This is a genomic window from Pseudomonas sp. S31, assembly GCF_016648105.1.
Lineage (GTDB): Bacteria > Pseudomonadota > Gammaproteobacteria > Pseudomonadales > Pseudomonadaceae > Aquipseudomonas.
Genome location: NZ_JACVVE010000002.1, coordinates 1 through 222892, shown reverse-complemented (window position 1 = coordinate 222892; position 222892 = coordinate 1). Strand labels below are relative to the sequence as shown.

Below are 222892 nucleotides of genomic sequence, written 5' to 3'. Positions count from 1 at the left end.
CGCAGGGCATGCTCGAGGATGGTCTTCTGGGCCACGTCGAAACCGGCGGCTTGCGGGCTGTCGATCAGCGCCTGATAGGCCTCGAACAACGCACGGTTCTGCCCCAGTTCGGTAGAGTAGGCACTCAGCGCCGGCAGGCAGGCCTCGTAGGCCTCGCGCAATTCCTTGCTGTTGCACACTGCGTTGAGGTGGCTGACCGGGCTCCAGGCGGCGCCCAGGCGGTCGTTGAGTTCGTCCATGGCCAGCACCAGGCCGGCCCAGGAAGGCTGCTTACCTTGGGTTTCGAGAATCTGGGCAATGGCTTTGCGGTTGTCGGCCAGGATCTCTTCGATGGCTGGCAGCACGTGTTCGGCACGGATCGCCGAGAACGGCGGCAGATCGTAGGGCTGCAGAAGCGGGTTGTTCGCACTCACGGTTTGGATACCTTGGCAGAAGAAACACTCGACCATCTTAATTACAATCGACGCCGACCGCAGCAGGCAGCCTGCCTATCGGCACAGATGAGAGACGCTATCATGGCCATCCGAAGCTTCCAGCAACACACTCCGAAAGTTGGACCTCGTGCCTTCGTCGACCGTTCAGCGGTGGTGCTGGGCGACGTGGAGATCGGCGAAGACAGCTCGGTTTGGCCGCTCACGGTGGTCCGCGGCGACATGCACCGCATCCGTATCGGCGCGCGCACCAGCGTGCAGGATGGCAGCGTACTGCACATCACCCACGCCGGACCGTTCAACCCCGACGGCTTCCCGCTGATCATCGGCGACGAGGTCACCATCGGCCACAAGGTGATGCTGCACGGCTGCACCCTGGGCAATCGCATCCTGGTCGGCATGGGCAGCACCATCATGGATGGCGCCATCGTCGAGGACGAGGTGATCATCGGCGCCGGCAGCCTGGTACCACCCGGCAAGCGCCTGGAGAGCGGCTACCTGTACGTGGGCAGCCCGGTGAAGCAGGCGCGTCCGTTGTCCGACAAGGAGCGTGCGTTCTTCCCGTATAGTGCCGGCAACTACGTGAAGCTCAAGGACCAGCACCTGGCCGAAGGCTTCGACCAACCGGAGTGACCTTTCTACATGCACCAGCAGAACATCCTCTTCGACCTCGACGGCACCCTGACCGACCCGCGCCTGGGCATCACCCGCTCGATCCAGTACGCCCTGGCCAAGCTGGGCATCGACGAACCCGACCTGACGCGCCTCGAGCATTTCATCGGGCCACCCCTGCTGCAGGCCTTCATGCAGTTCTACAGTTTCGACGAAACCAAGGCCTGGGAGGCGGTGAACCACTACCGCGAGCGTTTCCGAGTGACCGGTCTGTACGAGAACCAGGTATTCGACGGCGTGCCGGAGCTGCTCGCGGCCCTCAATGACCAGGGCCGTACCCTGTACATCGCCACCTCCAAGCCGTGGGAATTCGCCCGCGAAATTGCCCGGCACTTCGCCTTCGACCAGCACTTCAAGGTAATCTACGGCAGCGAACTGGATGGCACGCGTACCAACAAGGTCGAGCTGATTCGCCACCTGCTGGACGAGGAAGGGCTTGACCCTGCGCAGACGCTGATGATCGGCGACCGCAAGCACGACCTGATCGGCGCGCGCAGCAATGGCTTGCAGGCGGTGGCGGTGGGGTATGGGTTCGGTAGCCGGGAAGAGCTGATGGCCGAGACGCCAGCGTTCCACTACCCGACCCTGGCCGAGATGCACCAGGCCTTCATCAAGGCTTGAGGGCCCTGGGGGCTGCTTTGCGGCCCCAAAATCCCGCAGGCTCACATCAATCGCTGCAAAGCCGCCTTCCTGTCGGTAGCTGACAACCGCCCAAGCTGCTCGACTCGCTCATAAAACCGTGCCCAATCCCCATCCACCTCACGGAACACCGCCGCAAACGCCGGCACCCACTGGTCATACAGCCCGAACGGCAACAGCTTGGCATTGCTCAATGGTGCATAGACCCAGGCGTCATAGCGCTTGTCGCCGTTCCACTGGCTGTCCCGCACCCGCTGGTACTCCCCGCGCAAACGCTCGAACTCGGCCTGCTTGGCAACTCGCTTGTGCGCATCGTCCAGGGGCCCTGCATAGATCGCCTGCAAGCGCTCGCGACTGGCCAGCACCAGCCGGGTGAACTGCTCCTGCTGAGCCGTCTGGCCCAGTCCAAGCGGTGCGAGGCCCCGGGCCACACGCCACTGCCGCGCTCCTTCCTGCTCGACGAAGGTGGCAAACGACTCATTGAACGCCGTGTCGTCGCGCACGTAGAAGCGCTGGTGCGCCAGTTCGTGGAAGATCAACGCAGCCAAGCGCTCATCGCCCCAGCCGAGCATGGTCGAGAGGATCGGGTCATCGAACCAGCCCAGGGTGGAATAGGCCTCCACCCCACCCACGTAGACGTCCAGGCCGTCCTCGCGCATCAGCGCCGCCGCGCCCCGTGCATCGCCCTGGCGGTAGTAGCCCCGGTAGGCGACGCAACCGGCAATGGGGAAGCAGTGGGTCACGGGCTGCAGGGACAGCTCGGGCGTGGCGAACACGTTCCACACCACATAGGGCCGGCCCAGGTCGGCATAGACCCGATAGCTGCGGTTGTCCGGCAGTTTCAGGTGGTCACTGGCAAAGCGCCGCGCCTGCTCGGCATGGGCCAGGCGCTCGCGCAATTGCGGGCTGCTGGCCGGGTCGGCCAGGACGTTATCCACAGGCTGGCGGGCGCGCAGCAGCTGCCACTGCCCCTCGGCCAACTGCCCGTAGTAACCGACGCTGCTGCAACCGTTCAGCAGAAGCCCGGCCAACACGGGAACCAAACGCCTGAAAACACGGTCGAGTGGCCCAGGGCCTGAGCGCTGCAAAAGAAAAATTCGAACCATCTTGGGGCTGTCCCGCTCGCTCACGGCCAATGCGCCCAAGACTATCTTGCCCGGGGGAGTACCGCCATGCGTGCCCTGTTCGTCGCCAGTTCGCTGATCCTGCTGTCTGCCTGCTCGACCCTGCCCGACCCGGACCCCAACCAGGCCTGGATCGACCTCAGCCCGCATGACGACACCTCACTGCATGCCGTGCAGGTCGACGAGCGCGAATGGGCCGACAACCGCTACTTCGAAGTGCAGCCAGGCAGCCACGAGCTGACCGTGCGCTACCAGTTCCCAGTCACCCCGAGCAACATCGGCCCGGTGAACGAGCCCTTGTGGCGCGACTGCCAGCTCAACCTGACCTTCAAGGACTTCAACGCCGGCCAGCGCTACCAACTGCAAGCCGGCAGCATCGGCTTCCGGCCCTGGATCAAGCTGTACGACCACCAGCAGAAACTCGTCGGCCAGGGCCTGCCAGCCGGTTGCCAACGCACCTGAAACGCCGAACGGCGCTATGCTTGTAGCGTGTGAATCGCAAGTGGGAGTATTGCCATGCGCCAGCCCATGATGCTGATCGCCCTCAGTGCCCTGGGGGCCTGCGCCAGCCCCTTGCCACCCGCCGACCCCAAGCAGGCCTGGGTCGACCTCTACACCATGACCCCAGGGCGCCTGGTCATGGCCGACCGGCTCGATGGCCAGCGTCTGAACGATGGCCGCTACTTCCAGGTAACCCCCGGCAAGCACGAACTGGTCGTGCGCTTCGACTATGAAGTCTATGCGGGCGGCTTCACCACCGACCCACGCGAACGCACCTGCTACCTGACGGTGCGCTTCGATGACTTCAAGGCGGGCGAACGCTACCGCCTGGTGGCCCGGGCGCCGGTCATGGAACCCGAGGTGGCGATGTACGACGCGAGCCGGACCAGGGTGGTGAACGAGGCGAGCAACGTGTTCTGCATTCCCTGAATGCCCATCGCCGGCAGGCCAGCCCCTGGAGGAGCCGGCTTGCCGGCGATGGCGCCAGTGAGACCTAGCGGTCGTTCTTCTGGTAGATGATCTTCTTGGTCCCGCCCTCGCAGCTGCCAACGACCATGTTCGGGTCCTTGACCTCGCTGTTGGGCACGATTTCCAGGGTATAGGACGACACGCCTCGGGCCTGGATCTTCGCTTCGATCTCGGCCTTGAGTTCCTCGCACGGCTTGGGCGCGGCCAGGACGGCCGACGTCAACAGAGAACCCAGCACGGCGACTACGACGCGTTTCATGGAACGGCTCCTCAAAGGGCAGCCTTGCTGCCGACGCTGTTTAGACTACAGCAATCTGCCACTGTTGCGCCGTCAGCCCACCAACGAAGCGTCCAGGCTGATATCGGCGTTGAGTACCTTCGAAACCGGGCAACCCGCCTTGGCCTTGTTGGCGATCTGGAGGAACTGCGCCTCATTGGCACCGGGCACCTTGGCCTTGAGGGTCAGGTGCACGGCGGTGATGGCAAACCCGTCTGCCTGCTTGTCCAGGGTGACTTCGGCGATGGTATCGATGCGCTCTGCCGTCAGGCCGGCTTCGCCCAGCATCATGGAGAGTGCCATCGAGAAGCACCCGGCATGCGCCGCACCGATCAACTCCTCTGGGTTGGTCCCTGGTGTGCCCTCGAAACGGGTATTGAAGCCGTAGGGGTTTTCTTTGAGCGCGCCGCTTTCGGTGGAGATACGGCCCTTGCCGTCCTTCAGCCCGCCTTGCCAGATTGCCGATGCTGTCTTTTTCATGATGCCTCCTGGTCATGGATTACATACCTGTAATTTCAGAGGTACACCTCCTACAGCAAGTTCAGACCAATCCACTCACGGGCATTGATTCCTGCCAATCTGCCCATACACAGTTCAAAAGGCCTATGGACACCGTCCAGGTGGCCTCTGGCTTATGACCTTTTGCGGAGGCTCCTATGACCCACCTGCGTGACCTGAAGATTTCCACCCTCGACCTGGTGCCGGTACGTGCCGATGCAGGCCCCGCGCAAGCGTTGCACAACTCCCTGGACCTGGCCCGGCACGTCGAACGCTTTGGTTACAACCGTTTCTGGGTCGCCGAGCACCACAACATGGACGGCATCGCCAGTTCCGCCACCTCGGTGCTGATCGGCTATCTGGCGGGCGGTACTTCGACCATCCGCGTCGGCTCCGGCGGCGTCATGCTGCCCAACCATGCCCCGCTGGTGATCGCCGAGCAGTTCGGCACCCTGGCCAGCCTCTATCCAGGCCGCATCGACCTGGGCCTGGGCCGTGCCCCGGGGTCGGACCAGATGACCGCCTACGCCTTGCGCCGCGAACGCTCGGGCAGCGCCGACGATTTCCCGGACGATGTCGAGGAATTATCCCGCTACCTCGGACCACGCACCGATGATCAAAAAGTGATCGCCGTGCCCGGTCACGACACCGAGGTGCCCATGTGGCTGCTCGGCTCCAGCCTGTTCAGCGCCCAACTGGCAGGCATGCGCGGCATGCCCTACGCCTTCGCCTCGCATTTCGCACCGCGCCTGATGCATGAGGCGATCCGCATCTACCGCGACCACTTCAAGCCCAGCACCACACTGGACAAACCGTATGTGATGCTGGGTGTGCCGATGGTGGTGGCCGACACCGACGAGCAGGCCGAATACCTGGCCACCTCGGTATACCAGCGCATCCTCGCGCTGATTCGCGGGCAAAGCCTGATGCAGCGCCCACCGGTGCCGAGCATGGACGGGCTGTGGCTACCCCACGAACGCGACGCGGTGGGCAGTTTCCTGGGCCTGGCGATGATTGGCAGCCCGCAGAAGGTACGAGCCAAGGTGGAGGTGTTGCTGGAGCAGACCGGGGCGGATGAGCTGATCTTCACCAGTGATCTGTATGAGCATGCCGACCGGATCCGGTCGTATGAATTGATGGCGCAGGCGCTGAAGAGCGAGTGATCTTCTTCGCGGGCAATACCCACAGGGAGCGGTATTGCCCGCGAAGGCTCCAGCGCATCAGCCGCGCCGGTAGACGATTTCCTTGGTGCCGGCCTCGCAGCTACCCACCACCTTGCCGGCCGGGTCGCCCTTGTCGACGATCTCCAGCGTATAGCCGCTGACCCCCTTGGCATCGAGCTTCGCCGCGATCTCCGCCTTGAGCTCCTCACACGGCTTGCCCGCGGCCAGCGCGCTACCTGCCAGCATCATCAACCCTACCGCCCACATCGTTTTTTTCATCGCTCGCTTTCCTTGAATGGATGAAACCGAAAAAGGGTGCCGGCAAAGGCACCCTCGAAACCCATCATCGCGCCCGGGCCCTCGGCCTACGGCGAGGGGTCAGCTGTTGGCGATGCGGAAGCCCACCTTCAACGTGACCTGGTAGTGCTCGACCTTGCCATCACGAATGTGACCGCGGGTGTCGACCACCTCGAACCATTCCAGCAGCTTGATGCTCTTGGCCGCCTCGGCCAGGGCATTCTGGATCGCATCCTCGATGGTGGTGGTCGACGACCCCACCAACTCGACCTTCTTGTAGGTGTGATGATCGCTCATGTCGCTCTCCTTGAGTGGCTGTGAAACTTGAGCCTAGCAGCGCTGGCCTGGTTTACCTGCGAGCCATCGGCGCCGCTGAAAGTTCGATTGCACTTTCAGCGCAGCGGGAAGTCGCAATCCTTACCACCCCTACCGCGAAGGAGAGTTCACATGCCACGCAATTCGCTGCGCAAAGCGTCCCTGGAAAGCATGGAAACCGAGATCGAAAGCCTGCTCAAGGCACTGGAGAATCTCAAGCACGACGCCTCCGAGGAGTCGCAGAAATCGCTCAAGACCATTCGCAGCAATGCCGAAAGCGCGCTGCGTCACTCGCGCAGCCTGCTCAGCGATGCTTACGAAGAGGTCAAGACCCGCACCCGCCAGACCGGCATCGCCACCCGTGACTACGCTCAGGAGCACCCGCTGACCACCGCCGGCGTTGCAGTCGGCGCCATCGGCCTGCTGGCCGCCTGGCTGCTGTGCAAACGCAACTAGACCCGCTGGCTGTCCAGCTCCTGGCGCAGCCACTGCGCCAGCTGCTCGGCGCGCCCGTCAGCGGCGCGCTTGGGCACCCATAGCGCCAAAGCCGCACGTGTCGGCGAAAACCCCCAAGGCGCGTTCAAACGCCCGGCGCGCAGGTCATCGGCCACCAACGGTTGCGGCGCGATGGCCACTCCCAGGCCGGCCACGGCCGCTTCCAACAGGTAGTACAAGTGCTCGAAGGCCTGGCCATAGTGCAGTGCGCCAGGGTTCAGGCCCTGCTCGTGCGCCCAGGTCGGCCATGCCTGCGGCCTCGAGGTGGTGTGCAGCAACGGCTCGCCCAACAGGGCCTGCGCAGGTGCCTGGCGCAGGCGCTCGAAGCCGGCGAAATGCGGGCTCAGCACCGGGCCGATCCGCTCTTCGGCCAACACATGCACCTGCATGTCCGTCGGCCACGGCGGTTCGGCATACACCAGCAAGGCATCCAGCCCCGGCCGGCGCGGGTCGAGGTCGCCCTCGCCAGCCGAAAGATGCAGGCGCAGTTCCGGCAAGTCGGCCTTCAGCCGCCCCAATCGAGGAATGAACCAGCGCGCCAACAGGCTCCCGGAGCAGCCCAGCACGAACGGCGCCTCGCTGACATCGCGACCGAGTTCCGCGCAGATGCCGCGCAGCCGGTCGAAGGCATCGAAGCTGGCGTCGCGCAGGCGGATACCGGCATCTGTGAGTTTGATGCCACGCCCGTCCTTGACAAACAACGCCACCCCGAGGTGCTCCTCAAGTACCTTGAGCTGCCGGCTGACCGCGCCGTGGGTCACGTGAAGCGCTTCGGCTGCCTGGCTGACGCTGTTCAGCCGGGCGGTGGCCTCGAATGCGCGCAGGGCATTGAGCGGTGGAAGGTCATGAGCCATGGACTTGTGATATTTCCTGACAGATTAACGCAATCTTATCGGTTTTCAGCCGGGCTTGCCGTGGTTAGAGTAAAGCCCATCACTCATTCATATCGCCCCTGGAGCGCCCCATGACCCAGACCCAATACCGCCCCGGCCCGGATGCCAACGGCCTGTTCGGCTCGTTCGGCGGCCGCTACGTGGCCGAAACCCTCATGCCCCTCGTGCTGGACCTGGCACGCGAATACGAAGCGGCCAAGGCCGATCCCAAGTTCCTCGAGGACCTGGCGTACTTCCAGCGTGACTACATCGGCCGCCCGAACCCGCTGTACTTCGCCGAGCGTCTGACCGAGCACTGTGGCGGCGCGAAAATCTACTTCAAGCGCGAAGAACTCAACCACACCGGCGCGCACAAGGTGAACAACTGCATCGGCCAGGTACTGCTGGCCAAGCGCATGGGCAAGAAGCGCCTGATCGCCGAAACCGGCGCCGGCATGCATGGCGTGGCCACCGCCACCGTGGCCGCGCGTTTCGGCCTGCCCTGCGTGATCTACATGGGCGCCACGGACATTGAGCGCCAGCAGGCCAACGTGTTCCGCATGAAGCTGCTGGGCGCCGAGATCGTCCCGGTCACCGCCGGCACCGGCACCCTCAAGGACGCCATGAACGAGGCCCTGCGTGACTGGGTCACCAACGTCGACGACACCTTCTACCTGATCGGCACCGTCGCCGGCCCGCACCCTTACCCGGCCATGGTCCGCGACTTCCAGTCGATCATCGGCAAGGAAACCCGCGCCCAGCTGCAGGAAAAGGAAGGCCGCCTGCCTGACAGCCTGGTCGCCTGCGTCGGTGGCGGTTCCAATGCCATGGGCCTGTTCCACGAATTCCTCGAAGAGCCGAGCGTGCAGATCATCGGCGTCGAAGCCGGTGGCCACGGTGTACACACCGACAAGCATGCGGCCAGCCTCAACGGCGGCGTGCCGGGCGTGCTGCACGGCAATCGCACCTACCTGCTGCAGGACGATGACGGCCAGATCACCGACGCCCACTCGATTTCCGCCGGGCTCGACTACCCAGGCATCGGCCCGGAGCACGCCTACCTGCACGAAGTGAAGCGCGTCGAGTACGTCAGCATCACCGACGACGAGGCCCTCGACGCCTTCCACGCCAGCTGCCGCCTGGAGGGCATCATCCCGGCGCTGGAAAGCTCCCACGCCCTGGCCGAGGCGATCAAGCGCGCGCCGAACCTGCCCAAGGACCACCTGATGGTCGTGTGCCTGTCGGGCCGTGGCGACAAAGACATGCAAACCGTGATGAACCACATGGCAGCCCAGGAGAAACAGGCATGAGCCGTCTTGAACAACGCTTCGCCGAGCTCAAGGCCGAAGGCCGCTCCGCGCTGGTCACCTTCGTCACCGCTGGCGACCCGGGCTACGACGCCTCGCTGCAGATCCTCAAGGGCCTGCCGGCCGCCGGTGCCGACGTGATCGAGCTGGGCATGCCGTTCACCGACCCGATGGCCGACGGCGTGGCCATTCAGCTCGCTACCCTGCGCGCTCTGGAAGCCGGCCAGACCCTGGCCAAGACCCTGCAGATGGTTCGCGAATTCCGTGTCGACAACCACACCACGCCAATCGTGCTGATGGGTTACTACAACCCGATCCATCGCTTCGGCGTGGACAAGTTCGTGGCCCAGGCCAAGGACGCCGGGGTCGATGGCCTGATCATCGTCGACTTGCCACCCGAGCACGACGCCGAGCTGGCCACCCCGGCCCAGGCCGCGGGTATCGACTTCATCCGCCTGACCACTCCAACCACCGACGACGCGCGCCTGCCACGGGTGCTGGAGCGCAGCTCCGGGTTCGTCTACTACGTGTCGGTGGCCGGTGTGACCGGTGCCGGATCAGCGACCACCGAGCACGTTACCGAGGCGATTGCCCGCCTGCGCCGGCATACCGACCTGCCGATCAGCGTTGGTTTCGGTATTCGTACACCAGAGCAGGCCGCCGCGATCGCGCGCCTGGCCGACGGTGTGGTGGTGGGTTCTGCGCTGGTCGACAAGATCGCCCAGGCCAAGGATGCCGACCAGGCCGTGAACGATGTGCTGAGCCTGTGCTCGGCATTGGCCGAAGGGGTGCGCTCGGCGCGCAATTGATTGCGAGGGCTGCGCCCTCGATCGCTGCACAAGGCCGCTCCTACACAGGGTTACGCTTTCCCTGTAGGTGCGGCCTCGCCCCTTGGCCCCACTATCCCCCGAACAGAGACAGCTTCAACGGCCGCACCGCCCCCATCCAGATCGCATGGTCGCGATGGTCGGCCAGGTCATCCCCGGTGTCGGGGTGCATGAACACCACCAACCCCTTTCGATTCAACGCCAGCCAAGGCAACACCACCCCCAGCACCTCCGGTCCGAAGGCCAACTGGCAACTCCAGTCCGGGTGCGGCCCGACCGGCTTCTGGTGCATGCGCCCCATGGTCACGGGGAACAGTCGCGCGGCCTCTTCGCATAGCTCACGCGCCTGCTCCATGGTCGATGCGTCGTAGTACACGTGGGCGTGATACCCCTTGATCCTCTGCACGATAGCTCCTGAATGTGGTCAACCCTTGTGTCGCGAAAGGCCCGTAGAGCGGCCCCAAAATCTCACAGACTGCGCTCTTGCTCCAGCCACCCCACGAACCGCTCGATCAACGCCCCACGCCGCTTGCGCGGCGGCAGCACCGCGTAATACCCCCGCGCCGACCGCAGGTTGCCCTCCAGCGGCCGGCACAGCAGGCCTTGCTCGACCAACCCATCGACCAGGTGCCCCCAGCCAATCGCCACGCCCTGGCCCGCGATCGCCGCCTGGATCAACAACGTGTAGTTGTCGAAGCGCAACTGCCCTGGCGGCGGTGGGCTGCCCAGGCCATAACCGCGGAATACCCCCGCCCAATCGAACCAGTTGACCCCTTGCTGGCCCCGCAGGTGGAGCAACGGTAATCGTTGCAAAGCCTCGGCGGGCAAGGGTTTGCCATGAATCAGCCGGGGGCTGCAGACGGGGAAAACCTCCTCGTCGAACAACCAGCGGCTTTCACCCTGGTGAAAACGCCCATCGCCAAACAGCACCGCCACGTCGATGTCCGGGCGCAGCATCGCCTGGGTGCGCTCACTGGTCACCAGGCTCACGTCCACCTGTGGATAAGCCTCGTGGAAGCGCTGCAAGCGAGGCATCAACCAGAAGGCGGCGAAGGCGAAATCGGTCGCCACCTGCAACACCTCGCGCTGACCCCGGCCACTGACCTGGGCGACGCCCTCGTTCATGCTCTGCAGGCCTTGCTGAACCTGGTCGAAAAGCACCTGGCCGGCTTCCGTCAGTTCGATGCCACGGTAGATCCGATCGAACAGTCGCGTGCCCAGTTGCACCTCCAGGCGCTTCATCTGCTGGCTGACCGCGGGTTGCGTGGTGCCCAACTCCAGCGCCGCTGCGGTGAATCCGCGCAAACGGGCAGCGGACTCGAACACCCGCAAGGTCTCCAGCGAAAGCGCGGCAAGGTGTTCAAACATAAGTTCAGCTAATCCCAGTCATTGCCCGCCATGGGCTTTACCCCTGTTATCCACAGGCTCATCGTGAAAAGCAAACGAAATGTATAAACCCCGACGATGGAAAGCCCACATGACGCGCCCGAATATCCTGTTCATCATGGCAGACCAGATGGCCGCCCCACTGTTGCCGATCTACGGCCCTTCGCCGATCCACATGCCCCACCTCAGCCGCCTCGCCGAACAGGCCGTGGTGTTCGACTCAGCCTACTGCAACAGCCCGCTGTGCGCGCCGTCGCGCTTCACCCTGGTCAGTGGCCAACTGCCCAGCCGCATCGGTGCCTACGACAATGCCGCCGATTTCCCCGGCGACGTGCCAACCTACGCCCACTACCTGCGCCGCCTGGGCTATCGCACCGCGCTGTCGGGCAAGATGCACTTCTGCGGGCCGGACCAGCTGCACGGCTACGAGGAACGCCTGACCAGCGATATCTACCCCGCCGACTACGGCTGGGCAGTGAACTGGGACGCCCCGGACGAGCGCCCGACTTGGTATCACAACATGTCGTCGGTGCTGCAGGCCGGCCCCTGTGTACGGACCAACCAGCTGGATTTCGACGAAGAGGTGGTGTTCAAGGCGCGCCAGTACCTCTACGACCATGTACGCGACAACGACGGGCGACCGTTCTGCCTGACCGTGTCGATGACCCACCCACACGACCCGTACACCATTCCCAGGCGCTACTGGGATCGCTACGAGGGTGTGGATATCCCCATGCCCCGCGCCGAGTTCAGCCAGGCCGAGCTCGACCCGCATTCGCAGCGCCTGCTCAAGGTCTATGACCTGTGGGACAAGCCGCTGCCTGTGGATAAGATCCGTGATGCGCGACGCGCCTACTTCGGTGCCTGCAGCTACATCGACGACAACATCGGCCAGCTGCTGCAGACCCTGGAAGAATGCGGTCTGGCCGACGACACCCTGATCGTGTTCTCTGGCGATCACGGCGACATGCTCGGCGATCGGGGCCTCTGGTACAAAATGCACTGGTTCGAGATGTCGGCCCGCGTGCCGTTGCTGGTGCATGCACCCAAACGCTTCGCCGCCCGCCGGGTCAGCGCTTCGGTATCGACCTGCGACCTGCTGCCGACCCTGGTGGAACTGGCCGGTGCAGCTGTGGATAAAGACCTGCACCTCGACGGCCGCTCACTGCTTGGCCACCTGCAGGGGCAGGGCGGTCACGACGAGGTGATCGGCGAGTACATGGCCGAAGGTACGATCGGCCCGCTGATGATGATCCGCCGTGGGCCGTACAAGTTCGTGTACAGCGAAGACGACCCATGCCTACTCTATGACCTGAGCGACGACCCGCACGAACGGGAGAACCTCACCGGCAGCCCGGACCACCAGGCGCTGCTGCAGGCATTCGTCGACGAGGCGCGCCAACGCTGGAACATTCCCGGCCTGCGCCAGCAGGTGCTGGCCAGCCAGCGCCGCCGTCGCCTGGTGGCCGAGGCCCTGGCCATCGGTACGTTGAAAAGCTGGGACCACCAACCATTCGTCGACGCCAGCCACCAGTACATGCGTAACCACATCGATCTCGACGACCTCGAGCGCAAGGCACGTTATCCACAGCCCGCACCCATGGATTGAGTAGAGAGGCCGCCATGCACACGTTCGCCACCACCGCATTGACCCTGGTTCTTGGCCTGGGCGCGCTCAGCGCCCAGGCCGCCGACGACGACGCGCAATGCAGTACCGTGAAACTCGCCGACCCCGGCTGGAGCGACATCGCTTCGACCAACGCCATCGCCCGCCTGCTGCTCGAAGGCCTGGGTTACCAGGTGAAGATCGACAACCTGGCGGTACCGATCATCTACGGCGGCCTCAAGGATGGCCGCGTGGATGCCTTCCTCGGCAACTGGATGCCAGCGCAGCAGGGCTTCCATGACAAGTTCATCGCCAATGGCGATGTCCAGCAGCTGTCGCGCAACCTGGAAGGCACCGAGTTCACCCTGGCCGTGCCCGACTACGTGTGGAACGCCGGGGTGAAGGACTTCGCCGACCTGCAGAAGCATGCCGGTCAGTTCGACCAGAAGCTGTACGGGATCGGTTCCGGCGCGCCGGCCAACCTGTCGCTGAAGCAGATCATCGACGCCAACGAATTCGAACTGGGCAAATGGAAGCTGGTGGAATCCAGCGAACAGGCTATGCTGGCGCAGGTCGACCGGGCGGTGAAGAAGCAACAGTTCATCGTCTTCCTCGGCTGGACCCCGCACCCGATGAACGTGAAGCTCAAAATGCACTACCTGACCGGCGGGGAGAAGTGGTTCGGCAGCAAGGGCGAGGTGTACACGCTGACCCGCAAAGGTTATCCACAGGCGTGCCCGAATGCGGCGAAGCTGTTGGCCAATCTGCAATTCGACCTGGATATGGAAAACACCATCATGGCTGAGGTTGTGGATAAGAAGGTCAGTTTCGACGAAGCGGCCAAGGCTTGGGTACAAAAGCATCCCGAGCGGCTGGACGCGTGGTTGGCGGGGGTGACCAGCAAGGACGGCGGGAATGCAGCCGAGGCCTTCAAGGCCAAGCTCTGATCATTGGCCGGCACATCCCCCCTGTAGGAGCGGGTTCGGCGTTCCGATAAACCCGCTCCTACAGGGGGATATGCGAACCTGAGGTATCAGCCGCGGGCAAGCTGTCGACGCAGCTCAGCCAGCACCGGCGCCGTATCCGGCCGCACCCCACGCCAGATGAAGAACGCCTCGGCCGCCTGCTCGGCGAGCATCCCCAACCCATCCAGCACCTTGGCCGCGCCCAGCTTGCTCGCCCACTGGCAGAACGGCGTCGGCTCCTTGCCATACATCATGTCGTAGCACACCGTGCGCCCCGCCTCGACCAGGCTGTCGGCGATCGGTGGCAACTCGCCGGAGAGGCTCGCCGAGGTGGCGTTGATGATCACGTCCACCGGCTCCTGCAACCAGGCAAAGCCGCTGGCCACCACCGGCCCCAGCTCGTCGAACTCGTGCGCCAGTTGCTCGGCCTTTTCCACCGTGCGGTTGGCGATGACCAGCGACTGCGGCGCGTGCGCCAGGATCGGCTCCAGCACGCCCCGCACCGCACCACCGGCGCCGAGAATGAGAATGCGCTTGCCGGCCAGCGTCACCCCGGCGTTCACCGTCAGGTCGCGAACCAGGCCGGCGCCATCGGTGTTATCGCCTTGCAGGCTGCCGTCGGCCAGGCGGGTCAGGGTATTCACCGCGCCGGCGCGGCGGGCGCGAGGGGCCAGGCTGTCGCACAGGCGGTAGGCTTCTTCCTTGAACGGCACGGTGACGTTGGCGCCACTGCCTTGCTTGAAGAAGCCGCGTGCACAGTCGCTGAACTCATCGATGGGCGCCAGCAGGGTGGAGTACTCCAGGTCCTGACCGGTCTGCTCGGCGAACAGGCGGTGGATCAACGGCGACTTGCTATGGCCGATGGGGTTACCGAAAACGACGTACTGGTCCATGGGGGTTCTCCGGTTATCCACAGGCTTACTGGCCAAGCCAGTCGCGGTCTTGCAGGAAGTAATCGGTCAGGCGCGCTTCTTCGCTGCCGGGCTCGGCCTTCCAGTCGTAGCCCCAACGCACCTGCGGCGGCAGCGACATGAGGATCGATTCGGTACGGCCACCGGACTGCAGGCCGAACAGCGTGCCGCGGTCGTAGACCAGGTTGAACTCCACGTAGCGGCCGCGGCGGAACTCCTGGAACTCGCGCTGCTGTGCGGTGTAGGGCGTGTCCTTGCGGCGCTGGACGATCGGCAGGTAGGCCTCGACATAGGCATCGCCGATGGCGCGGATGAAGGCGAAGCAGGTGTCGAAGTCCCACTCGTTGAGGTCGTCGAAGAACAACCCGCCAATGCCACGCGGCTCACCACGGTGCTTGATGTGGAAGTAGCGATCGCACCAGGCCTTGTAGCGCGGGTACACGTCGGCGCCGAACGGCGCGCAAGCCTGCTCGGCCACCCGGTGCCAGTGGATGCAGTCTTCTTCATTGCCGTAGTACGGGGTCAGGTCGAAGCCACCGCCGAACCACCATACAGCTTCTTCACCTTCCTTTTCGGCGATGAAGAAACGCACATTGGCGTGGGACGTCGGCACATGCGGGTTGTGCGGGTGGATCACCAGCGATACGCCCAGGGCCTCGAAACCCCGGCCCGCCAGCTCGGGGCGATGGGCACTGGCCGAGGGCGGCAGGCCGGCGCCGAACACATGGGAGAAATTCACTCCGCCTTTTTCGATCAGCTTGCCGTCGCCGATCACCCGCGTGCGGCCACCACCACCGGCTTCGCGCACCCAGGCATCCTCGACGAAGCGGGCGCCGCCGTCTTCGTTTTCAAGGGCGGAGCAGATGCGGTCTTGCAGGTCGAGCAGGTAGGCTTTCACGGCCTCGGTGCGGCTAGTCATCGGGTCACCAGGAACGGGCAGGGAAGAATTCGCCGCGTAGCATACCACCGGCAGCTGGCGCGCCGCAGTTGACGGCGATCAAGCAAAGGCGTCCGATAGAGGCCCTTTCCCGATCCCGACTACAGGAGTACGAGATGGCCAAGCGCATCCAGTTCAACCAGCATGGCGGTCCAGAAGTATTGCAGCTCGTCGACTTCGAACCCGCCGCGCCAGGGCCGCAGCAGGTACGTGTGCGTAACCACGCGATCGGCCTGAACTTCATCGATACCTACTTCCGCAGCGGCCTGTACGCACCGCCTGCGCTGCCGTCTGGCCTGGGCACCGAGGGTGCCGGGGTGGTCGAGGCGGTGGGCGAGGGCGTCACCCGCCTGAAAGTGGGCGATCGCGTGGCCTACGGCACCGGCCCGCTGGGAGCCTACAGCGAACTGCACACCTTGCCGGAAGCCAACCTGGTCAAGCTGCCCGAGCACATCAGCTTCGAGCAGGCCGCCGGGGTGATGCTCAAGGGCCTCACCACCCAGTACCTGCTCAAGCAGACCTACGCCGTGCAGCCGGGCGATTTCATCCTGTTCCACGCCGCAGCCGGGGGCGTGGGTTCGCTGGCCTGCCAGTGGGCCAAGGCCCTGGGCGCCAAGCTGATCGGCACCGTGAGTTCCGCCGAAAAGGCCGAGCGGGCCAAGGCGCTGGGCGCCTGGGCGACCATCGACTACAGCCACGAGGACGTGGCCAAGCGAGTGCTGGAACTGACCGACGGGCAGAAGTGCACGGTGGTGTACGACGGCGTCGGTGCCGACACCTGGCTGACCTCGCTGGACTGCGTGCGCCCACGCGGCCTGCTGGTGAGCTTCGGTAATGCCTCGGGCGCCGTGAGTGGCGTGAACCTGGGCATCCTCGCGCAGAAGGGCTCGCTGTACGTGACCCGGCCGACCCTGGCGAGCTACGCCAATACGGCGGAGAACACCCAGGCCATGGCCGATGACCTGTTCGCGATGATCGGCAGCGGCAAGCTGGAGGTGGATATCCAGCAGCGCTATCCGTTGAGCGAAGCGGCCAAGGCGCAGACCGAACTCTCGGCGCGCAGGACGGTGGGGTCTACTGTGCTACTGCCTTGAAGCGAGCAATTGACTCGCTTGCCCCTGCAGATACGGGAGCGTAGCCTTGCTTCCTGAGGGTGTACTGGTGCGTCGGTTGAGTTTCAAGTTATCCGGGCGAGTATGTCCTTACCCTTCGGGCCGCTCTCATGCGGCCTTTGTTTTTTGGGCTTGTTTCTATCCCCTTTAGGCACGATGGAATAGAGCTCTGCTTTGGGCTTGTGAGCCGTCAGTTCAAAAATCGCTTCATCGAATACCTCATTGTCATAACCATCGTTTCGGCTCAGTTCTAAAAGCTGGCGCTATCCCTGTAGGAGCGGGTTCACCCGCGAATACCGGCAGCGCCGGTGCCAGCCACCGCGGTGCGTTCTTCGCGGGTAAACCCGCTCCTACAAGTGCCAAGCGTGCAAGCCGGGGCAATCAGCCCGGGCGCACGACCTCGCCGGTCGCCAGATTACGGATCACGCTGGGGTTCTTGCGCCCGCCCAGTGCGCCACCGAGCACCAAGTCCAGCTGGCCGTGGAAGTATTGCTCCACGCGCAAGCGGGTTTTCGCCGCCGGGCGCCCGCCCGGGTTGCACGAGGTAGAAATCAGCGGCCCGACCAGTGCACAGAGATCGCGCACCACCGGATGGTCGCTGACCCGTAGCGCCACGGTGTCGTGCTCGCCCGTCACCCACTCCGGCAACAGGTCCTGGTGTGGCACCAGCCAGGTATTGGGCCCCGGCCAAGTGCTGCCCATGCGGTCGATCCAGTCCTCAGGGAAATCCTCGAACAGGAAGTCGAACTGACGGATGTTGTCGGCGATCAGGATCAGCCCTTTATCCACAGGACGCGACTTCAACGCCAGCAGGCGATACACCGCATCTTCGTTCCATGGGTCGCAGCCCAGGCCCCAGACCGCTTCCGTCGGGTAGGCGATGACTGCGCCGGCCCGGATCTCACGTGCGGCTTGTTGCACACGAAAACTGCTCACCATGTTGTGTCTCTCCACCTGTAAACCTTGCTTGAGCGCAGTGTACTTAGCCGACGCGGGCAAACCAACGCCCGGCGACATTGCTGACCCGGCCTTCGAGCTCCAGCTCGGTCAACTGCGCCAGCACCTCGGCCAGTGGCTGATCGCTGCAGTAGGCCAGGTGCTCGCTAGTCTGTGGCGCGGCATGCAGCAGGGCAAGCAGGGGATGCACAGGTTTGGCCACAACCGCCGGCGGCAGATTCTGCCATCCGCGCAGGCTTTCAAGAATCTGCCCCACGCTTTCCACCAGCAGCGCGCCATCGCGAATCAGCTGGTGGCAGCCCTTGGCCCCCGGGTGATGGATCGAGCCGGGCAGGGCGTACACCTCGCGACCCTGCTCGGCGGCCAAGCGGGCGGTGATCAGCGAACCGCTGGCCAGGCTCGCCTCCACCACCAGCACGCCCAGCGACAGGCCGCTGATGATGCGATTGCGCCGGGGGAAATTGCCGGGGAGTGGCCCGGCGACCAACGGATACTCCGAAACCAGCGCGCCGCCGTTACCGATCATTGCCTTGGCCAGGTCAAGGTGGCGCTGTGGATAAAGTTTTTGCAAGCCGGTGCCGAGCACCCCGATCGTGCTACCACCCGCCTGCAACGCGGCCCGATGAGCGGCGCCGTCGATGCCCAGGGCCAGGCCGCTGGTGATGGTGAAACCGGCTTGGGCGAGGGCACGGGAGAATGCCTTGGCGGTGTCCAACGCAGTGGGTGAAGCACGCCTGCTGCCCACGATGGCCAGTTGCGGGCGCTCGAGCAGGGCGGGATCGCCGGCGACGAAAAGCAGCGGCGGCGGGTCGTCGATTTCCGCCAGAAGGGCAGGGTAGCCAGGGCTGTCCCACATCAGCAAATGCTGGCCCGGGCGCTCTAGCCAGGCCATTGCGGCCAGGGCGCCGTCGCGCACTTCAGGGCTGCGCCGGGCATCGATGGCCGCCTGTGGCAGCCCCAGCACGCGCCAGGCAGTGGCCGGCGCACTGAGTGCCGACGAAGCACTGCCGAAAGCCTGCAACAAGCTATGAAAGCGACGCAATCCCACCTCCGGCAACTGATGCAGGCGCAAACGCGCCTCCAGTTCGGCAGGCGGACAAGGCGACGAACGGTGAGTCGGCATAGGGATCATCCTTGATCGAAACAGGGCCATCGACGTGGCACAAGCTGTGGATAACTTTGTGGGTAACAGTTTGAAAAGCTGTCCATGGATTGGCAGCTATCAGGTCCATAGACACCCTAGTCGAGCTTGCCAGGTGCCGAAATGCTCGATTCCCTTTATTATGTGTGTTCAGTTTTCAACCGAACGCACAGTGACTGCCTGACCCTATGGCCATTTTGAACATTCTCGAATTCCCGGACCCGCGCCTGCGCACCATCGCCAAACCGGTGACGGAGTTCGACGACGCCCTGCGCCAGCTGATCGACGACATGTTTGAAACCATGTACGAAGCCCCCGGCATCGGCCTGGCCGCCACCCAGGTCAACGTGCACAAGCAGGTCGTGGTCATGGACCTCAGCGAAGACCGCAGTGAACCGCGGGTTTTCATCAACCCCACGGTCGAGGAGCTGACCCACGACATGGGCCAGTACCAGGAAGGCTGCCTGTCGGTACCGGGCTTCTACGAGAACGTCGACCGCCCGCTGCGGGTCCGGGTCAAGGCCCAGGACCGCGATGGCAAGCCGTACGAGCTGGAATGCGAGGGCCTGCTGGCGGTTTGCGTGCAGCACGAGTTCGACCACCTCAACGGCAAGCTGTTCGTCGACTACCTGTCGCAGCTCAAGCGCGACCGGATCAAGAAGAAGCTGGAAAAGCAGCACCGCCAGCAAGCCTGATCCCCACCTGCCAGAAGGCTTGCTCCGGCAAGCCTTTTTCTTTTTTGAAGCGAGAACTCCATGCGCATCGTCTTTGCAGGCACTCCCGAGTTTGCCGCCGAACACCTCAAGGCCCTGCTCGACAGCCCCTACGAGATCGTGGCGGTCTACACCCAGCCCGACCGCCCCGCCGGCCGTGGCCAGAAGCTCATGCCGAGCCCGGTCAAGCAATTGGCCGTGGCCCATGACATTCCGGTGTTGCAGCCACCGACGCTGCGCAATGAAGAGGCGCAAGCCGAACTCGCCGCGCTCAAGCCCGACCTCATGGTGGTTGTCGCCTACGGCCTGATCCTGCCCCAGGCGGTGCTCGACATCCCGCGCCTGGGCTGCATCAACAGCCACGCTTCGCTGCTGCCCCGCTGGCGCGGCGCGGCGCCGATCCAACGCGCCGTCGAAGCCGGCGACGCCGAGAGCGGCGTGACCGTGATGCGCATGGAGGCGGGCCTGGACACCGGCCCCATGCTGCTCAAGGTGGTTACCCCGATCAGCGCCGAGGACACCGGCGGCAGCCTGCACGACCGCCTCGCCGAAATGGGCCCGCCGGCTGTCGTCCAGGCTATCGCCGGCCTGGCGGACGGTTCGCTGCACGGTGAAGTGCAGGACGATGCCCTGGCCACTTATGCACACAAGCTGAACAAGGACGAGGCACGCATCGACTGGAGCCGCCCCGCTGTCGAACTGGAGCGCCTGATCCGTGCCTTCAACCCATGGCCGGTGTGCCACAGCACCCTCGACGGCGAAAGCGTCAAGGTGCTGGCCGCCAACGTGTCCACAGGCCAGGGCGCCCCCGGCGAGATCCTCTCGGCCAGCAAGGACGGCCTGGTGGTCGCCTGCAGCGAGCAGGCCCTGAGCCTGACCCGCCTGCAACTGCCCGGCGGCAAGGCGCTGAACTTCAGCGACCTGTTCAACAGCCGCCGCGAGAAATTCGCCGCCGGCAAGGTACTCGGCCAATGAACCCACGCCTCGCCGCCGCCCGCGCGCTGGCTGCCGTGCTCAGCGGCAAGGCCTCGCTGAACAGCTCGCTGCCGGCGCAGTTGGACAAGGTCGACGAGCGCGACCGCGGCCTGACCCAGGACCTGGCCTTCGGCACCGCCCGCTGGCAGCCACGCCTCGACCTGCTGGCCGCGCAACTGCTGCAGAAGCCATTCAAGGCTGCGGATGCCGATGTGCAGGCGCTGTTGCTGGTCGGCCTTTACCAGCTGTTCTACACGCGTATTCCGGCCCACGCCGCCATCGGCGAGACCGTCGGCTGCGCCGACAAGCTGAAGAAGCCCTGGGCCAAGGGCCTGCTCAATGCCGTGCTGCGCCGCGCCCAGCGCGAAGGCGAGGCACTGCTCGCCGGCATGGAGCGCGACCCGGTGGTACGCACTGCGCACCCGCGATGGCTGCAGAAGGCGCTGAAGGCGTTCTGGCCGGAGCAATGGGAAGCGATCTGCGCCGCCAACAACGCCCACCCACCGATGATCTTGCGGGTCAACCGCCGACACCACAGCCGTGACGCCTACCTGGCGTTGCTGGCCGAAGCGGGCGTCGGCGCCAGCGCCTGCCAATACAGCCGTGACGGTATCGTGCTGGCCGAAGCCTGCGACGTACGCGGCCTGCCAGGCTTCGCCGAAGGCTGGGTCAGCGTGCAGGACGAAGCCGCGCAGCTGTCGGCCGACCTGCTCGAGCTGGCCCCCGGTCAGCGCGTGCTCGACGCCTGCTGCGCACCGGGCGGCAAGACCTGCCATCTGCTCGAGGCCGAACCCGGCCTGGCCCACATGACCGCCATCGACCTCGAGGCCAAGCGCCTGACCCGGGTGCGCGAAAACCTCGACCGCCTGCAGCTGGACGCCGAGCTGATCGCCTGCGACGCCCGCGACACCGCCAGCTGGTGGGATGGCAAACCGTTCCAGCGCATCCTGCTCGACGCGCCATGCTCAGCCACCGGCGTGATCCGTCGCCACCCGGACATCAAGCTGACTCGCCAGGCCGACGACATCCCGGCCCTGGCCGCGCTGCAGGGCGAGTTGCTCGACGCGTTGTGGCCGACCCTGGAAGTGGGCGGCATGCTGCTGTACGCCACCTGCTCCAGCCTGCCGACCGAGAACACCGAAGTGATCGAAGCCTTCCTCGCCCGCACCCCAGGCGCCCGTGAGCTGGACCTGGCCACCGAGGCAGGCCTGCGCCAGCCCCACGGCCGCCAGTTGCTGGCCCAGGAAGGCGGCCACGACGGCTTCTACTATGCCAAGCTGATCAAGATCGCCGCTTCGCGCGGGTAAGAACCAAGGGTAGGGAGTAGCGGATGAAGATCATCATCCTCGGCGCAGGGCAGGTCGGCGGGACGCTGGCCGAACACCTGGCGAGCGAAGCCAACGACATCACCGTGGTCGACACCGACGGCGACCGCCTGCGCGACCTCGGCGACCGCCTCGACATCCGCACCGTCCAGGGCCGCGGCTCGCTGCCCACGGTGCTGCGCCAGGCCGGTGCCGACGACGCCGACATGCTGGTGGCGGTGACCAACAGCGACGAGACCAACATGGTGGCCTGCCAGGTCGCCTATTCGTTGTTCCACACCCCGACCAAGATTGCCCGGGTGCGCGAATCGTCCTACCTCAGCCGCGAAGAGCTGTTCGACAACGAACACATCCCGGTGGACGTGCTGATCAGCCCCGAGCAGGTGGTGACCAACTACATCAAGCGCCTGATCGAGCACCCAGGCTCGCTGCAGGTGATCGACTTCGCCGAGGGCAAAGCCCAGTTGGTGGCGGTCAAGGCCTACTACGGCGGCCCGCTGGTCGGCCAGCAATTGCGCCAGATCCGCGCCCACATGCCCAACGTCGATACCCGCGTGGCGGCGATCTTCCGCCGCGACCGGCCGATCACCCCACGTGGCGACACGTTGATCGAAGCCGACGACGAAGTGTTCTTCATCGCCGCGCGCAAGGACATCCGCGCGGTCATGGGCGAACTGCGGCGCATCGACGAGACCAACAAGCGCGTGGTCATCGCCGGCGGCGGACAGATCGGCGAACGCCTGGCCGAGGCCATCGAAAGCCGCTACCAGGTGAAGATCATCGAGATGAGCCCGGCGCGTTGCCGCTACCTGTCCGATACCTTGGAGAGCACCGTGGTGCTGCAGGGCAGCGCATCGGACAAGGACCTGATGCTCGAAGAGAACATCTCCGATGCCGACATCTTCCTGGCCCTGACCAACGACGACGAGGCCAACATCATGTCGTCGTTGCTGGCCAAGCGCCTGGGCGCGCGCAAGGTGATGACCATCATCAACAACCCGGCCTATGTCGACCTGGTGCAGGGCGGCGAGATCGACATCGCCATCAGCCCGCAGCTGGCCACCATCGGCACCTTGCTCGCCCACGTACGCCGTGGCGACATCGTCAGCGTGCACTCGCTGCGCCGTGGCGCGGCCGAGGCCATCGAGGCGGTGGCGCATGGCGACGCGAAGTCGAGCAAGGTGGTGGGCAAGGCCATCGAGGACATCTCGTTGCCGCCAGGCACCACCATCGGGGCTATCATCCGCGACGAGGAAGTGCTGATCGCCCACGACGACACGGTGATCGAGTCGGGTGACCACGTGATCCTGTTCGTTGTGGACAAGAAGCATATCCGCGACGTGGAGAAGCTGTTCCACGTCGGCTTGAGTTTCTTCTAGGAGAAGACCGCATGCGCGAATCGCTGGAGAAGATGCTGGCCAAGGGTGTGGATAACCCACTGCTGAGGTTCGGCCTGGGCAAGGCCTGGCTGGACGAGGGCAACGGCGCCGAGGCGGCGCTGCACTTGGCGCGCTGTGTGGAGCAGGACCCGAAGTACTCCGCGGCGTGGAAGCTGCTGGGCAAGGCCTATCAGCTGGTCGGCGACCTGGCGGCGGCACGCAAGGCCTGGGAGGATGGGATCGTGGCGGCGCAGGCCCATGGTGACAAGCAGGCCGAGAAAGAGATGACCGTGTTCCTGAAGAAGCTCAACAAGACATCAGGTTGACGCAACTCCCCATGTAGGAGCGGGTTTATCGGGGCGCCGAACCGCCGCGAATGCGTCGTTGAATCCACAATCGCATTCGCGGCGGTTCGGCGCCCCGATAAACCCGCTCCTACAGGTCAGAGGCTGATCAGAGGGTAATCTGTGCGGCCTGCTACGGGTAACTTCAATACCAACGCGGCTCGCCAGCCGGACGCTTCTTGAAACGCTTCATGCTCCACATGTACTGGCTCGGATACTCACGCACATAACGCTCGACCACCTTGCTCATGGCCGCCGCCGACACGTTCACATCGGTGCTGTACATCTCTTCCGGCGCAGCTTCCAGGAATACCTTGAAGCCCGAGCCATCCTCCAGCCGCAGGGCATGCAGGAACACCCCCACCGCCTTGCCGCCAGCCAGCATGTTCGGCACGAACTTGCTGGTCAGCGCCTGAGTGCCGAGGAACGGCACGAATACCCCGGCCGACTCCGCTGGCTCCGGATCGGCGGGAATGCCCACCTGGCCGCCCCGGCGCACTTCCTTGATCACGCTGAGAATGCCTTCCTTGGTCGAAGGCGCCACACGGTTGCCCATCTGCACACGCTGCTCGCGCAGCAGGTCATCGACCGCCTTGAGCTTGGGCGGGCGGTAGAAGATGATCGGTTTGCACTGGTTGCAATAGAAGTGGTTGAGCACTTCCCAGTTGCCCAGGTGGCTGGTGATGCCGACCACGCCCTTGCCCGAGGCCAGGGCCTGCTCGAGCACTTCCAGACCGTGCACTTCCTTGACCAGGTCGATGGAACGCTGCGGTGGCCAGATCCAGGCGCAGGCACTTTCTACGAAGGACTTGCCGATGTCTTTCAGCGCGCGGCCGACCAGTTGCTCACGCGCGACCGGATCCATCTCCGGGAAACACTTGGCCAGGTTGATGCGCACCACGTTGCGCGAGCCGTTGGGGACTTTCCACATCAGCCAGCCGATGCCGGCGCCAACGCGCTGCACTGCGCCCCAGGGCAGCTTGGCAAACAGACGCAGCACCCCGACCATCAGGGCGCCCTTGAACTTTTCCACAGGCGGATTCCTTATTTCAGCAAGGCGCGCATTGTACCCTTTCAGCGCGCCAGCGCGGCGTAGCGATCACAGTCGATGGTATGGTCCATGACCATTCCGGTGGCCTGCATGAAGGCATAGCAGATGGTCGGGCCGACGAAGGTGAAGCCGGCCTTCTGCAGGGCCTTGCTCATGGCCTTGGCTTCGTCGGTGACCGCCGGCACGTCGCCGCGCCCCTTGAAGTGGTTGACCTTGGGCTCGCCGCCGACGAACGACCAGAGCCACTCGGCAGGGTTATCCACAGCCAGCCAGGCGAGGGCATTGCGCCGGGCCGCCTTGAGTTTGAGGCGGTTGCGGATGATCCCGGCATCCTGCATCAGTTCTTCGATCCGTTCGTCGCTCATCCGCGCCAGCGCGTGCGGATCGAAGCCATGCAGCACCTCGCGATAGCGCTCGCGTTTGCGCAATACGGTGATCCATGACAGCCCAGCCTGGAGCCCTTCGAGCAAAAGCATCTCGAACAGCAACGCCGGGTCACGCTGTGGCGTTCCCCATTCCTGGTCGTGGTAGGCCTGGTACAACGGATCGTCGGTACACCAAAAGCAGCGTGGCATAAGGCTCCAATGAGTAGAGGCGAGGCGAATCAGGTTATACTCCCGCTCTTTACATCCGCATCCCCAGATACAGGTGAATTTCGTGAGCCAGCCTACGCCAGCCGTGCGTACCTTCCAAGACCTGATCCTCGCCCTGCAGAACTACTGGGCCGAGCAAGGTTGTGTGGTGCTTCAGCCCTACGATATGGAAGTAGGCGCCGGCACTTTCCATACCGCGACATTCCTGCGCGCCGTCGGCCCGGAAACGTGGAACGCCGCCTATGTGCAGCCTAGCCGCCGCCCTGGCGACGGCCGGTATGGCGAAAACCCCAACCGCCTGCAGCACTACTACCAGTTCCAGGTGGTGCTCAAGCCGAACCCGGCCAACTTCCAGGAGCTGTACCTCGGCTCGCTGAAAGCCATCGGCCTGGATCCGCTGGTCCACGACATCCGCTTCGTCGAAGACAACTGGGAGTCGCCGACCCTGGGCGCCTGGGGCCTGGGCTGGGAAATCTGGCTCAACGGCATGGAAGTCACCCAGTTCACCTACTTCCAGCAGGTCGGTGGCATCGAGTGCTACCCGGTCACGGGTGAAATCACCTACGGCCTCGAACGCCTGGCCATGTACATCCAGGGCGTCGATTCGGTGTACGACCTGGTCTGGGCCGATGGCCCGTTCGGCAAGGTCACCTATGGCGACGTGTTCCACCAGAACGAAGTGGAGCAGTCGACCTACAACTTCGAGCACGCCAACGTCGAGAAGCTGTTCGAGCTGTTCGACTTCTACGAAAGCGAAGCCAATCGCCTGATCAAGCTCGACCTGCCGCTGCCGACCTATGAAATGGTCCTGAAGGCGTCGCACACCTTCAACCTGCTCGATGCCCGCCGCGCCATCTCGGTGACCGAGCGCCAGCGCTACATCCTGCGCGTGCGTACCCTGGCCCGGGACGTGGCGCAAAGCTATCTGCAAGCCCGCGCACGCCTGGGCTTCCCGATGGCCACCCCTGAATTGCGTGACGAAGTGTTGGCGAAGCTGGAGGCTGCACAATGAGTGCTCAAGATTTCCTGGTAGAACTGGGCACCGAAGAGCTGCCACCCAAGGCTCTGGCGAGCCTCGGCGACGCCTTCCTGGCCGGCATCGAGAAAGGCCTGCAGGCCGCCGGCCTGAACTACACCGGCAAGCAGGTGTACGCCGCGCCGCGCCGCTTGGCGGTGCTGATCCGTCAGCTCGACGTGCAACAGCCGGACCGCAGCATCAACATCGACGGCCCGCCCATGCAGGCTGCCTTCAAAGACGGCGAGCCGACCCAGGCTGCCTTGGGCTTCGCCAAGAAGTGCGGCGTGGAGCTGTCGGAAATCGACCAGAGCGGCGCCAAGCTGCGCTTCTCCCAGCACATTCCGGGCAAGGCCACCGCCAGCCTGCTGCCGACCATCGTCGAGGACTCGCTCAACGACCTGCCTATCCCTAAGCGCATGCGCTGGGCGGCCAGCCGTGAAGAGTTCGTGCGCCCGACCCAGTGGCTGGTGATGCTGCTCGGCGACCAGGTTGTCGACTGCACCATCCTCTCGCAGAAGGCCGGCCGCGAGTCCCGTGGCCACCGCTTCCACCACCCGGAAAACGTGCTCATCAGCACCCCGGCCAACTATGTCGAAGACCTGCGCAAGGCCTATGTGCTGGCCGACTTCGCCGAGCGCCGCGAGCTGATCGCCAAGCGCACCGCCGAACTGGCCCTGCAGCAGGAAGGCAGCGCCATCGTGCCGCCGACGCTGCTCGACGAAGTGACCGCGCTGGTCGAATGGCCGGTGCCGCTGGTGTGCTCGTTCGAGGAACGTTTCCTCGAAGTGCCACAGGAAGCCCTGATCACCACCATGCAGGACAACCAGAAGTACTTCTGCCTGCTGGACAGCGAAGGCAAGCTGCTGCCGCGCTTCATCACCGTGGCCAACGTCGAGAGCCGTGACCCCAAGCAGATCGTGCAGGGTAACGAGAAGGTCGTGCGACCACGCCTGACCGACGCCGAGTTCTTCTTCAAGCAAGACAAGAAGCAGCCGCTGGAAACCTTCAACGAACGCCTCAAGAACGTGGTGTTCCAGGCGCAGCTGGGTACCGTGTACGACAAGGCCGAGCGCGTTTCCAAGCTGGCCGCGTTCATCGCCCCGCTGATCGGTGGCGACGCCCAGCGCGCCGGCCGTGCCGGCCTGCTGTCGAAGTGCGACCTGGCCACCGAGATGGTTGGCGAATTCCCTGAAATGCAGGGTGTCGCCGGCTACTACTACGCGCTCAACGACGGTGAGCCGGAAGACGTCGCCCTGGCCCTGAACGAGCAGTACATGCCGCGCGGTGCCGGTGCCGAACTGCCGCAGACCCTGACCGGTGCTGCCGTGGCCATCGCCGACAAGCTCGACACCCTGGTCGGCATCTTCGGTATCGGCATGCTGCCGACCGGCAGCAAAGACCCGTATGCCCTGCGCCGCGCCGCCCTGGGCGTGCTGCGCATCCTGATCGAGAAGCAGCTGGACCTCGACCTGACCACCGCGGTCGAGTTCGCGGTCAAGCAGTTCGGCGCCAAGGTCAAGGCCGCCGGCCTGTCCGAGCAGGTGCTGGAGTTCATCTTCGACCGCCTGCGTGCGCGCTACGAAGACGAAGGCATCGATGTCGCCACCTACCTGTCGGTGCGTGCCCTGAAACCCGGCTCGGCCCTGGACTTCGACCAACGCGTGCAGGCCGTGCAGGCCTTCCGCAAGCTGCCGGAAGCCGAAGCCCTGGCCGCGGTGAACAAGCGCGTGTCGAACCTGCTGGGCAAGGCTGAAGGCGCCATCGCCGACCAGGTCGAGCCGAAGTACTTCGACAATGCCAACGAGTTCTCCCTGTACTCGGCCATCCAGCAGGCCGACCAGGCCGTGCAACCGATGGCCGCTGCTCGCCAGTACAGCGAATCGCTGGCACGCCTGGCCGCCCTGCGTGACCCGGTCGACGCCTTCTTCGAGGCGGTGATGGTCAACGCCGAGGACGCCAAGGTCCGCGCCAACCGTTATGCCCTGCTCAGCCGCCTGCGCGGCCTGTTCCTGGGCGTGGCCGATATTTCGCTGCTGGGGTAAGCCTTGAAACTGCTGATTCTCGATCGTGACGGGGTGATCAACCAGGACTCCGACGCCTACATCAAGACGCTGGAGGAGTGGATCCCGATTCCCGGCGCGGTCGAGGCCATCGCGCAGTTGAGCAAGGCCGGCTGGACGGTGGCAGTGGCCACCAACCAGTCCGGCATTGCCCGTGGCTATTACCCGCTGGCAACCCTCGAGGCCATGCATGCGCGCCTGCGCGCGCTGGTGGCCGAGCAGGGTGGCGAAGTGGGCCATATCGTGTATTGCCCGCACGGGCCGGACGACGGCTGCGAGTGCCGCAAGCCCAAGCCTGGCATGTTGCGGGCGATTGCCGAGCACTATCACGCCGACCTGCATGGCGTGTGGTTCGTCGGCGACAGCAAAGGTGACCTGGAGGCCGCCCTGGCCGTCGGAGCACAACCCGTGCTGGTGAAAACCGGCAAGGGCGAGAGGACCCTGGAAAAAGGCGTTCCCGAATCTACACTGATTTTCGACGATCTGGCGGCTATCGCCAGAGAACTAATTTAAATAGTGCGCCACTTGGCGCACGTTTCTTCAGGCGGGCGCGCCCCGCAACGGTACTTGCCACTATGTCGATCCTGCAGGCGATCAGAATCTTTCTTTTTTACCTGCTGCTGGGCACCAGTTCCTTGCTGTGGTGCTCCCTGAGCTTCTTCGTCGCGCCGTTCCTGTCGTTCCCCAAGCGCTACACGTTCATCAACGTGTACTGGTGCCGCTGCGCATTGTTCCTGGTGCGCACCATCCTCGGCATCGACTACAAGGTCACCGGTGCCGAGAACGTGCCGAATGAGCCCTGCGTGATCCTGTCCAACCACCAGAGCACCTGGGAAACCTTCTTCCTTTCCCAGTACTTCTCGCCGCTGAGCCAGGTACTCAAGCGCGAGCTGCTGTACGTGCCGTTCTTCGGCTGGGCGATGGCCATGCTGCGGCCGATCGCGATCAACCGCGACAACCCGAAGGAAGCCCTGCGCCAGGTGGCCAGCAAGGGTGACGAACTGCTCAAGCAGAAGACCTGGGTGCTGATCTTCCCCGAAGGCACCCGCGTGCCGTTCGGCACCGTGGGCAAGTTCTCCCGCGGCGGCACCGCGCTGGCAGTGAACGCCGGGCTGCCGGTACTGCCGATCGCCCACAACGCCGGCAAGTTCTGGCCCAAGAGCGGCTGGGGCAAGCGCTCGGGCACCATCGAAGTGGTGATCGGCGAGCCGATGTACGCCAACGGCACCGGGCCACGCGCCATCGCCGAGCTCAACGACCGCGCCGCCGCCTGGAACGAGGCGACCCAACGGGCCATGGGTTCGCTGCCGCCGGTGGATGAAAAGCCTGAAGAGCAGATTGCCTGACGGTCTGTGGATAACTTGTGTGCAATTTCTGCATGGAATGCTTGAATTCAGCGATAACTCATTGAATTATCTATTTATTTCCCTGTATGAATTTTTCCCGAAAATCGTGCATAAGTTTTTTGGGAGCATAAGAAAACCGGCTGTTACAGCCGGTTTTTTTATGCCTGAAGCAGGGCCTTTGCGCTGGATTCTTCAGACCTTGTCGATATCCACATCCTTGGTTTCTTTCAGACAGAAGATCCCCACCACCAGGCTGATACCCGTCACCAGCACCGGGTACCAAAGCCCGTAGAAGATATCCCCGGTGTACACCACCAAGGCGAACGACACGGTCGGCAGGAACCCGCCGAACCAGCCGTTGCCAATGTGATAGGGCAGCGACATCGAGGTATAGCGGATGCGGGTCGGGAACAGCTCGACCATGACGGCCGCGAGCGGGCCGTAGGTCATGGTCGCGATCAGGATCATCGCCACGATCAGCACCACCACCATCACTTGGTTGACCTGGGCCGGGTCCGCCTTGGCGGGGTAGCCGGCCTGTTCGATCGCCGCGCGCATGGCGGCTTCGTCGAAGCCATTGATCGCGGTTTCGCCGATCTTCACCACGACATCGCTACCCGCCGCGGTCACCGAACTGTACGGCAGGCCCTGCTTGACCAGGAAGGTCTTGACCTTGTCGCACGGGCTGTCGAAGCGCGCCTTGCCCACCGGGTCGAACTGGAAAGTGCAGCCTTGCGGGTCGGCGCTGACCACGATCGGTGCCTGGCGGCTGGCCGCGTCGATCTGCGGGTTGGCATAGTGGCTCAGGGCCTTGAACATCGGGAAGTACAGCACGGTGGCCAGCAGCAGGCCGAGCATCAGGATGGGTTTGCGGCCGATACGGTCGGACAGCCAGCCGAAGAACACGAAGAACGGCGCGCCGATCACCACACTGATGATCAGCAGGGTGTTGGCCTGAGCCGGGTCCATCTTGAGCATCTGGGTGAGGAAGAACAGTACATAGAACTGCGCGGTGTAAAACGTCACTGCCTGGCCGGCGTTGATGCTGAACAGCGCGGTCAGTACCACCTTGAGGTTCGGCCAGGAGGTGAAGGACTCGCGGATCGGCGACTTGCTCACCTTGCCCTGGGCCTTCATTTTCACGAAGGCCGGCGACTCGTGCATGCTCATGCGGATCCAGGTGGAAATCGCCAACAGCACGATCGACAGCAGGAACGGCAGGCGCCAGCCCCAGGCTTCGAACTGATCGCCGCTGATGTAGCGGCTGCCCAGCACCACCACCAGCGACAACAGCAGCCCCAAGGTAGCGGTGGACTGGATGAAGCCGGTATGAAAACCACGCTTGCCGGGTGGGGCATGCTCGGCCACGTAGGTGGCCGCGCCGCCGTATTCACCGCCCAGGGCCAAGCCCTGAAGCATGCGCAGCACCACCAGGATGATTGGCGCGGCGATGCCGATGCTGGCGTAGGTGGGCAGCAGACCGACCGCGAAGGTCGACAGGCCCATCAGCACGATGGTGATCAGGAACGTGTATTTGCGCCCGATCATGTCACCGAGGCGGCCGAACACCAGTGCACCGAAGGGCCGCACCAGGAAGCCGGCGGCGAAGGCCATCAAGGCGAAGATGAAGGCGGTGGTGTCGTTCACGCCAGCGAAAAACTGCTTGCTGATGACTGCTGCCAGCGCGCCGTAGAGAAAAAAGTCATACCACTCGAAAACCGTCCCGAGGGATGACGCGAAAATGATCTTGCGCTCTTCGCGACGGCTGGATCTGCTAGCCGTCGCACCCTGCTCTTGAATGTAATCCGACATCGTTGCTGTCCTCGGCCCACAGGCCACAGTGATTATTCTTGTTGTTCCACTGTCGGCAGCTTCCGACCGCTAGCTGCCGGTGTTGCACGCACCCTTTGGGTCAGGGCGTCGGTATTGCGTCTTCGTTGAGATAGGTCTGGGTGGGCGCTCCCCTGAGAATGAGTTCGGCCGCCTTCTCGGCGATCATGAGTGTGGGTGAACAGGTATTGCCGGAGGTGATCTGCGGCATGATCGAGGCATCCGCCACGCGCAGCCCGGGGATGCCGTGCACGCGCAGCTGGTTGTCCACAACGTCCAGCGGGCCATGGCCCATGCGGCAGGTGCCCACCGGGTGGAAAATGGTGGTGCCGATCTTGCCGGCGGCTTCGTACAGCTCATCGTCGCTTTGCAAGGCTGGCCCTGGCAGGTATTCCTCCGGGGCGAACGCGGCCAGGGCAGGGGCCTGGACGATGCGCCGGGTGAGGCGGATGGCATCGGCGGCAACCTGCAGGTCCCGAGGGTCGCTGAGGTAGTTGGGGTCGATCAGTGGCGTGCTGTTCATGTCGGCGCTGCGGATGTCGATACGCCCGCGGCTGGCCGGGCGCAGGTTGCACACCGAGGCAGTGAAGGCCGCAAAGCGATGCAGCGGCTCACCGAAGCGCTCCAGCGACAGAGGCTGCACGTGGTACTGCAGGTTGGCCGTGGCCTGCTCCGGGCTCGAGCGCACGAAGGCACCCAACTGACTCGGCGCCATCGCCAACGGGCCACTGCGGTCATACAGGTAGCGCAGGCCCATGCCCATCTTGCCCCACAGGCTGTTGGCCATCTGGTTGAGCGTGCGGGTGTTGCGGATCTGGTAGATCAGGCGCAGTTGCAGGTGGTCCTGCAGGTTGCCGCCAACCCCCGGCATGTCGTGGCGCACGGCGATGCCAAGGCTTTCCAGGAGTGTGCGCGGGCCGATGCCGGAGCGCTGGAGAATACCCGGCGAACCAACCGCCCCGGCGCAGAGGATGATTTCGCGGCGGGCGTCGAACTCGTGCCAGGCCCCCTGCCAGAAGGCTTTCACGGCGCGGGCCCGAGTGTTGTTCAAGAGTACCTGGTCGACCTGCACGCCGGTCAGCACGGTCAGGTTGGGGCGGTTCTCGATCGGCCGCAGGAAGGCCTTGGACGCATTCCAGCGCACGCCGCTGCGCTGGTTGACCTGAAAGTATCCACAGCCCTGGTTGTCGCCGGTGTTGAAGTCGTCGACCTTGGCGATGCCGCTCTGCTCGGCGGCATCGCGGAAGGCATCGAGAATCGGCCAACTGTAGCGCTGGCGCTCGACGCGCCACTCACCGCTGCCGCCATGGTGCTCGCTGGCGCCAGCGAAGTGGTTCTCGCTGGCCTTGAACAGTGGCAGCACGTCTTTCCAGGCCCAGCCGTCGTTGCCTTGCTCGGCCCACTGGTCGTAGTCGCTGGCCTGGCCGCGCATGTAGATCATGCCGTTGATCGAAGAGCAGCCGCCCAGCACCTTGCCCCGTGGATAACCCAGGCTGCGACCGTTCAGACCGGGCTGCGCCTCGGTCTTGAAGCACCAGTCGGTGCGTGGGTTGCCGATGCAGTAGAGATAACCGACGGGAATGTGAATCCAGGGATAGTTGTCGCGACCACCCGCTTCGAGCAGCAAGACGCGGCAGGAAGGGTCGGCGGACAAACGATTGGCCAGCAGGCATCCGGCGGGACCGGCACCCACGACCACATAGTCGTAGACAGAATCGGCTGATGGCATGTGCAACCTCGGGCCTGTTTTTTATTCTTGTCCCGAATCATCTTAGTGAGTAATTTCGCAGAGGGAACACGAGATTTCGCGCAGCCGTTGTGCGTTTTAGCACAGCGGTAAGCCTGTACCGGCCTCTTCGCGGCTAAAGCCGCTCCTACAGACAACGCTATCCCTGTAGGAGCGGCTTTAGCCGCGAAAAGGCCGGTAAGAACAACCACAAGGATCAGCATGTTCGACTGGAACGATCTGCGGTTTTTCCTCGAGTTGCAGCGCAGCGGCCGCCTGCTCACCGCCGCCAAGCGCCTCAATACCACCCACAGCACCGTCGCCCGGCACATCGAGAGCATCGAGAAAAGCCTGGGCACGCCGCTGTTCATGCAGCACGCCCAGGGCTACGAACTGACGCCCTCGGGCCAGGCCCTGCTCAAGCACGCCGAGGCCATGGAGAACGTCGCCTTGCTGGCGCAGGAGGAAATCACCCAGGCCATCACCCCGTTGGGCAAGATCCGCCTGGGGGTCACCGAAGGCATTGGTATCATGTTCTTCACCCCGCGCATGACCGAACTGTTCAGCCGCTACCCGGGCCTGGAGGTGGAACTGGTGGCGGTGCCGCGCTTCGTCAGCATCCTCAACCGCGAGGCCGAGATCAGCATCCACCTGGAGCGCCCCAGCGCCGACCTGCTGATCACTCGTAAGCTCACCGACTACCGCCTGGCCCTGTACGCCAGCCAGGCTTACCTCGACCGCGCGCCACCGCTGCGCAACCGCGAAGACCTGGCCAGGCACAGCTGGATCGGCTACGTCGACGACTTGCTGTTCAGCCAGGAGTTGCTGTTTCTCAACAGCTTCTGCCGGGCGCCCAACGTGGCCTTTCGCAGCACCAGCGTGATTGCCCAACAGCAGGCGGCACGGGCCGGCGTCGGCATCGCCGTGCTGCCCAACTACATGGCCCGCCACGACCCTGGGCTGGTACGGGTGCTGCCCAGCGAGACGATCCAGCGCAGCTACTGGATCTGCACCCGCCGCGAGCTGCACAAGTCGGTGCGCCTGCGGGTGGTGTGGGACTACCTGCTGGAGCTGTGCGCCGCCGAACAGGACGAACTGCTAGCCCAGTAGTGCCTTGCCCGCCAGCGACAGGGCGGCCAACCAGCCGGCCACGGCAAACAGTTGCTGCAAGCGCGGGCCGGCGATCCTGGTCGCCAGCGGCCGCGCCAGGAGCAAGCCGAGCACCGCGCCGACGGCGAACGGCGCAGCGATGCGCCAGTGCACCAGGCCGGCCAGGCTGGCGCTGACCACGCTGCCGGTGGACACCAGGGCGATCACCGCCAGCGACGTCGAGACGATGCTCTTCATGCGCAGGTTGGTGTAGCGGTTCAACGCCGGAATGATGACGAAGCCGCCGCCCACCCCGAGCAGGCCCGACAACAACCCCGCCAAAGCACCGGTCAGCGCCAGCGCGCGGGCGCACGGCAGGGTCCAGCGCAGGCGGCCCTGCAGCGGATTGAGCACGCACGGCTCGATGTAGCGATGGGCGTCGTTGTGCTCGCCGCGCAGTTCCTTGCCTGCCTTGCGCCAGATGCGCAGGCAGGCGTAGACCAGCACCCCGGCGAACACCAGCGCCAGGGGCGTGTTGGGCAGACGGTGCGCGAGCATCAGGCCGAAAGGGGCAGCGGCGATACCGATCAGCGCGATGAACAGCGCGGCGCGGTAGCGCACCAGGCCTTCGCGCAAGCCCAGCCCGGCGCCCACGGCTGCGGCCAGGCCCACGGCAAGCAGACCGATGGGCGCGGCTTCGGCCATCGACAGGCCAAGGCCGAACACCAGCAACGGCACCGCGAGAATGCCGCCACCGGCACCGGTCAGCGCCAGTACCGCGCCGATGACCGCGCCCAGGCCGGCGCCGAGCAACTGGTGCTCGATCACCGTGTCGCCTCGGCCGCCAGCGGTTGCGGCCGCGCCAGCCATTCACGGCCCTTGAGCATCGCCTGCCAGTACAGTGGCGGCAGTACCCGTGCTTTCAACCACCAGGCCAGGCGCGTTGGCTGGCGCCCATCGAGCAGCCAGCGCGGGAAACTCGGCGCCACCTTGCCACCGTAGGTGAACTCGGCCAGCACGATCTTGCCGCGCTCGACCGTGAGCGGGCACGAACCATAGCCATCGTATTGGGCCAGGGCCTGGCGCCGCCCCAGCGCTACCAGCACATTGTTGGCCACCACCGGCGCCTGCTTGCGCGCGGCGGCAGCGGTCTTGGCATTGCTGGTATTGGCCACGTCCCCCAGCGCATGGACATTGTCGAACTGGCGGTGGCGCAGGGTGTGCGGGTCGACATCGACCCAGCCGCCGGCATCGGCCAGCGGGCTGTGGCGGATGAAGTCCGGGGCGACCTGCGGCGGCACCACGTGGAGCATGTCGAACGACTCGGTTCGCGTCTCGCTGCTGCCATCGGGCAGGGTACGCACGAAGGTGGCGCGCTGGTTGGGACCATCTACCGCGACCAGGCGCTGGCTGTATTTCAGATCGACGCCGTACTTGTCGATATAGGCCATCAGCGCCGGCACGTAGTCGGCAACACCGAACAGCACGGCGCCGGCGTTGAAGAAGGACGGCTGGATCTGACCTAGGACGCCGCTACGCAGCCAGTGGTCGCACGACAGGTATAAAGCCTTTTGCGGCGCCCCCGCGCACTTGATCGGCATCGGCGGTTGGGTGAACAGCGCACGGCCCTGCTTGAGCGTCTGCACCAGCTCCCAGGTATAGGGCGCCAGATCGAAACGGTAGTTGGAGGTGACGCCGTTGCGGCCCAAGGTTTCGTTCAGCCCATCGATGGCGTCCCAATCGAGCTTGAGGCCGGGGCAGACCACCAGCTGTGCATAAGTCACAGCGCGGCCGTCCTCGAGCAGCACTCCCTGGCCCTCGGGGTCGAAGCCCTGGACCCGCGCCTTGATCCAGCGCACCCCACGCGGGATGGCCGAGGCCATGCTGCGGGCAGTGTCCGGGGCGTTGAACACACCGGCACCGACCATGGTCCAGCCGGGCTGGTAGTAATGGGTATCGGCCGGGTCGATCAGTGCGATGTCCAGCGACGGGTCACGCGCCAACAGGCTGGACGCCGTGGCGATACCGGCAGCGCCGGCACCGACGATGACCACCTGGTGGTGGTCGGAATGGGAAGGGGACAGCAAGGCAGGCATGGCAGTGAATCCTGGATTTCGAAGTAGGGGCAGGGTGCTCAGAGCTTGTTCAGCGGGATCTTCAGGTAGCTGACACCGTTGGCCTCGGGCTCCGGCAGCTGGCCGCTGCGCATGTTCACCTGGACCGAAGGCAGGATCAGCACAGGCATGTCGAGGGTCTTGTCACGGGCTTCGCGCATCGCTACGAAGCTGTCCTCGTCGACACCCTGGTGGATGTGGACATTGCTGGCACGCTGCTCGGCCACGGTGGTGACGTACTGCATCTCGCGCCCACCGGGCAGGTAGTCGTGGCACATGAACAGCCGGGTCTCGTCGGGGTAGGCCAGCAGACGCCGGATCGACCGGTAGAGGGTCCGGGCGTCGGCACCGGGGAAGTCACAGCGCGCGGTTCCGTAGTCGGGCATGAACAAGGTGTCGCCGACGAACACTGCCTTTTCGCCGCCGTCTTCCACCACGAAGCTCATGCACGCCGGGGTATGCCCGGGGGTATGCAGAGCACGGGCGTGCAGGTTGCCGATGCGAAACCCTTCCTCGTCCTCGAGCAGCACGTCGAACTGGCTGCCGTCGCGGGCAAAGCCCGGCTCGGCGTTGAACAGGGCCCCGAAGACCTTCTGCACCTGGGTGATGCGCGCGCCGATGGCGGTATGGCCGCCGAGCTTGTCCTTGAGGTAGGCCGCCGCCGATAGGTGGTCGGCATGCACATGGGTTTCCAGTACCCACTGCACCGTAGCCTTCAGTTCGGCCACGCGCTCGATCAGCCGGTCGGCCGAGGCGGTGCAGGTACGCCCGGACTTGGGGTCGTAGTCCAGCACGCTGTCGATCAGGGCGCAGCGCAGGGTTTCGCGGTCCAGCACCAGGTAGCTGATGGTCGAGGTCGCCTTGTCGTAGAAGGCGTCCACGTGAAGGTTGTTGCCGATGATCATCACGTTCTCCAGATTATCCACCAGGGCTTATAGAGGCCTAGGCAGTAACCGAAGGATTATCAAGATGCATGCCAGGGATTTTTCCCAATGAATGCGGCGCGACGTTGCCCATCGGCGGTCACAGTGGCAGTGCTTTTGGCAGTCGACTGTCAGCCAATGGCAGTGTTTGGCAGCCCCTGTTAACCTCGCTGGGTCATTCACTGGTTGCCGTCATGCCTGATTCCCATCCGCAGATCCTCGCCCTGGTTTCCTACCTCGAACACGATGCCTTGCCCACCATCGTGCTGGATACCGACTACAACATCCTCGCCGCCAATGCTGCCTACCGCCGTCAGTTCGGCCAGGACGACCAGGCTCCGCTGGGGCAAAAGTGCCATCGGGTCTCGCACCACTACGCCGTGCCCTGCGACCAGGCCGGCGAGCACTGCCCGATGCGCAAGGCCTGGGATAGCAAGGTGCCGGAGCGGGTGCTGCACATTCATCACACCCCGCGCGGGCCGGAACATGTGGACGTGGAGCTGCGGCCGATCCTCGACGAGCAGGGCGGGGTGGTGGCCTTCGTCGAGCGCCTGACCTCGATCACCCTGGCCTCGGCCCAACCCCAGCAGCAAGGCCTGGTGGGGCGCGCTCCCGCCTTCAAGGCGGCGCTGGCCAGCCTGCAGCGAGCGGCCCCGGCGCAGATTCCGGTATTGCTGCAAGGGGAATCGGGCACCGGCAAGGAGTTGTTCGCCCGCGCCATCCACCTGGGCAGCTCACGCGCCAATGGTCCGCTGGTGGTGGTCGATTGCACCGGGCTCACCGAGACGCTGCTGGAAAGCGAGCTGTTCGGCTACGAAAAGGGCGCCTTTACCGGTGCCCACCAACGCAAGATCGGCCTGGCCGAGGCGGCCCATGGCGGTACCCTGTTCCTCGACGAAATCGGCGAGGTGCCGCTGGCGATGCAGGTCAAGTTGCTGCGCCTGATCGAGTCGGGCAGCTTCCGCCCCGTGGGCAGCCTACGCACCGTGCATTCGGATTTCCGCCTGGTGTCGGCCACCCACAAGCCGCTCAAACAGATGGTCGCCGAGGGGACCTTCCGCGAAGACCTGTACTACCGCATCAGCGGTTTTCCGATCCGCCTGCCGGCCCTGCGCGAGCGAATCGAGGACCTGCCACTGCTGGCAGAGAGCCTATTGCAGCGCATGCCGGGTCACCCGCCCGCGCAACTCGGCGAGCAGGCCCTTGCCCAGCTTGGGCTGCACGCATTCCCGGGCAACATCCGCGAGCTACGCAATATTCTGGAAAGGGCACGGTTGTTTGCCGATGACGGGTTGATCCGGCCCGAGCACCTGCCCGAGGACATCGGGCAACAGGCCTTTTCCAGCGTGATCCGGCAACGAGGCAGCAAAAGTCTGGGGGACCTGGCACAGGCGCTGGAACGGTTCCAGGGTTCGCGCAGCGAGCTGGCGCAGCACCTGGGCCTCAGCGAGCGCACGCTGTATCGGCGCCTGAAAACCCTGGGCTTGAGTCGTGAATAGACGCTCGACCTTACAGACCTTTACCGGACCTTTACCTGATCCTGAGGTTAACCCCCGCTAATCTGTGGTTTCATTACACCATCGCACCAGGCATAGACGACGGACGCAGTTGCCGGTCGTTCACAGTAGAGGAACATCCCCGATGAAAAAGACGCTTACAGTGATCTGCGCCGCGCTGATGATCAGCGCTCCCTTGGCCAGCTTCGCTCAACCCGGCCCGTCCCAGGGCGGTGGCCAGCAGGGGCGTCCACAGCAAGGTCAGCAACAGAATCATCCGCAGCAGGGGCAGCAACAGAACCGCCCGCAACAAGGCCAGCAGCAGAATCGTCCTCAGCAAGGCCAGCATCAGAGTAGCCAGCAACACACCAAGCCAAGCAACAACCAGGGCTATCGCGACCCTGGCTTCCACCCGCAGCCTGGCATGCCAGTCCCGCATTCCCAGTGGAAACGCGGCCATGTGGTGGATCCAGGCTATCGCGGCGACCGCTACTGGGTAACCGACTGGCGCACCCGCCACCTGCCAACCCCACCGCATGGTCAGCGCTGGCTGCACATCAACGGTGACTATGTGCTGGTCGCCATCACCACCGGTGTGATCATGAGCATTCTCAATGGTTACTGACCGGCACGAAAAAGCCCGCTGATGCGGGCTTTTTTCTGAGAGCTGTTTTTCATCGCGATCACAGCGCCTTGGTCACTGCGCCTTGACGAACGCACGTAAAAAAAAAGCCCGCTTGCGCGGGCCTCGTAGCTGCCATCAGAAGTCCAGGTTGGACACCGACAACGCATTGCTTTCGATGAAGTCACGGCGCGGTTCGACCGCATCCCCCATCAAGGTGTTGAAGATCTGATCGGCAGCGATCGCGTCTTCGATGGTGACCTTGAGCATGCGGCGCACGGTCGGGTCCATGGTGGTTTCCCACAGCTGATCCGGGTTCATCTCACCCAGACCTTTGTATCGCTGGATGGTGTGGCGCTTGGTGCTTTCGTTCATCAGCCAGTCCAGCGCTTCCTTGAACTCGCTGATCGCCTTGCGACGCTCGCCACGTTGGACATAGGCACCTTCACCGAGCAGGGTAGACAGCTTGGCACCCAGGGTGACGACCGAGCGGTAGTCGTTGCTGCCGAAGAAGTCGCGGTTGAAGGTGACGTAGCTGGCCAGACCGTGGGAGGTGACTTCCACTTCCGGCAGCCAGATGTTGCGTTCCTTGTCTTCGCGCAGGCTGGTCTGATAGACCAGGCCCGACTTCTGGCTGTTGCTCAGACGCTCCTGGAACTTGACCATCCACGCCTGCATGGCAGCGTGGTCGCCCAGTTGCTCCAGGGTGACTTCCGGCAGGTAGATGAAGTGCTCGGTGATGTCTTCCGGGTACAGGCGCGAAAGACGCTTGAGGGTCTTCATCACGGCACGGAACTCGTTCACCAGAGTTTCCAGCTGAACGCCGGAAACGGCTGGCGCCGCTTCGTCCAGGTGCAGGCTGGCGTCTTCGAGAGCCGACTGGGTCATGTATTCTTCCATGGCCTCGTCGTCCTTGATGTACTGCTCCTGCTTGCCTTTCTTCACCTTGTACAGCGGCGGCTGGGCAATGTAGATGTAGCCACGCTCGACCAGCTCCGGCAGCTGACGGAAGAAGAAGGTCAGCAGCAGGGTACGGATGTGCGAACCGTCGACGTCAGCATCGGTCATGATGATGATGTTGTGATAACGCAGCTTGTCGATGTTGTACTCTTCGCGGCCGATGCCACAGCCCAGCGCAGTGATCAGCGTGCCCACTTCCTGGGACGAGATCATCTTGTCGAAACGTGCTTTCTCGACGTTGAGGATCTTGCCCTTCAGCGGCAGGATCGCCTGGGTGCGGCGGTTACGGCCTTGCTTGGCCGAGCCACCTGCGGAGTCACCCTCCACCAGGTACAGCTCAGAAAGAGCAGGGTCCTTTTCCTGGCAGTCCGCCAGTTTGCCCGGCAGGCCGGCGATATCCAGCGCACCTTTGCGGCGGGTCATCTCACGGGCTTTACGCGCCGCTTCACGGGCACGGGCAGCATCGATCATCTTGCCGACAACGGCCTTGGCTTCGTTGGGGTTTTCCAACAGGAAGTCGGCGAAGTACTTGTTCATCTCCTGTTCCACGGCAGTTTTCACTTCCGAGGAAACCAACTTGTCCTTGGTCTGCGAGCTGAACTTCGGATCCGGTACCTTCACCGAAATGATCGCGGTCAGGCCTTCACGCGCATCGTCACCGGTGGTGGCGACCTTGTTCTTCTTGGCCAGGCCTTCCTGCTCGATGTAGCTGTTGAGGCTACGGGTCAGGGAAGAACGGAAGCCCACCAGGTGGGTACCGCCATCACGCTGGGGAATGTTGTTGGTGAAGCACAGCAGGTTTTCGTTGAAGCTGTCGTTCCACTGCAAGGCAATTTCGACACCCACACCATCTTCGCGCTGCACGCTGAAGTGGAACACCTGGGAGTTGACCGGCGTCTTGTTGGTATTCAGGTACTCGACGAAAGCCTTCAAACCGCCTTCGTACTTGAAGAACTCTTCCTTACCCGAGCGCTCGTCTTTCAGCAGGATTCCAACGCCGGAGTTGAGGAACGACAACTCGCGGATACGCTTGGCCAGGATGTCCCAGCTGAAGTGAATGTTCTTGAAGGTTTCAGCCGAAGGCTTGAAGTGAATATGGGTACCGGTAGTTTCGCTGTCACCCACAACGGCCATCGGTGCCTGAGGCACACCATGAACGTAGGTCTGTTCCCAGATCTTGCCGCTGCGGCGAACAGTCAGGACGAGCTTCTCCGACAGGGCGTTTACTACCGAAACACCTACACCGTGCAGGCCACCAGAAACTTTATAGGAGTTGTCATCGAACTTACCCCCGGCGTGCAAGACGGTCATGATGACCTCGGCGGCGGATACGCCTTCCTCCTTGTGCACGTCGACAGGAATGCCGCGACCATTGTCGCGCACGCTGATGGATTCGTCCGGGTGAATGATGACCGTGATGTCATCGCAGTGCCCGGCAAGGGCTTCGTCGATCGAATTGTCGACCACTTCGAAGACCATGTGGTGCAGGCCGCTACCGTCATCGGTGTCGCCAATGTACATGCCGGGACGCTTGCGCACGGCATCCAAACCTTTCAGCACCTTGATGCTGGAGGAGTCGTACGTTTGATTTTCGCTCATGCCTTCACTCCCGATGGTCGTGGGTCTGGGTGATACGGCCCTGTTCCACGTGGAACAAAGCAACTGGCGTTTCCGTCTGCCAGCCTTCCCTCAGTAATTCGTGATCTACACAGGTGATGAACACCTGGCAGCGTAATTCTTCAAGCAAGCGACACAGCGCACGGCGATGCTGGTCGTCCAACTCGGACGGCAAGTCATCCACCAGATAAATACAGTGACCGCGACGAGCCTGGCTGACGAGATGGCCTTGGGCGATGCGCAGTGCGCACACCACCAGCTTTTGCTGACCACGAGACAGAATGTCGGCGGCGTTATTGGCAGCCAGACGAAGACGCAGATCAGCACGCTGTGGGCCCGCTTGGGTATGGCCCATCTGCTGATCGCGCAGGAGAGAGGAGGCGAGTACTTCGTTGAGTTCCCGGTCCTTGTCCCAGCCTCGGTAGTAGCTAAGGGTCAACCCGTCCAGTTCGACCAGTTCGCTCAGGGTTTGCTCGAAGACGGGCTTCAAGGCCTTGATGTAGTTGCGACGGTATTCATCTATTTCCGCGCTGGCCAGGCACAATTCCCGGTCCCAGGCGGCTTGCGAAGCTGGGTCAAGTGTACCATGTCGCAACCATGAGTTCCGCTGCCGCAGCGCCTTCTGCAGACGTTGCCAGGCAGGCATGAAGCGGGGTTCCACGTGGAACACTCCCCAATCGAGGAACTGCCGGCGAATTTTTGGGGCACCTTCCAGCAAGCGGAAACTGTCTGGGTTGATCAGTTGCAACGGCAGCAATTCGGCCAGCTGAGCCGCACTCCGGGCATTCTGGCCGTCGATACGAATGGTGAAGTCCCCTTGTCGCTCACGCGACACCCCCAGGTTGCTGGTGCCCCCCTCGGTCAACTGCACTTCGCCGAACACCGTGCAAGCCGGTTGTTCGTACTGAATCACTGGATTCAGGCGGGTGCTTCGGAACGAGCGCGCCAGGCCGAGCAGGTGCACGGCTTCGAGCACGCTGGTCTTGCCGCTGCCGTTGGCGCCATAGAGGATATTGATGCGGGGGGAGGGGGAGAGTGTCACCGGGTGCAGGTTGCGCACCGCGGTGACCATGATACGTCGAAGAGACATTGTGCCTGCTACGGTTACAGACGCATCGGCATGACAACGTAGGACGAGTCGTCATTGCCAGCTTCCTGCAACAGGGCACTGCTGTTGGAATCCGACAGGATCAGGCGAACCTGCTCCGTAGTCATCACACCCAGCACGTCCAGCAGGTAACTGACGTTGAAACCGATCTCCAACGAGCTGCCATCGTAATCGACGCTGATTTCTTCTTCCGCTTCTTCCTGCTCGGGGTTGTTGGCCTGGATCTTCAGTTGGCCAGCCGCCAGTTGCAGGCGAATGCCGCGGTACTTTTCGTTGGACAGGATCGCGGTACGGCTGAACGCTTCGCGCAGCGCCTGGCGATCGCCCAGCACCAGCTTGTCACCACCCTTGGGTAGGACACGTTCGTAGTCCGGGAACTTGCCGTCCACCAGCTTGGAGGTGAAGGTGAACTCACCCGTGGTAGCGCGGATGTGGTGCTGACCAAGGACGATGCTGACCATGCCTTCAGGATCGGTAAGCAGGCGCGCCAGCTCGAGGATACCCTTGCGCGGCACGATGACCTGGTGGCGATCGGCTTGGCCGATCTGCGCGTGCATCGAGCACAGCGCGAGCCGGTGACCGTCGGTAGCAACAGCGCGCAGGGTATCGGTGGCCACCTCCAGCAGCATGCCGTTGAGGTAGTAACGCACGTCCTGCTGGGCCATGGCGAAGCTGGTGCGCTCGATCAGACGGCGCAGCTTGCTTTGCTCCAGATTGCAGGTCAGCGAGCCTGGACCTTCCTCGACGGTCGGGAAGTCGTTGGCCGGCAACGTCGAGAGGGTGAAGCGGCTACGGCCAGCCTTGACCAACAGCTTCTGCTCATCGACTTTGATATCGATCAGCACGTCGTTGGGCAGGCTCTTGCAGATGTCCATCAGCTTGCGCGCCGGGACAGTGATTTCGCCCGGCTCGGCCGGCTCTTCCAGCTGTACCCGGCCAACCAGCTCGACTTCCAGGTCGGTACCGGTCAACGACAGCTGCTGGCCTTGCACGACCAGCAGTACGTTGGACAGCACCGGCAAGGTCTGACGGCGCTCGACGACACCGGCGACCAGTTGCAGAGGTTTCAACAGGGCTTCGCGTTGAATGGTGAAATGCATGGTCTAGTCCCTTGCCTTCAATAAGCTGCGCCGACGCCCATCAGGTCGTCAGCGTGCGCAGCAGGTTCTTGTAGTCCTCGCGGATGTCCGCGTCGGATTCCTTCAATTCGTTGATCTTGCGACAGGCGTGCAGCACCGTGGTGTGATCCCGACCGCCGAACATGTCGCCAATTTCCGGCAGGCTGTGGTTGGTCAGTTCCTTGGACAGTGCCATGGCCACCTGGCGCGGCCGCGCTACGGAGCGCGAACGGCGCTTGGACAACAGATCGGCGATCTTGATCTTGTAGTACTCGGCCACCGTACGCTGGATGTTATCCACACTCACCAGCTTGTCCTGCAGTGCCAGCAGGTCTTTCAGCGATTCACGGATCAGCTCGATGGTGATGTCGCGGCCCATGAAGTGCGAGTGCGCGATCACGCGCTTGAGCGCGCCTTCGAGCTCCCGCACATTGGAACGTATGCGCTGGGCGATGAAGAACGCGGCGTCGTGAGGCAGTTCGACCTTGGCCTGGTCGGCCTTCTTCATGAGGATCGCCACGCGGGTTTCCAGCTCTGGCGGCTCGACCGCCACGGTCAGGCCCCAGCCGAAACGCGATTTCAGACGTTCTTCCAGGCCTTCGATTTCCTTCGGATAGCGGTCGCTGGTGAGGATCACCTGCTGGCCACCTTCGAGCAGGGCGTTGAAGGTGTGGAAAAACTCCTCCTGGGAACGCTCCTTGCGCGCGAAGAACTGGATATCGTCGATCAGCAATGCGTCCACCGAACGGTAGAAACGCTTGAATTCATTAATGGCGTTGAGCTGCAGCGCCTTGACCATGTCGGCCACGAAGCGCTCGGAATGCAGGTAGACCACCTTGGCGTTGGGGTTCTTCTTCAACAGGTGGTTACCCACCGCATGCATCAAGTGAGTCTTGCCCAGGCCAACCCCTCCATAAAGGAACAGCGGGTTGTAGCCATGCTTGGGGTTGTCGGCGACCTGCCAGGCAGCCGCGCGTGCCAGCTGGTTCGACTTACCTTCGACGAAGGTTTCGAAGGTGAAGGTGCGGTTCAGGTAGCTGGTGTGCTTGAGCGCACCTTCCACTTGCACCGTCCGCTGCTCGGTCCGCCCGCTGGCGGCTGGCGCAGGGGCGGAGTCGGCCATGGCGTCGAAGCTGTCACGCGAAGAGGGCTCGGCCTCCTCGCTGATCGCTGCCGGCTCGGCGACGGGCACGGCAACAGGTTCGGCAGCCATGGCAACCGGTGCGGACGGCTTGGCCTGGTTCTGCGCCAGGGTAGCAGCGACCGCGGCACTCACCGGAGCATTGGGTGCAGCGCGCGGTGCGGAGCTGCGGCGGCTGCCTATCAATAAGGAAAGGGCAGGCGCCATACCGCTGCCTTGCTCACCCAAAAGCTCGAGCAAACGCCCCAGGTACTTTTCATTGACCCAATCGAGAACGAAACGGTTAGGCGCATAGACGCGCAACTCGTCGCCTTCGGCTTCGACCTGTAGCGGACGGATCCAGGTGTTGAATTGCTGGGCAGGCAGTTCATCGCGCAGAAGCTCCACGCACTGCTGCCAAAGTTCCACTGACACGGATATCCCCTGAGTTGAAAGCCGGATGAGGCAAAAACAAACCGCCATTGTACCGGTCGGACGCCCAGTTATCCACATGTGCAAACGCTGGGAGTCACGACAAAACAGCCATTTAGCGGCAGAAATGTCTCTCCTGCCATGTGAATAAGGTCTGTGGATAACCGCCCATGAGGGCTATGCACAACCTTGGTCGCCAGCCTGTTGATAACTCGGCTGTGGATAAACAGCCATTTGATCCACAGGTTCTGCCCACCTCCAGCACAAGCGCAGCACCTGTTACCGACAAGGTTTCAAAATTCTGTACCGCCCATGGATAAAGGGCTGTAAGCGGTTATCCACAGAAGGTTATCCACCTAAGATCTATAAGTTCTTCAGAAAAGCTTTTTATATGTCTCTTCTTTTTTTAAGTTTTTGTCGATCTGCGTGTGGTCTTCAAGCACTTTCCGGTCAACACGTCATTCATGGCCTACGCTCACCTTCCTGACACACCGTCCAGTAAGGAAAGGTTGGTTGGAAATTGACCTATTGGCTTGCTTTCTCTAGAATCGCCGATCTCTTAAAAAGGGGGCCATTCCGGCCCGTAGTCGACAAACCCAGGTAACACGCCATGAAACGTACTTTCCAACCAAGCACCATCAAGCGCGCTCGCACCCACGGCTTCCGTGCCCGTATGGCTACCAAGAACGGCCGCGCTGTTCTGTCGCGTCGTCGTGCCAAAGGCCGTAAGCGTCTGGCCATTTGATTTTTCGGCACAGGTGGTGAGTCAGGACTTCAGTCGGGAAAAGCGACTGCTTACACCCCGGCATTTCAAAGCGGTCTTCGACTCCCCAACCGGCAAGGTTCCAGGGAAAAACCTGCTGATCCTTGCACGCGAGAACGGCCTCGATCATCCACGCCTCGGCCTGGTGATCGGCAAGAAGAGCGTCAAGCTCGCTGTTCAACGCAATCGCCTCAAGCGCTTGATGCGCGATTCCTTTCGTCTGAACCAGCAGATACTCGCTGGCCTGGACATCGTGATCGTCGCGCGCAAGGGATTGGGTGAGATAGAAAACCCGGAATTGCACCAACACTTTGGCAAGCTCTGGAAACGCCTGGCGCGCAGCCGGCCCAGTCCAGCGGCAAACGCCGATTCCGCAGGGGTAGACAGCCGAAATGCGTAAACTGGCCCTCGTTCCGATCCAGTTTTACCGTTATGCCATCAGTCCCCTGATGGCCAGCCACTGTCGTTTCTACCCCAGTTGCTCCTGTTACGCTTATGAAGCCATCGAAAACCATGGCCTCTTGCGTGGTGGGTGGCTAGCCGTTCGTCGCCTGGGGCGTTGTCATCCGTGGAACGACGGCGGTTTCGATCCCGTTCCACCCGCTCCTTCCTCCCGAACTTCTTCGATAGCCGAGTAATCATGGATATTAAACGCACGATCCTGATCGTCGCCCTGGCAATCGTGTCCTACGTCATGGTCCTCAAGTGGAACCAGGACTACGGCCAGGCTGCCCTGCCGACTCAGAATACTGCTGCCAGCACCCAAGCCCCGGCGTTGCCCGATGGCGTGCCGGCCGGTACCGCCGGCGCCAGCGCCGATGTGCCGAGCGCGAATGCAGAATCCAGCCCTGCCGAAATTGCCCCGGTCGCGGTCAGCAAGGACCTGATCCGGGTCAAGACCGATGTCCTGGACCTGGCTATCGATCCGGTCGGTGGTGACATCGTCCAACTGACCCTGCCGAAGTACCCACGTCGCCAGGACCACCCGGAGATCCCTTTCCAGCTGTTCGACAACGGCGGCGAGCGCGTCTACCTGGCACAGAGCGGCCTGACCGGCGCCAACGGTCCGGATGCCCGCTCCTCCGGTCGCCCGCTGTACGCTGCCGAGCAACGCAGCTTCCAGCTGGCCGACGGCCAGGACCAACTGGTGGTCGACCTCAAGTTCAGCGAGAACGGTGTCAACTACATCAAGCGCTTCAGCTTCAAGCGCGGTGAGTACGACCTCAACGTCAGCTACCTGATCGACAACCAGAGCGGCCAGGCCTGGAACGGCAACATGTTTGCCCAGCTCAAGCGTGACGCCAGCTCCGACCCATCGTCGAGCACTGCCACCGGCACCGCGACTTACCTGGGCGCTGCCATGTGGACGGCTTCCGAGCCGTACAAGAAAGTGTCGATGAAAGACATCGACAAGGGCAGCGTGAAGGAAAGCGTCGCCGGCGGCTGGGTTGCCTGGCTGCAGCACTACTTCGTGACCGCCTGGGTACCTTCGAAGTCGGACGCCAACCTCGTCCAGACCCGCAAGGACAGCCAGGGCAACTACATCATCGGCTACACCGGCCCGGCAATCAGCGTTCCAGCTGGCGGCAAGGTCGAAACCAGCGCCATGCTGTATGCCGGTCCGAAGATCCAGTCCAAGCTCAAGGAGTTGTCCCCAGGCCTGGAACTGACCGTCGACTACGGCTTCCTGTGGTTCATCGCCCAGCCGATCTTCTGGCTGCTGCAACATATCCACAGCCTGCTGGGCAACTGGGGCTGGTCGATCATCGTCCTGACCATGCTGATCAAGGGCCTGTTCTTCCCGCTCTCGGCTGCCAGCTACCGTTCGATGGCGCGCATGCGTGCCGTTGCGCCGAAGCTTGCCGCGCTGAAGGAACGCTTCGGTGACGATCGCCAGAAGATGTCCCAGGCGATGATGGAGCTGTACAAGAAAGAGAAGATCAACCCGCTGGGCGGCTGCCTGCCGATCCTGGTGCAGATGCCGGTCTTCCTGTCGCTGTACTGGGTACTGCTGGAAAGCGTCGAGATGCGTCAGGCACCTTGGATGCTGTGGATTACCGACCTGTCGATCAAGGATCCGTTCTTCATCCTGCCGATCATCATGGGCGCGACCATGTTCATCCAGCAGCGCCTGAACCCGACTCCGCCAGATCCGATGCAGGCCAAGGTGATGAAAATGATGCCGATCATCTTCACCTTCTTCTTCCTGTGGTTCCCGGCTGGCCTGGTGCTGTACTGGGTTGTGAACAACTGCCTGTCGATCGCACAGCAGTGGTACATCACCCGCAGCATCGAAGCAGCGAGCAAAAAAGCCGCTGCCTGATGGGCTACTGCGCTAGCCTGTGAATAAGAACGCCCCCTCGGGGGCGTTTTTGCTATCTGTCGTTTTGTCGTAGAGGCTCTCGAGCATGAACACTGTGCGTGAAACCATTGCCGCCATCGCTACCGCCCAGGGCCGCGGCGGGGTCGGCATCGTCCGTCTGTCCGGGCCACTGGCGAGCCAGGCCGGCCAGTTGATCACCGGTCGTAGCCTGACGCCACGCCATGCCCATTACGGGCCGTTTCGCGACGAGCAGGGGCTGGTGCTGGACGAAGGCATCGCGTTGTTCTTCCCGGGGCCCAATTCGTTCACCGGCGAGGATGTGCTCGAATTGCAGGGGCATGGCGGCCCGGTGGTCCTGGACATGCTGCTGCAGCGCTGCGTCCAGGTTGGCTGCCGGCTGGCGCGTCCAGGTGAGTTCAGCGAGCGGGCGTTCCTCAATGACAAGCTTGACCTGGCCCAGGCCGAAGCCATCGCCGACCTGATCGAGGCCAGCTCCAGCCAGGCCGCGCGCAACGCCTTGCGCTCGCTGCAGGGCGAATTCTCCAAGCGTGTGCACAGCCTGACCGAGGCCTTGATTGCGCTGCGTATCTACGTGGAAGCGGCCATCGACTTCCCCGAGGAAGAAATCGACTTTCTTGCCGACGGCCACGTGCTGGCGATGCTCGATGCCGTGCGCGAGGAGTTGTCCACAGTGCAGCGCGAAGCCGGTCAGGGCGCCTTGCTGCGTGACGGCATGACCGTGGTCATCGCCGGCAGGCCCAACGCGGGCAAATCTAGCCTGCTGAACCAGCTGGCCGGGCGCGAGGCGGCCATCGTCACCGATATCGCCGGTACCACCCGGGACATCCTGCGCGAACATATCCACATCGATGGCATGCCGCTGCATGTGGTCGACACCGCTGGATTGCGCGATACCGATGATCATGTGGAAAAAATCGGTGTGGAGCGGGCACTCAAGGCCATTGGCGAGGCCGATCGGGTGTTGCTGGTGGTGGACTCGACGGCGCCCGAGGCCGACGATCCTTTCGCCCTGTGGCCAGAATTCCTCGACCAGCGGCCCGATACCGGCAAGGTCACGCTGATTCGCAACAAGGCCGACCTCAGTGGCGAACAGGTCGGCCTCGAGCAGTGCGACGACGGCCATGTGACCATCACCCTGAGCGCCAAGGGCGACGACCAGGGCCTGCAACTGCTGCGCGATCATCTGAAGGCCTGCATGGGTTATGAACAGACCGCCGAAAGTGGTTTCAGCGCCCGTCGCCGCCATCTGGATGCCCTGCGCCAGGCAAGTTCGCACCTGGAGCATGGGCGAGCGCAGCTGACCCTGGCGGGCGCCGGTGAATTGCTGGCCGAGGACTTGCGTCAGGCGCAGCAGGCATTGGGAGAAATCACCGGGGCGTTCAGCTCCGATGACTTGCTGGGGCGGATATTCTCCAGCTTCTGCATCGGTAAGTAATCCACAGCGTTGGCTGGTAGAGAGCCGCTCCTTCGGGGGCGGCTTTTTTTTGCCTGTGAATCAGTGGGTAGGGGCGGGGGTTCGAACGCACGGTAAGCGGGATGCTAAGGGCACGGGGAATTGATTCAAGATTTTTCATGCACAGCCGGCGATACGCGTCCCTAAGGTCTGTGGAAAAGTCACCTTCAGCCCCGTTGATAAGAGGGCATTTTTGTTGAGGACAAACCCGCCTGTGGGTAAACAGGCATTTCATCCACAGGCTAAACCGCGTTATCCATAGCCCTCAAGGTGCCTAGGCCACAGGGTTTAATTTCGCTGTACATCAGGTGATTAAAGGGATGTAGAACGTTATCCACAGATAGGTCCGTGCATAAGAATAAACATAAAAACAAAGCTTTTTTAAATTTCTCTCTCTTGATTTCTGTTATGTGCCACTCATCCACAGACTGGTCAAATTTTGCGCAGAAGGTTCCTTTGCAGGGGGTTAAGTCCCTATACTTGTCCGCTTATCTTCTCTATTCGCAAAACAGGCACGAGGTGCGTGGTGGATTTCCCTTCCCGTTTTGAAGTGATCGTCATCGGCGGCGGCCATGCCGGTACCGAGGCTGCGCTTGCGTCTGCACGCATGGGTGTGAAAACCCTGCTGTTGACCCACAACGTGGAAACCCTCGGTCACATGAGCTGCAACCCGGCCATCGGTGGCATCGGCAAGAGCCATCTGGTCAAGGAGATCGATGCGCTCGGCGGCGCCATGGCGTTGGCCACCGACAAGAGCGGCATCCAGTTCCGCATCCTGAACAACCGCAAAGGCCCTGCGGTGCGCGCTACCCGTGCGCAGGCCGACCGCGCCATCTACAAGGCGGTGGTGCGCGAGATCCTGGAAAACCAGCCCAACCTGTGGATATTCCAGCAGTCCTGCGACGATCTGATCGTCGAGCAGGACCAGGTCAAGGGCGTGGTCACCCAGATGGGCCTGCGGTTCTTCGCAGAATCCGTGGTCCTGACGACCGGCACCTTCCTGGGTGGGCTTATCCACATTGGCCTGCAGAATCATTCCGGTGGCCGCGCCGGTGATCCACCTTCGATCGCCCTGGCTCACCGCATGCGTGAACTGCCGCTGCGTGTCGGTCGCCTGAAAACCGGTACCCCGCCGCGAATCGACGGTCGTTCGGTCGACTTTTCGGTAATGACCGAACAACCAGGCGACACGCCGATCCCGGTCATGTCGTTCATGGGCAATGCGCAGATGCACCCGCGCCAGGTCAGCTGCTGGATTACCCACACCAACGCCCGCACCCACGAGATCATCGCCTCGAACCTCGACCGTTCGCCGATGTACTCCGGTGTGATCGAAGGCGTCGGCCCGCGCTACTGCCCGTCGATCGAAGACAAGATCCACCGGTTCGCCGACAAGGAAAGCCACCAGGTGTTCATCGAGCCGGAGGGCCTGACCACCCACGAGCTGTACCCCAACGGTATTTCCACTTCGTTGCCGTTCGACGTGCAGTTGGAGTTGGTGCGCTCGATTCGCGGTATGGAAAACGCCCATATCGTGCGCCCGGGCTATGCCATCGAGTACGACTACTTCGACCCGCGTGACCTCAAGTACAGCCTCGAGACCAAGGTCATCGGTGGCCTGTTCTTCGCTGGCCAGATCAATGGCACCACCGGCTACGAAGAAGCCGGAGCCCAGGGCCTGCTGGCCGGGACCAACGCCGCGCTGCGTGCGCAGGGCCGTGACAGCTGGTGCCCGCGCCGCGACGAGGCGTACATCGGAGTGCTGGTCGACGACCTGATCACCCTGGGTACCCAGGAGCCGTACCGCATGTTCACTTCGCGCGCCGAATACCGGCTGATCCTGCGCGAAGACAACGCCGACCTGCGCCTGACCGAGAAAGGTCGCGAGCTCGGCCTGATCGACGACCAACGCTGGGCCGCGTTCTGCGCCAAGCGCGACGGCATCGAGCGTGAAGAGCAACGCCTGAAGTCGACCTGGGTGCGCCCGAACACCGAGCAAGGCCAAGCCATTGTGGATAAGTTCGGCACGCCGCTGGCCCACGAGTACAGCCTGCTCAACCTGCTGGCCCGGCCAGAGATCGACTATGCCGGGCTGATCGAAGCGACCGGCGGCGAGGTGATCGATCCACAGGTCGCCGAGCAGGTCGAGATCAAGACCAAGTACGCCGGCTACATCGACCGCCAGCAGGATGAAATTGCCCGCCTGCGCGCCAGCGAAGACACGCGTTTGCCTGTGGATATCGACTACACCTCGATTTCCGGCCTGTCCAAGGAGATCCAGGGCAAGCTCGGCCAGACCCGTCCCGAGACCCTGGGCCAGGCCTCGCGTATTCCGGGCGTTACCCCGGCGGCGATTTCCCTGTTGCTGATTCATCTGAAAAAACGCGGCGCTGGCCGCGAATTGGAGCAAAGCGCTTGAGTTCCCTGGTCACCCCGCAACACGCCGAAGAGTTGTCCACAGGTGCGCGCCAGCTCGGTGTCGAGCTCGGCGCCGAGCAGCACGAGAAGCTGCTGGGTTACCTGGCCCTGCTGATCAAATGGAACAAAGCCTACAACTTGACCGCCGTGCGTGATCCGGACGAGATGGTCTCGCGTCATCTGCTCGACAGCCTCAGCGTCATGCCGTTTATCCACAGCGACCGCGCTTCCTGGCTGGATGTCGGCAGCGGCGGCGGCATGCCTGGTATCCCGCTGGCCATCCTGCATCCGCACAAGCAGGTGACGGTATTGGACGCCAACGGTAAGAAAACGCGCTTCCTGACCCAAGTGAAAATGGAGCTGAAGCTCGACAACCTCACGGTTATCCACAGCCGGGTCGAAGCCTTCCAGCCCGCGCAGCCGTTCAGCGGCATCATCTCCCGTGCCTTCAGCAGCATGGAGAATTTCACCAGCTGGACACGCCATCTGGGCGACACCGGGACGCAATGGCTTGCAATGAAGGGGCTGCATCCTGCCGACGAACTGGTAGCATTGCCCGCAGACTTCACAGTGGAAAGCGAGCAGGCCCTGACCGTTCCAGGTTGCCAGGGCCAGCGCCATCTGCTGATACTGCGCCGCAAGGCATGACTGGGAACACACGCAACAATGGCTAAGGTATTCGCAATCGCGAACCAGAAAGGTGGTGTGGGCAAGACCACCACCTGTATCAATCTCGCTGCATCGCTGGCTGCGACCAAGCGTCGTGTGCTGTTGATCGACCTCGATCCGCAGGGCAACGCGACCATGGGCAGCGGTGTGGACAAGCACGAGCTCGAGCATTCGGTGTACGACCTGCTCATCGGCGAATGCGATCTCGCCCAGGCCATGCACTACTCCGAGCACGGCGGCTACCAACTGCTGCCGGCCAACCGCGACCTGACCGCCGCGGAAGTGGTCCTGCTGGAGATGCAGGTCAAGGAGAGCCGCCTGCGCAATGCACTGGCGCCGATACGCGAGAACTACGACTTCATCCTGATCGACTGCCCGCCGTCGTTATCGATGCTGACGCTGAACGCGCTGGTCGCCTCCGACGGCGTGATCATCCCCATGCAGTGCGAATACTACGCACTGGAAGGTCTCAGCGACCTTGTGGATAACATCAAGCGGATTGCCGCCCGTCTGAACCCTGAGCTGAAAATCGAAGGCCTGTTGCGGACCATGTACGATCCGCGCTTGAGCCTGAACAACGACGTTTCGGCCCAGCTCAAGGAACATTTCGGCGAGCAGTTGTACGACACGGTCATCCCGCGCAACATCCGCCTGGCCGAGGCGCCGAGCTTCGGCATGCCGGCCCTGGCCTACGACAAGCAATCGCGCGGCGCGCTGGCCTACCTGGCCCTGGCCGGGGAAATGGTCCGCCGGCAACGCCGTCAGTCACGCACTGCACTAACAACTTAAGGAATCCGCATGGCCGTTAAGAAACGGGGACTCGGACGTGGGTTGGATGCACTGCTCAGTGGTCCTTCCGTCAGCGCGCTCGAAGAGCAGGCTGTCAAGATCGACCAGAAAGAACTGCAACACCTGCCAGTCGAGCTGATCCAGCGCGGCAAGTACCAGCCGCGCCGCGACATGGACCCGCAGGCGCTGGAAGAACTGGCGCACTCGATTCGCACCCATGGCGTGATGCAGCCGATCGTGGTTCGCCCGATTGGTGACAACCGCTACGAAATCATTGCCGGTGAGCGCCGCTGGCGCGCCACCCAGCATGCCGGCCTGGATACCGTCCCGGCCATGGTCCGCGAAGTGCCTGACGAAGCAGCCATCGCCATGGCGCTGATCGAGAACATCCAGCGTGAGGACCTCAACCCGCTGGAAGAGGCCCTGGCCCTGCAGCGCTTGCAGCAGGAATTCGAGCTGACCCAGCAACAGGTCGCCGATGCCGTGGGCAAGTCGCGGGTCACCGTGGCCAACCTGCTGCGCCTGATCTCCCTGCCGGAGGCGATCAAGACCATGCTCGCCCACGGCGATCTGGAGATGGGCCACGCGCGTGCTTTGCTCGGCCTGGGGGACGATCGCCAGGAAGAGGGGGCGCGTCATGTTGTCGCACGCGGCCTCACCGTGCGCCAAACCGAGGCACTGGTGCGTCAGTGGCTCAGCGACAAGCCTGATCCGGTCGAACCGAGCAAACCTGATCCGGATATCGCACGCCTTGAACAGCGGCTCGCAGAGCGCCTGGGCTCTGCCGTGCAGATCCGTCACGGGAACAAGGGCAAAGGCCAGTTGGTTATCCGTTACAACTCGCTAGATGAGTTGCAAGGTGTCCTTGCTCACATCCGCTGAAACAATTCCCGTTGTAGCGCGCAGTCGGAAATCACTACCGAAGAGTTGAATAGGGGTTAATCCACCCCTATACTCTGCGCGCATTTTGTCGGCACAAATTATGCCAAGTCATTGCTGACTTGTTGGTCGACTTCGAAGGAGCAGTTGTGATGGAAATCCGCACGCCAAACCGCTTGCCTTTCCATCGCTGGGCGGTTTTCCCCGTACTGCTGGCCCAATGCATCGTGTTTCTGCTGGCAACCTTGGTGTTGTGGCAGTGGCAAGGGGCGGTCAAAGGTTACTCAGGGCTCTGCGGAGGTCTGATCGCCTGGCTGCCCAATGTGTATTTCGCCTGGAAGGCATTCCGCTTCAGCGGAGCCCGGGCAGCGCAGGCCATCGTCAAGTCGTTCTACGCTGGCGAGGCAGGCAAGATGATTTTGACGGCAGTGCTGTTCGCACTGACCTTTGCAGGAGTGAAGCCATTGGCGCCGCTGGCAGTATTCGGCGTCTTCGTGCTGACCCTTATGGTCAGCTGGTTCGCGCCCCTGCTGATGAATAAAAGACTTTCGAGACCTTAGGGCGTTTGAGGCAACCATGGCAGCAGAAACCGCTTCGGGCTATATCCAGCACCACTTGCAGAACCTGACCTACGGTCAACTACCAGACGGCAGCTGGGGCTTCGCCCATTCGGCTGCAGAAGCCAAGGCAATGGGCTTCTGGGCGTTCCACCTGGACACCCTGGGTTGGTCCGTCGCGCTGGGTCTGATCTTCCTGTTCATCTTCCGCATGGCGGCCAAGAAGGCGACTTCCGGCCAACCTGGCGGTCTGCAGAACTTCGTGGAAGTACTGGTGGACTTCGTCAACGGCAGCGTGAAGGATTCCTTCCACGGCCGTAGCCCGGTGATCGCCCCACTGGCACTGACCATCTTCGTCTGGGTGTTCCTGATGAACGCCGTCGACCTGGTACCGGTCGACTGGATTCCGCAGCTGGCCATCCTGATCTCCGGCGATCCGCACATTCCGTTCCGCGCCGTGTCGACCACCGACCCGAACGCGACCCTGGCCATGGCCTTCTGCGTATTCGCCCTGATCATCTTCTACAGCATCAAGGTCAAGGGCCTGGGCGGCTTCATCGGTGAACTGACCCTGCACCCGTTCGGCAGCAAGAACATCTTCCTGCAGATCCTGCTGATCCCGGTGAACTTCCTGCTGGAATTCGTCACCCTGATCGCCAAGCCGATCTCGCTGGCACTGCGTTTGTTCGGCAACATGTACGCCGGCGAGCTGGTGTTCATCCTGATCGCCGTGATGTTCGGCGCCGGCATCCTCTGGCTCAGCGGCCTGGGTGTGGTGCTGCAGTGGGCGTGGGCCGTGTTCCACATCCTGATCATCACCCTGCAAGCTTTCATCTTCATGATGCTTACCATCGTCTACCTGTCGATGGCTCACGAAGATAACCATTAAGACCGCCTGGCGTGTCTGAATAGCCTTCCCCGCTCGTTTGGGGGGAAGGCTTTATAAAGTCCGCAAGGGCAGCTGTACCAAACGATTTGTTTTACCGCTTCAAACTAAAAACCTAACCAATACGACGTAAAAGTCGGGAGGAAAGATGGAAACTGTAGTTGGTCTGACCGCTATCGCTGTTGCTCTGCTGATCGGCCTGGGTGCTCTGGGTACCGCCATTGGTTTCGGCCTGCTGGGCGGCAAGTTCCTGGAAGGCGCTGCTCGTCAGCCAGAAATGGTTCCGATGCTGCAGGTCAAAATGTTCATCGTTGCCGGTCTGCTCGACGCCGTAACCATGATCGGTGTTGGTATCGCTCTGTTCTTCACCTTCGCGAATCCGTTCGTTGGTCAGATCGCCGGCTAATCACTCGTAACCACGAGTTGATGGCTGTGATGAATTAAGACCGAGCGAGGTGTTGGCGTGAACATTAATGCAACCCTGATTGGCCAATCCGTTGCCTTCCTGATTTTTGTACTCTTCTGCATGAAGTACGTATGGCCTCCGGTCATCACTGCTCTGCAAGAGCGCCAAAAGAAGATTGCCGACGGCTTGGACGCTGCCAACCGCGCAGCTCGCGACCTGGAGCTGGCCCAAGAGAAAGTGGGTCAGCAACTGCGTGAAGCTAAAGCACAGGCAGCCGAAATCATTGAGCAAAGCAAGAAACGCGCTGCTCAGCTTGTCGAGGAAGCCCGTGATCAGGCCCGCGTCGAAGCTGACCGTGTGAAGGCTCAGGCTCTGGCCGAGATCGAACAGGAACTGAACAGCGCTAAAGACGCCCTGCGTACCCAAGTGGGTGCCCTGGCCGTTGACGGTGCTGAAAAGATCCTTGGCGCCACAATCGATCAAAACGCGCATGCGGAGCTGGTTAACAAACTGGCCGCTGAAATTTAAGCGAGGGCGATCATGGCAGAACTGACCACGTTGGCCCGACCTTACGCTAAGGCTGCCTTTGAGCATGCCCAGGCCCATCAGCAACTGGCCAATTGGTCAGCCATGCTCGGCCTGGCTGCTGCGGTGTCGCAAGACGACACCATGCAGCGCCTGCTCAAGGCCCCGCGACTGACGAGCGCAGAAAAGGCCGCCACGTTCATTGACGTGTGCGGTGACAAGTTCAATGCACAGGCACAGAATTTCATTCATGTTGCCGCGGAAAACGACCGTCTCCTGCTCCTGCCGGAGATTGCCGCCCTGTTCGACCTGTACAAGGCCGAACAAGAGAAATCCGTGGACGTGGAAGTCACCAGTGCCTTCGCGTTGAACCAAGAACAGCAAGACAAACTCGCCAAGGTTCTCAGTGCACGGTTAGGCCAGGAAGTGCGCCTGCACGCGTCGGAGGATGCCAGCCTGATTGGCGGCGTCGTCATCCGCGCTGGTGACCTGGTAATCGATGGCTCTGTTCGCGGCAAGATCGCGAAACTGGCCGAAGCATTGAAATCTTGAGTTTGAAGGGGCAGCAGAGCAATGCAGCAACTCAATCCTTCCGAAATTAGTGAAATCATCAAGGGCCGCATCGACAACCTCGATGTGAGCTCCCAAGCCCGTAACGAAGGTACCGTCGTTTCGGTATCCGACGGTATCGTGCGGATCCACGGTCTGGCCGACGTCATGTACGGCGAAATGATCGAGTTCCCTGGCAGCGTCTACGGCATGGCCCTGAACCTGGAGCAAGACTCCGTAGGTGCAGTGATCCTGGGTGCCTATGACACCCTCGCCGAAGGCATGAGCGCCAAGTGCACCGGCCGCATCCTGGAAGTTCCGGTTGGTAAGGAACTGCTGGGTCGCGTCGTCGACGCACTGGGTAACCCGATCGACGGCAAAGGTCCACTGGGCAACACCCAGACCGACGCGGTCGAGAAAGTGGCTCCAGGCGTGATCTGGCGTAAGTCGGTAGACCAGCCTGTACAGACTGGCTACAAGTCCGTCGACGCCATGATCCCTGTCGGCCGTGGCCAGCGCGAGCTGATCATCGGTGACCGTCAGATCGGCAAGACCGCCATGGCCATCGACGCCATCATCAACCAGAAAGACTCCGGTATTTTCTGTGTTTATGTTGCAGTCGGCCAGAAGCGCTCCACCGTTGCCAACATCGTTCGCAAGCTGGAAGAAACCGGCGCCCTGGCCAACACCATCGTGGTCGTTGCCAGTGCTTCGGAATCCGCCGCACTGCAGTTCCTGGCGCCATACGCCGGCTGCACCATGGGCGAGTTCTTCCGTGACCGCGGTGAAGACGCCCTGATCGTCTACGATGACCTGTCCAAGCAGGCTGTTGCCTACCGTCAGATCTCCCTGCTGCTGCGCCGTCCACCAGGACGTGAAGCGTACCCAGGCGACGTGTTCTATCTCCACTCCCGTCTGCTGGAGCGTGCATCGCGCGTTTCGGAAGAGTACGTCGAGAAGTTCACCAACGGCGCAGTCACTGGCAAGACCGGTTCCCTGACCGCCCTGCCGATCATCGAAACCCAGGCTGGCGACGTTTCCGCGTTCGTTCCGACCAACGTGATTTCCATCACCGACGGTCAGATCTTCCTGGAATCGGCCATGTTCAACTCGGGCATCCGCCCTGCAGTGAACGCCGGTGTTTCGGTATCCCGCGTAGGTGGTGCCGCTCAGACCAAGATCATCAAGAAGCTGTCCGGTGGTATTCGTACCGCTCTGGCTCAGTATCGTGAACTGGCTGCATTCGCCCAGTTCGCGTCCGATCTGGACGAAGCGACCCGCAAGCAGCTGGAGCATGGTCAGCGCGTAACCGAGCTGATGAAGCAGAAGCAGTACGCGCCGATGTCCATCGCGGACATGGCCCTGTCGCTGTACGCCGCTGAGCGTGGTTTCCTGACTGACGTGGAAGTCGCCAAGGTCGGTAGCTTCGAGCAAGCACTGATCGCCTACTTCAACCGTGATCACGCCGAACTGATGGCGAAGATCAACGTGAAGGGTGACTTCAACGACGAAATCGACGCTGGCCTGAAAGCCGGTCTCGAGAAGTTCAAGGCCACCCAGACCTGGTAAGCCGCAGCGGGGGCTCTGGCCCCCGCTTGCTAACCTGATAGGTGATACATGGCAGGCGCAAAAGAGATTCGCAGTAAGATTGCGAGCATCAAAAGCACGCAAAAAATTACCAGCGCCATGGAGAAAGTGGCGGTCAGCAAAATGCGCAAGGCACAAATGCGCATGGCTGCTAGCCGTCCTTACGCGGAGCGTATCCGCCAGGTAATCGGTCATCTGGCCAACGCCAACCCGGAATACCGCCACCCGTTCATGATCGAGCGCCCTGTGAAGCGCGCCGGTTATATCGTGGTGAGCAGTGACCGTGGTCTGTGCGGTGGCTTGAACACCAACCTGTTCAAGGCCCTGGTCAAGGACATGAACGAAAACCGCGAACAGGGCGTTGAAATCGACCTGTGCGTGATCGGCAGCAAGGGTGCGACTTTCTTCCGCATCTTTGGCGGCAACGTCGTAGCCGCGATCAGCCACTTGGGCGAAGAGCCATCGATCAACGATCTGATCGGCTCCGTCAAGGTGATGCTGGACGCCTACCTGGACGGCCGTATCGATCGCCTTTCGGTGGTTTCGAACAAGTTCATCAACACCATGACCCAGAAACCGACGGTCGAGCAATTGGTACCGTTGGTGGCAACCCCGGATCAGGATCTCAAGCATCACTGGGACTACCTGTACGAACCCGACGCAAAAGAGCTGCTGGACGGCTTGATGGTGCGTTACGTGGAGTCGCAGGTGTACCAGGCGGTGGTCGAGAACAACGCTGCTGAACAAGCGGCCCGGATGATCGCCATGAAGAACGCCACAGACAACGCCGGTGATTTGATCAAAGAGCTGCAATTGATCTACAACAAGGCGCGTCAGGCTGCGATCACCCAGGAGATCTCGGAAATCGTCGGCGGCGCTGCCGCGGTTTAACGGTTCAAAAATTCAGAGGATCCAGCTATGAGTAGCGGACGTATCGTTCAAATCATCGGCGCCGTCATCGACGTGGAATTCCCACGTGACGTCGTGCCGAGTGTTTACAACGCGCTGAAAGTACAAGGCGCGGAAACCACCCTCGAAGTTCAGCAGCAGCTGGGCGACGGCGTGGTTCGTACCATTGCGATGGGCTCGACCGAAGGCCTGAAGCGCGGTCTGGATGTCGTCGACACCGGCGCTGCCATTTCCGTTCCTGTTGGTAAGGCCACTCTGGGCCGTATCATGGACGTACTGGGCAACCCGATCGACGAAGCCGGCCCGATCGGCGAAGAAGAGCGTCGCGGTATCCACCAGCCAGCGCCTTCGTTCGCTGACCAGGCAGGCGGCAACGACCTGCTGGAAACCGGCATCAAGGTTATCGACCTGGTTTGCCCGTTCGCCAAAGGTGGTAAGGTGGGTCTGTTCGGTGGTGCCGGTGTAGGCAAGACCGTAAACATGATGGAACTGATCCGTAACATCGCCATGGAACACAGCGGTTACTCCGTGTTCGCGGGTGTGGGTGAGCGTACTCGTGAGGGTAACGACTTCTACCACGAGATGAAGGATTCCAACGTTCTCGACAAGGTAGCGCTGGTCTACGGTCAGATGAACGAGCCACCAGGAAACCGTCTGCGCGTAGCGCTGACCGGCCTGACCATGGCTGAGAAGTTCCGTGACGAAGGTAACGACGTTCTGCTGTTCGTCGACAACATCTATCGTTACACCCTGGCCGGTACCGAAGTATCCGCACTGCTGGGCCGTATGCCTTCGGCAGTAGGTTACCAGCCGACCCTGGCTGAAGAGATGGGCGTTCTGCAAGAGCGCATCACCTCCACCAAGGAAGGTTCGATCACCTCCGTCCAGGCCGTATACGTACCTGCGGACGACTTGACCGACCCGTCGCCAGCGACCACCTTCGCCCACTTGGACGCCACCGTCGTTCTGTCCCGTGACATCGCCTCCCTGGGTATCTACCCAGCGGTCGACCCACTGGACTCGACTTCGCGCCAGCTGGACCCGAACGTGATCGGCAACGAGCACTACGACACCGCTCGTGGCGTTCAGTATGTTCTGCAGCGCTACAAAGAGCTGAAGGACATCATCGCGATCCTGGGTATGGACGAACTGTCCGAAAGCGACAAGCAACTGGTAGCCCGCGCTCGTAAGATCCAGCGCTTCCTGTCGCAGCCGTTCTTCGTGGCCGAAGTTTTCACCGGTTCGCCAGGCAAGTACGTTTCCCTGAAAGACACCATCGCTGGCTTCAGCGGCATCCTCAAAGGTGACTACGACCACCTGCCAGAACAAGCGTTCTACATGGTCGGCAGCATCGACGAAGCGATCGAGAAAGCCAAGAAACTGTAATCCCGGCGCCCCGCAAGGGGCGCTAATCAGGTTGAGGCAAGCAGATGGCTATGACAGTCCATTGCGATATCGTCAGCGCGGAAGGAGAAATCTTCTCCGGCCTGGTCGAGATGGTAGTAGCGCACGGCAACCTGGGCGATCTGGGTATCGCTCCAGGCCACGCGCCGCTGATCACCAATCTCAAGCCGGGTCCGATCACGCTGACCAAGCAGGGCGGCGAGCGCGAGGTGTTCTACATCTCCGGTGGCTTCCTGGAAGTGCAGCCGAGCATGGTCAAGGTTCTCGCCGACACCGTGCAGCGTGCAGCCGACCTGGATGAAGCGTCCGCTCAGAATGCCGTCAAGGAAGCTGAGAAGGCCCTGAACGAGAAGGGCGCGGATTTCGACTACAGTGCCGCATCCGCTCGTCTGGCCGAGGCCGCAGCCCAGCTGCGCACCGTCCAGCAGATCCGCAAGAAGTTCGGCGGCTAACCCCGCAGGCTTCATGCAGATTGAGAAAAAGGGTAGCCATCGGCTACCCTTTTTCTTTTTCTGTTCCCCCAAAAGCCGGTCATGTCTGACCGCCCCGGATTGGTAGCCAGTCAATGTCACTCGATATCGTTATTCTCGCCGCCGGCCAAGGTACCCGCATGCGTTCGGCGCTGCCCAAGGTGCTCCACCCGGTCGCCGGCAATTCCATGCTCGGCCATGTTATCCACAGCGCGCGCCAACTGCAGCCACAGGGCATCCACGTGGTCATCGGCCATGGTGCCGAGCTGGTGCGCGAGCGCCTGGCCGCCGACGACCTGAACTTCGTCATGCAGGACAAGCAGCTGGGCACTGGCCACGCGGTGGCCCAGGCCCTGCCGGCGATCACCGCCGACACCGTGCTGGTGCTCTACGGCGACGTGCCGCTGATCGAGGTGGAGACCCTGCAACGCCTGTTGGCCAAGGCCAACGAGCAGCAACTGGGCCTGCTCACCGTCACCCTGCAGGACCCGACCGGTTACGGCCGTATCGTGCGTGACGCCCAGGGTCAGGTGACTGCCATCGTCGAGCACAAGGACGCCAGCGAAGCACAGAAGGCGATCAAGGAAGGCAACACCGGCATCCTTGCCCTGCCAGCCAAGCGCCTGGCCGACTGGATGAGCCGTCTGTCCAACGACAATGCCCAGGGCGAGTACTACCTGACTGACGTGATCGCCATGGCCGTGGCCGATGGTCTGGTGGTGGCGACCGAACAGCCGCATGATCCAATGGAAGTTCAGGGCGCCAACGACCGTCGCCAGCTGTCCGAGCTCGAGCGTCACTACCAGCTGCGCGAAGGCCGTCGCCTGATGGCCCAGGGCGTGACCCTGCGCGACCCGGCGCGCTTCGATGTGCGCGGTGAAGTGACCGTGGGGCGTGATGTGCTGATCGACATCAATGTGATCCTCGAAGGCAAGGTGGTCATCGAGGACGACGTGCAGATCGGCCCCAACTGCGTGATCAAGGACAGCACCCTGCGCAAGGGCGTGATCGTCAAAGCCAACAGCCACCTGGATGGCGCGGTGATGGGCGAGGGCAGCGATGCCGGCCCGTTCGCCCGCTTGCGCCCAGGCAGCGTGCTGGAGGCCAAGGCCCATGTGGGTAACTTCGTCGAATTGAAGAACGCGCACTTGGGCGAGGGCGCCAAGGCCGGCCACCTGACCTACCTGGGCGATGCCGAGATCGGTGCGCGCACCAACATCGGTGCCGGTACCATCACCTGCAACTACGATGGCGCCAACAAGTTCAAGACGGTGATGGGGGAAGACGTGTTCATCGGCTCCAACAACTCGTTGGTTGCGCCTGTGGATATCAAGGCTGGCGCTACCACGGCGGCGGGTTCCACCATCAACCAGACGGTCGAGGCGGGCCAGTTGGCTGTGGCACGGGCGCGCCAGCGCAACATCGACGGCTGGAAGCGTCCAGAGAAGATCAAGAAAAGCTGAAGGCTCACTCCCCTGTAGGAGCGGGTTTACCCGCGAACCAGACACCGCGGTGCTTGGCACGGGCTGTGCCCGTGTTCGCGGGTAAACCCGCTCCTACAGGGGGGCGGTATATGTGGATAACTTATCCACAACTTGACGAATCCCTCATCTTAGGTTTTGATTGCAAGCATTATCTTTCGAATCGAAACTTAAGCGCCCATGTCGAAACGAAACACCCCCCAGCGTCGTCACAACATCCTGACCTTGCTCAGCGAGCAGGGCGAGGTCAGCGTGGATGCCTTGGCCAAACGTTTCGAAACCTCGGAAGTGACCATCCGCAAGGACCTCGCTGCCCTGGAGGCCAACGGCCTGCTGCTGCGCCGCTACGGTGGCGCGGTACCCGTGCCCCAGGAAATGCTCGGCGAAACCGCCCAGCCGGTGTCCGCCTACAAGAAGGCCATCGCCCGCGCAGCCGTCGCACGCATCCGCGAACATGCCCGGATCATCATCGACAGCGGCAGCACCACTGCCGCGATGATCCCGGAGCTTGGTCGCCAGCCTGGCCTGGTGGTGATGACCAACTCGTTGAACGTCGCCCGTGCCATCAGCGAACTCGAACACGAGCCCGTGCTGCTGATGACCGGCGGTACCTGGGACCCGCATTCCGAGTCGTTCCAGGGCCAGGTCGCCGAGCAAGTACTACGCTCCTACGATTTCGACCAGCTTTTCATCGGCGCCGACGGCATCGATCTGGCGCGTGGCACCACCACCTTCAACGAACTGCTCGGCCTCAGCCGGGTGATGGCCGAGGTGGCCCGCGAGGTGATCGTGATGGTCGAGTCCGACAAGGTCGGGCGCAAGATCCCCAACCTCGAGCTGCCCTGGGGCAGCGTGAGCACCCTGATTACAGACGAGCGCCTGCCCGCAGCGGCACGCGAACAGATACAAGCCCGCGGCATCAACCTGATCTGTGCCGCGATCAGCCAGGAGCAATGACCATGTGTGGAATCGTCGGTGCAGTCGCCGAGCGCAACATCACAGCCATCCTGATCGAAGGCCTCAAGCGCCTGGAATACCGTGGGTATGACAGCGCCGGCCTGGCCGTCTACACCCAGCAGGGCGAATTGCAGCGCCTGCGCCGCATCGGCAAGGTCGCCGAGCTGGAAGCGGCCAATGCCGCCAACCCGCTGATCGGCCAGTTGGGTATCGCCCACACTCGCTGGGCCACCCATGGCGCGCCGACCGAAGGCAACGCCCACCCGCATTTCTCCGGCAACGAAGTGGCGGTAGTGCACAACGGCATCATCGAGAACCACGAGGAACTGCGTGAGGAACTCAGGGGCCTGGGCTACGTGTTCGCCTCGCAGACCGACACCGAAGTTATCGTCCACCTGATCAACCACACCCTGAAGAGCATTCCCGACCTGGCCGACGCGCTCAAGGCCGCGATCAAGCGCCTGCACGGCGCCTACGGCCTGGCGCTGATCAGCGTGAAGCAACCGGACCGCTTGGTAGCCGCCCGCAGCGGCAGCCCGCTGGTGATCGGCCTGGGCCATGGCGAGAACTTCCTGGCCTCCGACCAGTTGGCCCTGCGCCAGGTCACCGACCGCTTCATGTACCTGGAGGAGGGCGACATCGCCGAGATCCGCCGCGACCAGGTGAGCATCTGGGACCAGGCCGGCAATCCGGTGCAGCGTGAGGTGGTGCAGTACCACGAAGGCGCCGAAGCCGCCGACAAGGGCGCCTACCGCCACTTCATGCTCAAGGAGATCCACGAGCAGCCAGCCGTGGTGCAGCGCACCCTGGAAGGCCGCCTGGGCAAGGATCACGTGCTGGTGCAGGCCTTTGGCCCGCAGGCGGCCGACCTGTTCGCCAAGGTGCGAAACGTGCAGATCGTCGCTTGCGGCACCAGCTACCACGCGGGCATGGTCGCCCGTTATTGGCTCGAGAGCCTGGCCGGTATTCCGTGCCAGGTCGAAGTGGCCAGCGAGTTCCGCTACCGCAAGGTGGTGGTGCAGCCCGATACCCTGTTCGTCTCGATCTCCCAGTCTGGTGAGACCGCCGACACCCTGGCTGCCCTGCGCAACGCCAAGGAACTGGGCTTCCTCGGCAGCCTGGCGATCTGCAACGTCGGCATCAGCTCGCTGGTGCGTGAATCCGACCTGACCCTGCTGACCCTGGCCGGTCCGGAAATCGGCGTGGCCTCGACCAAGGCCTTCACCACCCAGCTGGTTTCGCTGATGTTGCTGACCCTGGCCCTCGGCCGAGTGCGTGGGACCCTCGACGCCGGCGTGGAAGCCGAACTGGTCGAAGAACTGCGCCGCCTGCCGACCCGCCTGGGCGAAGCCCTGGCCATGGACGGCACTGTGGAGAAAACCGCCGAGCTGTTCGCTGACAAGCACCACACCCTGTTCCTCGGCCGTGGCGCGCAATACCCGGTGGCGATGGAAGGCGCGCTGAAGCTCAAGGAGATCTCCTACATCCACGCCGAAGCCTACCCGGCCGGCGAGCTGAAGCACGGCCCGCTGGCGCTGGTGGACGCCGACATGCCAGTGGTCACCGTGGCGCCGAACAACGAACTGCTGGAGAAGCTCAAGTCCAACCTGCAGGAAGTGCGTGCTCGCGGTGGCGAGCTGGTGGTGTTCGCCGACGAGCAGGCGGGCATGAGCAATGGCGAGGGCACCCACGTGATCAAGGTGCCGCACATCATCGATGCGCTGGCGCCGATCCTGTACACCATTCCGCTGCAGCTGCTGTCTTACTACGTGGCGGTGCTGAAGGGGACCGATGTCGACCAGCCGCGGAACCTGGCGAAGTCGGTGACGGTGGAGTAGGGCGGTAGCGCATTCACGGCTGTTCACGAGAATGCCGGGGCTGCTGCGCAGCCCTTTCGCGGCACGAGGCCGCTCCTACACCGGCCTTTGTAGGAGCGGCCTCGTGCCGCGATGGGCCGCAAAGCGGCCCCAACACATCCAGTCGAATGATTCGATCAGAAAGACCACAAGGAGTGACCATGCGTATCAACCAACCGGTAATGACTCTCGACGTAAGCCCGAAATGGAGAGAGCGTTTCGCGTTCTTCGAGCAACATGGCGGGCCGAAAAGCCCAGGCTTCCAGGCTGCTTTCAAGGCATTGCCCAAGCGCAAGCGGATCTTGATCAACATCAACATCATCGCGATGTTCTTCGGTGTGATCTACTTTTTCGTCCTGGGCCTGTGGAGGAAAAACCTCACATTGATTGCGATCTCCGTGGGCGTGACCATTGGCGCTGACGTCGTCTTCCAAGTCATTGGGCAGGAAATGCCGAATTGGTTTGGCAACAGCCTCAGTGTTGCGTTCGGGCTCATGTATGGTTTGACTGCCAACTATGCCTATTACCTGCACAAGGTTAAGGGTTCGCAGAGTTGGAATCCGTTTGAGGGGATACGCTGGATTTGAGGCGTAGTTGCTGAATTGCCGCAGCGCCATCATATGAAAGCCCCGCAGGTCATGACCTGCGGGGCTTTTTCAGTTAAAGGGCCTTGGCTTTAGCCAGGCCGAGCTCGGCGTCGTCCAGCAGTGCCTTGGCCAGGGCGTTGAGGTAGTGCGCGGCCCAGATCATGTTGTGCTTTCGCTCTAGGAGGCCGTCCAGGACCAGATCCTGTGCATAACCCATCAATTCCGAGGCCTGCTCGCGGGCGAACTGGCAGTTGATGCCGGGCTCTATGCGAAACAGCGGTTGGGTTTGGCCTTCGCCTTGGTAGAAGCGGGTTTCGCCTGGGGTTACGGCGTCGTTGCTCATGCTCGGTCTCCCTGAATCTCCAATACCTGGGCGGGCCTCTTCGCGGGTAAACCCGCTCCTACAGCCGTATGACCCTGTAGGAGCGGGTTTACCCGCGAAGAGGCCCGCCCAGGCAGTTCACGACTAATGCACGGTGCGCGGCTCGTCTGGCAGACGCTCACGCATCTGTGCCTGAACCGCCGCGTCGTCCAATAACGTCCGTACGGCTGCCATCTCATGAATCACGGCACGCATGATCTTCGAGCTATGGCTGACAGGATTGAGCATGACGCATTGGCTGGCGACGGAGATTGCACATATGACGTGCTCTGAAGCTTGCACAAGCATGTCTTGCAAGGCGACGGAGGACTCGAGGGAAGAAGTGGTCGGTGGCTCGGGGACTGTCTTGCGCATATACACCTCTGGGATCAGTGGGGCTGCCACAAGCTTGCTGTCAAACAAAAGGGTGGCAGCTGAACGCGGGTTGACAGACCGAGGATCCCAGATTGACTCGGCGCACACGATGGTGCCCCGCGCACAGCCGCCATAGCGCTTGCACGTGTCTGAGACAGGGTCGGCCTGTCAAAGCCGGTCACTGTTTTGGCTGCGACGAACCGAGACTAGGCCTGGATCCAGACAGTGGCAATGGTTTGACAGGCTCAGGAGTATGAATCGGAAATGGACTACAGGAAATGGGAATATTCTGAAGCAGAATCGCATTTATGATAAAGGCGATCACCCTTTGCCTGAGGTAGGTGTGATGAAACATTGAAAATGTGCGGATGATGTAAATCTATCATCGCGTTCAGGCGCGGAGTCAGCTTTGATTTAAGATGACCCATTCATGTACTAGAGCACGATGTGCTTGCAGGTGAGGGAACCGAGACTGATGTGGGGATATGTTGCGCTCTATGTGCTGTTCGCAGCGGGTGTCTATTGGTTGGATCGTAGTATTCATCGGCCGCTGTTCGTCAAAACTCAGAACCGTCACTTTCGCTGGAAGCTGAACTTTAGCGTGAAAAACTGGGGCGTCGACGAATATCTGGCAGCGCTGGTCACGACGTGTGCGATTGTCTTGCAAGTCATGATGATGTTTCACTGGCTGGGCAGCACAGTCGATAAATCATTGGCGAAATGGCTATTTGCATTGCTTAGTCTAGGGTCAATAGTGCTGGCTGTACGCCTGCTACGGCTGGTAGAGCGCTATTCTCGGCACAAGGGCTGGTTAACGGTACTGGCCGCATTGTTGACGGTAGCGGCGGGGCTCGTAGCCAACGCACAAGCTGACGCCTTTATCCTCGGGCAGACGCGTATTGATCCAGGGCAGTTTCCAGGTGCACAGAAAACGCTGACATTCATCTACTTAGTTTACATCTGGTACCTGGCAACGAGCTTGCTATTGCCAATGCTGATGTTTATTGGTGCCTTGGTGTTCGGTATGACGGCGCCGACTTTCAGGCAGCCGATGAGGCGTAATCGCGCCACCGCTATTTGTTGGAATCTCTTCGTACCCAACTCAGCATGGCGACGGCGCCAATGGCTGCATGTATCGTGCGTGATGGGGGTGATCTATACCGCCGTGATTCTTCTGGCGTTTTCAGAAGTGGTCAACAGCAAGTTACGTTGGATTTCGCATGAGTCATTGGTGTATGCGTCCTTTCACCTCGGGCCTGAGGATTGCGCGATGACTGGGTTACCTGTTGGTACACGCCTGTCGCTGTTGCCTAGAGGTGGGGTAGTGGTCGCTCGACCCGTAGAGCACGGTTATAGCTACAAGGAGCAGACATGCTCACTGCAGTCGCTTGAGCAACTAGAGAAGACGCGAGGTCAGCAAGTCAAAGATGCCAGGGCAAGCGATGCCACTTTTGACTGACACTGCTGGTCTGTCGATCCAAAACGCCGATTTTGTATTCAAGCACTGGCTGGATGGGGAGCCCCATGCATCCAGTCGAATGATTCGATCAGCCACAATCACAAGGAGTGACCATGAGTATCAAGCAAGGCGCCGAGGGCGATTTTCCGCAGCGCATGTAAAAGCCCTGCAGGTCATGGCCCGCAGGGCTTTTTGGGTCAAAGGGCCTTGGCTTTAGCCAGGCCGAGCTCGGCGTCGTCCAGCAGTGCCTTGGCCAGGGCGTTGAGGTAGTGAGCGGCCCAGATCATGTTGTGTTTACGCCCCATGAGGCCATCCAGGACCAGATCCTGTGCATAACCCATCAATTCCGAGGCCTGCTCGCGGGCGAACTGGCAGTTGATGCCGGGCTCTATGCGAAACAGCGGTTGGGTTTGGCCTTCGCCTTGGTAGAAGCGGGTTTCGCCTGGGGTTACGGCGTCGTTGCTCATGCTCGGTCTCCCTGAAATCCCCACTGCCTGGGCGGGCCTCTTCGCGGGTAAACCCGCTCCTACAGCCGTATGACGCTGTAGGAGCGGGTTTACCCGCGAAGAGGCCCGCCCAGGCAGTTCACGACTAATGAACGGTGCGCGGCTCGTCTGGCAGATGCTCACGCATCTTTGCCTGAACCGCCGCGTCGTCCAATAACGTCCGTACGGCTGCCATCTCATGAATCACGGCACGCATGATCTTCGAGCTATGGCTGACAGGATTGAGCGTCACGCATTGGCTGGCGACCGAGATTGCACATATGACGTGCTCCGAAGCTTGCACAAGCGTGTCTTGCAAGGCGACGGAGGACTCGAGGGAAGTGGTCGGTGGGTCGGGGACTGTCTTGCGCATGTTAGCTCCTGGAGAAAATGGAGCTACCTGCACCGCTGTCAAACGAATGGAGGCAGCTATACATGGGTTGACAGACCGGCAATCCAGGAAACCCGGCGCACGCGAGCGTGCCCCATGCACAGCTGCCATTGAGCGCTGCGACGGTTACTAGATTGGTCGGCCTGTCAAAGCCGGTCGCTGTTTTTGCTAGCGACGGACCGAGACTAGGCCCCTATCCAGACAGTCGCAATGGTTTGGCAGGCTCAGGAGTATGAATCGGAAATGGACTACAAGAAATGGGATTGATCTGAAACAGAATCGGCATTTCCTATAAACACGACCTAGCATTGCGCGGGCGTACAGGTGATGAAAATCAGATAATTCACTCCTGATGTATCGTTTTAGTAGCGACTTCATCTAGCCGATTGATCGCATCCACGCATCAAACGATGAGAATTCAGCGATTATCCTCAGCCCCAGTTTCCCCGATCATTCCGGCAACAAGCACTTACAAATTTTAAAAAAAGCTGGAGATCCACCATGAGCCTGCCATCACATTCGGCCGCGGGTAAATCCAAGGCCGGCATGGTCTTTCGCGTCACGTCCGGAAACTTCCTCGAACAGTTCGACTTCTTCCTGTTCGGCTTCTACGCCACCCACATCGCCGCCGCGTTCTTCCCGGCCTCCAACGAATTCGCCTCTTTGATGATGACCTTCGCCGCATTCGGCGCAGGCTTCCTCATGCGCCCGCTCGGTGCCGTGATCCTGGGCGCCTACATCGATGACGTCGGCCGCCGCAAAGGTCTCATCGTCACCCTGGCGATCATGGCCAGCGGCACCTTGCTCATCGTGCTGGTGCCGGGCTATGCCAGCATTGGGCTGTGGGCGCCAGCGCTGGTCTTGCTGGGGCGCTTGCTGCAAGGCTTCTCTGCTGGCGCCGAGCTCGGTGGCGTGTCGGTGTACCTGGCTGAGATGGCCACGCCAGGGCACAAAGGTTTCTACGCCAGTTGGCAGTCGGCCAGCCAGCAGGTGGCGATCGTCGTCGCCGCTGCTCTGGGCTTTGCCCTCAACCAATGGCTGTCGGCCAGCGAGATCGCCCAATGGGGCTGGCGCGTGCCGTTCGCCATGGGCTGCCTGATCATCCCGATGATCTTCCTGCTGCGCCGCAACCTGCAGGAAACCGAGGAGTTCACCGCCCGCAAGCATCGGCCGACCATGAAGGCCGTACTTGCCACGTTGTTCGCCAACGCTCGCGTGGTGCTGCTGGGCATGCTGATGGTGGCGATGACCACCACCGCCTTCTACATGATCACCGTGTACGCCCCGACCTTCGGCAAGACCGTGCTGCAACTGAGCACCAGCGATGCGCTGATCGTGACCCTGCTGGTCGCTGTGTCCAACTTCATCTGGCTGCCCATCGGCGGCGCCCTCAGCGACCGCTTCGGGCGCAAGCCGCTGCTCAGCGCCATGTCGCTGCTGACCATGCTCAGCGCGTATCCGGCGTTGTCGTTCCTGGCCCAGGCCCCAAGCTTCGGCCACATGCTCGAGGTGCTGCTGTGGTTCTCGTTCCTCTACGGCCTGTACAACGGCGCGATGATTCCGGCGCTGACCGAAATCATGCCGGTGGAAGTCCGGGTTGCCGGTTTCTCGCTGGCCTACAGCCTGGCGACCGCGATCTTCGGTGGGTTCACTCCGGCGATTTCCACCTGGATGATCCACGCCACCGGCGACAAGGCAGCACCGGCCTACTGGATGATGTTCGCCGCGCTCTGTGCGTTCGTCGCCACCTGGATGCTGTACCGCCGCCTGGCCAACCGCGCAGCGGTGGCGGCATGAATCGCTTCTTCAAGGGATTGTTCGCCGCTGCCCTGGTCGCCGGTAGTGGCCTTGCCCAGGCTGCAGAACTGACCGTGATGACCTCGGGCGGCTTCACCGCTGCCTACCAGCGGCTCGGGCCACAGTACGCCCAGCAGAGTGGCGATACCCTGGTCACCGTGCTCGGCCCCTCCATGGGCAAGGCGCCCGAGGCGATCCCCAACCGGCTGGCGCGTGGCGAGCATGCCGATGTGGTGATCATGGTCGGCTATGCCCTGGACACGCTCATCCAGCAGGGCAAGGTCGACCCGGTGTCGCGGGTGGAACTGGCCGACTCGCGCATCGGCATGGTAGTCAAGGCAGGGCAGGCCAAGCCTGCCATCGGCACCCCGGATGACTTGAAGCGCACCTTGCTGGCGGCCCAATCGGTGGCTTATTCCGACAGCGCCAGCGGCGTCTACATCGAAAAAGAGTTGTTCAAGAAGCTGGGTATCGCCGAGCAACTCGCTGGCAAGAGCACGATGGTCGAGCGCATTCCGGTCGCTTCGCAAGTGGCCAAGGGCAGCTACCAGCTCGGTTTCCAGCAGGTGGCCGAACTGCTGCCGGTAGCGGGCGTTACCTATGTCGGCAAGATTCCGGAAAGCCTGCAATCGGTGACCCGTTTCGCGGCCGGTATCCCGACAAGCGCCGAACATCCGGCCGAGGCCAAGCGACTGCTCGACTACCTCGCATCGCCCCAGGTGCAAGCGCAGGTGCAGGAGACCGGCCTGGACTCAGTCGCCCGGTAGAACTCCCGGCAATTGCCGGATCAACCGCTCCATTTCCAGCGCCGCCGGTGTCAGCGTACGCCCGCGGCGCTTGAGCAGCCCCATCTTGCGAGTGACTTCGGGCTCGACCAGCGCAACGCTGGCGAGGATCGGGTGGGGCATCAGCGGCAGGGCGATCGACGGCACCGCGGCGATGCCCAGCCCGGCTTCGATCAAGCCCAGCAGGGTGGTCACGTGGCGGGCTTCGCACACACTTTCCTTGGGCACCTGCATGCCGGCGAGGGCCCGGTCCAGCACCAGGCGGTTGCCTGACGATTTCCCCAGGGTAATGTAGTCGTGCTCGTAGGCCTCGGCCCAGCTCACCACCTCGCGCTGCGCCAGGGGGTGATCGCGGCGACAGGCGATGACGTAGCGTTCCTCCAGCAAGGTGCTGAATTCGATCTCCGGAGCGAGGTTGCCGGTGAAGCTCAGGCCGAAGTCCGCTTCCCCGGAGGCCACTGCGGCGCTCACCTCGTTGGCGGAGGCATCGAACAGGTTGATGCGCACCTTCGGGTACTGCCCGTGAAAGGCGCGGATGGCGTGAGGCATGAAGTAATAGGCTGCAGAGGGCACGCAGGCGATGGTCAGGGTGCCGGTGCGCAGTGCACCGCCGTCGCCGACGCTGAGCAGGGCCAGGTCGAGGTCGTCGAGCAGGCGTTCGACCTGGGGTAGGAAGGCGCGCCCGACGTTGGTCAACGAGACCTTGCGTGTGGTGCGCTCCAGCAGCTTCACCCCCAGCGCTGTTTCGAGTTTTTCGATGCGCCGACTGAGCGCCGATTGAGTGATGCGGACGGTGTCGGCGGCAGCGCGAAAGGTGCCTTGCTCGACGACGGCACGGAAGGCTTTCAGGTCGTTCAGGTCGAAGTTGATGCTCACCCAGGGGCCCCGCTGGTTTGGTCGTTGGCGCGCACGCATGGTAGGGCGAAAACGCGCTCGCCGCCAGCAAGTCCGGCGGGTGAGGGCAGGGCGCAAACCCTCTACAGCGCGGCTGGGCGGACTAGACCAAAGTCGCTAGTACCGGAAAATTCGTACGAATGAACTACCCTGTTCCCGTGGCGTTCAAAATGCCATACGTCGTGCCCGTAAATGGATAGGAGGGTCGTTCATGCTTGCGCAACTTCCACCCGCATTGCAGAGCCTGCATCTGCCGCTGCGCCTGAAACTCTGGGACGGTAACCATTTCGACCTCGGGCCCAGCCCGCAGGTGACCATCCTGATCAAGGAGCCTCAGCTGATCACTCAGCTGTCCCACCCCAGCATGGACGAACTCGGTACCGCCTTCGTCGAAGGCAAGATTGAGCTGGAAGGTGATATCGGTGAAGCCATTCGGGTCTGCGACGAGCTGAGCGAGGCGCTGCTGACCGACGAGGACGAGGCCCTGCCGGCGCGCCAGTCCCACGACAAGGACACCGACGCAGAGGCCATCTCTTACCATTACGATGTGTCCAACGAGTTCTACCAGCTCTGGCTCGACCAGGACATGGCCTACTCGTGCGCCTACTTCCGCGAGCCGGACAATACCCTGGATCAGGCCCAGCAAGACAAGTTCGACCACCTGTGCCGCAAGCTGCGCCTGCAGGCCGGCGACTACCTGCTGGATGTCGGTTGTGGCTGGGGCGGGCTGTCCCGCTTCGCTGCCCGCGAGTATGGCGCCCAGGTGTTCGGCATCACCCTCAGCAAGGAGCAGCTCAAGCTCGGCCGTCAACGCGTCAAGGACGAAGGGCTGGCCGACAAGGTCGACCTGCAGATCCTCGATTATCGCGATCTGCCGCAGGATGGTCGGTTCGACAAGGTGGTGAGCGTCGGCATGCTCGAGCACGTCGGCCATGCCAACCTGCCGCTGTATTGCCAGAAGCTGTTCGGTGCGGTGCGCGAAGGCGGCCTGGTGATGAACCACGGTATTACTGCCAAACACGTCGATGGCCGGCCAGTCGGCCGAGGCGCGGGAGATTTCATCGACCGCTACGTGTTCCCCCATGGCGAGCTGCCGCACCTGTCGATGATCAGCGCCTGCATCTGCGAAGCCGGGCTGGAGGTGGTCGACGTCGAGAGCCTGCGCCTGCATTACGCCAAGACCCTGCATCATTGGAGCGAGAACCTCGAGCACCAGCTGCATCGTGCAGCGGCGCTGGTGCCGGAGAAAACCCTGCGGATCTGGCGCCTGTACCTGGCCGGCTGCGCCTATGCCTTCGAGAAGGGCTGGATCAACCTGCACCAGATCCTCGCCGTGAAGCCCTTCGCCGATGGCCACCACAACCTGCCCTGGACCCGCGAAGACCTCTACCGCTGACCGTACCAGGCCGGCTCCTTTGCAGGAGCCGGCTTGCCCCTTCAGAGGATCGGCGAGATCAACCGCGCAATGCGCATCCCCAACTGCTGGATCCGATGGGTATCCTTGCTGTCCTCTGCGGTAATCTCCTTGGACTGCTCGAAGTCTTGCAGCAGCATCGCCTCCACCTGGTCGGCGAATGTCCGGTCGATGGTGAGCAAGGTCATCTCGAAGTTGAGGCGGAACGAGCGGTTATCCAGGTTGGCGCTGCCGACCGCGCTGACCTCGTCATCCACCAACACCACCTTCTGGTGCATGAACCCCGGTTGGTAGCGGAACATGCGCACGCCGGCGCGCACCGCTTCGAAGGCGAACAGGCTGGAGGCCGCATAGACGATCTTGTGGTCTGGCCGCGAGGGTATCAGCAACCGCACATCGACTCCGCGCAGCACCGCCAAGCGCAGCGCGGCGAATACCGCCTCGTCGGGGATGAAGTAGGGGCTGGTGATCCACACCCGTTGGGTCGCGGAATGGATCGCCTCGAGGAAGAACAGCGAGCAGGTTTCCTGTGGGTCGGCCGGGCCGCTGGCCAGAGCCTGGCACAGTACGCCATCGTCGGGATAGTCATCGGCGAGGATCAGCGGCGGCAACTCGCGCGCTGCCCAGTACCAGTCCTCGGCGAACGATTCCTGCAGGCAGGCCAAGACTGGCCCGCTGACTTCAATATGGGTATCGCGCCAGGGTGACAGTTTCGGGTTGCCGCCGAGGTACTCATCGCCCACGTTCAAACCGCCAAGGAAGCCGAGCAGACCGTCTACCACGACGATCTTGCGGTGGTTGCGGAAGTTGACCTGAAAGCGGTTGAACCAGCCACGCCGGGTAGCGAAGGCATGGACCTGCACGCCGCCGTCGCGCAGCGTCTGGGTGTAGCGCGCGGGAAGGGCATGGCTGCCGACCCGGTCGTACAGCACATACACCTTCACGCCCTCGGCGGCCTTGCGCAGCAGCATTTGCTGCAGTGATTTGCCAAGAGCGTCGTCGTGGATGATGAAGAATTGCACCAGCACCACTTCCCGGGCATCGGCGATGGCGCTGAAGATGGCATCGAACGTGGCTTCGCCATTGACCAGCAATTTGACTCGATTGTTGGCCAGGCACGGCATCGGCCCCAGCTTGGGCATCGCGCGCAGGGCGGCATAGCTGGCGGACTCGCGGGCGGCGAGTGCTTCCTCGACCCAGGGCCGCCAGTTGAGGTTGGCCATGGCCACGTGCATTTCCTGGTTGGCCTGACGCCTGGCCTGGATGTAGGCGGAGAATGAACGGGCGCCGAACACCAGGTAGGGAATGAGCGTGAGGTAGGGGATGAAGAACAGCGACATCGCCCAGGCGATAGCCCCTTGGGCGGTACGCACGGTGAACAACGCGTGCAGGGCTGCCGCGATGCCCAGCAGGTGCACCAAGCCGAGTAGATAACCAAAGAAATAAGGGCTGTGATAATCCATACGCATCCTGCTTGGCGAATACACTGTGGATAACAGAACACGTTCCCGTCTCGGCTTGCAACCCACCTGCAGTATTGGCGTCTAAGACTCAGCCCGGCCGCTTGGCCGGTTTATTTCGAGGAGCGTTCATCCATGAAGAATCGTCTGCCCTTGTTGGCACCATTGTTGGCATTGTCCTTTGGCCTGAGCAGCCCACTGGTGCACGCGCAGATGCTGCAACCTGGCTTGTGGGAGCTGACCACCAGCAACATGCAGGTCGATGGAAAGCCGTTACCGGACATGGAGTTCATGCTGGGCCAGTTGAAGAACCTACCGCCCGAGCAGCGTGCGATGCTGGAAGGCACGCTGGCCAAGCAGGGTGTCACCGTGGGCGGCAAGGGCGTGCGCTCGTGCCTGACCCCCGAGCAGGTCGCGACCAATGACATTCCACTGCAAGACCCGCAATCGGGCTGCACCCAGAAGATCACCGACCGCACCGGCAATGTGTGGAAATTTCAGTTCAGCTGCCCCAAGGCGCAGGGCAGCGGGCAGGCCACCTTCCTTAGCGACAAGGAATTCACCACCCAGGTCAGTGGTACGTTCAACGCTTCCGGGGTTCAGCAGCAGGGCAGCATGAACACCCGGGCCGTGTGGTTGGGTAATGACTGTGGCACGGTCAAGCCGCGGACTTGACCCACTTCACCACTGCCAGCGGCTGACCGCCACCGCGTCGTGGGCATGCAGGCTTTCTGCGTGTTCCACGCGCACCTGGAAGCCTGTGGCCCAGGCCTGTTGCCTGAGGGCATGGTGCACCCGTCGCGCTGCGTCTTCGCAGAACATCAGGTTCTGGCCATTGGCCAAGGCGAAGGCCTGTTCGTCCGCGCGTTTCACTGCCGTCTGCACCGCCGTGCCGAGGCTGGCTTCGACTTGGTCGATCAATGCAGTTATCGGCAGCGAAGGCTGGTTGTTGCGCAGGCGTACCTTGACCTTGGCCTGACTGCGTTGGCTATGAGGTGTCGCCACGATGCCTTGGCTGCTGCCGAGCCATTCCAGCACTGTGTCGCGGTTCGGTTGCTGCCCAGCAAAATCGGCCTCGAACTGCTGTTGAATCAACTGCCTGGCGAGCGCTGCCGAGCATGGGCAGGTCGACGAGTAAGGGACGTTAACCGATAGTTCCACGTGGAACATTTCGTTTTCTATCCTGGCATCGACACTGACCGCGTAGCTTTTCCAGCCTGACAGCGGGCTTACCAGGGCTGGCCTTTTCAGCGAATGGTCGAACGTCAGGCGCAGATAGGCCGCATCCGAAAGCCCTTCATGACTGGCAAGAAAGTCAGCCAAAAGACGGCGCAGGCTCAGCGCTGTCGCAGGCTGCTTCTCGATGGATTCGAGTGCGAGATACAGGCGCGACATGTGAATGCCACGCGAGGAGCCATCCACAAGGCTGACACCGGCGTCGGCTTTGGCGATTACCCTGCGGCCGTCGACCTGGATCGGTAAGGCGATACCGCACATGCCCACCCATTCGAGCGGGGTGGCCTGGTCTTGTGGCTGGATGGCGATGTCGGGAAGCGTAAGGCTGGTCATCTGAAGCACCGGTCATGAAGAGGCGTGGTAAAGGAGTGTCAGCGGCAACCGCCGATCAGGCTGCAATGCAGGTTGAAACGTTGACCGCTCGAGCTGGAGACGCGGTTCAAGGTAGTCCAGCCCACCCGTCGGCTGTAACCGAACCAGGCTTCGCCATCACTGGCCAACCCGGTGAACAGCGTGAACATGCCGTAGCGGCTGTTGGTTTGTGACCAGAGCCGACGGGTCTCGCTGTCGAAGCCGCGGAGGTAGAAATGCTGACCTTCGGTACGCACGCTGTAGTAGCTGCCATTGGCACCCTGGCACGCCAGTAGCGTGGCGCTTCGGGTGCACAACGCCATGCCGTTTGCAGGTGCCATTGCCCATGCAGGTAACGGGGACACGAGCATCAGTAAAAGGGCGGCTCGTGCCTGGATAGTTTCCATCTGAGGATACGCTCGCGACGAATGTGGCTTGGCGAAATTGTATTGTTACTTTATAACATTGTGCAATGCATCGTTTCGAATGCGTCTGCCTGTCGAGGTTTCGCCAATGTCCAATCGTCTTCCTGTCACCGTGCTGTCCGGCTTCCTCGGGGCCGGCAAGAGCACCTTGCTCAACCATGTGCTGCGTAACCGCGACGACTTGCGGGTCGCGGTCATCGTCAACGACATGAGTGAAATCAACATCGATGCCAGTGAGGTGCAGCGCGACGTCACCCTCAACCGCGCCGAAGAAAAGCTGGTGGAGATGAGCAATGGCTGCATCTGCTGCACCCTGCGCGAAGACCTGCTCGAGGAAGTGGCACGGCTGGCGCACGAGGGGCGTTTCGATTACCTGCTGATCGAGTCCACGGGTATTTCCGAGCCGCTGCCGGTGGCCGAGACCTTCACCTTCCGCGACGAGCAGGGCCGCAGCCTGTCCGATATGGCGCGGCTCGACACCATGGTCACCGTGGTCGATGGCCTGAACTTCCTGCGTGACTACCAGGCCGCCGAAGCGCTGGCCAACCACGGTGAGAGCCTGGGTGAAGACGACGAGCGTTCGATCAGCGACCTGCTCATCGAGCAGGTAGAGTTCGCCGATGTACTGTTGCTGAGCAAGATCGACCTGATCGGTCAGGACCAGCGCGAGGAACTCATCGCCATCCTGCGCAGCCTCAACGCCCGGGCGCAAATTGTGCCGATGGTCATGGGCCAGGTGCCGCTGGCGCGCATCCTCGACACTGGCCTGTTCGACTTTGATCAAGCCGCGCAATCGCCGGGTTGGCTGCGCGAACTGCGCGGCGAGCATGTACCGGAAACCGAGGAATACGGCATCGCGGCGAGCACCTGGGTAGCGCGCCGGCCGTTGCATCCACAGCGCTTCTTCGATTTTATCCACAAGGACTGGAGCAATGGTCGCCTGCTGCGCTCCAAAGGCTTCTTCTGGCTGGCCAGCAAGTTCCAGGAAGCCGGCAGCTGGTCCCAGGCCGGCGGCATGATGCGCCATGGCCTGGCTGGCCGCTGGTGGCGCTTCGTACCGCGTGAGCATTGGCCGCAGGATGAACAGGGTATTGCCGAGATCCTCAAACACTGGACGGCGGAAACCGGCGATTGCCGCCAGGAACTGGTGTTCATCGGGCAGAACATCGACTTCGCAAGGTTATCCACAGAGCTCGATGCCTGCCTGTTGAGCGACGAAGAAATGGACCTTGGGCCCATGGCCTGGCTGCGCCTGGATGACCCATTTGGGCCATGGTTGGCCGAGGAGGCGGCATGAACCTGGCGCATCGCCCTGTGAATATCCAACAGATCCATGGCGAATCGCCCAAGGTGTTGGCTGAAATCCTCCAGGACGGAGTCAACCTGGCCGTATGGCAGCGCCGTTTGCCGGCGCAACTGGAAGACTTTGCTGCGCTGGTCGTCAGCCTTGGCCAGCCGCTGGCGGATCAACGTGTGCTGGAGGTGAGCGAGCATGAACCCCCGGTGCTGGCGGGTCTGCTTCCGGAGGCTGCGGACCTGCATGGCTATGAGGCCTTCGTCGCCGATGTGACCTGGCTGGTCTCGGCCTACACCTGTCTGCTCGGGGCACGGCGGGTTGGCTTGCGCTTGCGCGTGCTGCAAGGTGCCATGTGCCCACGCTTTCATGTGGATAACGTCCCGGTGCGGCTGTTGAGCACCTATGTCGGGCCCGGTAGCGAGTGGTTGGAGGAGGGCGTGATAGAGCGGGTTGGCTTGCACTTGGCCGCCGCACCTGTGGATAACATCCAGCAGTTGCAGACCGGGGATGTGGCCGTGCTCAAGGGCGAGAAGTGGCTGGGCAATGAAGGCGCAGGACTTATCCACCGTTCGCCCGGGAGCCAGCAGTCACGCTTGCTCCTCAGCCTTGACTGGTTGGCGTGACGGGGCATAGTGGGGGCAAATCCGCTGCGAAGTTATCCCCATGCTGCAGAACATTCCCACCCACGTGATTGCCGGGCCGTTGGGCGCTGGCAAGACCAGCCTGATTCGGCACTTGATGGCGCAGCGCCCGCAAGGCGAACGTTGGGCGGTGCTGGTCAATGAGTTCGGCCAGGTCGGCCTCGATGCGGCGTTGCTCAGCCGTGACGAGGACGGCGTCGCCATTGGCGAGGTGGCGGGGGGCTGCCTGTGCTGCGTCAATGGCATGCCGTTTCAGGTCGGGCTGGGGCGGCTGTTGCGCAAGGCGCGCCCTGACAGGCTGTTCATCGAACCTTCCGGGCTGGGTCATCCGTTGCAGTTGTTGCGACAGTTGGGTCAGGCGCCTTGGCAGGGCGTGTTGTCGGTGCAGCCACTGGTGATGGTGGTTGACGCCCAGGCCATGGGGCGTGGCGAGCCGCTGGCGGAGGCTCAACGGCAGGCGCTGGGGCTGGCCGCTCTGGTGGTGGTGAACAAGTGCGAGGCTGTGGACGAAGATTCCAGGCTGTTGATAAACAAGCAGCTAGGCAACGTCCAGGCGATTTGGACGGGACAAGGGCGGGTGGATTTAGGCCTGCTGCCGGTTTCATCCACAGACGTTGCTGTTACTTCCGACAAGACGGATCAGCCTGTGGATAGCGCTGCAGGGGCTGCCGGCAGCCTGTGGACAAATCCACGGGTGCCGATTTGTCTGGCCGAGGCAGGAGACGGCGGCTGGAGTATTGGCTGGCGCTGGCACCCAAGTCGGCAATTCGATCCACAGCGGCTGCGAGCTTTTCTAGGGGCTTGGCCGTGGAAGCGGGCCAAGGGGGTTATCCACAGCGCTGAAGATTGGCAGTCATTCAATGGCCTGGAAGGGGTGTTGCCGGCGTGGCAGGCGAGCGCCTGGCGCAGGGATTCGCGGATCGAGCTGATCTTCGATCAACCCCAGAACCAACAAGCCCTGCAGGATGCGCTCGGGCGCTGCGTGATCGACTAGATCGCGGGGCGGTTCAATTACGCCAACGGTTATGCTCTTGCCGCCACTGCTGCATCTCGATCACATTGTCGGCCCGCGGTGGTGTCTTGATCTCGAACGGGTAGGGCGCCAGCTCGATCTGCACGCTGTGGGCGCCGAACTGGGTCACCGTGCCCGGATGGCGCTGCTCGCCGGTGACGGTGAACTCGAAGGCATAGATGCGCGCCAGGCGCTTGCGCCCGTTGGCGTCGCGCACGAAGCCGATACGCTTGAGGGCGACGGCATCGTCGAGCAGTTCGAGGTCGAGCTTGGCGCAATGCTGCTTGACCCGCTCCAGGGCCTTTTCGCGCAGGCCGTGGTTATGCCATAACCAAGCGCCCGCCGTGGCCACCAGCATCAGGACGAAGAGGTTCTCCAGGGTCAACATTTGCATATGCTCCAAACAGGTTGAACCAGCTTAACTGCGTCCCTGGCCTGTCGTACAGGTGGTAATCGCGTTCATACTGCGCTGTGCACAATCCTTGAAACAGCTTTGGAATCTTCCCACATGAAACGTACCCCTCACCTGCTCGCTATTCAGTCCCATGTGGTGTTTGGCCACGCCGGAAACAGCGCCGCGGTGTTCCCCATGCAGCGGATTGGGGTGAACGTGTGGCCGCTCAACACCGTACAGTTCTCCAACCACACTCAGTATGGCCAGTGGGCAGGCGAAGTGCTTGCTCCAGCGCAAATTCCTGCGTTGGTGGAAGGCATTGCCAACATCGGCGAGCTGGGGCATTGCGACGCGGTGTTGTCCGGCTATCTGGGCAGCGCCGAACAGGGGCGGGCGATCCTGGCCGGCGTCGAGCGGATCAAGGCGGTCAACCCCAAGGCCCTGTACCTGTGCGACCCGGTCATGGGGCATGCGCAGAAAGGCTGCATCGTGCCGCAAGAGGTCAGCGATTTCCTGCTCGAGGAAGCTGCGGCCAAGGCTGATATCCTCTGCCCCAACCAGCTGGAGCTGGACAGCTTCTGCGGGCGTGAGGCGCAATCGCTGGAGGACTGCGTGGGCATGGCGCGCTCGCTGCTCGAGCGCGGGCCGCAGGTGGTGCTGGTCAAGCACCTGGCCTACCCGGGGCGGGGCGAGGATCAGTTCGAGATGCTGCTGGTGACCCGCGAGGCGAGCTGGCACCTGCGCCGCCCATTGCTGGCCTTCCCGCGCCAGCCGGTCGGGGTCGGCGACCTCACCTCAGGCTTGTTCCTCGGCCGCGTGCTGCTGGGCGACAGCTGGCTCCAGGCCTTCGAGTTCACTGCTGCGGCAGTGCATGAGGTGCTGCTGGAAACCCAGGCCTGCGCCAGCTACGAACTGCAGCTGGTGCGGGCCCAGGATCGCATCGCCCACCCGCGGGTGCGCTTCGAGGCGCAGCGCCTGACGGTCTAGATCGCGTCGGTCTTGAGGTTCTGGTAGCGCTGTTCCAGTTCCTGGCGAATCTGGCGGCGCTGCTGGCCTTGCAGGAAGCGGCGCTTTTCCTCGCTGCTTTGTGGCTGGCGCGGCGGTACTTGTACCGGGCGGCGATTGTCGTCGACCGCGACCATGGTGAAGAAGCAACTGTTGGAATGGCGCACCGAGCGTTCGCGAATGTTTTCGGTCACCACCTTGATGCCCACCTCCATGGAGGTGTTACCGGTGTAGTTGACCGCCGCCAGGAAGGTCACCAGCTCGCCGACGTGCACCGGCTCGCGGAAGATCACCTGGTCGACCGACAGGGTGACTACATAGCTGCCGGCGTAACGGCTGGCGCAGGCGTAGGCCACTTCGTCGAGGTACTTGAGCAAAGTGCCGCCATGTACGTTTCCAGAGAAGTTGGCCATGTCCGGGGTCATCAGGACGGTCATGGTCAGCTGGGCGTTTCCAGGTTCCATAGTGTGCTCACGGTGAGGTTGCGCTGAATCGGGGCGGGTATCTTCGGACACTTCTGTTTCCCCTCTCGAAATCTTTGCCTTCCTGGTACGGGACGTTGGCTGACGGTCCATCGTCACGCTTGGGTTGCAGGTTAAAACGTCGCCTGGGTTGGCTGTTTTCCTGCCGATCTGTTTCTACATATTGCACCGCCTTTCGCCGGCGAGGTGCGATGTTACCCTGAGTACGCTCATGCAACATGGGCTTTCCTGCATTCAATACAACAAGTACTAGCTGCTCGCTCGGGGATGCCTTGGCAGAGGAGCGGACTGTCCGGGGCCTCGACACAAGGAGTATCGCGCCATGCATGCCATCAGCTTCATCCAGGACCTGGCCGTCATCATGCTGGTGGCCGGGGTGGTGACGATCCTGTTCCATCGGTTCAAGCAGCCGGTGGTGCTCGGCTACATCGTCGCCGGTTTCATCATCGGCCCGCACACCCCGCCGTTCGGCCTCATCCATGACGAAGACACGATCAAGACCCTGGCCGAACTGGGGGTGATCTTCCTGATGTTCTGCCTGGGCCTGGAGTTCAGCTTGCGCAAGCTGTTCAAGGTCGGCGCCACCGCGTTCATCGCGGCGTTCCTGGAAATCGTCCTGATGATCTGGATCGGCTTCGAGATCGGCCGCTGGTTCGGCTGGAACACCATGGATTCGTTGTTCCTCGGCGCGATCCTGGCGATTTCCTCGACCACCATCATCGTCAAGGCGCTCAACGACCTGAAAATGAAGAACGAGCGCTTCGCCCAGCTGATCTTCGGTGTGCTGATCGTCGAGGACATCCTCGGCATCGGCATCATCGCCCTGCTGTCAGGCATCGCGGTCAGTGGCACGGTCAGCTCGGGCGAGGTGTTCTCCACCGTCGGCAAGCTGTCGCTGTTCATGATCGTCGCGCTGGTCATCGGCATCTTGCTGGTGCCGCGCTTGCTGGCCTACGTGGCCAAGTTCGAAAGCAACGAAATGCTGCTGATCACCGTGCTCGGCCTGTGCTTCGGCTTCTGCTTGCTGGTGGTCAAGCTCGAGTACAGCATGGTGCTGGGCGCCTTCCTGATCGGCGCGATCATGGCCGAGTCGCGCCAGTTGCTGAAGATCGAGCGGTTGATCGAACCGGTCCGCGACCTGTTCAGCGCCATCTTCTTCGTCGCCATCGGCCTGATGATCGACCCACAGGTTCTGGTCGACTATGCCTGGCCGATCGTGGTCATCACCCTGGCGGTGGTGCTGGGCAAGATGCTGTCCTGTGGCATGGGCGCTTTCATCGCCGGCAACGACGGCCGTACTTCGCTGCGGGTGGGCATGGGGCTTTCACAGATTGGTGAGTTTTCCTTCATCATCGCCGCCCTCGGCATGACCTTGCAGGTGACCAGCGACTTTCTCTATCCGGTGGCGGTGGCGGTCTCGGCCATCACCACGCTGCTGACGCCGTACCTTATCCGCGCCGCCGACCCGTTGTCGATCAAGCTCGGCCAGGTGGTGCCAAGCCGCCTGGCGCGGGTGCTGTCGTTGTATGGCGAATGGCTGCGCAGCATCCAGCCGCAGGGCGAGGGGGCCATGCTGGCGGCGATGATCCGGCGCATCCTGCTGCAGGTGGGGGTCAACCTGGCCCTGGTGATCGCCATCTTCTTCAGCGGTGGGTACTTCGCCGGGCGCATCGGTGCATGGCTCAGCGAATGGGTCACCGATGTCAGCCAGCAGAAGGCGCTGATCTGGGGCGCGGCATTGCTGCTGTCGCTGCCGTTCCTGATCGCCGCGTATCGCAAGCTCAAGGCGCTGTCGATGCTGCTGGCGGAGATGGGCGTCAAGCCGGAGATGGCCGGGCGGCATACCCAACGGGTACGGCGGGTGGTCGCCGAGGTGATCCCATTGCTGTCGCTGCTGGTGATTTTCCTGCTGCTGTCGGCGCTGTCGGCCAGCATCCTGCCCACCAGCGAGCTGCTGCTGGTGATCGCCGTGGTGGCGGCGGTGGTGGTGGCGTTGCTGTGGCGCTGGTTCATCCGTGTGCATTCACGGATGCAGATCGCCTTGCTGGAAACCCTGGAAAACAACCGCGATCACCCACATTGAACCATCGGCTATCGCGGTCTGTTGTAGGAGCGGCACGAGGCCGCTCCTACAAGGGCCGCACAGACGATCAGCTTTCCAGCCAGACGTCCCGCACCCAGTGCCACACCGATTCCCAGCTTTCCTCGGTGACGATCTCTTCTTCGCCGGACCACAACACCACGGTGCCGTCTTCCTCGACGCAGTAGTAATCGTCGCCGTCCTGGCACAGCGGAATCAGGTCGCGCGGCACGCCGGCATCCCAGGCATTGGCGGCAACCTCAGGCAGGTAGGTGTGCGACTGCGGGTCGGTGACCGTGACCGGTTCGAGCGAGCCGTAGACCACGTCGCTGACGGTCAGCAGGTACTCCTTGAACACGAACGGGATGTTGATGAACAGCTGTTCCTCGATCTCGACCAGCAGGTCTTCGTCGGGCAGCTCCAACGGCGTCGGGACGGGCTCGTTGGCTTCCCGGAGTTGTTCGATCACTTCTTCCACGGTTCAATTCCTCTGACCTTGATGACAACGCTGCGCGTTATACCCTAGTAGCCGACTCTGGCAAAAGCAAAAACCCCGGGACAGGCCCGGGGTTTTTTGGACAACGTGCGGCAGTTAACCGTTCTGACGGATACCGGCCACCAGCCATGGCTGGTTTTCGCCCGGGGCGCGAACCATGTGCCAGCTTTCGCTGAACACTTCGCCCTGGTCGAAACGCGAGGTCTTCGACAGGCCACGGAAGGTCAGGGTGGCGTCGGTACGGTCTGGGCGGTCGTCCACGCCGTCCAGTTGCACTTCGAGGTTGTCGATGTAGGTGGACTGGAAGCCATCACCCAGGTCGGCACGCTCGCGCTTGAGGAACTCAAGCATCTGCGGGGTGACGAACTCGGCGATCTTGTCCATTTCGTTGGCGTCCCAGTGCTGCTGCAGCGACTGGAAGTGGTTGCGGGCAGCGGCCAGGAAGCTCTGCTCGTTGAACCAGGCCGGGGCGTTGATCGCTGGCGCCGGAGCGGCGGCCGGCGCGGCTGCGCCACCGAAGATCGACGGCTGCGCAGGCTGGCCGTGGGCTTCGCGCTGGAACGGCGCGTGGCCTGGAGCCGCCATCTGCGGCTGCTGCTGGCGGCGGCGCGCGGCGATGAAGCGGAACACCAGGAAGGCGATGAGTGCGACGATCAGGAAGTCCATGATCTGCAGGCCTTCGAAGCCGTCACCCATGAACATGGAGGCCAGCAGGCCACCGGCGGCGAGGCCGGCGAGTGGGCCCAGCCAGCGCGAAGCACCGCTGGCGGCGGCCGGGGCACGGCCAGGCGCGGTTGGCGCGGCGGCCGGCGTGGTTGGCGTGGCCTGGCGGGTCTGGTGGATAGGCGCGGAGCCCGAGCTCTTGCCGCCGCCGAAACGCTTGGCGTTGGCGTCCAGGCTCAGCGTCAGGCCGACGCAGAGCGCCAGTGCGATGCTAAGAAAACGTTGCATAAATGGGATTTCCCCTGTTGTGGATTGCACGCGCGTCATGGTGCACAGGTTCATGGCTAGATGACCAGCGACATAATGTTTCGAGCTTTTGCCTGAATGTTACAGAGGGCGATCGACCGCGGCGGGTCGATCGCCGGCAAGTGGCCCGTTACAGGGCCTCGAGCTTGGCGTAGCCGAGCATCAGCCACTTGCTGCCTTCGTCGAAGTTCACCTGCACCCGCGCCTGGGCACCGGAGCCCTCGAAGTTGAGGATCACGCCTTCGCCGAACACCGCGTGCTGCACGCGCTGGCCCAGGTTGAACTGGGTCTGCGGAATGTTGGCATTGGCGAACAGGTTGCTCGTGGTGGCCTTGGCGCCGCCGAAAGGCCGGCTGACACTGTTGGAAAGGCGCACTTCCTGAACGAGCCCTGCCGGAATCTCGCGTACGAAACGCGACACCTTATTGTAGGTCTCGCTCCCATACAGGCGCCGGGTCTCGGCGTAGGTCATCACCAGCTGGCGCATGGCGCGGGTGATGCCCACGTACGCCAGGCGGCGTTCTTCTTCCAGGCGGCCGGGTTCTTCCAGGCTCATCTTGTGCGGGAACAGGCCCTCTTCCATGCCCACCAGGAACACATACGGGAACTCCAGGCCCTTGGCGCTGTGCAGCGTCATCAGCTGGATGCTGTCCTCGTGCTCGTCGGCCTGGGCATCCCCGGCTTCCAGCGAGGCATGGCCGAGGAAGGCCGACAACGGTGACAGGTCGGCGTCTTCTTCGGTGCTTTCGAAGTTGCGCGCGGCGCTGACCAGTTCCTCAAGGTTTTCTACCCGTGCCTGGCCCTTTTCGCCTTTTTCTTCCTGGTGATAGATGATCAGCCCGGACTGCTCGATGACCGTCTGGGTCATGGTGTGCAGCGGCATGTCGGCGACCTTGGCCGAAAGGCCCTCGATCAGCTCGATGAATGCGCCCAGCGCGCTGGCGGCGCGGCCCTTGAGGGCCTTGGCGGCGAGCAGCTGGCACATCGCCTCCCACATTGACGCCTGGCTGTGGCGGGCGTGCTCGCGGATGGCCTCGACGGTCTTCTCGCCAATGCCGCGTGGCGGCACGTTGATCACCCGCTCCAGCGCCGCGTCGTTGCCGCGGCCTTCGAGCAGGCGCAGGTAGGCCATGGCGTTCTTGATCTCGGCGCGCTCGAAGAAGCGCTGGCCGCCATAGATGCGGTAGGGGATGCGCTCGCGCAGCAACGCTTCTTCCAGCACCCGCGACTGGGCGTTGGAGCGATAGAGAATAGCGATGTCGCTGCGCGAGCTGCCTTGCTTGATCAGGCTCTCGATGGTCTCGACCACGTAGCGCGCTTCGTCGTGCTCGTTGTAGGCGGCGTACAGGGTCAGCGGCTCGCCTTCGCCCAGGTCGGTCCACAGTTCCTTGCCCAGGCGCCCGCTGTTGTTGGCGATCAGGGCGTTGGCGGCCTTGAGGATGCCACCGGTGGAGCGGTAGTTTTGCTCCAGGCGGATCATCTCGGCGTCGGGGAAGTCGGCGGTGTACTGGTGGATGTTCTCGATCTTGGCGCCGCGCCAGCCGTAGATCGACTGGTCGTCATCGCCCACCGCCATCAGGCTGCCGCCGTCCTTGCCGGCCAGCAGGCGCAGCCAGGCGTACTGCACGGCGTTGGTGTCCTGGAACTCGTCCACCAGCAGGTGGCGGAAGCGCCGTTGGTAGTGCTCGAGCAGGCCGGGGTGGTCGCGCCACAGGTCGAGGGCGCGCAGCAGCAGCTCGGAGAAATCGATGACCCCGGCGCGCTCGCAGGCCTGTTCGTAGGCTTCGTAGATGCTGCGCATGGTGCCCAGGAACAGGTCGCCGCCGGCCTGGATATGCTGCGGGCGCAGGCCTTCGTCCTTCTGCCCGTTGATGAACCACTGGGCCTGGCGCGCCGGCCAGCGCTGCTCGTCGAGGCCGAGTTCGCGGATCACCCGCTTGACCAGGCGCTGCTGGTCGTCGCTGTCGAGGATCTGGAAGTTCTGGTTCAGCCGCGCTTCCTGCCAGTGCGCGCGCAACAGGCGGTGCGCCAGGCCGTGGAAGGTGCCGACCCACATGCCTGCCGGGTTGATGCCCAGCAGCTGTTCGATCCGGTGGCGCATCTCGGCGGCCGCCTTGTTGGTGAAGGTCACCGACAGGATCGAGTGCGGCGAGGCCTGCTCCACCTGGATCAACCAGGCGATGCGGTGCACCAGCACGCGGGTTTTACCGGAGCCGGCGCCAGCAAGCACCAGCTGACGCCCGAGCGAGGCCGCGACGGCCTGGCGTTGGGCATCGTTTAGGGAGTTCAGCAGGAGGGAGAGGTCGTCTGTGTGCATCGCGCCATTCTAGGGCGAGCCGGGAGAAGGGGCAAACATCCACTGTATGAATGTTCACCCCGTGGCTGCCTTCCGTCGCCTGGGCGCCGGTTGCGGTTCAGCTGTGCCACTGCCGGCCATGCCTGGCCAGCAGGCCGTTGGCCTGTTCCGGGCCGTTGCTGCCAGCGGCATAGGGGCGCGGGGCCTGGAAGTGTTCTTCCCAGCCCTTGATGATCGGGTCGATCCAGGCCCAGGCGGCTTCCACTTCGTCACGGCGCATGAACAGCGTCGAATCGCCGGCCAGCACATCCAGCAGCAGACGTTCATAGGCATCCCAGCGCCGCGTCTGGCCGTACACCTGGGCCAGGTTCAGGTCCAGGTCCACCGGTTCCAGGTGCATGCCCTTGCCCGGGCGCTTGCTCATCACCCGCAGGCTGATGCGTTCTTCCGGCTGCAGCTGGATCAGCAGCTGGTTGACCTGTCCGCCGCTGAACAGCTCGTGGGGGACTGGTTTGAACTGGATGACGATCTGCGACGAGCGCCGCGCCATGCGCTTGCCGGTGCGCAGGTAGAAGGGCACGCCAGCCCAGCGCCAGTTATCGATATGGGCCTGGACGGCGACGAAGGTTTCGGTGTCGCTGTCGTTGTCGACGTCTTTCTCGAAATAGTAGGCCGGTACTTCCTGGCCGCCGATGTGCCCGGCGCCGTACTGGCCGCGTACGGTCTTGTCCTGCACATCCTGGCCGCCGATCGGCTTGAGCGCGCGCAGGATCTTGACCTTCTCGTCGCGCACCGCCTCGGCTTCGAACTGCGCGGGTGGCTCCATGGCCACCAGGCACAGCAGCTGCAGCAAGTGGTTCTGCAGCATGTCGCGGGTGGCGCCGGCGCGGTCGTAGTAGCCGCCGCGGTTTTCCACGCCGAGGGTCTCGCACACGCTGATCTGCACGTGGTCGACCTGGCCGTTGCGCCACACAGGTTCCAGCAGGGCGTTGGCGAAGCGCAGGGCCATCAGGTTCTGCACGGTTTCCTTGCCCAGGTAGTGATCGATGCGAAACACCTGGGCTTCGGCGAACGCCGCGCCGACCGCCTCGTTGATGGCGGTGGCCGATTCCAGCGAATGGCCGATCGGTTTTTCCAGCACGATGCGCGCCTCGTGGTCGGCCAGCCCGGCGATGCGCAGGTGATTGACGATCGGCACGAACAACTTGGGCGCGGTGGCCAGGTAGTGGATGCGGGTCAGCCCGCCAGGCTCGCCGAGGTAGCGCGCCAGGCGGCCGAAGTCGGCGCTTTGCGAGGCGTCCATGGGGAAGTAGTCGAGGCGTGCGCTGAAGCGCCGCCACACGTCTTCATCGAAGTCGTGACGGGCGACCTGGGCGCGGCAGTGACGCTCGGCGAGGTTGACGTATTGATTGCGCGACAGGCTGCGCCGGGCCAGGGCGATGACGCGCACGGCCGTGTTCAGACGGGCCTCGCGATACAGGTGGTAGAGGGCTGGAAGGAGCTTGTGCAGGGCCAGGTCGCCCGTGCCGCCGAAAACCAGGATGTCGCAAGGAATAGTCAAACCACCACTCTCCACGTTCGTTTAACTGGGCGGGTTGGCGTCCATGTAGTATAACTACAAGAAAGCTACATCCCGGCCAGCCGATCATAACCGAGTCCAGACCGTGAATCTGTTGCAACATATCGCTCAATCGCGCCACCTGCTGCGCAAATCGGAACTGAAAGTGGCCGACCATGTGCTGCTGGACCCGGCTGCGGTCATGCACAGCTCGATGGCTGACCTGGCGCACAATGTGGGCATCAGCGAACCGACCATCGTGCGCTTCTGCCGGGCGATCGGTTGCTCGGGGTTCCAGGATCTCAAGCTCAAGCTGGCGCAGAGCCTGGCGGCCGGCGCCAGTTTCGGCCAGTTCGCCATCCACGAGGACGATTCGGTCGCCGACTACAGCCTGAAGATCTTCGATACCACGCTGCACACCTTGATGGAGGTGCGCGAGCATCTCGATCCGCAGGCGCTGCAACAGGCGGTGACCGCCATGGCTCACGCCCAGCGTGTCGAGTTCTATGGCTTTGGTGCCTCCGGCGCGGTGGCTGCCGACGCCCAGCACAAGTTCTTCCGTCTGCTGTTGAGCGCGGCGGCGTACTCCGACCCGCACATGCAGGCGATGTCGGCGGTCACCTTGAAGCCTGGCGACGTGGCCGTGTGCATTTCCCAGTCGGGGCGTTCCAAGGACCTGCTGATCACCGCCAACCTGGTGCGCGAGAGTGGCGCCAACCTGATCACCCTATGCCCGAGCCAGACGCCGTTGGCGGAGCTTTCGACGGTCAACCTGGCGATCGACGTGCACGAGGACACCGAGATCTACACGCCGTTGACCTCGCGTATCGCCCACCTGGTGGTGATCGACGTGCTGGCCATGGGCGTGGCCATGGCCCGCGGGCCGAGCCTGGTCAACCACCTCAAGAGCGTGAAGCGCAGCTTGCGCAGCCTGCGGTTGTCGCCCAAGTCGATCAAGGCTACCGACGACTGAGATCAGCCTGATCCGGCCTCTTCGCGGGTAAACCCGCTCCTACAGATGCCCCGCCACATTCAATGGCGGCGCAAACCCTGTAGGAGCGGGTTTACCCGCGAAAGGGCCAGAATTTGCGATGCAGATTCATCGATTTGTCACGATTTCACCGCCAAACCGTAAACCCCCAACGCCACTCTGAACTCCCACATCCTATCTGGGAGACAGGCAATGGCTCGTGACTTCGACGGTACGTACCAACCCAGCGCCAAGGCTCGCAAACAACAGGAAAAAGACCAGCGCCGCATGGAATACCGCCGCGCGATCGAAATCTATTGCGACCAACGTCAACTGCTCCGCGACCTGGCAGATTATCCTGAGCTGCGAGAGCTCACGGCGTGGCAGGCAACAACGGCAGTTTCCCCGAAAAGCGTTCAACAAGCCCGCTGATCATCGCACGTTCGCTGCGAATGAACGCAAGAAACGCCAAGGCCACTGGCGACTGCCGCTTGGCCTTGGCCTGCACCACGCACCAGCTGCGGTACAGCGGCAGCTCTTCCACCGGCAGCTCCTTGAGCACCCCGGTGGCCAACTCCAGGTTCAGCGCATGGCGGGTCAACAGGGCGATGCCAAGGCCGGCGATCACGCACTCGCGTTGGGCATCGGCCGAGGCCACTTCCAGGGTCTGGGTGAAGTGCACGCGCTTGTCCTTGAAGTACTCCTCGCAGGCCTTGCGCGTCCCCGAGCCCTGTTCGCGGACCAGCAGGGTATGAGGCTCCAGGTCTTGCAGGCGCAGATGCTCGAGCTTGCTCAGCGGGTGATCCGGCGGCGCCACCGCGACGATCGGGTTGTTGAGGAAGGGCAAGAACTCCAGGCCCATGTCCTGCGGCACCATCGACATGATGATCAGGTCGTCACGGTTGTCGGAAAGCCGGCGGATGGCCTGGGCGCGGTTGACGACCGTGAGGGTCAGGTTGACCTCCGGGTGGCGTTGCTTGAAGGCGGCGAACAGGTGTGGCACGAAGTACTTGGCGCTGGACTCGACTGCCAGTTTCAACTGCCCCTGCAGTGAGCCCTGCATGTCCGACAGCTGCATGTCCAGGCTCTCCAGGCGCCCGAAGATGTCCCGGCTGGCACGCTGCAGGGCTTCGGCGGCCTCGGTCAGGTAGAGCTTCTTGCCGACGTACTCGAACAGCGGCTGGCCGATCAGTTCCTCGAGCTGTCGGATCTGTAGACTTACGGCGGGTTGCGTAAGCGCCATCTCCTCCGCCGCGCGGCTGTATGAGCGCAGATCGCACACCTCGTTGAAGATCTGCAATTGACGCAAAGTCATACGCATCAAGGACTTACGCATTTTTCTCGGCTCTTTGGCAACAGCTTGTTACCAGACTATAAGCTTTTGCTAATACAGCCCCTAACAAATATTGATTTTTGTTTATCGACCATCGGCGCTAGCTTGAATAGGCGACTGGCCAACATCGTCTGGTCACGCGCCGACCGGTACAACCGGATCGTCTGTTCCTACGGCTTTGGGAAGACTCCAGTGATAAAAAAAATCCTGATCGCCAACCGGGGTGAAATCGCAGTTCGGATCGTGCGTGCCTGCGCCGAGATGGGCATTCGCTCTGTCGCGATCTACTCCGACGCCGACCGTCACGCCTTGCACGTCAAGCGCGCCGACGAGGCCTACAGCATTGGTGCCGAGCCTCTGGCTGGCTACCTGAACCCGCGCAAGCTGGTGAACCTTGCTGTGGAAACCGGCTGTGATGCCTTGCATCCAGGCTATGGTTTCCTGTCGGAAAACGCCGAGCTGGCAGAAATCTGCGCCGAGCGCGGGATCAAGTTCATCGGCCCGGCCGCCGACGTCATTCGTCGCATGGGCGACAAGACCGAAGCCCGCCGCACCATGATCCAGGCTGGCGTACCGGTGACCCCAGGCACCGAAGGCAACATTGCCGACATTCACGAAGCCCTGAGCGAAGGCGACCGCATCGGTTACCCGGTGATGCTCAAGGCCACCTCGGGCGGCGGCGGCCGCGGCATTCGGCGCTGCAACAGCCGTGAGGAGCTGGAACAGAACTTCCCACGGGTCATCTCCGAGGCTACCAAGGCCTTTGGTTCGGCGGAAGTGTTCCTCGAGAAGTGCATCGTCAACCCCAAACACATCGAGGCGCAGATCCTCGGTGACAGCTTCGGCAACGTGGTGCACCTGTTCGAGCGCGATTGCTCGATCCAGCGCCGCAACCAGAAGCTCATCGAAATCGCCCCCAGCCCCCAGCTCACCCCCGAGCAGCGCGCCTACATCGGCGACCTGGCGGTGCGTGCGGCCAAGGCGGTGAACTACGAGAACGCCGGTACCGTGGAGTTCCTGCTCGCCGATGGCGAGGTGTACTTCATGGAAATGAACACTCGGGTGCAGGTGGAACACACCATCACCGAGGAAATCACCGGCATCGATATCGTTCGCGAGCAGATCCGTATCGCCTCGGGCCTGCCGCTGTCGGTCAAGCAGGAAGACATCCAGCACCGCGGCTATGCGTTGCAGTTCCGTATCAACGCCGAAGACCCGAAGAACAACTTCCTGCCCAGCTTCGGCAAGATCACCCGCTACTACGCCCCCGGCGGCCCGGGCGTGCGTACCGACACGGCGATCTACACCGGCTATACCATTCCGCCGTTCTACGACTCCATGTGCCTGAAACTGGTGGTCTGGGCGCTGACGTGGGAAGAAGCCATGGACCGCGGCCTGCGGGCCCTGGACGACATGCGCGTGCAAGGGGTGAAGACCACCGCCGCGTATTACCAGGAAATCCTGCGCAACCCGGAATTCCGTAGCGGCCAGTTCAACACCAGCTTCGTCGAAAGCCACCCCGAACTGACCAACTACTCGATCAAGCGCAAACCCGAAGAGCTGGCCCTGGCCATCGCCGCCGCCATCGCCGCCCACGCAGGCCTGTGAGGAACCCAATAATGTCCAAGAAAATCCATGTAACCGACACGATCCTGCGCGACGCTCACCAGTCCCTGCTGGCTACCCGCATGCGTACCGAAGACATGCTGCCGATCTGCGACAAGCTCGACAAGGTCGGCTACTGGTCGCTGGAAGTCTGGGGCGGCGCCACCTTCGACGCTTGCGTGCGCTTCCTCAAGGAAGACCCGTGGGAGCGCCTGCGCAAGCTGCGCGCCGCGCTGCCCAACACCCGCCTGCAGATGCTCCTGCGCGGCCAGAACCTGCTGGGCTACCGCCACTACAGCGACGATGTGGTCAAGGCCTTCGTCGCCAAGGCCGCGGTCAACGGCATCGACGTGTTCCGTATCTTCGACGCCATGAACGACGTGCGTAACCTGCGTGTCGCCATCGAAGCGGTCAAGGCCGCCGGCAAACACGCCCAGGGCACCATCGCCTACACCGTCAGCCCGGTGCACACCATCGATGCCTTCGTCGCCCAGGCCAAGCAGATGGAAGCCATGGGTTGCGACTCGGTTGCGATCAAGGACATGGCCGGCCTGCTGACGCCGTTCGCCACCGGCGAGCTGGTCAGGGCGCTGAAGGCCGAGCAGTCGCTGCCGGTATTCATCCACTCCCACGACACCGCTGGCCTGGCCGCCATGTGCCAGCTCAAGGCCGTGGAAAACGGTGCCGACCACATCGATACCGCGATCTCCAGCTTCGCCTGGGGCACCAGCCACCCGGGCACCGAGTCGATGGTCGCCGCGCTCAAGGGCAGCGAGTTCGACACCGGCCTGGACCTGGAACTGCTGCAGGAAATCGGCCTGTACTTCTACGCCGTGCGCAAGAAGTACCACCAGTTCGAGAGCGAGTTCACCGCCGTGGACACCCGCGTGCAGGTCAACCAGGTTCCAGGCGGGATGATTTCCAACCTGGCCAACCAGCTCAAGGAGCAGGGCGCGCTGAGCCGCATGAACGAGGTGCTGGCAGAGATCCCACGGGTCCGCGAAGACCTCGGCTTCCCGCCGCTGGTGACCCCGACCTCGCAGATCGTCGGCACCCAGGCGTTCTTCAACGTACTCGCCGGCGAGCGCTACAAGACCATCACCAATGAGGTGAAGCTGTACCTGCAGGGCGGCTACGGCAAGGCTCCGGGCGTGGTCAACGAGCAGCTGCGTCGCCAGGCGATCGGCAGCGAGGAAGTGATCGACGTGCGCCCGGCCGACTTGCTCAAGCCGGAAATGGCCAAGCTGCGTGCCGACATCGGCGCCCTGGCCCGTTGCGAAGAAGACGTGCTGACCTTCGCCATGTTCCCGGACATCGGGCGCAAGTTCCTCGAGGAGCGTGAAGCCGGCACCCTGACCCCCGAAGTCCTGCTGCCGATTCCGGAAGCCGGCGCCGTGGCAGCCCCGGGCGGTGAGGGCGTACCGACCGAGTTCGTCATCGACGTGCACGGCGAAACCTACCGCGTCGACATCACCGGTGTGGGCGTCAAGGCCGAAGGCAAGCGTCACTTCTACCTGTCGATCGATGGCATGCCGGAAGAAGTGGTGTTCGAGCCGCTCAACGAGTTCGTCGGCGGTGGCGGCAGCAAGCGCAAGCAGGCCAGCGCCCCGGGCCACGTCAGCACCACCATGCCTGGCAACATCGTCGATGTGCTGGTCAAGCAAGGCGACACGGTCAAGGCCGGCCAGGCCGTGCTGATCACTGAAGCCATGAAGATGGAAACCGAAGTGCAGGCGGCCATCGCCGGCAAGGTCGTGGCCATCCACGTGGCCAAGGGCGATCGCGTGACGCCGGGTGAAATCCTGATCGAGATCGAGGGCTGAGCTAAGCCCTCATCTACAAGCGGTTAACCTCTGGGGAGCGGATGCTCCCCTTTTTTTGTGCATTAAATTGCATTTTTTTCACCTGGTTTATGTAGAAATATGCGTTTTAATGCATATTCAGGTAAGGAAACGATGAGAATCTGCACTATAGTGCATGTGTCCCCCATCATTTGAATCAGGTAGCTCATGTATCCACTGACCCTCCAGCTATTTGCCGATGGCGTCTGGCAGGATGTAATGACGCTCAGTTTCGCAAAGCCGGAACAAGGCTTTGTCGGCCCCTGCGCCATCGCCTATGAGCCCGCCTATGTGAGGCACAACCTGGATGCCTACCAGAATTTCTTCGCCAAGGCGGTGAGTGCCCGGCTACCTGTGGATTTCGACAGTTTCCTGTTACCCGCCGCCCCAGCATTCATCCATGACATTGCTCCTTCTGGAGCCGCAAAGCGGTTTCTCATGGCGCATATAGGGCGCGAAAAGCCCGAGGGCGTCAGCGATGATTTGTTCCTGCTGAGCCGAAGTACTCCGGCACCCATCGGCAATCTGCGTATCAAGGAGTCCATGACCCACCTCGATGCGGCCAAGCCCATGGGCTTCACCCGGCTGGATGTCATCAGCCGCGACCAGCGCTTTCTGGAGTACGCCTATGAGCAAGGCGCCGCGATAGGTGGTGCTACAGGGGCGGGGGGGGAGGCGCCGAAGCTGCTGATGACCGAGGGCAAGGATGGTTTGCTCTACCCCGACGCCGCGCTGGAAGATAGCCTGGCCAGCCGGCACTGGTTTATCAAATTTGCGCGCAACCAGGCACTCAACAACGACCAGGACATACTGCGAGCCGAGTATCTGTACTACAAGGCGCTGAGGCAGTTAGGCGTGGAGACCGTGGCCACGGACGAGATGGCTCTGGAAGAAGGCGTCAAGCCCAGCCTGTGGATGCATCGGTTCGATCGCAAGGTCACTCACCAGGGCGTGGTGCGGCTTGCGGTAGAGTCCATCTACTCCCTTGCCGGTGCCACCCTGCCGGGTAGCCGTATGGATCATGGAGAAGTGCTCAGAGGGCTTGTCAAACTCTGGGCTCAGGCCGGCCAGGCAAATGAGAGTGAAGCACTCATTGCTGATTACCTGCGTCGAGATCTGATCAACAAGATTCTGGGTAACTCGGACAATCACGGACGCAACATAGCCGTGATTCGTGCGGACGATGCCGTGAGGTTGGCACCAATCTATGATCTAGCGCCCATGGTGCTCGATGCTGAAGGTGTCACTCGAACGACCAAGTGGGCTACAAATATCGAACGTGCGGGGGATATCGACTGGCAGGCTGCATGTGACAGCCTTGCGGATTTGATCACCCCACAGGCCGCCTTCGAGCGCTTGCGCGAGGATGCGAGTCGATTGATTGCGCTCCCGGATCTGCTGAGCGCGTACGGTTTACCGGACGCTGTTATGAATCACCCAGCCATCGCGCTGGGTCAGTTGGAGAAACGATTGAAAGCGTGGCAGCTACTATGAGCCTGACCCCGGAGCAGCGTGCCCAGATCATTGATGACGTGCAGCACGGGATTGCCCAGGGAACTTGCGAGCTGGGCGCAGCCGTAAGGCATTTGCGGGTGACCGTTGCCAATCTGCAGCAAGCTCAATTTGCTCGGATGTGCAAAGTCTCGTTACGAACGCTCATTCAGATCGAGCAGGGCGAAGGGAATCCGACACTCAAGTCGTTGAATGCGGTATTTCGCCCATTTGGCTTGCAAATGGGTGTGGTCAGGCGCCAGCGGCAAGTGATCTGAATGCCGGTGCCTGGGCACTGTCAGGCTGAGGATCGGCAAGCTTCCAGGTTTAGGCGTTGCTCTCCTTGCTGCTGGTTATCCTCGGCCAACCACCGCTCGAACCCCGCCGCCACCTGCGGCCATTCATCATCGGTAATCGAATACCACGCCGTATCCCGGTTGTGGTCCTTGACCACCAGGTGCTTGCGGAACACCCCCTCGAAGACGAAGCCGAAGCGCTCGGCGGCGCGCTTGGAGCGGGCGTTGGCGTTGTTGCACTTCCACTCCAGGCGCCGATTACCCAGCTCGAAACCAAGCTTGGCCAGCAGGTACACCGCTTCGGTGCTCTTGGGTGTGCGCTGCATGGGGGCGCCGAAGGCGATGTGGCCGATTTCGATGCGGCCGTGATCCGGCACGATCGACATCAGCGTGAGAACGCCCTGGGCCTGGCCGCTGGCGCGGTCGATCACGGTGAAGTACAGCGGGTCGAGGCCGGCGGCGTTGCCTTCGAGCCAGCGGTCGAAGGCGCCGCGCTCGGTGAACGGGCCGTAGGGCAGGTAGTCCCACAGCAGCGGGTCCGACTCCGGGCCTTGCAGTGCGTCCCACAGGTCGTCGCCATGGCGTGCCGGGTCGAGCTTCTCCAGGCGGATGAAGCGGCCGTCGATGGGCTCGGCCTTGGGCGCTGCGGCAGGTTTCCAGTTCAGTGCGTCAGTCATGTGGCCTACAACCCTTTGCGAAATTGAATGAAGCCTGGGCGCTCGGCAACCTGCTGGTACAGGCTGATGGCGGTGGCGTTGGTCTCATGGGTCAACCAGTGCACCTTGATGCAGCCAGCGGCCTTGGCGGTGGCGTACACGTGCTCGATCAGCTGACGACCAATGCCCAGGCCGCGCTGCGTGCTGTCTACATAAAGGTCTTGGAGGTAACAGGAATTCTCGATGCTCCAGTTGGAACGATGATAGATCCAGTTGACCATGCCGACCGCCTTGCCATCGACCCAGGCCAGGGCCGAATGGGTCGGCTCGCTCGGGTCCAGCAGACGTTGCCAGGTGCTTGCGCTGACCTCGTCGGCCAGTTCGGTCTCATAAAAGCGTAGGTAGGCCTGCCAGAGGCCGAGCCAGGCGGCATGGTCTTGGGCGGTGACAGGGCGCAGGGTAACGCTGGGCATGGGATTTTCCTTCAGAGTTGGCGCATGTGCGCCGCAAGTTGGTTGTCCAGGTAGTCGGGGCTGGCGCCCAGGCCTTCGCGCACGCCAGCGATGTCCTCGGCCGAGCGGTTCTGGCTGAGCTTGCGCGCGCCTTGCAGGCGGGCGATCGGCAGGCGGATGCCGACGATGGCGCGGAGCATGCCGTCGAGGTATTCACGCGGGGCGTCGGCGACTTTCCACGGCGCTTCACGGCTCTGCTCGTGGCGCTCGGTCAGGCGGCTGACGATATCGAGCAGGGGCTCGGGGCTGTGGATAACCTCGACCGGGCCATAGGCATGCACTGCCAGGTAGTTCCAGGTGGGCACTACCTTGGGGTTGTCGGCTTTGCTCGGGTAGTAGCTGGGGCTGACGTAGGCATCGTCGCCGGGGAACACCAGCAGGGCTTGGCCGCCTTGCTCAAGGTCCTGCCACTGGCGATTGGCCCGGGCCAGATGGGCGTAGACGGTGCCGAACTCGCCCTCGCCAGGCTCGACCAGAACGGGCAGATGGGTGGCGAGCAGGCCTTGCTCGCCGTGGCTGACCAGCACTGCCAGGCGCGTGCCCTGCATGTGCTGGTGCAAACGCTCGAGGTCATGTTCCTGATGGGGTTTGCTGTTGTACATGCGCAGGTTCCTTGTCGAATGGCTCCATCCTAGGCAGGCTATTGGTTCAGGTTAAGAGCCATTAAAGACTGTTTTCATAGGTCCAATGCCATGAGCGAGCGCCCCCTCGTATTGCCTTTCGATCCTGCCGGAATCGTCCTCGACCGCCATCGTGGGCTCAGCCAACAGCTGTACCAGGCCCTGCGCGCAAGGGTGCTGGACGGTCGCTTGAGCAGTGGCACGCGGTTGCCGGCGACCCGTGACCTGGCGAACAGGCTGGCGTTGTCGCGCAACAGCGTGGTGCGCGCGTACGACCAATTGTATGCCGAGGGCTACATCGAAAGCCGGGTAGGGGATGGCACCTATGTGACCCGGCTGGAAAAACTATCCACACAACTGTCCACAGGGTTATCCCGTAGGTTATCAACAGACTTATCCACATTTTGCGTAGAGGGTACTGGTGATCCATCCAGCGAAGAGCGAATCAGCGAGCCGTTGCTACGCCTGAAAAAGCACCATCTGGCGCCCCCGAAAACGAGTGCGCCGCGGGCTTTTCGCGTCGGAATCCCGGCGTTCGATTTGTTCCCGTTCGACGTCTGGGCCAAGCTGCAGGCGGGTTTTTGGCGCAACCCCGATCCTGCGCAGCTCGGTTATGGCGATCCGGCAGGTGAGCCGGTGTTGCGCGAATTGATCGCCGCCTACCTGCGCCGTTCGCGTGGCCTGGGCTGCACCGCTGAACAAATTGTGATCACCAGTGGTGCGCAGCAGGCCATCAGCCTTTGTGCACAGTTACTGTTGCAGGCTGGTGACGCGGTGGCTGTGGAAAACCCCGGCTACCGCGCAGCCGGCCATGCCTTCGCCCTGGCGGGTGCCAAGGTGGTGGGCGTGGCGGTGGATCAGGACGGCATGGACTGCAACCGTCTTGCGCAGGTGGCCGATTGCCGGCTCGCCTACGTCACGCCCGCCCATCAGTACCCCACCGGAGTGACCATGAGCCTGGCCCGGCGCCTGGAACTGCTGGCCTGGGCCGAGCGCAGCAATGGCTGGATCATCGAGGACGACTACGATGGCGAGTACCGCTACAGCGGTGCGCCGCTTTCACCCCTGGCCGCGCTGGACCGGTCGGGGCGTGTGCTGTACGTCGGTACCTTCGGCAAGATCGCCTTTCCGGCCTTGCGCCTGGGCTACCTGGTGCTGCCACCACGGCTGGTGCCGGCGTTCAGCCAGGGGCGGGCGCTGGCGGTGCGCCATTCGGAAGTCGGCAGCCAGTGCGTGATGGCTGAGTTCATGGCGCAGGGGCATTTCCAGCGGCACATACGGCGGATGCGCAAGGCGGCGTTGAGCCGGCGCAACGTGCTCAAGGCGGGGTGGCCTGTGGATATTGCCGGGTTGGGGCCAATGCCGGAAGTCGCGGCGGGGCTGCATGTGAAGGTGGATGTGGATAACTTCGCGCGGGAGCAGGAACTGGTGGCCCGGGCGGAGGAGGTGGGGGTGGAGATGTCACCGTTGAGCGGTTACTGGTTGCCGGACAGTGACGTGCCTGTGGATAAGCGTGCGGGGTTGGTGCTGGGGTTTGCGGCGGTGCCGGAAGGGGAGATTGCCGAGGCGATGATGAAGTTGCGCAAGGCTTGGCGGGCTCTTCGCGGGACAAGCCCGCTCCTACAGGGGTAGCGCATTACCTGTAGGAGCGGGCTTGTCCCGCGAAGCAGGCGACTCAGGTCCCGGACTTGATCCGGGTCCAGGCCCTGGTCCGCGCCCGCTCTGCCTCACGCGCCAACGGCTTGAGGGTGTAGAGCTTGGCCATCGCCTCGGCCGTGGGGTACAGGTTCGGGTTGTTGCGAATCGCCGGGCTGACCTTGTCCGTGGCGTCCTTGTTCGGGTTCGGATAACCGACGAAGTCGCTGATCGGCGCAATCACCTCCGGTCGCAGCAGGTAATTGATGAACGCATGGGCATCCTCCGGGTTGGCCGCGTTCTTCGGGATCGCCAGCATGTCGAACCAGATCGGCGCCCCTTCCTTGGGCAGGCGCATGTCCACCACCACGCCGTTCTTGGCATCGCGCGCACGGTTTGCCGCCTGCGAGAAGCTGCCGCTGTAACCCACCGCCACGCAGATGTCGCCGTTGGCCATGTCGGCCATGTACTTCGAGGAATGGAAATAGGTGATGTAGGGGCGGATCTTCAGCAGCAGTTGCTCGGCCTTCTTGTAGTCGGCCGGCTTGTCGCTGTTCGGTGGCAGGCCCAGGTACTGCAAGGCCAGCGGCAGGATCTCCGATGGCGAATCGAGCAGCGCCACACCGCACTGCTTGAGCTTGGCGATGTTCTCTTCCTTGAAGATCAGGTCCCAGCTGTCGACCGGCGCCTTGTCGCCGAGCACGGCTTTGACCTTGTCCGGGTTGAAGCCGATCAGCACGGTGCCGTACATGTACGGCACGGCGAACCGGTTGCCGGGGTCGTTGGCCTCGATCAGCTTCATCAAGGCCGGGTCCAGGTGCTGCCAGTTGGGCAGCTTGCTGCGGTCCAGCGGCTGGAACACCCCGGCCTCGATCTGCTTGGCGAGGAACACGTTGGACGGCACCACCACGTCGTAGCCGGAGTTGCCGGTCAGCAGCTTGGCTTCAAGGGCTTCGTTGGTGTCGAAGATGTCATAGATCAGTTTGACGCCGCTGTCCTTCTGGAAGTCGGTCAAGGTCTGCGGGGTGATGTAATCGAACCAGTTATACACACGCAGGGTGCGCTGCTCGGCGTGAACCTGCAGGGCACCGGTGAACAGGGTGGCAGCGATGAACGGGGTGAGCAGACGCTTGAGTCGGACCATTACCGGGCTCCTGGCTGGGCGTGCTGGAAGCCTTCCAGCACATTGACCGCGTTGATACCGATTTCTTCCACAGCGTAGCCGCCTTCCATCACGAACAGGGTCGGCTTGCCGAGCTGGGCGATGCGCTTGCCCATCTCCAGGTAGTCGGGGCTATCGAGCTTGAACTGCGAGATCGGGTCGTCCTTGAAGGTGTCCACGCCCAGCGAGATCACCAGCACGTCGGCATCATAGGCGGCGATCCGCTGGCAGGCGTCTTCCAGGGCGGCGCTCCAGGCGCTCCAGTCACTGCCGGCGGGCAGCGGATAGTTGATGTTGCAGCCTTCGCCCGGGCCTTCGCCGGTTTCATCGGCATAGCCGAGGAAGAACGGGAATTCGGCCTGTGGGTCGCCGTGGATCGAAGCGAAGAACACGTCGTTGCGGCGGTAGAAGATGTCTTGGGTACCGTTGCCGTGGTGATAGTCGACATCGAGGATCGCCACCTTGGCCCGGCCTTGGTCGAGGAAGGCCTGGGCGGCGATGGCGGCGTTGTTCAGGTAGCAATAGCCGCCCATGACTTCGGCGGCGGCATGATGCCCCGGTGGCCGGCACAGGGCGAAGGCCGAGTGGGCGCCTTGTTCGATGGCGGCCTGGGCGGTGAGGGCGACTTGCGCGGCGCTGTAGGCGGCTTGCCAGGTGCCGGCGGTGATCGGTGCGCCGGCATCGAAGCTGTAGTAGCCCAGCTCGCCGTGCAGGCCGGTCGGCTTGACCTGGCGCAGGGTGCGCGCCGGCCAGGTGAAGGGCAGCAGGTCGCCTTCCTGGCCCATGGCGGCCCAGCGTGCCCAGGCTCCTTCGAAGAAATCGAGGTAGTCGTTGCCGTGGATGCGTTGCAGCGGCGCGCGGCCGAAGTCGGTGGGGCCCTGGACGGGGCCGAGGTTGCGATGTCTGACTCGGTCGAGCACGTGGTCGGCGCGCGAGGGCATTTCGAAGCAGGGCATCAGCTTGCCGTCGATCAGCTCGCAGCGGCCGTGGTGCAGGCGATGATCATCGGAATAAATCGTCAGCATTTGTTGTTCTCCGGTGGGACTGGCGTGGGGCCATTTTCATGGGGCGGCCAGTGGCGGAGAACGTCGCAAATGGCCAAAAGGGGATCGATATGGCCAAGGTGGGTGGCCGGGCAGGTCTGGCCCTTTCGCGGGTGAACCCGCTCCTACAGGGGCCGCGCGTTACCTGTGGGAGCGGGCTTGCCCGCGAAGGGGCCGGTACAGGTCAACCGCGAAAATGACTGGGCGCCACGCCACTCCAGCGCTGGAATGCATGGCGAAAACTCGCCGTCTCGCTGAACCCAAGCGTTTCGGCAATGCGATAGATCGGCATCTGCTCATCGGCCAGCAACTGCTTGGCCCGTTCGAAGCGCAATTCATCGAGCAGTTGTTGATAACTGCTGCCCAGCGCCTGCAGGTGCCGACGTAGGGTGCGCGAAGAGCAGTTCATCTGCCGCGCCAGCCCTTCGAGCCCCGGTGCGGCGTCCAGCTGTTGCACCAGCAACTGGCGAATCCGCCCGAGCCAGGCCTGGCGCCCGGTGAACTCCAGGTTCAGGCGGCGGCAGCGCTCGCTCATGGCCTGGTGGGTGATCGGGTCGGCCAGCGGTAGCGGCATGTCCAGCCAGCGCCGTTCGAAGGCGAAGGCGTTGTCCTCGACGGCGAAGCGCAGCGGGCACTGGAAGGCCCCGGCATACCGGGCGTGATAGGCCGGGCGTGGATGTTCGAAGCGCGCGCCGAGCAGCGGCAGGGGGCGGCCCAGCAGGTCGTCGCAGATGACCTTGAGCGACACCAGGCAGAACTCGGCGTTGAAGGCAGCCAGCGCCGGGGCCTCGTGCGAATCGCTGGCGCTCAGCCAGACCCGCTGGCCATCCTCGACCAGGCGCAGCTGGAAGACTGTTCCCAGCAGTGCCGGGTAGCGCAGCGCCAGGCGCAAGGCGTCACCCAAAGTGGCACTGGAGAGCAGGGCGTAACCGAGCATGCCATAGCACGACACGTGCATGCGTCGGCCCAGTTCCAGGCCGATGTCCTCGCGCCGGGCCACCGCGTTGGCACATACCTGCAGTTCCTGCTGGGTGGTGATGCGAGCGTCGGCGTGGTCCAGGTCGGCCGGGCCTATGCCGCTGCCGGCGAGCAGCGTCGCAGCCTCGCAGCCTTCCTCGCGGAACACGTTGAGAATCAATGAAACCGCGTTGAGGGTGGTCAGGTGGCTATGCAGCATGCTCGGTGGTCCCGTTGGGCTGGGAGCATTATGGAGCAAATTGTGTGCCGGCCATCAGAGAAACCGTCATGTCTCACTGGCCCGAAACAAATGTAGGAGCGACCTTGGTCGCGATGCGCCATGCGGGCGGCGCTCGATATCGGCCGCGTTGCAGATCCTCAGCCAAAAAAAAGGCCCGGAGCTTGGGCTCGGGCCTTTGAAAGGTTGAGAGGTGTCTAGTCCCTCGACCTGGTGAGACGGTTGCAGCGGCCTGGTTACGCCTTCAGCGGAACCAGACGGGGAGCGATCATGTTTTCCGGACGCAGGATGTCGTTGAGCATCGCTTCGTCCAGCAGGCCTTCCTCGCGCACCAGTTCCAGCACGCCGCGGCCGGTTTCCAGGGCGACGCGGGCGATACGGGTGGCGTTTTCGTAGCCGATGTACGGGTTCAGGGCGGTGACCAGGCCAATCGAGTGCTCGACCAGCTCACGGCAGCGCTGTTCGTTGGCGGTGATGCCGACGATGCAGTGCTCGCGGAGCATGTCCATGGCGCGCTGGAGCAGGCGGATCGAGTCGAAGATCTTGTAGGCGATCAGCGGCTCCATCACGTTCAGCTGCAGCTGGCCACCTTCGGCGGCGACGGTCAGCGCCAGGTCGTTGCCCATGATGGCGAAGGCCACCTGGTTGACGGCCTCCGGGATCACCGGGTTGACCTTGCCTGGCATGATCGAGCTGCCTGGCTGGCGCGCCGGCAGGTTGATCTCGTTGATGCCGGTGCGCGGGCCGCTGGACAGCAGGCGCAGGTCGTTGCAGATCTTCGACAGCTTGACCGCGGTACGCTTGAGCATGCCGGAGAACAGGACGAAGGCGCCCATGTCGGAGGTGGCTTCGATCAGGTCGGCGGCCGGGACCAACGGCTGGCCGCTGATGGTGGCCAGGCGCTGCACGGCCAGGGCCTGGTAGCCCGGGTCGGCGTTGATGCCGGTGCCGATGGCGGTGCCGCCCAGGTTGATTTCGGTGAGCAGTTCCGGGGCCAGCGAGCGCAGGCGCTGCAGGTCTTCGCTCATGGTGGTGGCGAAGGCGCGGAATTCCTGGCCCAGGGTCATCGGCACGGCGTCCTGCAGCTGGGTACGGCCCATCTTCAGTACGTGGTCGAACTCCTTGCCCTTGGCCGCGAAGGCCTGGATCAGGCTGTCTAGGCTGGCCAGCAGGGCGTCGTGGCCCAGCAGCAGGCCCAGGCGGATGGCGGTCGGGTAGGCATCGTTGGTCGACTGCGCCATGTTCACGTCGTTGTTCGGGTGCAGGTACTGGTACTCACCCTTCTGGTGGCCCATGGCCTCCAGCGCGACGTTGGCGATGACTTCGTTGGCGTTCATGTTGGTAGAGGTACCAGCACCGCCCTGGATCATGTCCACCACGAACTGGTCGTGGAAATCGCCCTTGATCAGGCGGCCGCAGGCAGCGCTGATGGCGGTGTGCTTGGCATCGCTCAGGTGGCCCAGCTCTCGGTTGGCGTCGGCAGCGGCCTGCTTGACCATGGCCAGGGCCACGACCAGCTTGGGGTAGTGCGACAGTGGAACACCGGAGAGATGGAAGTTGTTGGCAGCGCGCAGGGTCTGGATGCCGTAGTAGGCATCGGCAGGAACTTCAAGGGTACCAAGCAGATCTTTTTCGACGCGGAACGATGCAGCGGAGGACATGATGTATATCATCTCGATTTTGACCCGGCACATGCCGGAATGGCGCCAATCCTAGGCCTGAAGCAGATTTTGCGGCCAATGCTGTTGCACGCTAACCTATGCGCAAACGGCATAATGTTCCATGTGACGCCAATTGACATTCGAGCGTGTTCCATTTTGGTGCATGCCGGGAGACCCGCTTCATGAACCTAGAAAGCAAGTGGCTCGAAGACTTCAGCGCGCTGGCCGCGACGCGCAGTTTTTCCCAGGCCGCGGAGCGCCGTTTCGTCACTCAACCGGCCTTCAGCCGGCGCATTCGCAGCCTTGAAGCAGCATTGGGCCTGCAGTTGGTGAACCGCTCGCGCACGCCGATCGAGCTGACCGAGGCAGGGCAGCTATTTCTCGTCACAGCGCGTACAGTTGTCGACCAGTTGAGCGAAGTTCTTCGCCATTTGCACCATCTTGAAGGTGGGCAGGGCGAAGTCGTCCAAGTGGCCGCCGCGCACTCCTTGGCATCGGGGTTTTTCCCCCGTTGGGTGGCCCAGTTGCGCAACGATGGCCTGAACATCGCCACCCGCCTGGTTGCGACTAACGTAGGGGATGCCGTGCACGCCCTGCGTGAGGGTGGCTGTGACCTGATGCTGGCATTCTACGACCCCGACGCGGCCCTGCAGATGGATGCCGAGATCTTCCCGTCGCTGCACATGGGCACCACCGAGATGCTGCCGGTGTGTGCGGTGGGGGCTGATGGCAAGCCGCTGTTCGACCTCGAAGGCGAGGCCAGCGTGCCCTTGCTCGCCTACAGCGCCGGCGCCTTCCTCGGGCGTTCGGTGAGCCTGCTGCTGCGCCAGCGCAACCTGCGTTACACCACCGTGTACGAAACCGCCATGGCCGACAGCCTCAAGAGTATGGCGCTGGAGGGCATGGGCATCGCCTGGGTGCCACGGTTGTCGATGCGCGGCGAACTGGAGCGCGGCGAACTGGTGATCTGTGGTGGTAGCCAATGGCATGTGCCGCTGGAAATCCGCCTGTACCGCTGCGCCCTGGTGCGCAAGGCCAATGTCCGGCTGTTGTGGCGCAAGCTCGAGGGCACGGCGGCGGTTGACCCAAAAGTCAGCCCAGGCCCCGAAAAATAAGGGGTGACAGTTGGTCGCCGGGGTGCCTTAAACCCACCGCCTTACGGTATACTGCGCGGCCTTTCGACCGGATGCGTCCGGTCCTGATCAGCAAACAAGCCACGCCGGTCGTCCCGCGTGGCTTGTTGTTTTTTGACGCGCCTGTGGGCGCACAAGCGAAGAGGCTCGACGATGAGTGCACTGGTTGGCGTGATCATGGGCTCCAAGTCCGATTGGTCCACCCTTAGCCACACCGCCGATATGCTGGAAAAACTCGGCATTCCCTACGAGGTGAAGGTGGTTTCCGCCCACCGTACCCCGGATCTGCTGTTCCAGTATGCCGAGGAGGCCGAAGGCCGTGGCATCGAGGTGATCATCGCCGGTGCCGGTGGCGCAGCCCACCTGCCAGGCATGTGCGCCGCCAAGACTCACCTGCCGGTGCTGGGCGTGCCAGTGCAGTCGTCGATGCTGTCGGGCGTCGATTCGCTGCTGTCGATCGTGCAGATGCCTGCCGGTGTACCGGTCGCCACCCTGGCCATCGGCCGCGCTGGCGCGGTCAACGCCGCACTGCTGTCGGCGAGCATCCTGGGCGCCAAGCACCCGCAGTTCCACGCCGCGCTCAAGCAGTTCCGCACGGAACAGACCGACACCGTGCTGGACAACCCTGACCCACGCCAGGCTTGAGGCTGAAGACCATGAAGATCGGTGTAATCGGTGGTGGCCAACTGGGCCGCATGCTGGCCCTGGCGGGCACTCCGCTGGGCATGAACTTCGCCTTCCTCGACCCGGCTCCCGACGCCTGCGCCGCGCCCTTGGGCGAGCACCTGCGTGCCGACTACGGCGACCAGGACCACCTGCGCCAGCTGGCCGACGAAGTCGACCTGGTGACCTTCGAATTCGAAAGCGTCCCGGCCGAGACCGTGGCCTTCCTTTCGCAGTTCGTGCCGGTGTACCCCAGTGCCGAGGCGCTGCGCATCGCCCGTGACCGCCTGTTCGAGAAGAGCATGTTCCGCGACCTGGGCATCCCGACCCCGGCCTTCGCCGACATTCTCTCGCAGGCGGACCTCGACGCCGCGGTGGCCAGCATCGGCCTGCCGGCGGTGCTCAAGACCCGCACCCTGGGTTACGACGGCAAGGGCCAGAAGGTCCTGCGCACGCCTGAAGACGTGGTCGACACCTTCGCCGAGCTGGGCAGTGTGCCGTGCCTGCTGGAAGGTTTCGTGCCGTTCACCGGCGAAGTATCGCTGGTGGCCGTGCGTGCCCGTGACGGCGAAACGCGCTTCTACCCGCTGGTGCACAACACCCATGAAAGCGGCATCCTGCGCCTGTCGGTCGCCAGCGAGGCGCACCCGCTGCAGGCGCTGGCCGAAGACTACGTCGGCCGTGTGCTCAAGCAGCTGGACTACGTCGGCGTGATGGCCTTCGAGTTCTTCGAGGTCGACGGCGGCCTGAAGGCCAACGAGATCGCCCCGCGCGTGCACAACTCCGGGCACTGGACCATCGAAGGCGCCGAGTGCAGCCAGTTCGAGAACCACCTGCGCGCCGTCGCCGGCCTGCCGCTGGGCTCGACCGCCAAGGTCGGCGAGAGCGCCATGCTCAACTTCATCGGCGAAGTACCGGCGGTGGACAAGGTCGTGGCCATCGACGACTGCCACCTGCACCACTACGGCAAGGCATTCAAGGTCGGGCGCAAGGTCGGCCACGCCACGCTGCGTTGCCAGGACATGCCCACCTTGCGCGCCAAGATCGCCGCAGTAGAGGCCTTGATCGGCAACTGATCGAACTTCTGCCCGCTGTTTGCCCTCTGAAATGGCAACGAGCCAAAGCGCTGTCTAGGCTTTGGCTTGTTCCATTTCAACGCAGAGGGATTGCCATGGGTATCATCGGAACCATCTTCATCGGCCTCATCGTCGGCCTGCTGGCGCGCTTCATCAAGCCAGGCGACGACAGCATGGGCTGGATCATGACCATCCTGCTGGGTATCGCCGGCTCGCTGCTCGCCACCTATGGCGGCCAGGCGCTGGGTATCTATCAAGCTGGCCAGGCCGCAGGGTTCTTCGGTGCCCTGGTGGGTGCGGTAGTGCTTCTGGTTATCTATGGATTCATCAAGAAGCGCTGATTACTGGTTAGAATGCGCGGCAATTCATCCGAGTTGCCGAGCATTGCCATGCGTGCGTTCTTTCTTCTCCCCTTGCTTCTGGCCAGCGCCCTGGCCCATGCCGAATTGCCCGAAACCGACTGGCTGGAGCTGATGCCCAAGTCGGACCAGAAGGCCCTCGAGCAGATGCCCGAAATCGACCACAACTCGCCAGAAGCCCAGGGCACGTTCACCGCCAAGGGCGGCCTGAAGCAGAGCAAGGGCTTGCCGGCGGTGATGTATTCGACCAAGACCGTGGCCGCCATGAACGGCAAGCGGATCCGCCTGGGCGGCTACCCGGTGCCGTTGGAAAGCGATGCCAAGGGCAACAGCACGTTGTTCTTCCTGGTGCCGTACCCAGGTGCCTGCATCCACGTACCGCCGCCGCCGCCGAACCAGCTGGTGCTGGTGCGTTATCCGAAGGGGTTGAAGCTCGACGACATCTACACGCCGCTATGGGTCAGCGGAACGTTGAAGGTGGAGAAGGTCAGCAACGACCTGGCCGATGCGGCGTATGCGCTGGATGCGGCGCAGGTGAGGGTGGTGGAGGATGCTGACCTCTAGCGTCCATGGCGGCCTCTTCGCGGGGCAAGCGCGTTCTTCAGATCTGTTCGCTATCGATCCTGACCTGCAGCACATTGCTCGCCCCAGGCGCGATCGTCACCACATCATCCCAGACATTCGCCGTCTCGATGCACAGCATCCGCTGCCAGCCATCATCCGCCATGTCCGGCAGTTCCCGCGCCCGCTCGGTCCAGGGGTTCCAGATCACCGCCGAACGTGAACCGCTGCTGGTCAGGGTGATGCGCCGCTGCCAGTGCGGGTCGACGATGCTCAACTTCGCCGGCGTGGCCAGGTAGATGCGGTCGGTCTCCCCGGCAAAACTCAGCGCGCCCAGCTGCTGGCGCTGTTGCCAGTCGGCCAGGGTCTCGATGTAGGCCAGCCCCTCGACGCCCTCGACGCGTGCCTGGTGCACGTCGCTGACGGCGAAATAGCTGTGCAGCGCCTGGCTGATGGTCACCGGGGCGTCGCCCAGGTTACGGCTGGTCAGGGTCAGCTCGAGGTCATCGCCCAGCACCATCAGCAGTTTCAGCTCGACATTGTGCGGCCAATCCGGCAGCGCACCCTGGGCCTCGGGTAGTTCGAACTCGATGCGCAACGTGCTGCCGGCTTCCTCTATGCCCAGCAACTGCCAGTCGCGGCTGCGCGCCAGGCCGTGGGCCGGTGCCTGTTCGCCCCGGTACATGGCCTGGACGGAAGCGGGGTTGCGTTGCAGGTTGCCGAACCATGGCCAGCACACCGGCACTCCGGCGCGTACCGACTTGCCCTGGCGGAAGATGGCCTGATCGCTCAGCCACAGCAGGGGCGGCTCGCCGATACGCTGGTAGCTGAGGATCTGCGCGCCCTGTTGGGCGATCAGGAGGTCGGCGTGTGCGCTGGTGATGCGCCAGCAGCTGAGTTCGCCGTGTTGCTCGGTTACGACCTGGAAGGTAGCCATTGCAGTGGTCTCATTGATTGCTGTGGGCCTTGGACCCACTCACAGCCAATGAGTTTACCGCTGCCAAGGCTCAGCGACGAGGCACCGAGCGGGTGCGGCCACTGCCATCGATGGCGACGAACACGAACACTGCCTCGGTGACCTTGCGCCATTCGCTGGACAGCGGGTCGTCGCTCCACACCTCGACCATCATCTGGATCGAGCTGCGGCCAATCTCCAGGGTCTGGGTATAGAACGACAGCTGCGCGCCCACGGCCACCGGCACCAGGAACGCCATGCGGTCGATCGCTACCGTGGCTACTCGGCCACCGGCCACGCGGCTGGCCATGGCCGTGCCCGCCAGGTCCATCTGGGCGACCAGCCAGCCGCCGAAGATATCGCCGAACCCGTTGGTTTCACGGGGCAGCGCGGTGATCTGCAAGGCCAGATCACCCTGTGGGATTGGATCTTCTTGTTCGAGCTCAATCATGCGATGGGGCCTCTGACCCGTGACGTTGGGAAACTCTGCGAAACCGCCTGAGGATAGAGACCGGCGTTTTCGCACAACATCCCATATCGAGAGCAACCTTTTCCTACAGTTGGGCAGTATATAGAGGCTAACCGCCAGCGACGACCGTGCATTGGTGAATATCTGTAGGGATTTTGTACCGCTATCGGTAGGACTCGGCAATTTGCTATCTTCGCCCGTCTCCGTAATCCAGAAGCCGCACCGCATGCGGCCTGCATGTCCTACAAAGAGAACAACAGCATGACTTCCGTGCCGAGCAGTATCGAGCAGCCCTCACGGCCACTGACCCGCAGTGACTACAAGACCCTTTCGTTGTCTGCCCTGGGCGGCGCGCTGGAGTTCTACGACTTCATCATCTTCGTGTTCTTCGCCACGGTGGTCGGCAAGTTGTTCTTCCCCGCAGACATGCCCGAGTGGCTGCGCCTGATGCAGACCTTCGGCATCTTCGCCGCCGGCTACCTGGCGCGCCCGCTGGGCGGGATCATCATGGCGCACTTCGGCGACCTGCTCGGGCGCAAGAAGATGTTCACCCTGAGCATCTTCATGATGGCCCTGCCGACGCTGATCATGGGCCTGCTGCCGACCTATGCGCAGATCGGCCTGTGGGCACCGCTGCTGTTGCTGCTGATGCGCGTCATCCAGGGCGCGGCGATCGGTGGCGAGGTGCCGGGCGCCTGGGTGTTCGTCTCCGAGCACGTGCCGGCGCGCAATACCGGCTATGCCTGCGGCACGCTGACCTCGGGGCTGACCGCCGGGATCCTGCTCGGCTCGCTGGTGGCTACGCTGATCAACAGCCTGTACAGCGCCGAGGAAGTCGCCGACTACGCCTGGCGTATCCCGTTCCTGCTGGGTGGGGTATTCGGCCTGTTCTCGGTCTACCTGCGCCGCTGGCTGCACGAGACCCCGGTGTTCGCCGAGATGCAGCAGCGCAAGGCCCTGGCCGAGGAGCTGCCGCTGCGCGCGGTGCTGCGTGACCACCGTGGCGCGATCATCCTGTCGATGCTGCTGACCTGGATGCTCTCGGCCGGCATCGTGGTGGTCATCCTGATGACCCCGGCGCTGCTGCAGAGCGTCTATCACGTCAGCCCCACAGACTCGCTCAAGGCCAACAGCCTGGCGATCGTTCTGCTGAGCGTGGGCTGCATCGTCTCGGGCCGCCTGGCCGACCGCTTCGGCGCCGGCCGCGTGTTCATCCTCGGCAGCCTGGCCTTGCTGGCCACCTCCTGGGCGTTCTACCACAGCCTGGCCAATCACCCGGAGCTGCTGTTCCCGCTGTATGCCGTGACCGGCCTGTGCGTGGGCGTGATTGGCGCGGTGCCGTACGTGATGGTCAAGGCGTTCCCGCCGGTGGTGCGTTTCAGTGGTCTGTCGTTCTCCTACAACGTGGCCTACGCGATCTTCGGTGGCCTGACGCCGATGGTGGTGACTGCGCTGCTCAAGTTCAGCCCGATGGCGCCTGCCTACTATGTGGCGGGATTGTGCGTGCTTGGGTTGCTCATTGGGATTTATCTGCGCGTCAACAAGCGCTGATCCCGACACCCGAACAGACACCTGAGCGGCCTTGTGCCGCGAAAGGCCATCCTCGAATCCCGATGATGGCCTTTCATCCAATTGTCACATTGCGGACATATCGTATTCATGCGGCCTGCAGATACTGGGCCCCGTTCCATCCAACACCCCATATTCCTGCTAGGAGCAAGGCATGAAACTGAAGCGTTTGATGGCGGCCCTCACCTTTGCTGCCGTGGGCGTTGCGACCGCCAACGCGGTAGCCGCCGTCGACCCGTCGATCCCGACCTACACCAAGACCACCGGTGTTTCGGGCAACCTCTCCAGCGTCGGTTCCGATACCTTGGCGAACCTGATGACCTTGTGGGCCGAGGCCTACAAGAAGGAATATCCGAACGTAAACATCCAGATCCAGGCGGCCGGCTCCTCCACCGCGCCACCCGCGCTGACCGAAGGCACCGCCAACCTGGGCCCGATGAGCCGCAAGATGAAGGACGTCGAGCTGCAGGCCTTCGAGCAGAAGTACGGCTACAAGCCGACCGCCATCCCGGTCGCCGTCGACGCCCTGGCCGTGTTCGTGCACAAGGATAACCCGATCAAGGGCCTGACCATGGCCCAGGTCGATGCCATCTTCTCGTCCACCCGCCTGTGCGGCGCCAAGGCCGAAGTCAAGACCTGGGGCGACCTGGGCGTGACCGGCGACCTGGCCAACAAGCCGGTGCAACTGTTCGGCCGCAACTCGGTATCGGGCACCTACGGCTACTTCAAGGAAGAAGCCCTGTGCAAAGGTGACTTCAAGGCCAACGTCAACGAACAACCTGGCTCGGCCTCGGTGGTGCAGTCGATCAGTTCCTCGCTGAACGGCATCGGCTATTCGGGGATCGGCTACAAGACTGCCAGCGTGAAGACCGTGGCCCTGGCCAAGAAAGAAGGCGGCGAGTTCGTCGAAGACAACGAAGCCAACGCCCTGAACGGTTCGTACCCGCTGTCGCGCTTCCTGTACGTCTACGTCAACAAGGCGCCGAACAAGCCGCTGGCCCCGCTGGAAGCCGAGTTCGTCAAGCTGGTGCTGTCGCAGGCTGGTCAGCAGGTCGTGGTGAAGGATGGCTACATCCCACTGCCGGCCAAGGTGGTCGACAAGACCCTGGCCGACCTGGGCCTGTCGCACGCGGGTAACGTTGCAAAGCAGTAAATGAATGAAGAAGGCGGCCGGCAATAGGCCAGCCGCCTTCTGGTATTTTTCAGTCCGAGGCCAGGTGATATGGGCCTCGGGCTTTGTCGCGTCACCACTTTGTCATGTTTTTGTCATACGGGACCGCTAGGGTGTGCGCATGAATGATCTGGCCAACTCCACAATGACCCATAATTCCCCGCCCGAGCGGATCGATTTCAACACCCCCGAGCTGCAACGCAAGCGCCGCATGCGTGCCCTCAAGGATCGCCTGACCCGCTGGTACGTACTGGTGGGCGGGCTGGGCGTGCTGGCGGCCATCACCCTGATCTTCTTCTACCTGGCCTACGTGGTACTGCCGTTGTTCCAGGGCGCCGAACTGACCAGCAAGAAGGTCCTGGAGCCGACCTGGCTGCAGCAGGATGCCGGCAAGCCGCTGATGATCGCCCTGGAAGAGCAGAACCTGGTCGGCATGCGTGTGTCGGACAAGGGCCAGGCAGTGTTCTTCGATACCAAGAGCGGGGCCGAGCTCAAGCGTGTCGGGCTGCCGCTGCCGGCGGGCACCCAGGTCAGCTCGATCGGCACCGACCAGCCGGGTAGCCCGTTGGTGGTGCTGGGCCTGAGCAACGGCCAGGCGCTGGTGTTCCACCACACCTACAAGATCACCTACCCGGACAACAAGAAGACCATCACCCCCGGCATCGACTACCCGTACGGTGAGCAGCCGTTCGTGCTCGACGAGCAGGGCCGTGCGCTCGAGCACGTCAGCGTCAACCTCAATGGCGAGACCCTGGTGCTGGCCGGTTCTACCGGTGCCCAGTTGCAGGTACTGCAGCTGTCGAGCAGCGAGAACATGCTGACCGGCGAGACCACCACCGAGCAGAACCGTATCGAGCTGCCGCAGATGACCCAGGTGGTGAAGAACATCTTCATCGACCCGCGTCAGCAGTGGCTGTACGTGATCAATGGTCGCGCCACCGCCGATGTGTTCAGCCTGCGCGACAAGAGCCTCAATGGCCGCTACAAGTTGTCTGAAAGCGCCGATACCGAAGTGACCGCCAGTGGCCAGCTGGTGGGCGGTATCTCGCTGATCATCGGCGACTCCAAGGGCGGTCTGGCCCAGTGGTTCATGGCCCGCGACCCCGATGGCGAGTCGCGCCTCAAGCAGATCCGCACCTTCCAGCTGGGCAAGGCGCCGATCGTGCAGATCGACGCCGAAGAGCGCCGCAAGGGCTTCATCGCCCTCGACAGCGCCGGCCAGTTGGGCGTGTTCCACAGCACCGCGCACCGCACCCTGCTGGTCGAACCGGTCGCCGACGGCGCGGGCGTGCTGGCCCTGTCGCCGCGCGCCAACCGCATCATCATCGAGCAAGGCGGCAAGCTGCTGCCGCTGAGCCTGCGTAACCCGCACCCGGAAATCTCCTTCAGCGCGCTGTGGGGCAAGGTCTGGTACGAGAACTACGACGAGCCCAAGTACGTCTGGCAGTCGACTGCCTCGAACACCGACTTCGAGCCCAAGCTGAGCCTGTCGCCGCTGACCTTCGGCACCCTCAAGGCAGCGTTCTACGCGATGATCCTGGCGGCTCCGCTGGCCATCGCCGCAGCCATCTACACCGCCTACTTCATGGCCCCGGGCATGCGCCGCAAGGTCAAGCCGGTGATCGAGCTGATGGAGGCGATGCCGACGGTGATCCTCGGCTTCTTCGCCGGCCTGTTCCTGGCGCCGTACCTGGAAGGCCACCTGCCTGGTGTGTTCAGCCTGTTCGTGCTGCTGCCGTTCGGTATTCTCCTGGCCGGCTTCGCCTGGAGCCGCCTGCCCGAGTCGATCCGCCTGCGCGTGCCGGATGGTTGGGAAGCGGCCATCCTGATCCCGGTGATACTGTTCACCGGCTGGTTCGCGCTGACCCTGAGCCCGCACATGGAAAGCTGGTTCTTCGGCGGCGACATGCGCCTGTGGATCACCAACGACCTGGGCATCACCTACGACCAGCGCAACGCCCTGGTGGTGGGCATCGCCATGGGCTTCGCGGTCATCCCGAACATCTATTCGATCGCCGAGGACGCCGTGTTCAGCGTGCCGCGCAGCCTGACCCTGGGTTCGCTGGCGCTGGGCGCGACCCCCTGGCAGACCCTGACCCGCGTGGTCATCCTCACCGCCAGCCCGGGGATTTTCTCGGCGCTGATGATCGGCATGGGCCGCGCCGTGGGCGAGACCATGATCGTGCTGATGGCCACCGGCAACACCCCGGTGATGGAGTGGAACCTGTTCGAAGGCATGCGCACCCTGGCCGCCAACGTGGCCGTGGAAATGCCCGAATCGGAAGTCGGCGGCAGTCACTATCGCGTGCTGTTCCTCGCCGCCCTCGTGCTGCTGATGTTCACCTTCGTCATGAACACCTTGGCCGAGCTGATTCGCCAGCGTCTGCGCAAGAAATACTCGTCGCTTTGATAGAAAGGTAGAGATCCGTGAAAAAGGATTCCCTCAAGGGCTGGTTCAAGAGCGGCGCACCTGGTGTCTGGGTCAGCGGTGGCGCAGTGGCCATGGCGGTGATCATGACCGTGGGCCTGCTGGCGGTGATCGCCGTGCGCGGCCTGGGCCACTTCTGGCCGGCCGACCTGATCCAGGCCACCTACAAGGTGCCGGGCCAGGCCGACCACGTGGTGATCGGCGAGGTGGTGCAGAAGGAAGAAGTGCCCCGTTCCCGGCTCAAGGGCGCCGGCTTGCCGGTGCCGGACGAAGGCCCGGAATTCATGACCCGCGAGCTGGTCAAGGTCGGCAACCGCGACCTCAACGGCAGCGACTTCACCTGGGTGGTGGGCGACTGGCTGGTGGACGAACAGCATCCGGTCGAGCTGATGGCCCTGGAGCGCCGCGAGTGGGGCAACTTCTACGGCTACCTGGTGAGCGTCAAGGAAAACGGCCGAGTGGTGGCCGAGGGCGCCGGCGCCTGGAGCGAGCTGCGTGCCCGCCTCAAGCGGGCCAGCCAGCTCAACGACCAGTTGCAGCAGCTGGAGAAGAAAGACATCGGCGCCATCAACCATGGCCTCGAGCGCCTGCGTCTGCATGCCCGCAAGCTGGAGCTGGATGGCAAGCTGGACGCCGTCGCCCAGGCCGACATGGACGCCGAGCGGGCCGAGCTGACCAGCCGCTACAAAGCCATCGAGGACCGCCTCCTGGGCCTGCACCAGGACTTCGCCCGCGACAGCCTGGTGGCCCGCGACGGCAATGGCCGCGAGGTGGAAATCAACCTGAGCAAGGTGGTGCATGCCATCCAGCCGAACGGCATGTCCACCTTCGCCAAGCTGGGCACCTACTTCGCCAAGGTCTGGGAATTCCTCAGTGACGACCCGCGTGAAGCCAATACCGAGGGCGGTATCTTCCCGGCCATCTTCGGTACGGTGATGATGACCTTGATCATGGCCGTGATCGTCACCCCGTTCGGCGTGCTGGCCGCGGTGTACCTGCGCGAGTACGCCAGGCAGGGGCCGGTGACCCGCCTGATCCGCATTGCGGTGAACAACCTGGCGGGGGTGCCGGCGATCGTCTACGGCGTGTTCGGCCTGGGCTTCTTCGTCTACGTGCTGGGCGGCTCGATCGACCGGCTGTTCTTCCCCGAGGCACTGCCGGCGCCGACCCTGGGCACTCCTGGCCTGCTGTGGGCGTCGCTGACCCTGGCGCTGCTGGCCGTGCCGGTGGTGATCGTGGCTACCGAAGAAGGCCTGGCGCGCATTCCGCGGACCATTCGCGAAGGCTCGCTGGCACTGGGCGCGACCAAGGCCGAGACCCTGTGGAAAATCGTCCTGCCGATGGCCAGCCCGGCGATGATGACCGGCATGATCCTCGCAGTGGCCCGCGCTGCGGGTGAAGTGGCGCCGCTGATGCTGGTGGGGGTGGTGAAGCTGGCGCCGTCGTTGCCGCTCGATGGCAACTACCCGTACCTGCACCTGGACCAGAAGATCATGCACCTGGGCTTCCACATCTACGACGTCGGCTTCCAGAGCCCCAACGTCGAGGCCGCGCGACCGCTGGTGTACGCCACCGCATTGTTGTTGGTACTGGTGATCGCCACCCTCAACCTCTCGGCGGTGTGGATCCGTAACCACCTGCGCGAGAAGTACAAGGCCCTCGACAGCTGAACCTGATTGCAAGCGCGCCGTCGCATACCGGACGGCCCTTTGAAACGAATAGATAGCGTATGGAGTTGACCATGCAGCAAGATTCCCACACCCGCGGCATCGACATGTCTGCCCTGGGTCGCGACAAGCAGGGCCTGCGCCTGGCCGAGGAAACCGTGGCCATCGAAGTGCCGGGCCTGTCGCTGTTCTATGGCGACAAGCAAGCCCTGTTCGATGTGCAGATGAACATCCCCAAGCAGCGCGTGACTGCGTTCATCGGCCCGTCCGGTTGCGGCAAGTCGACCTTGCTGCGCACCTTCAACCGCATGAACGACCTGGTCGATGGCTGCCGCGTGAAAGGTGCCATCAACCTGTATGGCAACAACATCTACCGCAAGGGCGAGGACGTGGCCGAGCTGCGTCGTCGCGTCGGCATGGTGTTCCAGAAGCCCAACCCGTTCCCCAAGACCATCTACGAGAACGTGGTCTATGGCCTGCGCATCCAGGGCATCAACAAGAAGCGCGTGCTGGATGAAGCCGTGGAATGGGCACTCAAGGGCGCGGCGTTGTGGGACGAGGTCAAGGACCGCCTGCATGAATCGGCCCTGGGCCTGTCCGGCGGCCAGCAGCAGCGCCTGGTGATCGCCCGGACCATCGCCGTGGAGCCCGAGGTGCTGCTGCTCGACGAACCGTGCTCGGCGCTGGACCCGATCTCGACGCTGAAGGTCGAAGAGCTGATCTACGAACTGAAATCCAAGTACACCATCGTCATCGTCACCCACAACATGCAGCAGGCGGCTCGCGTATCGGACTACACCGCATTCATGTACATGGGCAAACTGGTCGAATTCGGGGATACCGACACCCTGTTCACCAACCCGGCGAAGAAGCAGACAGAAGACTACATTACCGGTCGTTACGGCTAACGGAGCTCTGCGCAAACGCATTGGCCCCCTGTAGGAGCGGGTTCACCCGCGAAGCAGGCGCCGCGTTGCCTGGCACCGGCCAGGCCGGTGTTCGCGGGTAAACCCGCTCCTACCTGGAGCGCGATGCACGGGACGAGACGAATCAAATGAAGCGGGCAGCAGCTTCGCGGAGCGAACGATGATCAACAAAGAAAGCCTTACCCACCACATTTCCCAGCAGTTCAACGCCGAGCTGGAGGAGGTGCGCAGCCACCTCCTGGCCATGGGCGGCCTGGTCGAGAAGCAGGTCAACGATGCCGTCACCGCGCTGATCGAAGCCGACTCGGGCCTGGCCCAGCAGGTGCGCGAGGTCGACGAGCAGATCAACCAGATGGAGCGCAACATCGACGAGGAGTGCCTGCGCATCCTCGCCCGTCGCCAGCCGGCTGCCTCCGACCTGCGGCTGATCATCAGCATCTCCAAGTCGGTGATCGACCTCGAGCGCATCGGCGACGAGTCGACCAAGATCGCCCGCCGTGCCATCCAGTTGTGCGAGGAGGGCGAGTCGCCACGGGGTTACGTCGAGGTGCGTCACATTGGCGACCAGGTGCGCAACATGGTGCGTGACGCGTTGGATGCGTTCGCCCGTTTCGACGCCGACCTGGCGCTGTCGGTGGCCCAGTACGACAAGACCATCGATCGCGAGTACAAGACCGCCCTGCGCGAGCTGGTGACCTACATGATGGAAGACCCGCGTTCGATCTCGCGGGTGCTGAGCGTGATCTGGGTCCTGCGTTCGCTGGAACGGATCGGCGACCATGCGCGCAACATCTCGGAGCTGGTGATTTACCTGGTCCGTGGCACCGACGTGCGCCACATGGGCCTCAAGCGCATGAAGGCCGAGGTCGAGGGCACCGCGGCTGAAAACGCTAATGTTCCGGGCGAACCGGACGATAAATAAGGTTGCTCCCGAGCATCAACGCCCGGCCTTGGCCGGGCGTTTTCGTTTGCGGTCGAGCACTGAGCAGGCACCCGCGAACGAGCACTGAGGTCCCGGCCTGAGCAGGGTTTGGCAAATTGCCATCAGTCGGCGGTATGCTAGTCGGGATCAAGAGGAGTATCGATGAGTAAAGTGAATGTGCTGGTTGTGGATGATGCCCCCTTCATCCGCGACCTGGTCCGCAAGTGCCTGCGCAATGCCTTCCCAGGCATGGTGATCGAAGATGCGGTCAACGGCCGCAAAGCCATGGCCATGCTGGCCAAGGAACGTTTCGACCTGGTCCTGTGCGACTGGGAGATGCCAGAAATGTCCGGCCTCGAACTCCTGAGCTGGTGCCGCCAGCAGGAAGAGATGAAAGCCCTGCAGTTCATCATGGTGACCAGCCGTGGCGACAAGGAGAACGTGATCCAGGCCATTCAGGCCGGCGTCTCCGACTTCGTCGGCAAGCCGTTCACCAACGAGCAACTGCTGACCAAGGTGAAGAAGGCCCTGAGCAAGATCGGCAAGCTCGACGCCCTGGTGGCCGGTGGCCCGGCGCGGGTCAACTCGGCCTTCGCCAATGATTCGCTGAGCGCCCTGACCGGCGGCAAGCCGGAGGCGGCCAAGGTCGCTGCACCTGCCACCGCGGCCAAGCCGCTGATCAACGCCCCGGCGCCCAAGACCGCCGCCGCGCAGGCCCAGGCCGGCCGTGGCCAAGGCCAGCTGCGCCTGGCCAGCGGCACGCAGCCCTGCGTGATCAAGGCCCTGAGCCTGAAGGAAGCCTTGCTGGTGGTGCGCCGTAGCGCCGCGCTGCCGCAGGTGCTCGAAGGTGCGGTGCTGGACCTGGAGCAGGGCGAGAACGCCGAGGTGGCGCGCCTGAACGGCTACCTGCATGCCATCGCCGCGCTAGAGCCCAAGCCCGAGAGCGACTGGTTGCAACTGACCTTCAAGTTCGTCGACCAGGATGCACAGAAGCTCGACTACCTGTCGCGCCTGATCGCCCGTGGCACCACGCAGAAGCACTTCACCCCCGGCGCCTGAGTCTGTAGGAGCGGGTTCACCCGCGAAGAATCCAGCGCGGTGGATGGCACCGGCTGCGCCGGTGTTCGCGGGTAACCGACCAACTGTCATAGCGCGCTGGCAAGGCGCTGCTAGGCTTCGACAGATCGCCACTGTCAAAAAGCCACTATCATGCCCGCCGCCGCCCGCCTGCTGCTGTCCTGTGCCTTGCTCACGGCCTCGGTGCCGAGCCTGGGCATGACCGTCTTCACCACCACCGACACCTTCGGCGTGATGTCCTATTCCTACCGCCCCAGCCCCGGTGCCCGGGCGGCAGTGCTGGGCGACCCGGGCCTGGCGCCATTCCCGCATGCCTACCGCTACCCGTTTCCCTGGCGTGGCGGGCCGTTTCGTCTGAGCCAGGGGCCCAATGGCCGCTTCAGCCACAGTGGCCCCAAGGGCCGCTACGCCATGGACATCGCCATGCCCGAAGGCACGCCGATCGTCGCGGCGCGCGAAGGCGAGGTGGTGGAGGTGGAGAACCGGCAATGGGGCAGGCGTGGCAACCCGGCGGGCAATTTCATCAGGATCCGCCACCCGGACGGCACCTACGGCGGCTACATGCACCTGCAGCGTGGCTCGGTACTGGTGCGCAAGGGCCAGCGCGTGGTACGCGGCCAGCCGCTGGCGAAGTCGGGTAACACCGGCAACAGCAGCGGGCCGCACCTGCACTTCGTGGTCCAGCGCAGCGCAGGGGAAGACTACGTGTCGATCCCCTACCAGTTCGACAGGCCGCTGGGTGGCCTGCCGGACTTCACTGCCGGCAACCCGTGACGGTGCTCAGTCGAGCTTGAGCACCTTGGCCAGGACGATCTTCGGCCCTTTCATCTTCTTGATGATGATCCGCAGGCCTTCGACTTCCAGCACTTCCTCTTCCTCGGGCACCCGCTTGAGGGTCTCGTAGACCAACCCTGCCAGGGTTTCCGCCTCGATGTGGTCGAGGTCGATGCCGAGCAGGCGCTCGACCTTGAACAACGGCGTATCACCGCGCACCAGCAGCTTGCCGGGTTGGTAGGCGAGGATGCCGCGCTCGGTCTTGCGGTGTTCGTCCTGGATGTCGCCGACCAGCACCTCCAGCACGTCTTCCATGGTCAGGTAGCCGATCACCTTGCCGTCGGCCTCCTCGACCAGCACGAAGTGCGCGCCACCCTTGCGGAACTGCTCCAGCAACTGAGCCAGCGGCATGTGCCGAGAGACTCGCTCCAGCGGGCGGGCCAGGTCGTCGAGGTCGACGGTCTGCGGCAGGTGCTCCAGCTCGGCCAGTTCCAGCAGCAGGTCCTTGATGTGCAGCAGGCCGGTGAATTCCTCGCGCTCGGCGTCGTACACCGGGTAGCGGCTGAACTTGTGGCGACGGATCAGGGCGAGGATGTCCCGCAGCGGGGCATGGGCGTCGATACTGACCATGTCTTCGCGCGAGTTCGCCCAGTCGACCACTTCCAGTTCGCCCATCTCCACGGCCGAGGCCAGCACGCGCATGCCCTGGTCGCTTGGGTCCTGGCCACGGCTGGAGTGCAGGATCAGCTTGAGCTCTTCACGGCTGTAGTGGTGTTCGTGGTGCGGGCCGGGCTCGCCCTGGCCGGCGATGCGCAGGATGGCGTTGGCGCTGGCGTTGAGCAGGTAGATGGCCGGGTACATGGTCCAGTAGAACAGGTACAGCGGCACCGCTGTCCACAGCGACAGCAGCTCGGGCTTGCGGATCGCCCACGACTTGGGCGCCAGCTCGCCGACCACGATATGCAGGTAGGAGATGACGAAGAACGCGACGAAGAACGACACCGCCTTGATCAGCTCGGGGGTGTCCACGCCCAGGTAGGCCAGCAGCGGCTCGAGCAGGTGGGCGAAGGCCGGTTCGCCGACCCAGCCCAGGCCCAGGGAGGCGAGGGTGATGCCGAGCTGGCAGGCCGACAGGTAGGCGTCGAGCTGGTTGTGCACCTTGCGCAGGATGCTGCCGCGCCAGCCGTGCAGTTCGGCGATGGATTCGACGCGGGTGGCGCGCAGCTTGACCATGGCGAACTCTGCGGCAACGAAGAAGCCGTTGAGCAGCACCAGGAACAAGGCAAACAGGATCATGCCGAAATCGGCGAAAACAGAGGCGAGGGTGATACTAGGGGAAGGGTCCATGATGGAGTTTTTACGGGGTCCGTCTTCAGTCAGGGGAGAAAAAAAGTGCCAGCTCTTGCTGGCACGAGGGATCCAATGTAGCGGCTGAGGCCCTTCGCGGGCAAGTGTGGGAGCGGGCTTGCCCGCGAAGGGCTGCAACGCAGCCCCAATCTCACGCCCCGGTGTTGGCCAATTGTGCTGGGGCAAAATGACAGGTAAAGGTGCTGCCATGGCCTGGCACGCTGCTGATCTCCAGGCGCCCACGGTGGCGCAGCAGCACGTGCTTGACGATCGCCAGCCCCAGCCCGGTGCCGCCGGTATTGGAGGCGCGGCTGGAGTCGACCCGGTAGAAACGCTCGGTAAGGCGCGGCAGGTGCTTGGCATCGATGCCGATCCCCGAGTCCTGCACGCTCAGGTGCGCGCCCTGTTCGTCGCTCCACCAACGAATGCGGATGCTGCCCTCGTCGGGGGTGTACTTGACGGCGTTGAACACCAGGTTGGAAAACGCACTGCGCAGTTCCGCCTCGCTGCCTTTCAGGCGCACGCCGGGGGCTGCTTCCAGGCTGATGCTTTGGTTGCGCGAGCCGGACAGTGCCTGGGCATCGCCCTTGATCGACTGCAGCAACGCGTCGACCGTGACCGGCTGGTTGTCCGAGGGGTAGTCGGTAGCCTCGAGCTTGGCCAGCAGCAACAGGTCGTTGAGCAGCGTCTGCATGCGCGAGCCTTGCTGGCTCATCTGCTGCAGCGCCCGGGCCCAGCGCGGGTTCACCTCGTCGACATTGTCCAGCAGGGTTTCCAGGTAGCCGGTGATCACCGTCAGCGGGGTGCGCAGTTCGTGGGAGACGTTGGCGACGAAGTCCTTGCGCATTTGCTCGAGCTGATGGATGCGGGTGACGTCGCGCACCAGCATCAGGTGCTCGCTGTTGCCGTAGCGGGTGATGTGCAGCTGCACGCGCAGGCGGTCGTTGATCGGCGAGGGGATTTCCAGCGGCTCGAGGTAGTTCTCGGCCTCGAAATACTCCTTGAAGCGCGGGTGGCGCACCAGGTTGGTGACCGGCTGGCCACCGTCTTGCGGGGTCTTGAAGCCGAGCAGGGTTTCCGCGGCGCGGTTCCACCACTCCAGGTTGCCGTCGCTGTCGAGCATGATCACCGCGTCACGCAGCGCGGCGGTGGACTCCTGTACGCGGTCGATCACTGCCTGCAGGCGGCCGCGCACGCGTTGGTCACGGCGTTGCAGGTGGTAGATGCTGTCGAACACCTCGCCCCACAGGCCATAGCCGTCGGGGGGCGCTTCGTCGGGTTGATGGTTGCGCAGCCAGTGGTGCAGGCGCAGCAGCTGCTTGAGGGTCCAGCCCAGGTAGAGCGCCAGGCCTATGGCCAGGCTCCAGCCGTAGTAACCGCTGACCAGGCCGCCGATCAGGCAGACGGTGATCAGCAGCAGCAGGTGACGAATCAGGGTCGCGTGCCAGTTCTGGTTCAATTGACGGTCCTTGTACAACGGCTTGCAGCTTGGCGCTCGAGTACTCGATCAGCTCTTGGTCGAGAAGCGGTAGCCGGTGCCCCGGACGGTTTGTACCAGATTTTCGTAGACTTCACCCAGCGCTTTGCGCAGGCGACGGATGTGCACGTCGACCGTGCGTTCCTCGACGTAGACGTTGCCGCCCCACACCTGGTCGAGCAACTGGCCACGGGTGTAGGCGCGCTCCTGGTGGGTCATGAAGAACTGCAACAGGCGGTATTCGGTGGGGCCCATCTCGGCCGGCTTGCCGTCGATGGTCACGCGGTGGCTGATCGGGTCGAGCAGCAGGCCGCCGACTTCGATCGGCGCTTCGCTGTCGTTCGGGCCGGTACGGCGTAGCACGGCCTTCAGGCGTGCCACCAGCTCGCGTGGCGAGAAGGGCTTGGTGATGTAGTCGTCGGCACCGACTTCCAGGCCTTGGATCTTGTTGTCCTCTTCACCCTTGGCGGTGAGCATGATGATCGGGATGTCGCCGGTCAGCTCGTCGCGCTTGAGGCGGCGTGCCAGCTCGATGCCCGAGGTGCCCGGGAGCATCCAGTCGAGCAGGATCAGGTCGGGCTTGCGGTCGACGATGATCGCGTGGGCCTGCTGGGAATTCTCGGCCTCCAGGCAGTCATAGCCGGCCATTTCCAACGCAACGGCGATCATCTCGCGAATAGGCGCTTCGTCGTCGACGATCAGAATGTTCCTGCCAACCATGCTCAAAACCTCTCCTGGGATATCGTGTCTTGGCCCGCATTAGATAACGGAATTATTGCAGCTGTGTGACAGAGGGTTGGCCGTTCTGGCGACATTCCATGACTGGGCTAGGCTTCAAATGGCCACCAAGGCAGTGCCTTGAACCCTGATCCCCCAACGCATTCACGGTGATTCCAATGACACGACATACGCTGAGCTGGATGGCCCTAACCGCTGTATTCGCGCTACCGGGGGCGGCGTTCGCCCACCACGCCATGGAAAAGGACGGCATGTGGGTCGACCACGATGGCATGACGCTTTATACCTTCGACAAGGACGCGGGTGGCAAGTCGATGTGTAACGGTGAGTGTGCCAAGAACTGGCCGCCGCTGATGGTCAAGGCCGATGACGAAGCACCCAAGGACAAGTGGACCACGGTCATGCGCGACGATGGCACCAAGCAATGGGCCTATGACGGCAAGCCGCTGTACACCTTCGTCAAAGACAAGAAGGCCGGCGACACCACTGGCGATGGCATGAAGGACGTTTGGCACGTTGCCAAACCATGAGATTGTCGGGGCCGCTTTGCGGCCCCACAATCTTCAGCGCAACGCGTAATCCAGCACCACGCCAATGAACACCAGCAACCCCGCCCAATGGTTGTGCAGGAACGCCTTGAAGCACGACTCGCGGTCCAGCTTGCGGGTCGACCAGAATTCCCAGGCGAAGCACAGCGCCGCCCCCAGCACGCCCAGGTGGAACCAGCCAGCCAGCTCGAAGCGGCTCCCCGCCAGCAACAGGCAGCCCAGCGACAGCATCTGCAGGGCCAGGATGATCACCCGGTCGGCGTCGCCGAACAGAATGGCGGTGGACTTCACGCCGATCTTCAGATCATCGTCGCGGTCGACCATGGCGTAGTAGGTGTCGTAGCCCACCGTCCACAGCAGGTTGGCGATGTACAGCAGCCAGGCGCTGGCCGGCAGCTCGCCGCCTGCCGCTGTGAAAGCCATGGGAATACCCCACGAGTACGCAGCGCCCAGCACCACCTGCGGGTAATAGGTGTAGCGCTTCATGAACGGGTAGCACGCCGCCAGGGCCACGGCGCCGAACGACAGCCACACGGTGCGGCTGTTGGTACACAGCACCAGCAGGAAGCTGACCGCGACCAGCACGGCGAACAGCGCCAGTGCCTCGCGTGGGCGCACGCGGCCGCTGGCCAGCGGGCGATCGGCGGTGCGTTTGACGTGGCCATCGACCTTGCGGTCGGCGAAGTCGTTGATGCAGCAGCCGGCGGCGCGCATCAGCACCACGCCGAGGCCGAAGATCAGCACGTTGGCCAGGGTCGGCGAACCTTGCCCGGCGATCCACACCGCCGACAGGGTCGGCCACAGCAGCAGGTAGATGCCGATCGGCCGGTCCATTCGGCTGAGCTGGATGAAGTCCCAGGCGCGCGGGTGCAGACGGTTGAACGACTTGAGCAGTTGCAGGTACATCAGCGCGTCTCCTCCTTGGCCGCCTGCCACAGCGTGGGCAGGAACACCTCGGCCACCAGCAGCTCCAGGCCAGCGCGCTCGAAGCGCGAGCGCCGTCCCCAAAGCCCAGCATAGGCGGCTTCGGCCGGCAGCCAGGGCTGTGGATAAGTGCACACTTCGATGGGGTGGCGGACGAAGGCCTGGTCGCAGAACAACAGCTCGCCCAGCGAGCGGCTGCCCAGGGTTTCCAGGTCCAGCCCGCCGCGCTCCAGGGCCTGGCGGCTGGCCACGCTGCGGGCGAATACCCAGGGCTGGCCATGGCCGCGCAGGAACACTTCGCGCACCCAGCCTTCGGCACCTGCGGTGATGCCCAAAGCCTGGCATTCGTCGTCGCGCAGCGGCTGCCAACCCTCGAACAGGGGCGTGACGCTGAAGTGGTCGTGGGACAGGCGGGTGAGGCGGCGGGTCAGCGAGCCTTCGTCGAACAGCCAGTCCAGGGTGGACGGGTCCGGTTCGGTTGCCAGCAGTGAATACGGCAGCCACGCGACAGCGGCTGCTTGCGGGGTTTCGTACGACACGTCGGTATGCTTGTGACAGCCAGAGAGGCCGCGAGCTTAGCATGATTGCCCTGTCTGCTTGCATAATGCTGACCTATACGAAAAAGCCAGAGCCTGACCGAGGACCCCACCATGAAAAAATGGCAATGCATTGTCTGCGGCCTGATCTACGACGAAGCCGAAGGCTGGCCAGATGACGGCATCGCGCCCGGCACCCGCTGGGAGGATGTACCGGAAGACTGGCTGTGCCCGGACTGCGGCGTCGGCAAGATCGACTTCGAAATGATCGCCATCGGCTGATCGGAAACCCCATGGATACAAGGAAGCATGGCATGACGTCCCCTGTGGTGATCATCGGTACCGGCCTCGCCGGCTACAACCTGGCCCGCGAGTTCCGCAAGCTCGACGAGCACACCCCGCTGCTGCTGATTACCGCCGATGACGGCCGTTCCTACTCCAAGCCCATGCTCTCCACCGGTTTCGCCAAGCAAAAGGATGCCGACGGCCTGAGCATGGCCGAGCCCGGTGCCATGGCCGAGCAGCTCAAGGCCGAGATCCGCACCCACACCTGCATCAGTGGCATCGACCCCGGGCACAAGCGCCTGTGGATCGGCGAGGAAGCCGTGGCCTACCGCGACCTGGTGCTGGCGCTGGGCGCGCAGACCGTGCAGGTGCCGATCGCAGGCGACGCCGGTGAATCGGTGTTTCCGATCAACGACCTGGAGGATTACGCTCGCCTGCGCGCTGCCGCCGTGGGCAAGCGACGGGTATTGATCCTCGGCGCTGGCCTGATCGGTTGCGAATTCGCCAACGACATGCGCCTGGGGGGCTTCGAGGTGGATGTGGTGGCGCCTTGTGAACAGGTCATGCCGACCCTGTTGCACCCGGCAGCCGCCGCCGCCGTGCAGGCCGGCCTGCAGGGCTTGGGCGTGCGTTTTCACCTGGGGCCGGTGTTGGCTCGCCTGCAACAGGCCGAGGATGGGCTGCAGGCGCACCTGTCCGATGGCCGTGTGATCGCCTGCGACCTGGTGGTCTCGGCCATCGGCCTGCGACCGCGTACCGAGCTCGCCGCCGCAGCCGGGTTGCAGGTCAACCGTGGCGTGGTGGTGGACCGCCAACTGCGCAGCAGCCACGACAACATCTTCGCCCTGGGCGATTGCGCCGAGGTCGATGGCATCAACCTGCTCTACGTCATGCCGCTGATGACCTGCGCCCGCGCCCTGGCCAAGACCTTGGCCGGCACCCCCACGCCGGTCAGCTACGGACCGATGCCGGTCACCGTGAAGACCCCGGCTTGCCCGTTGGTCGTCTCGCCGCCGCCGCCGGGCCGTGATGGCGACTGGCAGGTCGAAGGGCAGGGCAGTGACCTCAAGGTGCTCTGCCACGGCCCGGACGGCCAGTTGCTGGGTTATGCGCTGACGGGCACCGCGGTCATGGAGAAGCTGGCGCTGAATCGGCAGTTGCCACCCCTGATGGCGTGAATGGCAGGCGTTCTGTCGGAATTGTCCTGATATTGCCTGCACAATGGCCGCGCAGATACTGGCGCGGCCCCCAAGGGCGTGCCATTCTCAGTCGCGTCTGCCGCAATTTAGAGCCTGCGGCGCCTTGAACGCCGCCCTGCGGGCGGCACGGCAATAACAACAAGAATTTCCGTCAAAGAGGCTTCACTATGCGTAAACCAGAACTCGCCGCCGTCATCGCCGAAAAGGCCGATCTGACCAAGGAAAAGGCCAACCAGGTACTGAACGCGATCCTCGACAGCATTACCGGTGCCCTGGACAAGGACACCGTTACCCTGGTCGGCTTCGGTACCTTCGAAAAACGCCATCGTGGTGCCCGCACTGGCAAGAATCCGCAAACCGGCCAACCGGTGAAGATCAAGGCCAGCAATACCGTTGCCTTCAAGCCAGGCAAGAACCTGCGCGACAGCGTCAACACCCCAACCAAGCCGGCCAAGAAAGGCAAGTGATCGCCTGGCGGACGGGCGCCCCAGGGCGCCTGTCGCAGCATCATGCAGCTAATTCGTACAAAAAAAGGCTAGACTCCGCGCTTCAGTCATTTTTCAACCGAGGCGCGTTGATGAAGTTTCGTTTTCTGCTCTGGGCCATGGGGCTGTTGATGGCCAGGGCCAGCCGTAGCAACCCCGCATTCCAGCAGCAACTCAAGGACAAGGACCTGGTGTTCCAGATGCAGACGCTGGACGGCAAGGTTGCGCGTCATTTCATCGTCAGCGGCGAGCGCATCAGCAGCAAGGGTGGCAGCCATCCCCAGCCGGCATTCGCCATCGCCTTCAAGGATGCCGCCTACGGTTTCGCCACGATGCAGGCCAGCAACAAGCAGCTGGCTTTCATGCAGGGCATTCAGGACAAGCACATCCAGATCAAGGGAAATCCGGCACTGGTGATGTGGTTCCAGGGCCTGATGAAGTACCTGAAACCCAAGAAGAAAGGCTGATATCCCGGGGGCCGCGATGCGGCCCCGGCGTCCTCACTGCGGGGGGTTGAACTGCGAAGCCAGTTCGCGCAGCAGGGCCTCGGCCTCCAGCACCTTGCTCACCACTTCCTCGGCCTTGTCGCGGGTGATTCCCAGACGGTCGAGCAACTCGTCCGGAATCGCCGCCTGCGGGCCGGAGCCGATCCCACGGGCGCGCAGCAGGCGAGTGGCCAGGCATACCAGGTTGGGGAACGCCGCATACTCGCCGTCGTAGCTCGGGTCATGCTGGAAGCGCAGCGCCTTGGACAGCTCCTCCGGCATGTCCCACAGGCTCATCAGCCAGGCGCCGATCTGTTCGCGGCTGATGCCCAGCAGGTGCTGCTCGACGAACGTGTGGCACAGGTGCGGGTTGACTTCCAGGTGCCGGCAGATCAGCGAGAAGTGGGGCGGAAACACGTGCGCCAGCAACAGGTAGCCGAAATTGTGCAGCAACCCGGCGAGGTAGGTCAGGCCCCCTTCGGGGCGCTCGGCACGCGGCATCGCGCGGGTCAGGCCTTCGATCACCGCCGCTGTGTAGATCGATTGTTGCCAGTACGGCGTGGCTTGTTGCGGATGGTCCTTGGGCAACGTCAGGGTCTTGTCCAGGGCCAGGCCCAGGGCCAGGTTGATCACCAGGTCGAAGCCCAGCACGCGCACGATGGCGTCCTCTACCGAGCGGATCTTGCCGGGCGAGGCGTAGTAGGGCGAGGCTGCCCAGCTGACCACCTGGGCAGCCAGTGCCGGGTCGGTCTCGACCACGCCGGTGATGTCGTCGATGCTGGCATTGGGGTCGACCCGCAGCTTGATGATCTTCTGCGCGGTATCGGCCAGCGGCGGTATCTCGATGGTTTCTTCCAGGCGCTTCTGGATGCGCCGGGCGGTGAATGCCTGGACCGCCTGGGTGATCTCGCGCGGGTCGTCGTCCGGGCGGTCGAAGTTGGGGCGGATGTCCCGGATCGGCTGGCCGAAGCTGCCGGCGCTGGCCTTGCTGAGCATGTGCTGGAAGTCGGCGCGCTCGATCGCGAGCAGCAGGCCGGCCTCGCCCGATTCGATCAGCAGGGTTTGTTCCTCGAGCAGCCGGGCTTCGTACAGGCACGGTGAACTGGTCAAGGCGGGAATGGCTGGCAGGGCCTTGAGGTGGTGCTTGTCGAGCATCTGCTTCAGGCGCGCCACGGGCACCGCCTTGAGCTTGCGGCCGGTCAACTCCTCCAGACGCTGCAGGTCCAGCAGCTTGCTGCGCGGGAACAGCACCAGCAAGGCGCCGACCTCGTCGTCGAGCAGAATCGCCTGGACCCGCGACGCCGCCGGCAGGCCCGGCTGCTCAGGTACCTCGCGGTAGGCGACCTTGAGCTTGTCGAGCAGCAACCGGATGACCGACGGGGCGTGTGGGGTTGCGGTGTCCAGGGCAACTTCAGTCATGGCCTGTATCCATTGATCGTGTCAAACGCGAAGTATAACCAGCCTGCCCGGCAAGCTGGATGCAATATGCGACCGCCCTCACACTTGGCCATATTGCTGGCCGTGGCGCAGCCAGCGGTCGAGCAGCGGGCTGACGTGCTCGGGCCAGTGCGCCAGCAGGGCCTGGGCGGCATCGCGCACGGCCGGCAGCAGGTCGGCGTCGCGCATCAGGTCGGCGACCTTGAATTGCAGCAGGCCGGTCTGCCGGGTGCCGAGCATCTCGCCCGGGCCACGCAGTTCGAGGTCTTTCTCGGCGATGACGAAGCCGTCGTTGGTTTCTCGCATGATCCCCAGGCGCTCACGGCCGATCTGCGACAGCGGCGGATGGTAGAGCAGCACGCAGTGGCTCACCGCGCTGCCGCGACCGACCCGGCCGCGCAGCTGGTGCAACTGGGCCAGGCCGAGGCGCTCGGGGTTCTCGATGATCATCAGGCTGGCGTTGGGTACGTCCACGCCGACCTCGATCACCGTGGTGGCGACCAGCAACTGCAAGTCACCCTGTTTGAACTCGGCCATGACCGCGGCTTTTTCCGCCGGCTTCATGCGCCCGTGGATCAGCCCCACGCGCAGCTCGCCGAGCGCGCTGCCGAGCTCCTCGTAGGTGCTTTCGGCGGCCTGGCAGGTGAGCTCCTCTGACTCCTCGATCAGGGTGCACACCCAGTAAGCCTGGCGCCCCTCGGCACAGGCGGCGCGCACTCGCTCGACCACCTCGAAGCGGCGGCTGTCGGCGACCAGCACGGTGTTCACCGGGGTACGCCCTGGCGGCAGCTCGTCGAGCACCGAGGTGTCGAGGTCGGCGTAGGCGCTCATGGCCAGGGTCCGCGGAATCGGCGTGGCGGTCATGATCAGCTGGTGCGGGCACAGTTCGCCGGCCACGCCTTTCTTGCGCAAGGCCAGGCGCTGCTGCACGCCGAAGCGGTGCTGTTCGTCGATGATGGCCAGGGCCAGATGCTTGAACTGCACCTCTTCCTGGAACAACGCGTGGGTGCCGACCACCATCGGCGCGCCGCCGGCGATCTGCTCCAGGGCGCTGGCGCGGGCCTTGCCCTTGAGCTTGCCGGCCAGCCAGGCGACTTCCAGGCCCAGTGGTTCGAGCCAGCGCTTGAAGGTGATGTAGTGCTGTTCGGCGAGGATCTCGGTAGGCGCCATCAGCGCCACCTGGTAGCCGGCCTCCAGCGCCTGTAGCGCCGCCAGGGCGGCGACTACGGTCTTGCCGGCGCCGACATCGCCCTGCACCAGGCGCATCATCGGCTCGGCCTGGCTGAGGTCGTAGGCGATCTCGTTGGCTACCCGCTGCTGCGCGCCGGTCGGCGCGAAGCCCAGGTTGGCCAGGTACTGCGCCTGCAGGCGGCTGGCTTTGGGCAGCACCGGCGCACGCAGGCTGCGCAGGCTTTCGCGCAGGCGCTGCTGTGACAGCTGGTGGGTCAGCAATTCTTCGAAGGCCAGGCGATGCTGGGCCCAATGCTGGCCTTCGGCGAGTTCGTCGAGGTCGGCGTCGGCGGGCGGGTTGTGCAGGTAGCGGATGGCATCGTCCAACGGCGCCAACTGGTAGTCGCGGGCCAATTGGTCGGGCAGCCAGTCCGGCAGGCTGCGCGGGCCGAGCATGCCTAGGCTCTGCTGGCACAGCAGGCGCAGGCGTTGTTGGGTCAACCCTTCGGTGGTCGGGTAGATCGGCGTCAGTGTCTGCTCCACCGGCGGCGCCGGCTCGTCGCCGTTCAGGGCGCGGTATTCGGGGTGGTAGATCTCCAGGCCCGAGGCACCCGGGCGGGCTTCGCCATAGCAGCGCAGGTGGGTGCCGCGCTTGAGGCCTTCCTTTTGCGCATTGCTGAAATGGTAGAAGCGCAGGCTCAGCGAGCCGGTGCCGTCACCCAGGCGTACTACCAGGCTGCGGCGCTTGCCCATGGTCACGTCGGCGCCGCTGACCACGCCCTCGATCACCGCGTCCTGGCCCGGGCGCAGGGCGCCGATCGGTACCACGCGGGTGCGGTCCTGGTAGCGCAGCGGCAGGTGGAACAGCAGGTCCTGCAGGTTCTCCAGGCCGACCTTGGCGAGTTTCTCGGCCATGGCGTCGCCAACGCCCTTGAGGGCCGTGACCGAGACCTTCGACAGCTCACTCATGGGTCAGGCCGTTTGGTCCACGGGCGGCTTGGCCACCGAGCAGAGGCGGATCGAGTCGGCGAGGATCTCGATGGCCTTCGGCCGCGGGAAGCTGGCACGCCAGGCGATGGCCACGGTGCGGAACGGCGCCGGTGGGGTGAGCGGACGCACTTCGATGACGCCCGGCGCATAGTGGTGGCTGTGCACCGCCGACAGTGGCAGGATCGACACGCCCAACCCCGAGGCGACCATGTGGCGGATGGTTTCCAGCGAGCTGGATTCCACGGTGGTGTGCTTGGCGCCTTCGCCGCCCTTGTTCAGGGTCGGGCAAGCCTCCAGCACCTGGTCGCGGAAGCAATGCCCCTCGCCGAGCAGCAGCAGGCTCTTGTCATTGAGCATGGCGGTGTCGATGGTCTTCTTCGCGGTCCACGGGTGGTCGGCGGGCATCAAGGCGCAGAAGGGCTCGTCGTACAGCGGCAAGGTCAGCACGTCGGCTTCGTTGAACGGCAGGGCGATGATCACCGCGTCCAGTTCACCGTTGCGCAGTTTCTCGCGCAGCACGTGGGTGAAGTTCTCTTCGATGTACAGCGGCATTTGCGGCGCCACGCGGTGCAACTGCGGGATCAGGTGCGGGAACAGGTACGGGCCGACGGTATAGATGGCCCCGACCTTGAGCGGCGCGGTGAGCTGGTTCTTGCCGGCCTGGGCCAGTTCGCGAATGCCCTGGGCCTGCTCCAGGACCTTCTGCGCCTGAGCGACGATGCTTTCGCCGACCGGGGTCAGGCGCACCGCGCTCTTGCTGCGTTCGAAAATCAGCACGCCAAGCTCGTCCTCGAGCTTCTTCACACCGACCGACAGGGTGGGCTGGCTGACATGGCAACGCTCGGCGGCGTGGCCGAAGTGCTGCTCCTGGGCGAGTGTGACGATGTAGCGTAATTCTGTGAGGGTCATAACGTGCGTCCATGAAGTTGCGGCCCCAGCATAGCGGCTGCAATCGATAGACGCACGTTATCAGACTTGCTGTTGTGTGACAGAAACAAAAGCGTCAGCGACGGTCCAGCGAGTAGACGAACGGCGCTACCACTTCGATCGTGCCATTGGTCAGCAGCTCGGGCGGCGGCTTCGGCACGGTACCGGCACGGCGGATCATCTCCATCGTGGCGCGGTCCAGCGCGGCGCTGCCGGAACCCCCGGCCATCGAGTACGACACCACCTTGCCTTCGGCGTCGACCACGAAGCGCAGCCGGTTGATGCCTTGCAAGCCACGACGGCGTGCGTCTTCCGGGTAACGCTTGTATTTCGCCAGGTGGCGCAGCAGATCGCTCTGCCAGGTCGGCAGGGCCTTGCTGTTGGACGCGATGCTCGGCGCCGGCGCCGCGGACTTCTGCGGGGGCTCGTTGCTGGGCGGTGCGTCGACCACATCTTCGGTCGGTGGCGCTTCCTTCGGCGGCTCAGGCTTTTTCTCAGGCTTGGGCGGCTGGGGCTTGGCCTTGGGCTTGGGCGGCTTGGGGATGGCGATCTTGGGTTTCGGGGCTTCCACCAGCTTGGGCAACGGCGGTTCTTCGACCGGTGCCGGTGGCTGTGGGGCCGCTTTCGGAGGTGGCGGTGGCGCCGGTTCCGGCAGCGGTGCCAGTTCGACCATCATGGCTGCCGGGGGCAGCTCGACGGCTTGTGGCACCGACCAGTTGAGCGTCAGCAGCACAGCGACGGCATGGACACCCAGCACGAGCGCCAGGCTGCCGCTGTAACGCGCCAGATTGTGCCGCGTCTTCGTCATTTCTTCGCTGCCGTCTCGAGACCTACCAGACCGACCTTGAGGTAGCCGGCCGCGCGCATGTTGTTCATCACTTCCATCAGGTCACCGTAATCCACGCCCTTGTCGGCCTGGAAGAAGATGGTGGTTTCCTTGTCGCCCTTGGTCTTGGCGTCGAGCATCGGGCCAAGCTGGTCGGGGGCAGGCACCTGATCGTCGCCGACGTACAGCTTCTGGTCGGCCTTGACGCTGACGAACACGGGTTTCTCAGGCCTCGGCGCCGGCTTGGCGGTCGAGGCCGGCAGGTCGACCTTGATGTCGACCGTGGCCAGAGGGGCTGCGACCATGAAGATGATCAGCAGTACCAGCATCACGTCGATGAACGGCGTGACGTTGATTTCGTGGTTCTCGGCGAGGTCATCGCCACCTTCGTTGAGATGCAGGCCCATGGTTTACCCCACTTTCACCATGTGCGGGGCGGCGCGATCGCTGCCCTGGTGGTCGAGGTCGCGGCTGACCAGCAGCAGGACCTGCGCCGAGGCGTCGGACACCTGCGCCTTGTAGCCGGCGATGGAGCGGGCGAAGACGTTGTAGATGACCACGGCCGGGATCGCCGCGACCAGGCCCAGGGCGGTGGCCAGCAGGGCTTCGGCGATACCCGGGGCGACCACGGCCAGGTTGGTGGTCTGGGTCTTGGCGATGCCGATGAAGCTGTTCATGATGCCCCACACGGTACCGAACAGACCGACGAACGGCGCGGTGGAACCGATGGTGGCGAGTACGCCGGTGCCGTTGCTCATGCTCCGGCCGCTGGCCGCTACCAGGCGCTCCAGACGGAAGCTGACGCGCTCCTTGATGCCTTCTTTCTCGCGGGCGTTGGCCGACAGGCGCATTTCCTCGAGTGCGTCGTGCACCAGGGTGTGGGCCAGGGTGCCTTCCTTGTTGGAAGCTTCGCTGGCGTCCTTGAGGGTGGCGGACTTCTTCAGCACCTCGATTTCACCGCGCAGGCGACGCTTGGCGCCCATCAGCTCGAAGCCTTTGGCGATCCAGATGGTCCAGGTGATGATCGAGGCGATGGCCAGGCCGATCATCACGATCTTCACGACGATGTCGGCGTTCTTGTACATGCCCCACGGGGACAGGTCGTGGGCCATGCCCAGGGTGGTGTCCTCGACCAGCGCTTCGACGTTCTCGGCGGCTGGCGCTTCTGCACCTTCGGCCGGCGCCGGGGCATCGATGCCCGGGGCTGGCGCCTGCGCATCGGCCTCGGGCGCTGCCGGGGCGGCAGGCGTGGCAGGGGCGCTGGCGGCTGCCGGGGTGGCTGCGGCGTTGGCGGTTGGTTCATCCGCCATGGCGACCGGGGCCAGCACCAGGCTGAGGGTCAGCGCGGCGATGGCGCGCCAGGCGCGCGGCATGGTTGGCGAAGCGGAAGGTTGAGTACGTGTCATGCTGGCCGGACCTGATGAAGAAGTAGAAAGGGTGAGCGTTCTTCAAGGCCTCGAATCAGGCCGAGAACAAATAGGGGCGCCATTATTGCAAGTAATTCTTGTTAACAAAAGTAATGATGTTGCTTTTTTCGTTATTGGTATACCCGCCTATCGTGTAATCCTGCTTCCCTGATCCTTTGGTCTAGGGAGTTTTTCGATGTCAGACCTTTCGGCAATGATTGTAGGTTGTGGTGATGTGGGTGGCCGTCTTGCCCGTCAGTTGCAGGCCCAGGGCTGGCAGGTGAGTGGCCTGCGCCGTTCGGTCTCGCAGCTGCCCGAGGGGGTCGTGCCGGTCGCTGCCGACCTGGGGCAGGCGCGCATCCCCGACGCCTGGCCGCAGCGAGCGCCGGACTACCTGGTGTATTGCGTGGCGGCCAGCCAGCACGATGAGGCCGGCTACCAGACGGCATACGTCGAAGGCTTGCGCCATGTGCTGGGCTGGCTGGCCGAGCGTGGCCAGCGCCCGCGGCGCCTGTTGTTCGTGTCCAGCAGCAGCGTGTTCGCGCAGAAGGATGGCGAGTGGATCGACGAAACCGCGGCCACCGAGCCCGAGGGTTACTCCGGGCGAGTGATGCTCGAAGCCGAAGGCCTGGCGCTGGCCAGCGCGATTCCTGCCAGCGTGGTGCGCTTGACCGGTATCTACGGGCCGGGCCGCGAGTGGCTGCTGAGCCAGGTACGCCAGGGTTATCGAGTGGCCGAGACGCCGCCTTTGTATGGCAATCGCATCCATGCTGAGGACGCCGCGAGCTTGCTGGCTTTCCTGCTGCAGGCCGATGCCCGGGGCGTGGCGCTGGAAGATTGCTACATCGGCGTCGATGACGACCCCGCGCCTTTGGCCGAGGTGGTGGCCTGGCTGCGTGAGTACATGGGCGTTACCCAGTGGTCCGACGAGCAGCGGGTGCGGCGCACCGGCAGCAAGCGTTGCAGCAATGCCCGGGCGCGGGCGCTGGGTTGGGCGCCGGTGTATCCGAGCTACAAGGAAGGGTATGCGGCGATCTTAGAGGGGCGGTGAGGGTTTGGGTGCCTGCCTTGGGTTTGGAGGTGGGGCTAATATCGAGCGCCGCCCGCGCGGCGCTCGATATTAGCCCCACAGCAAAATCACCGCCAACCCGATCAATCCCGCTCCAGCACCCACTGCTTGGCCCCGGCGGCCAGTTGCGGAATGTCGTCGGCCTGGGCGGTATTGACCGCCTTGAAGATCTCCAGTGTGTCGCCGTCGCGCTTGAAGATGAACGGCGCGCCGCGCTGGTTGCGCTCCAGCCACAGGCTGTCGTGGCTGCCGCCCATGCTCGCGCAGTCGCCGGCCAGGCACAGGGCATAGCGGTCCGGGCCCGGCAGGCCGGTCACGCCGCCGTTGTCGGCGAAGCGCACCACGCTACCTTTGCCTTCACCTTCGACGATCTTCCAGTCACCGCCCAGGTACGCCTGGTACAGCGCTTTTTCGAAGCTGCTGCCCAGCGGCGCATTGGCGGCGGGGGCCTGCTTGGCGCGGACGAAGGTCTGCTTGGCGCCCGAGGCGTCGGTGGCGACCAGTTCATCGCCATCGAGCGCCAGCTGCTCGGTCTGGCCGCCGTCGAAGCTGGCCAGCCATTGCTCCTGGTTGGCGCTCAGGTGGCCGTCGGCGGCCTCGAAGCCATTGCTGTAGCTGGCGCGCTGGTCGGTCACGTTCAGCTGCCATTCGAACACCGGGCCATGTTCGTTCAGGGCCTGGCGCAGGCTTTCACCTTTGACGGCAGCGGTGATGGCGTCCTGGTTGATCCAGGTGCCGTTGAAGTCTTCGGGTTTGTGGCTGGCGCAGCCGCCCAGGAACAGGGCCGCCAGCGCGAGGGGCAGGGCATGACGCATGGTGGGATAACCTTGGGGCAGGCGGTGACGGGCAGGGCGCCCGTCACCGGAGGCATCATTCGATGACCAGAATGGCGTCCATTTCGACCTGGGCGCCTTTCGGCAGTGCAGCCACGCCGATGGCGGCGCGGGCTGGGTACGGCTGCTCGAAGTAGCGGCCCATCACCTCGTTGACCTTGGCGAAGTGGCTCAGGTCGGTGAGGAAGATGTTCAGCTTGACGATGTCCTTGAACGAGCCGCCAGCGGCTTCGGCTACCGCCTTGAGGTTCTCGAACACCTGCACGGTCTGGGCTTCGAAGCCTTCCACCAGCTCCATGGTCTTCGGATCCAGCGGGATCTGGCCCGACATGTACACGGTGTTGCCGGCCTTGATCGCCTGGGAGTAGGTACCGATGGCGGCAGGGGCCTTGTCGCTGTTGATGACGGTCTTGCTCATGATGACTCCTTGCGGTTGGCGGACTACGCACGCATGCGGGTGATGCGGACCACGCCGGTCAGCGTACGCAGTTTCTTGATCACACGAGCCAGGTGCACGCGGTCATGCACGCTGACCACCAGTTGGACCACGCTGATACGGCCGTCGCGTTCGTCCATGCTGATCTTCTCGATGTTGCCGTCGGCGGCGTTCACGCTGCTGGCGAGCAGGGCGATCAAGCCGCGCTGATGTTCGAGCTCGACGCGCAGTTCGACGTTGAACTCACCGGTGATGTCCTTGGCCCAGGAAAGCTGTACGCACTTCTCCGGGTTGTGGCGGATTTCACTGATGTTGCGGCAGTTTTCCAGATGCACGACCATGCCCTTGCCCGCCGACAGGTGGCCGACGATCGGGTCGCCAGGTATCGGCGTGCAGCACTTGGCGTAGCTGAGTACCAGGCCTTCGGTGCCGCGGATGGCCAACGGGCCTTCCGGGGCCGGCAGCTGCTCGCCCTCGGCCGACAGCAGGCGGCGCGCCACCACGTAGGCCATGCGGTTGCCCAGGCCGATATCCTCGAGCAGGTCTTCGATCAGCTCCACCCGGTACTCGCCGAGCACGGCCTGGATGCGCTCCTGGGGGATCTTCTCCAGGCTGCTGTCGAAGCCGGTGAGCACCTTGTTCAGCAGGCGCTCGCCGAGGCTGATCGACTCGGAGCGGCGTTGCTGCTTGAGGGCGTGGCGGATGTGCGTGCGTGCCTTGCCGGTGACCACGAAGTTGAGCCAAGCTGGGTTCGGTCGCGCCCCCGGGGCGCTGACGATTTCCACCGTCGAGCCGCTTTGCAGGGGTTCGGACAGCGGCGCCAGGCGGCGATTGATGCGGCAGGCGATGCAACTGTTGCCGACGTCGGTGTGCACCGCGTAGGCGAAGTCGACGGCCGTGGAGCCTTTGGGCAGCTCCATGATGCGGCCCTTGGGCGTGAACACGTAGACCTCGTCCGGGAACAGGTCGATCTTCACGCTCTCGATGAATTCCAGCGAGTTGCCCGCGCGCTGCTGCAACTCGAGGATGCCCTTGACCCACTGGCGGGCGCGGGCGTGGCTACCCTTGGGCTGCTCGTCGTCGTTGGACTTGTACAGCCAGTGCGCGGCGATGCCGTTGTTGGCCATCTCTTCCATCTCGCGGGTGCGGATCTGGATCTCGATGGGCACGCCATGCATGCCGAACAGCGTGGTGTGCAACGACTGATAGCCGTTGGCCTTGGGAATCGCGATGTAGTCCTTGAAGCGCCCGGGCAACGGCTTGTACAGGTTGTGCACGGCGCCGAGCACGCGGTAGCAGGTGTCGACCTTGTCGACGATGATGCGGAAGGCGTACACGTCCATGATCTCGTTGAAGGCGCGGCGCTTGCCGCGCATCTTCTTGTAGATGCCATAGAGGTGTTTCTGCCGGCCGCTGACCTCGCCCTGGATGCCGTCGGCAGCCAGGCAGTTGGCCAGCGAGTGCTCGATCTTGGCGACGATTTCCTTGCGGTTGCCGCGTGCGCTCTTCACCGCCCGGTGGATCAGCGCCGAGCGCATCGGGTGCATGGCTTTGAAGCCGAGGTCCTCGAACTCCACACGCACGGTGTGCATGCCCAGGCGGTTGGCGATGGGGGCGTAGATCTCGAGGGTTTCCTTGGCGATGCGCCGGCGCTTTTCGCCGGACAGCACTTCCAGGGTGCGCATGTTGTGCAGGCGGTCGGCGAGCTTGACCAGGATCACGCGGATGTCGCGTGCCATGGCCATGGCCATTTTCTGGAAGTTCTCGGCCTGGGCCTCGGCCTTGGTCTCGAAGTTCATCTGGGTCAGCTTGCTGACTCCATCGACCAGTTCGGCCACGGTCTCGCCGAACTGCTGGCTGAGGGCTTCCTTGGCGATGCCGGTGTCTTCGATCACGTCGTGCAGCATGGCGGCCATCAGGCTCTGATGGTCCATGTGCATGTCGGCGAGGATGCCGGCCACGGCCAGCGGGTGGGTCACGTAGGGCTCGCCACTGCGGCGGCGCTGCCCGTCGTGCGCCTGTTCGGCGTAGAAATAGGCCCGGCGAACCAGGTTGACCTGTTCGGGGCCCAGGTAGGTCGACAGCCGTTCGGCTAAGGCTTCTATGCCCGGCATGATTTCACCTCTTGCCGAGGAAGAGGGCCCTTTGCCGCGCGACGTCGACCAGGCATCAATCAGACAGCCTCGTTGGACTCGTCCTCGAACGCGGCGAAGACCGGATCCTCGGTGACGATCTCTTCGGCGGCGATGAATTCAGGGGTCACGATGCCTTCGGCGATCTCGCGCAGGGCGACGACGGTCGGCTTGTCGTTTTCCCACGCTACGCGTGGCTCCTTGCCGCCGGTAGCCAGCTGGCGGGCGCGCTTGGTCGAGAGCATGACCAGCTCAAAGCGGTTATCCACGTGTTCCAGGCAGTCTTCAACAGTTACGCGGGCCATGGTCTTCCTCAGTAGCAAATGCGGTAGGCGTGCAACCCAATATGGGCAGGCGGACTCGATAGTTTAAAAAATCACCAGCCAATAGGGAAGCGCTGTTTTGTCGGACCGCCTGATAGGCTTGCGTTGGTTTCTTCGCGGGTAAACCCGCTCCTACAGGCGCAGCTGTACCCTGTAGGAGCGGCTTTAGCCGCGAAAGGGCCGGAACAGACGCCCTCGATTCATGATTCCGACGATAACCTCAGAGCATCGCCCCACGCAACCGCGGCGTCAGTTCTTCGAACAAGGTCTGCACCGAACGCAGCGCCCGGCAATCGGGCCGGGTCAGCAACCAAAGCTGGGTGTCGCAACCGGCCAGCGGCCCGCTCAGCGCATCGACCCCGGGCAGGGCATCGACCATGTAGTCGGGCAGCGCCGCCACGCCCAGGCCGGCGCTCACCAACTGGGCGATGGTCGACATGCCGCTGCATTGATAGCGCGGGCTCAAGCCCGGGTATTGCTGATTGCGCCAGACCACCGTGGGGTGGTCCTGCATCGAGTCGTCCGGGGCGATCCACGGCACACCGGTGGCGCCTTCGGCCAGGCGTTGGCGCCACTGCGGCTGGCCGCAGATCACGTAGGAGGTGGAGCCCAGGCAGCGGCCTACCAGGTGCTCGGGCGGCGTGTTGGTCAGGCGCAGGGCGATGTCGGCGTCGCGCCGGCTGAGGTTGGCGAAGGTGTTGGACGTGCCCATCTCCAGCGACAACGCCGGGTAGTTGGGCATGAATTCGGCCAGCGCCGGCAGCAGCAGGCTGTGCATCACCGCTTCGGTGCAGGTCAGGCGTACCGTGCCGCTGACCACCTGCTCGCCGCTGCTCATGGCGATGCGCGCAGCTTCCAGCGCTTGTTCGGCGCGCTCGGCCTGCTCGGCCAGGGCCTGGGCGGTGTCGGTCGGCAGGTAACCCTTGCGGCTCTTGACGAACAGCGCGGTGCCCAGCGCCGATTCGAGGCGGCGGATCGAGCGGAATACCGTCGAGACGTCGACCTTGAGCAGTTCGGCGGCCTTGGCCAACGAGCGACCGCGTTCCAGGGCCAGGACCAGGGAGAGGTCGGCATGGGTGATCTGATATTGCATTGGTGCACGCTCTGCTTGCCGAATTGCCAATGTCTGTTGCGTTTTGGCCATTTTATAGTGAAACGGCCCCCGGGAATCAATGCGTCCGGACGGGCGACCAATCCCCACGATGGGAAAGTGAAAAGAACAACAGCTGCAACCATCGTCGCCCGTGAGGCGCCAGCCGTATCCCTCCACATCGCCGCAGCACATCAAAGGATGTACACCATGACGTCGGTCACCCCGTGCGCCAGTTCTTCCAGCGAGATGAATGACTTCCTCCAGGCCCATCCGGATACCCAGTACGTCGACCTGCTGATCTCCGACATGAACGGCGTGGTACGTGGCAAGCGCATCGAGCGGGCCAGCCTGCACAAAGTGTTCGAAAAAGGCATCAACCTGCCGGCGTCACTGTTCGCCCTGGATATCAACGGCTCGACCGTGGAGAGCACCGGTCTTGGCCTGGACATTGGCGATGCCGACCGCATCTGCTTGCCGATTGCCGGCACGCTGTGCGACGAACCCTGGCAGAAGCGCCCCACCGCCCAGTTGCTGATGACCATGCATGAGCTCGACGGCGCGCCGTTCTTCGCCGACCCGCGCGAAGTGCTGCGCCAGGTGGTGAGCAGGTTCGACGACATGGGCCTGACCATCTGCGCGGCGTTCGAGCTGGAGTTCTACCTGATCGACCAGGACAACCTCAACGGCCGGCCGCAACCGCCGCGCTCGCCGATTTCCGGCAAGCGTCCGCAGTCGACCCAGGTGTACCTGATCGACGACCTCGACGAGTACGCCGACTGCCTCCAGGACATGCTCGAAGCGGCCAAGGAGCAGGGCCTGCCGGCCGATGCCATCGTCAAGGAAAGCGCCCCGGCGCAGTTCGAGGTCAACCTGCATCATGTGGCCGACCCACTGAAGGCGTGCGACTACGCGATCCTGCTCAAGCGCCTGATCAAGAACGTCGCCTACGACCACGAGATGGACACCACCTTCATGGCCAAGCCCTACCCGGGCCAGGCCGGCAATGGCCTGCACGTGCACATTTCGCTGCTCGACAAGAAGACCGGCAAGAACATCTTCGCCAGTGCCGACCCGCTCGAAAGCGACGCGCTGCGCCACGCCATCGGTGGCGTGCTGGAGACCATGCCGGCGTCGATGGCCTTCCTCTGCCCGAACATCAACTCCTACCGCCGCTTCGGCGCCCAGTTCTACGTACCCAACGCGCCGAGCTGGGGCCTGGACAACCGCACCGTGGCCGTGCGCGTGCCGACCGACAGCAGCGACAACGTGCGCATCGAGCACCGCGTGGCTGGCGCCGACGCCAACCCATACCTGATGCTCGCCTCGGTCCTCGCCGGTATCCATCACGGCCTGACCGGCAAGATCGAGCCAGGCGCGCCGATCGAAGGCAATTCCTACGAGCAGCTCGAGCAAAGCTTGCCGAACAACCTGCGTGATGCGTTGCGCGCGCTGGACGACAGCGAAGTCCTCAACCAATACATCAGCCCGGACTACATCGACATCTTCGTGGCCTGCAAGGAGAGCGAGCTGGCCGAGTTCGAGGTTTCGATCTCCGACCTCGAGTACAACTGGTACCTGCACACGGTGTAAGCCCATGAGCGCAAATGCGGTCCCCTTGATCGGTGTCAGCGCCTGTCGCCAGCAAGTCGGCAAGAACCCGTCGCACACGGTGGGCGACAAATACGTCGAGGCGGCGGGCTTTGCCGGCCTGCCGCTGATCCTGCCGGCGCGTGATGCCGGCAGCGACACCCAGGCGCTGCTGGCCCGGCTCGATGGCATTCTTTTTACCGGTTCGCCTTCAAATGTCGAACCGCATCATTACAATGGCGCCCCCAGCGCCGAAGGCACCCGGCACGACCTGGCGCGCGACCGCCTGACCTTGCCCTTGCTGCGCGCCGCGATCGCCGCCGGTGTGCCGGTGCTGTGCATCTGCCGTGGCTTCCAGGAGCTCAACGTGGCCCTGGGCGGCAGCCTGCACCAGCGTGTGCAGGAGCTGCCGGGCTTCCTGGACCACCGCGAACCCGAGGACGCACCCCTGGAGGTGCAATACGGCCCCCGGCATGCCGTCAGCGTCGAAGCTGGCGGGCTGTTCGAGAGCCTTGGCCTGGCTGCGCGGTTCGAGGTCAACTCGTTGCACAGCCAGGGCATCGACCGCCTGGCCGCTGGCCTGCGCGTCGAGGCACGGGCCCCGGATGGCCTGGTCGAAGCGGTGTCGATGCCTGCTGCACCGGGCTTCGTGCTCGGCGTGCAGTGGCACCCGGAATGGCGTTTCGCCGAAAACCCGGTCTCGTTGCGCCTGTTCCAGGCGTTTCGCGAGGCCTGCATTGCCCATGCTGCGCGGCGTGATCCGGCAGCGAGCCTTCAATGAGTGGAAGCGGGCCCTCATCCGGGGCCCGTGAAAACAATTCCAATAGTTACGGCATTTACTCATGAGCGATTACACAGAAGCCGGCCGCCCACCCGATGTGGCCGACTCGGGCAGCACCCAGCGCAGCAAAGGCCTGGCCAAGGGCCGTCTTGGCCTGTTGGCCAGCGTGGTACTGGGCATTTCCACCATCGCCCCGGTCTACACCCTGACCGGCGCCCTCGGCCCGACCGTGCGCGAGGTCGGGGCGCACTTGCCGGCGGTGTTCATCGTCGGCTTCCTGCCCATGCTGCTGGTCGCCCTGGGCTACCGCGAGCTGAACTCGGCCGAACCGGACAGCGGCACCTCGTTCACCTGGTCGGCGCGGGCCTTCGGGCCGATGATCGGCTGGATCGGCGGTTGGGGGCTGGTGGTGGCGACCACCATCGTCTTGTCCAACCTGGCGGGGGTCGCGGTCGACTTCTTCTACCTGTTCCTCAGCCAGATCACCGGCAACCCCGAACTGGCGGCCTTGGCCGACGACCTGCTGATCAACATCACCACCTGCTGCGTGTTCATCGCCCTGGCGGTGTGGATCTGCTGTCGCGGCATGGCCACGACCATGACCGTGCAGTATGGCCTGGTTGCGCTGCAGCTGATGGTGCTGATCGGCTTTGCCTTCGCCGCGTTCGGCGGCACCACCGCGCCGCCACCGCTCGAGTTCGATTTCGCCTGGTTCAACCCGTTCGGTGTCGAGTCGTTCTCGGCCTTTGCCGCAGGGCTTTCGCTGTCGATCTTCATTTTCTGGGGCTGGGATGTGTGCCTGACCGTCAGCGAAGAGTCGATCGGCAGCGACGAGGTGCCGGGCAAGGCGGCGACCTGGACGGTGCTGCTGATCCTCGGCCTGTATCTGGTCACCGCCATCGCCACCTTGCAGTTCGCTGGCATCAGCGAGCACGGCCTGGGCCTGAACAACCCGCGCATCCAGGAGAACGTCTTCGCCCACCTGGCCGGCCCGGTCATGGGGCCGTTGGCGATCCTGATGTCCATCGCCGTGCTGGCCAGTACCGCGGCCTCGTTGCAGTCGACCTTCGTGTCCCCGGCACGGACGCTGCTTGCCATGGGCTACTACGGCGCGGTGCCACCGAAGTTCGCCAGCGTCTGCCCGCGTTCGCAGACGCCGCGCTACGCGACCATCTGCGCCGGTGTGGCCGCTGGGGTGTTCTACGTGACCATGCGTACCCTCAGCGAGAACGTGCTGGCCGACACCATCACCGCGCTGGGCATGATGATCTGCTTCTACTATTCGCTGACTGCGTTCGCCTGCGTGTGGTACTTCCGCCACAGCCTGTTCGCCAGCCTGCGGCACTTCCTCATGCGCGGCCTGTGCCCGCTGGTGGGTGGGGTGATCCTATCGGTGATCTTCGTGCGCACGGCCATCGACAGCGCCTCGCCGGACTTCGGCAGCGGCTCGCATGTGGCGGGGCTGGGGCTGGTGTTCGTGATCGCGGTGATCATCTCGGCACTGGGGATCGTGCTGATGCTGCTGTCGCGCATGCGCGCGCCGGCGTATTTCCTGGGGGCGACCTTGCGTCAGCAGGCCACCCTGCCTCTGCAGGAATAATGCAAAGGGGCCGCTTTGCGGCCCATTCGCGGGACAAGCCCGCTCCCACAGTCATTGCACGGGCCTCAAGGGCGGCATCGAACCTGTGGGAGCGGGCTTGCCCCGCGAATGGGCCGCGCAGCGGCCCCGTACGGTCTATCAGGCCAGCAGTTCTTTCAGCAGCTCGCCGTTACGCTGCTGCTGCTTCTTCAGCAACAACCGATTGGCCACGAACACCGCCTTCAACTCCTCCAGCGCCACGCCGAAGTCATCGTTGATGATGACGTAGTCATACTCGTCGTAGTGCACCATCTCGCTGACCGCCTCCTTCATGCGCCCGGCGATGATCTCTTCGCTGTCCTGGCCGCGGTTGTCCAGGCGCTGGCGCAGGGCCTGCTGGCTCGGCGGCAGGATGAACACCGACAGCGCCTCGGGCATCAGCTCGCGCACCTGCTGGGCACCTTGCCAGTCGATTTCCAGGATCAGGTCGAAGCCCTGGTCGAGGGTCTGCTGCAACGCACTGCGCGAAGTGCCGTAGAAGTTGCCGAACACCTCGGCATGCTCGAGGAAGTCACCTTGCTCGATCAGGGTCCTGAATTCCTCGTGCACCACGAAGTGGTAGTTGACCCCGTGCTGCTCACCCGGGCGCATGGCGCGGGTGGTATGCGAGACCGAGACGCGGATCTGCTGGTCGGCCTGGGTCAGGGCGGTGACCAGGCTGGTCTTGCCGGCGCCGGAGGGGGCCGAAACGATGTAGAGGGTGCCGCTGCTGTGGTTCATGGTAGGGGTGGCCTTACTCGATGTTCTGTACTTGTTCACGCATCTGTTCGATCAACACCTTGAGGTTGACCGCCGCTTGCGTGCTACGCGGGTCGAATGCCTTGGAGCCGAGGGTGTTGGCCTCGCGGTTGAGTTCCTGCATCAGGAAGTCCAGGCGCCGGCCAGCGGCGCCGCCGGATTTGAGCACCCGGCGCACTTCGGTGACGTGGGTGCTGAGGCGGTCGAGCTCCTCGGCCACGTCGCTCTTCTGCGCCAGCAGGACCATCTCCTGTTCCAGGCGTTGCGGGTCGAGCTCGGCCTGCATGTCGCCGAAGCGGTCGAGGATCTTCTGTCGTTGGGCGGCGAGCATCTGTGGCACCAGGGCGCGCAGGGTGGTGACCTCGGTAGCCATGGCGTCGAGGCGCTCGTTGATCAGCCGGGCCAGCTCCTGGCCTTCACGCAGGCGGCCGGCCTTGAGTTCGGCAAGGGCTTCGTCGAACAGCGCCAGGGCTTCGGCGTTCAGGGCCTGCGGGTCGCTGGCGTCGGCCACCAGCACACCGGGCCAGGACAGCACCTCCAGGGGATTGAGCGGTGCCGGCTGCTGGATCAGCCCAGCCACTTCCTCGGCCGCGGCCACCAGCTGCGCGGCGCGCTCGCGGTCGACCTTGAGCGGCTTGCCGTTGCTGTCCTCGTGCAGGCGCAGGGTGCATTCCACCTTGCCGCGAGACAAACCCTGGCGCAGGCCTTCACGCACCGCGCCCTCGAGGTCGCGCAATGACTCGTGCAGGCGCAGGTGGGGCTCGAGGTAGCGATGGTTGACCGAACGCAGCTCCCAGATCAGGGTGCCTTGGCTGCCGGCGCGCTCGACTCGAGCAAAAGCGGTCATGCTGTGCACCATAGGGAGTACCTCGCGTTGGATGATGTGGACGGGGCTTGCGGCTGCAAGGCGCAGGATTGTAGCAGCAGTGGCCGCGCCTGGCCCAATCCACCCATGTTACAGATCCGCCTGGGTGGCGTTAGGAAAAGGCGACAGGCGTGGCCGGCTGCGACGATAGGCATGTCCTCGCGGGGCGTCGGGCTCTATAATGCTCGGCAGATTCAAAGTCCCGGAACAGGTATCCCAGATGAAACGTCCAAGTGGTCGCGCCGCCGATCAGCTCCGCTCGATCCGCATCACCCGCAACTACACCAAGCACGCCGAAGGGTCGGTTCTGGTCGAGTTCGGTGACACCAAGGTCATCTGCACGGTCAGTGTGGAAAACGGCGTCCCGCGCTTCCTCAAGGGGCAGGGCCAAGGCTGGCTGACCGCCGAATACGGCATGCTGCCGCGCTCCACTGGCGAGCGTAACCAGCGCGAGGCCAGCCGCGGCAAGCAGGGTGGTCGCACCCTGGAAATCCAGCGTCTGATCGGCCGTTCGCTGCGCGCCGCGCTGGACATGAGCAAGCTCGGCGACATCACCCTGTATGTCGACTGCGACGTCATCCAGGCCGACGGCGGTACCCGTACCGCGTCGATCACCGGTGCCATGGTCGCCTTGTGCGATGCCCTGGCAGTGATCAAGAAACGCGGTGGCCTGAAGGGCGGCAATCCGCTCAAGCACATGATCGCCGCGGTGTCGGTGGGCATGTACCAGGGCGAAGCGGTGCTCGACCTCGATTACCTGGAAGACTCCGCCGCCGAGACCGACCTCAACGTGGTCATGACCAGCGCGGGTGGTTTCATCGAAGTGCAGGGCACCGCCGAGGGTGCGCCGTTCCAGCCTGAAGACTTCAACGCCATGCTGGCGCTGGCGCAAAAGGGCATGAGCGAAATCTTCGAACTGCAGCAGGCCGCGCTGGCCGACTGATAGATAGCAATTGGGGCCGCTTTGCGGCCCTTCGCGGCACAAGGCCGCTCCTACACCGACCGCGCAAGCCAACATTCACGGGCTCACGCGGAATCTGTAGGAGCGGCCTTGTGCCGCGATGGGGCGCGAAGCGGCCCCAATGGCGTTAGATGGTCAACGTCCAGTCATAGTCGACGATCAGCGGCGCATGTTGCGAGAAGCGCGGCTGACGCGGCAGGCGGGCGTTGCGCACGAAGCGACGCAGGCCCGGTGTGAGGATCTGGTAGTCGAAGCGATAGCCCAGGTTGAGCATCTCGGCCTGTTCGTTGTCTGGCCACCAGCTGTACTGGTCGCCCTCGCGGCTGACTTCGCGCAAGGCATCCACGTAGCCCATGTCGCCGGTGATCGCGTCCATCCAGGCGCGCTCCGGCGGCAGGAAGCCCGGCGACTGCTGGCTGTCACGCCAGTTCTTGATGTCAAGCTTCTGTTGCGCCACGTAGAACGAGCCGCAATAGATGTACTCGCGACGCTTGCGACGCTGTTTGTCCAGGTACTTGGCGAAGTCGTCCATCAACTTGAATTTCTGGTTCAAGTCTTCGTCGCCGTTCATACCCGAAGGCAGCAGCAGGCTGGCAATACTGACTTTGTCGAAATCTGCTTGCAGATAACGCCCGTAGCGGTCGGCTGTCTCGAAACCCAGGCCGGTGATGACTGCCTTGGGCTGCATGCGCGAGTAAAGTGCCACGCCACCTTGGGCGGGTACCTCCGCGTCGCAGGCATAAAGGAAATAGCCATCGAGCTGGAAAGCTGGGTCGTCGAGTTCAAAGGCCGAGGCGCGGGTATCCTGAAGGCAGATGACGTCGGCATTCTGGGCTTGCAACCAGCTGAGCAATCCTCGCTCGGCCGCAGCCTGAATGCCATTCACGTTCACACTGATGATCCGCATAAATGGCCCCATAAATCTCGTGCGTGTATGATACCCGAGCTCAACCCATTTAGCTAAATCCGTGGTGTCCGGGACTTTCCATGCAGCCGTATCAGCGCGACTTTATCCGTTTTGCCATCGATCGCGGGGTCCTGCGTTTCGGTGAATTCACCCTGAAATCGGGGCGTACCAGCCCGTATTTCTTCAATGCCGGCCTGTTCAACACAGGTTCCGCCCTGGCCCAACTGGGGCGTTGCTACGCCGCGGCCATCGTCGACAGCAAGATCCCCTTCGACGTTTTGTTCGGCCCGGCCTACAAGGGTATCCCCCTGGCGGCGGCCACGGCCGTGGCCCTGGCCGAGCAGCATCAGCTCGACGTGCCATGGTGCTTCAACCGCAAGGAAGCCAAGGATCACGGCGAAGGCGGCAGCCTGGTCGGCGCCCCGCTGGCCGGTGAGGTGCTGATCATCGACGACGTGATCACCGCTGGCACCGCCATCCGCGAGGTCATGCAGATCATCAACGCCCAGCAGGCCAAGGCCGCTGGCGTGTTGATCGCGCTGAACCGCGAGGAGCGTGGCAATGGCGAGCTGTCGGCGATCCAGGAAGTGGAGCGCGACTTCGGCATTCCAGTGGTCAGCATCGTTTCGCTGACCCAGGTGCTGGAGTTCCTGGCCGATGACCCGCAGCTCAAGCAGCATCTGCCGGCTGTGGAGGCGTATCGGGCGCAGTACGGGATCTGATCCTGGCTCGGTAATGAAAAAGGCGACTTTCGTGAGAAAGTCGCCTTTTTTGTGTCGCCTGTTACGGCCCTTTCGCGGGTAAACCCGCTCCTACAGGTACAGCGCTGAGGATCAGTGACGCTTGCGGTTGCTGATCAGGGTGCCGACGCCGCTGTCGGTGAAGATCTCCAGCAGCACCGCGTTCGGCACGCGACCGTCGATGATGTGCGAGGTGGTCACGCCGCCCTGCACCGCATCCAGCGCGCACTTGATCTTCGGCAGCATGCCACCGTAGATGGTGCCGTCGGCGATCAGCTCGTTGACCTGCTCGGTGGTCAGGCCGGTCAGGACCTGGCCTTGCTTGTCCATCAGGCCGGCGATGTTGGTCAGCAGCATCAGCTTCTCGGCCTTCAGCGCCTCGGCCACCTTGCCGGCCACCAGGTCGGCGTTGATGTTGTACGACTCACCGTCGGCCCCCACGCCGATCGGTGCGATCACCGGGATGAAGTCGCCCTTGACCAGCATGTTCAGCAGATCGGTGTTGACGCTGACGACTTCGCCGACATGGCCGATGTCGATGATTTCCGGCTGGGTCATTTCCGGCGTCTGGCGGCTGACGGTGAGCTTGCGCGCACGGATCAGCTCGGCGTCCTTGCCGGTCAGGCCGATGGCGCTGCCGCCGTGGCGGTTGATCAGGTTGACGATGTCCTTGTTGACCTGGCCGCCGAGGACCATCTCCACCACGTCCATGGTGGCCGCGTCGGTGACGCGCATGCCGTCGATGAAGTGGCTCTCGATCGACAGGCGCTTGAGCAGGTCACCGATCTGCGGGCCGCCGCCGTGCACGACCACCGGGTTGATGCCCACGGCCTTCATCAGCACGATGTCGCGGGCGAAGCCGGTCTTGAGCTCTTCGCTCTCCATCGCGTTGCCGCCGTACTTGATCACCAGGGTCTTGCCGACAAAGCGGCGAATGTAAGGCAGTGCTTCGGACAAAACCTCGGCTACATGGGAAGCGGCATCGCGATCGAGGGTCATGCAGGGGCTCCTGTAAGGAACAGATAGTCGGTCAGAACGGCAGTTGCAGATCAGGGGCGACCCGCAGCAGCTGCGCGCGGAAAACATCCTTGATGCGTTGCAATTCGACGTCGCTGTCGGCCTCGAAGCGCAGCACCAGCACCGGTGTGGTGTTGGAGGCGCGTACCAGGCCCCAGCCATGGGCGTAGTCGACCCGCACACCGTCGATGGTGGTCAGGTTGGCATCGCCCCAGTCGGCGTCGCGTTGCAGTGCGTCAATGATGCTGAATTTACCCTCGTCGGTCACATCAATGTTGATTTCCGGCGTGGAAATATCGTTCGGGAAGGTGGCGAACAGGTCCTCGGCGTTCTGCGAGGCCTTGCTGAGGATCTCCAGCAGGCGCGCGGCGCTGTAGATGCCGTCGTCGAAACCGTACCAGCGCTCCTTGATGAAGATGTGCCCGCTCATCTCGCCGGCCAGCAGCGAGCCGGTCTGCTTCATCTTCTTCTTGATCAGCGAGTGGCCGGTCTTCCACATCAGGGCGCGGCCGCCGTGCTGTTCGATCAGCGGGGTCAGGCGGCGAGTGCACTTGACGTCGAAGATGATCTCGGCACCTGGGTTGCGCTCCAGCACGTCGAGGGCGAACAGCATCAGCAGGCGGTCGGGGTAGACGATGCTGCCGGTGTTGGTGACCACGCCCACACGGTCACCGTCGCCATCGAAGGCCAGGCCGATGTCGGCGCCGGTTTCCTTGACCTTGGCGATCAGGTCTTCGAGGTTTTCCGGTTTGCCCGGGTCCGGGTGGTGGTTGGGGAAGTTGCCGTCCACCTCGCAGAACAGCGGGATCACCTCGCAGCCCAGGGCTTCGATCAGTTGCGGGGCGATGACGCCAGCGGCGCCGTTGCCGCAGTCCACCACCACCTTGAGTTTCTTTGCCAGCTTCACGTCGGCGACGATCTGCTGGAAGTAGCGGTCGAGGATCTCGACCTTTTCCACACGGCCTTCGCCGCGCGGTACGTCATTGGTTTTCAGGCGGGTGAGCAGCGCCTGGATCTGTTCGTTGGCCAGGGTGTCACCGGCGATGACGATCTTGAAGCCGTTGTAGTCGGACGGGTTGTGGCTGCCGGTGAGCATCACCCCGGACTTGCCGGCCAGGACGTTGGCCGCGTAGTACAGCGCGGGCGTGGGCACCAGGCCGACGTCGCTGACCTGGCAACCGGCATCGACCAGGCCCTGGATCAGCTGCTCGACCAGCATCGGGCCGGAAAGGCGGCCGTCACGGCCTACGGAAATCTGGGGTTCGCCTTGGGCGAGGCTCTGCGCGCCGATGGCGCGGCCGATCCAGTAGGCGGTTTCGCCATGCAGCGTCTTGCCGACCACGCCGCGGATGTCATACGCGCGGAAAATGCTGTCGGGCAGTGCGGGTACCAGCTGGGCCATGTCGTTCATCTCTGGGGGAGCTCCATTAGTCAAAGGCTGTCTGGGCAGGCGCAAACTGGACGGTTGGACGATGGTTTCGCCAGAGAGTTCGCCATCCATGGCCCCAACGGTCGCTGGATCGGCTCAGTGGCTGCCGGAGTGACCGAAGCCGCCGGTGCCGCGCTGGCTCTCGTCGAACTGCTCGACGATGTCGAAATGCGCTTGCACCACAGGCACCAGCACCAGTTGCGCGATGCGCTCGCCGATGGCGATGGTGAACGGTGTATTGCCGCGGTTCCAGCACGACACCATCAGCTCGCCCTGGTAGTCCGAGTCGATCAGGCCGACCAGGTTGCCGAGCACGATGCCGTGTTTGTGACCGAGGCCCGAGCGCGGCAGGATCAGCGCCGCCAGGCCAGGGTCGCCGATGTAGATCGACAGGCCGGTGGGGATCAGCAGGGTCTGGCCCGGTTCGAGGACGGTGTCCTCTTTCAGCATGGCGCGCAGGTCGAGGCCAGCGGAGCCTGGGGTGGCGTAGTGCGGCAGGGGGAATTCGGTACCCAGGCGCGGGTCGCGGATCTTGGCTTGAAGAGCGTGCATGTAACTATTGAACCTGGTTGAGCCGTTCGGCGATGAAGGCGACCAGTTGCCGGGCGATCTTGCCCTTGCTGGTCTGCGCGAAGAGGGTCTGGTGCTGCTGGCGGTCGATCACGGTCAGGGCGTTTTCCTCGCTGTTGAAGCCGATGCTGGGGTTGGCAACATCATTGGCGACGATCAGGTCGAGGTTCTTGTCCTTGAGCTTGCGCGTGGCGTAATCGAGCAAGTGTTCGGTCTCGGCGGCGAAGCCGACGCTGAACGGGCGGTCGGCACGACCAGCGAGGGTGGCAAGGATATCGGGATTGCGCACCATCTGCAGCAACATGCCGTCGCCCGTCGTAGGGTCTTTCTTGAGCTTTTGCGGGGCGACCACCTCTGGGCGGTAGTCTGCGACCGCTGCCGAGGCGATGAACAGGTCGCATGGCATGGCCGCTTCGCAGGCCGCGAGCATGTCCCGCGCGCTGACCACGTCGATGCGGTTGACCCGGTCGGGGGTCGCCAGGTGCACGGGGCCGGTCACCAGGGTCACCCGGGCACCGGCCTCGGCGGCCGCCTCGGCCAGGGCGAAGCCCATCTTCCCGGAGCTATGATTGGTGATGTAGCGCACCGGGTCGATGTTTTCCTGAGTCGGGCCGGCAGTGATCAGCACGTGCTTGCCGGTCAGCGCCTGGCGCTTGAAGCTTTCGGCGGCGCACCAGGCCAGGTCGGTGGCTTCGAGCATGCGGCCCAGGCCCACGTCGCCGCAGGCCTGGCTGCCGGAGGCCGGGCCGAACACCTGGATGCCACGGCTTTTCAGGAGGTCGAGGTTGGCCTGGGTGGCCGGGTCGCGCCACATTGCCTGGTTCATCGCTGGGGCCACGGCCACGGTGGCGTCGGTGGCCAGTACCAGGGTGGTCAGCAGGTCGTCGGCCATGCCCTGGGCCAGGCGCGCCATGAGGTCGGCGGTGGCGGGGGCGATGAGTACCAGGTCGGCCCACTTGGCCAGTTCGATATGGCCCATGGCCGCTTCGGCGGCAGGGTCGAGCAGGTCCATGTGCACCGGGTGGCCGGACAGCGCCTGCAGGGTCAGCGGAGTGATGAACTCGGCACCCCCGCGGGTCATGACGACGCGCACCTGCGCGCCGTGCTCGAGGAGTCGGCGGATCAGCTCGGCGCTCTTGTAGGCGGCAATGCCACCCCCCACGCCGAGAACGATGCGCTTGCGATACAGCCGCTGCATAGGCTTGCCTTTTTCCAGTGAGAGCGGGCCGCGACCTTCACAATTGCCTGCGGCGGAAAGTCGCATGTACGAGGCGAAATAGATTAACACAGGGCCGAAACGGGCCGCAGCTAGGGCAGGGAGCAGGGATGAACATCAGGGAATGGCCGGCGGATGAGCGGCCGAGGGAGAAGTTGCTGCAGCGCGGGGCTGGGAGCCTGACCGACGCGGAACTGTTGGCCGTGTTTCTCGGTTCGGGCGTGCGCGGGCGCAATGTCGTGGAGCTGGCACGAGGGCTGCTGGTGAAGTTCGGTGGTTTACGTCAGTTGCTGGAGGCTGATCGCGAGGCCTTCGTTGGCGAGCTCGGCCTGGGGCCTGTGAGGTACAGCCAGTTGCAGGCAATGCTGGAGATCGGGCGCAGGCACCTGGCCACGGCCATCGCGCGTGAATCGGCCATGGACAGCCCGGCAGCAGTGCGTAGCTATCTGAAAGCCATGCTCCGGCATGAGGTGAGCGAGGTATTCGGCTGCCTGTTCCTGGATACCAAGCACAGGCCGCTGGCGTTCGAGATCCTGTTCAGGGGGACGATCGACCGGGCGAGCGTCTACCCTCGGGAGGTGGTACGGCGGGCGTTGCAGCACAACGCAGCGGCGCTGATCCTGTGCCACAACCATCCCTCGGGCAACAGCGAGCCGAGCCAGGATGACGTGCACCTGACCGTGTCGTTGAAGCGGGGGTTGGCGTTGATCGATGTGCGGGTGCTCGATCACATCATCGTTGGCGATGGGGAGCCGCTGTCGATGGTCGAGCGGGGGTGGGTTGTGGCCTGAGAATCTGTGCTGGCTTCTTCGCGAGTAAGCCCGCTCCTACAGGCAATTCAAGCCCCTGTAGGAGCGGGTTTACCCGCGAAGAGGCCAGTGCACGCTCAGCGGCTCACCGACACCTTGCTGAAATCCAATCGCCCGAACGGGCTCACCTGATACCCCTCGACACCCTTGCGCAGCAGTGTCGCCGCCGTCGGGTGGGCCAGCGGCACCCACAGCGCCTGCTGCTGGATCAGGGTCTGCGCCTGCTGGTACAGCCGGCTGCGCACGCTCTGGTCGTTGGTGGTGCGCCCGGCGCTGATCAGTTGGTCCAGGCGGCTGTCGCAGAAGCGTGCGAAGTTGGTCCCCGACTTCACCGCCGCGCAGGAAAACTGCGGGCTGAGGAAGTTGTCCGGGTCGCCGTTGTCGCCGGCCCAGCCCATGAACAGCAGGTCATGCTCGCCGGCCTTGGCGCGGCGGATCAGCTCGCCCCATTCGATCACGCGGATCTCGGCCTTGATGCCGATCTTGGCCAGGTCGGCCTGGAGCATCTGCGCGCCCAGGCTTGGGTTGGGGTTGAGCAGGCTGCCCGACGGGCGGGTCCAGATCGTCGTGCTGAAGCCTTCGGCAAGGCCGGCCTTGGCCAGCAGGGCCTTGGCCTTGGCTGGGTCCAGTGGGTAGCCCGGCAGGTCCTTGGCGTAGCTCCAGGTGTTGGCCGGGTACGGCCCGTTCGCCGCGGTGCCGGTACCTTCGAACACGGCCTTGAGGTAGGCCTGCTTGTCGAAGGCGAGGTTGATCGCCTGGCGCACCTCGGGTTTGTCCAGCGGCGGGTGTTCGCTGTTGATGGCGACGAAAGCGGTCATGAAGGCCGGAGTCTCGGCCACCTGCAGGTTGCTGTCCTTGCCAGCCTCGGCGATGTCCAGCGGCTTGGGCGACAGGGCCACCTGGCATTCGCTGCGCTTGAGCTTCTGCAGGCGCACGTTGGCGTCGGGGGTGATGGCGAAGATCAGCGGGTCGACCGCAGGCTTGCCGGCGAAGTAGTCGGGGTTGGCGCGATAGCGCACCACGGCGTCCTTCTGGAAGCGCTGGAAGACGAACGGGCCGGTGCCGACCGGCTGGCTGTTGAGTTTTTCCGGCGTGCCGGCCTTGAGCAACTGGTCGGCGTACTCGGCCGAGTAGATCGAGGCGAAGCCCATGCTCAGGGTGGCAAGGAAGGTGGCATCGGCATGGCTGAGGGTGAAGCGCACGGTCTGCGGGTCGGGTGCCTCGATGGCCTTGATCAGGCTGCCCAGCTGCAGCGACTGGGCGTGCGGATAGCCACCCGGTGCGGTCTTGTGCCAGGCATGGGCCGGGTAGAGCATGCGCTGGAAGCTGAACAGCACGTCGTCGGCATTCAGCTCGCGGGTGGGCTTGAAGTAGGCCGTGGTGTGAAACTTCACCCCGTCGCGCAGCTTGAAGTCATAGGTCAGGCCGTCGGCCGAGACGCTCCAGCTCTGCGCCAGGCTCGGCACCACCTTGCCCTGGGCGGCGTCGAACTCGACCAGGCGGTTCATCAGCACATCCGCCGAGGCGTTGGTGGTGGTCAGCGAGTTGTACTGGACCACGTCGAAGCCTTCGGGGCTGGCTTCGCTGCACACGCTCAGGGGGGCGGCTTGGGCGATGCCGGTGGCGAGCAGCGAGGTGAACAATAAGGAAAGGGCGGCGGCGCGCATCGGAGCTCCTTGGTGGGTCAGTGACCTATCTGACCGGTGCAGACTGGAAACGTCCTACCCTAGTGTGACCATCGGCAAATGACCACACCCTTTTTTACAAAACCAGCGACGAGTGGTCGACTCACGCCAAGACCTGCCGCTATGCTGGGCGGCGCGTTTTAGCCGGGAGGCGAGGGGCCGGGAATGACGACGTGTAATATCACGACATGTTGTTGCAGCCGAGTCTTTCTGGTATAAAGCAGCGCTCTTTTCTAGGGGCTCGGCCTGTCGCATCAGCGGATCCGGTCGATAAGACCTCCAGAATCACGGCGCCTGGCGCCAAAGACTGAGAGATTAAGCGGCCAACCCATGCCGGGTTGGGCATGTGGTTTTAGAGGGCTGAGTCATGTCGAGAGTCTGTCAAGTTACTGGTAAGGGTCCAGTAACCGGGAACAACATTTCCCACGCAAACAACAAAACCCGTCGTCGTTTCCTGCCGAACCTGCAGCACCACCGTTTCTGGGTTGAGTCCGAGAAGCGTTTCGTGCGTCTGCGCGTTTCCGCCAAAGGCATGCGTATCATCGACAAGCGCGGCATCGACGCCGTTCTGGTTGACATCCGTAAAGCTGGCGCCAAGGTTTAAGGGAGAACATCATGCGTGAATTGATCCGTCTGGTTTCGAGTGCCGGTACCGGCCACTTCTACACCACCGACAAGAACAAGCGCACCACTCCGGACAAAATCGAGATCAAGAAATACGATCCGGTTGTTCGCAAGCACGTGGTGTACAAGGAAGCCAAGATCAAGTAATTGATCGGCGACCTGAAAAAACCCGCATCCGCAAGGACGCGGGTTTTTTTATGCCTGCAGAATCACTTCTGCTCGAACATCACATAGATCTTGCGGCACGGCTCCAGCACCTCCCAGGTGCCCTTGAAACCGGCCGGGATGACGAAACGGTCACCGGCGCGCAACGTCTTGGCGTTACCTTCCTGGTCACGCAGCACCGAAACGCCCTGGACGATCTCGCAGTACTCGTGCTCGGTGTAGTTCACTGTCCATTGCCCCACGGCGCCTTCCCACACGCCGGCGGCGAACTGCGCGCAAGGGCTTGAGTAGTGGTTGTAGACGGCCTGGTCCGGCTCGCCCTTGAGGATTTTTTCTGCTGCAGGGCGGTAGCGTTCGACCTGGGTCTGGGCCTGGGCGAAATCGACGATGCTGGCAATGCTCATGGTGCGGCTCCTGTTATTGTTTAATAAAATGAACATCAGTAGGCTTTTGGGCCTTTCGTGTCAAATATATTGATAGTTTACACTGGCTGGTTTAGGGTAACGGTTGCCAGTGTGCGCTCGTCGCCCGGCCAGAATTCTGACAACGCCAGTGAGTCCTCAGTGCGGCGTTGCACCTAAACAAGAGGAGGAGTTTCGTATGACCACCCTGACTCGTGCGGACTGGGAACAACGTGCCCAGCAACTGAAGATCGAAGGTCGCGCCTTCATCAACGGCGAATACACCGATGCCGCATCCGGTGAAACCTTCGACTGCCTGAGCCCGGTCGACGGACGCTTCCTGGCCAAGGTCGCCAGCTGCGACCTGGCCGATGCCAACCGGGCCGTGGAAAACGCCCGCGCCACCTTCAACTCTGGCGCCTGGTCGCAGTTGGCCCCGGCCAAGCGCAAGGCCAAGCTGATCCGTTTCGCCGACCTGCTGCGCAAGAACGTCGAAGAGCTGGCGCTGCTCGAAACCCTGGACATGGGCAAGCCGATCGGCGACTCGTCCAGCATCGACATCCCAGGCGCGGCCAATGCCATCCACTGGACCGCCGAAGCCATCGACAAGGTCTACGACGAAGTCGCCCCGACCCCGCACGACCAGTTGGGCCTGGTTACCCGTGAGCCGGTCGGCGTGGTCGGTGCCATCGTACCGTGGAACTTCCCGCTGCTGATGGCCTGCTGGAAGCTCGGCCCGGCCCTGGCCACCGGCAACTCGGTGGTGCTCAAGCCCTCCGAGAAGTCGCCGCTGACCGCCATTCGCATCGCCCAGCTGGCCATCGAGGCCGGCATCCCGGCCGGCGTGCTGAACGTGCTGCCAGGTTACGGCCATACCGTGGGCAAGGCCCTGGCCCTGCACATGGATGTCGATACCCTGGTGTTCACCGGCTCGACCAAGATCGCCAAGCAGTTGATGGTCTACGCGGGCGAATCGAACATGAAGCGCATCTGGCTGGAAGCCGGCGGCAAGAGCCCGAACATCGTCTTCGCCGACGCTCCGGACCTGCAAGCCGCCGCCGAAGCCGCCGCCAGCGCCATCGCCTTCAACCAGGGCGAGGTCTGCACCGCAGGTTCGCGCCTGCTGGTCGAGCGCTCGATCAAGGACAAATTCCTGCCCATGGTGGTCGAGGCCCTCAAGGGCTGGAAGCCAGGCAACCCGCTGGACCCGCAGACCACCGTCGGCGCGCTGGTCGATACCCAGCAGATGAACACCGTGCTGTCGTACATCGACGCCGGTCACAAGGACGGCGCCAAGCTGCTGGCCGGTGGCAAGCGTACTCTCGAAGAGACCGGTGGCACCTACGTCGAGCCAACCATCTTCGACGGCGTGACCAATGCCATGAAGATCGCCCAGGAAGAGATCTTCGGCCCGGTACTGTCGGTGATCGCCTTCGACACCGCCGAAGAGGCCATCGCCATCGCCAACGACACCCCGTATGGCCTGGCTGCCGGCATCTGGACCTCGGACATCTCCAAGGCGCACAAGACCGCCCGCGCCGTGCGTGCCGGCAGCGTGTGGGTCAATCAGTACGACGGCGGCGACATGACCGCGCCGTTCGGTGGCTTCAAGCAGTCGGGCAACGGCCGTGACAAGTCGCTGCATGCGCTGGAGAAGTACACCGAGCTGAAGGCGACCTGGATCAAGCTGTAATCCAGCGGCCTTTTCGCGGGTAAACCCGCTCCTACAGGGACTGCACTGTTCCTGTAGGAGCGGGTTTACCCGCGAATGGGCCTAGGAAAATATTGGCCTGGGAGGCCGCTATGCGTTGGGGAACCTACTTTGCCGTATTGGCATCGGTGCTCAGTGTCGGGCTCGCGCTCGGGGTGAGCATGCCGTTGGTGTCCTTGCGCCTGGAAGGCTGGGGCTACGGCGGATTCGCCATTGGCGTGATGGCGGCGATGCCGGCGATCGGCGTGCTGCTCGGTGCCAGCCTGGCCAGCCGCCTGGCCGGCTGGGTCGGCGTACCCTCGGCGATGCGCCTGTGCCTGTGGGGCGGGGCGCTGTCGATTGGCTTGCTTGCATTGCTGCCGAGCTACCCGCTGTGGTTGGCGCTGCGGCTGCTGATCGGCATGTCGCTGACGGTGGTGTTCATCCTCGGTGAGAGCTGGATCAACCAGCTGGTGGTGGAGCAGTGGCGCGGCCGGCTGGTGGCCTTGTACGGCAGCAGCTACGCCTTGAGCCAGCTGGCCGGGCCGCTGGTGCTGGGCTTTCTCGGCTCTGACGACGACTTCGGTTTCTGGGCCGCCACCGCCTTGCTGCTGCTGGCGCCCTTGCTGCTGCTGGGCCGTGGTGGGGCACCGAGCACCGAAGCCTGCAGCGTGACCTTCGGCGACCTGTTCGGCTTCTGCCGGCGGCTGCCGGTGATCGCCTGGGCCATCGCCCTGTTCGCCGCGTTCGAGGCGATGATTCTTACCCTGCTGCCGGTGTACTGCCTGCAACAGGGCTTCAGCACCGAAATCGCGCTGTTCATGGTCAGTACCGTGGTGGTGGGGGACGCGGTGCTGCAACTGCCGATCGGCGCCCTGGCCGATCGCATGTCGCGGCGTACCCTGTTCACCGGCTGCGCAGTGGTATTGCTGGGTTCCAGCCTGGCGATCCCGCTGTTGCTGCAGACGCCGCTGATCTGGCCGTTGTGGGTGTTGTTCGGGGCCAGTGCGGGTGGGCTGTTCACCTTGTCGCTGGTGTTGATCGGCGAGCGCTATCGGGATGACGCGCTGGTGCGCGCCAATGCCCATGTGGCGCAGCTGTGGGGCATCGGCTGCCTGCTCGGGCCGCTGCTGGCCGGGGCTGGCAGTCAGTGGGTCAGCGGCCATGCATTGCTGTGGCTGATGGCGGCGGGGGCTGCGGGGTTGGTGTTGTTGACCCGGCGGCGCGGGGCGTTCGAGCCGGCGTCTGCCTGACGGATCTTGGGGCGCAAAGCGGCCCCAAGATCCCAGCTACAACATCTTCTCCAGGCCAACTGCCTTGCTGATCCAGGCATTGAATTGCCGCCACAGGCCGCCCGGCTCGGAGGTCAGCACGTGGCGATGGCCATCGTCCTCGGTCGCCCAGACCATCTGGTCATTCACCAGCTTCACCTCGTAGCTCAGCGCCGGCGCCATGCCTTGCAGCGCCAGCGCCCGGGTGTATTCGGCCAGTTCCGGGTTGTCTACCAGCACGCCGACCTCGGTGTTCCAGAGCAACGAGCGCGGGTCGAAGTTGAACGAGCCGATGAAGGTCTTCTGTCGATCGAAGACGATCGCCTTGCTGTGCAAGCTCGAATCGGAGCTGCCTCGCCAGCTCAGGCGTCCGGCGCTCGGGTCACCCGGCTGGCGGCGCAGCTCGTAGAGTTGTACGCCATGTTCGAGCAGGGCTCGGCGATAGGGCGCGTACCCGCCGTGCACCGCCGGCACGTCGGTGGCCTCCAGCGAGTTGGTCAGCAGTTTCACCGACGTGCCGCGGTCGGCGCGGCTGGTGAGGTACAGCAGCCCCGGTTCGCCCGGCACGAAGTAGGCCGATACCAGAATCAGCTCGCGGTGCACGTTGCTGAGGTCGGGGGCCAGTTGCTGGGCCAGCAGCAGGTTCGGGTCAGGTTCGTCCTTGGCCAGCACCTTGCTGGGTGCGTCCCACAGCGCCTGGCTGTGCGCCCAGATCAGCTCGTTGCGCCAGACGTCCAGACGCGGGCGCGACTGGTAGGCCATCAGCCGGTCGTACAGCTCCTTACGCTGGGTGCGCGCCTCGGCCAGGGAAACTTCCAGCCGGCGGCGGCTTTGATGCAGGTCGTCGGCGTCGGGCTGGTGCCAGAGAAACTCGCTGATCGGTCGGCTCAGGGCGCTGTTCCAGTACTGGTCGAAACTGTGCCCGAGCTGCTCGGCCACCGGCCCGACCCCCAGCAGGTCGATGTCGGTGAAGTTGAGGTTGGGTTCGGCGTCGAAGTATTCGTCGCCCAGGTTGCGCCCGCCGACGATGGCCATGCTGTTGTCCACCAGGAACAGCTTGTTGTGCATGCGCCGATGCTGCAGCGAGAGGTTGAACAGCCGCCCGGCCGCCCGCGTGACGCCGGTGCTGCGGCCCAGGTGCAGCGGGTTGAACAGGCGGATGTGGATGTTCGGGTGGGCGTCGAGGGTGCCGATGAGGGTATCGAGGCCATCGCTGGTGGTGTCGTCGAGCAGGATGCGCACTCGCACCCCGCGGTCGGCGGCGCGCAGTAACTCGTGCACCAGGGCGCGGGTGCTGAGGCCGTCGTGGACGATGTAGTACTGCAGGTCGATGCTGGCCTGGGCGTTGCGGATCAACTCGGCGCGGGCGCGGAATGCCTCGTTGCTGTTGGGCAGCAGGCGAAAGCCCGAACGGCCCTGGTAGGGCGCGGCCTGGCGCAATACCGAGCGGCCGAAGGCCGAGTCGTTGGCGGGCAGGGCCTGGCTGACCGTGCGCGGCCCATCTACGCTGGCGCAGCCGGCCAGGGCGAGCAGCAGGGCCAGCAGGAGGGGCAGAGCTCGCTGGAGTCTCAAGGGGCAATCGTCCTGTACGACAAGGGCTTGGAAGGTTGGACCGTGGAGGGCGGGGCAAAGTTACGCTTCGCTGGTGTCCTGCTCCAGTAGACGAAGGGCGGTTTCACCGACCTTGCGCACGGCGTCTTCGATCTGCGCGGTGGGCCGCGACGCGAAGTTCATGCGCAAGCAATGGCGGAACTTGCCCGAAGCCGAGAAGATGCTGCCCACCGCGACCTGCACGCCCTGCTCAAGTAAAGCGCGGTTCAGGCGCAGCGTGTCGAAATGTTCCGGTAACTCAACCCACAGCATGAAGCCGCCTTGGGGCCTGCTGACTCGGGTACCGGCGGGGAAGTAGCGGGTCACCCAGTCGCTCATCAGGTCGCGGCCACGCTGGTATTGGCTGCGCATGCGGCGTACGTGCGGCTGGTAGTGGCCGCCCTGGATGAAGTCGGCGATGGCCAGTTGTGGCTGGGTGGCGCTGCTGCCGGTGCTGATGTACTTCATGTGCAGTACGCGCTCCAGGTAGCGTCCTGGTGCCACCCAGCCTACGCGCAGGCCTGGGGCCAGGGTCTTGGAGAACGAGCTGCAGAGCAGCACGCGGCCATCGTCGTCGAATGAGTGCACGGTGCGCGGGCGTGGGTAGGTATAGGCCAGGTCGCCATACACATCGTCTTCGAGGATCGCCACGTCGAAGCGCTGGGCCAGGCTCAGCAGGGCCTTCTTACGGGCTTCGGGCATGATGTAGCCCAGCGGGTTGTTGCAGCTCGGGGTGATCTGGATGAGCTTGATCGGCCACTGTTCCAGCGCCAGCTCCAGCGCTTCGAGGCTGATGCCGGTGACCGGGTCAGTGGGGATCTCCAGCGCCTTCATGCCCAGGCCCTTGAGGGTTTGCATGGCGCCGTGGAAGCTTGGCGAGTCGACCGCGACGATGTCGCCTGGTTCGCACACTGCGCGGATGCTGCACGACAATGCCTCGTGGCAGCCGGTCGTCACCACCAGCTCGGCTGGGCCCACGCGGCTGCCTGCGTCGAGCATCAAGCGGGCGATCTGCTCGCGCAGGGCCTGGTTGCCGTGGATGTTGTCGTAGTACAGGCCAGGCATGTCCTGGCGCCGGCTGAGCTGGGCCAGGCTGCGCAGCAGCGGCTTGAGGCTGGGGCTGTCGATGTCGGGCATGCCGCGGCCAAGCTGGATCACGTCCCGGCGCGGGGTGCTGCGCACCAGTTCGAGCACCTGCTCCCATTGCGAGATGTCCACCGGGCGCTGGGCCGGGCGGCTGACGGCGGGCAGGGCGGGGAGGTGGCGGTGATCGCTGACGAAGTAGCCGGACTTGGGCCGTGGCGAGACCATGCCGCTGTCTTCGAGCATGCGGTAGGCCTGCTGCACGGTACTCAGGCTGACACCGTGCTCGACACTCAGGGCGCGCACCGAGGGCAGGCGCTGGCCGGGGCGATAGAGGCCCTGCTCGATGCGGGCGCCGAGCAGCTCGGCGAGGTTGAGATAGAGCGTCACGGCATACTCCTGCTTTATTCTGAGCTGAGGGCCAGTACAGTTAAGCTGAAAAACCGCCATTCAGCTGCTCTGCTGCCCATTCTGTATGCAGATAATAAGCCTGTATTGGATCTGTATTGAGGCCCCAGCCGGCGCGCATGCTTTCTTCACGGTATCAACTGAACGGGAGTGTGCAGTGATGGGTGGAATGAGCGATGTGCGCTTGCAGCTGTTGGCCAAGGAACTGGAAGCCGGGCAGCAGGACAAGGTTTCCAACGTGACCACAGGTTTCGGCCGCTGGGGGCTGATGCTGCATCGCTGGCAGACCCGCAGGGCCCTGTTGCAGCTGACCGATGACGCGCTACACGATGTCGGGTTGAGCCGGGAGCAGGCGCGGGTCGAAGGCCATAAGCCTTTCTGGAGGGGCTGATGCGATCGTTGTAGGAGCGGTGTCTTGCTTCAGGTCAGTTCTTTCAACCTATGCCAAAGCATGCCCAAGGCCAGCAGCGGCGAGCGCAGCAGCTTGCCGCCAGGGAAGGTGATGTGCGGCACCTTGGCGAACAGCTCGAAGCGCCCGCTTTCCTGCCCGCTGATGGCTTCGCCGAGCAGGCGCGCAGCCAGGTGCGTGGCGTTGAGCCCATGGCCCGAGTACGCCTGGGCATAATAGACGTTGGGCTGGCTGGCCAAGCGGCCGATCTGCGGCAGGCGGTTGGCGCCGATGCCGATCATGCCACCCCACTGGTAATCGATGCGCACGTCAGCCAGTTGCGGGAACACCTTGAGCATCTTCGGCCGCATGTAGCTGGCGATGTCCTTGGGATCACGGCCCGAGTAATGGCAGGCACCGCCGAACAGCAAGCGGTGATCGGCGGACAGGCGATAGTAGTCCAGGGCCACGCGCTGGTCGCACACCGCCATGTTCTGCGGCAGCAACTGGCGCGCGCGTTCTTCGCCTAGCGGCTCGGTGGCGATGATGTAGCTACCGGCCGGCAGCACCTTGCCGCCGAGTTCGGGGTTGAGGTCGTTGAGGTAGGCGTTGCAGCACAGCACCAGGGTCTTGGCGCGCACCTGGCCCTGGGCGGTGTGCACCTTCACTTCAGGGCCGTAGTCGATGCGGGTGACCTCGGACTGCTCGAACAGCTTCACGCCCAGGCGGCTGGCCACCGCCGCTTCGCCCAAGGCCAGGTTGAGCGGGTGCAGGTGGCCCGAGCCCATGTCGATCAGGCCGCCGACATAGCGGTCGGAGCCGACCACGCTGTGGATATCGTCCTGGCCGACCAGGCGCACCTCGTGGCGGTAGCCGAGGTTGCGCAGCGCTTCGGCGTCATCGGCGAAGCCTTGCAGTTCGGCGGGCTTGTTGGCCAGGTCGCAATAGCCCCAGGTCAGGTCGCAGGCGATGGCGTGGCGCTCGACCCGCTCGCGGACGATTTCCACGGCCTCCAGGCCCATCAGCTGCAGGCTGTGTACGCCTTGCTCGCCGATCACCGGAAGGAACTGCTCCAGGCCGTGGCCAACGCCCCGGATCAGTTGCCCGCCATTGCGCCCGCTGGCGCCCCATCCCAGCTTGCGGGCTTCCAGGAGGATCACCGAGAAGCCGCGTTCGGCCAGTTCGATGGCGGTGTTCAGACCTGAATAGCCGCCACCCACGATGCACACGTCGGCGCTGTGCTCGCCCTGCAGGAAGGAGTGGTCGGGGTGTGGCGCGCTGCTGGCGGCGTAGTAGGAGGCGGCGTGCTGCGCGCTGTGGGTCATGGGGCGGGCCTGCTGGCTGTGGGCTGAGGGAAAGAGGATAAGCCGGGGTTGGGAGAGCGGCAACCGGCGAGGGCTGCGCCCTCGTTCGCGGGTAAACCCGCTCCTACAGGATCACGGTCAGCTCTGCCATTGCGAGGTTGCTGTAGGAGCGGGTTTACCCGCGAATGAGCCTATAATTCAGCCAAATTCCCAGCTCTGTACCCCGCCATGTCCTGCAACCGCCACAAGATCCATTTCCTGCGCGAGCTCATCCCGACCTTCGAATGCGTACCCGGCTGCCATGACTGCTGCGGACCGGTCACCACCTCGGCCGAGGAAATGGCGCGCCTGCCTCGCAAGACCCAGGCCCAGCAGGACGCCGCCCTGGCGCACCTGGACTGCGTGCACCTGGGGCCCGACGGCTGCACGGTGTATGAAGAGCGGCCGATGATCTGCCGCCTGTTCGGCACCACGCCGCGCATGGCCTGCCCGCGTGGCCGGGGCCCGGAGCAGCCGATCGAGCCCGAGGCCGAACAGCTGGTGCACCAGTTCATCGCCAGCACCCGGCAAGTGCTGGTCTAGTTCAGTCCGGAATCGGCAGGCAGAGGCTCTCCTTCACCTCTTCCATCACGATATAGCTCTTCGACTCACGCACGTGCGGCAGCTTCAGCAGGATGTCGCCGAGCAACTTGCGGTACGAGGCCATCTCCGAAATACGCGCCTTCACCAGGTAGTCGAAATCGCCCGACACCAGGTGGCATTCCAGCACGTGGGGCAGCTTGAGCACCGCGCGGCGGAACTCCTCGAAGGTATCGCCCGACTTGTAGTCCAGGCTGATCTCGACGAACACCAGCAAGCTGCCTTTCAGGTGCTGCGGATTGAGCCGGGCGTTGTAGCCCATGATGATGCCCTCGCGCTCCAGGCGGCGCACGCGCTCGGTGCAAGGGGTGGTGGACAGCCCGACTTTCTCGCCCAGTTCGGTGAAGGAAATACGCCCGTCATCCTGCAGGATTCGCAGGATGTTGCGGTCGATCTTGTCCAGTTCACGCTTGCTCTGGTGCTGGGTTCTCATAGGGGATGCCCCTCCGTGAAAGGCGATTTTGCCGAGAATTCTCGCCAATAATAGGCTTTTATATAGTGAATTGCACTGGTCTCAACTTTTTATACTGCGCCCATCCATGCCATTTCAACAAAAGTGCGGTGCGACCGCGTGCGAGGGATGAACGATGCGAGTTCTGGTATTAGGTAGCGGTGTGATCGGTACCGCCAGTGCCTACTATCTGGCGCGACAAGGTTTCGAAGTCACGGTGGTCGACCGCCAGCCGGCCGTGGCCATGGAAACCAGCTTTGCCAATGCCGGCCAGATCTCGCCCGGCTATGCCTCGCCCTGGGCTGCCCCTGGCGTGCCGCTCAAGGCCATCAAGTGGCTGCTCGAGCGCCACGCGCCCCTGGCCATCAAGCTCACCGGCGACGTCGACCAGTACCTGTGGATGGCGCAGATGCTGCGCAACTGCACCGCCAGCCGCTACGCGGTGAACAAGGAGCGCATGGTGCGTCTGTCCGAGTACAGCCGTGACTGCCTCGACGAACTGCGCCGCGAAACCGGCATCGCCTACGAAAGCCGCACCCTGGGCACCACCCAGCTGTTCCGTACCCAGGCCCAGCTCGATGCCGCAGCCAAGGACATCGCCGTGCTCGAACAGTCCGGGGTGCCCTACGAGCTGCTCGATCGCGACGGCATCGCCCGTGTCGAGCCGGCCCTGGCCGGGGTCAAGGACATCCTCGCCGGTGCCCTGCGCCTGCCCAACGACCAGACCGGCGACTGCCAGATGTTCACCACCAAGCTGGCCGACATGGCCGTCAAGCTGGGTGTCGAGTTCCGCTTCGGCCAGGACATCCAGCGCCTGGACTTCGCTGGTGACCGCATCAATGGCGTGTGGATCGACGGCAAGCTGGAAACCGCCGACCGCTACGTGCTGGCGTTGGGCAGCTATTCGCCGCAGATGCTCAAGCCGCTGGGCATCCGCGCGCCGGTCTACCCGCTGAAGGGTTATTCGTTGACCGTGCCGATCACCAACGCTGACATGGCGCCAACCTCGACCATTCTCGACGAAACCTACAAGGTGGCCATCACCCGTTTCGACAACCGCATTCGCGTTGGCGGCATGGCGGAGATCGCCGGCTTCGACCTTTCGCTGAACCCGCGTCGGCGCGAAACGCTGGAGATGATCGTCAACGACCTTTATCCTCGCGGCGGCGATCTGAGCCAGGCCAGTTTCTGGACCGGCCTACGCCCGGCTACCCCGGATGGCACGCCGATCGTGGGCGCCACTGCGTTCCGCAATCTGTTCCTCAACACCGGGCATGGGACGCTGGGGTGGACCATGGCCTGCGGCTCCGGTCGTTTGCTGGCCGACCTGATCGCGCGCAAGAAGCCGCAGATCAGCGCCGAAGGCCTGGACATTTCGCGGTATGGCAATACTCGGGAAGTGGCCAAGCACGGGCGGACCGAGCCTGCCCATCAGCAATAAGGTCGCCTGTACCGGCCTCTTCGCGGCTAAAGCCGCTCCTACAGGAATTGCACGAACCTGTAGGAGCGGCTTTAGCCGCGAAGAATCCAACACCGATTTCAACCTGAACCACCATAAGGCAGCCCGCCATGCGCCCCGCCCGCGCCCTGATCGATCTCCAAGCCCTCCGTCACAACTATCGCCTGGCCCGTGAATTGTCCGGCGCCAAGGCGCTCGCCGTGGTCAAGGCCGATGCCTACGGCCATGGCGCCGTGCGCTGCGCCCTGGCCCTCGAACCCGAGGCCGACGGCTTTGCCGTGGCCTGCATCGAGGAAGCGCTGGAGCTGCGCGCTGCCGGTATCAAGGCCCCGGTATTGCTGCTCGAAGGCTTCTTCGAGGCCAGCGAGCTGGCGCTGATTGCCGAGCATGACCTGTGGTGCGTGGTGCATTCGCTGTGGCAGCTCGAGGCCATCGAAACCACCGCCGTACACAAGCCGCTCACCGTCTGGCTCAAGCTCGACACCGGCATGCATCGGGTCGGCCTGCACCCCAAGGACTACCACGACGCCTACCGGCGCCTGCTCGCCAGCGGCAAGGTCGCGCGCATCGTGCTGATGAGCCACTTCGCCCGGGCCGACGAGCCGGACGCCGATGCCACCGCGCAACAGATCGCCGTGTTCCAGGCCGCGCGTGAAGGCCTCAGTGCCGAGTGCAGCCTGCGCAATTCGCCAGGTGTGCTGGCCTGGCCCCAGGCTCCCAGCGACTGGGTGCGGCCGGGCATCATGCTGTACGGCGCCACACCGTTCGAGCAGCCGCAGGCCCAGGCCGCGCGCCTGCAGCCGGTGATGACCCTGCAATCGCGGGTGATCAGCGTCCGTGAGTTGCCGGCCGGTGAGCCGGTGGGCTACGGCGCCAAGTTCATCGGCCAGCGCCCGACCCGCGTCGGCGTGGTCGCCATGGGCTACGCCGACGGCTATCCGCGCCATGCTCCCAGCGGCACCCCAGTGGTGGTCGCCGGCAAGCGCGCCGAGCTGATTGGCCGGGTATCGATGGACATGCTCTGCATCGACCTTACCGACGTGCCCGAGGCCACTGTCGGCAGCCCGGTCGAGCTGTGGGGCAAGCAGGTGCTGGCCAGCGACGTGGCCCAGCGCGCCGGCAGCATCCCCTACCAGATCTTCTGCAACCTCAAGCGGGTGCCGTTGGATTATTACGGCGAATGAGCCGCTGAACCGGACAGGTTGAGGCGTGGTGTGTTGTAAATACTGAACGGCGTTGCCATGATATCGTTCACATCCACCCGCCCACCCCACCGATTCAGGAGGCTCCAGCTTTGGACGTCGGCGAACGACTGCAAGCCATCCGCAAGCTCAAGGGCCTGTCCCAGCGTGAGCTGGCCAAGCGTGCGGGTGTCACCAACAGCACCATCTCGATGATCGAGAAAAACAGCGTGAGCCCATCGATCAGCTCGCTGCGCAAGGTGCTGAGCGGCATTCCCATGTCCATGGTCGAATTCTTTTCGGTGGAGCTGGAAGCAGAAAGCCCCGCGCAGATCGTCTACAAGGCCCACGAGCTGATCGATATCTCCGACGGCGCGGTGACCATGAAGCTGGTCGGCAAATCACACCCCAACCGTGCCATCGCCTTTCTCACCGAGGTCTACCCACCGGGGGCGGACACCGGTGAAGAGATGCTCACCCACGATGGTGAAGAAACCGGCATCCTGCTCGAAGGCCGCCTGGAGCTGGTGGTCGGTAGCGAGACCTTCATCCTCGAGGAAGGCGACAGCTACTACTTCGAAAGTACCCGCCCGCACCGCTTTCGCAACCCGTTCGGCGAGCCGGCGCGGTTGATCAGTGCGGCCACGCCCTCGAACTTTTGATCCAGCGCAGTGCATTGAATCGGCAATACCCCTTTCGCTTGTAGGGTCGTTTCCACGGCTTCCGGGTTCCCGCTATACTTTTCAACGCTCGCTTTACCGTGGCCGCGGGCGTGATTAGCCACCATGAGGGTGTACGCGTGAACCAAATCAAGAAGATGCTGGCCGTACCAGCAGCTGTTTTCGCCCTCTGGGCAATGAGTGCAACCGCCGCAACCAACGATGACCTCGCCAAGCGCCTCGAGCCTGTGGGCCAGGTGTGCGTGCAGGGCCAGGAGTGCAAGGGCATGGAGGTCGCCGCCAGCGCGGGTGGAGGCGCTGCCAAGACCCCCGACGACATCATTGCCAAGCATTGCAACGCCTGCCATGGCACGGGCTTGCTGGGTGCGCCGAAGATCGGCGACACAGCGGCCTGGAAGGAGCGCGCCGATCACCAGGGCGGCCTCGATGGCATCCTCGCCAAGGCCATTACCGGTTTGAACGCCATGCCGCCGAAGGGCACTTGTGCGGATTGCTCGGATGACGACCTTAAAGGGGCGATCAAGAAGATGTCCGGACTCTGAGCCAGTAGATGAATTGCATGAGGCCCGCCATCGTTGGCGGGCTTTGTTTTTTGGGTTGCCTGTGGCGGCCCTTTCGCGGGTAAACCCGCTCCTACAGGGTCATCACAACCTCTGTAGGAGCGGGTTTACCCGCGAATAGGCCGGAACAGGCAACCAACTAGTCCAACCCTCTGTCAAACCCCTGACCCCCACGGATTCAGGAGGCCCCGATGCACCTCTGCTCCCTCGACCAGGCCGTCGAGCAGGTCCTGGCACGCCTGCCAGCCCACATCCACATGGGCCTGCCCCTGGGCCTGGGCAAACCCAACGCCTTCGTCAACGCGCTCTACGCCCGGGTGCGGGATTTGCCTGAACGTCGGCTGACGATCTACACCGCCTTGTCCCTAGGCCGCCCGCCGTTGGGCGATGGCCTGCAACGGCGTTTCCTCGAACCCTTCGTCGAGCGGGTGTTCGCCGATTACGAAGAGCTCGAATACCTCCAGGACCTGCGCAACGACGCGTTGCCGTCCAACATCCGCGTCGAGCAATTCTTCATGCAGCCCGGCAGCTTGCTGCACAGCGAGGCCGCGCAGCAGGACTACGTCAGCAGCAACTACAGCCACGCCGCGCGTGACATCAACGCCAAGGGCCTGAACCTGATCGCCCAGCTGGTGGCCGCGACACCGGAGAAGCCCGTGCAGCTGAGCCTCGCCTGCAACCCCGACATCACCCTCGACCTGCTGCCGATGATCGCCAAGCGCCGCGCCGCCGGCGAAACCATCCTCATGCTCGGCCAGGTCCATGCCGAGTTGCCGTACATGCCGGGCGACGCCGAGCTGGGCATCGAAGCCTTCGACCTGCTGATCGACGAAGCCGAGCAGCGCCGGCTGTTCCCCACGCCGAACATGCCGGTCACCCTCCAGGACCACTGCATCGGCCTGTATGCCAGTGCCCTGGTGCGTGATGGCGGTACCTTGCAGGTCGGCATCGGTGCCATGGGCGATGCGCTGGCGGCGGCGCTGCTGGCGCGCGAACGCGACAACGCCAGCTACCAGGCCCTGCTCGCGGCATTGGACATCGCGCCCTGGCAGCGGCTGATCGAGCGCGAAGGGGGCCTGGATAGCTTTGCCGAAGGTCTCTATGGCTGCAGCGAAATGTTCGTCAACGGCCTGCTGGCGCTGGCCGAGGCTGGCGTGGTGCGGCGCCCGGCGGACGAGCAGGGTGCCCTGGTGCATGGTGGGTTCTTCCTGGGCCCGCAGGCGTTCTATCGGCAGTTGCGGGAGATGCCGCTGGAGCAACGGGCGCGCTTTGCCATGACCCGGATCAGCTTCATCAACGAGCTGTACGGCAACGAAGACCTCAAGCGCCGCCAGCGGCGTGACGCCCGCTTCGTCAACACGGTGTTCGGCATGACCCTGCTCGGCGCCGGGGTGGCCGACCAGCTGGAAGATGGGCGGGTGCTCAGTGGTGTGGGCGGGCAGTACAACTTCGTCGCCCAGGGCCACGCATTGGAGGGTGGGCGTTCGATCCTGCTGCTGCGCAGCTGGCGCGAGTCAGGCGGCGAGGTGACCTCCAACCTGTACTGGCAGTATGGCCATTGCACCATTCCCCGGCACCTGCGCGATATCGTGGTGACCGAGTACGGCATTGCAGACTTGCGCGGGCAGACCGACAGCGAGGTGATTGCACGGTTGTTGGCGATCGCCGATTCGCGGTTTCAGGGCGAGCTGATGGAGCAGGCCAAGCGTGCGGGCAAGTTGCCCGGGGATTTCGCGCTGGATGCGCGGTTCACCGACAATACGCCCGAACGGCTGGAGGCCATCCAGGCGCGGCATGCGCGGTTGTTCCCGGAGTACCCGCTGGGGACTGATTTCACGGCGCAGGAGCAGGACCTGCTGCGTGCGTTGAACTGGTTGAAGAGCAAGTTCAAGCTGAGCGAGGTGCTGGAGCTGGGCAAGGCGACGCTGGAGGCGCCGGGGCCGGAGGGGTATGAAGCGCACCTGGCGCGGATGGGGCTGGAGAGTCCGCAGGGGCTCAAAGAAGAGCTGTACCAGCGGTTGTTGCTGGCGGGGTTGGCGGCGACCTGAAGATTGCCGGGGGCTGCTTTGCAGCCCATCCGGCCGGATGGGCCGCAAAGCGGCCCCAGAGCATCACTCGATGAAACTGACCACACCACCTTCCAGCGACTTCACCCGGGCCAGCGATTCGACGCGGTAGCCCTGGCTGTCCAGTTCGGCACGGCCGCCCTGGAACGACTTCTCGATGACGATGCCCAGGCCAGCCACGGTGGCGCCGGCCTGCTTGATGATCGAGATCAGTGCCTGCGACGCCTTGCCGTTGGCCAGGAAGTCGTCGATCACCAGCACGCGGTCGCTGCTGTTGAGGTGGCGCGGCGAGATGGCCACGGTGTTCTCGGTCTGCTTGGTGAAGGAATACACCGTGGCAGTCAGCAGGTTCTCGGTCAGGGTCAGCGACTGGTGCTTGCGGGCGAAGATCACCGGCACGCCCAGCTTCAGGCCGGTCATCACCGCCGGGGCGATGCCCGATGCTTCGATGGTGACGATCTTGGTCACGCCGGCATCGGCGAACAGGCGGGCGAACTCGTCACCGATCTTCTGCATCAGCGCCGGGTCGATCTGGTGGTTGAGAAACGCGTCGACTTTGAGAACCTGGTCGGAAAGCACGATGCCTTCTTCGCGAATCTTCTGATGCAGTGCTTCCACTTTGTATTCCTCGATGTAGCAAAGGTGGCCGCAAATAGCGGCAAAGTTAAAGAGTAATATTTGATCAGCGTTTGAGCATTGCCCGGATATCGGCCAGCGCGTTGTTGCCGCGCGCGGCTTTTACCTCCACCGGTGCATCGTCCAGGCCTTCCCAGGCCAGGTCGTCCGGCGGCAGTTCGTCGAGGAACCGGCTGGGCGTGCAATCGATGATCTCGCCGTACTGCTTGCGCTTGGCGGCGTAGGTGAAGGCCAGGGTCTGGCGTGCGCGGGTGATGCCCACGTAGGCCAGGCGGCGCTCCTCCTCGATGGTGTCGGCCTCGATGCTGGAGCGGTGGGGGAGGATTTCCTCCTCCATGCCCATGATGAACACGTAAGGGAATTCCAGGCCCTTGGAGGCGTGCAGGGTCATCATCTGCACACCCTCGGCGTTCTCTTCCTCTTCCTGCTGGCGCTCGAGCATGTCGCGCAGCACCAGCTTGCCGATGGCGTCCTCGATGGTCATGTCACCCTCTTCGTCCTTCTCGAGGGTGTTCTTCAGCGCTTCGACCAGGAACCAGACGTTGCTGATGCGGAACTCCGCCGCCTTGTCGCTGGCGGTCTGCTGGCGGATCCAGTTCTCGTAGTCGATGTCGCGAATCATCTCGTGCAGCGCGGCGATCGGGTCTTCCAGGGCGACCTTGTGGCGTACCCCGTCCAGCCAGTGCTTGAAGCGCTGCAGACGCTCGGTGTAGCGCGCGTCCAGATGCTCGCCAAGGCCCAGCTCCTCGCTGGCGGCGTACATCGAGACCTTGCGCTCGGTGGCATAGTTGCCGAGCTTTTCCAGGGTGGTCGAGCCGATTTCCCGGCGCGGCACGTTGATCACCCGCAGGTAGGCGTTGTCGTCGTCCGGGTTCACCAGCAGGCGCAGGTAGGCCATCAGGTCCTTGACCTCCTGGCGGCCGAAGAAGCTGTTGCCGCCCGACAGGCGATAAGGCACTTGGTGGTGCTGCAGCTTCAGTTCGATCAGCTTGGCCTGGTAGTTGCCGCGGTAGAGGATGGCGAAGTCGCTGTACGGGCGATTGGTGCGCAGGTGCAAGGTGAGGATTTCCATGGCCACGCGTTCGGCCTCGGCTTCCTCGTTCTTGCAACGGATCACGCGGATCTCGTCGCCAACGCCCATCTCGCTCCACAGTTCCTTCTCGAAGGCGTGCGGGTTGTTGGCGATCAGCACGTTGGCGCAGCGCAGGATGCGGCTGGTGGATCGATAGTTCTGTTCGAGCATGACGATCTTCAGGGAGGGGTAGTCCTCCTTGAGCAGCATCAGGTTCTCTGGGCGCGCGCCACGCCAGGCGTAGATCGACTGGTCGTCGTCGCCGACCACGGTGAACTGGTTGCGCATGCCGATCAGCATCTTCACCAGCAGGTACTGGCTGGCGTTGGTGTCCTGGTATTCGTCCACCAGCAGGTAGCGCACGCGGTTCTGCCAGCGTTCGAGCACGTCGGTGTGCTCCTGGAACAGCTTGACCGGCAGCAGGATCAGGTCGTCGAAGTCCACCGCGTTGAACGCCTTGAGCGTGCGCTGGTAGTGGGTATAGACGATGGCGGCGGTCTGCTCGCGCGGGTTGCGCGCAGCTTCCAGGGCTTCGGCGGGCAGGATCAGGTCGTTCTTCCAGGCACCGATCATGTTCTTGATCTCGTCGATGCCGTCGTCGCCGGAATATTCCTTCTGCATGATGTCCGACAGCAACGCCTTGATGTCGGATTCGTCGAAGATCGAGAAGCCCGGCTTGTAGCCCAGGCGCTCGTGCTCCTTGCGGATGATGTTCAGGCCCAGGTTGTGGAAGGTGCACACCGTCAGGCCACGGCCTTCCCCCGGACGCAGCAGGGTGGCGACCCGCTCTTTCATTTCGCGCGCGGCCTTGTTGGTGAAGGTCATCGCGACGATGTACTGGGCACGGATGCCGCAGTTCTGGATGAGGTGGGCAATCTTGCGCGTGATCACGCTGGTCTTGCCCGAGCCAGCACCGGCGAGCACCAAAAGAGGGCCGCCGACGTAGTCACGGGCTTCCTGCTGCCGGGGATTGAGTCGGGACATGCTAGAAACCGGGGGTCGCCAGAAAATAGCCGCGCATTCTAACAGGCATGGGACGGTTATGGCGCGACCGTCTGACGCGTGAGTCAGACTTTTGCGTGCAATGGGCTATTACCGGCAGATTGCGCCCCTGGCAAAATCGCATTGCCGGTTGGCCCCGTTTCGCGCAGGATGCACGTCAAAATGCGTCGGCAACCATTGTTGCGCCAGCTTGTCCCGTCTTGAACGCTTACCGTCTACGCCCCTAAGGAGCCCGCTTGTCCACGCCTGTCGAACCTGTGCGTTTGCTGCTGTTGGCTGATGAGCCGGAATGGGCCGCCCTATTGCGCCAATGCCTGCTGCCCCTGGAGGGCAGCGCGGTGCTGTTGACCGCGCCGAACTGGGAGGCAGTGGACAGCATCTTCAGCCATGACCGCCAGGCGGTGATCCTCGCCACCCCCGCCTTGCAGCCTGCGCCCGGGCGCTGCGAGCTGCCGACCATCCTGCTGCTTGAGCACGAGCCGCCAACACCGCCGACCGCAGTCAGCGACTGGCTGGTGCGCGAACAGCTCACGGCCGATGCCCTGCGCCGTTCGCTGCGCCATGTGCGCGAGCGTGGCGTGCTGGTGGCCACCTTGCAGCGCCTGGCCGAACAGGACCCGCTCACCGGCATCGCCAACCGCCAGGGCTTCCAGGCCTTGCTCAGCGCGCGCCTGGCCGAGCACGACGGCCGTGGCGTGGCGCTTGGCCACCTGGACCTGGACAACTTCCGTCACGTCAACGATGCCCTCGGCCACCAGGGTGGCGACCGCCTGATCCTGCAGGTGGTGGCACGCCTGAAGCAGCAACTGGAGGCCGGCGACCAGCTGGCGCGCCTGGGCAGCGACGAGTTCGCCCTGCTGATCGACACGCGCCGCGATGCCAGCCGCGCCGAGTGGGTCGCCGAGCGCATCGTCGAGGTGCTCACCGAGCCCTACTGGATCGACGGCGAGAGCCTGCTGCTGGGCTGCAGCCTGGGCCTGGCCCATGCCCGCGCCCAGTCCGGGCCGGACCCGTTGATGTGGCATGCGCACATCGCCATGCGCCAGGCCAAGGCCAACCAGGGCTGCACCTTCCATGTCTACGACGAACGCATCAACCGCAATGCGCGCAGCCTGGCCGACCTCGAAGGCGAGTTGCGCCGGGCGTTGCGCCGCGACGAGCTGGAGTTGCACTACCAGCCCCGGCTGAACCTCGCCGATGGCGCCATCGTCGGCCTGGAAGCGCTGGTGCGCTGGCGCCATGCCGAGCGTGGCCTGCTGCCACCCAGCGAGTTCGTGCCGTTGGCCGAGCAGAGCGGGCTGATCGTACCGCTGGGCTACTGGGTGATCTCCCGGGCCCTGCGCGACATGCAGGCGCTGCGCGAAAGTGGCCTGGCGCCGCTGCACATGGCGGTGAACCTGAGCTTCCGCCAGTTCCAGGACAGCCAGTTGCTGGCGACCCTGAGCCGGTTGATCATCGAGCACGGCGTGGATGCCCGCTGGCTGGAGTTCGAGCTGACCGAAACCGCAGTGATGCGGCGCAACGAGCTGGTGCGCCAGACCATGGATGCGCTGGGGCGGCTGGGCGTGCGCTTTTCGCTGGATGATTTCGGCACTGGGTTCTCGTCGTTCGTGCACCTGAACAGCCTGCCGATCGCCTTGCTCAAGGTCGACCGCAGCTTCGTCGCCGAGATGGAAATGCGCGAGGAAAACCGCAAGCTGGTCCACGCCATGATCAACCTGGCGCACAACCTCAACCTGGAGGTGGTGGCCGAGGGTGTCGAGAGCGAGGAGCAGATGGCTTTGCTGCGCGAGTTCGGCTGTGACCAGGTGCAAGGGTTCCTGGTGAGCAAGCCGCTGCCGGTGCAGGAGTTGATGGGGTATTTGCGTGAGGCGCCGGAGCGTCAGCGGGTGGCTGCCCTCTAGGGCCTCTTCGCGGGTAAACCCGCTCCCACAGGTACAATGTTGCCTTCGAAATAACACGATCCCTGTGGGAGCGGGTTCACCCGCGAAAGGGCCCTCATGTCAGGCCGAAGCGGCGGCCCCAAGCCCAGCCTTCCCCATCAACCGCTTCATCCGCCACTCGAACCCCAGGGTCAACGCCACCGCCGCACAGGCCAGCCCCAACGCCAACCCCCACCAGATCCCCACCGCGCCACCGCCAAGGTTGAAGGCGAACAGCCAGGCACTCGGCGCGCCCACCAGCCAGTAGCAGCACAACCCGATGAGGAAGGTGGTCTTGGCATCCTTCAACCCCCGGATCGAGCCCATGGCGATGGTCTGCATGCCGTCGAACAGCTCGAACCATGCCGCCACCATCACCAGTTGCACGGCCAGTTGATAGATGCCTGCAAAGCCTGGGTCATTTCGGTCGATGAACAGCCCTACCAGTGTGTCCGGCAGAAGCAGGAACAACGCCGCGAAACCGAACATGATCATCGCCCCGAAACCGATCCCCACCCGCCCGGCGCTGCGCGCCGCCAGCAGGTTGCCGCCGCCGTAGTAGAGCCCCACGCGCATGGTGACCGCATAGGAAAGCCCGGTCGGCACCATGAACGCGGTGGAGACGATCTGCAGTGCGATCTGGTGCGCCGCCAGCTCGGTGCTGCCCAGCACGCCCATGCACAGCGCGGCGAAGGCGAACAGGCCAACCTCCACCATGTACGTGCCGCCGATAGGCAGACCCAACCGCCACAGCTCGCGCAGCGCCGTCAGCGACGGGCGCCACAGGCCCTGGCGCAGCGGGTAGGCGGTGTAGATCGGGTGCCAGCGGATGTACAGCGCCAGGGCGATGGCCATGCCCAGCGATACCACGGCGGTGACCAGGCCGATGCCCATCAGGCCGAGCTTGGGCAGGCCGAACATGCCTTCGATCAGGGCGTGGTTGAACAGGTAGTTGAGCACCGTGCCGACCAGGCTGATGACCATCACTGGGGTCGAGTGGCCGAGGGCGCTGGTGAAGCCGCGCAGGGCCATGAACGTCAGGTAGCTGGGCAGGGCCAGTGGCAGCAGGGTGAGGAACTCGGCGGCGGCGTCGACGTTGTCAGGCTGTTGGCCGAACAACAACAGCACCGGCTTGAGGTTCCACAGGGCCAGGGCTGCCACCAGCGCCAGGCCCCAGGCCAGCCAGATGCCGTTCTGCGCCAGGCGGGTGGCTCCGGTGATGTCGTTGGCGCCCTTGCGGATGGCTACCAGGGTACCGACCGCGGCGATGACACCCAGGCAGAAGATCGACACGAACGAATAGCTGGCTGCGCCCAGGCCGCCACCGGCCAGCGCCTGCGGGCTGATGCGAGCCATCATCAGGGTGTCGGTCAGCACCATCAGCATGTGCGCCAACTGCGAGGCTACCAGCGGCCCAGCCAGGCGTAGCAGTGCCTTGAGTTCTGTGGCGGGCGCGACATGCATGGGAGGGATCCTTGTTCCTGGGAATGACGCCATGAGGGCGGCGAGGCGACGATTCTGAGGCTTCGGTCAGCTTTGCACAAAAGGATAAAAGCGATGATTGGCATGAGTTGAACTCATGGATATATGATCCTCTGCAGTCCATCAGCGTCCCGCTTCACAGGTGCCCCATGTCCAGACAGCTGCCCCCTTTGTATGCGTTACGTGCATTCGAAGCTGCCGCCCGGCTGAGCTCGTTCACCCGCGCCGGGGAAGAACTGTCGATCACCCAGAGCGCGGTCAGCCGGCACATCCGCACCCTCGAAGAGCATTTTGCCTGCCGCCTGTTCGTGCGCAGCGGCCGCAGCCTGCAATTGACCGAGGCGGCGCGGGTGCTGCTGCCCGGTGTGCGTGAAGGCTTCGCGGCGTTGGAGCGGGCTTGCGACACCTTGCGCGGTGAAGATGACATCCTGCGCATGAAAGCCCCCTCGACCCTGACCATGCGCTGGTTGCTGGCGCGCCTGAGCCGCTTTCGCCACCTGCAGCCGGGCAACGAGGTGCAGTTGACCAGCGCCTGGATGGACGTCGACCATGTCGACTTCAACCAGGAACCGTTCGACTGCGCGGTATTGCTCAGCGACGGAGTGTTTCCGCCGGACTGGGAAGTGCGCCGGCTGTTCGCCGAGCTGTTGATCCCGGTGGGCGCGCCCGACCTGCTCGACGACGGCCCCTGGGACGAACGCCGGCTGGCCGGCATCGAGTTGCTGCACCCGACCCCGGACAAACGCGACTGGCGCGAATGGCTCGAGCGCATGGGGCTCGGCGACAAGGTCTCGCTCAAGGGCGGGCAGGTGTTCGACACCCTGGAGCTGGGCATGATCGCGGCCGCGCGCGGGTATGGGATCTCCATGGGCGACCTGCTGATGGTGGCCGAGGACGTGGCCCAGGGGCGCCTGAGCCTGCCGTGGCCGACGGCGGTGCCCAGCGGCATGGACTACTACATGGTGTGGCCTCGGACCCGGCCGGGGGGCGAGCGGTTGCGGCGTTTGAGTGTGTTTCTGCAAGAGGAGGCGGCTGCGGTGGCGCTGCCGGATGTGAGCATCCTGCCTGCTGTTTGATTACCTGAATCGAGGCGCGACATGCGTGATTTGTCCTACTTCATAAAAGTGGCCCAGCTCGGCCACCTCAGCCGCGCCGCCGAAGCGCTGCACATCTCGCCGTCGGCGCTTTCCAAATGCATCGATCGCCTGGAAACCCAATACGCCGCTGAACTGTTCCAGCGGGTGGGGCGCAGTATCCGCCTGACCGAAGCGGGGCGCTTGCTGCTGGACAATGCCGTCGCGGTCGAACGGCTGCTGGACCAGACCCAACGGCAAACCGCTTCGCTCGGCCAGGGCCTGAGCGGCAGCGTGCGGGTCGGGGCCGCAGCCACCAGCGCCGATTACCTGCTGCCCGCCGCCTGCAGTGCCTTGCAGAAGGAGGCACCGGCGGTGGTGGTCGAGCTGCAGATCGGCATGAACGATGTGTTGCGAGAGCAACTGCGCAAGGACCAGCTCGATATCGTGGTCGGGCCGCTGGGGCAGGGCGACGACGAACTCCAGGAGCAACAGATCAGTTCCGATGAAGTGGTGGTGGTCGCCCATCGCAGCCACCCCCTGGCCGGCCGGGTAGCCACCCTTGGATGCTTTGCCGAGTACCGCTGGCTATTGTCGCCCCCCACGGTGGCCACCCGGCAATGGTTGGACGCCGCCTTCCTCGGGCACGGCCAGCCGGCGCCCGCAGTGGCCATCGTCACCAACGCGATCGCCGCCGCGCCGCAGCTGATCGCCGAAACCGGCCTGCTGAGCTTTGTCTCGCGGCGCAACCTCGGGACTTTTGGCCGTGCCTATGACCTGGTGGAGATCCCTGTCGAGGACCAGGCGCTGACCTTGCATCGGCGCTTTGGCATCCTGCACCGGGCAGGCAGCTACCTGTCGCCCGCCACGACGCGGTTCATGACGTTGCTGGCCGAAGCGGGGTGAATCTTTCCTTGCAGGAAAGGTTAAGTGAAAAAACGGTAATAGAATCGAACGGTTATTGCCGAGATACTTCGGGCCAACGAACACAAGAACAACGGCCGGAGTTATCCCCATGCCCTACACCGTCCTCGTCACGGCCCCCACCCTGGCCCCTGCCGGGCGCGACCTGCTCGAAGCAGGCGGCCACCGCGTGCTGTACGTCCCCCAGGGCCAAGGCCCTGCCGATATCGAACGACTGCTGAGCGAGGAGCCGGTGGACGCGATCATCTCGCGCACCCTGGATCTCACCCCGACCGCCATCGCCGCAGCGAGGCAGCTCAAGGTCATCAGCAAGCACGGCGTCGGCGTCAGCAACATCGCCGTGGAAGCAGCCACCGCCCGTGGCATTCCGGTATACGTGACCCCTGGCGCCAACGCGAAATCGGTAGCGGAAATGACCCTTGGCCTGTTGCTGGCAGCTTCCCGGCGTATCGGCTGGATGGACCGCGAGCTGCGCCAGGGGCGTTGGTCGCGGGCCCAGGACGGCCTGGAATTGAGCGGTCGCACCTTGGGCTTGGTCGGCTTCGGCCAGGTCGCCCGCAAGCTGTGGCTGGCTTGCCAGGCGCTGGGCATGAGTGCGGTGGTGTACGACCCGTTCCTGCCGGCCGATGCTGACCTGCTGGGTGCCGAGCGAATGTCCAGCCTGCACGACCTGCTGCCGCGCAGCCAGGTGTTGTCGCTGCACATCCCCCTGACCAGGCAGACCCGCAACCTGATTGGCGCCGCTGAATTGGCCGCGCTGCCCAAGGGCGCGGTGCTGGTCAACACTGCCCGTGGCGAGGTGATCGACGAGCCGGCGCTGATCGCGGCGCTACGCAGCGGCCAGCTGCATGCCGCGGGGCTCGACACCATGGCCGAGGAGCCGCTGGCGCCGGGCAACCCCTTGCTTGAACTGGACAACCTGGTGCTGACCCCGCACGTCGGTGGCTCGACCCCGGCGGCCCTGGCCGGCATGGCCGTGGGCGCGGTGCGCAACGTGCTTGGTTTCCTCGACGGCAACCCGCCTGCGCCCAGTGCCTGTGTGAACCCTACCGTTCTTTCCTGATTGCCGAGGTGCCCGATGTCTGCTTCTTACTCTTCATCGTCCAGCGAATGGCCCGCTGGCTACCGCATCAACCCACGCGTCAACCTGCTGGACCCGACCCTGGTCGAGGCCTTCCGGGAAATTCCGGTGGCCGTCGCCGGCGACTGCATGGGCCGCTGTATCGGCGCCCGTGGCCTGCGTGCCTACCATGGTGACCCAGCGCTCAAACTGTGCGGCCCGGCCTTTACCGTACGTGTGCGCCCCGGTGACAACCTGATGGTGCACAAGGCGCTGATGATGGTGCAGCCGGGTGACGTGCTGGTGATCGACGGCGGTGGCGATACCAGCCAGGCGGTGATCGGCGGCCTGGTGCGCACCACCGCGTTGCGGGTCAAGCTCGGTGGCATCGTCATCGATGGTGCGGTGCGTGACCTCGAGGAGCTGGCCGAAGGCATCGTCCCAGTGTTCGCGGCGGGCCATACCCACCGCGGCCCGAGCAAGGACGGCCCAGGCGAGATCAACGTGCCGGTGGCCTGCGCGGGCCTTGCGGTGTTGCCGGGAGACCTGGTACTGGGCGACGCCGACGGGGTGATCGCGATCCGCGCCGAAGATGCCGCTGCGTTGCTACCACGCACTCACGCGCACCTGGAGCGTGAAGCGGGCATCCGCAAGACCAACCAGGAAGGCACCGCCGACCCGGAGCGCTTCGACGCACTGCTGCGGAGCAAGGGGTTGCCGGTGTAACCCGCCCTTGAGCGCGCCGGCCAGTGGCTGGCGCTGCACGCCTGACAACTATAAAAAGAAGGTCCGATCCATGTTGATCATGCTCAGCTGCGCCATGCTGGCGAGCTTTATCTACGTGCTGATGAGCAAGCGGCTGTCGGCACTCACTGCCCTGATCCTGATTCCCAGCGCGTTCGCCCTGATCGGCGGCTTCGATGCCCAGATGGGCAAATTCGTGCTCGATGGCCTGAAGATGGTCGCGCCCAACGGCGTGCTGATGATCTTCGCCATGCTGTACTTCCTGACCATGACCGAAGCCGGCATGTTCGACCCGCTGGTGGCGCGCATCGTCGGCGCGGTGCGTGGCGACCCGGTGCGGATCTTCATCGGTACCGTGGCCCTGGCCTTCATCGTCGCCCTGGACGGGGACGGCGCGACCATCTACATGATCGTGCTGTCGGCCTTCCTGCCGATCTACCAGCGCCTGGGCCTGTCGCGACCGATGGTGTGCTGCCTGCTGCTGCAGGTGGCCGGGCTGGGCAACATGGTGCCGTGGGGCGGCCCCACCGCAAGGGCGGCCACCGCCATGCACGTGGACATGGCCGAGATGTTCGTGCCGCTGCTGCCGGCCTTGCTGGCCTGTGCCCTGTACACCTTCGGCCTGGCCTGGTGGTTCGGCCGTCGCGAGCGGGCACGCCTGGGCGGCAGCATCGACCTCAACGGGCACTTCGCCGACCACGCCGATGCGCGTGGCCAGGGTGGCTGGCGCTTCCTGTTCAACTGGGGCCTGACCGCCGCGCTGCTGCTGGCCCTGTGCCTGGAGGCGCTGCCGCTGGCCTACCTGTTCATGATCGCCGCATGCCTGGCGCTGGTGGTGAACTTCCCCAGCCTCAAGGAGCAGCAGGAGCAACTGGCACTGCATGCGCCGCCGATCCTGGCGGTGGCCGGGCTGATCTTCGCCGCCGGGGTGTTCACCGGCATTCTCGGCGGCACCGGCATGGCCAACGCCGTGGCCGATGGCCTGGTCAAGGTGATTCCGCCAGCGTTGGGGCCCTACATGGCAGTGCTCACGGCGCTGATCAGCATCCCGGTGACCTGGCTGGTGTCCAACGACGTGTTCTATTTCGGCATCCTGCCGATCCTTGCACAGACCGCCCAGCACCACGGCATCAGCGCCATCGAGATGGCCCGAGCCTCGCTGGTCGGGCAGCCGGTGCACATCCTCAGCCCGCTGGTGGCGTCTACCTACCTGGTGGTGAGCATGCTCAACCTCGACTACGCCGAGAACCAGCGCTTCACCTTGAAATGGTCGGTGATCAGCAGCCTGGTGTTGTTGCTGATCGCCTTGCTGACCGGGGTCGTTCCCTGGGTTGGACGGGGGTAGTCGATGACGTTTGCGAACCTGGACCTGCAGGGGCTGTTCGCCGGGTTCTCCTGGATGGCCCTGGCGCAGGTGGTGGTGCTCGACCTGCTGCTCGGTGGCGACAACGCGGTGGTGATCGCCCTGGCCACGCGCAATCTGCCCAAGGCGCTGCGCCGGCGTGCGGTGCTCCTGGGGGTGGCCGGTGCCATCGTGGCGCGGGTGGCGATGCTGCTGCTGGCGGTGAAGCTGCTCGACCTGCCGGGGCTGAAACTGGTGGGTGCGGCCTTGCTGCTGTGGATCGGCAGCAAGCTGCTGCTGGCCGGTGATGAAGAGGCCGAGGTCGGCAGCGCGGCGCGCTTCTTCAGCGCCGTGCGCACCATCGTGGTGGCCGATGTGGTGATGTCGCTGGACAACGTCGTAGCCGTGGCCGGCGCGGCGGATGGCAGTGCTGCCCTAGCGGCCGTGGGGGTGTTGCTGAGCATTCCGGTGATCGTCTGCGGCAGCCAGTTGATCCTCGCCGCCATCGCCCGCTTCCGCTGGCTGGTGGCCGCCGGGGCGGCGTTGCTGGGCTGGGTTGCCGGGGGGCTTGCCCTGGGTGACCCACTGCTGGCGTCGTGGCCACAGCTCGGCCAGGCCCCAGCGCATTACCTGGCCTGCGCCACGTGTGCGGTGCTGGTGCTGGGTATCGGTACGTTGCTGCGGCAACGGGCGCTGCGTCCCAGTGTGGATGGCGAATGCCAATAACAAGATCAAGGAGCCATGAACCATGTCCAATCCAACTGCCTGGCGGCGCCGCACGGTACTCGGCGCCTTCGCCGCACTGGCCGCCAGCCGTGTCCTGGCCTTGCCGGGAAGCACCGGTCCGCGCCCGGCCTTCGAAGTGCCCGTCGGCGCCTGCGACTGCCACCATCACATCTATGACCCACGCTTTCCCACCGTGCCCGGTGCCAAGCTGACCCCGCCACCGGCCACGGTCGCCGACTACCGGCGCCTGCAGCAACGCCTGGGCACCACCCGCAACGTGGTGGTCACGCCCTCGGCGTATGGCACCGACAACCGCTGCCTGATCGACGCCCTCGAACAGTTCGGCGGCAGTGCCCGGGGCATCGCGGTGGTCGACCTGCAAGTGACCGAGGTCGAGCTGCAAGCCCTGCACGCGCATGGCGTGCGCGGCATCCGCGTGTTGTTCGGGCGCACCAACCCCGTGCGAGTGGAAGACATCCAGCCCCTGGCCGAGCGCATTCGCCCACTGGGCTGGCACATGCAGTTCTTCATGCCGGCAAGCCAGTTGGTGGAACTGGAGCCGGTGCTGGCGAAACTGCCCGTGGATGTGGTGCTCGACCACATGGGTCATGTGCCGCAGCCAGAGGGCCAGGCCGCGCCGGTCTACCACACGGTGCGGCGGCTACTCGACAGCGGGCGCGGCTGGGTGAAGCTGTCAGGCGCGTACATGGACACGCGCAGCGGGGCCCCGGATTTCGCCGACACCTCCGCCATCGCCCGCAGCTACATCGCCGCGGCGCCGCAACGGGTACTGTGGGGTTCGAACTGGCCGCATCCGGCGGCCCAGGCCGGGGAAACGCCGGTGCCGGACGACATGCAGCTGTTCGACCTGCTGGCCCATTGGGCCCCGGACGCTGCCCTGCGTCGGCGGATACTGGTGGACAACCCCCAGCAATTGTTCGGCTTTGCCCCTGCCTGAAACGAATCACCAATATCCAGGCCTAGTACTCAAGTATTGCCGGGCGGCGCCGATCCATTGGCACTAGCGTCCCGGAAAGAGGACGCGATTCCCGTCATAACAAGCGGGCGGTCAGCGTGATCAGGACGATCCCGGCCCCTTGCCTGGAGCTTCCATATGTCTCGACCGCGTGCCCGCATCGCCTCCCAACTCGGTGTCGCCCTCGCCATCGTGCTGGCACTGGTGATCACCGGCAGTACCCTGTTCGCCCTGCGTGCGCTGGACGACGCCAACCTCGCGACCCGCCAGCAGCACCTGGGCAGCGAGGCGCGGCTGCTGGCCGATCAGCTGACGACCTTCCACAGCTCGCTCAAGGACAACACCCAGCGCCTGAGCGGGTTGTTCGAGCGTCGTTTCGCCTCGGGCCTGGCAGTGCATGCCGACGAACGCGTCGATGTCGCCGGCGTTGCGACGCCGGCCCTGTACCTGGGCGACCACCTGCTCAACAACGACTTCCACCAGGTCGATGAATTCCAGCAGATGACGGCCGGCATCGCGACCCTGTTCGTGCGCAGTGGCGACGACTTCGTGCGCGTTAGCACCAACCTGAAGAAGCAGGACGGCAGCCGCGCCATCGGCACCCTGCTCGACCGCCAGCACCCGGCCTACGCCAGGCTCATGGCCGGGCAGCTGTACGTGGGCCGCGCGGTGCTGTTCGAACGCAACTACATGACCCGCTATGTACCGGTCAGCGACACGGCAGGGCGGGTGATCGCCGTGCTGTTCGTCGGCTTCGACTACACCGATGCGCAGAACACCCAGTTCGCCAACCTCAAGCGCTTCCGCATCGGCCAGACCGGCTCGCTGGCCCTGCGTGACGAGCAGGGGCAGTGGCTGGTGCCGCCGGCCAATGCCGATCAGGACTTGTTCAGCGTTTCCGCGCCGTTCGCCGAAGGCCCTTGGACCGTGGTCGCGAGCATGCCCAAGGCGGAGATCCGCGAGGTCACCTGGAGCGTCGGACTGCGCCTGGCCATCGGCAGCCTGCTGGCGATGTTCCTGGCGGTGGCCGCCACATTGTGGCTGCTGCGGCGCAAGCTGCGCCCGCTGGGCGACCTGGTGCGCCAGGCCGAGGCGCTGGGCGCCGGCGACCTGAGCGCGCGCCTGGCGGTGACCAGCCATGACGAGATCGGCCAGCTGGCGCGCAGCTTCAACAAGATGGGCGAAGCCTTGGCGACCATGGTCGATCACATCCGTGGTGCGTCCGAACAGGTCAGTGGCCGCGCCCGCTCGCTGTCGGGCCTGTCGGCCGGGGCCTGTGAAGGCATGGACCAGCAGTCCGGCGAAATCACCAGCATGGCCGGCGCGGTGGAGGAGTTCAGTGCCACCTCGATGAACATTGCCGACAACATGGCCGGCACCGAGCGCATGGCCCGCGACAACGCCCAGCAGACCCGCATCGGCCGCAGCGCGATGGACGAAGCATCGCGTTCGCTGCACCAGATCGCCGAGGCGCTGGGTGGCACGGCGACGGTGATGGACAGCCTGGGGGCGCGCTCCGAGGAAATCGGCGGGATCATCAGCGTGATCACTGCGATAGCCGAGCAGACCAACCTGCTGGCGCTCAACGCAGCCATCGAGGCGGCACGGGCGGGTGAGCAGGGCCGTGGCTTCGCCGTGGTCGCCGACGAGGTGCGTGGGCTGGCAGCGCGTACCCGCCAGGCCACCGATGAGATTTCCGGGATGATCGGCAGCATCCAGCAGCAGACCGGGCATGCGATCACCACCCTGGAGCAAGGCAACCAGCTGATGCGCGAAGGGTTGGAGCGCAACGACAAGGTGGCCGAAGCGCTGGCGCGCATCGATGAACAGAGCCGTGCGGCGGGCGAGCAGTTTGCCGTGATCAGCACGGCGACTCAGGAGCAGAGCAGCACTGCGACGGTGCTCAGCCGTAATCTGCAGAGCATTGCCCAGGCCAACAGCGAGCAGCGTGACGTGGCCAATGAGCTGGCCTTTACCGCGCGTGAGCTGGAAGGGCTGGCGGCGCAGTTGCGCCAGGAAGTCGACCGCTTCCGCTGAGACCGCCAGGGGGCGCAAAGCGCCCCCGGCAATCCTGGCCCCTACAACGAATCCAGCCCCAACGTCTGCGCACACGCTTGCAACGACCGCTGCTCGCTCTGCGCATACAGCGTCAGCTCATCCTGCACCCGCAGCCCCAGCGCCGCCTCGAAGGCTTCGCGGTTGGCATTGCTGCCGTATTCGGCCTGGGCGTCGTCACCCAGGTTGGACTGGAAGATTCCCGCTGCGCTCACGGGCAGGAAGTCCTCGTACACCAGCGCCTCGAAGTGCACGTGCCCGGCCTCGATCAAGCCATCCAGGGTCGTCGGCCGATCGTGCTGGCCACGGGCGGCCAGGCCCTTGTCGGTGGCGAAGTAACGGAAGTACGCCAGGCCCTGTTCACGCATCTGCGCCAGGTCGTCGGGGAAGGCGGCAAAGCTGTCCTGCAGCAGCGCCATGTAGCGTTCGGCATTGGCCTCGGCCGGCGCGCCGCCGAGGGCGTTGCGGGTGGCATCGAGCAGTCTGTCGTACAGCTCGCGGCCCTTGGGCGTCAGGGCCGCGCCGCGTTGCTCGATCTCGCCGAAGCGCGCGGTGTGGCTGCCTTCGCTACCGTGCTGGCCGCTGAAGGCGACCTTTTCCTGCAGGGCCTTGAAGCTGGTCTGGCGCAGCAGGATCGGGTGACGGCGGGTGGGCGGGCCTTCGACCACAGCCTTGGGCGGGATGCCCTTGGCCGGCATGCCGCGCTGGATGGCGTCGATGTCCAGAGTGCGTGGGGTCAGGTGGTTGATGTGCGGGCCCTTGAAGGCCACCACGTCGGCGATCAGGCGGTGCTGGTCGTGCAGTTGCTGGTACTGCTCGGCGCTGACCGTGGCGTCCTGGTGCCAGCGGAAGGTGTGCAGGGCCTCCTGTACGAATGCTTTTGCGTCCGCGGCGTTCAGGCCGCCGTCGCGTTCGCACTGGGTGATCAGTTCGAGCGCGCGTGGGGTGAAGATCTTGCGCTTGGCCAGGATGCCCTCGGCCAGTGCCCGCAACTGCGGGTTGTCGATCAGCTCCAGGCGCAGCAACGAGGTGAACACGCGGAACGGGCTGATGTGCAATGCCTGCTCGTGCACGGCGCGGAAGGCCGTGGAGTGCACCGGCACACCGGCGCAGCTCAGGTCGTAGTAGCCGACCGGGTGCATGCCCATGACCGCGAACAGGCGGGCGATGGTGGCCAGCTCTTCGGCTGTGCCGACGCGGATGGCGCCGTGGCGCTCCTGGTCCAGACGCTCGATTTCGCCGGTCCAGCGCAGGGCCTGGGCCACCTGCGGCTGCTCGACCATGACCTGCTGGTTGATCTCGCTCACCAGCTCCAGCAGCGTGCCGTACAAGGGCACTTCCTGTTTGTACATGAGCGACATGGCGGCAGAGAACTGCGCGCGGATGCTGTCGGGGCTGACGAAATCGTGGACGGGCATCGCAAGCTTCCTGGTTGGGTTCGGACCGTTACATGAAAGCTGGGAATGCACCTGAGCCACAAGCGAAAAAAAGTGCGTGTGTCATTCCATTTTTGATCGACCTTAGGGGCCCTTTCGCGGGTAAACCCGCTCCTACACAGTATCGCGCAGGCCTGTAGGAGCGGGTTTATCGGGGCGCCGAACCGCCGCGAAAGGGCCCTCGGGCCTGCAACTGCTCGCCAATCCACTCAACCAACGCCCGCACCTTCGGCACCTCGGCCGCATGCTCGGCATACGCCAGATAATGCTTCCCGGCACTCGGCATCACATGATCCCAGGCAACCACCAGGCTGCCCTCGGCCAACTCCTTTGCCGCCAGATACCGCGGCACCAGCGCCACGCCACACCCGGCCTGCGCCGCGCTCAACGCCATATAGAACGTATCGAAGCGCGGCCCGTGGTAGGCGCTGACGCTGTGCAGCCCCAACTCCAGGAACCACTCGTGCCAGGCCTCCGGACGTGAAGTGCTCTGCAGCAGCACCAACGCTGCCAGGTCCGCCGCATCGCCGAGCGCGCGCCCGGCCAGCAGCTCCGGCGCGCACACCGGCACCACTTCTTCGCCGAACAGCTGTAGGCAGGTAGCGCCCGGCCAGGTGCCCTGGCCATAGAAGAACACCACGTCCGCCGAACCCTGCAGCAAGGCGAACGGCTCCATCTCGTTGCGGATGTCCAGGTGGATGTTCGGATGGCGCTTGCCGAAGCCCTTGAGATGCGGGATCAACCAGCGCACGCCAAAACTCGGTTGAGTGGCTACCTTCAATATCTCGGTCTGCTCGCCGTAGGTCAGGACGTAGCGGCTGGACATGTCGACCTGGGTGAGGATCTTGTTGACCTCGGCCAAGTACAGGCTGCCGGCGGGGGTCAGTTGCAGGCGCCGACGGATTCGCAGGAACAGGTGGTGGTGGAGCATCTCTTCGAGCTGCGCCACTTGCTTGCTGACCGCGCTCTGGGTCAGGTGCAGCTCTTCGGCGGCACGGGTAAAGCTCAGGTGACGGGCTGCGGCTTCGAAGCACTGCAGGGCGGTCATGGAGGGCACCAAGCGTTTGGACATAGCGGTCTCTGTGGCTCTAATCATTACCTGACGGAATGATATGCGGAATAAAGGTCGTTTGTTGCACCGGTGTGATCGGATTAATACTGATCCCCATCATTTTTCCACCCCATCACCCGATGTAGGAGATGCACAAATGGTTGCTGGATTGCTCGAGCGCCTTGGCGTTGCCGCCGAGGCTTACACCCAGGGCGACTACCCTGTTCACACGCCGATCGACGGCAGCCAGATCGCCTCGGTGAAACTGCTTGGCAAGGCCGAGACCACCGCCCGCATCGACCAGGCCCACGGCGCCTTCGAAGCCTGGCGCAGCGTGCCGGCCCCGCGCCGTGGCGAGCTGGTGCGGCTGTTCGGGGAAGTGCTGCGTGCGCACAAGGCCGACCTCGGCGAGCTGGTTTCCATCGAAGCCGGCAAGATCACCCAGGAAGGCCTGGGCGAAGTCCAGGAAATGATCGACATCTGCGACTTCGCCGTCGGCCTGTCGCGGCAACTGTACGGCCTGACCATCGCCTCCGAGCGCCCAGGCCACCACATGCGTGAGACCTGGCATCCGCTGGGCGTGGTCGGCGTGATCAGCGCCTTCAACTTCCCGGTCGCTGTGTGGGCGTGGAACACCGCCCTGGCGCTGGTGGCCGGCAACGCGGTGGTGTGGAAGCCGTCTGAAAAGACCCCATTGACCGCGCTGGCCTGCCAGGCCCTGTTCGACAAAGCCCTGAAGGCCTTCGGCGATGCTCCGGTGGGCCTGGCACAGCTGGTGATCGGCGGCCGCGAAGCCGGCGAAGCCCTGGTCGACGACCCGCGCGTGCCGCTGGTCAGCGCTACCGGCAGCACCCGCATGGGCCGTGAAGTAGGCCCGCGCGTGGCCGCACGCTTCGGCCGCAGCATCCTCGAACTGGGTGGCAACAACGCCATGATCCTGGCGCCGAGCGCCGACCTGGACCTGGCCGTGCGCGGCATCCTGTTCTCCGCCGTCGGTACCGCTGGCCAGCGCTGTACCACCCTGCGCCGCCTGATCGTGCACCGCTCGATCAAGGACGAAGTGGTGGCTCGGGTCAAGGCCGCCTACGCCAAGGTGCGTATCGGCGACCCACGCAAGGACAACCTGGTCGGCCCGCTGATCGACAAGCAGTCGTTCGACGCCATGCAGGGCGCGTTGGCCAAGGCCCGCGACGAAGGCGGCGCGGTATTCGGTGGCGAGCGTCAGTTGGCCGAGCAGTACCCGAACGCCTACTACGTGTCGCCGGCCATTGCCGAGATGCCAGCACAGAGCGATGTGGTGCGCCACGAAACCTTCGCGCCGATCCTCTACGTGCTGGCCTACGACGACTTCGAAGAGGCCCTGCGCCTGAACAACGAAGTACCGCAAGGCCTGTCGTCGTGCATCTTCACCACCGACATCCGTGAAGCCGAGCGCTTCCAGAGCGCTTCGGGCAGTGATTGCGGCATCGCCAACGTCAACATCGGCACGAGTGGTGCGGAGATCGGCGGGGCGTTCGGTGGCGAGAAGGAAACCGGCGGTGGGCGTGAATCGGGTTCCGATGCCTGGAAAGGCTACATGCGGCGTCAGACCAACACTGTGAACTACTCGCGCGAGCTGCCGCTGGCGCAGGGGATCGTGTTCGATTGATGGATTGATGCTGCATGGCCGGGGGCATTGCCCCCGGTTCGCGGGTAAACCCGCTCCTACAGGGATCTCCATCGCCGGCGCGATCCCTGTAGGAGCGGCGGTGCGGCGGTCCGACTTGCCCCGCGAATGGGCGGCAAAGCCGCCCCAACCGCAACAAGAACAATATCGCTGGAGCCGGGCCATGTCCGAACTGCGTCAACAATGCTTGTGGGAATTCGTCAGCAAACCGAGCGTGGCCGCCCAGGCCCTGGCCGGTGAACACAAGGCCGACGTGTGCGTCATCGGTGGCGGCATCACCGGCCTGTCGGCGGCCATCCACCTGCTCGAACAGGGTAAGTCGGTGATCCTGCTCGAAGCCTGGAAGATCGGCCACGGTGGCTCCGGACGTAACGTCGGCCTGGTCAACGCTGGCACCTGGATCCGCCCCGACGATGTCGAGGCGACCCTCGGCCAGCAGCAGGGCAGCCGCCTGAACAAAGTACTCGGCGACGCGCCTGGCGAGGTGTTCGCCATGATCGAGCGCTTCGGTATCGACTGCCAGGCGCAGCACAAAGGCACGCTGCACATGGCGCACAACGGCAGCGGCATCGCCGACCTCGAGGCCCGCCACGAGCAATGGCGCCGCCGTGGGGCAGACGTCGAACTGCTGACCGGTGCCCAGTGCCAGGAATACTGCGGTACCGACAAGATCTCCGCCGCGCTGCTCGACCGACGTGCCGGCACCATCAACCCCATGGGCTACACCCAGGGCCTCGCCGCTGCGGTGACGCGGCTGGGTGGCAAGCTGTTCCAGCAGTCCTCGGTCGAGGGCCTGGAACGCGATGGCGATGCCTGGCGGGTGAAGACCGCCCGTGGTTCGGTGCGTGCCGACAAGGTGGTGATCTCCACTGGCGCCTACACCGAAGGCGACTGGAGCAACCTGCAGAAGCAGTTCTTCCGCGGCTACTACTACCAGGTGGCCTCCAAGCCGCTGCACGGCGCCGCCGCCGACAAGGTCCTGCCCCATGGCCAGGGCTCGTGGGACACGCGCACCGTGCTCAGCAGCATCCGTCGCGACGACCAGGGCCGCCTGCTGCTCGGCAGCCTTGGCCGGGTCGACAACAAGCCGGCGTGGTTCGTGCGCCGTTGGGCTGATCGTATCCAGAGCCACTACTACCCGGAGCTGGGCAAGGTCGAGTGGGAGATGCACTGGACCGGCTGCATCGACTTCACTCCGGACCATCTGATGCGGCTGTTCGAGCCGGCACCGGGGCTGGTGGCGGTGACGGGATACAACGGGCGTGGGAACACCACGGGGACGGTGATCGGGCGCGCGTTTGCCGAATTTCTGTTGAAGGGGGAGGCGGACAGCCTGCCGATTCCGTTCTCGGCGATGAAAGGGGTGAGTGCGCCGTCGTTGCGCACGGCGTTCTATGAATCTGGCTTCTCGCTGTACCACGCGGGGCAGTGCCTGAGGGTTGTGTTGTAAGTTCCGGCCTGTTCGCGGGTAAAACCGCCACCCCCTGTGGGAGCGGGCTTGCCCCGCGAAGAGGCCGGCACAGGTTCACCTGTGCAACCAGCTCAGAAATCCACCCTTCTTGATCGCCACCGGCTTTTGCAACAGCAGCGACTCCCGGCTTTGGCGCCGTACCCGCTGCAACTTGGTCAACGCCGTCTGCACCTCGCCGCGCTGTATCAGGCAGCTCCTCACCTGCTCCTTGTCGATGCGATACAGCACGCAACTGGTCAGGGCGCGGAATTCGGCGAACGAGTCGTCCTCGTCGACGATGCCGTCGATCCCCAGCACTTCGCCCGGCCCCATGCGCCCGGCTTCCAGCAGCTTGTCGCCATCGCGTACCGAGGCCGACACCACGCCACTGCCGATCACCAGCAAGTGGTCGGAATGCTCGCCGACACCAAGGATCACCTGGTCGGCCAGGTACTCCATAGTGGTCATGCGCTGGCTCAACGCATCGCGCTCCTCGAGGCTCAGGGAGCGGAACACCCGGACTTCGTCCAGTACTTCGCGCTGACGGGTGCGCGGCGGCAGCGCCAGGTCGACGTTCCACATCACCCCGCTGGCCTCCAGGTGGCGGTGTGCCAGGTCGAACAGTTGGTTGCGCACCTCGGTCTTGCTCGCCACGTCGGCGATGAAGCCGCTGGCCTCGTACTCGACCGATTCCAGTGTCGAGGCTTTCACCGAGACTTTCGGCGCGGGTGAGTCGAGCAAGGCGCGGGTGCCCTGCAGGGCTTTCTCCAATGCGTCGAAAACTTTCCTCGGTCGCACCTTTGCCGGCACCACCACGCTGATCGATACCCCATGCCGATCGGCCGGGCGACTGTGGTTGAGCAGCTTGGCCTTGGCCGCCACCGAGTTGGGAATCACCGCCAGGCTGCCAGTACCGGTAAGCAGGCGGGTGGCCCGCCAGTCGATGTCCAGCACCTTGCCTTCGGTACCGTCGATGGAGATCGAGTCGCCAATCTGATAGGGCCGCGTGGTGTTCAGCACGATGCCGCTGAACACGTCGGCCAAGGTGCTCTGCAACGCCAGGCCGATGACGATGGCCATCACCCCGGACGTCGCCAGCAGGCCCTTGACCGGCAGTTGCATCACATAGCCGGCGGCGGCCACCACGGCCGCCAGGAAGATCAACGCTCCCAGCACATCCTGCAGCAACCGCCCACCGTGGCTGCCACGGGCGCCCAGCAACAAGCCGAAGACCACCGTCACCGTGCGTGCGCCGAACAGCCACCAGCCGATGCTCAGCACCGTGGCCATCAGGTTGCGCGCCATGTCGTCTGGCCATGGCGGGGGCTGCAATGGGCTCATGCCGGCCGTCAGCAGCACCGCGCTGAACAGCAGGAAGATCGCCAGGCGTGCGCCGATGCGCCAGGCGCGGTGCTGGAGGGGGATGAGCTGCCAGAGGACGAGGTCGAGCAGGATCAGGGTGGTGCCGAGCGACAACGGGGACGACTGGATGAACGCCAGCATGATGGTCTCGGGGCTGGAGGAGGGCTGTGGGTAGTAATAGAGGAGGATCAGGTGGCAGGCAACGGGGAGGGGTAGTTATTTTACCGACTCATTGACCACTCCCCCCGCCGCTGCGATAGCCCTGGTGCTTTATATATCATCCTGACGGTTATCCCACTCACATTTCTATAGGATGAAATAATTGAGCATCAACCAGAATGCACCTGCAGCGTTTATTCTGGATGAAAATATTATTTTCCTTTTGAGTGGTTCGGGGAAGTGTAAGTAATCTTGAATGTCCAGAGACCCTCGGCGTATGCTGTAGGTGGGAGTCATAAGTTCGCCTGATATCATGGAGGTTACCATGATTTTTGAACTTATGCTTTTTTCTCCACACAGTGCAATAGCGAATGCAAGGCACTTACTTCGCTGCAGGGCTGAAGTCATTACTTCATACCCACCTGAACAGACAATGCGCAAATCTACCGCAAGCCCAATGAAGCATAGGAAGAACGGAGAGGCTAACAAAAGTAACTTCAGCTTCAAGTCGAGGTGATCAATCATCATGAAAAGCCTCAAAGATCACGTCGACGATTTTTTCGCCCGCATCCATTCCCGCGACGCTTCCTACTACAGCACCTGCTCCTGTGATGGCCACCCCACATACTAAACTACCAGCCCCGGCTCTCAAGCAGATATGTGCAGAAGCTCTGAGTGACAATTTGCCCATATACCATGCACCAACAAGTCCTCCAGAAAAATTACCGGCCTCTGTGAATTTGACTTTTTTACAGGCCTTGGTATTCCCTGCCTGGCACACTTCTGCAATTTTAACCGCCGAGCTTGCACCCCCTAAGGCAATTCCTATGTAGCCTCCGGCTTTTAAATATTTAGCCATCTTGGCCAGTTTATCCAAATGTGTGGAATAGCCTGGAATATGGAGCGGTCCCCCGGCTTTACTCCAGTGGTGTACCAAACTCCTGGAGGAAATGCCGAGGTCCCGACGTAGCGCTTTGTAATCACCAAGATTCAAGTGCTTGTTCATAACGGTCATTTTCAGATTTCTATCTAATTGCTGAAATAGCTTTTTGCGCTCCTTGAAGAAATCGTCGCTTCTCAGGTGCCCGTACTTGATGAACTGACTTCTATGCAGCTCTTCGATTTTTCGCAATATCGAGCTGAGCTCCTCCAATGACTTGTTCATCATTGCCTGGCTCATTCCCACCGCCACGCTCACATCACTGAGCAACCCAGCAATCTCTGCCTGGTGCTGCACCATGAACTCGGCCTCTTCTGGCGTCAGGCTCGCCAGCGCTTCGCGCGCCTGTTTCGCCGCGTTCATCGCAAACAGTTCTTCCTACGTACAGACCGGCCGACTCAGGCCGTCGCCGATGACGAAGATCTCCCCCGCCTTGAACCCCTGCTGATAGGTCGGGTTCAGGCGCTGCAGGAGCGAGTGGGGTAGGTTGGCCTGGGGAGCACCAAGCTCTTTCAGCACCTCCGGATACGTCATGCACCGCGGCACGATGTAGAAGCCCGGCGCCATGGCTTGCGGTGCAGACGATGGCTGTAACGCGGTGGGTGGGTAGGCACTGTTTTCAGGTGCATGAGCACGGGTTTGTGGTGGTGCTTCATAGGCTGCAATGGGTGCTACCGTGCGACGTGGGGCGGGTCCTTGGCCCAGCGGTGCAACAACGCGGTTGCTACCGAGCGGGCAGCCGCATTCCACCAGCGAGCCATCGACGGCGGTCGGTATGTTGTCCTGCTTCCAGCGCTGTTCACCCTCGATGATCGTGCCCGCGATACCGCAACGGGGGCAGGTGGTGGTTTCGTCGCCGTCCAGGCCTTGGCCTCTGCCGAGAATATTCATGCGTTGACCCATGGCTCACCTCGGTGTTGAAGATGGAAGCCTGGAACCTAGCAGCCTGACGGTAAGTAATTTGGGGGTGAGAGAAGTTTGGGAAATGTCCTACGGTGAATAAGGACATGGATGTCATCTGCTTATACGGCGGGGGCGTCATCGAGATAATTGAGTACAGAGCTATCGTTCCATTGATAGAACGCTAAAGCCAAAAAACGCAGTCTACCGCTCCAAAGGTCCAGGTTTTAATCTTCTCCCATCAACGCGAAACACCCAACTTACTGAAGATCGAAACCTTAGGAGTTACCACCATGACCAACTTCAAATACAACCGCCTGAACAAAGACGACGCCGCCGTTCTGCTGGTCGACCACCAGGCTGGCCTGCTGTCCCTGGTCCGTGACATCGAGCCGGATGCCTTCAAGAACAACGTGCTGGCTCTGGCCGACCTGGCCAAGTTCTTCAACCTGCCGACCATCCTCACCACCAGCTTCGAGCAAGGCCCCAACGGCCCGCTGGTTCCCGAGCTGAAAGAACTGTTCCCGGATGCCCCGTACATCGCCCGTCCTGGCCAGATCAACGCGTGGGACAACGAAGACTTCGTCAAGGCAGTGAAGGCCACCGGCAAGAAGCAGCTGATCATCGCCGGCGTAGTGACTGAAGTGTGCGTGGCGTTCCCGGCCCTGGCGGCCCTGGAAGAAGAGTTCGACGTGTTCGTGGTGACCGACGCCTCCGGCACTTTCAACGAAATGACCCGCGATGCCGCCCACAACCGCATGAGCCAAGCCGGCGCGCAACTGATGACTTGGTTCGGCGTGGCCTGCGAGCTGCACCGTGACTGGCGCAACGACATCGAAGGCCTGGCCGCGCTGTGCTCCAACCACATCCCCGACTACCGCAATCTGATGACCAGCTACAACGCCTTCAACGCCAGCAAGTAAGCCCGGCGCCGGGCGCCGCCAGTCGGTGCCCGCCCAGCGCAGTACACCCATCCAATCCTCCGTCCGTCCGCCGTTGCACAGTGGATGCGGGCAAGCTCATCCCAAGGAGCGCCGATGAACACCGCACTCCAAGACAACCGCAACGTGGTGACCCTGGTCATCCAGCACAAGGCTCGCGCCGAGTCGCTGGCGGCCTATGAGCAATGGCTCAAGCGCACGGTCAGCGCCGCGCGCCGCCAGCCAGGCCACCTGGACGTCAACGTCATTCGCCCGGACGAGGGCGGGCTACACTTCACCACCGTGGTGCGTTTCGCCGATGCCAGCCTGTTGCAGGCCTGGGTCAACTCCGCCGAGCGCCAGGCGCTGGTCGACGAAGTGCTGCCCTTGCTCGAAGGCGGCGACCAGACCCAGGTGCACGACGACCCGGAGTTCTGGTTCACGCCGCCCAGCATCAGCGCCAAGCAACCGCCGCGCTGGAAGCAGGCGCTGCTGACCTACTTGGTGATTTGCCCCATGACCATGATCATCCCGCAGTTGCTGGCGCCATTGTTCGCGCGCTTCCCGCACTTGGGCGGCCCGATCAGCGGCAACCTGATCGTCAACCTGTTCGTCATCCTGCCCGTGGTGTTCTACATCATGCCTTGGGTAACCCGCCGCTGTGCCAACTGGCTGCGCGGCTGAGCCTTTACCTCGACGTTTTTCAAGGAGATATCGACATGACCACACTCGTTACACGCGACGGCACTTCGATCTATTACAAGGACTGGGGCAGCGGCGAGCCCGTTCTGTTCAGCCATGGCTGGCCACTGGACGCCGACATGTGGGACTCGCAGATGGAATTCCTGGCCAGCCGCGGCTACCGCGCCATCGCCTTCGACCGCCGGGGTTTCGGCCGGTCGAGCCAGCCTTGGACCGGCTATGACTACGACACCTTCGCCGACGACATTGCCCAGCTGATCGAGCACCTCGACCTGCGCGACGTGACCCTGGTGGGCTTCTCGATGGGCGGTGGCGACGTCAGCCGCTACATCGCCCGCCACGGCAGCGAGCGGGTGGCCAAGCTGGTGCTGCTGGGTGCGGTGACCCCGGTGTTCGGCCAGCGTGACGACAACCCAGAGGGTGTCGACCTGTCGGTGTTCGAGGGCATCCGGGCCGGCCTGCGTGCCGACCGCGCGCAGTTCATCGCCGACTTCGCTGCGCCGTTCTATGGCATCAACCATGGGCAGAAAGTGTCCCAGGGCGTGCAGAGCCAGACCCTGAACATCGCGTTGCTGGCGTCGATCAAGGGCACCCTGGATTGCGTCACCGCCTTTTCCGAAACCGACTTCCGTCCGGACATGGCAAAGATCGATGTGCCGACCCTGGTGATCCATGGCGATGACGACCAGGTCGTGCCGTTCGAGGCCACCGGCAAGCGGGCGGCGGAGATGATTCACGGGGCTGAGCTGAAGGTGTATGCCGGGGCGCCGCACGGGTTTGCCGTGACTCACGCCCAGCAGTTGAATGAAGACCTGCTGGCGTTCCTCCAGAAGTAACTGTGGGAGGCCTTCGCGGGTAAACCCGCTCCCACAGGGACCGCGCACAGCCTGACTCCTGTGCAGTACCTGTGGGAGCGGGCTTGCCCGCGAAGAGGCCGGCCCTGCCGGCACCGCACATCCTCCAAGCCCTGACGCCACGCCAACCGGCATGCTCTGCGGTTGCGCCCACATATTCCCCCGAGGAGGCTCCATGACCGCCGACCTGATTCTGTTCAATGGCAAACTGCACACCGTTGACCGCGAAAAGCCCACCGCCACCGCCGTTGCCATCAAGGGCGGCCGCTTCATCGCCGTGGGCAACGACGCCGAGGCCATGGCCCACAAGGGCGCCGCCACGCAGATCATCGACCTCAAGCAGCGCACGGTCATCCCGGGCCTCAACGACTCGCACCTGCATCTGATCCGCGGCGGTCTGAACTACAACCTGGAACTGCGCTGGGAAGGCGTGCCGTCGGTGGCCGATGCCCTGCGCATGCTCAAGGACCAGGCGGCACGCACGCCAACCCCACAGTGGGTGCGCGTGGTCGGCGGCTGGAACGAATTCCAGTTCGCCGAGAAACGCATGCCGACCCTGGAAGAGATCAACCAGGCGGCGCCTGATACCCCGGTGTTCCTCCTGCACCTGTACGACCGCGCCTTGCTCAACCGCGCCGCACTCAAGGCTGTTGGCTACACCAAGGACACGCCGAACCCACCGGGTGGCGAAATCCAGCGTGACAAGTTCGGCAACCCGACCGGTGCTCTGATCGCCCGCCCCAACGCGATGATCCTCTACGCAACGTTGGCCAAGGGGCCGAAGCTGCCGCTGGAGTACCAGGTCAACTCCACCCGCCAGTTCATGCGCGAGCTGAATCGCCTGGGCCTGACCAGCGCCATCGACGCTGGCGGCGGCTACCAGAACTTCCCCGATGACTACTCGGTGATCCAGGAACTGGCCGACAACGACCAACTGACCGTACGCATCGCCTACAACCTGTTCACCCAGAAGCCCAAGGAAGAGCTGGACGACTTCAAGAAGTGGACCTCCAGCGTCAAGCTGCACAGCGGCACCGACTTCCTGCGCCACAACGGTGCCGGCGAGATGCTGGTGTTCTCCGCCGCCGACTTCGAAGACTTCCTCGAACCGCGCCCGGACCTCCCGCAGACCATGGAAGAAGAGCTGGAACCGGTAGTGCGCCACCTGGTGGAACAGCGCTGGCCGTTCCGCCTGCACGCTACCTACAACGAGTCGATCACGCGCATGCTCGACGTGTTCGAGAAGGTCAACCGCGATATCCCGTTCAATGGCCTGCCGTGGTTCTTCGACCATGCCGAGACCATCACCCCGGAAAACATCGAGCGTGTGCGGGCCCTGGGTGGTGGCATCGCCATCCAGGACCGCATGGCCTTCCAGGGTGAATACTTCGTCGACCGCTACGGCGCCAAGGCTGCCGAGCAGACCCCACCGATCAAGCGCATGCTGGAAATGGGCGTGCCGGTGGGCGCTGGTACCGACGCTACCCGCGTGTCCAGCTACAACCCATGGACTTCGCTGTACTGGATGGTCAGCGGCAAGACCGTCGGTGGCATGGAGCTGTACCCGGAAGGCCTCGATCGTGCCACCGCGTTGCAGCTGTTCACCCAGGGCAGCGCGTGGTTCTCCAGCGAGCAGGGCAAGAAGGGGCAGATCAAGGTGGGCCAGCTGGCCGACCTGGCGGCGCTGTCGCTGGACTTCTTCAGCGTCGAGGAAGAAGCGATCAAGGGCATCGAGTCGGTGCTGACCATCGTCGACGGCAAGGTGGTGTATGCGGCGGGCGAGTTCGACCGCCTCGGCCCACCCCAGGTGCCGGTACTGCCCGAATGGTCGCCGGTGGCCAAGGTGCCGGGGCACTGGCGGGTGGGCACGCCGTCGCTGGCAGCGACCGTGCACCAGTGCTCGGGGCCGTGTGGGGTGCATGCCCACAGCCATGACAAGGCGCGCCAGTCGAGCGTGCCGGTGAGCGATTTCCAGGGGTTCTGGGGAGCGTTGGGTTGTTCGTGTTTCGCGTTCTGAGCTGGCAGGGGTAGGGCCTAGGTTGGCCAGCAAGGTAGGGGGCATTGGCAGCGGTCCTACCGTGTCCACTGCTGCTGCCCCGGCCTGACTCACGCCATGTCGCTGACCACGAACTCCTCGGCCAGGTGATCGATCAGCGAGCGTACCGACGGCAACAGGCCGCGGCGCGACGGGAAGATCGCATGGACGATGCCGCAGCGCGGATGCCAATCGGGTAGCAGTTCCACCAGCCGGCCGGCGGCCAGGTCTTCGCGCACCGCCACCCGCGGCAGATGCGCGATGCCGACACCAGCGACCACGAAGTGGCGCAAGGCGAACAGGTCGTCGGTGACCACCCGCGGTGTATGCGGGATGACGATGCTGCGGCTGCTGTCCTCGCCCTGGAACAGCTCCCACTGGTATTCACGCTGCGCGCCGCCCCAATGCAGGCTGGGCAGCTGGCCGAGCAGTTGCGGGTCGAATCCTTCGGGCAGTTGCTCGAGGTATCGCGGCTGGCCGACCAGGCACTGGGTGCTGTTGCTCAGCACCTTCATCACCATGTCGGTATTTTCCAGCGGCGGGAAGCGCACGCGCAGCGCCACGTCGAAGCCTTCGTGGAGCAGGTCGACGCGGCGGTTGGTGCTTTCGATGAACAGCTCGACCTCGGGGTACTTGGCCATGTAGCGGGTCAGCATCGGCCCGACCCAGGCGTTGAGCAGGGTAGTGGGGCAACTGATGCGCACCAGCCCGCGCGGCTCGCTGCGGTTACGCTCGATGATCTCCGCCGCGCCCTCGGCCTCGACGCGCATGGCCAGGCAGCGGTTGTAGTAGGCCTGGCCGATCTCGGTGAGCGAGCAGTGGCGGCTGGTGCGGTGCAGCAGGCGCACGCCGAGGCGGTCTTCGAGGTCGGCGATGCGCCGGCTGAGTTTCGACTTGGGCATGTCCAGCGCCCGGCCCGCCGGGGCGAAACCGCCGTGCTCGACCACCTGGGTGAAGTAGTAGAGGGAGTTGAGGTCTTCCAATGATCGGCCTCCAGATATCGGGTTGCCTGTGCTGGCCTATTCGCGGGTAAACCCGCTCCTACAGGGATAGCGGCGTCCATGATGACAGCGGGAATTCTGTAGGAGCGGGTTTACCCGCGAATAGGGCCGGCACCGCCCCCCACAAATCCATCGTTCATTAAATAGAACGCTAAAGCCAAATTTTGCCGTCTACCGCCTCAAAGGTCCAGGTTTTAGTCTTAACTCATCAACGCGAAACTCCCAACTCACTGAAGATCGAAACCTTAGGAGTTACCACCATGAGCAACTTCAAATACAACCGCCTGAACAAAGACGACGCCGCCGTACTGCTGGTCGACCACCAGGCTGGCCTGCTGTCCCTGGTCCGCGATATCGAGCCGGACACGTTCAAGAACAACGTGCTGGCCCTGGCCGACCTGGCCAAGTTCTTCAACCTGCCGACCATCCTCACCACCAGCTTCGAACAAGGGCCCAATGGCCCGCTGGTACCCGAGCTGAAAGAACTGTTCCCGGATGCCCCGTACATCGCCCGTCCTGGCCAGATCAACGCGTGGGACAACGAAGACTTCGTCAAGGCAGTGAAGGCCACGGGCAAGAAACAGCTGATCATCGCCGGCGTGGTGACTGAAGTGTGCGTCGCCTTCCCGGCTCTGGCCGCTCTGGAAGAAGAGTTCGACGTGTTCGTGGTGACCGATGCTTCCGGTACTTTCAACGCAATGACCCGCGATGCAGCCCACAACCGTATGAGCCAGGCCGGTGCGCAACTGATGACCTGGTTCGGCGTGGCCTGTGAGCTGCACCGCGACTGGCGCAACGATGTCGAAGGGCTGGCGGCGCTGTGCTCCAACCACATCCCGGATTATCGGAACCTGATGACTAGCTACAACGCGTTGACGGCGGGTAAGTAATACCTTGTCGAACAACAGGTGGCCTGTTTTCGGATTCACCGTTGACTTGATCAAGTGGTGTTGTTAGCGTTTCAGTTGAGCGCGAAACCAGCTGCCATTCAGCGGCGAAGGCTGGCGTAGGAACCCCGTCGATGGCTGAATCATCAGCGTAGGGTGAGACCTCCACACCCCGCTTGAGGGCGTGTATACGAGTATCAAGCGTGTTCTCGAGGCCACTGGTGACAGTGGCCTTTTTATTTGCCCGGCAAAAGTGTGTAGCGTTTATAAAGCAGTATGCCGTGCCGGTGTTTGTTCAGCGCTTTCGCCTCGCAGTGCATGAAGTTCCAGAGTGTCTTGCCGTTTTCGAGCGTGACGATCACTAACATCTGCCGCTTGGCCTCGTAAACAGGTTGCGGGAAGCGGGGGATCGGGAACGATTTTTTTCATAGCCAAACTCCGACAGATGTTGACCGGCACCTTTCATTTCCACGTGAAGGGTGGCGGCTGTACGCGGGGTGGAAAGCCGGGCTATCGGGCCCCGGCAGGCCATGCGGCCTCCCGCGTACAGCTGCCATGACGACAACCGATCCGAATAGTAGCCGGGTTTCCACGCCCGATCGCTGAACCGACAGCGACCCTTGCAGGCTAGAGATCAAAGTTGTCCCTAACAATCAGACGGGCGTCGACACGGTTTGTAGGTTAAATCGTTGGTGTTGATACTCCTGTAGGAAACGGCTGCTGTTTGGGTCGGAGGGTGCTGGTCGCCAGATGTTTGTTGTCTTGAAGATCGAGCGCTGCTGCAACGCTCGAGGCATGTGCCTGAAGTACTTCCAGGCTCTAGGAAAAATCCCACGTCGCTTTAGGCCTGGATCAAGGCCCCATATCAGCTCATCACATGCAGACTGGTGGCGCATGTCGATTACCACTAGGAGACCGATACCATGCCTATGTTCGATCCTCCCCATCCAGGGGAGTCGTTACGTGAAGACGTTCTGTCGGCCATCGGCATGAACGTTTCACAGCTGGCTCGGCATCTCGGCTACTCGCGGGGGCAGTTGTCCACAGTACTCAACGGCCGGGCCGCGATATCGGCAGATCTTGCGGACCGCCTGGAGCTCGCGGGCCTCGGTGCTGCCCGTCAGTATCTTGCGGAGCAGGCAGCCTACGATCTGTGGCAGGCCGCACATCGTGAGCACCCCAAGATCGTGCCGTTGGTGTTCGCGACATAGCTCAATCCACATCCCCCGCAAACAACCGCTCCAACTCCACCCGCGCTTCCTTCGAGGTCTGCATCACCTTGGCCCGGTCGTCCCGTACCTGACCCTGGGCCACCAGCACTTCCTCGTCATGCTGGGTGAAACGGGCGATGCGGTCGGCCGCCTGTTCGTCGCTCAACCCCAACCCCACCAGCGTGCGGCGGGTGAGTTCCAGGCTGGAATAGAACGTCTCACGGATCGGCTCGGCGCCCACGTCCACCAGCTTGTGCACATGCTGGCGGTTACGCGCGCGGGCCAGCACCTTCAGGTGCGGGTATTGGCGCTTGACCTGCTCGGCAGTGCGGGTGGTGACTTCGGGATCGTCAGTGGTGATGACGAAATACTCCGCCTCGCCGACCTTGGCTGCATGCAGCACCTCGGGGCGCAACGGGTCGCCGTAGAACACCGGCACCTGCTCGAACATGCGCGTCATCTCGATGTTGTCGACCGACGTCTCCAGGGCAATGAACGGAATCTTCTGCGCCCGCAGGATCCGCGCGACGATCTGGCCCATGCGGCCCATGCCGACGATCACCACCCGCGGCGCATCGGTGTGGATCTGCTTGTACTGCTCGGGCACTTCGCGCTGGACCGGTTGCGGGCGCTTGAGGGCGCGCGCGCAGCCGAGCATCAGCAGTGGGGTGATGGCCATCGACAAGGTGATGGTCATCAGCAGCAGGTCGTAGGTCTGGGTGTCGAACAGGCCTTGGTCCTTGCCCAGCTTGAATACCACGAAGGCGAATTCGCCGCCCGCCGCCAGGACCATGCCCAGGCGCAGGGCGCTGGCCTTGTTCAGGCCACCGGCCAGGCGCCCGACCAGCATCAGCAGGGCTAGCTTCACGCCAATCAGCAGCAGCGTCAGACCCAGCAACACCAGCGGCATCTCCAGCAGCAGGCGCAGGTTGGCGCCCATGCCGACGCTGATGAAGAACAGCCCCAGCAGCAGGCCCTTGAACGGCTCGATCTGCGATTCCAGTTCGTGGCGGTATTCAGAGTCGGCCAGCAGCAAGCCGGCCAGGAACGCGCCCAGGGCCATGGAAATACCGGCTTCCTCCATCAGCCAGGCGGTACCGATGACCACCAGCAAGGCGGTGGCGGTGGACACTTCCGGCAGGCCGGTGCGGGCCACGGTGCGGAATACCGGGCGCAGCAGGTAGCGGCCGCCGACGATCACCACGGCGATGCTGGCGAAAACCTTCAGGCCATGTTGCAGGCTGTCGCCGTGGCTGGTGTCCGGGCCACTCGCGGCCAGTAGCGGCACCAGGGCGATCAGCGGAATCGCGGCGATGTCCTGGAACAGCAGGATGGCGAAGGCCAGGCGGCCATGGGGGGCGTTGAGTTGCTTGCTCTCGGCCAGGCTCTGCAGGCCCAGCGCGGTGGACGACAGCGCCAGGCCCAGGCCGAGCACCAGGGCCGCTGGCAACGACTGTGCGAAGCCGAACAGGGCGATGCCGCCGATGGCCGCGCCAGTCAGCAGCACCTGCGCGCTGCCGACGCCGAACACCGACTTGCGCATGAGCCACAGGCGCTTGGGCGACAGCTCCAGGCCGATGATGAACAACAGCAGGACCACGCCCAGCTCGGAGATGTGCGCAACGCTTTCGGTATCGCGGATCAGGCCCAGGGCCTGGGGACCGATGGCCACGCCCGCGAGGAGGTAGCCGATCACGGCACCCAGTTGCAGGCGCTTGGCCAGGGGGACGGCGAGGACCGCGGCGAACAGGAAGATCACCGCGGTTTGCAGAAGGCTGCCTTCGTGTGGCATTGGCTCGTACTCCATGAGCTGCCGGAAGCAGCGTTTGCCCTAGTATGGAGGACGATTCTGAAGCCCAGGCGAGGCCAATACAATCAGGCCTCTGGGAGACACAATGTCCTGGCCAGCGAGACAATGATGGTTTGCAGGGCCCCCTTCGCGGTCGTTCCGGCAAACGCGCCCCAGGTCGCGGGCGTGATGCTCGTTCAGCTTCCGGGCCGGTATTGCAGAGCCTCTGCCAGGTGCGATCGGGTGATTGCCACTGCGCCTTCGAGGTCGGCGAGCGTGCGCGCCACCTTGAGCAGCCGATGGGCGGCGCGCAAGGACAGGGTCAGGCGCTCGCAGGCGGTTTCCAGCCAGGCTTGGTCGGCTTCTGCCAGCGCGCAATGGCGGCGCAACCCGTGCAGGTCGAGAAAAGCATTGGCGCAGCCTTGGCGCTGTTGCTGCAGCTCCCGTGCCTGGGCCACGCGAGCGCCCACGATAGCGCTGGTATCGCCGCTCGGGGCGCAGGCCAGCGTGGTGCTTTCGCGGGCGACGGTCAGGTGCAGGTCGATACGGTCGAGCAGCGGCCCGGACAACTTGTTGCGGTAGCGCTGGATCTGCTCGGTGCTGCAACGGCAGCGACCGGAAGGGTCGCCCAGGTAGCCGCACGGGCAGGGGTTCATCGCTGCCACCAACTGGAAGCGGGCCGGGAAGCGTACTTTGTCGCGGGCCCGGGCGATCACGATCTCACCCGATTCCATGGGCTCGCGCAGCACCTCGAGCACCCGGCGCTCGAATTCGGGCAGTTCGTCGAGAAACAGTACGCCATGGTGGGCCAAGGTGATCTCGCCCGGTTGCGGCCGGCTGCTGCCGCCCACCAGCGCCGGTCCCGACGCCGAGTGGTGGGGATGGCGAAACGGCCGTTGCGGCCAACTGCGCAAAGGCGCGCCACCGCACACCGAACGGATTGCCGCGACCTCCAGTGCCTCGTGTTCGTCCAAAGGTGGCAACAGCCCCGGCAAACGGCTGGCCAGCAAGGTCTTACCGGTTCCCGGTGGCCCGGTGAACAACAGGTTGTGCGCCCCGGCCGCGGCCAGTAGCAGGGCGCGCTTGGCCGCGACCTGGCCCTGTACTTCGCTGAGGTCGGGGTAGGGCCGCTGTTGCAGCAGCAGGCCGTTGGCCGCATAGGGCGACAGCGGTACCTGGCCGTTGAGGTGGGCCACCAGCTCCAGCAGGTGGCCCACCGCATACACCACCAGCCCACCGGCCAGGCTGGCCTCCTCGGCGTTTTCCGTGGGCACCACCAGCGCCCGGCCTGCCTCCCGCGCCGCCAGCGCGGCCGGCAGTACGCCCTGCACCGGCCGCAGCTTGCCGGACAGCGCCAGTTCGCCGAGGCATTCGAGCTCGGCCAGGCTGGCCACCGGCACCTGGCCGCTGGCCGCGAGGATGCCCAGGGCGATGGCCAGGTCATAGCGCCCGCCGTCCTTGGGCAGGTCGGCGGGGGCTAGGTTCTGGGTGATGCGCCTGGCCGGGTAGTCGAGACTCGAGTTGACGATGGCGCTGCGCACCCGGTCCTTGCTTTCCTTGACCGTGGTTTCTGGCAAGCCGACCAAAGTGAGGTGGGGCAGGCCGTTGGCCAGGTGGGTTTCGACGCTGACGGCAGGGGCTTCTACGCCAACCTGGGCGCGGCTGTGGACGAGGGCTAGGGACATGGACGCTCCGTTGTCGCTGCTGAAGGCACCGCTTCCTGCGGCTTGCTCCTAGCTTAGTTGCCGGCTCATGAATAGCCGGCAGAAGTGTGCGTCATCGTTTTGCAGAAAGGTGGCCTCGCCGGGTATGTCACGCAGGAACAACCCAGTCCTCTACTCGCAGGCCGGGCACTCGGTCGAACTCACGTCGGTTGTTGGTTACGACAATCAGTCCCTGCGAGCGGGCATGGCCTGCAATCATGTGGTCATAAGGGCCGATTTGTTTACCTAGTCGGGCGAGCTCAGCACGAAGCTGCCCTGTGTGGGCGGCGGCCTCCTGGTCATACCTGAGTACCTCTAGACGGGCCGCAAATCCCTCAACATCCGCAAGGTTGCGCTCAGGGTTCGAGGATTTCTCGGCACCGTAGACCAATTCCATCAAAGTGATCGTACTGATGCACATTTGTCCGTGGTGCCGCTTGAACGCCTCGCGAACTTCTTGTGGTCTATTTTTGATAGTGAAGATACAGATGTTGGTGTCAAGCATGTACTTGATCATCAAAACGACTCGCGCTCCTGATCTGCTGGCTGTTCACGCTCTACCATGAAGTCGGCTGTTACGCGTTCAGCGTCAAACCAACTGTCCCATGATTCGCCAGCAGGAGTGATGATGCGCGTCCGGCCGAGCGCCACGACATCCACGCGCTTCACATCATCAGGAAGCGCCACGGCTTTGGGTAGCCGCACGGCCTGACTGCGATTGCTTTGAAAAACCGAACCTTGCTCCATGATACCCCTCCAAGGATATGGCACATGTATATCCCATCGTAGTTCGGTTGTGGGATATGTCAATGCCATATGGCAGACTTCAGAAGCGATCAGGGTGGTCGGAGCTTCTCAAGCCCTAGCCCCAAGAATGATGTGCGAAGCCTTGATCAACGCGGTGGCCTTCACCCCAGGCGCCAGGCCCAGCTCCTGCACGGCCTCGCGCGTGACGATGGCGTACACCTCGGTGCCACCCGCGAGCTTGAGCACCACTTCGGCATTCACCGCACCGTCACCCACACGCACCACTTCACCTTCCAGGGCATTGCGCGCGGAGAGCTTGTAGCCGGCGGCGTCGGTCAGCAGCACCACCCAAGGCGCCTTGACCAGGGCCACGGCCTCTTTACCGACGTTGATGTCGAGGTTGTGCAGGCTGGTCATGGTGACGACCGCCACCAGCTTCTCGCCGCCACCCAGGGTCAGTTCCACCTCGGCATTCACCGCGCCGGGCTGGACGTTGCTGACCTTGCCTTCGAATACGTTGCGTGCACTGACTTTCATGGTGAGTCACTCCGTGTAGGGCGGTAATTATTCCTGGGTGGCGGGTGCCAACCGGGCTTCCAGTTCGGCGACCTGTTTTTCCAAGGCTTCGAGGCGCGCACGGGTGCGGGCCAGGACGACCATCTGGCTGTCGAATTCTTCCCGGCTGACCAGGTCCAGCTTGCTGAATGCCCCTTGCATCAGCACCTTGAACTGGCTTTCCAGTTCGGCGCGAGGCTGGGCGGTATCGCTGCTGAACAGGCGCGAGGCCTGGTCGCTCAGGGCGTCGAGAAGGGCTTTGGGGGCAAGCATGTTGGGCGGTCCATTGGATCTGGGAAATGGTCCGCAGTGTAGCACGCACAATTCAGGCCCTTGATTGCACATTTTTCGCGCAACGCCGACTGTAGGTGCGCACCGAAATTGTGCATCTTTTTCGTGCTGGCGACTGGCCAATCCCGACAGGCGCGCTCAACCCACTGTTTTCCGGGGCGTTCGCCAACCTGGCAAGGTTTCTGCAAAGACCTTTGCGAGCCATGCACTGATGCGGTTCCTTGTGACCAGGCAGTGCGCACGCGGCGCCGGATGCCGACGACGCGTTACAAAGCCATGCGCTGCGCTTAGACTTGAGACGGGTTTGTTTTCCTGGGGCAAGTCCACCAAATCGGGAGAGAGTTTCATGAAGCTAGTCACAGCCATCATCAAGCCGTTCAAGCTGGACGACGTGCGCGAGTCGCTGTCGGAAATCGGCGTGCAGGGCATTACCGTAACCGAGGTCAAGGGCTTCGGCCGGCAGAAGGGCCATACCGAGTTGTATCGCGGCGCGGAATACGTGGTCGACTTCCTGCCCAAGGTCAAGATCGATGTCGCCATCGATGACAAGGACCTCGATCGGGTGATCGAAGCCATTACCAAAGCGGCCAACACCGGCAAGATCGGTGACGGCAAGATCTTCGTGGTGAATCTGGAGCAGGCGATCCGCATCCGTACCGGCGAGACCGATACCGACGCGATCTAAGCGACAACAAAAAGCCTCACCAAACCCAACGCCCCAGGAGAAAACAACATGACTCTGCGTAAGATCGCAGGGCTAGGAGCCCTATTGTCCCTCGTAACGCCCGGGCTCGCCCTGGCAGAGGAAGCTGCCCCGGCGCTGAACTCCGGCGACACCGCCTGGATGCTGACCGCCACGGCGCTGGTGCTGTTCATGACCATTCCAGGCCTGGCGCTGTTCTACGGCGGCATGGTGCGTTCCAAGAACGTGCTGTCGGTGATGATGCAATGCTTCGCCATCACCGGCCTGATGAGCATCCTGTGGATGGTGTACGGCTACAGCATGGCCTTCGATACCACCGGTATGGAAAAGGGCGTGCTCAACTTCAATTCCTTCGTCGGTGGCTTCTCCAAGGCCTTCCTCAGCGGTGTCACGCCTGACAGCCTGACCTCGGCCACCGCGCTGTTCCCGGAAGCGGTGTTCATCACCTTCCAGATGACCTTCGCCATCATCACTCCGGCGCTGATCGTCGGTGCTTTCGCCGAGCGCATGAAGTTCTCCGCCATGCTGGTGTTCATGGGCATCTGGTTCACCCTGGTCTATGCGCCGATCGCGCACATGGTCTGGAGCGGTGACGGTGCGCTGATGTGGGACTGGGGCGTGCTCGACTTCGCTGGCGGCACCGTGGTGCACATCAACGCCGGTATCGCGGGCCTGGTCTGCTGCCTGGTGCTGGGCAAGCGCAAGGGCTACCCGACCACCCCGATGGCCCCGCATAACCTTGGCTATACCCTGATGGGCGCGGCCATGTTGTGGATTGGCTGGTTCGGCTTCAACGCCGGCTCCGCCGCCGCCGCCAACGGCACCGCCGGCATGGCCATGCTGGTCACCCAGATCGCCACTGCCGCCGCTGCGCTGGGCTGGATGTTCGCCGAGTGGATCGGTCACGGCAAACCGAGCGCCCTGGGCATCGCCTCGGGTGTGGTCGCCGGCCTGGTCGCCATTACCCCGGCAGCTGGTACCGTCGGCCCGATGGGCGCCCTGGTGATCGGCCTGGTCTCGGGCGTGGTCTGCTACTTCTGCGCCACCACCCTCAAGCGCAAGCTCGGCTATGACGACTCGCTGGACGCCTTCGGCGTGCACGGCATCGGCGGCATCATCGGCGCGATCCTCACCGGTGTGTTCGCAGCGCCTGCACTGGGCGGCTTCGGCGCGGTCACCGATATCGCCGCACAGGTCTGGATCCAGGCCAAGGGCGTGATCTTCACCGTGGTTTACACCGCCATCGTCACCTACGTGATCCTCAAGGTACTGGACGTGGTGATGGGCCTGCGGGTCAACGAAGAAGAAGAGTCGGTCGGCCTCGACCTGGCTCAACACAACGAACGCGGTTACAACCTGTAACTGCGACGCTGGAAAAACTTGCCCGGTTCGCCGGGCATTTTTTTACCTGTAATTCGCCTTTCGGCACTGCGCAAACGGTTGATCACACCTGTTCGTGACGTAGGTTGAAAACTTACAACTCGTGGCGTGTTTATGGTGCTTTGCTTTTTCTGCAGGCGCGCTAGAATGCGCGCCGAAGGTGTTTGAGAAGCACTCCGCACGCTTCGCCAGCCTTTGCTAGGCTTGCCAATGGCGCGTGGCCAGCAAGGCTCCAAGGATTTCGTCAGGCTCTGCCAGGAGCAGGGCCTGCAGGGCGGCAGCTCCCATCAGGAGCGCGGTCCCAAGGGCAGTGGCCAAACCCACGGCCAGTTGAATTTTCACTGGTGGTTGCCGGTCTACGGCTCCACTGGTCTATAACCAACCTGCTTTTCGCAAGTCATGAGGTAGAACATGAGCGACGACGATCTGGAAAATGATGACCTCGAAGTAGGCGACGAAGACGAGGCTGATGAAGGCCTTGAAGCTGCGGCCGACGACGGCGCCGAAGATGCTGGCGACGACGACAGCAGCCCCGCACCGGCTGCCAAGGGCAAGTCCAAGGCGGCTGTCTCGGTAGACGAGATGCCGAGCATGGAGGCCAAGCAGAAGGAGCGAGATGCCCTGGCCAAGGCCATGGAAGATTTCCTCGCCCGTGGTGGCAAGGTTCAGGAAGTCGAGGCCAATGTGGTCGCCGATCCGCCCAAGAAGCCGGACAACAAGTACGGCAGCCGCCCTATCTGAGTGGCTGAATGCAAAGAAGCCCGCCGTCGCTGCGGGCTTTTTTGTGCCGGTCAGATTTGTGAGGTCTGTGCCGGCCCCTCTCAACGCCAGCGCGTGAGTACCTCAGGCAACTGCGACAACCGCTGAATCTCTGCATCCGGCGCCCTTTCCCCGACCCAGTCCTTGCCCTGGGGATTGAACCACACGGCGCGTAACCCGGCCCGCTGGGCGCCGGCGATGTCATCGCCGGGGTGGTCGCCGATATGCACCGCCGCACTGGCCTCGACCGCGCCGCGCTTGAGCGCTTCCATGAATGGCGCCGGGTCCGGCTTGCCGATGCCCAGATCCTCGGCGCACAGGGCGAACTTGAAGTAGTCGGCCAGTCCCAGGCGGCTGACATCGGCATTGCCGTTGGTGACCACGCCGAGGGTGTAGTGATGGCGCAGGATCTCCAGCACCGGCTGCACCTCGGGGAATACCTCGACCTGGTGGCGCGCATGGAGGAACACCTCGAAGCCCTCGTTGGCCAGCTCCTGGGCATGTTTCTCGCTGTAGCCGACCTCTTCCAGGGCATGGAACAGCACGCGCCGGCGCAGGGCGCTGATGCGGTGCTTGAGGCCCGGCTCGGCCTGCACCAGGCGTTCGCGGATGGCGAACAGGTGCTCCACCGGCACGCCGCCGAGAATCGGCGCGTTGGCCTCGAGCCAGTCGCGCAGGACGACCTCGGCGCTGGCAATGACCGGCGCGGTATCCCACAGGGTGTCGTCGAGGTCGAAGGTGATCAGCTTGATGCTCATTATTCTGTGCCTTTGCTGCGTTTGGCCCGGGGGTGGGCGCTGTCGTACACCTCGGCCAGGTGCTGGAAGTCCAGGTGGGTGTAGATCTGCGTGGTGCTGATGTCGGCGTGGCCGAGCATCTCCTGCACCGCGCGCAGGTCCTGGGACGATTCCAGCACGTGGCTGGCGAAGGAATGGCGAAGCATGTGCGGATGCAGGTGCTGGCCCAGCTCGCGCTCGCCGGCGGTCTTGACCCGCAGCTGGATGGCCCGTGGGCTCATGCGTTTACCCTGGCGGGTGATGAACACCGCGCTGTCTCGCGGGCCGCCGATGCCACGCAGCTTGAACCACGCCTGCAGCGCCTCGCGGGCCTTGCGCCCGACCGGCAGGACGCGCGCCTTGCCGCCCTTGCCGAGCACCTGGACCAGGCCGGCGGCGAGGTCGAGCTGCTCGAGGTCCAGCTGGGTCAGCTCCGACAGGCGCAGGCCGGACGAGTAGAACAGTTCGAGGATGGCCTGGTCGCGGCGGGCGATGAAATCGTCGTCGACGCCGCCATCGAGCAGTTGCAGGGCGCGGTCGGTGTCCAGCACCTTGGGCAGCCGACGTTCACCCCGGGGGGCGCTCAGACCGGTGGCCGGGTCGTGCTGGCAGACGCCCTCGCGGTTGAGGTAGCGGTACAGGCCGCGTACCGCCGACAGCAGGCGCGCCAGGCTGCGTGGCGATTGGCCGTGGTGATGCTGGCGGGCGACCAGCTGGCGCAACTGCTGGATCTGCAGGGCGCTCCAGCCGTCGATGCCTTGGCTGTTGCAGTATTCGATGACCTTGCCCAAGTCGCGCCGGTACGCCAGCAGGGTATGCTCGGACACCTGGCGCTCGTTGCGCAGGTGTGCGCAATAAGCGTCCAGTTGGCGTTCCATCAGCGCACCGGACGCAGGGTCTGGGTCACGCGCGGGACGACACGGCCGAGCACTTCGGCAATGTAGCCGAGGAACAGGGTGCCGACGCTGCTCTTGTAGTGTTGCGGGTCGCGGCTGCCGATCGCCAGTACGCCGTGCAGGCCCTGGTGTTCCAGGGCTGCGACGGCGCTGGAGCCGACTTCGTGGCGCTGCTGTTCGCCGAACAGGAAGGCCAGTTCGTGCTCGCGCAGGTTGCCACTGACCGTCTTGCCGCCACCGAGCAGGCCACCGATGGCCTGCTGCGCCTCGGCGCCGCTGACCCAGCGCCCCACCGGTGCGGCGTTGTCACCGAACAGGATCAGGCTGACGAAGGGCACCTGGAATTCCTGGCGCAGGCTGTCTTCGACGGCCATCACCACTTCTTCCAGGGTAGTGGCATCGAGCAGGTCGAGGATCAGCCGGCGGGTCTTGTCGAACAGCCGGTCGTTGTCGCGGGCCACGTCCATCAGTTGCGACAGGCGATGGCGCATCTCGATGTTGCGGTCGCGCAGCAGCTTCAACTGGCGCTCCACCAGCGACACGCTGTCGCCACGCTGGTGGGGAATGCGCTGCTCGACGAGCAGCTCGTCGTGCTCGGCGAAGAAGGTGGGGTGGGCGCGCAGGTACGCGACCACCGCTTCGGCGTCGAGGTCATCGGGCTGCGGTACAACCTTTGGCTGATCGGTCATGGCGGTTACTCGCTTAGAGACGAACCTGTCCTTCGTAGACGCGCACCGCCGGGCCGGTCATCAGTACGGGCTTGCCGGGGCCGGCCCATTCGATGTTCAGGCGCCCGCCGGGCAGGTCGAGGGAAACCGGGGAATCCATCCAGCCCTGGCTGATTGCCGCCACGGCCGCGGCGCAGGCGCCGGTGCCGCAGGCCTGGGTCTCGCCGGCACCGCGTTCCCAGACCCGCAGGTTGGCACGGTGGCGGTCGATGACCTGGAGGAAGCCGGCATTCACCCGCTGCGGGAAGCGCGGATGGTTTTCGATCTTCGGGCCCAGGGTGTGCACCGGGGCGCTGCGCACGTCATCGACGCGCAGCACGGCGTGCGGGTTGCCCATCGACACGGCGGCGATCGAGTGGCGCTGGCCGTCGACTTCCAGCGGATAGCAGGTGGCTTGTTCGTCGGCGACGAAGGGGACCTCGGCTGGATCGAGGCGCGGCGGGCCCATGTCGACGCACACCTGGCCGTCGTTCTGCACGTCCAGCACGATGATGCCGCCCTTGGTTTCGACGCGGATGCGTTTCTTCGCGGTCAGGCGCTTGTCGAGTACGAAGCGCGCGAAGCAGCGCGCGCCGTTGCCGCATTGCTCCACTTCGGAACCGTCGGCGTTGAAGATCCGGTAGCGGAAATCCACTTCCGGATTGCTCGGTGCCTCGACGATCAGCAGCTGGTCGAAGCCGATCCCAGTGTGCCGGTCGCCCCATTGCTTGGCGTGCTTGGGCTGGATGTGCGCGTGCTGGCTGACCAGGTCGAGGACCATGAAGTCGTTGCCCAGCCCATGCATCTTGGTAAAGCGCAGCAGCATGGGTTCACTCCGGCAGCAGGCTTTCGCCGGCGAACAGTTCGGCAATGGTCTCGCGGCGGCGGACTTCGAAGGCCTGGTCGCCGTCGACCAGCACCTCGGCGCAACGGCCACGGGTGTTGTAGTTCGAGCTCATGACGAAACCATAGGCGCCGGCGGACTGCACGGCCAGCAGGTCGCCTTCGGCCAGGTTCAGCTGGCGGTCCTTGGCCAGGAAGTCGCCGGTCTCGCAGATCGGCCCGACCACGTCGTAGGGGCGACTTTCGCCTTCGCGTGGGGTCACCGCGCTGACGCCCATCCAGGCCTGGTACAGGGCCGGGCGGATCAGGTCGTTCATCGCCGCGTCGACGATGGCGAAGTCCTTGTGTTCGGTATGCTTGAGGTATTCAACGCGGGTCAGCAGCACGCCGCCGTTGGCCACGATGTAGCGGCCGGGCTCGAAGACCAGGGCCAGGTCGCGCTCGCCGACGCGCTCGCGGATGGCCTTGATGTAGTCGGCCACCAGCGGCGGCTCCTCGTCGCGGTAGCGCACGCCGACGCCGCCACCCAGGTCGAGGTGGCGCAGGTGGATGCCGCACTCGGCGAGGCGGTCGACCAGGGCCAGCAGGCGGTCCAGGGCATCAAGGAACGGCGCGACGGTGGTCAGTTGCGAGCCGATGTGGCAGTCGACCCCGACCACGTCCAGGTTCGGCAGTTGCGCGGCGCGCACGTAGATGGCCTCGGCGTCGGCGATGGCGATGCCGAACTTGTTTTCCTTGAGGCCAGTGGAGATGTACGGGTGGGTACCAGCGTCGACGTCGGGGTTGACCCGCAGCGAGACCGGCGCAACCTTGCCCATCTCTGCCGCCACCACTTGCAGGCGCTCCAGTTCGTCGGTGGACTCGACGTTGAAGCAGTGCACGCCCACTTCCAGGGCACGGCGCATGTCTTCGCGGGTCTTGCCGACGCCGGAGAACACCACGCGGTCGGCACGGCCACCGGCAGCCAGCACACGCTCCAGCTCACCGCCGGAAACGATGTCGAAGCCCGCGCCCAGGCGCGCCAGCAGGTTCAGCACGCCGAGGTTGGAGTTGGCCTTGACCGCGAAGCACACCAGGTGCTCGGTGCCTTGCAGGGCTTCGGTATAGCTGAGGTACTGGGCCTCGATGTGGGCACGCGAATACACGTAGGTCGGGGTGCCGAAGCGTTCGGCGATGGCCGACAGGGCCACGCCTTCCGCGAACAATTGGCCGTCGCGGTAGTTGAAAGCGTTCATCTGGTTTCCTTACTGCGCTGGCGACTGCTCGGGCTCGGCATCGAGCTCAGGCTGCTGTTCTTGCGGCTCGGCCTGTTGCACAGGCTGGGCATGCTGATGCTGGTGCGATTTGTGGCTGCCCTTGCCGTCCTTGCCGTCTTCCGGCAGGTACAGCGGGCCTTTCTGGCCACAGGCCGAGACGAGGCAGGCAACAGCGACCAGCGCCGCGAAGGAGGAAATCAGGCGCTTCATTGGGTGAAATCCTTTGAAATAAGCAGTATTGCGCCCGAGTATACCGAGCGCCCGGCCGATTGCCTATGCAAGCACCGGCCCGCCGGGCGGCCTGCGCTCGCAAGGCATCGGGGCCGGCTAAACTTTTGCATTCGCGGCCAAGCGCCCGTATCTTGCCCGGCTTGCCAGTCACGCAGCCAATTTCGAGGTTCTTGCAATGAGTTTGAGCGAAGCGCGTTTCCATGACCTGGTCGACGCCACCCAGCAGGCGCTGGAAGATCTGTTCGACGAAAGCGATCTGGACCTGGACATGGAAAACTCGGCCGGTGTCCTGACCATCAAGTTCGACAATGGCAGCCAGCTGATCTTCAGCCGCCAGGAGCCCCTGCGTCAGCTGTGGCTGGCCGACCGCTCCGGGGGCTTCCACTTCGACTACGACGAAGAAAGCGGCAAGTGGGTCTGCGAGAAGAGCGAAGAGCTGCTCGGCGAGATGCTCGAGCGCATCGTCTGGGAGCGGGCCGGCGAGAAGCTGGACTTCGACGAGATCTGACATGAGCACCCCGATGCGACCACCCAAGCCGCTGTACAGCAATGTCAGCCCGGCCGTGCCGTCACCGTGCATCAGCGTGTGCCGGTTGGACGAACAGCGGGTCTGCACCGGCTGCCATCGCCACGTCGAGCACATTCGCGAATGGCGTTCGGCCGACGACCAGCGGCGCCGGCAGATCTGCGCCGAAGCCCGGGCATTGGCCGGTTGACGCCACGGGCTTGAGTATTTGCCTGGCTGTGTTAGTGTCGGGTGATGCGTCGGTGACGCCAAAAGCATTCACAAACCCCGCCCTTGGGCGGGGTTTTGCTTTATCTGCCCATAGAAAACCGTTCGAAGGAGCCTGACTGGATCATGAGCACCAAGCCTTCCCTCATCCTCACACGCCTGGACGTGCAACGTCTGGAGCGCCTGATCGACAGCCTCGACGAGTCCACCCCGGGCGTGCTCGCCTTGCAGGACGAGCTGGACCGCGCCGAGCAGGTGGTCGGCCATGAGGACGTGCCGGCGGGCGTGGTGACCATGAACTCACGCGTGCACTGCCGCGAGGAAGCCAGTGGCAAGGACTACCACCTGACCCTGGTGTACCCGAAGGATGCCGGCGGCGAGGGCAAGGTGTCGATCCTGGCGCCGATCGGTTGCGCGCTGCTGGGGTTGTCGGTGGGCGAGCAGATCGACTGGCCGGCGCCGGGGGGCAAGACCCTCAAGCTGAAGCTGCTGGAAGTCGAGTACCAGCCGGAAGCGGCGGGCGATTTCGATCTGTGAATCGTCGGGGGCCGCAACGCGGCCCCAGGTATCTCAAGGCTCCAGCGCCGCCTGCAAACGCTCCAACCCATCATTGAGCGCCTGCTCCAGCTCACGTTTGTAGCGCAGGTACAGGCAGGTCGAACCCTGCTCGTCAGCGAGCAGCTCCGACAGGTCCAGGTCGGTGATGTAGCAGCGGTAATGCCCAGCACTGAGCCGCCGGCCGAGAATCTGCCGGGCCACCACTTCATACAGCTGCTCGCCATGCTCCAGCTCGGAAAACTCCTGCTGGTCGCAATACAGCGTGACGTGCACCTCGTCCAGCGCGCCTGCCTGCAGAATGGCCTGCACCTCGTAGTAGGGCTGGCCGACGCCGGCACTTGGCACTGGCCGCGGTTCGATGTTGCGCGCCTTGCCCGGCCCTGAGGGCAGCAGCTGGGCGTAGCGGATTTCCGGCGACGCCTGCTGCAGGCTGTCGAGCGGTAGACGGGCGTCGTGGCGCATCACCACCGAGCGCAGGAAGCGCTGCAGCGGCAGCAGCAGGTGGTGCTCGTCCTGCAGCGGCAGGCGCTGCTGCCACAGGGTGTTGTATTCATCCAGCACGTAGAGGTCGGCCCAGCCGTCGAGCAGGCGGTAGAACACCTGGATGCAGCCCGGCTCGCCCTGCTCCAATAGCAGTGGCAGGTCGTGATCCTGCAACGCCTGGGGGTCCAGGTGCAGGGGGCTGTAGTGGCTGCGCTCCTCGCCCAGGTGGCTGAGCACGGCGTCGTGTTCGGCCAGGGTGGCGAGGGTGACCTGGCCGGGCAGCAGTTCAAGCACATGGGTGTACTGCGCCACCTGCAGCAGGTAGCGGTGGCCCTGGCCCTGGTCGAGCAGGCGCTGGGCGGTGGCGAAGATCTCCTCGACCCGCTGGCTGATGGCCTGGGCGCGGTTATGGCAGAAGCAGCGCACCCGCAGCCGTGGCCGGTGGCTGCGCTGGCCGAAGCTGTTGAGGTAGTCGCGCAGGCAGCGCAGCAATGCATGCTCGCCGTCGAAACGCTGCACCAGCACCTCGTTCCAGCTGTTGAGGGTGACCTGGTCGAGGGTCAGCACCAGGTTTTCCCGGACCCCGGCATAGCTGAGCGAGTCGGTGCGCTCGGTGGTCATCAGGATGTTCAGGTCGCGGTGGTGGCGCAGCGGGTCGATCCCCACGTTGACCAGCAGCAGGATCTCGTCGGTCACGCTCGGTTGCAGCAGGCGTGCCTCGCTGACCGGCTGCAGGGGCAGGGGAATGCCTTGTTGCAGGCTGCCCAGCAGGTTGAACAGCTCGAACTCGCTGAGCTCGCTGCTGCCGGGATGCAGTGCCAGGCGGGTGGCGCTGTCGATGACGCCGTTGCGATGCGCCCAGGTGAGCAGCTCGAGCAGCTCGCGGCAGCGCTTGATCGGGCTGAAGTGTTCCCATTCGTGCACCCCCAGGTTGCCGTTGTACAGGCCCCAGTGATGGCTGCCCGGCTCCTTGCGATTGGGCGAGTGGACCAGGGTCAGGGTGTCCTCGGCGAGGTCGGGGGCGATGCCGGGGTTGATCACCTCGATCTTGCCGGCGCGCCGCTCGAAGGCGGCATACAGACGCCGGCCGAGAACGTTGAGGTCGCGTTGGTCGGCGCAGCTGCTGGCACCTTGGCGTTGGGCGAACTGGCCAAGAAAGCGGTAGCTGTGGTTGAGTTCGGCGACCAGCTCACGGCGCTCGACCGCGACCTGGCCGACCTTCCACTGGCTACGGCTGTCGAGCAGGGCCAGTTGCCGCTCGTCCCAGCCCCATTCATCGGCCAGGCGCTGCAGTAACTGGCGCTGCCAGCCGCTGGCGCGGGCACTGCCCAGGCCGCTGAGTTTCTTGTTGACCTTCAGGTACAGGCTGCGCCGCACCAGCTCCAGGCGCGCATGCTCGCCGCGCTGCTGCAGGTAGCGCTCGATGCGCCGATACACCATCACATAGGGGTCCAGCTCGTCGAGGTCGAGCCGGTTGGCGAACACCGCTCGCTTGTAGTCCAGGCTCAGGCAGCGCACGGCGGGGTGCTCGCTGGCGTAGGCCTCGGTCAACAGCAGCTTGAGCAACGACTTGTAGGGCGAGTCGATACCCTTGAACAGCTGCCACAGCCCAGCGCCGACAAACTCCCCGGGTGGGATGTGCGCCAGGTGGCCGAGGTCGAGATCGTCCTGACTGCGGATGAAACGTTTGGACAGCAAGGTCTGGGTGTAGGCCTGGTAGTTGTGTTCCTCGTAGACCGGTACCAGCCACCACAACGGCGTGCGCCCGGCGAGCCAGATGGCGGTGCGGTAGAACTCGTCGAGCAGCAGGTAGTGCTGGGTGGTACCACAGTCGTCGGAGCTGAGCTGGCTGTCGCGTTCGCCCCGGGCGAAGCCCTGGGTGTCGATGAGGAAAAAGTGCGCTTCGGCGCCCATGCTGCCGGCCCAGGTCTCGAGCAGCTGGCATTTGCGCCGCAGCTCGGCGAGTGGGCCTTCGCCCAGGTCCGGGGCGTGGCAGACCCACAGGTCCATGTCGCTTTGTTCGGCCTGGGCCAGCGAACCGAGGCTACCCATCAGGAACAGGCCATGGATCGGCCGTGGCGGGTTGCCGAGGCGGGTCTTGTAGGCGAACGAGCGGGCCAGTCGCTGGCCTTCGGCGACCAGCTCGGCGTCGGGCTCGAAGTTCGCCACGCCGGCCGGCGTGGTGCCCGAGACATAGCCGGGCAGCAGCGGGTGATTGACGTGGAACAGCAGCGGCAGCAGGGTCAGCACCTGCTGCTGGCGCGTCGAAAGCCCCTCCATCGCCCGCTGCCGACGGCCCTGGTTGAGATGCATGAACCGCGCACGCAGCTTGGTCAGCTCCTTGCGGTCGATGCCTTGGTCCAGGTCGGGGCGGATTTCGTGGGGCTGGTTCATTGCGCGCTCAGGGTGGCCACAGGGGGAGCTGGGGCGAGTTTAGCCTGAGTAGGGCGGTCGGATAAGGGGTAATGGCTTTTTGACGTCAGTTTTATAGCGCCGGTGCTGGCCTCTTCGCGGGGCAAGGGGGGGGATAGGGGTCGAAGCT

Annotated in this window: 218 protein-coding genes and 2 pseudogenes (1 of these 220 cut by a window edge); 122 read left to right on the top strand and 98 right to left on the bottom strand. The window is 63.7% G+C overall.

Going from position 1 to position 222892, the window contains the following annotated elements; genetic code table 11:
* Positions 1–449, bottom strand: the 5' end (the start) of a protein-coding gene (gene prlC / locus IAE37_RS03430; protein ID WP_201169197.1) for an oligopeptidase A. The gene continues 1639 nt to the left of window position 1, outside the view; 449 of the gene's 2088 nt are visible here — the first part of the coding sequence; the start codon lies at positions 447–449; the stop codon falls past the left edge of the window.
* 66 nt (positions 450–515) lie between these two features.
* Between prlC and IAE37_RS03425 the strand changes: the two genes are divergently transcribed.
* Both IAE37_RS03425 and IAE37_RS03420 read left to right on the top strand, forming a co-directional pair.
* Positions 516–1064 carry a gamma carbonic anhydrase family protein gene (locus tag IAE37_RS03425; protein ID WP_201169194.1) on the top strand — a complete coding sequence of 183 codons (549 nt, stop codon included), beginning with the start codon at positions 516–518 and terminating at the stop codon, positions 1062–1064.
* A gap of 9 nt (positions 1065–1073) precedes the next feature.
* Positions 1074–1724, top strand: coding sequence for an HAD family hydrolase (locus IAE37_RS03420; protein ID WP_201169191.1), 651 nt, complete (start codon positions 1074–1076; stop codon positions 1722–1724).
* A 41-nt stretch (positions 1725–1765) separates the two neighbouring features.
* On the opposite strand, the gene IAE37_RS03415 is transcribed toward IAE37_RS03420, so the two are convergent.
* Positions 1766–2830, bottom strand: a complete 1065-nt coding sequence (locus tag IAE37_RS03415) for an aminopeptidase (protein WP_201169408.1) — start codon at positions 2828–2830, stop codon at positions 1766–1768.
* 84 nt (positions 2831–2914) lie between these two features.
* Between IAE37_RS03415 and IAE37_RS03410 the strand changes: the two genes are divergently transcribed.
* The gene (locus tag IAE37_RS03410; RefSeq protein WP_201169188.1) at positions 2915–3328 is read left to right on the top strand and encodes a PA0061/PA0062 family lipoprotein; all 414 of its coding nucleotides are present in this window, start codon (positions 2915–2917) and stop codon (positions 3326–3328) included.
* A 54-nt stretch (positions 3329–3382) separates the two neighbouring features.
* Entirely contained in the window at positions 3383–3796 is a 414-nt protein-coding gene (locus IAE37_RS03405) for a PA0061/PA0062 family lipoprotein (protein WP_201169185.1), read from the top strand.
* 64 nt (positions 3797–3860) lie between these two features.
* Here the strand turns inward: IAE37_RS03405 and IAE37_RS03400 are convergent, their stop codons facing one another.
* The gene (locus IAE37_RS03400) at positions 3861–4094 is read right to left on the bottom strand and encodes a DUF1161 domain-containing protein (protein WP_201169182.1); all 234 of its coding nucleotides are present in this window, start codon (positions 4092–4094) and stop codon (positions 3861–3863) included.
* A gap of 72 nt (positions 4095–4166) precedes the next feature.
* On the bottom strand, positions 4167–4592 hold the full coding sequence (locus IAE37_RS03395; RefSeq protein WP_201169179.1) for an OsmC family protein: 426 nt from the start codon (positions 4590–4592) through the stop codon (positions 4167–4169).
* Between the two features lie 176 nt (positions 4593–4768).
* Here IAE37_RS03395 and IAE37_RS03390 point away from each other — a divergent pair, with 176 nt between their 5' ends.
* Entirely contained in the window at positions 4769–5773 is a 1005-nt protein-coding gene (locus IAE37_RS03390; protein ID WP_201169177.1) for an LLM class flavin-dependent oxidoreductase, read from the top strand.
* A gap of 57 nt (positions 5774–5830) precedes the next feature.
* Here IAE37_RS03390 and IAE37_RS03385 read toward each other — a convergent pair whose 3' ends face one another.
* Both IAE37_RS03385 and IAE37_RS03380 read right to left on the bottom strand, forming a co-directional pair.
* Complete coding sequence (locus IAE37_RS03385; RefSeq protein WP_201169175.1) at positions 5831–6052, bottom strand: DUF1161 domain-containing protein; 222 nt, start codon at positions 6050–6052, stop codon at positions 5831–5833.
* A 99-nt stretch (positions 6053–6151) separates the two neighbouring features.
* Entirely contained in the window at positions 6152–6367 is a 216-nt protein-coding gene (locus tag IAE37_RS03380; protein ID WP_201169173.1) for a dodecin, read from the bottom strand.
* A gap of 150 nt (positions 6368–6517) precedes the next feature.
* Here IAE37_RS03380 and IAE37_RS03375 point away from each other — a divergent pair, with 150 nt between their 5' ends.
* On the top strand, positions 6518–6841 hold the full coding sequence (locus IAE37_RS03375; RefSeq protein ID WP_201169171.1) for a DUF883 family protein: 324 nt from the start codon (positions 6518–6520) through the stop codon (positions 6839–6841).
* Here IAE37_RS03375 and IAE37_RS03370 read toward each other — a convergent pair.
* A complete protein-coding gene (locus IAE37_RS03370; RefSeq protein ID WP_201169169.1) occupies positions 6838–7734 on the bottom strand; it encodes a LysR family transcriptional regulator in 897 nt (298 codons plus the stop codon). The genes IAE37_RS03375 and IAE37_RS03370 overlap by 4 nt on opposite strands.
* A gap of 110 nt (positions 7735–7844) precedes the next feature.
* Here IAE37_RS03370 and trpB point away from each other — a divergent pair, with 110 nt between their 5' ends.
* Both trpB and trpA read left to right on the top strand, forming a co-directional pair.
* On the top strand, positions 7845–9062 hold the full coding sequence (gene trpB, locus IAE37_RS03365; RefSeq protein WP_201169167.1) for a tryptophan synthase subunit beta: 1218 nt from the start codon (positions 7845–7847) through the stop codon (positions 9060–9062).
* A complete protein-coding gene (gene trpA / locus IAE37_RS03360) occupies positions 9059–9868 on the top strand; it encodes a tryptophan synthase subunit alpha (RefSeq protein WP_201169164.1) in 810 nt (269 codons plus the stop codon). The genes trpB and trpA overlap by 4 nt, the downstream gene beginning before the upstream one ends.
* A 91-nt stretch (positions 9869–9959) precedes the next feature.
* Here trpA and IAE37_RS03355 read toward each other — a convergent pair whose 3' ends face one another.
* Positions 9960–10292 (bottom strand): DOPA 4,5-dioxygenase family protein, encoded by a 333-nt coding sequence (locus tag IAE37_RS03355; protein WP_201169161.1) that lies wholly within the window; start codon positions 10290–10292, stop codon positions 9960–9962.
* 62 nt (positions 10293–10354) lie between these two features.
* Positions 10355–11254, bottom strand: a complete 900-nt coding sequence (locus tag IAE37_RS03350; protein ID WP_201169157.1) for a choline sulfate utilization transcriptional regulator — start codon at positions 11252–11254, stop codon at positions 10355–10357.
* Between the two features lie 109 nt (positions 11255–11363).
* On the opposite strand from IAE37_RS03350, the gene betC reads away from it, so the two are divergent.
* Together betC and choX are read left to right on the top strand one after the other, a co-directional pair.
* Positions 11364–12881 (top strand): choline-sulfatase, encoded by a 1518-nt coding sequence (betC, locus tag IAE37_RS03345; protein ID WP_201169154.1) that lies wholly within the window; start codon positions 11364–11366, stop codon positions 12879–12881.
* Positions 12882–12895: 14 nt separating this feature from the next.
* Entirely contained in the window at positions 12896–13825 is a 930-nt protein-coding gene (gene choX, locus IAE37_RS03340; RefSeq protein WP_201169151.1) for a choline ABC transporter substrate-binding protein, read from the top strand.
* Between the two features lie 86 nt (positions 13826–13911).
* Here the strand turns inward: choX and aroE are convergent, their stop codons facing one another.
* On the bottom strand, positions 13912–14736 hold the full coding sequence (aroE, locus tag IAE37_RS03335; protein WP_201169136.1) for a shikimate dehydrogenase: 825 nt from the start codon (positions 14734–14736) through the stop codon (positions 13912–13914).
* Positions 14737–14761: 25 nt separating this feature from the next.
* A complete protein-coding gene (gene hemF / locus IAE37_RS03330) occupies positions 14762–15673 on the bottom strand; it encodes an oxygen-dependent coproporphyrinogen oxidase (protein WP_201169133.1) in 912 nt (303 codons plus the stop codon).
* Positions 15674–15807: 134 nt separating this feature from the next.
* Here hemF and IAE37_RS03325 point away from each other — a divergent pair, with 134 nt between their 5' ends.
* The gene (locus IAE37_RS03325; protein WP_201169130.1) at positions 15808–16785 is read left to right on the top strand and encodes an NADPH:quinone reductase; all 978 of its coding nucleotides are present in this window, start codon (positions 15808–15810) and stop codon (positions 16783–16785) included.
* 399 nt (positions 16786–17184) lie between these two features.
* Here IAE37_RS03325 and IAE37_RS03320 read toward each other — a convergent pair whose 3' ends face one another.
* Positions 17185–17742, bottom strand: coding sequence for an L-threonylcarbamoyladenylate synthase (locus IAE37_RS03320; RefSeq protein ID WP_201169127.1), 558 nt, complete (start codon positions 17740–17742; stop codon positions 17185–17187).
* 43 nt (positions 17743–17785) lie between these two features.
* Positions 17786–18883 (bottom strand): DNA-processing protein DprA, encoded by a 1098-nt coding sequence (dprA, locus tag IAE37_RS03315; RefSeq protein ID WP_201169124.1) that lies wholly within the window; start codon positions 18881–18883, stop codon positions 17786–17788.
* Between the two features lie 206 nt (positions 18884–19089).
* Between dprA and def the strand changes: the two genes are divergently transcribed.
* Genes def through IAE37_RS03290 form a run of 5 tightly spaced genes read left to right on the top strand, consistent with a single transcriptional unit; the run spans position 19090 to position 23619 of the window.
* Complete coding sequence (gene def, locus IAE37_RS03310) at positions 19090–19596, top strand: peptide deformylase (protein ID WP_051097836.1); 507 nt, start codon at positions 19090–19092, stop codon at positions 19594–19596.
* Between the two features lie 60 nt (positions 19597–19656).
* Entirely contained in the window at positions 19657–20589 is a 933-nt protein-coding gene (gene fmt, locus IAE37_RS03305) for a methionyl-tRNA formyltransferase (RefSeq protein ID WP_201169115.1), read from the top strand.
* On the top strand, positions 20586–21896 hold the full coding sequence (rsmB, locus tag IAE37_RS03300; RefSeq protein WP_201169112.1) for a 16S rRNA (cytosine(967)-C(5))-methyltransferase RsmB: 1311 nt from the start codon (positions 20586–20588) through the stop codon (positions 21894–21896). Before fmt ends, rsmB begins: the two co-directional genes overlap by 4 nt.
* 23 nt (positions 21897–21919) lie before the next feature.
* On the top strand, positions 21920–23293 hold the full coding sequence (trkA, locus tag IAE37_RS03295; protein WP_201169110.1) for a Trk system potassium transporter TrkA: 1374 nt from the start codon (positions 21920–21922) through the stop codon (positions 23291–23293).
* Between the two features lie 11 nt (positions 23294–23304).
* Complete coding sequence (locus IAE37_RS03290; protein ID WP_201169108.1) at positions 23305–23619, top strand: tetratricopeptide repeat protein; 315 nt, start codon at positions 23305–23307, stop codon at positions 23617–23619.
* A 163-nt stretch (positions 23620–23782) separates the two neighbouring features.
* Here the strand turns inward: IAE37_RS03290 and IAE37_RS03285 are convergent, their stop codons facing one another.
* Both IAE37_RS03285 and IAE37_RS03280 read right to left on the bottom strand, forming a co-directional pair.
* The gene (locus tag IAE37_RS03285; protein WP_201169106.1) at positions 23783–24670 is read right to left on the bottom strand and encodes a lysophospholipid acyltransferase; all 888 of its coding nucleotides are present in this window, start codon (positions 24668–24670) and stop codon (positions 23783–23785) included.
* A 41-nt stretch (positions 24671–24711) separates the two neighbouring features.
* Positions 24712–25263: a DNA-3-methyladenine glycosylase I gene (locus tag IAE37_RS03280; RefSeq protein WP_201169104.1), complete on the bottom strand. Its 552-nt coding sequence runs from the start codon at positions 25261–25263 to the stop codon at positions 24712–24714.
* An 82-nt stretch (positions 25264–25345) separates the two neighbouring features.
* On the opposite strand from IAE37_RS03280, the gene glyQ reads away from it, so the two are divergent.
* The 4 genes from glyQ to IAE37_RS03260 all read left to right on the top strand — a co-directional run bounded on the left by glyQ (position 25346) and on the right by IAE37_RS03260 (position 29705).
* Positions 25346–26293 carry a glycine--tRNA ligase subunit alpha gene (gene glyQ / locus IAE37_RS03275; protein ID WP_060479092.1) on the top strand — a complete coding sequence of 316 codons (948 nt, stop codon included), beginning with the start codon at positions 25346–25348 and terminating at the stop codon, positions 26291–26293.
* Positions 26290–28341: a glycine--tRNA ligase subunit beta gene (gene glyS, locus IAE37_RS03270; protein ID WP_201169096.1), complete on the top strand. Its 2052-nt coding sequence runs from the start codon at positions 26290–26292 to the stop codon at positions 28339–28341. Before glyQ ends, glyS begins: the two co-directional genes overlap by 4 nt.
* 3 nt (positions 28342–28344) lie before the next feature.
* On the top strand, positions 28345–28872 hold the full coding sequence (gmhB, locus tag IAE37_RS03265; protein ID WP_201169094.1) for a D-glycero-beta-D-manno-heptose 1,7-bisphosphate 7-phosphatase: 528 nt from the start codon (positions 28345–28347) through the stop codon (positions 28870–28872).
* Positions 28873–28934: 62 nt separating this feature from the next.
* Positions 28935–29705 carry a lysophospholipid acyltransferase family protein gene (locus tag IAE37_RS03260; RefSeq protein WP_201169092.1) on the top strand — a complete coding sequence of 257 codons (771 nt, stop codon included), beginning with the start codon at positions 28935–28937 and terminating at the stop codon, positions 29703–29705.
* 192 nt (positions 29706–29897) lie between these two features.
* On the opposite strand, the gene IAE37_RS03255 is transcribed toward IAE37_RS03260, so the two are convergent.
* Complete coding sequence (locus IAE37_RS03255; RefSeq protein WP_201169089.1) at positions 29898–31517, bottom strand: MFS transporter; 1620 nt, start codon at positions 31515–31517, stop codon at positions 29898–29900.
* A gap of 100 nt (positions 31518–31617) precedes the next feature.
* Positions 31618–33264 carry a GMC family oxidoreductase gene (locus IAE37_RS03250; RefSeq protein ID WP_201169086.1) on the bottom strand — a complete coding sequence of 549 codons (1647 nt, stop codon included), beginning with the start codon at positions 33262–33264 and terminating at the stop codon, positions 31618–31620.
* Positions 33265–33483: 219 nt separating this feature from the next.
* On the opposite strand from IAE37_RS03250, the gene IAE37_RS03245 reads away from it, so the two are divergent.
* Positions 33484–34371 (top strand): LysR family transcriptional regulator, encoded by an 888-nt coding sequence (locus tag IAE37_RS03245; RefSeq protein ID WP_201169083.1) that lies wholly within the window; start codon positions 33484–33486, stop codon positions 34369–34371.
* On the opposite strand, the gene IAE37_RS03240 is transcribed toward IAE37_RS03245, so the two are convergent.
* Genes IAE37_RS03240 through IAE37_RS03230 form a run of 3 tightly spaced genes read right to left on the bottom strand, consistent with a single transcriptional unit; the run spans position 34360 to position 37369 of the window.
* Entirely contained in the window at positions 34360–35178 is an 819-nt protein-coding gene (locus IAE37_RS03240; protein WP_201169406.1) for a sulfite exporter TauE/SafE family protein, read from the bottom strand. The two genes, IAE37_RS03245 and IAE37_RS03240, sit on opposite strands and share 12 nt — an antisense overlap.
* Positions 35175–36446: an NAD(P)/FAD-dependent oxidoreductase gene (locus IAE37_RS03235; RefSeq protein ID WP_201169080.1), complete on the bottom strand. Its 1272-nt coding sequence runs from the start codon at positions 36444–36446 to the stop codon at positions 35175–35177. Before IAE37_RS03235 ends, IAE37_RS03240 begins: the two co-directional genes overlap by 4 nt.
* A gap of 38 nt (positions 36447–36484) precedes the next feature.
* Positions 36485–37369, bottom strand: coding sequence for an MBL fold metallo-hydrolase (locus tag IAE37_RS03230; protein ID WP_201169068.1), 885 nt, complete (start codon positions 37367–37369; stop codon positions 36485–36487).
* A gap of 212 nt (positions 37370–37581) precedes the next feature.
* On the opposite strand from IAE37_RS03230, the gene IAE37_RS03225 reads away from it, so the two are divergent.
* Together IAE37_RS03225 and IAE37_RS03220 are read left to right on the top strand one after the other, a co-directional pair.
* Positions 37582–38886 (top strand): sigma-54 interaction domain-containing protein, encoded by a 1305-nt coding sequence (locus IAE37_RS03225; RefSeq protein ID WP_201169066.1) that lies wholly within the window; start codon positions 37582–37584, stop codon positions 38884–38886.
* Between the two features lie 142 nt (positions 38887–39028).
* Positions 39029–39508: an RcnB family protein gene (locus tag IAE37_RS03220; protein WP_201169056.1), complete on the top strand. Its 480-nt coding sequence runs from the start codon at positions 39029–39031 to the stop codon at positions 39506–39508.
* A 135-nt stretch (positions 39509–39643) separates the two neighbouring features.
* Here the strand turns inward: IAE37_RS03220 and gyrB are convergent, their stop codons facing one another.
* Genes gyrB through dnaA form a run of 4 tightly spaced genes read right to left on the bottom strand, consistent with a single transcriptional unit; the run spans position 39644 to position 45863 of the window.
* Positions 39644–42064 carry a DNA topoisomerase (ATP-hydrolyzing) subunit B gene (gene gyrB, locus IAE37_RS03215; protein ID WP_201169054.1) on the bottom strand — a complete coding sequence of 807 codons (2421 nt, stop codon included), beginning with the start codon at positions 42062–42064 and terminating at the stop codon, positions 39644–39646.
* Between the two features lie 4 nt (positions 42065–42068).
* Complete coding sequence (gene recF / locus IAE37_RS03210; protein WP_201169050.1) at positions 42069–43172, bottom strand: DNA replication/repair protein RecF; 1104 nt, start codon at positions 43170–43172, stop codon at positions 42069–42071.
* 14 nt (positions 43173–43186) lie between these two features.
* On the bottom strand, positions 43187–44290 hold the full coding sequence (dnaN, locus tag IAE37_RS03205) for a DNA polymerase III subunit beta (RefSeq protein ID WP_201169046.1): 1104 nt from the start codon (positions 44288–44290) through the stop codon (positions 43187–43189).
* Between the two features lie 40 nt (positions 44291–44330).
* A complete protein-coding gene (dnaA, locus tag IAE37_RS03200; protein WP_201169043.1) occupies positions 44331–45863 on the bottom strand; it encodes a chromosomal replication initiator protein DnaA in 1533 nt (510 codons plus the stop codon).
* A gap of 607 nt (positions 45864–46470) precedes the next feature.
* On the opposite strand from dnaA, the gene rpmH reads away from it, so the two are divergent.
* From rpmH to IAE37_RS03090, 22 genes are all read left to right on the top strand, one after another.
* Entirely contained in the window at positions 46471–46605 is a 135-nt protein-coding gene (gene rpmH / locus IAE37_RS03195) for a 50S ribosomal protein L34 (RefSeq protein WP_003253163.1), read from the top strand.
* Positions 46606–46618: 13 nt separating this feature from the next.
* Entirely contained in the window at positions 46619–47023 is a 405-nt protein-coding gene (rnpA, locus tag IAE37_RS03190) for a ribonuclease P protein component (RefSeq protein WP_201169403.1), read from the top strand.
* The gene (gene yidD, locus IAE37_RS03185; protein ID WP_011536514.1) at positions 47016–47261 is read left to right on the top strand and encodes a membrane protein insertion efficiency factor YidD; all 246 of its coding nucleotides are present in this window, start codon (positions 47016–47018) and stop codon (positions 47259–47261) included. The genes rnpA and yidD overlap by 8 nt, the downstream gene beginning before the upstream one ends.
* A gap of 2 nt (positions 47262–47263) precedes the next feature.
* Positions 47264–48946, top strand: coding sequence for a membrane protein insertase YidC (gene yidC, locus IAE37_RS03180; RefSeq protein WP_201169040.1), 1683 nt, complete (start codon positions 47264–47266; stop codon positions 48944–48946).
* A gap of 85 nt (positions 48947–49031) precedes the next feature.
* Positions 49032–50402, top strand: a complete 1371-nt coding sequence (gene mnmE, locus IAE37_RS03175) for a tRNA uridine-5-carboxymethylaminomethyl(34) synthesis GTPase MnmE (protein ID WP_201169037.1) — start codon at positions 49032–49034, stop codon at positions 50400–50402.
* Positions 50403–50946: 544 nt separating this feature from the next.
* A complete protein-coding gene (mnmG, locus tag IAE37_RS03170; RefSeq protein ID WP_201169034.1) occupies positions 50947–52839 on the top strand; it encodes a tRNA uridine-5-carboxymethylaminomethyl(34) synthesis enzyme MnmG in 1893 nt (630 codons plus the stop codon).
* Positions 52836–53486, top strand: a complete 651-nt coding sequence (gene rsmG / locus IAE37_RS03165) for a 16S rRNA (guanine(527)-N(7))-methyltransferase RsmG (protein WP_201169031.1) — start codon at positions 52836–52838, stop codon at positions 53484–53486. The genes mnmG and rsmG overlap by 4 nt, the downstream gene beginning before the upstream one ends.
* A gap of 18 nt (positions 53487–53504) precedes the next feature.
* A complete protein-coding gene (locus IAE37_RS03160; RefSeq protein ID WP_201169028.1) occupies positions 53505–54296 on the top strand; it encodes a ParA family protein in 792 nt (263 codons plus the stop codon).
* 9 nt (positions 54297–54305) lie between these two features.
* Entirely contained in the window at positions 54306–55178 is an 873-nt protein-coding gene (locus IAE37_RS03155) for a ParB/RepB/Spo0J family partition protein (protein ID WP_201169027.1), read from the top strand.
* Between the two features lie 149 nt (positions 55179–55327).
* Positions 55328–55735 carry a F0F1 ATP synthase subunit I gene (locus tag IAE37_RS03150; RefSeq protein WP_201169016.1) on the top strand — a complete coding sequence of 136 codons (408 nt, stop codon included), beginning with the start codon at positions 55328–55330 and terminating at the stop codon, positions 55733–55735.
* A gap of 16 nt (positions 55736–55751) precedes the next feature.
* The gene (gene atpB, locus IAE37_RS03145) at positions 55752–56621 is read left to right on the top strand and encodes a F0F1 ATP synthase subunit A (protein ID WP_201169014.1); all 870 of its coding nucleotides are present in this window, start codon (positions 55752–55754) and stop codon (positions 56619–56621) included.
* 145 nt (positions 56622–56766) lie between these two features.
* The gene (atpE, locus tag IAE37_RS03140) at positions 56767–57024 is read left to right on the top strand and encodes a F0F1 ATP synthase subunit C (RefSeq protein ID WP_003097235.1); all 258 of its coding nucleotides are present in this window, start codon (positions 56767–56769) and stop codon (positions 57022–57024) included.
* A gap of 57 nt (positions 57025–57081) precedes the next feature.
* Positions 57082–57552, top strand: a complete 471-nt coding sequence (locus IAE37_RS03135; protein WP_201169012.1) for a F0F1 ATP synthase subunit B — start codon at positions 57082–57084, stop codon at positions 57550–57552.
* Positions 57553–57564: 12 nt separating this feature from the next.
* Complete coding sequence (locus IAE37_RS03130) at positions 57565–58101, top strand: F0F1 ATP synthase subunit delta (RefSeq protein ID WP_003253191.1); 537 nt, start codon at positions 57565–57567, stop codon at positions 58099–58101.
* A gap of 21 nt (positions 58102–58122) precedes the next feature.
* Positions 58123–59667 carry a F0F1 ATP synthase subunit alpha gene (atpA, locus tag IAE37_RS03125; protein WP_201169010.1) on the top strand — a complete coding sequence of 515 codons (1545 nt, stop codon included), beginning with the start codon at positions 58123–58125 and terminating at the stop codon, positions 59665–59667.
* A gap of 48 nt (positions 59668–59715) precedes the next feature.
* Positions 59716–60576: a F0F1 ATP synthase subunit gamma gene (gene atpG, locus IAE37_RS03120; protein WP_013974905.1), complete on the top strand. Its 861-nt coding sequence runs from the start codon at positions 59716–59718 to the stop codon at positions 60574–60576.
* Positions 60577–60603: 27 nt separating this feature from the next.
* A complete protein-coding gene (gene atpD / locus IAE37_RS03115) occupies positions 60604–61980 on the top strand; it encodes a F0F1 ATP synthase subunit beta (RefSeq protein ID WP_008092236.1) in 1377 nt (458 codons plus the stop codon).
* Between the two features lie 44 nt (positions 61981–62024).
* The gene (locus tag IAE37_RS03110) at positions 62025–62450 is read left to right on the top strand and encodes a F0F1 ATP synthase subunit epsilon (RefSeq protein ID WP_201169007.1); all 426 of its coding nucleotides are present in this window, start codon (positions 62025–62027) and stop codon (positions 62448–62450) included.
* Between the two features lie 113 nt (positions 62451–62563).
* Positions 62564–63931: a bifunctional UDP-N-acetylglucosamine diphosphorylase/glucosamine-1-phosphate N-acetyltransferase GlmU gene (gene glmU, locus IAE37_RS03105; protein ID WP_201169004.1), complete on the top strand. Its 1368-nt coding sequence runs from the start codon at positions 62564–62566 to the stop codon at positions 63929–63931.
* Between the two features lie 198 nt (positions 63932–64129).
* On the top strand, positions 64130–64906 hold the full coding sequence (locus IAE37_RS03100) for a DeoR/GlpR family DNA-binding transcription regulator (RefSeq protein WP_201169001.1): 777 nt from the start codon (positions 64130–64132) through the stop codon (positions 64904–64906).
* A gap of 2 nt (positions 64907–64908) precedes the next feature.
* On the top strand, positions 64909–66744 hold the full coding sequence (gene glmS / locus IAE37_RS03095) for a glutamine--fructose-6-phosphate transaminase (isomerizing) (protein WP_201168998.1): 1836 nt from the start codon (positions 64909–64911) through the stop codon (positions 66742–66744).
* A gap of 179 nt (positions 66745–66923) precedes the next feature.
* Positions 66924–67349 (top strand): DUF2628 domain-containing protein, encoded by a 426-nt coding sequence (locus tag IAE37_RS03090; protein ID WP_201168995.1) that lies wholly within the window; start codon positions 66924–66926, stop codon positions 67347–67349.
* Between the two features lie 73 nt (positions 67350–67422).
* Here the strand turns inward: IAE37_RS03090 and IAE37_RS03085 are convergent, their stop codons facing one another.
* Positions 67423–67692, bottom strand: a complete 270-nt coding sequence (locus tag IAE37_RS03085; RefSeq protein WP_201168993.1) for a DUF3077 domain-containing protein — start codon at positions 67690–67692, stop codon at positions 67423–67425.
* 868 nt (positions 67693–68560) lie between these two features.
* Here IAE37_RS03085 and IAE37_RS03080 point away from each other — a divergent pair.
* Positions 68561–69544 carry a hypothetical protein gene (locus IAE37_RS03080; RefSeq protein WP_201168990.1) on the top strand — a complete coding sequence of 328 codons (984 nt, stop codon included), beginning with the start codon at positions 68561–68563 and terminating at the stop codon, positions 69542–69544.
* Between the two features lie 197 nt (positions 69545–69741).
* Here the strand turns inward: IAE37_RS03080 and IAE37_RS03075 are convergent, their stop codons facing one another.
* Complete coding sequence (locus IAE37_RS03075) at positions 69742–70011, bottom strand: DUF3077 domain-containing protein (protein WP_201168987.1); 270 nt, start codon at positions 70009–70011, stop codon at positions 69742–69744.
* A gap of 124 nt (positions 70012–70135) precedes the next feature.
* Positions 70136–70402, bottom strand: coding sequence for a hypothetical protein (locus IAE37_RS03070; RefSeq protein WP_201168973.1), 267 nt, complete (start codon positions 70400–70402; stop codon positions 70136–70138).
* A 519-nt stretch (positions 70403–70921) separates the two neighbouring features.
* On the opposite strand from IAE37_RS03070, the gene IAE37_RS03065 reads away from it, so the two are divergent.
* Positions 70922–72217 carry an MFS transporter gene (locus IAE37_RS03065; RefSeq protein ID WP_201168971.1) on the top strand — a complete coding sequence of 432 codons (1296 nt, stop codon included), beginning with the start codon at positions 70922–70924 and terminating at the stop codon, positions 72215–72217.
* The gene (locus tag IAE37_RS03060) at positions 72214–72984 is read left to right on the top strand and encodes a substrate-binding domain-containing protein (RefSeq protein WP_201168969.1); all 771 of its coding nucleotides are present in this window, start codon (positions 72214–72216) and stop codon (positions 72982–72984) included. The genes IAE37_RS03065 and IAE37_RS03060 overlap by 4 nt, the downstream gene beginning before the upstream one ends.
* Here the strand turns inward: IAE37_RS03060 and IAE37_RS03055 are convergent.
* Positions 72970–73878, bottom strand: a complete 909-nt coding sequence (locus IAE37_RS03055) for a LysR family transcriptional regulator (RefSeq protein ID WP_201168967.1) — start codon at positions 73876–73878, stop codon at positions 72970–72972. The genes IAE37_RS03060 and IAE37_RS03055 overlap by 15 nt on opposite strands.
* 229 nt (positions 73879–74107) lie before the next feature.
* Between IAE37_RS03055 and cfaB the strand changes: the two genes are divergently transcribed.
* Positions 74108–75292: a C17 cyclopropane fatty acid synthase CfaB gene (cfaB, locus tag IAE37_RS03050; RefSeq protein WP_201168965.1), complete on the top strand. Its 1185-nt coding sequence runs from the start codon at positions 74108–74110 to the stop codon at positions 75290–75292.
* 41 nt (positions 75293–75333) lie between these two features.
* Here the strand turns inward: cfaB and cls are convergent, their stop codons facing one another.
* Positions 75334–76773 (bottom strand): cardiolipin synthase, encoded by a 1440-nt coding sequence (cls, locus tag IAE37_RS03045; protein ID WP_201168963.1) that lies wholly within the window; start codon positions 76771–76773, stop codon positions 75334–75336.
* A 132-nt stretch (positions 76774–76905) separates the two neighbouring features.
* Here cls and IAE37_RS03040 point away from each other — a divergent pair, with 132 nt between their 5' ends.
* Positions 76906–77445 (top strand): DUF3617 domain-containing protein, encoded by a 540-nt coding sequence (locus IAE37_RS03040; RefSeq protein WP_201168961.1) that lies wholly within the window; start codon positions 76906–76908, stop codon positions 77443–77445.
* A 6-nt stretch (positions 77446–77451) separates the two neighbouring features.
* Here IAE37_RS03040 and folE2 read toward each other — a convergent pair whose 3' ends face one another.
* Together folE2 and IAE37_RS03030 are read right to left on the bottom strand one after the other, a co-directional pair.
* Entirely contained in the window at positions 77452–78339 is an 888-nt protein-coding gene (gene folE2 / locus IAE37_RS03035; protein ID WP_201168959.1) for a GTP cyclohydrolase FolE2, read from the bottom strand.
* Positions 78340–78377: 38 nt separating this feature from the next.
* The gene (locus tag IAE37_RS03030) at positions 78378–78764 is read right to left on the bottom strand and encodes a glutamine synthetase (RefSeq protein ID WP_442967758.1); all 387 of its coding nucleotides are present in this window, start codon (positions 78762–78764) and stop codon (positions 78378–78380) included.
* A 106-nt stretch (positions 78765–78870) separates the two neighbouring features.
* Between IAE37_RS03030 and zigA the strand changes: the two genes are divergently transcribed.
* Genes zigA through IAE37_RS03015 form a run of 3 tightly spaced genes read left to right on the top strand, consistent with a single transcriptional unit; the run spans position 78871 to position 81714 of the window.
* Complete coding sequence (zigA, locus tag IAE37_RS03025; RefSeq protein ID WP_201168947.1) at positions 78871–80079, top strand: zinc metallochaperone GTPase ZigA; 1209 nt, start codon at positions 78871–78873, stop codon at positions 80077–80079.
* Positions 80076–80702: a DUF1826 domain-containing protein gene (locus tag IAE37_RS03020; protein ID WP_201168944.1), complete on the top strand. Its 627-nt coding sequence runs from the start codon at positions 80076–80078 to the stop codon at positions 80700–80702. The genes zigA and IAE37_RS03020 overlap by 4 nt, the downstream gene beginning before the upstream one ends.
* Before the next feature lie 40 nt (positions 80703–80742).
* A complete protein-coding gene (locus tag IAE37_RS03015; RefSeq protein WP_201168941.1) occupies positions 80743–81714 on the top strand; it encodes a CobW family GTP-binding protein in 972 nt (323 codons plus the stop codon).
* 13 nt (positions 81715–81727) lie between these two features.
* Here IAE37_RS03015 and IAE37_RS03010 read toward each other — a convergent pair whose 3' ends face one another.
* Positions 81728–82120: a DUF3301 domain-containing protein gene (locus IAE37_RS03010; RefSeq protein ID WP_201169401.1), complete on the bottom strand. Its 393-nt coding sequence runs from the start codon at positions 82118–82120 to the stop codon at positions 81728–81730.
* A gap of 120 nt (positions 82121–82240) precedes the next feature.
* Here IAE37_RS03010 and pdxY point away from each other — a divergent pair, with 120 nt between their 5' ends.
* Positions 82241–83113 carry a pyridoxal kinase PdxY gene (pdxY, locus tag IAE37_RS03005; protein ID WP_201168938.1) on the top strand — a complete coding sequence of 291 codons (873 nt, stop codon included), beginning with the start codon at positions 82241–82243 and terminating at the stop codon, positions 83111–83113.
* On the opposite strand, the gene IAE37_RS03000 is transcribed toward pdxY, so the two are convergent.
* On the bottom strand, positions 83110–83595 hold the full coding sequence (locus IAE37_RS03000; RefSeq protein ID WP_201168935.1) for an acyl-CoA thioesterase: 486 nt from the start codon (positions 83593–83595) through the stop codon (positions 83110–83112). The two genes, pdxY and IAE37_RS03000, sit on opposite strands and share 4 nt — an antisense overlap.
* A 340-nt stretch (positions 83596–83935) precedes the next feature.
* Here IAE37_RS03000 and IAE37_RS02995 point away from each other — a divergent pair, with 340 nt between their 5' ends.
* A complete protein-coding gene (locus IAE37_RS02995; protein ID WP_201168932.1) occupies positions 83936–85696 on the top strand; it encodes a cation:proton antiporter in 1761 nt (586 codons plus the stop codon).
* A gap of 67 nt (positions 85697–85763) precedes the next feature.
* Here IAE37_RS02995 and IAE37_RS02990 read toward each other — a convergent pair whose 3' ends face one another.
* The 4 genes from IAE37_RS02990 to zwf all read right to left on the bottom strand — a co-directional run bounded on the left by IAE37_RS02990 (position 85764) and on the right by zwf (position 91015).
* The gene (locus IAE37_RS02990; RefSeq protein WP_201168929.1) at positions 85764–86171 is read right to left on the bottom strand and encodes an SMI1/KNR4 family protein; all 408 of its coding nucleotides are present in this window, start codon (positions 86169–86171) and stop codon (positions 85764–85766) included.
* A gap of 114 nt (positions 86172–86285) precedes the next feature.
* Positions 86286–87140, bottom strand: coding sequence for a Tim44 domain-containing protein (locus IAE37_RS02985; protein WP_201168926.1), 855 nt, complete (start codon positions 87138–87140; stop codon positions 86286–86288).
* 148 nt (positions 87141–87288) lie between these two features.
* On the bottom strand, positions 87289–89475 hold the full coding sequence (gene uvrD, locus IAE37_RS02980; protein WP_201168909.1) for a DNA helicase II: 2187 nt from the start codon (positions 89473–89475) through the stop codon (positions 87289–87291).
* A gap of 97 nt (positions 89476–89572) precedes the next feature.
* Positions 89573–91015, bottom strand: coding sequence for a glucose-6-phosphate dehydrogenase (gene zwf / locus IAE37_RS02975; RefSeq protein WP_201168904.1), 1443 nt, complete (start codon positions 91013–91015; stop codon positions 89573–89575).
* Positions 91016–91118: 103 nt separating this feature from the next.
* Here zwf and hexR point away from each other — a divergent pair, with 103 nt between their 5' ends.
* Together hexR and IAE37_RS28700 are read left to right on the top strand one after the other, a co-directional pair.
* A complete protein-coding gene (gene hexR / locus IAE37_RS02970) occupies positions 91119–91985 on the top strand; it encodes a transcriptional regulator HexR (RefSeq protein ID WP_201168902.1) in 867 nt (288 codons plus the stop codon).
* A gap of 210 nt (positions 91986–92195) precedes the next feature.
* Complete coding sequence (locus tag IAE37_RS28700; protein WP_236409757.1) at positions 92196–92414, top strand: PA3496 family putative envelope integrity protein; 219 nt, start codon at positions 92196–92198, stop codon at positions 92412–92414.
* On the opposite strand, the gene IAE37_RS02965 is transcribed toward IAE37_RS28700, so the two are convergent.
* Positions 92356–93318, bottom strand: a complete 963-nt coding sequence (locus tag IAE37_RS02965) for a LysR family transcriptional regulator (protein WP_328822688.1) — start codon at positions 93316–93318, stop codon at positions 92356–92358. The genes IAE37_RS28700 and IAE37_RS02965 overlap by 59 nt on opposite strands.
* A gap of 189 nt (positions 93319–93507) precedes the next feature.
* Between IAE37_RS02965 and IAE37_RS02960 the strand changes: the two genes are divergently transcribed.
* From IAE37_RS02960 to IAE37_RS02945, 4 genes are all read left to right on the top strand, one after another.
* Positions 93508–94923: an acetyl-CoA carboxylase biotin carboxylase subunit gene (locus tag IAE37_RS02960; RefSeq protein WP_201168899.1), complete on the top strand. Its 1416-nt coding sequence runs from the start codon at positions 93508–93510 to the stop codon at positions 94921–94923.
* 11 nt (positions 94924–94934) lie between these two features.
* Positions 94935–96743: a sodium-extruding oxaloacetate decarboxylase subunit alpha gene (gene oadA / locus IAE37_RS02955; protein WP_201168896.1), complete on the top strand. Its 1809-nt coding sequence runs from the start codon at positions 94935–94937 to the stop codon at positions 96741–96743.
* Between the two features lie 186 nt (positions 96744–96929).
* Positions 96930–98255 (top strand): type II toxin-antitoxin system HipA family toxin, encoded by a 1326-nt coding sequence (locus IAE37_RS02950; protein ID WP_201168893.1) that lies wholly within the window; start codon positions 96930–96932, stop codon positions 98253–98255.
* Complete coding sequence (locus tag IAE37_RS02945; RefSeq protein ID WP_201168891.1) at positions 98252–98530, top strand: helix-turn-helix domain-containing protein; 279 nt, start codon at positions 98252–98254, stop codon at positions 98528–98530. Before IAE37_RS02950 ends, IAE37_RS02945 begins: the two co-directional genes overlap by 4 nt.
* Positions 98531–98550: 20 nt before the next feature.
* Here IAE37_RS02945 and IAE37_RS02940 read toward each other — a convergent pair whose 3' ends face one another.
* From IAE37_RS02940 to IAE37_RS02930, 3 genes are read right to left on the bottom strand one after another with little or no spacing between them, the layout of a single operon-like run.
* A complete protein-coding gene (locus IAE37_RS02940; RefSeq protein WP_201168889.1) occupies positions 98551–99225 on the bottom strand; it encodes a GNAT family N-acetyltransferase in 675 nt (224 codons plus the stop codon).
* Positions 99226–99230: 5 nt separating this feature from the next.
* The gene (locus tag IAE37_RS02935) at positions 99231–99677 is read right to left on the bottom strand and encodes a GNAT family N-acetyltransferase (RefSeq protein ID WP_201168886.1); all 447 of its coding nucleotides are present in this window, start codon (positions 99675–99677) and stop codon (positions 99231–99233) included.
* Positions 99678–99688: 11 nt separating this feature from the next.
* The gene (locus IAE37_RS02930; protein ID WP_201168883.1) at positions 99689–100318 is read right to left on the bottom strand and encodes an FMN-binding negative transcriptional regulator; all 630 of its coding nucleotides are present in this window, start codon (positions 100316–100318) and stop codon (positions 99689–99691) included.
* Between the two features lie 90 nt (positions 100319–100408).
* Here IAE37_RS02930 and pdxR point away from each other — a divergent pair, with 90 nt between their 5' ends.
* The gene (gene pdxR, locus IAE37_RS02925; protein WP_201168880.1) at positions 100409–101968 is read left to right on the top strand and encodes a MocR-like pyridoxine biosynthesis transcription factor PdxR; all 1560 of its coding nucleotides are present in this window, start codon (positions 100409–100411) and stop codon (positions 101966–101968) included.
* Positions 101969–102011: 43 nt separating this feature from the next.
* On the opposite strand, the gene IAE37_RS02920 is transcribed toward pdxR, so the two are convergent.
* The 4 genes from IAE37_RS02920 to aspA all read right to left on the bottom strand — a co-directional run bounded on the left by IAE37_RS02920 (position 102012) and on the right by aspA (position 107032).
* Positions 102012–103115: a polyamine ABC transporter substrate-binding protein gene (locus IAE37_RS02920; protein ID WP_201168877.1), complete on the bottom strand. Its 1104-nt coding sequence runs from the start codon at positions 103113–103115 to the stop codon at positions 102012–102014.
* A complete protein-coding gene (locus tag IAE37_RS02915) occupies positions 103115–104158 on the bottom strand; it encodes a histone deacetylase family protein (RefSeq protein WP_201168874.1) in 1044 nt (347 codons plus the stop codon). Before IAE37_RS02915 ends, IAE37_RS02920 begins: the two co-directional genes overlap by 1 nt.
* 202 nt (positions 104159–104360) lie before the next feature.
* Positions 104361–105353, bottom strand: a complete 993-nt coding sequence (locus IAE37_RS02910) for an AraC family transcriptional regulator (protein ID WP_201168872.1) — start codon at positions 105351–105353, stop codon at positions 104361–104363.
* 254 nt (positions 105354–105607) lie between these two features.
* The gene (gene aspA, locus IAE37_RS02905; RefSeq protein WP_201168870.1) at positions 105608–107032 is read right to left on the bottom strand and encodes an aspartate ammonia-lyase; all 1425 of its coding nucleotides are present in this window, start codon (positions 107030–107032) and stop codon (positions 105608–105610) included.
* Positions 107033–107214: 182 nt separating this feature from the next.
* Between aspA and IAE37_RS02900 the strand changes: the two genes are divergently transcribed.
* The 5 genes from IAE37_RS02900 to IAE37_RS02880 all read left to right on the top strand — a co-directional run bounded on the left by IAE37_RS02900 (position 107215) and on the right by IAE37_RS02880 (position 110827).
* Positions 107215–108147, top strand: a complete 933-nt coding sequence (locus IAE37_RS02900; protein ID WP_201168867.1) for a LysR substrate-binding domain-containing protein — start codon at positions 107215–107217, stop codon at positions 108145–108147.
* Between the two features lie 171 nt (positions 108148–108318).
* Positions 108319–108810 (top strand): 5-(carboxyamino)imidazole ribonucleotide mutase, encoded by a 492-nt coding sequence (gene purE / locus IAE37_RS02895; protein ID WP_038411454.1) that lies wholly within the window; start codon positions 108319–108321, stop codon positions 108808–108810.
* A gap of 11 nt (positions 108811–108821) precedes the next feature.
* Positions 108822–109904 carry a 5-(carboxyamino)imidazole ribonucleotide synthase gene (locus IAE37_RS02890; RefSeq protein ID WP_201168855.1) on the top strand — a complete coding sequence of 361 codons (1083 nt, stop codon included), beginning with the start codon at positions 108822–108824 and terminating at the stop codon, positions 109902–109904.
* A 95-nt stretch (positions 109905–109999) separates the two neighbouring features.
* Positions 110000–110245, top strand: coding sequence for a GlsB/YeaQ/YmgE family stress response membrane protein (locus IAE37_RS02885; protein ID WP_010955824.1), 246 nt, complete (start codon positions 110000–110002; stop codon positions 110243–110245).
* 48 nt (positions 110246–110293) lie between these two features.
* Positions 110294–110827, top strand: coding sequence for a DUF3299 domain-containing protein (locus tag IAE37_RS02880; protein WP_201168853.1), 534 nt, complete (start codon positions 110294–110296; stop codon positions 110825–110827).
* 37 nt (positions 110828–110864) lie between these two features.
* On the opposite strand, the gene IAE37_RS02875 is transcribed toward IAE37_RS02880, so the two are convergent.
* Together IAE37_RS02875 and IAE37_RS02870 are read right to left on the bottom strand one after the other, a co-directional pair.
* On the bottom strand, positions 110865–111761 hold the full coding sequence (locus IAE37_RS02875) for a D-hexose-6-phosphate mutarotase (protein WP_201168851.1): 897 nt from the start codon (positions 111759–111761) through the stop codon (positions 110865–110867).
* 70 nt (positions 111762–111831) lie between these two features.
* A complete protein-coding gene (locus IAE37_RS02870) occupies positions 111832–112230 on the bottom strand; it encodes an acyl-CoA thioesterase (RefSeq protein ID WP_003253317.1) in 399 nt (132 codons plus the stop codon).
* A 279-nt stretch (positions 112231–112509) separates the two neighbouring features.
* Between IAE37_RS02870 and IAE37_RS02865 the strand changes: the two genes are divergently transcribed.
* The 8 genes from IAE37_RS02865 to IAE37_RS02830 all read left to right on the top strand — a co-directional run bounded on the left by IAE37_RS02865 (position 112510) and on the right by IAE37_RS02830 (position 122782).
* On the top strand, positions 112510–113799 hold the full coding sequence (locus IAE37_RS02865; protein WP_201168849.1) for an MFS transporter: 1290 nt from the start codon (positions 112510–112512) through the stop codon (positions 113797–113799).
* Positions 113800–113971: 172 nt separating this feature from the next.
* Positions 113972–114970 (top strand): phosphate ABC transporter substrate-binding protein PstS, encoded by a 999-nt coding sequence (locus tag IAE37_RS02860; protein WP_201168847.1) that lies wholly within the window; start codon positions 113972–113974, stop codon positions 114968–114970.
* A 139-nt stretch (positions 114971–115109) separates the two neighbouring features.
* Entirely contained in the window at positions 115110–117398 is a 2289-nt protein-coding gene (locus IAE37_RS02855; protein ID WP_201168845.1) for an ABC transporter permease subunit, read from the top strand.
* Positions 117399–117415: 17 nt separating this feature from the next.
* A complete protein-coding gene (gene pstA, locus IAE37_RS02850; protein WP_201168835.1) occupies positions 117416–119086 on the top strand; it encodes a phosphate ABC transporter permease PstA in 1671 nt (556 codons plus the stop codon).
* Positions 119087–119157: 71 nt separating this feature from the next.
* Complete coding sequence (gene pstB / locus IAE37_RS02845) at positions 119158–119991, top strand: phosphate ABC transporter ATP-binding protein PstB (RefSeq protein ID WP_201168833.1); 834 nt, start codon at positions 119158–119160, stop codon at positions 119989–119991.
* A 178-nt stretch (positions 119992–120169) separates the two neighbouring features.
* The gene (phoU, locus tag IAE37_RS02840; RefSeq protein WP_201168831.1) at positions 120170–120931 is read left to right on the top strand and encodes a phosphate signaling complex protein PhoU; all 762 of its coding nucleotides are present in this window, start codon (positions 120170–120172) and stop codon (positions 120929–120931) included.
* A 162-nt stretch (positions 120932–121093) separates the two neighbouring features.
* Entirely contained in the window at positions 121094–121990 is an 897-nt protein-coding gene (locus IAE37_RS02835) for a response regulator (protein ID WP_201168827.1), read from the top strand.
* Positions 121991–122140: 150 nt separating this feature from the next.
* Positions 122141–122782: a M23 family metallopeptidase gene (locus IAE37_RS02830; protein WP_201168825.1), complete on the top strand. Its 642-nt coding sequence runs from the start codon at positions 122141–122143 to the stop codon at positions 122780–122782.
* 6 nt (positions 122783–122788) lie between these two features.
* On the opposite strand, the gene IAE37_RS02825 is transcribed toward IAE37_RS02830, so the two are convergent.
* The 3 genes from IAE37_RS02825 to phoB form a co-directional block, all read right to left on the bottom strand.
* On the bottom strand, positions 122789–124129 hold the full coding sequence (locus tag IAE37_RS02825) for a hemolysin family protein (protein ID WP_201168822.1): 1341 nt from the start codon (positions 124127–124129) through the stop codon (positions 122789–122791).
* Positions 124130–124280: 151 nt separating this feature from the next.
* Entirely contained in the window at positions 124281–125588 is a 1308-nt protein-coding gene (gene phoR, locus IAE37_RS02820; RefSeq protein ID WP_201168820.1) for a phosphate regulon sensor histidine kinase PhoR, read from the bottom strand.
* A gap of 48 nt (positions 125589–125636) precedes the next feature.
* Positions 125637–126326 carry a phosphate regulon transcriptional regulator PhoB gene (gene phoB, locus IAE37_RS02815; RefSeq protein ID WP_133325506.1) on the bottom strand — a complete coding sequence of 230 codons (690 nt, stop codon included), beginning with the start codon at positions 126324–126326 and terminating at the stop codon, positions 125637–125639.
* A 176-nt stretch (positions 126327–126502) separates the two neighbouring features.
* Between phoB and IAE37_RS02810 the strand changes: the two genes are divergently transcribed.
* Positions 126503–126874 (top strand): COG4315 family predicted lipoprotein, encoded by a 372-nt coding sequence (locus tag IAE37_RS02810; protein ID WP_201168817.1) that lies wholly within the window; start codon positions 126503–126505, stop codon positions 126872–126874.
* 33 nt (positions 126875–126907) lie between these two features.
* Here the strand turns inward: IAE37_RS02810 and ubiA are convergent, their stop codons facing one another.
* Both ubiA and IAE37_RS02800 read right to left on the bottom strand, forming a co-directional pair.
* Entirely contained in the window at positions 126908–127798 is an 891-nt protein-coding gene (ubiA, locus tag IAE37_RS02805) for a 4-hydroxybenzoate octaprenyltransferase (RefSeq protein WP_201168814.1), read from the bottom strand.
* Positions 127798–128355 carry a chorismate--pyruvate lyase family protein gene (locus tag IAE37_RS02800; RefSeq protein WP_201168812.1) on the bottom strand — a complete coding sequence of 186 codons (558 nt, stop codon included), beginning with the start codon at positions 128353–128355 and terminating at the stop codon, positions 127798–127800. The genes ubiA and IAE37_RS02800 overlap by 1 nt, the downstream gene beginning before the upstream one ends.
* A gap of 111 nt (positions 128356–128466) precedes the next feature.
* On the opposite strand from IAE37_RS02800, the gene IAE37_RS02795 reads away from it, so the two are divergent.
* The 4 genes from IAE37_RS02795 to IAE37_RS02780 all read left to right on the top strand — a co-directional run bounded on the left by IAE37_RS02795 (position 128467) and on the right by IAE37_RS02780 (position 130788).
* Positions 128467–128634 (top strand): rubredoxin, encoded by a 168-nt coding sequence (locus IAE37_RS02795; RefSeq protein WP_128321935.1) that lies wholly within the window; start codon positions 128467–128469, stop codon positions 128632–128634.
* A 32-nt stretch (positions 128635–128666) separates the two neighbouring features.
* Entirely contained in the window at positions 128667–129815 is a 1149-nt protein-coding gene (locus IAE37_RS02790) for an NAD(P)/FAD-dependent oxidoreductase (RefSeq protein WP_201168810.1), read from the top strand.
* Positions 129816–130003: 188 nt separating this feature from the next.
* Complete coding sequence (locus tag IAE37_RS02785; RefSeq protein WP_201168808.1) at positions 130004–130303, top strand: HU family DNA-binding protein; 300 nt, start codon at positions 130004–130006, stop codon at positions 130301–130303.
* Between the two features lie 110 nt (positions 130304–130413).
* Entirely contained in the window at positions 130414–130788 is a 375-nt protein-coding gene (locus tag IAE37_RS02780; protein ID WP_201168806.1) for a helicase, read from the top strand.
* Between the two features lie 33 nt (positions 130789–130821).
* Here the strand turns inward: IAE37_RS02780 and IAE37_RS02775 are convergent, their stop codons facing one another.
* The 6 genes from IAE37_RS02775 to exbB all read right to left on the bottom strand — a co-directional run bounded on the left by IAE37_RS02775 (position 130822) and on the right by exbB (position 137562).
* Positions 130822–132225: an aminoacyl-tRNA deacylase and HDOD domain-containing protein gene (locus IAE37_RS02775; RefSeq protein ID WP_201168804.1), complete on the bottom strand. Its 1404-nt coding sequence runs from the start codon at positions 132223–132225 to the stop codon at positions 130822–130824.
* Between the two features lie 78 nt (positions 132226–132303).
* Complete coding sequence (gene recG / locus IAE37_RS02770; RefSeq protein WP_201168802.1) at positions 132304–134382, bottom strand: ATP-dependent DNA helicase RecG; 2079 nt, start codon at positions 134380–134382, stop codon at positions 132304–132306.
* Between the two features lie 3 nt (positions 134383–134385).
* On the bottom strand, positions 134386–135312 hold the full coding sequence (locus IAE37_RS02765; RefSeq protein ID WP_201168795.1) for a hydrogen peroxide-inducible genes activator: 927 nt from the start codon (positions 135310–135312) through the stop codon (positions 134386–134388).
* Between the two features lie 94 nt (positions 135313–135406).
* Positions 135407–136138, bottom strand: coding sequence for an energy transducer TonB (locus IAE37_RS02760; protein ID WP_201168792.1), 732 nt, complete (start codon positions 136136–136138; stop codon positions 135407–135409).
* On the bottom strand, positions 136135–136563 hold the full coding sequence (gene exbD, locus IAE37_RS02755) for a TonB system transport protein ExbD (RefSeq protein WP_013974803.1): 429 nt from the start codon (positions 136561–136563) through the stop codon (positions 136135–136137). The genes IAE37_RS02760 and exbD overlap by 4 nt, the downstream gene beginning before the upstream one ends.
* A gap of 3 nt (positions 136564–136566) precedes the next feature.
* Complete coding sequence (exbB, locus tag IAE37_RS02750; RefSeq protein ID WP_201168790.1) at positions 136567–137562, bottom strand: tonB-system energizer ExbB; 996 nt, start codon at positions 137560–137562, stop codon at positions 136567–136569.
* A gap of 196 nt (positions 137563–137758) precedes the next feature.
* Here exbB and IAE37_RS02745 point away from each other — a divergent pair, with 196 nt between their 5' ends.
* The gene (locus IAE37_RS02745) at positions 137759–138613 is read left to right on the top strand and encodes an SDR family oxidoreductase (RefSeq protein ID WP_201168781.1); all 855 of its coding nucleotides are present in this window, start codon (positions 137759–137761) and stop codon (positions 138611–138613) included.
* Between the two features lie 101 nt (positions 138614–138714).
* Here the strand turns inward: IAE37_RS02745 and IAE37_RS02740 are convergent, their stop codons facing one another.
* The 5 genes from IAE37_RS02740 to IAE37_RS02720 all read right to left on the bottom strand — a co-directional run bounded on the left by IAE37_RS02740 (position 138715) and on the right by IAE37_RS02720 (position 143448).
* Positions 138715–139446 (bottom strand): hypothetical protein, encoded by a 732-nt coding sequence (locus tag IAE37_RS02740; RefSeq protein ID WP_201168778.1) that lies wholly within the window; start codon positions 139444–139446, stop codon positions 138715–138717.
* Positions 139447–139501: 55 nt separating this feature from the next.
* Positions 139502–139882 (bottom strand): RidA family protein, encoded by a 381-nt coding sequence (locus tag IAE37_RS02735; protein ID WP_009684531.1) that lies wholly within the window; start codon positions 139880–139882, stop codon positions 139502–139504.
* Positions 139883–139905: 23 nt separating this feature from the next.
* On the bottom strand, positions 139906–142014 hold the full coding sequence (gene spoT / locus IAE37_RS02730) for a bifunctional GTP diphosphokinase/guanosine-3',5'-bis pyrophosphate 3'-pyrophosphohydrolase (protein ID WP_201168775.1): 2109 nt from the start codon (positions 142012–142014) through the stop codon (positions 139906–139908).
* Between the two features lie 59 nt (positions 142015–142073).
* A complete protein-coding gene (gene rpoZ, locus IAE37_RS02725) occupies positions 142074–142337 on the bottom strand; it encodes a DNA-directed RNA polymerase subunit omega (protein ID WP_016394025.1) in 264 nt (87 codons plus the stop codon).
* Positions 142338–142575: 238 nt separating this feature from the next.
* Positions 142576–143448, bottom strand: a complete 873-nt coding sequence (locus tag IAE37_RS02720) for a LysR family transcriptional regulator (protein ID WP_201168773.1) — start codon at positions 143446–143448, stop codon at positions 142576–142578.
* Positions 143449–143655: 207 nt separating this feature from the next.
* On the opposite strand from IAE37_RS02720, the gene IAE37_RS02715 reads away from it, so the two are divergent.
* The 3 genes from IAE37_RS02715 to IAE37_RS02705 all read left to right on the top strand — a co-directional run bounded on the left by IAE37_RS02715 (position 143656) and on the right by IAE37_RS02705 (position 147416).
* Positions 143656–145038: a glutamine synthetase family protein gene (locus IAE37_RS02715; protein WP_201168771.1), complete on the top strand. Its 1383-nt coding sequence runs from the start codon at positions 143656–143658 to the stop codon at positions 145036–145038.
* A gap of 4 nt (positions 145039–145042) precedes the next feature.
* On the top strand, positions 145043–145816 hold the full coding sequence (locus IAE37_RS02710; protein ID WP_201168769.1) for a gamma-glutamyl-gamma-aminobutyrate hydrolase family protein: 774 nt from the start codon (positions 145043–145045) through the stop codon (positions 145814–145816).
* 61 nt (positions 145817–145877) lie between these two features.
* Positions 145878–147416: an APC family permease gene (locus IAE37_RS02705; RefSeq protein WP_201168767.1), complete on the top strand. Its 1539-nt coding sequence runs from the start codon at positions 145878–145880 to the stop codon at positions 147414–147416.
* A gap of 138 nt (positions 147417–147554) precedes the next feature.
* Here IAE37_RS02705 and gmk read toward each other — a convergent pair whose 3' ends face one another.
* Both gmk and IAE37_RS02695 read right to left on the bottom strand, forming a co-directional pair.
* Entirely contained in the window at positions 147555–148175 is a 621-nt protein-coding gene (gmk, locus tag IAE37_RS02700) for a guanylate kinase (protein ID WP_201168765.1), read from the bottom strand.
* 13 nt (positions 148176–148188) lie between these two features.
* Positions 148189–149052 carry a YicC/YloC family endoribonuclease gene (locus IAE37_RS02695; RefSeq protein WP_201168763.1) on the bottom strand — a complete coding sequence of 288 codons (864 nt, stop codon included), beginning with the start codon at positions 149050–149052 and terminating at the stop codon, positions 148189–148191.
* 226 nt (positions 149053–149278) lie between these two features.
* On the opposite strand from IAE37_RS02695, the gene rph reads away from it, so the two are divergent.
* Positions 149279–150001, top strand: coding sequence for a ribonuclease PH (gene rph / locus IAE37_RS02690; protein WP_186653050.1), 723 nt, complete (start codon positions 149279–149281; stop codon positions 149999–150001).
* A gap of 145 nt (positions 150002–150146) precedes the next feature.
* On the opposite strand, the gene IAE37_RS02685 is transcribed toward rph, so the two are convergent.
* Positions 150147–150926: an exodeoxyribonuclease III gene (locus IAE37_RS02685; RefSeq protein ID WP_008091582.1), complete on the bottom strand. Its 780-nt coding sequence runs from the start codon at positions 150924–150926 to the stop codon at positions 150147–150149.
* An 80-nt stretch (positions 150927–151006) separates the two neighbouring features.
* Between IAE37_RS02685 and pyrE the strand changes: the two genes are divergently transcribed.
* Positions 151007–151648, top strand: coding sequence for an orotate phosphoribosyltransferase (gene pyrE / locus IAE37_RS02680; protein ID WP_054901311.1), 642 nt, complete (start codon positions 151007–151009; stop codon positions 151646–151648).
* 111 nt (positions 151649–151759) lie between these two features.
* Here pyrE and argB read toward each other — a convergent pair whose 3' ends face one another.
* From argB to coaBC, 4 genes and pseudogenes are all read right to left on the bottom strand, one after another.
* Positions 151760–152665 (bottom strand): acetylglutamate kinase, encoded by a 906-nt coding sequence (gene argB / locus IAE37_RS02675; RefSeq protein ID WP_201168761.1) that lies wholly within the window; start codon positions 152663–152665, stop codon positions 151760–151762.
* Positions 152666–152696: 31 nt separating this feature from the next.
* Positions 152697–154070, bottom strand: a pseudogene (locus IAE37_RS02670) (phosphomannomutase/phosphoglucomutase); the annotation flags it as partial.
* Between the two features lie 138 nt (positions 154071–154208).
* On the bottom strand, positions 154209–154664 hold the full coding sequence (gene dut, locus IAE37_RS02665; protein WP_201168756.1) for a dUTP diphosphatase: 456 nt from the start codon (positions 154662–154664) through the stop codon (positions 154209–154211).
* 4 nt (positions 154665–154668) lie between these two features.
* Positions 154669–155880, bottom strand: coding sequence for a bifunctional phosphopantothenoylcysteine decarboxylase/phosphopantothenate--cysteine ligase CoaBC (gene coaBC, locus IAE37_RS02660; protein ID WP_201168754.1), 1212 nt, complete (start codon positions 155878–155880; stop codon positions 154669–154671).
* A gap of 128 nt (positions 155881–156008) precedes the next feature.
* Between coaBC and radC the strand changes: the two genes are divergently transcribed.
* On the top strand, positions 156009–156689 hold the full coding sequence (gene radC, locus IAE37_RS02655) for a RadC family protein (RefSeq protein WP_201168752.1): 681 nt from the start codon (positions 156009–156011) through the stop codon (positions 156687–156689).
* A 95-nt stretch (positions 156690–156784) separates the two neighbouring features.
* Here radC and IAE37_RS02650 read toward each other — a convergent pair whose 3' ends face one another.
* Positions 156785–158374 (bottom strand): ABC transporter substrate-binding protein, encoded by a 1590-nt coding sequence (locus IAE37_RS02650; protein ID WP_201168750.1) that lies wholly within the window; start codon positions 158372–158374, stop codon positions 156785–156787.
* Positions 158375–158759: 385 nt separating this feature from the next.
* Here IAE37_RS02650 and rpmB point away from each other — a divergent pair, with 385 nt between their 5' ends.
* The gene (gene rpmB, locus IAE37_RS02645; protein ID WP_003253504.1) at positions 158760–158996 is read left to right on the top strand and encodes a 50S ribosomal protein L28; all 237 of its coding nucleotides are present in this window, start codon (positions 158760–158762) and stop codon (positions 158994–158996) included.
* Positions 158997–159007: 11 nt separating this feature from the next.
* A complete protein-coding gene (gene rpmG / locus IAE37_RS02640) occupies positions 159008–159163 on the top strand; it encodes a 50S ribosomal protein L33 (protein WP_003253507.1) in 156 nt (51 codons plus the stop codon).
* Between the two features lie 62 nt (positions 159164–159225).
* Here rpmG and IAE37_RS02635 read toward each other — a convergent pair whose 3' ends face one another.
* Entirely contained in the window at positions 159226–159585 is a 360-nt protein-coding gene (locus IAE37_RS02635; RefSeq protein WP_201168747.1) for a cupin domain-containing protein, read from the bottom strand.
* Positions 159586–159781: 196 nt separating this feature from the next.
* Between IAE37_RS02635 and IAE37_RS02630 the strand changes: the two genes are divergently transcribed.
* A complete protein-coding gene (locus IAE37_RS02630) occupies positions 159782–161275 on the top strand; it encodes an aldehyde dehydrogenase (RefSeq protein WP_201168744.1) in 1494 nt (497 codons plus the stop codon).
* 110 nt (positions 161276–161385) lie between these two features.
* Positions 161386–162525 (top strand): MFS transporter, encoded by a 1140-nt coding sequence (locus IAE37_RS02625; protein WP_201168741.1) that lies wholly within the window; start codon positions 161386–161388, stop codon positions 162523–162525.
* Between the two features lie 36 nt (positions 162526–162561).
* On the opposite strand, the gene IAE37_RS02620 is transcribed toward IAE37_RS02625, so the two are convergent.
* Complete coding sequence (locus tag IAE37_RS02620; RefSeq protein ID WP_201168738.1) at positions 162562–164115, bottom strand: phospholipase D family protein; 1554 nt, start codon at positions 164113–164115, stop codon at positions 162562–162564.
* A 60-nt stretch (positions 164116–164175) separates the two neighbouring features.
* Positions 164176–165606 (bottom strand): aminotransferase-like domain-containing protein, encoded by a 1431-nt coding sequence (locus IAE37_RS02615; protein WP_201168735.1) that lies wholly within the window; start codon positions 165604–165606, stop codon positions 164176–164178.
* A gap of 178 nt (positions 165607–165784) precedes the next feature.
* Between IAE37_RS02615 and IAE37_RS02610 the strand changes: the two genes are divergently transcribed.
* Positions 165785–166015, top strand: a complete 231-nt coding sequence (locus IAE37_RS02610) for a DUF1127 domain-containing protein (RefSeq protein ID WP_201168730.1) — start codon at positions 165785–165787, stop codon at positions 166013–166015.
* Positions 166016–166044: 29 nt separating this feature from the next.
* On the opposite strand, the gene IAE37_RS02605 is transcribed toward IAE37_RS02610, so the two are convergent.
* Positions 166045–167337, bottom strand: coding sequence for an NAD(P)/FAD-dependent oxidoreductase (locus tag IAE37_RS02605; protein WP_201168727.1), 1293 nt, complete (start codon positions 167335–167337; stop codon positions 166045–166047).
* Positions 167338–167544: 207 nt separating this feature from the next.
* Here IAE37_RS02605 and IAE37_RS02600 point away from each other — a divergent pair, with 207 nt between their 5' ends.
* Positions 167545–167898 carry a YkgJ family cysteine cluster protein gene (locus IAE37_RS02600; RefSeq protein ID WP_201168723.1) on the top strand — a complete coding sequence of 118 codons (354 nt, stop codon included), beginning with the start codon at positions 167545–167547 and terminating at the stop codon, positions 167896–167898.
* Between the two features lies 1 nt (position 167899).
* Here IAE37_RS02600 and dadR read toward each other — a convergent pair whose 3' ends face one another.
* Complete coding sequence (gene dadR / locus IAE37_RS02595; RefSeq protein WP_201168721.1) at positions 167900–168388, bottom strand: transcriptional regulator DadR; 489 nt, start codon at positions 168386–168388, stop codon at positions 167900–167902.
* 154 nt (positions 168389–168542) lie between these two features.
* On the opposite strand from dadR, the gene dadA reads away from it, so the two are divergent.
* From dadA to IAE37_RS02570, 5 genes are all read left to right on the top strand, one after another.
* On the top strand, positions 168543–169847 hold the full coding sequence (gene dadA / locus IAE37_RS02590) for a D-amino acid dehydrogenase (RefSeq protein ID WP_201168718.1): 1305 nt from the start codon (positions 168543–168545) through the stop codon (positions 169845–169847).
* A gap of 128 nt (positions 169848–169975) precedes the next feature.
* Positions 169976–171049: an alanine racemase gene (alr, locus tag IAE37_RS02585; protein ID WP_201168715.1), complete on the top strand. Its 1074-nt coding sequence runs from the start codon at positions 169976–169978 to the stop codon at positions 171047–171049.
* 110 nt (positions 171050–171159) lie between these two features.
* On the top strand, positions 171160–171708 hold the full coding sequence (locus tag IAE37_RS02580) for a cupin domain-containing protein (RefSeq protein ID WP_201168712.1): 549 nt from the start codon (positions 171160–171162) through the stop codon (positions 171706–171708).
* 155 nt (positions 171709–171863) lie between these two features.
* Entirely contained in the window at positions 171864–172268 is a 405-nt protein-coding gene (locus IAE37_RS02575; RefSeq protein ID WP_201169397.1) for a c-type cytochrome, read from the top strand.
* Positions 172269–172477: 209 nt separating this feature from the next.
* On the top strand, positions 172478–174334 hold the full coding sequence (locus tag IAE37_RS02570; RefSeq protein WP_201168709.1) for an acetyl-CoA hydrolase/transferase family protein: 1857 nt from the start codon (positions 172478–172480) through the stop codon (positions 174332–174334).
* Positions 174335–174397: 63 nt separating this feature from the next.
* Here IAE37_RS02570 and IAE37_RS02565 read toward each other — a convergent pair whose 3' ends face one another.
* On the bottom strand, positions 174398–174970 hold the full coding sequence (locus IAE37_RS02565) for a xanthine phosphoribosyltransferase (RefSeq protein ID WP_201168706.1): 573 nt from the start codon (positions 174968–174970) through the stop codon (positions 174398–174400).
* A gap of 64 nt (positions 174971–175034) precedes the next feature.
* On the bottom strand, positions 175035–177044 hold the full coding sequence (rep, locus tag IAE37_RS02560) for a DNA helicase Rep (protein ID WP_201168703.1): 2010 nt from the start codon (positions 177042–177044) through the stop codon (positions 175035–175037).
* A 254-nt stretch (positions 177045–177298) separates the two neighbouring features.
* On the opposite strand from rep, the gene IAE37_RS02555 reads away from it, so the two are divergent.
* Entirely contained in the window at positions 177299–178966 is a 1668-nt protein-coding gene (locus IAE37_RS02555) for a putative bifunctional diguanylate cyclase/phosphodiesterase (protein WP_201168700.1), read from the top strand.
* Positions 178967–179065: 99 nt separating this feature from the next.
* Here IAE37_RS02555 and IAE37_RS02550 read toward each other — a convergent pair whose 3' ends face one another.
* Positions 179066–180448 carry a NorM family multidrug efflux MATE transporter gene (locus IAE37_RS02550; protein WP_201168697.1) on the bottom strand — a complete coding sequence of 461 codons (1383 nt, stop codon included), beginning with the start codon at positions 180446–180448 and terminating at the stop codon, positions 179066–179068.
* 167 nt (positions 180449–180615) lie between these two features.
* Here IAE37_RS02550 and IAE37_RS02545 point away from each other — a divergent pair, with 167 nt between their 5' ends.
* From IAE37_RS02545 to IAE37_RS29125, 9 genes and pseudogenes are all read left to right on the top strand, one after another.
* Positions 180616–181542 (top strand): LysR substrate-binding domain-containing protein, encoded by a 927-nt coding sequence (locus IAE37_RS02545; protein ID WP_201168694.1) that lies wholly within the window; start codon positions 180616–180618, stop codon positions 181540–181542.
* A 21-nt stretch (positions 181543–181563) separates the two neighbouring features.
* The gene (locus IAE37_RS02540) at positions 181564–182445 is read left to right on the top strand and encodes a LysR family transcriptional regulator (RefSeq protein WP_201168691.1); all 882 of its coding nucleotides are present in this window, start codon (positions 181564–181566) and stop codon (positions 182443–182445) included.
* 109 nt (positions 182446–182554) lie between these two features.
* On the top strand, positions 182555–183526 hold the full coding sequence (locus tag IAE37_RS02535; RefSeq protein WP_201168688.1) for a hydroxyacid dehydrogenase: 972 nt from the start codon (positions 182555–182557) through the stop codon (positions 183524–183526).
* 15 nt (positions 183527–183541) lie between these two features.
* Positions 183542–184249 (top strand): RraA family protein, encoded by a 708-nt coding sequence (locus IAE37_RS02530; RefSeq protein WP_201168685.1) that lies wholly within the window; start codon positions 183542–183544, stop codon positions 184247–184249.
* Between the two features lie 70 nt (positions 184250–184319).
* Positions 184320–185612, top strand: coding sequence for a CitMHS family transporter (locus IAE37_RS02525; RefSeq protein ID WP_201168682.1), 1293 nt, complete (start codon positions 184320–184322; stop codon positions 185610–185612).
* A gap of 3 nt (positions 185613–185615) precedes the next feature.
* Positions 185616–186335 (top strand): TerC family protein, encoded by a 720-nt coding sequence (locus tag IAE37_RS02520; RefSeq protein WP_201168679.1) that lies wholly within the window; start codon positions 185616–185618, stop codon positions 186333–186335.
* 22 nt (positions 186336–186357) lie between these two features.
* The gene (locus tag IAE37_RS02515; RefSeq protein WP_201168676.1) at positions 186358–187293 is read left to right on the top strand and encodes an amidohydrolase family protein; all 936 of its coding nucleotides are present in this window, start codon (positions 186358–186360) and stop codon (positions 187291–187293) included.
* 156 nt (positions 187294–187449) lie between these two features.
* Positions 187450–188490: pseudogene (locus tag IAE37_RS29130) on the top strand (Cache 3/Cache 2 fusion domain-containing protein); the annotation flags it as partial.
* Positions 188488–189348: a methyl-accepting chemotaxis protein gene (locus IAE37_RS29125; RefSeq protein WP_442967761.1), complete on the top strand. Its 861-nt coding sequence runs from the start codon at positions 188488–188490 to the stop codon at positions 189346–189348. The pseudogene IAE37_RS29130 and the gene IAE37_RS29125, both read left to right, overlap by 3 nt.
* Positions 189349–189389: 41 nt before the next feature.
* Here IAE37_RS29125 and hglS read toward each other — a convergent pair whose 3' ends face one another.
* Positions 189390–190784 (bottom strand): 2-oxoadipate dioxygenase/decarboxylase HglS, encoded by a 1395-nt coding sequence (hglS, locus tag IAE37_RS02505; RefSeq protein ID WP_201168670.1) that lies wholly within the window; start codon positions 190782–190784, stop codon positions 189390–189392.
* A gap of 166 nt (positions 190785–190950) precedes the next feature.
* Positions 190951–191874 (bottom strand): LysR family transcriptional regulator, encoded by a 924-nt coding sequence (locus tag IAE37_RS02500; protein WP_201168664.1) that lies wholly within the window; start codon positions 191872–191874, stop codon positions 190951–190953.
* 136 nt (positions 191875–192010) lie between these two features.
* Here IAE37_RS02500 and amaB point away from each other — a divergent pair, with 136 nt between their 5' ends.
* Positions 192011–193501, top strand: coding sequence for an L-piperidine-6-carboxylate dehydrogenase (amaB, locus tag IAE37_RS02495; RefSeq protein WP_201168661.1), 1491 nt, complete (start codon positions 192011–192013; stop codon positions 193499–193501).
* A gap of 181 nt (positions 193502–193682) precedes the next feature.
* Positions 193683–194969, top strand: a complete 1287-nt coding sequence (gene amaA / locus IAE37_RS02490; protein ID WP_201168658.1) for an L-pipecolate oxidase — start codon at positions 193683–193685, stop codon at positions 194967–194969.
* 75 nt (positions 194970–195044) lie between these two features.
* On the opposite strand, the gene IAE37_RS02485 is transcribed toward amaA, so the two are convergent.
* From IAE37_RS02485 to IAE37_RS29050, 3 genes are all read right to left on the bottom strand, one after another.
* Positions 195045–196472, bottom strand: a complete 1428-nt coding sequence (locus tag IAE37_RS02485) for a mechanosensitive ion channel family protein (protein WP_201168655.1) — start codon at positions 196470–196472, stop codon at positions 195045–195047.
* 535 nt (positions 196473–197007) lie between these two features.
* The gene (locus IAE37_RS29055) at positions 197008–197793 is read right to left on the bottom strand and encodes a hypothetical protein (RefSeq protein WP_328822687.1); all 786 of its coding nucleotides are present in this window, start codon (positions 197791–197793) and stop codon (positions 197008–197010) included.
* A gap of 15 nt (positions 197794–197808) precedes the next feature.
* Positions 197809–198333: a PAAR domain-containing protein gene (locus IAE37_RS29050; RefSeq protein ID WP_328822686.1), complete on the bottom strand. Its 525-nt coding sequence runs from the start codon at positions 198331–198333 to the stop codon at positions 197809–197811.
* 290 nt (positions 198334–198623) lie between these two features.
* Between IAE37_RS29050 and ycaC (IAE37_RS02475) the strand changes: the two genes are divergently transcribed.
* The 4 genes from ycaC (IAE37_RS02475) (at position 198624) to IAE37_RS02460 (ending at position 202823) form a co-directional block, all read left to right on the top strand.
* Complete coding sequence (gene ycaC / locus IAE37_RS02475) at positions 198624–199253, top strand: isochorismate family cysteine hydrolase YcaC (protein ID WP_201168636.1); 630 nt, start codon at positions 198624–198626, stop codon at positions 199251–199253.
* Between the two features lie 114 nt (positions 199254–199367).
* Entirely contained in the window at positions 199368–199934 is a 567-nt protein-coding gene (locus IAE37_RS02470) for an antibiotic biosynthesis monooxygenase (RefSeq protein WP_201168633.1), read from the top strand.
* Positions 199935–199969: 35 nt separating this feature from the next.
* Positions 199970–200788, top strand: coding sequence for an alpha/beta fold hydrolase (locus IAE37_RS02465; protein ID WP_201168630.1), 819 nt, complete (start codon positions 199970–199972; stop codon positions 200786–200788).
* 193 nt (positions 200789–200981) lie between these two features.
* Entirely contained in the window at positions 200982–202823 is a 1842-nt protein-coding gene (locus IAE37_RS02460) for an amidohydrolase (RefSeq protein WP_201168627.1), read from the top strand.
* Positions 202824–202912: 89 nt separating this feature from the next.
* Here IAE37_RS02460 and IAE37_RS02455 read toward each other — a convergent pair whose 3' ends face one another.
* Complete coding sequence (locus IAE37_RS02455) at positions 202913–203824, bottom strand: LysR substrate-binding domain-containing protein (RefSeq protein ID WP_201168624.1); 912 nt, start codon at positions 203822–203824, stop codon at positions 202913–202915.
* A gap of 278 nt (positions 203825–204102) precedes the next feature.
* Between IAE37_RS02455 and ycaC (IAE37_RS02450) the strand changes: the two genes are divergently transcribed.
* Together ycaC (IAE37_RS02450) and IAE37_RS02445 are read left to right on the top strand one after the other, a co-directional pair.
* Positions 204103–204732, top strand: coding sequence for an isochorismate family cysteine hydrolase YcaC (ycaC, locus tag IAE37_RS02450; RefSeq protein ID WP_201168621.1), 630 nt, complete (start codon positions 204103–204105; stop codon positions 204730–204732).
* A 920-nt stretch (positions 204733–205652) separates the two neighbouring features.
* Positions 205653–205940, top strand: coding sequence for a HigA family addiction module antitoxin (locus IAE37_RS02445; protein WP_201168618.1), 288 nt, complete (start codon positions 205653–205655; stop codon positions 205938–205940).
* Between the two features lies 1 nt (position 205941).
* On the opposite strand, the gene IAE37_RS02440 is transcribed toward IAE37_RS02445, so the two are convergent.
* The 6 genes from IAE37_RS02440 to IAE37_RS02415 form a co-directional block, all read right to left on the bottom strand.
* On the bottom strand, positions 205942–207732 hold the full coding sequence (locus tag IAE37_RS02440) for a monovalent cation:proton antiporter-2 (CPA2) family protein (RefSeq protein WP_201168615.1): 1791 nt from the start codon (positions 207730–207732) through the stop codon (positions 205942–205944).
* A gap of 194 nt (positions 207733–207926) precedes the next feature.
* The gene (locus IAE37_RS02435) at positions 207927–209414 is read right to left on the bottom strand and encodes a YifB family Mg chelatase-like AAA ATPase (RefSeq protein WP_201168606.1); all 1488 of its coding nucleotides are present in this window, start codon (positions 209412–209414) and stop codon (positions 207927–207929) included.
* Positions 209415–209541: 127 nt separating this feature from the next.
* On the bottom strand, positions 209542–209949 hold the full coding sequence (vapC, locus tag IAE37_RS02430; RefSeq protein WP_201168603.1) for a type II toxin-antitoxin system tRNA(fMet)-specific endonuclease VapC: 408 nt from the start codon (positions 209947–209949) through the stop codon (positions 209542–209544).
* Positions 209949–210179, bottom strand: coding sequence for a type II toxin-antitoxin system VapB family antitoxin (gene vapB / locus IAE37_RS02425; protein ID WP_201168600.1), 231 nt, complete (start codon positions 210177–210179; stop codon positions 209949–209951). Before vapB ends, vapC begins: the two co-directional genes overlap by 1 nt.
* Positions 210180–210287: 108 nt before the next feature.
* Positions 210288–210716, bottom strand: coding sequence for a TOBE domain-containing protein (locus tag IAE37_RS02420; RefSeq protein WP_201168597.1), 429 nt, complete (start codon positions 210714–210716; stop codon positions 210288–210290).
* Positions 210717–210743: 27 nt separating this feature from the next.
* The gene (locus tag IAE37_RS02415) at positions 210744–211007 is read right to left on the bottom strand and encodes an accessory factor UbiK family protein (protein ID WP_201168594.1); all 264 of its coding nucleotides are present in this window, start codon (positions 211005–211007) and stop codon (positions 210744–210746) included.
* A 364-nt stretch (positions 211008–211371) separates the two neighbouring features.
* On the opposite strand from IAE37_RS02415, the gene glnK reads away from it, so the two are divergent.
* The 3 genes from glnK (at position 211372) to sutA (ending at position 213849) form a co-directional block, all read left to right on the top strand.
* Positions 211372–211710: a P-II family nitrogen regulator gene (glnK, locus tag IAE37_RS02410; RefSeq protein WP_002555808.1), complete on the top strand. Its 339-nt coding sequence runs from the start codon at positions 211372–211374 to the stop codon at positions 211708–211710.
* Between the two features lie 48 nt (positions 211711–211758).
* Entirely contained in the window at positions 211759–213090 is a 1332-nt protein-coding gene (locus tag IAE37_RS02405) for an ammonium transporter (RefSeq protein WP_201168591.1), read from the top strand.
* A gap of 429 nt (positions 213091–213519) precedes the next feature.
* Positions 213520–213849: a transcriptional regulator SutA gene (gene sutA, locus IAE37_RS02400; RefSeq protein ID WP_201168588.1), complete on the top strand. Its 330-nt coding sequence runs from the start codon at positions 213520–213522 to the stop codon at positions 213847–213849.
* A gap of 80 nt (positions 213850–213929) precedes the next feature.
* Here the strand turns inward: sutA and IAE37_RS02395 are convergent, their stop codons facing one another.
* From IAE37_RS02395 to lptM, 6 genes are read right to left on the bottom strand one after another with little or no spacing between them, the layout of a single operon-like run.
* Positions 213930–214625, bottom strand: a complete 696-nt coding sequence (locus IAE37_RS02395) for an HAD family hydrolase (RefSeq protein WP_201168585.1) — start codon at positions 214623–214625, stop codon at positions 213930–213932.
* Positions 214625–215521: a tyrosine recombinase XerC gene (gene xerC, locus IAE37_RS02390; RefSeq protein WP_201168581.1), complete on the bottom strand. Its 897-nt coding sequence runs from the start codon at positions 215519–215521 to the stop codon at positions 214625–214627. Before xerC ends, IAE37_RS02395 begins: the two co-directional genes overlap by 1 nt.
* A complete protein-coding gene (locus IAE37_RS02385; protein WP_201168578.1) occupies positions 215521–216228 on the bottom strand; it encodes a DUF484 family protein in 708 nt (235 codons plus the stop codon). The genes xerC and IAE37_RS02385 overlap by 1 nt, the downstream gene beginning before the upstream one ends.
* A 13-nt stretch (positions 216229–216241) precedes the next feature.
* A complete protein-coding gene (gene dapF / locus IAE37_RS02380) occupies positions 216242–217072 on the bottom strand; it encodes a diaminopimelate epimerase (protein WP_201168575.1) in 831 nt (276 codons plus the stop codon).
* Positions 217073–217076: 4 nt separating this feature from the next.
* On the bottom strand, positions 217077–218324 hold the full coding sequence (lysA, locus tag IAE37_RS02375) for a diaminopimelate decarboxylase (RefSeq protein WP_201168573.1): 1248 nt from the start codon (positions 218322–218324) through the stop codon (positions 217077–217079).
* A gap of 9 nt (positions 218325–218333) precedes the next feature.
* Complete coding sequence (gene lptM, locus IAE37_RS02370; protein ID WP_201168571.1) at positions 218334–218555, bottom strand: LPS translocon maturation chaperone LptM; 222 nt, start codon at positions 218553–218555, stop codon at positions 218334–218336.
* 196 nt (positions 218556–218751) lie between these two features.
* On the opposite strand from lptM, the gene cyaY reads away from it, so the two are divergent.
* The 3 genes from cyaY (at position 218752) to rnk (ending at position 219846) form a co-directional block, all read left to right on the top strand.
* Complete coding sequence (cyaY, locus tag IAE37_RS02365; protein WP_023378111.1) at positions 218752–219084, top strand: iron donor protein CyaY; 333 nt, start codon at positions 218752–218754, stop codon at positions 219082–219084.
* Between the two features lies 1 nt (position 219085).
* Positions 219086–219292, top strand: coding sequence for a DUF1289 domain-containing protein (locus IAE37_RS02360; RefSeq protein ID WP_201168569.1), 207 nt, complete (start codon positions 219086–219088; stop codon positions 219290–219292).
* Positions 219293–219435: 143 nt separating this feature from the next.
* Entirely contained in the window at positions 219436–219846 is a 411-nt protein-coding gene (rnk, locus tag IAE37_RS02355; RefSeq protein WP_201168567.1) for a nucleoside diphosphate kinase regulator, read from the top strand.
* Between the two features lie 33 nt (positions 219847–219879).
* Here the strand turns inward: rnk and IAE37_RS02350 are convergent, their stop codons facing one another.
* Positions 219880–222744, bottom strand: a complete 2865-nt coding sequence (locus tag IAE37_RS02350) for a class I adenylate cyclase (RefSeq protein ID WP_201168565.1) — start codon at positions 222742–222744, stop codon at positions 219880–219882.
* Between the last annotated feature and the right edge of the window lie 148 nt (positions 222745–222892).

What these genes read in the sequence shown, in the direction of transcription:
- IAE37_RS03425 (WP_201169194.1), top strand. Translation starts at nt 516, where the DNA reads ATGGCCATCCGAAGCTTCCAGCAACACACTCCGAAAGTTGGACCTCGT.
- IAE37_RS03420 (WP_201169191.1), top strand. Translation starts at nt 1,074, where the DNA reads ATGCACCAGCAGAACATCCTCTTCGACCTCGACGGCACCCTGACCGAC.
- IAE37_RS03410 (WP_201169188.1), top strand. Translation starts at nt 2,915, where the DNA reads ATGCGTGCCCTGTTCGTCGCCAGTTCGCTGATCCTGCTGTCTGCCTGC.
- IAE37_RS03405 (WP_201169185.1), top strand. Translation starts at nt 3,383, where the DNA reads ATGCGCCAGCCCATGATGCTGATCGCCCTCAGTGCCCTGGGGGCCTGC.
- IAE37_RS03400 (WP_201169182.1), bottom strand. Translation starts at nt 4,094, where the DNA reads ATGAAACGCGTCGTAGTCGCCGTGCTGGGTTCTCTGTTGACGTCGGCC.
- IAE37_RS03395 (WP_201169179.1), bottom strand. Translation starts at nt 4,592, where the DNA reads ATGAAAAAGACAGCATCGGCAATCTGGCAAGGCGGGCTGAAGGACGGC.
- IAE37_RS03390 (WP_201169177.1), top strand. Translation starts at nt 4,769, where the DNA reads ATGACCCACCTGCGTGACCTGAAGATTTCCACCCTCGACCTGGTGCCG.
- IAE37_RS03385 (WP_201169175.1), bottom strand. Translation starts at nt 6,052, where the DNA reads ATGAAAAAAACGATGTGGGCGGTAGGGTTGATGATGCTGGCAGGTAGC.
- IAE37_RS03380 (WP_201169173.1), bottom strand. Translation starts at nt 6,367, where the DNA reads ATGAGCGATCATCACACCTACAAGAAGGTCGAGTTGGTGGGGTCGTCG.
- IAE37_RS03375 (WP_201169171.1), top strand. Translation starts at nt 6,518, where the DNA reads ATGCCACGCAATTCGCTGCGCAAAGCGTCCCTGGAAAGCATGGAAACC.
- IAE37_RS03370 (WP_201169169.1), bottom strand. Translation starts at nt 7,734, where the DNA reads ATGGCTCATGACCTTCCACCGCTCAATGCCCTGCGCGCATTCGAGGCC.
- trpB (WP_201169167.1), top strand. Translation starts at nt 7,845, where the DNA reads ATGACCCAGACCCAATACCGCCCCGGCCCGGATGCCAACGGCCTGTTC.
- trpA (WP_201169164.1), top strand. Translation starts at nt 9,059, where the DNA reads ATGAGCCGTCTTGAACAACGCTTCGCCGAGCTCAAGGCCGAAGGCCGC.
- IAE37_RS03350 (WP_201169157.1), bottom strand. Translation starts at nt 11,254, where the DNA reads ATGTTTGAACACCTTGCCGCGCTTTCGCTGGAGACCTTGCGGGTGTTC.
- betC (WP_201169154.1), top strand. Translation starts at nt 11,364, where the DNA reads ATGACGCGCCCGAATATCCTGTTCATCATGGCAGACCAGATGGCCGCC.
- choX (WP_201169151.1), top strand. Translation starts at nt 12,896, where the DNA reads ATGCACACGTTCGCCACCACCGCATTGACCCTGGTTCTTGGCCTGGGC.
- aroE (WP_201169136.1), bottom strand. Translation starts at nt 14,736, where the DNA reads ATGGACCAGTACGTCGTTTTCGGTAACCCCATCGGCCATAGCAAGTCG.
- hemF (WP_201169133.1), bottom strand. Translation starts at nt 15,673, where the DNA reads ATGACTAGCCGCACCGAGGCCGTGAAAGCCTACCTGCTCGACCTGCAA.
- IAE37_RS03325 (WP_201169130.1), top strand. Translation starts at nt 15,808, where the DNA reads ATGGCCAAGCGCATCCAGTTCAACCAGCATGGCGGTCCAGAAGTATTG.
- IAE37_RS03320 (WP_201169127.1), bottom strand. Translation starts at nt 17,742, where the DNA reads ATGGTGAGCAGTTTTCGTGTGCAACAAGCCGCACGTGAGATCCGGGCC.
- dprA (WP_201169124.1), bottom strand. Translation starts at nt 18,883, where the DNA reads ATGCCGACTCACCGTTCGTCGCCTTGTCCGCCTGCCGAACTGGAGGCG.
- def (WP_051097836.1), top strand. Translation starts at nt 19,090, where the DNA reads ATGGCCATTTTGAACATTCTCGAATTCCCGGACCCGCGCCTGCGCACC.
- fmt (WP_201169115.1), top strand. Translation starts at nt 19,657, where the DNA reads ATGCGCATCGTCTTTGCAGGCACTCCCGAGTTTGCCGCCGAACACCTC.
- rsmB (WP_201169112.1), top strand. Translation starts at nt 20,586, where the DNA reads ATGAACCCACGCCTCGCCGCCGCCCGCGCGCTGGCTGCCGTGCTCAGC.
- trkA (WP_201169110.1), top strand. Translation starts at nt 21,920, where the DNA reads ATGAAGATCATCATCCTCGGCGCAGGGCAGGTCGGCGGGACGCTGGCC.
- IAE37_RS03290 (WP_201169108.1), top strand. Translation starts at nt 23,305, where the DNA reads ATGCGCGAATCGCTGGAGAAGATGCTGGCCAAGGGTGTGGATAACCCA.
- IAE37_RS03280 (WP_201169104.1), bottom strand. Translation starts at nt 25,263, where the DNA reads ATGCCACGCTGCTTTTGGTGTACCGACGATCCGTTGTACCAGGCCTAC.
- glyS (WP_201169096.1), top strand. Translation starts at nt 26,290, where the DNA reads ATGAGTGCTCAAGATTTCCTGGTAGAACTGGGCACCGAAGAGCTGCCA.
- IAE37_RS03260 (WP_201169092.1), top strand. Translation starts at nt 28,935, where the DNA reads ATGTCGATCCTGCAGGCGATCAGAATCTTTCTTTTTTACCTGCTGCTG.
- IAE37_RS03255 (WP_201169089.1), bottom strand. Translation starts at nt 31,517, where the DNA reads ATGTCGGATTACATTCAAGAGCAGGGTGCGACGGCTAGCAGATCCAGC.
- IAE37_RS03250 (WP_201169086.1), bottom strand. Translation starts at nt 33,264, where the DNA reads ATGCCATCAGCCGATTCTGTCTACGACTATGTGGTCGTGGGTGCCGGT.
- IAE37_RS03245 (WP_201169083.1), top strand. Translation starts at nt 33,484, where the DNA reads ATGTTCGACTGGAACGATCTGCGGTTTTTCCTCGAGTTGCAGCGCAGC.
- IAE37_RS03235 (WP_201169080.1), bottom strand. Translation starts at nt 36,446, where the DNA reads ATGCCTGCCTTGCTGTCCCCTTCCCATTCCGACCACCACCAGGTGGTC.
- IAE37_RS03230 (WP_201169068.1), bottom strand. Translation starts at nt 37,369, where the DNA reads ATGATCATCGGCAACAACCTTCACGTGGACGCCTTCTACGACAAGGCG.
- IAE37_RS03225 (WP_201169066.1), top strand. Translation starts at nt 37,582, where the DNA reads ATGCCTGATTCCCATCCGCAGATCCTCGCCCTGGTTTCCTACCTCGAA.
- IAE37_RS03220 (WP_201169056.1), top strand. Translation starts at nt 39,029, where the DNA reads ATGAAAAAGACGCTTACAGTGATCTGCGCCGCGCTGATGATCAGCGCT.
- gyrB (WP_201169054.1), bottom strand. Translation starts at nt 42,064, where the DNA reads ATGAGCGAAAATCAAACGTACGACTCCTCCAGCATCAAGGTGCTGAAA.
- recF (WP_201169050.1), bottom strand. Translation starts at nt 43,172, where the DNA reads ATGTCTCTTCGACGTATCATGGTCACCGCGGTGCGCAACCTGCACCCG.
- dnaN (WP_201169046.1), bottom strand. Translation starts at nt 44,290, where the DNA reads ATGCATTTCACCATTCAACGCGAAGCCCTGTTGAAACCTCTGCAACTG.
- rpmH (WP_003253163.1), top strand. Translation starts at nt 46,471, where the DNA reads ATGAAACGTACTTTCCAACCAAGCACCATCAAGCGCGCTCGCACCCAC.
- yidD (WP_011536514.1), top strand. Translation starts at nt 47,016, where the DNA reads ATGCGTAAACTGGCCCTCGTTCCGATCCAGTTTTACCGTTATGCCATC.
- yidC (WP_201169040.1), top strand. Translation starts at nt 47,264, where the DNA reads ATGGATATTAAACGCACGATCCTGATCGTCGCCCTGGCAATCGTGTCC.
- mnmE (WP_201169037.1), top strand. Translation starts at nt 49,032, where the DNA reads ATGAACACTGTGCGTGAAACCATTGCCGCCATCGCTACCGCCCAGGGC.
- IAE37_RS03160 (WP_201169028.1), top strand. Translation starts at nt 53,505, where the DNA reads ATGGCTAAGGTATTCGCAATCGCGAACCAGAAAGGTGGTGTGGGCAAG.
- IAE37_RS03155 (WP_201169027.1), top strand. Translation starts at nt 54,306, where the DNA reads ATGGCCGTTAAGAAACGGGGACTCGGACGTGGGTTGGATGCACTGCTC.
- IAE37_RS03150 (WP_201169016.1), top strand. Translation starts at nt 55,328, where the DNA reads ATGGAAATCCGCACGCCAAACCGCTTGCCTTTCCATCGCTGGGCGGTT.
- atpB (WP_201169014.1), top strand. Translation starts at nt 55,752, where the DNA reads ATGGCAGCAGAAACCGCTTCGGGCTATATCCAGCACCACTTGCAGAAC.
- atpE (WP_003097235.1), top strand. Translation starts at nt 56,767, where the DNA reads ATGGAAACTGTAGTTGGTCTGACCGCTATCGCTGTTGCTCTGCTGATC.
- IAE37_RS03130 (WP_003253191.1), top strand. Translation starts at nt 57,565, where the DNA reads ATGGCAGAACTGACCACGTTGGCCCGACCTTACGCTAAGGCTGCCTTT.
- atpA (WP_201169010.1), top strand. Translation starts at nt 58,123, where the DNA reads ATGCAGCAACTCAATCCTTCCGAAATTAGTGAAATCATCAAGGGCCGC.
- atpG (WP_013974905.1), top strand. Translation starts at nt 59,716, where the DNA reads ATGGCAGGCGCAAAAGAGATTCGCAGTAAGATTGCGAGCATCAAAAGC.
- atpD (WP_008092236.1), top strand. Translation starts at nt 60,604, where the DNA reads ATGAGTAGCGGACGTATCGTTCAAATCATCGGCGCCGTCATCGACGTG.
- IAE37_RS03110 (WP_201169007.1), top strand. Translation starts at nt 62,025, where the DNA reads ATGGCTATGACAGTCCATTGCGATATCGTCAGCGCGGAAGGAGAAATC.
- glmU (WP_201169004.1), top strand. Translation starts at nt 62,564, where the DNA reads ATGTCACTCGATATCGTTATTCTCGCCGCCGGCCAAGGTACCCGCATG.
- IAE37_RS03100 (WP_201169001.1), top strand. Translation starts at nt 64,130, where the DNA reads ATGTCGAAACGAAACACCCCCCAGCGTCGTCACAACATCCTGACCTTG.
- glmS (WP_201168998.1), top strand. Translation starts at nt 64,909, where the DNA reads ATGTGTGGAATCGTCGGTGCAGTCGCCGAGCGCAACATCACAGCCATC.
- IAE37_RS03090 (WP_201168995.1), top strand. Translation starts at nt 66,924, where the DNA reads ATGCGTATCAACCAACCGGTAATGACTCTCGACGTAAGCCCGAAATGG.
- IAE37_RS03085 (WP_201168993.1), bottom strand. Translation starts at nt 67,692, where the DNA reads ATGAGCAACGACGCCGTAACCCCAGGCGAAACCCGCTTCTACCAAGGC.
- IAE37_RS03080 (WP_201168990.1), top strand. Translation starts at nt 68,561, where the DNA reads ATGTGGGGATATGTTGCGCTCTATGTGCTGTTCGCAGCGGGTGTCTAT.
- IAE37_RS03075 (WP_201168987.1), bottom strand. Translation starts at nt 70,011, where the DNA reads ATGAGCAACGACGCCGTAACCCCAGGCGAAACCCGCTTCTACCAAGGC.
- IAE37_RS03070 (WP_201168973.1), bottom strand. Translation starts at nt 70,402, where the DNA reads ATGCGCAAGACAGTCCCCGACCCACCGACCACTTCCCTCGAGTCCTCC.
- IAE37_RS03065 (WP_201168971.1), top strand. Translation starts at nt 70,922, where the DNA reads ATGAGCCTGCCATCACATTCGGCCGCGGGTAAATCCAAGGCCGGCATG.
- IAE37_RS03060 (WP_201168969.1), top strand. Translation starts at nt 72,214, where the DNA reads ATGAATCGCTTCTTCAAGGGATTGTTCGCCGCTGCCCTGGTCGCCGGT.
- cfaB (WP_201168965.1), top strand. Translation starts at nt 74,108, where the DNA reads ATGCTTGCGCAACTTCCACCCGCATTGCAGAGCCTGCATCTGCCGCTG.
- cls (WP_201168963.1), bottom strand. Translation starts at nt 76,773, where the DNA reads ATGGATTATCACAGCCCTTATTTCTTTGGTTATCTACTCGGCTTGGTG.
- IAE37_RS03040 (WP_201168961.1), top strand. Translation starts at nt 76,906, where the DNA reads ATGAAGAATCGTCTGCCCTTGTTGGCACCATTGTTGGCATTGTCCTTT.
- folE2 (WP_201168959.1), bottom strand. Translation starts at nt 78,339, where the DNA reads ATGACCAGCCTTACGCTTCCCGACATCGCCATCCAGCCACAAGACCAG.
- IAE37_RS03030 (WP_442967758.1), bottom strand. Translation starts at nt 78,764, where the DNA reads ATGGAAACTATCCAGGCACGAGCCGCCCTTTTACTGATGCTCGTGTCC.
- zigA (WP_201168947.1), top strand. Translation starts at nt 78,871, where the DNA reads ATGTCCAATCGTCTTCCTGTCACCGTGCTGTCCGGCTTCCTCGGGGCC.
- IAE37_RS03020 (WP_201168944.1), top strand. Translation starts at nt 80,076, where the DNA reads ATGAACCTGGCGCATCGCCCTGTGAATATCCAACAGATCCATGGCGAA.
- IAE37_RS03015 (WP_201168941.1), top strand. Translation starts at nt 80,743, where the DNA reads ATGCTGCAGAACATTCCCACCCACGTGATTGCCGGGCCGTTGGGCGCT.
- IAE37_RS03010 (WP_201169401.1), bottom strand. Translation starts at nt 82,120, where the DNA reads ATGTTGACCCTGGAGAACCTCTTCGTCCTGATGCTGGTGGCCACGGCG.
- pdxY (WP_201168938.1), top strand. Translation starts at nt 82,241, where the DNA reads ATGAAACGTACCCCTCACCTGCTCGCTATTCAGTCCCATGTGGTGTTT.
- IAE37_RS03000 (WP_201168935.1), bottom strand. Translation starts at nt 83,595, where the DNA reads ATGGAACCTGGAAACGCCCAGCTGACCATGACCGTCCTGATGACCCCG.
- IAE37_RS02995 (WP_201168932.1), top strand. Translation starts at nt 83,936, where the DNA reads ATGCATGCCATCAGCTTCATCCAGGACCTGGCCGTCATCATGCTGGTG.
- IAE37_RS02985 (WP_201168926.1), bottom strand. Translation starts at nt 87,140, where the DNA reads ATGCAACGTTTTCTTAGCATCGCACTGGCGCTCTGCGTCGGCCTGACG.
- uvrD (WP_201168909.1), bottom strand. Translation starts at nt 89,475, where the DNA reads ATGCACACAGACGACCTCTCCCTCCTGCTGAACTCCCTAAACGATGCC.
- IAE37_RS28700 (WP_236409757.1), top strand. Translation starts at nt 92,196, where the DNA reads ATGGCTCGTGACTTCGACGGTACGTACCAACCCAGCGCCAAGGCTCGC.
- IAE37_RS02965 (WP_328822688.1), bottom strand. Translation starts at nt 93,318, where the DNA reads ATGCGTAAGTCCTTGATGCGTATGACTTTGCGTCAATTGCAGATCTTC.
- oadA (WP_201168896.1), top strand. Translation starts at nt 94,935, where the DNA reads ATGTCCAAGAAAATCCATGTAACCGACACGATCCTGCGCGACGCTCAC.
- IAE37_RS02950 (WP_201168893.1), top strand. Translation starts at nt 96,930, where the DNA reads ATGTATCCACTGACCCTCCAGCTATTTGCCGATGGCGTCTGGCAGGAT.
- IAE37_RS02945 (WP_201168891.1), top strand. Translation starts at nt 98,252, where the DNA reads ATGAGCCTGACCCCGGAGCAGCGTGCCCAGATCATTGATGACGTGCAG.
- IAE37_RS02940 (WP_201168889.1), bottom strand. Translation starts at nt 99,225, where the DNA reads ATGACTGACGCACTGAACTGGAAACCTGCCGCAGCGCCCAAGGCCGAG.
- IAE37_RS02935 (WP_201168886.1), bottom strand. Translation starts at nt 99,677, where the DNA reads ATGCCCAGCGTTACCCTGCGCCCTGTCACCGCCCAAGACCATGCCGCC.
- IAE37_RS02930 (WP_201168883.1), bottom strand. Translation starts at nt 100,318, where the DNA reads ATGTACAACAGCAAACCCCATCAGGAACATGACCTCGAGCGTTTGCAC.
- pdxR (WP_201168880.1), top strand. Translation starts at nt 100,409, where the DNA reads ATGAGCGAGCGCCCCCTCGTATTGCCTTTCGATCCTGCCGGAATCGTC.
- IAE37_RS02920 (WP_201168877.1), bottom strand. Translation starts at nt 103,115, where the DNA reads ATGGTCCGACTCAAGCGTCTGCTCACCCCGTTCATCGCTGCCACCCTG.
- IAE37_RS02915 (WP_201168874.1), bottom strand. Translation starts at nt 104,158, where the DNA reads ATGCTGACGATTTATTCCGATGATCATCGCCTGCACCACGGCCGCTGC.
- IAE37_RS02910 (WP_201168872.1), bottom strand. Translation starts at nt 105,353, where the DNA reads ATGCTGCATAGCCACCTGACCACCCTCAACGCGGTTTCATTGATTCTC.
- aspA (WP_201168870.1), bottom strand. Translation starts at nt 107,032, where the DNA reads ATGTCCTCCGCTGCATCGTTCCGCGTCGAAAAAGATCTGCTTGGTACC.
- IAE37_RS02900 (WP_201168867.1), top strand. Translation starts at nt 107,215, where the DNA reads ATGAACCTAGAAAGCAAGTGGCTCGAAGACTTCAGCGCGCTGGCCGCG.
- purE (WP_038411454.1), top strand. Translation starts at nt 108,319, where the DNA reads ATGAGTGCACTGGTTGGCGTGATCATGGGCTCCAAGTCCGATTGGTCC.
- IAE37_RS02890 (WP_201168855.1), top strand. Translation starts at nt 108,822, where the DNA reads ATGAAGATCGGTGTAATCGGTGGTGGCCAACTGGGCCGCATGCTGGCC.
- IAE37_RS02885 (WP_010955824.1), top strand. Translation starts at nt 110,000, where the DNA reads ATGGGTATCATCGGAACCATCTTCATCGGCCTCATCGTCGGCCTGCTG.
- IAE37_RS02880 (WP_201168853.1), top strand. Translation starts at nt 110,294, where the DNA reads ATGCGTGCGTTCTTTCTTCTCCCCTTGCTTCTGGCCAGCGCCCTGGCC.
- IAE37_RS02875 (WP_201168851.1), bottom strand. Translation starts at nt 111,761, where the DNA reads ATGGCTACCTTCCAGGTCGTAACCGAGCAACACGGCGAACTCAGCTGC.
- IAE37_RS02870 (WP_003253317.1), bottom strand. Translation starts at nt 112,230, where the DNA reads ATGATTGAGCTCGAACAAGAAGATCCAATCCCACAGGGTGATCTGGCC.
- IAE37_RS02865 (WP_201168849.1), top strand. Translation starts at nt 112,510, where the DNA reads ATGACTTCCGTGCCGAGCAGTATCGAGCAGCCCTCACGGCCACTGACC.
- IAE37_RS02860 (WP_201168847.1), top strand. Translation starts at nt 113,972, where the DNA reads ATGAAACTGAAGCGTTTGATGGCGGCCCTCACCTTTGCTGCCGTGGGC.
- IAE37_RS02855 (WP_201168845.1), top strand. Translation starts at nt 115,110, where the DNA reads ATGAATGATCTGGCCAACTCCACAATGACCCATAATTCCCCGCCCGAG.
- pstB (WP_201168833.1), top strand. Translation starts at nt 119,158, where the DNA reads ATGCAGCAAGATTCCCACACCCGCGGCATCGACATGTCTGCCCTGGGT.
- phoU (WP_201168831.1), top strand. Translation starts at nt 120,170, where the DNA reads ATGATCAACAAAGAAAGCCTTACCCACCACATTTCCCAGCAGTTCAAC.
- IAE37_RS02835 (WP_201168827.1), top strand. Translation starts at nt 121,094, where the DNA reads ATGAGTAAAGTGAATGTGCTGGTTGTGGATGATGCCCCCTTCATCCGC.
- IAE37_RS02830 (WP_201168825.1), top strand. Translation starts at nt 122,141, where the DNA reads ATGCCCGCCGCCGCCCGCCTGCTGCTGTCCTGTGCCTTGCTCACGGCC.
- IAE37_RS02825 (WP_201168822.1), bottom strand. Translation starts at nt 124,129, where the DNA reads ATGGACCCTTCCCCTAGTATCACCCTCGCCTCTGTTTTCGCCGATTTC.
- phoB (WP_133325506.1), bottom strand. Translation starts at nt 126,326, where the DNA reads ATGGTTGGCAGGAACATTCTGATCGTCGACGACGAAGCGCCTATTCGC.
- IAE37_RS02810 (WP_201168817.1), top strand. Translation starts at nt 126,503, where the DNA reads ATGACACGACATACGCTGAGCTGGATGGCCCTAACCGCTGTATTCGCG.
- ubiA (WP_201168814.1), bottom strand. Translation starts at nt 127,798, where the DNA reads ATGTACCTGCAACTGCTCAAGTCGTTCAACCGTCTGCACCCGCGCGCC.
- IAE37_RS02795 (WP_128321935.1), top strand. Translation starts at nt 128,467, where the DNA reads ATGAAAAAATGGCAATGCATTGTCTGCGGCCTGATCTACGACGAAGCC.
- IAE37_RS02790 (WP_201168810.1), top strand. Translation starts at nt 128,667, where the DNA reads ATGACGTCCCCTGTGGTGATCATCGGTACCGGCCTCGCCGGCTACAAC.
- IAE37_RS02785 (WP_201168808.1), top strand. Translation starts at nt 130,004, where the DNA reads ATGCGTAAACCAGAACTCGCCGCCGTCATCGCCGAAAAGGCCGATCTG.
- IAE37_RS02780 (WP_201168806.1), top strand. Translation starts at nt 130,414, where the DNA reads ATGAAGTTTCGTTTTCTGCTCTGGGCCATGGGGCTGTTGATGGCCAGG.
- IAE37_RS02775 (WP_201168804.1), bottom strand. Translation starts at nt 132,225, where the DNA reads ATGACTGAAGTTGCCCTGGACACCGCAACCCCACACGCCCCGTCGGTC.
- recG (WP_201168802.1), bottom strand. Translation starts at nt 134,382, where the DNA reads ATGAGTGAGCTGTCGAAGGTCTCGGTCACGGCCCTCAAGGGCGTTGGC.
- IAE37_RS02765 (WP_201168795.1), bottom strand. Translation starts at nt 135,312, where the DNA reads ATGACCCTCACAGAATTACGCTACATCGTCACACTCGCCCAGGAGCAG.
- IAE37_RS02760 (WP_201168792.1), bottom strand. Translation starts at nt 136,138, where the DNA reads ATGACGAAGACGCGGCACAATCTGGCGCGTTACAGCGGCAGCCTGGCG.
- exbD (WP_013974803.1), bottom strand. Translation starts at nt 136,563, where the DNA reads ATGGGCCTGCATCTCAACGAAGGTGGCGATGACCTCGCCGAGAACCAC.
- exbB (WP_201168790.1), bottom strand. Translation starts at nt 137,562, where the DNA reads ATGACACGTACTCAACCTTCCGCTTCGCCAACCATGCCGCGCGCCTGG.
- IAE37_RS02745 (WP_201168781.1), top strand. Translation starts at nt 137,759, where the DNA reads ATGTCAGACCTTTCGGCAATGATTGTAGGTTGTGGTGATGTGGGTGGC.
- IAE37_RS02740 (WP_201168778.1), bottom strand. Translation starts at nt 139,446, where the DNA reads ATGCGTCATGCCCTGCCCCTCGCGCTGGCGGCCCTGTTCCTGGGCGGC.
- IAE37_RS02735 (WP_009684531.1), bottom strand. Translation starts at nt 139,882, where the DNA reads ATGAGCAAGACCGTCATCAACAGCGACAAGGCCCCTGCCGCCATCGGT.
- spoT (WP_201168775.1), bottom strand. Translation starts at nt 142,014, where the DNA reads ATGCCGGGCATAGAAGCCTTAGCCGAACGGCTGTCGACCTACCTGGGC.
- rpoZ (WP_016394025.1), bottom strand. Translation starts at nt 142,337, where the DNA reads ATGGCCCGCGTAACTGTTGAAGACTGCCTGGAACACGTGGATAACCGC.
- IAE37_RS02720 (WP_201168773.1), bottom strand. Translation starts at nt 143,448, where the DNA reads ATGCAATATCAGATCACCCATGCCGACCTCTCCCTGGTCCTGGCCCTG.
- IAE37_RS02715 (WP_201168771.1), top strand. Translation starts at nt 143,656, where the DNA reads ATGACGTCGGTCACCCCGTGCGCCAGTTCTTCCAGCGAGATGAATGAC.
- IAE37_RS02710 (WP_201168769.1), top strand. Translation starts at nt 145,043, where the DNA reads ATGAGCGCAAATGCGGTCCCCTTGATCGGTGTCAGCGCCTGTCGCCAG.
- IAE37_RS02705 (WP_201168767.1), top strand. Translation starts at nt 145,878, where the DNA reads ATGAGCGATTACACAGAAGCCGGCCGCCCACCCGATGTGGCCGACTCG.
- gmk (WP_201168765.1), bottom strand. Translation starts at nt 148,175, where the DNA reads ATGAACCACAGCAGCGGCACCCTCTACATCGTTTCGGCCCCCTCCGGC.
- IAE37_RS02695 (WP_201168763.1), bottom strand. Translation starts at nt 149,052, where the DNA reads ATGGTGCACAGCATGACCGCTTTTGCTCGAGTCGAGCGCGCCGGCAGC.
- rph (WP_186653050.1), top strand. Translation starts at nt 149,279, where the DNA reads ATGAAACGTCCAAGTGGTCGCGCCGCCGATCAGCTCCGCTCGATCCGC.
- IAE37_RS02685 (WP_008091582.1), bottom strand. Translation starts at nt 150,926, where the DNA reads ATGCGGATCATCAGTGTGAACGTGAATGGCATTCAGGCTGCGGCCGAG.
- pyrE (WP_054901311.1), top strand. Translation starts at nt 151,007, where the DNA reads ATGCAGCCGTATCAGCGCGACTTTATCCGTTTTGCCATCGATCGCGGG.
- argB (WP_201168761.1), bottom strand. Translation starts at nt 152,665, where the DNA reads ATGACCCTCGATCGCGATGCCGCTTCCCATGTAGCCGAGGTTTTGTCC.
- dut (WP_201168756.1), bottom strand. Translation starts at nt 154,664, where the DNA reads ATGCACGCTCTTCAAGCCAAGATCCGCGACCCGCGCCTGGGTACCGAA.
- coaBC (WP_201168754.1), bottom strand. Translation starts at nt 155,880, where the DNA reads ATGCAGCGGCTGTATCGCAAGCGCATCGTTCTCGGCGTGGGGGGTGGC.
- radC (WP_201168752.1), top strand. Translation starts at nt 156,009, where the DNA reads ATGAACATCAGGGAATGGCCGGCGGATGAGCGGCCGAGGGAGAAGTTG.
- IAE37_RS02650 (WP_201168750.1), bottom strand. Translation starts at nt 158,374, where the DNA reads ATGCGCGCCGCCGCCCTTTCCTTATTGTTCACCTCGCTGCTCGCCACC.
- rpmB (WP_003253504.1), top strand. Translation starts at nt 158,760, where the DNA reads ATGTCGAGAGTCTGTCAAGTTACTGGTAAGGGTCCAGTAACCGGGAAC.
- rpmG (WP_003253507.1), top strand. Translation starts at nt 159,008, where the DNA reads ATGCGTGAATTGATCCGTCTGGTTTCGAGTGCCGGTACCGGCCACTTC.
- IAE37_RS02635 (WP_201168747.1), bottom strand. Translation starts at nt 159,585, where the DNA reads ATGAGCATTGCCAGCATCGTCGATTTCGCCCAGGCCCAGACCCAGGTC.
- IAE37_RS02630 (WP_201168744.1), top strand. Translation starts at nt 159,782, where the DNA reads ATGACCACCCTGACTCGTGCGGACTGGGAACAACGTGCCCAGCAACTG.
- IAE37_RS02625 (WP_201168741.1), top strand. Translation starts at nt 161,386, where the DNA reads ATGCGTTGGGGAACCTACTTTGCCGTATTGGCATCGGTGCTCAGTGTC.
- IAE37_RS02610 (WP_201168730.1), top strand. Translation starts at nt 165,785, where the DNA reads ATGGGTGGAATGAGCGATGTGCGCTTGCAGCTGTTGGCCAAGGAACTG.
- IAE37_RS02605 (WP_201168727.1), bottom strand. Translation starts at nt 167,337, where the DNA reads ATGACCCACAGCGCGCAGCACGCCGCCTCCTACTACGCCGCCAGCAGC.
- IAE37_RS02600 (WP_201168723.1), top strand. Translation starts at nt 167,545, where the DNA reads ATGTCCTGCAACCGCCACAAGATCCATTTCCTGCGCGAGCTCATCCCG.
- dadR (WP_201168721.1), bottom strand. Translation starts at nt 168,388, where the DNA reads ATGAGAACCCAGCACCAGAGCAAGCGTGAACTGGACAAGATCGACCGC.
- dadA (WP_201168718.1), top strand. Translation starts at nt 168,543, where the DNA reads ATGCGAGTTCTGGTATTAGGTAGCGGTGTGATCGGTACCGCCAGTGCC.
- alr (WP_201168715.1), top strand. Translation starts at nt 169,976, where the DNA reads ATGCGCCCCGCCCGCGCCCTGATCGATCTCCAAGCCCTCCGTCACAAC.
- IAE37_RS02575 (WP_201169397.1), top strand. Translation starts at nt 171,864, where the DNA reads ATGCTGGCCGTACCAGCAGCTGTTTTCGCCCTCTGGGCAATGAGTGCA.
- IAE37_RS02570 (WP_201168709.1), top strand. Translation starts at nt 172,478, where the DNA reads ATGCACCTCTGCTCCCTCGACCAGGCCGTCGAGCAGGTCCTGGCACGC.
- rep (WP_201168703.1), bottom strand. Translation starts at nt 177,044, where the DNA reads ATGTCCCGACTCAATCCCCGGCAGCAGGAAGCCCGTGACTACGTCGGC.
- IAE37_RS02550 (WP_201168697.1), bottom strand. Translation starts at nt 180,448, where the DNA reads ATGCATGTCGCGCCCGCCACAGAACTCAAGGCACTGCTACGCCTGGCT.
- IAE37_RS02545 (WP_201168694.1), top strand. Translation starts at nt 180,616, where the DNA reads ATGTCCAGACAGCTGCCCCCTTTGTATGCGTTACGTGCATTCGAAGCT.
- IAE37_RS02540 (WP_201168691.1), top strand. Translation starts at nt 181,564, where the DNA reads ATGCGTGATTTGTCCTACTTCATAAAAGTGGCCCAGCTCGGCCACCTC.
- IAE37_RS02535 (WP_201168688.1), top strand. Translation starts at nt 182,555, where the DNA reads ATGCCCTACACCGTCCTCGTCACGGCCCCCACCCTGGCCCCTGCCGGG.
- IAE37_RS02530 (WP_201168685.1), top strand. Translation starts at nt 183,542, where the DNA reads ATGTCTGCTTCTTACTCTTCATCGTCCAGCGAATGGCCCGCTGGCTAC.
- IAE37_RS02525 (WP_201168682.1), top strand. Translation starts at nt 184,320, where the DNA reads ATGTTGATCATGCTCAGCTGCGCCATGCTGGCGAGCTTTATCTACGTG.
- IAE37_RS02520 (WP_201168679.1), top strand. Translation starts at nt 185,616, where the DNA reads ATGACGTTTGCGAACCTGGACCTGCAGGGGCTGTTCGCCGGGTTCTCC.
- IAE37_RS02515 (WP_201168676.1), top strand. Translation starts at nt 186,358, where the DNA reads ATGTCCAATCCAACTGCCTGGCGGCGCCGCACGGTACTCGGCGCCTTC.
- IAE37_RS29125 (WP_442967761.1), top strand. Translation starts at nt 188,488, where the DNA reads ATGGGCGAAGCCTTGGCGACCATGGTCGATCACATCCGTGGTGCGTCC.
- hglS (WP_201168670.1), bottom strand. Translation starts at nt 190,784, where the DNA reads ATGCCCGTCCACGATTTCGTCAGCCCCGACAGCATCCGCGCGCAGTTC.
- IAE37_RS02500 (WP_201168664.1), bottom strand. Translation starts at nt 191,874, where the DNA reads ATGTCCAAACGCTTGGTGCCCTCCATGACCGCCCTGCAGTGCTTCGAA.
- amaB (WP_201168661.1), top strand. Translation starts at nt 192,011, where the DNA reads ATGGTTGCTGGATTGCTCGAGCGCCTTGGCGTTGCCGCCGAGGCTTAC.
- amaA (WP_201168658.1), top strand. Translation starts at nt 193,683, where the DNA reads ATGTCCGAACTGCGTCAACAATGCTTGTGGGAATTCGTCAGCAAACCG.
- IAE37_RS02485 (WP_201168655.1), bottom strand. Translation starts at nt 196,472, where the DNA reads ATGCTGGCGTTCATCCAGTCGTCCCCGTTGTCGCTCGGCACCACCCTG.
- IAE37_RS29055 (WP_328822687.1), bottom strand. Translation starts at nt 197,793, where the DNA reads ATGAACGCGGCGAAACAGGCGCGCGAAGCGCTGGCGAGCCTGACGCCA.
- IAE37_RS29050 (WP_328822686.1), bottom strand. Translation starts at nt 198,333, where the DNA reads ATGGGTCAACGCATGAATATTCTCGGCAGAGGCCAAGGCCTGGACGGC.
- ycaC (WP_201168636.1), top strand. Translation starts at nt 198,624, where the DNA reads ATGACCAACTTCAAATACAACCGCCTGAACAAAGACGACGCCGCCGTT.
- IAE37_RS02470 (WP_201168633.1), top strand. Translation starts at nt 199,368, where the DNA reads ATGAACACCGCACTCCAAGACAACCGCAACGTGGTGACCCTGGTCATC.
- IAE37_RS02465 (WP_201168630.1), top strand. Translation starts at nt 199,970, where the DNA reads ATGACCACACTCGTTACACGCGACGGCACTTCGATCTATTACAAGGAC.
- IAE37_RS02460 (WP_201168627.1), top strand. Translation starts at nt 200,982, where the DNA reads ATGACCGCCGACCTGATTCTGTTCAATGGCAAACTGCACACCGTTGAC.
- ycaC (WP_201168621.1), top strand. Translation starts at nt 204,103, where the DNA reads ATGAGCAACTTCAAATACAACCGCCTGAACAAAGACGACGCCGCCGTA.
- IAE37_RS02445 (WP_201168618.1), top strand. Translation starts at nt 205,653, where the DNA reads ATGCCTATGTTCGATCCTCCCCATCCAGGGGAGTCGTTACGTGAAGAC.
- IAE37_RS02440 (WP_201168615.1), bottom strand. Translation starts at nt 207,732, where the DNA reads ATGCCACACGAAGGCAGCCTTCTGCAAACCGCGGTGATCTTCCTGTTC.
- IAE37_RS02435 (WP_201168606.1), bottom strand. Translation starts at nt 209,414, where the DNA reads ATGTCCCTAGCCCTCGTCCACAGCCGCGCCCAGGTTGGCGTAGAAGCC.
- vapC (WP_201168603.1), bottom strand. Translation starts at nt 209,949, where the DNA reads ATGATCAAGTACATGCTTGACACCAACATCTGTATCTTCACTATCAAA.
- vapB (WP_201168600.1), bottom strand. Translation starts at nt 210,179, where the DNA reads ATGGAGCAAGGTTCGGTTTTTCAAAGCAATCGCAGTCAGGCCGTGCGG.
- IAE37_RS02420 (WP_201168597.1), bottom strand. Translation starts at nt 210,716, where the DNA reads ATGAAAGTCAGTGCACGCAACGTATTCGAAGGCAAGGTCAGCAACGTC.
- IAE37_RS02415 (WP_201168594.1), bottom strand. Translation starts at nt 211,007, where the DNA reads ATGCTTGCCCCCAAAGCCCTTCTCGACGCCCTGAGCGACCAGGCCTCG.
- glnK (WP_002555808.1), top strand. Translation starts at nt 211,372, where the DNA reads ATGAAGCTAGTCACAGCCATCATCAAGCCGTTCAAGCTGGACGACGTG.
- IAE37_RS02405 (WP_201168591.1), top strand. Translation starts at nt 211,759, where the DNA reads ATGACTCTGCGTAAGATCGCAGGGCTAGGAGCCCTATTGTCCCTCGTA.
- sutA (WP_201168588.1), top strand. Translation starts at nt 213,520, where the DNA reads ATGAGCGACGACGATCTGGAAAATGATGACCTCGAAGTAGGCGACGAA.
- IAE37_RS02395 (WP_201168585.1), bottom strand. Translation starts at nt 214,625, where the DNA reads ATGAGCATCAAGCTGATCACCTTCGACCTCGACGACACCCTGTGGGAT.
- xerC (WP_201168581.1), bottom strand. Translation starts at nt 215,521, where the DNA reads ATGGAACGCCAACTGGACGCTTATTGCGCACACCTGCGCAACGAGCGC.
- IAE37_RS02385 (WP_201168578.1), bottom strand. Translation starts at nt 216,228, where the DNA reads ATGACCGATCAGCCAAAGGTTGTACCGCAGCCCGATGACCTCGACGCC.
- dapF (WP_201168575.1), bottom strand. Translation starts at nt 217,072, where the DNA reads ATGCTGCTGCGCTTTACCAAGATGCATGGGCTGGGCAACGACTTCATG.
- lysA (WP_201168573.1), bottom strand. Translation starts at nt 218,324, where the DNA reads ATGAACGCTTTCAACTACCGCGACGGCCAATTGTTCGCGGAAGGCGTG.
- lptM (WP_201168571.1), bottom strand. Translation starts at nt 218,555, where the DNA reads ATGAAGCGCCTGATTTCCTCCTTCGCGGCGCTGGTCGCTGTTGCCTGC.
- cyaY (WP_023378111.1), top strand. Translation starts at nt 218,752, where the DNA reads ATGAGTTTGAGCGAAGCGCGTTTCCATGACCTGGTCGACGCCACCCAG.
- IAE37_RS02360 (WP_201168569.1), top strand. Translation starts at nt 219,086, where the DNA reads ATGAGCACCCCGATGCGACCACCCAAGCCGCTGTACAGCAATGTCAGC.
- rnk (WP_201168567.1), top strand. Translation starts at nt 219,436, where the DNA reads ATGAGCACCAAGCCTTCCCTCATCCTCACACGCCTGGACGTGCAACGT.
- IAE37_RS02350 (WP_201168565.1), bottom strand. Translation starts at nt 222,744, where the DNA reads ATGAACCAGCCCCACGAAATCCGCCCCGACCTGGACCAAGGCATCGAC.